This window comes from Amorphoplanes digitatis (assembly GCF_014205335.1).
GTDB classification, from domain to species: Bacteria; Actinomycetota; Actinomycetes; order Mycobacteriales; family Micromonosporaceae; genus Actinoplanes; species Actinoplanes digitatus.
The window spans coordinates 855136-1083271 of the sequence record NZ_JACHNH010000001.1 but is presented as its reverse complement, the minus strand read 5'-3'; the positions used below and the strand labels follow the sequence as shown (position 1 = coordinate 1083271).

General features: G+C 72.0%; 210 protein-coding genes, 2 tRNA genes and 1 pseudogene (2 of these 213 running past the window's edge). 69 read left to right on the top strand and 144 right to left on the bottom strand.

The window, feature by feature from the left end:
• Positions 1–2245 carry the 5' portion of an FtsK/SpoIIIE family DNA translocase gene (locus BJ971_RS05025; protein WP_377885294.1) on the bottom strand. Its footprint begins 62 nt before the window's first position, so 2245 of the gene's 2307 nt are visible here — the first part of the coding sequence; its start codon is at positions 2243–2245; the stop codon falls past the left edge of the window.
• A 315-nt stretch (positions 2246–2560) separates the two neighbouring features.
• On the opposite strand from BJ971_RS05025, the gene BJ971_RS05020 reads away from it, so the two are divergent.
• Positions 2561–2980: a YbjN domain-containing protein gene (locus BJ971_RS05020; protein ID WP_239087552.1), complete on the top strand. Its 420-nt coding sequence runs from the start codon at positions 2561–2563 to the stop codon at positions 2978–2980.
• Here BJ971_RS05020 and BJ971_RS05015 read toward each other — a convergent pair.
• From BJ971_RS05015 to BJ971_RS04990, 6 genes are all read right to left on the bottom strand, one after another.
• Entirely contained in the window at positions 2948–3316 is a 369-nt protein-coding gene (locus BJ971_RS05015; protein WP_184990255.1) for a DUF2784 domain-containing protein, read from the bottom strand. The two genes, BJ971_RS05020 and BJ971_RS05015, sit on opposite strands and share 33 nt — an antisense overlap.
• Positions 3317–3395: 79 nt before the next feature.
• On the bottom strand, positions 3396–4715 hold the full coding sequence (locus BJ971_RS05010) for a S1 family peptidase (protein WP_184990253.1): 1320 nt from the start codon (positions 4713–4715) through the stop codon (positions 3396–3398).
• Between the two features lie 113 nt (positions 4716–4828).
• Positions 4829–6517, bottom strand: coding sequence for a ribonuclease J (locus BJ971_RS05005; protein ID WP_184990252.1), 1689 nt, complete (start codon positions 6515–6517; stop codon positions 4829–4831).
• A gap of 13 nt (positions 6518–6530) precedes the next feature.
• Positions 6531–7436, bottom strand: coding sequence for a 4-hydroxy-tetrahydrodipicolinate synthase (dapA, locus tag BJ971_RS05000; protein ID WP_184990250.1), 906 nt, complete (start codon positions 7434–7436; stop codon positions 6531–6533).
• Between the two features lie 63 nt (positions 7437–7499).
• Positions 7500–8000, bottom strand: a complete 501-nt coding sequence (locus tag BJ971_RS04995; RefSeq protein WP_184990248.1) for a DUF2752 domain-containing protein — start codon at positions 7998–8000, stop codon at positions 7500–7502.
• A 5-nt stretch (positions 8001–8005) separates the two neighbouring features.
• Positions 8006–9238, bottom strand: a complete 1233-nt coding sequence (locus tag BJ971_RS04990) for a winged helix-turn-helix domain-containing protein (protein WP_184990246.1) — start codon at positions 9236–9238, stop codon at positions 8006–8008.
• A 56-nt stretch (positions 9239–9294) separates the two neighbouring features.
• On the opposite strand from BJ971_RS04990, the gene BJ971_RS04985 reads away from it, so the two are divergent.
• Positions 9295–9870 (top strand): GNAT family N-acetyltransferase, encoded by a 576-nt coding sequence (locus BJ971_RS04985; protein WP_184990244.1) that lies wholly within the window; start codon positions 9295–9297, stop codon positions 9868–9870.
• Positions 9867–11858 carry an amylo-alpha-1,6-glucosidase gene (locus BJ971_RS04980; protein WP_184990242.1) on the top strand — a complete coding sequence of 664 codons (1992 nt, stop codon included), beginning with the start codon at positions 9867–9869 and terminating at the stop codon, positions 11856–11858. Before BJ971_RS04985 ends, BJ971_RS04980 begins: the two co-directional genes overlap by 4 nt.
• Positions 11859–11868: 10 nt before the next feature.
• Here the strand turns inward: BJ971_RS04980 and dapB are convergent, their stop codons facing one another.
• From dapB to BJ971_RS04950, 6 genes are all read right to left on the bottom strand, one after another.
• A complete protein-coding gene (dapB, locus tag BJ971_RS04975) occupies positions 11869–12624 on the bottom strand; it encodes a 4-hydroxy-tetrahydrodipicolinate reductase (protein ID WP_184990240.1) in 756 nt (251 codons plus the stop codon).
• 9 nt (positions 12625–12633) lie between these two features.
• Positions 12634–13542, bottom strand: a complete 909-nt coding sequence (locus BJ971_RS04970) for a phosphatase PAP2 family protein (RefSeq protein WP_221479142.1) — start codon at positions 13540–13542, stop codon at positions 12634–12636.
• A gap of 83 nt (positions 13543–13625) precedes the next feature.
• Positions 13626–14963, bottom strand: coding sequence for a M16 family metallopeptidase (locus BJ971_RS04965; protein ID WP_184990237.1), 1338 nt, complete (start codon positions 14961–14963; stop codon positions 13626–13628).
• Positions 14964–14970: 7 nt separating this feature from the next.
• Positions 14971–17286: a polyribonucleotide nucleotidyltransferase gene (locus BJ971_RS04960; RefSeq protein ID WP_184990235.1), complete on the bottom strand. Its 2316-nt coding sequence runs from the start codon at positions 17284–17286 to the stop codon at positions 14971–14973.
• A 208-nt stretch (positions 17287–17494) separates the two neighbouring features.
• Positions 17495–17764, bottom strand: a complete 270-nt coding sequence (gene rpsO / locus BJ971_RS04955; protein ID WP_184990233.1) for a 30S ribosomal protein S15 — start codon at positions 17762–17764, stop codon at positions 17495–17497.
• A 133-nt stretch (positions 17765–17897) separates the two neighbouring features.
• Positions 17898–18842, bottom strand: a complete 945-nt coding sequence (locus tag BJ971_RS04950) for a bifunctional riboflavin kinase/FAD synthetase (RefSeq protein WP_184990226.1) — start codon at positions 18840–18842, stop codon at positions 17898–17900.
• Between the two features lie 82 nt (positions 18843–18924).
• On the opposite strand from BJ971_RS04950, the gene BJ971_RS04945 reads away from it, so the two are divergent.
• Positions 18925–21579, top strand: a complete 2655-nt coding sequence (locus BJ971_RS04945) for a response regulator (RefSeq protein ID WP_184990224.1) — start codon at positions 18925–18927, stop codon at positions 21577–21579.
• Positions 21576–21986, top strand: a complete 411-nt coding sequence (locus BJ971_RS04940) for a response regulator (RefSeq protein ID WP_184990222.1) — start codon at positions 21576–21578, stop codon at positions 21984–21986. Before BJ971_RS04945 ends, BJ971_RS04940 begins: the two co-directional genes overlap by 4 nt.
• A gap of 22 nt (positions 21987–22008) precedes the next feature.
• Here the strand turns inward: BJ971_RS04940 and truB are convergent, their stop codons facing one another.
• The 10 genes from truB to rimP all read right to left on the bottom strand — a co-directional run bounded on the left by truB (position 22009) and on the right by rimP (position 33011).
• Entirely contained in the window at positions 22009–22890 is an 882-nt protein-coding gene (gene truB / locus BJ971_RS04935) for a tRNA pseudouridine(55) synthase TruB (RefSeq protein ID WP_184998650.1), read from the bottom strand.
• Between the two features lie 78 nt (positions 22891–22968).
• A complete protein-coding gene (locus tag BJ971_RS04930) occupies positions 22969–24288 on the bottom strand; it encodes an MATE family efflux transporter (protein ID WP_184990220.1) in 1320 nt (439 codons plus the stop codon).
• Positions 24289–24739: 451 nt separating this feature from the next.
• Entirely contained in the window at positions 24740–25768 is a 1029-nt protein-coding gene (locus tag BJ971_RS04925; RefSeq protein ID WP_184990218.1) for a DHH family phosphoesterase, read from the bottom strand.
• Positions 25765–26232, bottom strand: a complete 468-nt coding sequence (gene rbfA, locus BJ971_RS04920; protein WP_184990216.1) for a 30S ribosome-binding factor RbfA — start codon at positions 26230–26232, stop codon at positions 25765–25767. Before rbfA ends, BJ971_RS04925 begins: the two co-directional genes overlap by 4 nt.
• A gap of 127 nt (positions 26233–26359) precedes the next feature.
• Positions 26360–26653 carry a DUF503 domain-containing protein gene (locus BJ971_RS04915; protein ID WP_184990214.1) on the bottom strand — a complete coding sequence of 98 codons (294 nt, stop codon included), beginning with the start codon at positions 26651–26653 and terminating at the stop codon, positions 26360–26362.
• A 33-nt stretch (positions 26654–26686) separates the two neighbouring features.
• On the bottom strand, positions 26687–27712 hold the full coding sequence (locus BJ971_RS04910; RefSeq protein ID WP_184990212.1) for a TRM11 family SAM-dependent methyltransferase: 1026 nt from the start codon (positions 27710–27712) through the stop codon (positions 26687–26689).
• A gap of 60 nt (positions 27713–27772) precedes the next feature.
• Positions 27773–30856, bottom strand: coding sequence for a translation initiation factor IF-2 (gene infB, locus BJ971_RS04905; protein WP_184990210.1), 3084 nt, complete (start codon positions 30854–30856; stop codon positions 27773–27775).
• Between the two features lie 91 nt (positions 30857–30947).
• Complete coding sequence (locus tag BJ971_RS04900; RefSeq protein WP_184990208.1) at positions 30948–31349, bottom strand: YlxR family protein; 402 nt, start codon at positions 31347–31349, stop codon at positions 30948–30950.
• Entirely contained in the window at positions 31327–32343 is a 1017-nt protein-coding gene (nusA, locus tag BJ971_RS04895; protein ID WP_184990206.1) for a transcription termination factor NusA, read from the bottom strand. The genes BJ971_RS04900 and nusA overlap by 23 nt, the downstream gene beginning before the upstream one ends.
• Positions 32340–33011 (bottom strand): ribosome maturation factor RimP, encoded by a 672-nt coding sequence (gene rimP / locus BJ971_RS04890; RefSeq protein ID WP_184990204.1) that lies wholly within the window; start codon positions 33009–33011, stop codon positions 32340–32342. The genes nusA and rimP overlap by 4 nt, the downstream gene beginning before the upstream one ends.
• Positions 33012–33228: 217 nt before the next feature.
• On the opposite strand from rimP, the gene BJ971_RS04885 reads away from it, so the two are divergent.
• From BJ971_RS04885 to BJ971_RS04875, 3 genes are read left to right on the top strand one after another with little or no spacing between them, the layout of a single operon-like run.
• Positions 33229–33690, top strand: a complete 462-nt coding sequence (locus BJ971_RS04885) for a hypothetical protein (RefSeq protein WP_239087551.1) — start codon at positions 33229–33231, stop codon at positions 33688–33690.
• Positions 33687–34109 (top strand): DUF4439 domain-containing protein, encoded by a 423-nt coding sequence (locus BJ971_RS04880; protein WP_184990200.1) that lies wholly within the window; start codon positions 33687–33689, stop codon positions 34107–34109. Before BJ971_RS04885 ends, BJ971_RS04880 begins: the two co-directional genes overlap by 4 nt.
• Before the next feature lie 40 nt (positions 34110–34149).
• A complete protein-coding gene (locus BJ971_RS04875) occupies positions 34150–34860 on the top strand; it encodes a nucleotidyltransferase domain-containing protein (RefSeq protein ID WP_184990199.1) in 711 nt (236 codons plus the stop codon).
• A gap of 3 nt (positions 34861–34863) precedes the next feature.
• Here BJ971_RS04875 and BJ971_RS04870 read toward each other — a convergent pair whose 3' ends face one another.
• Positions 34864–35556: a VIT1/CCC1 transporter family protein gene (locus BJ971_RS04870; protein WP_184990198.1), complete on the bottom strand. Its 693-nt coding sequence runs from the start codon at positions 35554–35556 to the stop codon at positions 34864–34866.
• On the bottom strand, positions 35553–36410 hold the full coding sequence (map, locus tag BJ971_RS04865; protein WP_184990197.1) for a type I methionyl aminopeptidase: 858 nt from the start codon (positions 36408–36410) through the stop codon (positions 35553–35555). The genes BJ971_RS04870 and map overlap by 4 nt, the downstream gene beginning before the upstream one ends.
• A 119-nt stretch (positions 36411–36529) precedes the next feature.
• Between map and BJ971_RS04860 the strand changes: the two genes are divergently transcribed.
• Complete coding sequence (locus tag BJ971_RS04860) at positions 36530–36847, top strand: STAS domain-containing protein (protein WP_184990196.1); 318 nt, start codon at positions 36530–36532, stop codon at positions 36845–36847.
• Positions 36848–36856: 9 nt separating this feature from the next.
• Here the strand turns inward: BJ971_RS04860 and BJ971_RS04855 are convergent, their stop codons facing one another.
• Positions 36857–40495, bottom strand: a complete 3639-nt coding sequence (locus BJ971_RS04855) for a SpoIIE family protein phosphatase (protein ID WP_239087550.1) — start codon at positions 40493–40495, stop codon at positions 36857–36859.
• Positions 40496–40583: 88 nt separating this feature from the next.
• Here BJ971_RS04855 and BJ971_RS04850 point away from each other — a divergent pair, with 88 nt between their 5' ends.
• Positions 40584–41156, top strand: coding sequence for an HD domain-containing protein (locus tag BJ971_RS04850; protein WP_184990194.1), 573 nt, complete (start codon positions 40584–40586; stop codon positions 41154–41156).
• Between the two features lie 6 nt (positions 41157–41162).
• Here the strand turns inward: BJ971_RS04850 and BJ971_RS04845 are convergent, their stop codons facing one another.
• From BJ971_RS04845 to BJ971_RS04820, 6 genes are all read right to left on the bottom strand, one after another.
• Entirely contained in the window at positions 41163–41912 is a 750-nt protein-coding gene (locus tag BJ971_RS04845) for a gamma-glutamyl-gamma-aminobutyrate hydrolase family protein (RefSeq protein ID WP_184990192.1), read from the bottom strand.
• Between the two features lie 59 nt (positions 41913–41971).
• Positions 41972–42658 carry a gamma-glutamyl-gamma-aminobutyrate hydrolase family protein gene (locus BJ971_RS04840; protein WP_184990190.1) on the bottom strand — a complete coding sequence of 229 codons (687 nt, stop codon included), beginning with the start codon at positions 42656–42658 and terminating at the stop codon, positions 41972–41974.
• A 252-nt stretch (positions 42659–42910) separates the two neighbouring features.
• A complete protein-coding gene (locus BJ971_RS04835) occupies positions 42911–43675 on the bottom strand; it encodes a 3-oxoacyl-ACP reductase (protein WP_184990188.1) in 765 nt (254 codons plus the stop codon).
• A gap of 10 nt (positions 43676–43685) precedes the next feature.
• Entirely contained in the window at positions 43686–45047 is a 1362-nt protein-coding gene (locus BJ971_RS04830) for an aldehyde dehydrogenase family protein (RefSeq protein ID WP_184990186.1), read from the bottom strand.
• A 36-nt stretch (positions 45048–45083) separates the two neighbouring features.
• Entirely contained in the window at positions 45084–46430 is a 1347-nt protein-coding gene (locus tag BJ971_RS04825; protein WP_184990177.1) for a glutamine synthetase family protein, read from the bottom strand.
• A 70-nt stretch (positions 46431–46500) separates the two neighbouring features.
• A complete protein-coding gene (locus BJ971_RS04820; protein ID WP_184990175.1) occupies positions 46501–48024 on the bottom strand; it encodes an amino acid permease in 1524 nt (507 codons plus the stop codon).
• 687 nt (positions 48025–48711) lie between these two features.
• Here BJ971_RS04820 and BJ971_RS04815 point away from each other — a divergent pair.
• Both BJ971_RS04815 and BJ971_RS04810 read left to right on the top strand, forming a co-directional pair.
• The gene (locus BJ971_RS04815) at positions 48712–49098 is read left to right on the top strand and encodes a MerR family transcriptional regulator (protein ID WP_184990173.1); all 387 of its coding nucleotides are present in this window, start codon (positions 48712–48714) and stop codon (positions 49096–49098) included.
• A 47-nt stretch (positions 49099–49145) separates the two neighbouring features.
• Complete coding sequence (locus tag BJ971_RS04810; protein WP_184990171.1) at positions 49146–49808, top strand: DUF998 domain-containing protein; 663 nt, start codon at positions 49146–49148, stop codon at positions 49806–49808.
• Here BJ971_RS04810 and BJ971_RS04805 read toward each other — a convergent pair.
• From BJ971_RS04805 to BJ971_RS04795, 3 genes are read right to left on the bottom strand one after another with little or no spacing between them, the layout of a single operon-like run.
• Positions 49805–50389 (bottom strand): TetR/AcrR family transcriptional regulator, encoded by a 585-nt coding sequence (locus tag BJ971_RS04805; protein ID WP_184990169.1) that lies wholly within the window; start codon positions 50387–50389, stop codon positions 49805–49807. The two genes, BJ971_RS04810 and BJ971_RS04805, sit on opposite strands and share 4 nt — an antisense overlap.
• 4 nt (positions 50390–50393) lie before the next feature.
• The gene (locus BJ971_RS04800; RefSeq protein WP_184990167.1) at positions 50394–52538 is read right to left on the bottom strand and encodes a YhgE/Pip domain-containing protein; all 2145 of its coding nucleotides are present in this window, start codon (positions 52536–52538) and stop codon (positions 50394–50396) included.
• Positions 52535–53533, bottom strand: a complete 999-nt coding sequence (locus BJ971_RS04795; protein ID WP_184990165.1) for an ATP-binding cassette domain-containing protein — start codon at positions 53531–53533, stop codon at positions 52535–52537. The genes BJ971_RS04800 and BJ971_RS04795 overlap by 4 nt, the downstream gene beginning before the upstream one ends.
• 113 nt (positions 53534–53646) lie before the next feature.
• Here BJ971_RS04795 and BJ971_RS04790 point away from each other — a divergent pair, with 113 nt between their 5' ends.
• Positions 53647–54630 carry an LLM class F420-dependent oxidoreductase gene (locus BJ971_RS04790; protein ID WP_239087549.1) on the top strand — a complete coding sequence of 328 codons (984 nt, stop codon included), beginning with the start codon at positions 53647–53649 and terminating at the stop codon, positions 54628–54630.
• Between the two features lie 11 nt (positions 54631–54641).
• Here BJ971_RS04790 and BJ971_RS04785 read toward each other — a convergent pair whose 3' ends face one another.
• On the bottom strand, positions 54642–55481 hold the full coding sequence (locus BJ971_RS04785; protein ID WP_184990163.1) for a GNAT family N-acetyltransferase: 840 nt from the start codon (positions 55479–55481) through the stop codon (positions 54642–54644).
• 139 nt (positions 55482–55620) lie between these two features.
• Between BJ971_RS04785 and BJ971_RS04780 the strand changes: the two genes are divergently transcribed.
• Entirely contained in the window at positions 55621–56214 is a 594-nt protein-coding gene (locus tag BJ971_RS04780; RefSeq protein ID WP_239087548.1) for a PadR family transcriptional regulator, read from the top strand.
• A 1178-nt stretch (positions 56215–57392) separates the two neighbouring features.
• Here the strand turns inward: BJ971_RS04780 and ispG are convergent.
• Genes ispG through BJ971_RS04760 form a run of 4 tightly spaced genes read right to left on the bottom strand, consistent with a single transcriptional unit; the run spans position 57393 to position 63207 of the window.
• Complete coding sequence (gene ispG, locus BJ971_RS04775; RefSeq protein WP_184990158.1) at positions 57393–58565, bottom strand: flavodoxin-dependent (E)-4-hydroxy-3-methylbut-2-enyl-diphosphate synthase; 1173 nt, start codon at positions 58563–58565, stop codon at positions 57393–57395.
• Positions 58566–58579: 14 nt separating this feature from the next.
• The gene (locus BJ971_RS04770) at positions 58580–59836 is read right to left on the bottom strand and encodes a M50 family metallopeptidase (protein WP_184990155.1); all 1257 of its coding nucleotides are present in this window, start codon (positions 59834–59836) and stop codon (positions 58580–58582) included.
• Complete coding sequence (dxr, locus tag BJ971_RS04765) at positions 59836–61038, bottom strand: 1-deoxy-D-xylulose-5-phosphate reductoisomerase (RefSeq protein WP_184990153.1); 1203 nt, start codon at positions 61036–61038, stop codon at positions 59836–59838. Before dxr ends, BJ971_RS04770 begins: the two co-directional genes overlap by 1 nt.
• Before the next feature lie 30 nt (positions 61039–61068).
• A complete protein-coding gene (locus tag BJ971_RS04760; RefSeq protein WP_184990151.1) occupies positions 61069–63207 on the bottom strand; it encodes an MMPL family transporter in 2139 nt (712 codons plus the stop codon).
• A 106-nt stretch (positions 63208–63313) separates the two neighbouring features.
• On the opposite strand from BJ971_RS04760, the gene BJ971_RS04755 reads away from it, so the two are divergent.
• Both BJ971_RS04755 and BJ971_RS04750 read left to right on the top strand, forming a co-directional pair.
• A complete protein-coding gene (locus BJ971_RS04755) occupies positions 63314–64021 on the top strand; it encodes a TetR/AcrR family transcriptional regulator (protein ID WP_184990149.1) in 708 nt (235 codons plus the stop codon).
• Positions 64022–64032: 11 nt separating this feature from the next.
• Positions 64033–65628, top strand: a complete 1596-nt coding sequence (locus BJ971_RS04750; RefSeq protein WP_184990146.1) for a phytoene desaturase family protein — start codon at positions 64033–64035, stop codon at positions 65626–65628.
• Between the two features lie 114 nt (positions 65629–65742).
• On the opposite strand, the gene BJ971_RS04745 is transcribed toward BJ971_RS04750, so the two are convergent.
• Positions 65743–67308: a Rieske 2Fe-2S domain-containing protein gene (locus tag BJ971_RS04745; RefSeq protein ID WP_184990144.1), complete on the bottom strand. Its 1566-nt coding sequence runs from the start codon at positions 67306–67308 to the stop codon at positions 65743–65745.
• Positions 67309–67439: 131 nt separating this feature from the next.
• On the opposite strand from BJ971_RS04745, the gene BJ971_RS04740 reads away from it, so the two are divergent.
• Positions 67440–67667, top strand: coding sequence for a DUF2631 domain-containing protein (locus BJ971_RS04740; protein ID WP_377885279.1), 228 nt, complete (start codon positions 67440–67442; stop codon positions 67665–67667).
• Between the two features lie 53 nt (positions 67668–67720).
• On the opposite strand, the gene BJ971_RS04735 is transcribed toward BJ971_RS04740, so the two are convergent.
• The 8 genes from BJ971_RS04735 to BJ971_RS04700 form a co-directional block, all read right to left on the bottom strand.
• Positions 67721–68725, bottom strand: a complete 1005-nt coding sequence (locus BJ971_RS04735) for a DivIVA domain-containing protein (RefSeq protein ID WP_184990140.1) — start codon at positions 68723–68725, stop codon at positions 67721–67723.
• Positions 68726–68765: 40 nt separating this feature from the next.
• Positions 68766–69944: a dual-specificity RNA methyltransferase RlmN gene (gene rlmN, locus BJ971_RS04730; RefSeq protein WP_184990138.1), complete on the bottom strand. Its 1179-nt coding sequence runs from the start codon at positions 69942–69944 to the stop codon at positions 68766–68768.
• A 34-nt stretch (positions 69945–69978) separates the two neighbouring features.
• Positions 69979–71031 (bottom strand): phosphatidate cytidylyltransferase, encoded by a 1053-nt coding sequence (locus BJ971_RS04725; RefSeq protein WP_239087547.1) that lies wholly within the window; start codon positions 71029–71031, stop codon positions 69979–69981.
• A gap of 89 nt (positions 71032–71120) precedes the next feature.
• On the bottom strand, positions 71121–71678 hold the full coding sequence (gene frr, locus BJ971_RS04720; RefSeq protein ID WP_184990133.1) for a ribosome recycling factor: 558 nt from the start codon (positions 71676–71678) through the stop codon (positions 71121–71123).
• 55 nt (positions 71679–71733) lie between these two features.
• On the bottom strand, positions 71734–72498 hold the full coding sequence (gene pyrH / locus BJ971_RS04715; RefSeq protein WP_184990131.1) for a UMP kinase: 765 nt from the start codon (positions 72496–72498) through the stop codon (positions 71734–71736).
• 102 nt (positions 72499–72600) lie between these two features.
• Positions 72601–73431 carry a translation elongation factor Ts gene (gene tsf, locus BJ971_RS04710; protein WP_184990129.1) on the bottom strand — a complete coding sequence of 277 codons (831 nt, stop codon included), beginning with the start codon at positions 73429–73431 and terminating at the stop codon, positions 72601–72603.
• A gap of 78 nt (positions 73432–73509) precedes the next feature.
• A complete protein-coding gene (rpsB, locus tag BJ971_RS04705) occupies positions 73510–74388 on the bottom strand; it encodes a 30S ribosomal protein S2 (protein WP_184990127.1) in 879 nt (292 codons plus the stop codon).
• 277 nt (positions 74389–74665) lie between these two features.
• A complete protein-coding gene (locus tag BJ971_RS04700) occupies positions 74666–75358 on the bottom strand; it encodes a hypothetical protein (RefSeq protein ID WP_184990125.1) in 693 nt (230 codons plus the stop codon).
• Positions 75359–75513: 155 nt separating this feature from the next.
• On the opposite strand from BJ971_RS04700, the gene BJ971_RS04695 reads away from it, so the two are divergent.
• The 3 genes from BJ971_RS04695 to BJ971_RS04685 all read left to right on the top strand — a co-directional run bounded on the left by BJ971_RS04695 (position 75514) and on the right by BJ971_RS04685 (position 78966).
• Positions 75514–75873 carry a YraN family protein gene (locus tag BJ971_RS04695; RefSeq protein WP_184990124.1) on the top strand — a complete coding sequence of 120 codons (360 nt, stop codon included), beginning with the start codon at positions 75514–75516 and terminating at the stop codon, positions 75871–75873.
• Entirely contained in the window at positions 75874–77415 is a 1542-nt protein-coding gene (locus tag BJ971_RS04690) for a YifB family Mg chelatase-like AAA ATPase (protein ID WP_184990123.1), read from the top strand.
• A 405-nt stretch (positions 77416–77820) separates the two neighbouring features.
• The gene (locus BJ971_RS04685) at positions 77821–78966 is read left to right on the top strand and encodes a DNA-processing protein DprA (RefSeq protein ID WP_184998647.1); all 1146 of its coding nucleotides are present in this window, start codon (positions 77821–77823) and stop codon (positions 78964–78966) included.
• A 254-nt stretch (positions 78967–79220) separates the two neighbouring features.
• Here BJ971_RS04685 and BJ971_RS04680 read toward each other — a convergent pair whose 3' ends face one another.
• Positions 79221–79406, bottom strand: coding sequence for a DNA-binding protein (locus BJ971_RS04680; protein WP_184998646.1), 186 nt, complete (start codon positions 79404–79406; stop codon positions 79221–79223).
• Positions 79407–80586: 1180 nt separating this feature from the next.
• Between BJ971_RS04680 and BJ971_RS04675 the strand changes: the two genes are divergently transcribed.
• Both BJ971_RS04675 and BJ971_RS04670 read left to right on the top strand, forming a co-directional pair.
• Positions 80587–80874 carry a hypothetical protein gene (locus BJ971_RS04675; RefSeq protein WP_184990122.1) on the top strand — a complete coding sequence of 96 codons (288 nt, stop codon included), beginning with the start codon at positions 80587–80589 and terminating at the stop codon, positions 80872–80874.
• A 283-nt stretch (positions 80875–81157) separates the two neighbouring features.
• A complete protein-coding gene (locus BJ971_RS04670; protein ID WP_184990121.1) occupies positions 81158–81562 on the top strand; it encodes a winged helix-turn-helix domain-containing protein in 405 nt (134 codons plus the stop codon).
• Between the two features lie 494 nt (positions 81563–82056).
• On the opposite strand, the gene BJ971_RS04665 is transcribed toward BJ971_RS04670, so the two are convergent.
• Positions 82057–82518 (bottom strand): pyridoxamine 5'-phosphate oxidase family protein, encoded by a 462-nt coding sequence (locus BJ971_RS04665; protein WP_184990120.1) that lies wholly within the window; start codon positions 82516–82518, stop codon positions 82057–82059.
• Positions 82519–82688: 170 nt separating this feature from the next.
• Between BJ971_RS04665 and BJ971_RS04660 the strand changes: the two genes are divergently transcribed.
• Positions 82689–83666: a phosphotransferase family protein gene (locus tag BJ971_RS04660; RefSeq protein WP_184990119.1), complete on the top strand. Its 978-nt coding sequence runs from the start codon at positions 82689–82691 to the stop codon at positions 83664–83666.
• Position 83667: 1 nt separating this feature from the next.
• On the opposite strand, the gene BJ971_RS04655 is transcribed toward BJ971_RS04660, so the two are convergent.
• Positions 83668–84015, bottom strand: coding sequence for a DUF6636 domain-containing protein (locus BJ971_RS04655; RefSeq protein WP_184990118.1), 348 nt, complete (start codon positions 84013–84015; stop codon positions 83668–83670).
• Positions 84016–84231: 216 nt separating this feature from the next.
• Between BJ971_RS04655 and BJ971_RS04650 the strand changes: the two genes are divergently transcribed.
• Together BJ971_RS04650 and BJ971_RS04645 are read left to right on the top strand one after the other, a co-directional pair.
• On the top strand, positions 84232–85110 hold the full coding sequence (locus BJ971_RS04650; protein WP_184998645.1) for a tyrosine recombinase XerC: 879 nt from the start codon (positions 84232–84234) through the stop codon (positions 85108–85110).
• A 40-nt stretch (positions 85111–85150) separates the two neighbouring features.
• Positions 85151–86338, top strand: a complete 1188-nt coding sequence (locus BJ971_RS04645) for an aminotransferase class V-fold PLP-dependent enzyme (RefSeq protein ID WP_184990116.1) — start codon at positions 85151–85153, stop codon at positions 86336–86338.
• Between the two features lie 50 nt (positions 86339–86388).
• Here BJ971_RS04645 and BJ971_RS04640 read toward each other — a convergent pair whose 3' ends face one another.
• The 16 genes from BJ971_RS04640 to BJ971_RS04565 form a co-directional block, all read right to left on the bottom strand.
• The gene (locus BJ971_RS04640) at positions 86389–86850 is read right to left on the bottom strand and encodes a murein hydrolase activator EnvC family protein (protein ID WP_184990114.1); all 462 of its coding nucleotides are present in this window, start codon (positions 86848–86850) and stop codon (positions 86389–86391) included.
• A 53-nt stretch (positions 86851–86903) separates the two neighbouring features.
• Positions 86904–87230, bottom strand: a complete 327-nt coding sequence (locus BJ971_RS04635; RefSeq protein WP_023561849.1) for a DUF2469 domain-containing protein — start codon at positions 87228–87230, stop codon at positions 86904–86906.
• Positions 87227–88045: a ribonuclease HII gene (locus BJ971_RS04630; RefSeq protein WP_184990112.1), complete on the bottom strand. Its 819-nt coding sequence runs from the start codon at positions 88043–88045 to the stop codon at positions 87227–87229. Before BJ971_RS04630 ends, BJ971_RS04635 begins: the two co-directional genes overlap by 4 nt.
• A complete protein-coding gene (locus tag BJ971_RS04625) occupies positions 88045–88491 on the bottom strand; it encodes an NUDIX hydrolase (protein ID WP_184990110.1) in 447 nt (148 codons plus the stop codon). Before BJ971_RS04625 ends, BJ971_RS04630 begins: the two co-directional genes overlap by 1 nt.
• A gap of 57 nt (positions 88492–88548) precedes the next feature.
• Positions 88549–89202: a signal peptidase I gene (lepB, locus tag BJ971_RS04620; protein WP_184990108.1), complete on the bottom strand. Its 654-nt coding sequence runs from the start codon at positions 89200–89202 to the stop codon at positions 88549–88551.
• Positions 89199–90101, bottom strand: a complete 903-nt coding sequence (gene lepB, locus BJ971_RS04615) for a signal peptidase I (RefSeq protein WP_184990107.1) — start codon at positions 90099–90101, stop codon at positions 89199–89201. The genes lepB (BJ971_RS04620) and lepB (BJ971_RS04615) overlap by 4 nt, the downstream gene beginning before the upstream one ends.
• Before the next feature lie 208 nt (positions 90102–90309).
• Complete coding sequence (gene rplS / locus BJ971_RS04610) at positions 90310–90669, bottom strand: 50S ribosomal protein L19 (protein WP_023561854.1); 360 nt, start codon at positions 90667–90669, stop codon at positions 90310–90312.
• A 127-nt stretch (positions 90670–90796) separates the two neighbouring features.
• On the bottom strand, positions 90797–91561 hold the full coding sequence (trmD, locus tag BJ971_RS04605; RefSeq protein ID WP_184990106.1) for a tRNA (guanosine(37)-N1)-methyltransferase TrmD: 765 nt from the start codon (positions 91559–91561) through the stop codon (positions 90797–90799).
• 14 nt (positions 91562–91575) lie between these two features.
• Positions 91576–92142 carry a ribosome maturation factor RimM gene (rimM, locus tag BJ971_RS04600; RefSeq protein WP_184998644.1) on the bottom strand — a complete coding sequence of 189 codons (567 nt, stop codon included), beginning with the start codon at positions 92140–92142 and terminating at the stop codon, positions 91576–91578.
• 14 nt (positions 92143–92156) lie between these two features.
• Positions 92157–92414: an RNA-binding protein gene (locus BJ971_RS04595; protein ID WP_184990105.1), complete on the bottom strand. Its 258-nt coding sequence runs from the start codon at positions 92412–92414 to the stop codon at positions 92157–92159.
• Complete coding sequence (gene rpsP, locus BJ971_RS04590; protein WP_184990104.1) at positions 92392–92883, bottom strand: 30S ribosomal protein S16; 492 nt, start codon at positions 92881–92883, stop codon at positions 92392–92394. Before rpsP ends, BJ971_RS04595 begins: the two co-directional genes overlap by 23 nt.
• A 345-nt stretch (positions 92884–93228) precedes the next feature.
• A complete protein-coding gene (locus BJ971_RS04585; protein ID WP_184990103.1) occupies positions 93229–93882 on the bottom strand; it encodes a ribonuclease FAU-1 family protein in 654 nt (217 codons plus the stop codon).
• 2 nt (positions 93883–93884) lie between these two features.
• Positions 93885–95291: a proline--tRNA ligase gene (gene proS, locus BJ971_RS04580; protein WP_184990102.1), complete on the bottom strand. Its 1407-nt coding sequence runs from the start codon at positions 95289–95291 to the stop codon at positions 93885–93887.
• 841 nt (positions 95292–96132) lie between these two features.
• Positions 96133–97209 (bottom strand): amidohydrolase family protein, encoded by a 1077-nt coding sequence (locus BJ971_RS04575; RefSeq protein WP_184990100.1) that lies wholly within the window; start codon positions 97207–97209, stop codon positions 96133–96135.
• 56 nt (positions 97210–97265) lie between these two features.
• Positions 97266–98825 (bottom strand): signal recognition particle protein, encoded by a 1560-nt coding sequence (ffh, locus tag BJ971_RS04570; protein ID WP_184990099.1) that lies wholly within the window; start codon positions 98823–98825, stop codon positions 97266–97268.
• Between the two features lie 64 nt (positions 98826–98889).
• Positions 98890–99129: a hypothetical protein gene (locus tag BJ971_RS04565; RefSeq protein WP_184990098.1), complete on the bottom strand. Its 240-nt coding sequence runs from the start codon at positions 99127–99129 to the stop codon at positions 98890–98892.
• Positions 99130–99352: 223 nt separating this feature from the next.
• Between BJ971_RS04565 and BJ971_RS04560 the strand changes: the two genes are divergently transcribed.
• The 4 genes from BJ971_RS04560 (at position 99353) to BJ971_RS04545 (ending at position 105693) form a co-directional block, all read left to right on the top strand.
• Positions 99353–101278 (top strand): stealth family protein, encoded by a 1926-nt coding sequence (locus tag BJ971_RS04560; RefSeq protein WP_184990097.1) that lies wholly within the window; start codon positions 99353–99355, stop codon positions 101276–101278.
• Positions 101279–101317: 39 nt separating this feature from the next.
• Positions 101318–102580 carry a nucleotide sugar dehydrogenase gene (locus BJ971_RS04555; protein WP_184990096.1) on the top strand — a complete coding sequence of 421 codons (1263 nt, stop codon included), beginning with the start codon at positions 101318–101320 and terminating at the stop codon, positions 102578–102580.
• Complete coding sequence (locus BJ971_RS41955) at positions 102577–104676, top strand: acyltransferase family protein (protein ID WP_239087777.1); 2100 nt, start codon at positions 102577–102579, stop codon at positions 104674–104676. Before BJ971_RS04555 ends, BJ971_RS41955 begins: the two co-directional genes overlap by 4 nt.
• A 132-nt stretch (positions 104677–104808) precedes the next feature.
• A complete protein-coding gene (locus tag BJ971_RS04545; RefSeq protein WP_184990095.1) occupies positions 104809–105693 on the top strand; it encodes an endonuclease/exonuclease/phosphatase family protein in 885 nt (294 codons plus the stop codon).
• Here the strand turns inward: BJ971_RS04545 and BJ971_RS04540 are convergent.
• The 7 genes from BJ971_RS04540 to ftsY all read right to left on the bottom strand — a co-directional run bounded on the left by BJ971_RS04540 (position 105683) and on the right by ftsY (position 115772).
• Entirely contained in the window at positions 105683–106720 is a 1038-nt protein-coding gene (locus tag BJ971_RS04540) for a class I SAM-dependent methyltransferase (protein WP_184990093.1), read from the bottom strand. The genes BJ971_RS04545 and BJ971_RS04540 overlap by 11 nt on opposite strands.
• An 86-nt stretch (positions 106721–106806) precedes the next feature.
• Positions 106807–109314, bottom strand: coding sequence for a glycosyltransferase family A protein (locus BJ971_RS04535; protein WP_184990091.1), 2508 nt, complete (start codon positions 109312–109314; stop codon positions 106807–106809).
• Between the two features lie 91 nt (positions 109315–109405).
• Positions 109406–111655 (bottom strand): [protein-PII] uridylyltransferase, encoded by a 2250-nt coding sequence (locus BJ971_RS04530; protein ID WP_239087780.1) that lies wholly within the window; start codon positions 111653–111655, stop codon positions 109406–109408.
• A gap of 96 nt (positions 111656–111751) precedes the next feature.
• Positions 111752–112090, bottom strand: coding sequence for a P-II family nitrogen regulator (locus tag BJ971_RS04525; protein ID WP_184998642.1), 339 nt, complete (start codon positions 112088–112090; stop codon positions 111752–111754).
• A 33-nt stretch (positions 112091–112123) separates the two neighbouring features.
• Complete coding sequence (locus tag BJ971_RS04520) at positions 112124–113479, bottom strand: ammonium transporter (RefSeq protein ID WP_184990087.1); 1356 nt, start codon at positions 113477–113479, stop codon at positions 112124–112126.
• A gap of 280 nt (positions 113480–113759) precedes the next feature.
• A complete protein-coding gene (locus BJ971_RS04515) occupies positions 113760–114572 on the bottom strand; it encodes a phosphotransferase (protein WP_184990084.1) in 813 nt (270 codons plus the stop codon).
• A gap of 51 nt (positions 114573–114623) precedes the next feature.
• Positions 114624–115772: a signal recognition particle-docking protein FtsY gene (gene ftsY, locus BJ971_RS04510; RefSeq protein WP_184990082.1), complete on the bottom strand. Its 1149-nt coding sequence runs from the start codon at positions 115770–115772 to the stop codon at positions 114624–114626.
• A 142-nt stretch (positions 115773–115914) separates the two neighbouring features.
• On the opposite strand from ftsY, the gene BJ971_RS04505 reads away from it, so the two are divergent.
• The 4 genes from BJ971_RS04505 to BJ971_RS04490 all read left to right on the top strand — a co-directional run bounded on the left by BJ971_RS04505 (position 115915) and on the right by BJ971_RS04490 (position 118918).
• Positions 115915–117606 carry an alkaline phosphatase D family protein gene (locus tag BJ971_RS04505; RefSeq protein WP_239087778.1) on the top strand — a complete coding sequence of 564 codons (1692 nt, stop codon included), beginning with the start codon at positions 115915–115917 and terminating at the stop codon, positions 117604–117606.
• Between the two features lie 121 nt (positions 117607–117727).
• Positions 117728–118012, top strand: coding sequence for a hypothetical protein (locus BJ971_RS04500; RefSeq protein ID WP_184990079.1), 285 nt, complete (start codon positions 117728–117730; stop codon positions 118010–118012).
• On the top strand, positions 118009–118437 hold the full coding sequence (locus tag BJ971_RS04495) for a hypothetical protein (protein ID WP_184990077.1): 429 nt from the start codon (positions 118009–118011) through the stop codon (positions 118435–118437). Before BJ971_RS04500 ends, BJ971_RS04495 begins: the two co-directional genes overlap by 4 nt.
• Positions 118438–118510: 73 nt before the next feature.
• Complete coding sequence (locus tag BJ971_RS04490; protein WP_239087779.1) at positions 118511–118918, top strand: hypothetical protein; 408 nt, start codon at positions 118511–118513, stop codon at positions 118916–118918.
• A 16-nt stretch (positions 118919–118934) separates the two neighbouring features.
• On the opposite strand, the gene BJ971_RS04485 is transcribed toward BJ971_RS04490, so the two are convergent.
• From BJ971_RS04485 to BJ971_RS04470, 4 genes are all read right to left on the bottom strand, one after another.
• Positions 118935–119663: a hypothetical protein gene (locus BJ971_RS04485; protein ID WP_184990075.1), complete on the bottom strand. Its 729-nt coding sequence runs from the start codon at positions 119661–119663 to the stop codon at positions 118935–118937.
• A 66-nt stretch (positions 119664–119729) separates the two neighbouring features.
• Positions 119730–120365, bottom strand: coding sequence for an HAD family hydrolase (locus BJ971_RS04480; RefSeq protein ID WP_184990073.1), 636 nt, complete (start codon positions 120363–120365; stop codon positions 119730–119732).
• Positions 120366–120388: 23 nt separating this feature from the next.
• On the bottom strand, positions 120389–123970 hold the full coding sequence (gene smc, locus BJ971_RS04475) for a chromosome segregation protein SMC (RefSeq protein ID WP_184990070.1): 3582 nt from the start codon (positions 123968–123970) through the stop codon (positions 120389–120391).
• Positions 123971–124235: 265 nt separating this feature from the next.
• The gene (locus BJ971_RS04470; RefSeq protein ID WP_125804837.1) at positions 124236–124430 is read right to left on the bottom strand and encodes a hypothetical protein; all 195 of its coding nucleotides are present in this window, start codon (positions 124428–124430) and stop codon (positions 124236–124238) included.
• A 519-nt stretch (positions 124431–124949) separates the two neighbouring features.
• On the opposite strand from BJ971_RS04470, the gene BJ971_RS04465 reads away from it, so the two are divergent.
• The 3 genes from BJ971_RS04465 to BJ971_RS04455 are packed head-to-tail and all read left to right on the top strand — an operon-like array spanning position 124950 to position 128199.
• The gene (locus tag BJ971_RS04465; protein ID WP_184990068.1) at positions 124950–126443 is read left to right on the top strand and encodes a glycosyltransferase; all 1494 of its coding nucleotides are present in this window, start codon (positions 124950–124952) and stop codon (positions 126441–126443) included.
• The gene (locus BJ971_RS04460; protein ID WP_184990066.1) at positions 126440–127612 is read left to right on the top strand and encodes a hypothetical protein; all 1173 of its coding nucleotides are present in this window, start codon (positions 126440–126442) and stop codon (positions 127610–127612) included. Before BJ971_RS04465 ends, BJ971_RS04460 begins: the two co-directional genes overlap by 4 nt.
• Positions 127612–128199, top strand: coding sequence for a putative glycoside hydrolase (locus tag BJ971_RS04455; RefSeq protein WP_184990064.1), 588 nt, complete (start codon positions 127612–127614; stop codon positions 128197–128199). Before BJ971_RS04460 ends, BJ971_RS04455 begins: the two co-directional genes overlap by 1 nt.
• Here BJ971_RS04455 and mutM read toward each other — a convergent pair.
• The 9 genes from mutM to rsmD form a co-directional block, all read right to left on the bottom strand.
• The gene (mutM, locus tag BJ971_RS04450; RefSeq protein WP_184990062.1) at positions 128135–128989 is read right to left on the bottom strand and encodes a bifunctional DNA-formamidopyrimidine glycosylase/DNA-(apurinic or apyrimidinic site) lyase; all 855 of its coding nucleotides are present in this window, start codon (positions 128987–128989) and stop codon (positions 128135–128137) included. The two genes, BJ971_RS04455 and mutM, sit on opposite strands and share 65 nt — an antisense overlap.
• Positions 128990–129009: 20 nt before the next feature.
• Positions 129010–130188, bottom strand: a complete 1179-nt coding sequence (locus BJ971_RS04445; protein ID WP_184990060.1) for a putative hexosyltransferase — start codon at positions 130186–130188, stop codon at positions 129010–129012.
• Positions 130185–130970 (bottom strand): ribonuclease III, encoded by a 786-nt coding sequence (gene rnc / locus BJ971_RS04440; RefSeq protein WP_184990058.1) that lies wholly within the window; start codon positions 130968–130970, stop codon positions 130185–130187. Before rnc ends, BJ971_RS04445 begins: the two co-directional genes overlap by 4 nt.
• A complete protein-coding gene (locus BJ971_RS04435; protein WP_239087781.1) occupies positions 130967–131959 on the bottom strand; it encodes a phosphate acyltransferase PlsX in 993 nt (330 codons plus the stop codon). Before BJ971_RS04435 ends, rnc begins: the two co-directional genes overlap by 4 nt.
• A 94-nt stretch (positions 131960–132053) precedes the next feature.
• Positions 132054–132227 (bottom strand): 50S ribosomal protein L32, encoded by a 174-nt coding sequence (rpmF, locus tag BJ971_RS04430; RefSeq protein WP_014694262.1) that lies wholly within the window; start codon positions 132225–132227, stop codon positions 132054–132056.
• Between the two features lie 5 nt (positions 132228–132232).
• Positions 132233–132796, bottom strand: a complete 564-nt coding sequence (locus BJ971_RS04425; protein WP_184998640.1) for a YceD family protein — start codon at positions 132794–132796, stop codon at positions 132233–132235.
• A gap of 79 nt (positions 132797–132875) precedes the next feature.
• Complete coding sequence (locus BJ971_RS04420; RefSeq protein WP_184990054.1) at positions 132876–133373, bottom strand: ATP synthase subunit B family protein; 498 nt, start codon at positions 133371–133373, stop codon at positions 132876–132878.
• Positions 133374–133462: 89 nt separating this feature from the next.
• The gene (gene coaD, locus BJ971_RS04415; RefSeq protein WP_184990052.1) at positions 133463–133942 is read right to left on the bottom strand and encodes a pantetheine-phosphate adenylyltransferase; all 480 of its coding nucleotides are present in this window, start codon (positions 133940–133942) and stop codon (positions 133463–133465) included.
• Positions 133939–134514 carry a 16S rRNA (guanine(966)-N(2))-methyltransferase RsmD gene (gene rsmD, locus BJ971_RS04410; RefSeq protein ID WP_184990050.1) on the bottom strand — a complete coding sequence of 192 codons (576 nt, stop codon included), beginning with the start codon at positions 134512–134514 and terminating at the stop codon, positions 133939–133941. The genes coaD and rsmD overlap by 4 nt, the downstream gene beginning before the upstream one ends.
• A gap of 348 nt (positions 134515–134862) precedes the next feature.
• Between rsmD and BJ971_RS04405 the strand changes: the two genes are divergently transcribed.
• Entirely contained in the window at positions 134863–135858 is a 996-nt protein-coding gene (locus tag BJ971_RS04405; RefSeq protein WP_184990048.1) for an LPXTG cell wall anchor domain-containing protein, read from the top strand.
• A gap of 362 nt (positions 135859–136220) precedes the next feature.
• Here the strand turns inward: BJ971_RS04405 and BJ971_RS04400 are convergent, their stop codons facing one another.
• Positions 136221–136418 (bottom strand): hypothetical protein, encoded by a 198-nt coding sequence (locus BJ971_RS04400; RefSeq protein ID WP_184990046.1) that lies wholly within the window; start codon positions 136416–136418, stop codon positions 136221–136223.
• A 183-nt stretch (positions 136419–136601) separates the two neighbouring features.
• Between BJ971_RS04400 and BJ971_RS04395 the strand changes: the two genes are divergently transcribed.
• Entirely contained in the window at positions 136602–136784 is a 183-nt protein-coding gene (locus tag BJ971_RS04395; protein WP_184990044.1) for a hypothetical protein, read from the top strand.
• On the opposite strand, the gene BJ971_RS04390 is transcribed toward BJ971_RS04395, so the two are convergent.
• From BJ971_RS04390 to BJ971_RS04380, 3 genes are read right to left on the bottom strand one after another with little or no spacing between them, the layout of a single operon-like run.
• Positions 136781–137125: a DUF952 domain-containing protein gene (locus tag BJ971_RS04390; protein WP_184990042.1), complete on the bottom strand. Its 345-nt coding sequence runs from the start codon at positions 137123–137125 to the stop codon at positions 136781–136783. The genes BJ971_RS04395 and BJ971_RS04390 overlap by 4 nt on opposite strands.
• A complete protein-coding gene (gene recG / locus BJ971_RS04385) occupies positions 137122–139323 on the bottom strand; it encodes an ATP-dependent DNA helicase RecG (protein ID WP_184990041.1) in 2202 nt (733 codons plus the stop codon). Before recG ends, BJ971_RS04390 begins: the two co-directional genes overlap by 4 nt.
• Positions 139320–140993 (bottom strand): DAK2 domain-containing protein, encoded by a 1674-nt coding sequence (locus BJ971_RS04380; RefSeq protein ID WP_184990040.1) that lies wholly within the window; start codon positions 140991–140993, stop codon positions 139320–139322. Before BJ971_RS04380 ends, recG begins: the two co-directional genes overlap by 4 nt.
• Before the next feature lie 166 nt (positions 140994–141159).
• Here BJ971_RS04380 and rpmB point away from each other — a divergent pair, with 166 nt between their 5' ends.
• Positions 141160–141351: a 50S ribosomal protein L28 gene (gene rpmB / locus BJ971_RS04375; protein ID WP_071805713.1), complete on the top strand. Its 192-nt coding sequence runs from the start codon at positions 141160–141162 to the stop codon at positions 141349–141351.
• A 60-nt stretch (positions 141352–141411) separates the two neighbouring features.
• Here rpmB and BJ971_RS04370 read toward each other — a convergent pair whose 3' ends face one another.
• Together BJ971_RS04370 and BJ971_RS04365 are read right to left on the bottom strand one after the other, a co-directional pair.
• Positions 141412–141870 (bottom strand): GNAT family N-acetyltransferase, encoded by a 459-nt coding sequence (locus tag BJ971_RS04370; protein ID WP_184990039.1) that lies wholly within the window; start codon positions 141868–141870, stop codon positions 141412–141414.
• Positions 141871–141895: 25 nt separating this feature from the next.
• Positions 141896–142834, bottom strand: a complete 939-nt coding sequence (locus BJ971_RS04365; protein ID WP_184990038.1) for a thiamine-phosphate kinase — start codon at positions 142832–142834, stop codon at positions 141896–141898.
• Positions 142835–142975: 141 nt separating this feature from the next.
• Here BJ971_RS04365 and BJ971_RS04360 point away from each other — a divergent pair, with 141 nt between their 5' ends.
• Both BJ971_RS04360 and BJ971_RS04355 read left to right on the top strand, forming a co-directional pair.
• Positions 142976–143209, top strand: coding sequence for an Lrp/AsnC ligand binding domain-containing protein (locus BJ971_RS04360; RefSeq protein ID WP_184990037.1), 234 nt, complete (start codon positions 142976–142978; stop codon positions 143207–143209).
• 1 nt (position 143210) lies between these two features.
• On the top strand, positions 143211–143858 hold the full coding sequence (locus tag BJ971_RS04355) for a DUF3515 family protein (RefSeq protein ID WP_184990036.1): 648 nt from the start codon (positions 143211–143213) through the stop codon (positions 143856–143858).
• A gap of 14 nt (positions 143859–143872) precedes the next feature.
• Here the strand turns inward: BJ971_RS04355 and BJ971_RS04350 are convergent, their stop codons facing one another.
• On the bottom strand, positions 143873–144976 hold the full coding sequence (locus tag BJ971_RS04350) for a D-alanine--D-alanine ligase family protein (protein WP_275411405.1): 1104 nt from the start codon (positions 144974–144976) through the stop codon (positions 143873–143875).
• Positions 144977–145097: 121 nt separating this feature from the next.
• On the opposite strand from BJ971_RS04350, the gene BJ971_RS04345 reads away from it, so the two are divergent.
• Entirely contained in the window at positions 145098–145607 is a 510-nt protein-coding gene (locus BJ971_RS04345) for a protein-tyrosine phosphatase family protein (protein ID WP_184990034.1), read from the top strand.
• A gap of 5 nt (positions 145608–145612) precedes the next feature.
• On the opposite strand, the gene BJ971_RS04340 is transcribed toward BJ971_RS04345, so the two are convergent.
• From BJ971_RS04340 to BJ971_RS04310, 7 genes are all read right to left on the bottom strand, one after another.
• Complete coding sequence (locus BJ971_RS04340) at positions 145613–146308, bottom strand: hypothetical protein (protein WP_184990032.1); 696 nt, start codon at positions 146306–146308, stop codon at positions 145613–145615.
• Complete coding sequence (locus BJ971_RS04335) at positions 146305–147216, bottom strand: ATP-binding cassette domain-containing protein (RefSeq protein ID WP_184990030.1); 912 nt, start codon at positions 147214–147216, stop codon at positions 146305–146307. The genes BJ971_RS04340 and BJ971_RS04335 overlap by 4 nt, the downstream gene beginning before the upstream one ends.
• On the bottom strand, positions 147213–147569 hold the full coding sequence (locus BJ971_RS04330) for a GntR family transcriptional regulator (protein WP_184990028.1): 357 nt from the start codon (positions 147567–147569) through the stop codon (positions 147213–147215). Before BJ971_RS04330 ends, BJ971_RS04335 begins: the two co-directional genes overlap by 4 nt.
• 82 nt (positions 147570–147651) lie before the next feature.
• The gene (locus tag BJ971_RS04325) at positions 147652–148011 is read right to left on the bottom strand and encodes a hypothetical protein (protein ID WP_184990026.1); all 360 of its coding nucleotides are present in this window, start codon (positions 148009–148011) and stop codon (positions 147652–147654) included.
• A 5-nt stretch (positions 148012–148016) separates the two neighbouring features.
• The gene (locus tag BJ971_RS04320) at positions 148017–149120 is read right to left on the bottom strand and encodes a cystathionine gamma-lyase (RefSeq protein WP_184990024.1); all 1104 of its coding nucleotides are present in this window, start codon (positions 149118–149120) and stop codon (positions 148017–148019) included.
• Positions 149117–150112 (bottom strand): NAD(P)H-dependent glycerol-3-phosphate dehydrogenase, encoded by a 996-nt coding sequence (locus tag BJ971_RS04315; RefSeq protein ID WP_184990022.1) that lies wholly within the window; start codon positions 150110–150112, stop codon positions 149117–149119. The genes BJ971_RS04320 and BJ971_RS04315 overlap by 4 nt, the downstream gene beginning before the upstream one ends.
• A 55-nt stretch (positions 150113–150167) precedes the next feature.
• Entirely contained in the window at positions 150168–150902 is a 735-nt protein-coding gene (locus tag BJ971_RS04310; protein WP_184990020.1) for a lysophospholipid acyltransferase family protein, read from the bottom strand.
• 129 nt (positions 150903–151031) lie between these two features.
• Between BJ971_RS04310 and cofC the strand changes: the two genes are divergently transcribed.
• From cofC to BJ971_RS04290, 4 genes are read left to right on the top strand one after another with little or no spacing between them, the layout of a single operon-like run.
• Entirely contained in the window at positions 151032–151703 is a 672-nt protein-coding gene (gene cofC / locus BJ971_RS04305; protein WP_184990018.1) for a 2-phospho-L-lactate guanylyltransferase, read from the top strand.
• 10 nt (positions 151704–151713) lie between these two features.
• Positions 151714–151911, top strand: a complete 198-nt coding sequence (locus tag BJ971_RS04300; protein WP_184990016.1) for a cold-shock protein — start codon at positions 151714–151716, stop codon at positions 151909–151911.
• 46 nt (positions 151912–151957) lie between these two features.
• On the top strand, positions 151958–154273 hold the full coding sequence (locus BJ971_RS04295; RefSeq protein WP_184990014.1) for an RNA degradosome polyphosphate kinase: 2316 nt from the start codon (positions 151958–151960) through the stop codon (positions 154271–154273).
• Complete coding sequence (locus BJ971_RS04290) at positions 154274–155155, top strand: NUDIX hydrolase (RefSeq protein ID WP_184990012.1); 882 nt, start codon at positions 154274–154276, stop codon at positions 155153–155155.
• On the opposite strand, the gene BJ971_RS04285 is transcribed toward BJ971_RS04290, so the two are convergent.
• The 5 genes from BJ971_RS04285 to leuC all read right to left on the bottom strand — a co-directional run bounded on the left by BJ971_RS04285 (position 155152) and on the right by leuC (position 159880).
• Positions 155152–156141: an IS481 family transposase gene (locus BJ971_RS04285; protein ID WP_184990010.1), complete on the bottom strand. Its 990-nt coding sequence runs from the start codon at positions 156139–156141 to the stop codon at positions 155152–155154. The genes BJ971_RS04290 and BJ971_RS04285 overlap by 4 nt on opposite strands.
• A gap of 82 nt (positions 156142–156223) precedes the next feature.
• Positions 156224–156667 (bottom strand): hypothetical protein, encoded by a 444-nt coding sequence (locus tag BJ971_RS04280; RefSeq protein WP_184990008.1) that lies wholly within the window; start codon positions 156665–156667, stop codon positions 156224–156226.
• Positions 156668–156788: 121 nt separating this feature from the next.
• Positions 156789–157655, bottom strand: coding sequence for an HU family DNA-binding protein (locus tag BJ971_RS04275; protein WP_184990006.1), 867 nt, complete (start codon positions 157653–157655; stop codon positions 156789–156791).
• A 177-nt stretch (positions 157656–157832) separates the two neighbouring features.
• A complete protein-coding gene (leuD, locus tag BJ971_RS04270; RefSeq protein ID WP_184990004.1) occupies positions 157833–158420 on the bottom strand; it encodes a 3-isopropylmalate dehydratase small subunit in 588 nt (195 codons plus the stop codon).
• Positions 158421–158434: 14 nt separating this feature from the next.
• Complete coding sequence (gene leuC / locus BJ971_RS04265; RefSeq protein WP_184990002.1) at positions 158435–159880, bottom strand: 3-isopropylmalate dehydratase large subunit; 1446 nt, start codon at positions 159878–159880, stop codon at positions 158435–158437.
• Between the two features lie 49 nt (positions 159881–159929).
• Here leuC and BJ971_RS04260 point away from each other — a divergent pair, with 49 nt between their 5' ends.
• Positions 159930–160616, top strand: coding sequence for an IclR family transcriptional regulator (locus BJ971_RS04260; protein ID WP_023561932.1), 687 nt, complete (start codon positions 159930–159932; stop codon positions 160614–160616).
• Between the two features lie 15 nt (positions 160617–160631).
• Here BJ971_RS04260 and BJ971_RS04255 read toward each other — a convergent pair whose 3' ends face one another.
• From BJ971_RS04255 to BJ971_RS04240, 4 genes are all read right to left on the bottom strand, one after another.
• Positions 160632–161324: an MBL fold metallo-hydrolase gene (locus BJ971_RS04255; RefSeq protein ID WP_184990000.1), complete on the bottom strand. Its 693-nt coding sequence runs from the start codon at positions 161322–161324 to the stop codon at positions 160632–160634.
• 58 nt (positions 161325–161382) lie between these two features.
• Positions 161383–161455, bottom strand: a tRNA-Glu gene (locus tag BJ971_RS04250).
• A 111-nt stretch (positions 161456–161566) separates the two neighbouring features.
• Positions 161567–161638: transfer RNA gene (locus BJ971_RS04245), tRNA-Gln, on the bottom strand.
• A 93-nt stretch (positions 161639–161731) separates the two neighbouring features.
• The gene (locus tag BJ971_RS04240; protein ID WP_184989998.1) at positions 161732–162532 is read right to left on the bottom strand and encodes an NAD(P)H-binding protein; all 801 of its coding nucleotides are present in this window, start codon (positions 162530–162532) and stop codon (positions 161732–161734) included.
• A gap of 18 nt (positions 162533–162550) precedes the next feature.
• Between BJ971_RS04240 and BJ971_RS04235 the strand changes: the two are divergent.
• Positions 162551–163276: pseudogene (locus tag BJ971_RS04235) on the top strand (TetR/AcrR family transcriptional regulator); the annotation flags it as partial.
• 51 nt (positions 163277–163327) lie between these two features.
• On the opposite strand, the gene BJ971_RS40885 reads toward BJ971_RS04235, so the two are convergent.
• Entirely contained in the window at positions 163328–164131 is an 804-nt protein-coding gene (locus BJ971_RS40885) for a fumarylacetoacetate hydrolase family protein (protein ID WP_184989996.1), read from the bottom strand.
• 187 nt (positions 164132–164318) lie between these two features.
• Here BJ971_RS40885 and BJ971_RS04225 point away from each other — a divergent pair, with 187 nt between their 5' ends.
• From BJ971_RS04225 to BJ971_RS04215, 3 genes are all read left to right on the top strand, one after another.
• Positions 164319–165257 (top strand): 3-methyladenine DNA glycosylase, encoded by a 939-nt coding sequence (locus tag BJ971_RS04225; protein WP_184989994.1) that lies wholly within the window; start codon positions 164319–164321, stop codon positions 165255–165257.
• Positions 165258–165299: 42 nt separating this feature from the next.
• The gene (locus BJ971_RS04220; protein ID WP_184989992.1) at positions 165300–165854 is read left to right on the top strand and encodes a P-loop nucleotide/nucleoside kinase family protein; all 555 of its coding nucleotides are present in this window, start codon (positions 165300–165302) and stop codon (positions 165852–165854) included.
• A 75-nt stretch (positions 165855–165929) separates the two neighbouring features.
• Positions 165930–166715, top strand: coding sequence for an inositol monophosphatase family protein (locus BJ971_RS04215; protein WP_184989990.1), 786 nt, complete (start codon positions 165930–165932; stop codon positions 166713–166715).
• On the opposite strand, the gene BJ971_RS04210 is transcribed toward BJ971_RS04215, so the two are convergent.
• The 3 genes from BJ971_RS04210 to BJ971_RS04200 all read right to left on the bottom strand — a co-directional run bounded on the left by BJ971_RS04210 (position 166705) and on the right by BJ971_RS04200 (position 168632).
• The gene (locus BJ971_RS04210) at positions 166705–167166 is read right to left on the bottom strand and encodes a hypothetical protein (RefSeq protein WP_184989989.1); all 462 of its coding nucleotides are present in this window, start codon (positions 167164–167166) and stop codon (positions 166705–166707) included. The two genes, BJ971_RS04215 and BJ971_RS04210, sit on opposite strands and share 11 nt — an antisense overlap.
• Positions 167167–167215: 49 nt before the next feature.
• Entirely contained in the window at positions 167216–167638 is a 423-nt protein-coding gene (gene arfB, locus BJ971_RS04205; RefSeq protein ID WP_184989988.1) for an alternative ribosome rescue aminoacyl-tRNA hydrolase ArfB, read from the bottom strand.
• Positions 167639–167780: 142 nt separating this feature from the next.
• The gene (locus BJ971_RS04200) at positions 167781–168632 is read right to left on the bottom strand and encodes an EamA family transporter (protein WP_184989987.1); all 852 of its coding nucleotides are present in this window, start codon (positions 168630–168632) and stop codon (positions 167781–167783) included.
• A gap of 67 nt (positions 168633–168699) precedes the next feature.
• Between BJ971_RS04200 and BJ971_RS04195 the strand changes: the two genes are divergently transcribed.
• The 5 genes from BJ971_RS04195 to BJ971_RS04175 all read left to right on the top strand — a co-directional run bounded on the left by BJ971_RS04195 (position 168700) and on the right by BJ971_RS04175 (position 175014).
• Positions 168700–169596, top strand: coding sequence for a LysR substrate-binding domain-containing protein (locus BJ971_RS04195; protein WP_184989986.1), 897 nt, complete (start codon positions 168700–168702; stop codon positions 169594–169596).
• Between the two features lie 117 nt (positions 169597–169713).
• Positions 169714–171030: a M16 family metallopeptidase gene (locus tag BJ971_RS04190; protein ID WP_184989985.1), complete on the top strand. Its 1317-nt coding sequence runs from the start codon at positions 169714–169716 to the stop codon at positions 171028–171030.
• Positions 171027–172373 (top strand): M16 family metallopeptidase, encoded by a 1347-nt coding sequence (locus tag BJ971_RS04185; RefSeq protein WP_184989984.1) that lies wholly within the window; start codon positions 171027–171029, stop codon positions 172371–172373. The genes BJ971_RS04190 and BJ971_RS04185 overlap by 4 nt, the downstream gene beginning before the upstream one ends.
• 139 nt (positions 172374–172512) lie before the next feature.
• Positions 172513–173952: a hypothetical protein gene (locus BJ971_RS04180; protein WP_184989983.1), complete on the top strand. Its 1440-nt coding sequence runs from the start codon at positions 172513–172515 to the stop codon at positions 173950–173952.
• A 57-nt stretch (positions 173953–174009) separates the two neighbouring features.
• A complete protein-coding gene (locus BJ971_RS04175) occupies positions 174010–175014 on the top strand; it encodes an endonuclease/exonuclease/phosphatase family protein (RefSeq protein WP_184989981.1) in 1005 nt (334 codons plus the stop codon).
• 23 nt (positions 175015–175037) lie between these two features.
• On the opposite strand, the gene cimA is transcribed toward BJ971_RS04175, so the two are convergent.
• Positions 175038–176624, bottom strand: a complete 1587-nt coding sequence (gene cimA, locus BJ971_RS04170) for a citramalate synthase (protein ID WP_184989979.1) — start codon at positions 176622–176624, stop codon at positions 175038–175040.
• Between the two features lie 237 nt (positions 176625–176861).
• Between cimA and BJ971_RS04165 the strand changes: the two genes are divergently transcribed.
• Positions 176862–177599 (top strand): tyrosine-protein phosphatase, encoded by a 738-nt coding sequence (locus BJ971_RS04165; RefSeq protein WP_184989977.1) that lies wholly within the window; start codon positions 176862–176864, stop codon positions 177597–177599.
• Between the two features lie 34 nt (positions 177600–177633).
• Here the strand turns inward: BJ971_RS04165 and BJ971_RS04160 are convergent, their stop codons facing one another.
• On the bottom strand, positions 177634–178731 hold the full coding sequence (locus BJ971_RS04160; protein ID WP_184989975.1) for a branched-chain amino acid aminotransferase: 1098 nt from the start codon (positions 178729–178731) through the stop codon (positions 177634–177636).
• A 154-nt stretch (positions 178732–178885) separates the two neighbouring features.
• Complete coding sequence (locus BJ971_RS04155) at positions 178886–179917, bottom strand: 3-isopropylmalate dehydrogenase (RefSeq protein WP_184998639.1); 1032 nt, start codon at positions 179915–179917, stop codon at positions 178886–178888.
• A 357-nt stretch (positions 179918–180274) separates the two neighbouring features.
• Between BJ971_RS04155 and BJ971_RS04150 the strand changes: the two genes are divergently transcribed.
• Positions 180275–180637, top strand: coding sequence for a hypothetical protein (locus BJ971_RS04150; RefSeq protein ID WP_184989973.1), 363 nt, complete (start codon positions 180275–180277; stop codon positions 180635–180637).
• Here the strand turns inward: BJ971_RS04150 and serA are convergent.
• Positions 180634–182238: a phosphoglycerate dehydrogenase gene (gene serA, locus BJ971_RS04145; protein WP_184989971.1), complete on the bottom strand. Its 1605-nt coding sequence runs from the start codon at positions 182236–182238 to the stop codon at positions 180634–180636. The genes BJ971_RS04150 and serA overlap by 4 nt on opposite strands.
• Positions 182239–182413: 175 nt before the next feature.
• Here serA and BJ971_RS04140 point away from each other — a divergent pair, with 175 nt between their 5' ends.
• Entirely contained in the window at positions 182414–183247 is an 834-nt protein-coding gene (locus BJ971_RS04140; protein ID WP_184989969.1) for a hypothetical protein, read from the top strand.
• A gap of 9 nt (positions 183248–183256) precedes the next feature.
• Here BJ971_RS04140 and mpgS read toward each other — a convergent pair whose 3' ends face one another.
• The 5 genes from mpgS to BJ971_RS04115 form a co-directional block, all read right to left on the bottom strand.
• Positions 183257–184519 (bottom strand): mannosyl-3-phosphoglycerate synthase, encoded by a 1263-nt coding sequence (mpgS, locus tag BJ971_RS04135; RefSeq protein ID WP_184989967.1) that lies wholly within the window; start codon positions 184517–184519, stop codon positions 183257–183259.
• A 182-nt stretch (positions 184520–184701) separates the two neighbouring features.
• The gene (gene ilvC, locus BJ971_RS04130; protein WP_184989965.1) at positions 184702–185715 is read right to left on the bottom strand and encodes a ketol-acid reductoisomerase; all 1014 of its coding nucleotides are present in this window, start codon (positions 185713–185715) and stop codon (positions 184702–184704) included.
• Between the two features lie 69 nt (positions 185716–185784).
• Positions 185785–186300: an acetolactate synthase small subunit gene (gene ilvN, locus BJ971_RS04125; RefSeq protein ID WP_023561968.1), complete on the bottom strand. Its 516-nt coding sequence runs from the start codon at positions 186298–186300 to the stop codon at positions 185785–185787.
• 18 nt (positions 186301–186318) lie between these two features.
• A complete protein-coding gene (locus BJ971_RS04120) occupies positions 186319–188151 on the bottom strand; it encodes an acetolactate synthase large subunit (RefSeq protein ID WP_184989963.1) in 1833 nt (610 codons plus the stop codon).
• Positions 188152–188329: 178 nt separating this feature from the next.
• Positions 188330–190714, bottom strand: coding sequence for a putative bifunctional diguanylate cyclase/phosphodiesterase (locus BJ971_RS04115; protein WP_239087854.1), 2385 nt, complete (start codon positions 190712–190714; stop codon positions 188330–188332).
• A 146-nt stretch (positions 190715–190860) separates the two neighbouring features.
• Here BJ971_RS04115 and ilvD point away from each other — a divergent pair, with 146 nt between their 5' ends.
• Positions 190861–192708, top strand: coding sequence for a dihydroxy-acid dehydratase (ilvD, locus tag BJ971_RS04110; RefSeq protein WP_184989961.1), 1848 nt, complete (start codon positions 190861–190863; stop codon positions 192706–192708).
• A 761-nt stretch (positions 192709–193469) separates the two neighbouring features.
• Positions 193470–194963, top strand: a complete 1494-nt coding sequence (locus BJ971_RS04105; protein WP_184989959.1) for a methionine--tRNA ligase — start codon at positions 193470–193472, stop codon at positions 194961–194963.
• Here BJ971_RS04105 and BJ971_RS04100 read toward each other — a convergent pair.
• The 4 genes from BJ971_RS04100 to BJ971_RS04085 all read right to left on the bottom strand — a co-directional run bounded on the left by BJ971_RS04100 (position 194859) and on the right by BJ971_RS04085 (position 200506).
• Positions 194859–197276 carry a glycoside hydrolase family 2 protein gene (locus tag BJ971_RS04100; RefSeq protein ID WP_184989957.1) on the bottom strand — a complete coding sequence of 806 codons (2418 nt, stop codon included), beginning with the start codon at positions 197274–197276 and terminating at the stop codon, positions 194859–194861. The two genes, BJ971_RS04105 and BJ971_RS04100, sit on opposite strands and share 105 nt — an antisense overlap.
• Positions 197276–198163 (bottom strand): carbohydrate ABC transporter permease, encoded by an 888-nt coding sequence (locus BJ971_RS04095; RefSeq protein ID WP_184989955.1) that lies wholly within the window; start codon positions 198161–198163, stop codon positions 197276–197278. Before BJ971_RS04095 ends, BJ971_RS04100 begins: the two co-directional genes overlap by 1 nt.
• On the bottom strand, positions 198160–199152 hold the full coding sequence (locus BJ971_RS04090; RefSeq protein WP_377885374.1) for a carbohydrate ABC transporter permease: 993 nt from the start codon (positions 199150–199152) through the stop codon (positions 198160–198162). Before BJ971_RS04090 ends, BJ971_RS04095 begins: the two co-directional genes overlap by 4 nt.
• A gap of 67 nt (positions 199153–199219) precedes the next feature.
• Positions 199220–200506 (bottom strand): ABC transporter substrate-binding protein, encoded by a 1287-nt coding sequence (locus BJ971_RS04085; RefSeq protein WP_184989953.1) that lies wholly within the window; start codon positions 200504–200506, stop codon positions 199220–199222.
• 367 nt (positions 200507–200873) lie between these two features.
• Between BJ971_RS04085 and BJ971_RS04080 the strand changes: the two genes are divergently transcribed.
• Entirely contained in the window at positions 200874–201893 is a 1020-nt protein-coding gene (locus BJ971_RS04080) for a LacI family DNA-binding transcriptional regulator (protein WP_184989951.1), read from the top strand.
• Positions 201894–202201: 308 nt separating this feature from the next.
• Here the strand turns inward: BJ971_RS04080 and BJ971_RS04075 are convergent, their stop codons facing one another.
• From BJ971_RS04075 to BJ971_RS04065, 3 genes are all read right to left on the bottom strand, one after another.
• Entirely contained in the window at positions 202202–204820 is a 2619-nt protein-coding gene (locus tag BJ971_RS04075; protein WP_239087876.1) for a putative bifunctional diguanylate cyclase/phosphodiesterase, read from the bottom strand.
• A 201-nt stretch (positions 204821–205021) separates the two neighbouring features.
• Positions 205022–205297 (bottom strand): MoaD/ThiS family protein, encoded by a 276-nt coding sequence (locus tag BJ971_RS04070; protein WP_184989949.1) that lies wholly within the window; start codon positions 205295–205297, stop codon positions 205022–205024.
• The gene (locus tag BJ971_RS04065) at positions 205297–206373 is read right to left on the bottom strand and encodes a WD40/YVTN/BNR-like repeat-containing protein (protein WP_184989947.1); all 1077 of its coding nucleotides are present in this window, start codon (positions 206371–206373) and stop codon (positions 205297–205299) included. Before BJ971_RS04065 ends, BJ971_RS04070 begins: the two co-directional genes overlap by 1 nt.
• A gap of 65 nt (positions 206374–206438) precedes the next feature.
• Here BJ971_RS04065 and BJ971_RS04060 point away from each other — a divergent pair, with 65 nt between their 5' ends.
• Positions 206439–206870, top strand: a complete 432-nt coding sequence (locus BJ971_RS04060; protein ID WP_239087875.1) for a PH domain-containing protein — start codon at positions 206439–206441, stop codon at positions 206868–206870.
• Here BJ971_RS04060 and BJ971_RS04055 read toward each other — a convergent pair.
• On the bottom strand, positions 206814–207740 hold the full coding sequence (locus BJ971_RS04055; RefSeq protein WP_184989942.1) for a 2-hydroxyacid dehydrogenase: 927 nt from the start codon (positions 207738–207740) through the stop codon (positions 206814–206816). The two genes, BJ971_RS04060 and BJ971_RS04055, sit on opposite strands and share 57 nt — an antisense overlap.
• Before the next feature lie 118 nt (positions 207741–207858).
• Here BJ971_RS04055 and BJ971_RS04050 point away from each other — a divergent pair, with 118 nt between their 5' ends.
• Both BJ971_RS04050 and BJ971_RS04045 read left to right on the top strand, forming a co-directional pair.
• Positions 207859–209034, top strand: a complete 1176-nt coding sequence (locus BJ971_RS04050; protein ID WP_377885373.1) for a PQQ-dependent sugar dehydrogenase — start codon at positions 207859–207861, stop codon at positions 209032–209034.
• 52 nt (positions 209035–209086) lie between these two features.
• A complete protein-coding gene (locus tag BJ971_RS04045) occupies positions 209087–210697 on the top strand; it encodes a metallophosphoesterase (RefSeq protein WP_184989940.1) in 1611 nt (536 codons plus the stop codon).
• A 116-nt stretch (positions 210698–210813) separates the two neighbouring features.
• Here BJ971_RS04045 and gatB read toward each other — a convergent pair whose 3' ends face one another.
• From gatB to ligA, 5 genes are all read right to left on the bottom strand, one after another.
• A complete protein-coding gene (gatB, locus tag BJ971_RS04040; protein ID WP_184989938.1) occupies positions 210814–212310 on the bottom strand; it encodes an Asp-tRNA(Asn)/Glu-tRNA(Gln) amidotransferase subunit GatB in 1497 nt (498 codons plus the stop codon).
• A 446-nt stretch (positions 212311–212756) separates the two neighbouring features.
• Positions 212757–214232, bottom strand: a complete 1476-nt coding sequence (gene gatA / locus BJ971_RS04035) for an Asp-tRNA(Asn)/Glu-tRNA(Gln) amidotransferase subunit GatA (RefSeq protein ID WP_184989936.1) — start codon at positions 214230–214232, stop codon at positions 212757–212759.
• A gap of 2 nt (positions 214233–214234) precedes the next feature.
• A complete protein-coding gene (gene gatC, locus BJ971_RS04030) occupies positions 214235–214534 on the bottom strand; it encodes an Asp-tRNA(Asn)/Glu-tRNA(Gln) amidotransferase subunit GatC (protein WP_184989934.1) in 300 nt (99 codons plus the stop codon).
• A gap of 345 nt (positions 214535–214879) precedes the next feature.
• Positions 214880–217246 carry a putative bifunctional diguanylate cyclase/phosphodiesterase gene (locus BJ971_RS04025; RefSeq protein ID WP_239087874.1) on the bottom strand — a complete coding sequence of 789 codons (2367 nt, stop codon included), beginning with the start codon at positions 217244–217246 and terminating at the stop codon, positions 214880–214882.
• A 139-nt stretch (positions 217247–217385) separates the two neighbouring features.
• Entirely contained in the window at positions 217386–219593 is a 2208-nt protein-coding gene (gene ligA / locus BJ971_RS04020) for an NAD-dependent DNA ligase LigA (protein WP_184989932.1), read from the bottom strand.
• Between the two features lie 120 nt (positions 219594–219713).
• Here ligA and BJ971_RS04015 point away from each other — a divergent pair, with 120 nt between their 5' ends.
• Positions 219714–220238: a 2'-5' RNA ligase family protein gene (locus tag BJ971_RS04015; protein ID WP_184989930.1), complete on the top strand. Its 525-nt coding sequence runs from the start codon at positions 219714–219716 to the stop codon at positions 220236–220238.
• A gap of 730 nt (positions 220239–220968) precedes the next feature.
• On the opposite strand, the gene BJ971_RS04010 is transcribed toward BJ971_RS04015, so the two are convergent.
• The 6 genes from BJ971_RS04010 to BJ971_RS03985 all read right to left on the bottom strand — a co-directional run bounded on the left by BJ971_RS04010 (position 220969) and on the right by BJ971_RS03985 (position 226549).
• Positions 220969–221322, bottom strand: coding sequence for a VOC family protein (locus tag BJ971_RS04010; protein ID WP_184989928.1), 354 nt, complete (start codon positions 221320–221322; stop codon positions 220969–220971).
• 44 nt (positions 221323–221366) lie between these two features.
• Complete coding sequence (locus BJ971_RS04005; protein WP_184989926.1) at positions 221367–222365, bottom strand: methionine synthase; 999 nt, start codon at positions 222363–222365, stop codon at positions 221367–221369.
• Complete coding sequence (mnmA, locus tag BJ971_RS04000) at positions 222358–223473, bottom strand: tRNA 2-thiouridine(34) synthase MnmA (RefSeq protein WP_184989924.1); 1116 nt, start codon at positions 223471–223473, stop codon at positions 222358–222360. Before mnmA ends, BJ971_RS04005 begins: the two co-directional genes overlap by 8 nt.
• A gap of 42 nt (positions 223474–223515) precedes the next feature.
• Complete coding sequence (locus BJ971_RS03995; protein WP_184989922.1) at positions 223516–224691, bottom strand: cysteine desulfurase family protein; 1176 nt, start codon at positions 224689–224691, stop codon at positions 223516–223518.
• 104 nt (positions 224692–224795) lie between these two features.
• Complete coding sequence (locus BJ971_RS03990) at positions 224796–225755, bottom strand: electron transfer flavoprotein subunit alpha/FixB family protein (protein WP_184989920.1); 960 nt, start codon at positions 225753–225755, stop codon at positions 224796–224798.
• Positions 225756–225769: 14 nt separating this feature from the next.
• Positions 225770–226549 carry an electron transfer flavoprotein subunit beta/FixA family protein gene (locus BJ971_RS03985; RefSeq protein ID WP_184989918.1) on the bottom strand — a complete coding sequence of 260 codons (780 nt, stop codon included), beginning with the start codon at positions 226547–226549 and terminating at the stop codon, positions 225770–225772.
• Positions 226550–226957: 408 nt separating this feature from the next.
• On the opposite strand from BJ971_RS03985, the gene BJ971_RS03980 reads away from it, so the two are divergent.
• Genes BJ971_RS03980 through BJ971_RS03970 form a run of 3 tightly spaced genes read left to right on the top strand, consistent with a single transcriptional unit; the run spans position 226958 to position 227975 of the window.
• A complete protein-coding gene (locus tag BJ971_RS03980; RefSeq protein WP_184998633.1) occupies positions 226958–227299 on the top strand; it encodes a YidH family protein in 342 nt (113 codons plus the stop codon).
• Positions 227296–227598 (top strand): DUF202 domain-containing protein, encoded by a 303-nt coding sequence (locus BJ971_RS03975; protein ID WP_184989916.1) that lies wholly within the window; start codon positions 227296–227298, stop codon positions 227596–227598. The genes BJ971_RS03980 and BJ971_RS03975 overlap by 4 nt, the downstream gene beginning before the upstream one ends.
• A 38-nt stretch (positions 227599–227636) precedes the next feature.
• Positions 227637–227975: a PLD nuclease N-terminal domain-containing protein gene (locus tag BJ971_RS03970; protein WP_184989914.1), complete on the top strand. Its 339-nt coding sequence runs from the start codon at positions 227637–227639 to the stop codon at positions 227973–227975.
• 4 nt (positions 227976–227979) lie between these two features.
• Here BJ971_RS03970 and BJ971_RS03965 read toward each other — a convergent pair whose 3' ends face one another.
• Positions 227980–228136 carry the end of an acetolactate synthase gene (locus BJ971_RS03965; RefSeq protein ID WP_184989912.1) on the bottom strand. Its footprint extends 1466 nt past the window's final position, so 157 of the gene's 1623 nt are visible here — the last part of the coding sequence; the start codon falls outside the window, past its right edge — the gene reads right to left on this strand; its stop codon occupies positions 227980–227982.

Sequence of the window (228136 nt, the reverse complement as noted above, 5' to 3'; positions counted from 1 at the left end):
GGGCCTTGGAGCCCTCGGACGGGCCGACGATGCCGCGGCTCTCCATCAGGTCCATCAGCCGCCCCGCCTTGGCGAAGCCGACCCGCAGCTTGCGCTGGAGCATCGAGGTCGAGCCGAACTGCGAGGTGACCACCAGCTCGATCGCCTGGATGAGCACCTCGAGGTCGTCGCCGACCTCCTCGTCGATCTGCTTCTTCTTGTTCTCCGGCGGCGCCGTCACGTCCGGGCGGAACTCCGGCTCGCGCTGGTCCTTGCAGAACTTGACGACGTCGTTGATCTCTTTTTCGTCGACCCAGGCGCCCTGGAACCGCGCGGGCTTCGAGGCGCCCATCGGCAGGAAGAGGCCGTCGCCCCGGCCCAGGAGCTTCTCGGCGCCCGGCTGGTCGAGGATGACCCGGGAGTCCGCCAGCGAGGACGTCGCGAACGCCAGGCGGGACGGGACGTTGGCCTTGATCAGGCCGGTCACCACGTCGACCGACGGGCGCTGGGTGGCCAGCACCAGGTGGATGCCCGCCGCGCGGGCCAGCTGGGTGATGCGGACGACCGAGTCCTCGACGTCGCGTGGGGCGACCATCATCAGGTCGGCCAGCTCGTCCACGATCACCAGCAGGTAGGGGTACGGCTTCATCACCCGGTCGACGCCGGGCGGCGCGGTGATCTCGCCGCTGCGGACCTTGCGGTTGAAGTCGTCGACGTGGCGTACCCCGTTGGCGGCGAGGTCGTCGTAGCGCATGTCCATCTCGCGGACGACCCACTCCAGCGCGTCGGCCGCCTTCTTCGCGTTCGTCACGATCGGCGTGACCAGGTGCGGGATGCCCTCGTACGCGGTCATCTCGACCCGCTTCGGGTCGACGAGCAGCAGCCGCACCTCGTCCGGGGTGGCCCGGGTCAGGATCGACACCAGCAGCGAGTTCAGGCAGGAGCTCTTGCCCGCGCCGGTCGCGCCCGCGATCAGGATGTGCGGCATCTTCGCGAGGTTGGCCACCACGAAGCGGCCCTCGATGTCCTTGCCGAGCGCCACCAGCATCGGGTGGTGGTCGGCGGTGGCCGCGTGCGAGCGCAGCACGTCGCCGAGCGACACGTTCTCCGGGTCGGTGTTGGGGATCTCCACGCCGACCGCGCTCTTGCCCGGGATCGGGCTGAGGATGCGCACGTCCGGCGACTTCACCGCGTACGCGATGTTGCGCGAGAGCTGGGTGATCCGCTCGACCTTGACGCCCGGGCCGACCTCGACCTCGTAGCGGGTGACCGTCGGGCCACGGGTGAAGCCGGTGACCGCCGCGTCGAGGTTGAACTGGTCGAAGACGCCGGTCAGCGCCGTCATGATCTCGTCGTTGGCCTTGCTGCGGGACTTCGGCGCCGCGCCCTTGCCGAGCAGGCTCGGCGGCGGCAGCCGGTAGTCGCCCTCGACCGCGGAGATGTCGAGCTGCTCGGCCCGGGTCGGCAGCGGCGAGTGCTCGGGCGGCTCGGGGGTCTTGCGGCTGGCCGGCACCTTCTTGCCGCGCGGCACCAGGACGGTGTCGTGGACGATGGGGTCCTCGGCGTCCTCGGCGTCGGGCGCCAGGCCGATGTCGGAGAGCGAGCCCTGGCGACGGCGGGCGGGGCTGCGGCGCTTGGGCGCCTCGTCGCCGGCGTCGTCCAGGTCGGACAGGTCCAGTTCGGGCAGCGGCGCGCGCTCGGTCGAGCGGCCCAGCAGCACGTCGATCAGGAGCATGAGCCGCTCGGGGATCCGATTGATCGGCGTCGCGGTGATGACAAGCAGACCGAAGATCAACAGCAGGATCAGCAACGGTACGGCGACCCAGGCGGTCACGGCGCGCTCCAGCAGCGCGCCGACGCCGTAGCCGATGAGCCCGCCGGAGCGGTCCATCTCGAGGTCGTCGGCGGGGCGCTGCGCCAGGTGCAGCAGGCTCGCGGTCGACACGACGAGTGCGGTCCAGCCCACCACCGACCGGCCGCGGTGCTCCGGGTCGGCGGGCCGGCGCATGAAGCGCACCGCGCCGTAGAGCAGCAGCAGCGGCAGCAGCACGGACAGGCCGCCGAAGAAGAGCCGCACGGCGTCGGCAAGGCGGGCGCCGACCGGCCCCGCCGAGCCGGCCCAGACCGCGACACCGACGAGGATCGCGAGGCCGAGCATGAGCAGGCCGGCACCGTCGCGGCGGTGCTCGGGATCGATCTCCTTGGCCGTCGCCGCCTGGCGGCCGACGCCCCGGGCCACCCAGCCGACGCCGTGCGCGACGCCCATCCAGAGGGTGCCGACGCCGCGGCCGAGGCCGGCGACGAGGACCGCGGAGACGCTGGGCCGGGCCCGGGTCGCGCTCCTGGCCCGGGTGCGCGCGGCGGGCCGGGCGGCGGCCTTGCGGGCGGTCTTGCGCGCCGGTTGGCGGGCGGGCTGACGGGCACGCGTCGTCGCGGCGCCGCGCGTGGTTCCCGCGGCGCGGCCCCGGCTCGCCGGAGGAGTTCGGCCCGCCATGTCCAATACCGTAACGGCGCCGCGCCCGCGAGCCCGCGCGCCGCACCGTGACCGGGTTTCGCTTTTCCTCGGCTTAGGATCAAGACCATGTCCGTTCTGCCCAAGCCGCTCAGCCAGCAGATGCTCGTCGAGGCGCTGAATGCTCGCGGGTTCGCACACTTCGTCGACGCCGACGGCGACATCGGCGGCAACTGGCAGGGCTGCCTTATCTACTTCTTCCTACTGGGCCGGGAGCAGGAGGTGCTCCAGGTCCGGACGCTGACCCGGACCGTCTTCAGCACGGACGACGTCCACCGGCTGTACGAGTTCTGCAACGCCTGGAACCACGACCAGCTCTGGCCCAAGGCGTACGTGCACACGGCAGACGACGGCGCGGTGCGGGTGGTCGGCGAGGTCTCCGGCGACTGGGAGCACGGCGTGACGCCGGAGCAGCTCGACCAGATGATGATCTGCGGGATCGCGACCGGCTGCGAGCTAGCTGACGCGGTCGCGGCGCTTCAGCCGTAGCACCAGCAGCCCGGCCCACGAGGTCAGGATGATCACGGCGACCACGATCTGGGCCGCCCACTCGTAGCCGTGCGGGTAGAAGACGCCCTCGGCGTGGCTGTCCAGGAACCCGCCGTTGAGCGGCGCGAGGCCGGCGCCCTCCCGGCCCCGGTCCTCGAGCCAGGTCAGCGGGCAGGTCAGCCCGGCGACGACGATCACCAGCAGCCAGCCGGCGCAGATCGCCTGTAGCCAGATCAGCCGGGGCCGGCGCCAGGCGAGGAAGCCGCCGAAGATGCCGAAGGCCAGGAACGCGAAGTGCGCGCACACGGCGGCGGCGATCAGTGCTCGGTAGCCCACGTGGTTACGGTAGCCAGACGCAGCGCTGCCCGCGCAGGACGGAGGATGGCCCGCGCGGGCAGCACGTCTTCAAGGCGCGTCAGCCGCGGTGGTGACCGCGGCGGTGGTGGCCGCTGCGCTGCTGCTGACCGGCGTCGTCGTCGGCCGGCGGCTCGGTCGCCTCGGCCGGCGGTGCCGTGGTGGCCTCGGCCGGCGGTGCGGCGTCGTCGCCGGCACCGCCCGCGGCCCCGCCCGTGGTGAGCAGGGTGAGGTTGTTCGTCTCCAGGATCTCGGTGATCGGCTGGAAGAACGTCTCGCCGCCGACCGTGCAGTCGCCGGAGCCGCCGGAGGTCACGCCCTGTGCCTGGTCGCCCGAGAGCCACGGGCCGCCGGAGTCACCGCCCTCGGCGCAGACGTCCGTCCGGGTCAGGCCGGTGACGGCGCCCTCCGGGTAGTTCACCGTCTGGTTCTTCGCCAGGATGGTGCCGCAGAACGTGCCGGTGGTGGAGCCGGAGCGGCAGACCGCGGCGCCGACGGGCGCCTCCGTGCTGCCGCCGACCGGCAGCGCGTTGCCGTCGAAGTCGTTGACGAACGGCTGCAGCGTCACGCCGGCGTTTGTCTGCACCACGCCCATGTCGGCGTTGCCGGGGAAGACGGACGCGACGACCACGCCCTGGTCCAGATTCTCCCGGTCGGTGGTCTGGGTGCCCTCGGCGCCGCAGTGCCCGGCGGTGACGAAGCCGCCCTCGACCGCGAACCCGATGGAGCAGCGGGCCTGCCCGCCGCCGATGTTGACGAAGTAGGGCTCGGCGCCGATGACGTCCGCGAGAATCCGGGGCGCGCGCTTGGTGACGACGACCTTCACCGCGGCGCGCGAGATGCCGGCGTCCTCGGCGAGTTCGCGCGCGTGGTCGGTGTCGCCGGGCAGCGCCTGCACCACGACCTTGTTGGCCGCGACGTCGACGTACCAGCCGGGCAGGTCACGGTCGGACCGGGAGGCCTCGCTGTCCAGCGCCTGCTTCGCCCGGTCCAGCTCGGCCACGCTGCGCTCGACCAGCCGCGGCACCGCACCCGCCGCGCGCACCTGCGCGACCAGGCCGGGGTCGGTGACGCCGATGTTGAGCGTGGTGCCGTCCCCGCCGAGCCAGGAGCCGGCGTACGAGTCACCGGCGGCGGCGCGCAGCTGTGCGGCGACGCCGCTGGCCCACGCCGCCCGCCGCACCCGCGCCGCGGCCTCGTCGGTGCTCACACCGAGGTCCCGCTTCATCGCGGCGAGCAGCTGTGGGGCCACCGCGCCGGTCGCCTGCGGCGTGGAGCGGCGCGGCGTGTTGGTACCCGCCATCGACGGCAGGGTGAATGCCACCGCCGCGCCTGCCGCCGTCACCGTCGCCGCGATCGCGACAACTGTTCTCCGCTGCATCCGAAACTCCCCTCGCATCGAGTGCCGTGGGGGCGGCACCGTGCCCTCAGATACGCAGGGAGGTCTCGGCCGGATCAAAAAATCCGGTATTCACAGAAAACAATGCCTCCGGGTTACACCTCGACCACGGTAGGAACGATCATCGGACGCCGCCGGTATGCGTCGTTCACCCAGCGCCCGACCGTGCGCCGGACCACCTGTTGCAGCTGGTGGGTGTCGGTGATGCCGTCCTCCGCCGAGCGGTGCAGCGCGGCGGTGAGCAGCGGGATGACCGGGTTGAACGCGTCCGGGTCCTCCGAGAAGCCCTTCGCCGAGATGCTCGGCTCGCCGACCACCTTGCCGGTCACCGAGTCGATCACCACGGTGGCGGAGATGAAGCCGCCGTCGCCCAGGATCCGGCGCTCGGTGAGCAGCGACTCGCTGACGTCGCCGACGGCGAGGCCGTCGACGTACACGTAGCGGTTCTTGACCCGGCCCACGTGCCGGGCGTGGCCCTCGACGAGGTCGACGACGTCGCCGTCCTCGCAGAGCACCACCCGGTCCGGCGCGACGCCGGACTCGATGCCGAGCTGTGCGTGCGCCCGCAGGTGCCGCCACTCGCCGTGCACCGGCATCAGGTTGCTCGGGCGCACGACGTTGAGCAGGTAGAGCAGCTCACCGGCCGGGGCGTGCCCGGAGACGTGCACCTTGGCGGTGTCCTTGTGGACGACCGTCGCGCCGGCGCGGGCCAGCTGGTTGATCACCCGGTAGACCGAGGTCTCGTTGCCGGGCACCAGCGAGCTGGCCAGCACGACGGTGTCGCCGGACTCGATGGTGATGTGCCGGTGGTCGCCGGTCGACATGCGACCGAGCGCGCTCATCGGCTCGCCCTGCGAACCTGTCGACATGAAGACGATCTCGTCGTGCGGCATCGAGGCGGCCTCGTCGAGACTGACAAGCAGACCGTCCGGGATGCGCAGCAGGCCAAGATCGCGGGCAATGCCCATGTTCCGCACCATCGAGCGCCCGATCAGCGCCACCTTGCGCTCGTACTCGTACGCCGCATCCAACACCTGCTGGACTCGGTGCACGTGCGAGGCGAAGCTGGCCACGATGATCCGGCCGCGGGCCTTCGCGAAGATGCCGCCGATCACCGGGCCGATGTCGCGCTCGGGCGTCACGAAGCCGGGGACCTCGGCGTTCGTCGAGTCGGAGAGCAGCAGGTCGACGCCCTCGGCGCCGAGCCGGGCGAAGCCGGCCAGGTCGGTGATGCGCCCGTCCAGCGGCACCTGGTCCATCTTGAAGTCGCCGGTGTGCAGCACCAGCCCGGCCGGGGTGCGCACGGCGACCGCGAGCGCGTCCGGGATGGAGTGGTTGACCGCGAAGAACTCGCACTCGAACGGGCCGAGCCGCTCGGTCTGCCCCTCGCGCACGGTCAGCGTGTAGGGGTCCAGCCGCCGCTCCGCCAGCTTCGCCTCGACCAGCGCGAGGGTGAACTCGGAGCCGACCAGCGGGATGTCGGGCTTGAGCGCGAGCAGGTAGGGAACCGCGCCGATGTGGTCCTCGTGCCCGTGGGTGAGCACGATCGCCTGCACGTCACCGAGGCGGTCCCGTATCGACGTGAAGTCGGGCAGGATCAGGTCGACGCCCGGCTGCTCGACGTCGGGGAATAGAACTCCGCAGTCGATGACGAGCAGCTTGCCGTCGAATTCGAAGACGGTCATGTTGCGGCCGATGGCGCCGAGACCTCCCAGCGGGGTGACGCGCAGTGCGCCCTCCGGAAGCGGGGGTGGCGGTTCCAGTTCGACGTGTGCCTGGCTCAAATGCGAGGCCTCTCTAATTGGTGCCGAGGGGCTGTCCCGCCGCGGCGGCGTCCTCGTGCAGTTGGTTCGTTTCGGCCTCGGTGGCGTCGACAAGCGGCGAGCGCACGGGGCCGGCGGGCAGCCCGAGGGCGCGCAGGCCGGCCTTCACGAGGATGGTGCCCTGAGTCCGGAAGATGCCGGTGAACAGCGGCAGCAGCTGCCGGTGCAGCGCGAGCGCCCCGGCGTTGTCCCCGCGCTCGTACGCCTCGATCATGGCCTTGGTCCGCGGGCCGATGAAGTGGGTCGAGGTGCCGACCACGCCGACCGCGCCGATCGACAGCAGCGGCAGGATGGCGGCGTCCTCGCCCGAGTAGTACGCGAGATCGGTGCGGCGCAGCACGTCGGCGCTCGCGGCGAAGTCGCCCTTGGCGTCCTTCACGGCGACGATGTTGGGGTGCTCGGCGAGGCGGACCAGCGACTCGGTCGCGATCGGCACGCCGGAGCGGTGCGGAATGTCGTAGAGCATGACCGGCAGGCCGACGGAGTCGGCGACGGTCGTGAAGTGCCTGATCAGGCCCGCCTGCGGCGGCTTGTTGTAATACGGCGTCACGACCAGCAGGCCGTGTGCGCCCGCCTTCTCGGCCGCGCGCGACAGCTCGACCGTGTGTGCGGTGTTGTTGGTGCCGACACCCGCCACGATCCGGGCCCGGTCGCCGACGGCCTCGACGACGACGCGGAGCAGGGTCTCCTTCTCGGCGTCGGTCGTGGTCGGCGACTCGCCGCCGGTCCCGCTGATCACCAGCGCGTCGTGGCCCTGCTCGTCCACCAGCCACGTCGCCAGCCTGGCAGCGCCCTCGACGTCGAGGGAGCCGTCCGCGTGGAACGGGGTCACCATGGCCGAGAGCAGCCTGCCGAAGGGCCGCGGGTGGTCGTGCGTCATACCGACAACTTATCGGACGGCCGGAGTGCTTTCCCCGTCGCCGGTGTGCGGGTGCCCCAGGCCTCAGACGTAGAAGGCGGTGAAGGGCGCCCAGGGCAGGTTGCGCAGGACGCTGAAGACGCCCCAGGCGGCGATGAATGTGCCGATCACCCCGGGACTCAGGCTGAGCTGCGGAACCTTCCAGCCGAAGAGCCGGCGCCCGGCCCAGGCAAAGTACATGTAAAGGAGGAAGGGGACGGCGAAGACGAACAGCGCGTGGTGCCGGGCGGCCGCCGGGACGTCGCCATGCAGCAGATACCAGGCGGCGCGGGTGCCGCCGCAGCCCGGGCAGATGAAGCCGGTCGCGTACTTGAGCAGGCAGCTGGGTGCCGCGCCGGCGTTCGCCTCGGTGGGGCTGGTGACGAACGTGTAGCCGACCGCGCCGGCCATGCAGACCATCATCGCCGCCGGGGCGACCCAGACCGGCGAATCGCGCCACCTGCGCTGGATGAAGCGGGTCACGCGGTCCTGCTTGGGCTCCTCATACTGCGGGTACGGCGGGGGGCCCGTGACCGTGCTGCTCATGGCCGTCACGGTACACCGACGGAGGCAACCTTCAGCGCCGCCGTAAGCGGGCCGGCCAGATCGCCGCGGTCCGGCACCGCGATGGCGCCCAAGCCCAGCCAGCCGGCCAGCCGGCGCAGCTCGGCCGCCAGCGCGATGGCCGTCTCCTCCTGGTCGGCGGCGGGCTCGATCCAGGCCGCCGGGATGCGCAGCACGCCGGCCTTGCGGTCGGCCTTGAGGTCGACCCGGGCGGCGAAGGCGTCGCCGAGCAGGAACGGGAGCACGTAGTAGCCGTAGAGCCGCTGTTCGGCCGGCACGTAGATCTCGATGCGGTACTTCATGTCGAAGAGCCGCTCGGTGCGGGCGCGCTCCCAGATCAGCGGGTCGAACGGGCTGACAAGCGTGGCGGCGCTCACCCGGCGCGGCAGCCGCGCCTCGTGGTGCAGGTAGGCCGGGCCCTTCCAGCCCCGGACCGTGACCGGCAGCAGCACCCTGTCCTCGATCAGCTCGGCGACGGCCTGTTTGAAGCCGGCCGCCGGCAGCCGGAAGTAGTCGCGCAGCTCCGGCTCCGCGGCGACGCCGAGCGAGCGGGCCGCGAGCCCGACCAGCGCCCGGAAGGCGTCCTGCGGGTCCGGGGTCGGCGCGTCGATCACCTGCTTGGGCAGCACCCGCTCGGTCAGGTCGTAGCGCCGCGCGAACGAGGTCGTGCGTTCGGCGGCGGTCACCTCGCCGCTGTAGAAGAGGTATTCGAGGGCCGTCTTGGTGGACGACCAGTTCCAGCCCCAGTTGTCCTTCTTGCGGGGCACGTCCTGCTCGATCTCGGCGGCGGTCACCGGACCCCGGTCGGCCACCTCGTCGCGCACCCAGGCGACGAGGTCGGGCTGCTCCTCGATGACGCGCCGGATGCCGCCCCACGCGTAGCTGCGCGCATTGTCCATGCGCCAGCGGAAGAGCGGCTGGAGCTCGACGTTGATCAGCGAGGCCTCGTGGCCCCAGAACTCGAACAGCTCGCGGGGATCGCGGTAGGCGGCGCGGTCGAGCAGCGCCGGCGGGTAGGGCCCGAGCCGGCTGTAGAGCGGCATGAAATGCGCGCGCTGCAACACGTTCACCGAGTCCATCTGGATCAGGTGCAGGCGGCGCAGCACCCGGCGCAGGTGGCGCATGTCGGTGGCGCCGCCCGGCGCGGGATCGGCGAAACCCTGCGCGGCCAGCGTGATGCGCCGGGCCTGCGCGACGGAGAGACTGTCAGGTACTGCCACAGCTCCGCACGCTAGCCCAGGGGTCTGACAGAGTGCGCGTCTGTAGGCTGCCGGGCATGGCACTCGGCTTCGTCCGTCCGGCCCGTCCCGAGGACGCCGGAGAGATCGCCCGCATCCAGCTCTCGACCTGGCGGACCGCCTACCGGCGGATGTTCCCGCCGCATGTGCTGGCCAACCTCGACGAGGCCTACCTGGCCCGTGGCTGGTCCGAGGCGATCACCGCCACGCCCTCGCCGCGGCACCGGGTCCTCATCGCGGTCGAGCAGGGCGAGGCCGCGTCCCATGTGGTCGGCTTCGTGGCCGCCGGACCGGCCGACGAACAGGCGCTGGCGCCGGAGGAGCCCCCGCTCGGCGACGATGTCGCGGCGATCACGGACCTGCTGGTCGAGCCGCGCTGGGGTCGGCGCGGGCACGGCAGCCGGCTGCTCGCGGCCACCGTCGACCTGTGGCGCGAGGACGGCTTCAAGGCCGCCGTGGCCTGGGCATACGACGCGGACGACGCGATGCGCAAGTTCCTGGTCTCGACCGGCTGGGAGCCGGACGGCGCCGCCCGCGCGCTGGACGTCGACGACATGCTGGTCCCGCAGCTGCGCCTGCACGTCGCGATCGACCAGCAGCCGCCACCGGATTGAGCAGCGCTCAGCCGCCGACGTTCGACCTCGTCGTCACGCTCGCCGCGCCGACCTTCGCGCTGGCCGACACCGACGGGCAGATCCGCGCGGGCGGCGCGCAGGGGGTCTTCCACGCCGACGCGCGGATGCTCTCCGAGGCCGTCCTGCGCCTGGACGGCGGCGAGGCCGAGCCGATCGGCCACGACGAGGGTTCCGGCACCGCGCGGTTCGACTCGCTGGCACGCCCGGCCGTGCGGGTCCGGCGCACCCGCGAGGTCTCCGCGGGCCGGGTCGCCGAAACGATCACCCTCCGCTCGGACGCGCCGGATCCGGTCGGCGTCGCGGTCACCCTCGACCTCGCGGTGGACCTCGCCCCCATCGAGGTGGTCCGGTCCGGCGGCCGGGGCACACCGGTGCCCGCCCGCCGCGCCGCGGACGGCACCCTGCTCTTCCGGCGCGACGGCATCACCGTCACGGTCACCGCCGAGCGGGCCGACACCGACGACCGCGGGCGGCTGGCCTGGCCGGTCACCCTCGCGCCGGGGACGGACACGACCCTGACCTTCACGGTACGCGTGGACGACCCGACCGCCGCCGTGCACGCACCCGCCCGTACGCGGGACCGGCCCGCCGCCGAGGTGCGCTGCGGCGACCGCCGCCTGGACCGCCTCGTCGCCCGCTCGATCGACGACCTGCACGCCCTGCGGCTGGCCGACGGCGACGACGCCTACCTCGCCGCCGGCGCGCCCTGGTACCTGACCCTGTTCGGCCGCGACAGCATCTGGGCCGCCCGGATGCTGCTGCCGCTGGGCACCCGCCTCGCCGCCGGGACGCTGCGGGTGCTCGCCCGCCGGCAGGGCACCCGGGTGGACCCGGTCACCGGCGAGGCGCCCGGCAAGATCATGCACGAGCTGCGCCGGCCGGAGTCCGCCCTCTCCGGCGGCGGCCCGCGCCTGCCCGCGGCCTACTACGGCACGGTCGACGCCACCCCGCTCTGGATCAGCCTGCTGCACGACGCCTGGCGCTGGGGCCTGCCCGAGCGCGAGGTCGGCGTGCTGCTGCCGCACCTCGAGGCCGCGCTCGGCTGGCTGGCCGGGCACGCCGACCCGGACGGCGACGGCTTCGTGGAGTACCTCGACGCCGGCGGCCGCGGCCTGGCCAACCAGGGCTGGAAGGACTCCGCCGACGCGGTCCGTTTCCACGACGGCCGGCTGGCCGAGCCGCCCATCGCGCTGTCCGAGGTGCAGGGGTACGCCTACCGCGCGGCCCTGGACGGCGCCGCGCTGCTGGACGCGTTCGGGCGGCCCGGCGCGCGCTGGCGCGAGTACGCCGCCGCGCTGGCGGAGCGGTTCCGCGCGAGGTTCTGGGTACCCGCGGGCCACCCGGCGCTGGCCCTGGACCGCGACAAGCGGCCGGTCGACTCGCTGACCAGCAACATCGGCCACCTGCTCGGCACCGGCATGCTGACCGCGGCCGAGGAGCGGGCGGTCGCCGCCGCGCTGGGCGGCGCGGCGATGTCCGGCGGGTACGGGCTGCGCACGATGTCCGCGCTCGACGGCGGCTTCGACCCGCTGTCGTACCACTGCGGTTCGGTGTGGGCGCACGACACCGCGATCGTGGCGGCGGGGCTGGCCGGCGCGGGCTTCCCGGCCGAGGCGGCGCGGCTGATCGACGGGCTGCTGGCGGCCGGTGAGGCGTTCGGCCACCGGCTGCCCGAGCTGCACGCCGGCAACGCGCGCTCGGCGGGCGGCCGCCCGGAGCCCTATCCCACCGCGTGCCGGCCGCAGGCCTGGTCGGCGGCGGCCGCGGTGCTGATGCTGCGGACGGCGATCGGCCTGGAGCCCGACGTGCCGGGCGGCACCGTGCGGCTGCGCCCGCTCGCCGGGCTGCCCTTCGGGCCGCTGCGGGCCGACGGCCTGGAGATCGCGGGACGGCCGGTCTCCGTCACCGTCGACGTCGACGGATCCGAGACGATCGAGGGCCTGCCGGCCGACCTGACGGTGTCCTGACCGGGGCGGATCAGCTGAGCAGCGAGTCGAGGCCGATCGTGAGTCCCGGGCGGCTCTCGATCGAGCGGACGGCGAGCAGCACGCCCGGCATGAAGGAGGCGCGATCCAGGCTGTCGTGCCGGATGGTGAGCGTCTCGCCCTGAGTGCCGAAGAGGACCTCCTGGTGGGCGACCAGGCCCGCCGCCCGCACGGAGTGGATCCGCACGCCGTCGATCTCCGCGCCGCGCGCACCGGCGACCTCGTCCTCGGTCGCGTCCGGCATCGGACCGCAGCCGGCCTCGGCCCGGGCACCGGCGATCAGCCTCGCCGTGTGCGTCGCCGTGCCGCTCGGCGCGTCCAGCTTGCGCGGGTGGTGCTGCTCGATGATCTCGACGGACTCGAAGTAGCGGGCCGCCTTCGCCGCGAACTGCATCATCAGCACCGCGCCGATGCCGAAGTTCGGGGCGATCAGCACGCCGACCCCGGGCTTGTGTGACAGCCAGGACCGCACCCGGTCGAGGCGCTGCTCGGTGAAGCCGCTGGTGCCGACGACCACGCTGATGCCCTGGTCGACGGCCCAGTGCAGGTTGTCCATGACCACGTCGGGGGTGGTGAAGTCGACGAGCACCTGCGCGCCCGCGTCCGCGGCGTTGAACAGCCAGTCGCCCTGGTCGACCATCGCCACGAGCTCGAGGTCGGGGGCGGCGTCGACGGCCTTGCACACCTCGAGGCCCATGCGTCCCCGGGCGCCGAGAACGCCGACGCGGATCGGTTCTACGTCTGTCACGCCGACAACTTAACGTACCGGCTCGGGGCCCGAGGCGCTGACCGCGTGCCTCGCCCGCCACCAGCGCTCGGCGAATCCGACGACCAGGAAGACCCCGCCGACGTACGCCCAGCCGACCAGCACGTCGATCACGTAGTGCTCGCCGGAGTAGACCAGCGTGAACGTCATGGCCAGCGGATATGCCAGCATCAGCGGCCACCAGCGCCTCGCGACCATCGGCAGGAAGAAGACCACCGCCATCAACGCGTACGCGGTGTGCAGCGACGGCATGGCCGCGACCGGGTTGGAGGCCTCGACCTGGAGGGCGTTGAGGGTGTTGCCGGCGCTGTGCAGCCCGATCGCGTTCCACCCGTTTGTGGAGATGCGCTCGACGTGCTCGGGCAGGAAGCCGTACTTGTAGGCCCACCACGGCGGGGCGGCCGGGTAGAGGAAGTAGGTGATCAGCCCGGCCACGCTGAGAGTGAACCAGCGCCGCATGAAGCGGCCCCACTGCTCGCGCCACCGCAGCCAGAGGATCACGCCGATGGTCGGCACCGCGAGGAAGTGCGAGACGTAGATCAGGGAGACGACCACCTCCCACCACTGCACCGCGTCCGGCCGGTACAGGTGCTGTTGCAGCCAGACCGTCGGCACCTCGCCGCCGGTGAACCAGCCGAACATCCACTCATCAGCGTGGATGAGCTCGGTGACGTGCGGGTCGAACAGGTCGTCGGCGTAGCCCCGGGAGACGTTGTAGACGACGAGCAGCAGCGAGATCGGCAGCCAGTCGCGCAGGAACAGCAGGTGCCGGCGCCACGGCAGGTCGCTGCGCCAGGCGATGGTGGCCAGCCACAGCCAGCCGAAGGCGATCAGCGGGTCGCTGGTCGGCACGCCGATGAAGTACGTGCCGACCGCGAACACCGCCGCCCAGATCAGCATGCCGATGAGCCGGCGCCGGCGCGGTGTCGGCGTCGCGGTTTCCTGAACGGGCGGTGGGCTGAGGATGGTCACGGCGTCCCAGGTTAGCGAGGGTTGGCGAAGGCGGTCTCGTCGAACGGCCCGACGACGGCGAGGGACATCGGCCTCGACAGCAGGTCCGCCGCGAGCAGGTTCACCTCTTCGAGGGTGACCGCGTCGACCCGCGCCAGCAGCTCGTCGACGCCCATCAGGTCGCCGTGCAGCAGCTCGGACTTGGCCAGCCGGCTCATCCGCGAGCCGGTGTCCTCCAGGCCCAGCACGTACGAGCCCTTGACCATGCCCTGGCCGCGGGCCAGTTCGTCGGCCGTGATGCCCTCGGCCGCGACCACCGCCAGCTCGGCGCGGATCAGGGCCAGCACCTCCTCGGCCTTGCCGGGCGCGCAGCCCGCGTAGACCGCGAAGAGGCCGGCGTCGGCGTACTGGCTGCCGTACGAGTAGACCGAGTACGCCAGGCCGCGCTTCTCCCGGATCTCCTGGAAGAGCCGGCTCGACATGCCGCCGCCGAGCACGTTGTTGAGCACGCCGAGCGCGAAGCGCCGCTCGTCGCCCCGGTTGATGCCCGCGCAGCCGAGCACGATGTGCGCCTGCTCGGTGTCGCGGTGCCGCACCACCGTTACCGGCTTCCGCGGCCGGGGCGCGGGCGATGCGCCCCGCTTCGGCGCGGGCGAGCCCGGCTCCTGCGCGAACGGGCTGCCGGCCAGCCCCGCCCGGATCAGCCGGACGACGCGGGCGTGGTCAAGGTTGCCCGCGGCGGTGATGACGATCTGCGGCGCCTTGTAGCGGGTGCGGTAGAAGCGGTTGATCTGGGTGCGGGTCATCGGGGAGATGGTCTCCGCCGTGCCCGAGATCAGCCGGCCCAGCGGGGTCTCCGCGCCGAAGACGGCCTCGGTGAAGACGTCGTGCACCTCGTCGCCGGGCTCGTCGTCGTGCATCGCGATCTCTTCGAGGATCACCCCGCGCTCGGTCTCGACGTCCTCCGGATCGAGGATCGAGGACGAGACGGCGTCACAGAGCACGTCGACGGCGAGCGGCAGGTCGACGTCGAGCACCCGCGCGTAGAAGCAGGTGTACTCCTTCGTGGTGAAGGCGTTGGTCTCGCCGCCGACGGCCTCGATCTCCGCGGAGATCTGCAGGGCCGTGCGCTTCTCGGTGCCCTTGAAGAGCAGGTGCTCGAGGAAGTGCGAGGCGCCCGACATCGCCGGGGTCTCGTCGCGGGAGCCGACACCCACCCACACGCCGAGCGCGGCGCTGCGGGTCGTCGGGATCGACTCGGTGAGGATGCGCAGGCCGCTGGGGAGGACGGTGCGGCGTACGCCGCCCTGCAGGGTCCGGGTGACAACGCGGGCCGGCCTCTCGGCCGGCCCGCGGGAACTCGCTGTCATTCGTTAATCAGCTGCGGTCGCCGCTGGGACGCTGCCGGCGCCGGCGGGGCTCGCCGCCACCCTCGCCACGAGGACCGCGGTCCTCGCGCGGCGGGCGGCCGCCGTTGTCCGCGGCGTCGGCCGAGGCGGCCGGGGCCTCCTCGCCCTCGGGGCGGACCTTGTCCAGGTAGATCTTGCCGCGGTTGTCGATGTCCGCGATCGAGACCTCGACCTTGTCGCCGACGTTGAGGTAGTCCTCGACCTTGTCGACGCGCTTGCCGTCGCCGACCTTGGAGATGTGCAGCAGGCCGTCGCGGCCCGGCAGCAGCGAGATGAACGCGCCGAACGCGGCCGTCTTCACCACCGTGCCGAGGAACTTGTCGCCGGCCTTCGGCATCGTCGGGTTGGCGATGGCGTTGATCCGCTCCACCGCGGCCTCGGCCGCCGGGCCGTTGGTCGCGCCGACGTAGATCGTGCCGTCGTCCTCGATCGAGATGTCGGCGCCGGTCTCGTCCTGGATCGCGTTGATCGTCTGGCCCTTGGGGCCGATGACCATGCCGATCTTGTCGACCGGGATCTTCACGCTGGTGACCCGCGGCGCGTACTCGGACATCTCGGCCGGGCTGTTGATGGCCTCGTCCATGACGCCGAGGATCGTCGTCCGGGCGTCGTGCGCCTGCTGCAACGCGGCGGCCAGCACGTCCGACGGGATGCCGTCGAGCTTGGTGTCGAGCTGAAGCGCGGTGACGAACTCCGGCGTGCCGGCGACCTTGAAGTCCATGTCGCCGAACGCGTCCTCGGCGCCGAGGATGTCGGTGAGCGTCACGTACTGGGTCTTGCCGTCGACCTCGTCGGAGATGAGGCCCATCGCGATGCCGGCGACCCGCGCCTTCAGCGGAACACCCGCGCTGAGCAGGGCCAGCGTCGAGGCGCAGACCGAGCCCATCGAGGTCGAGCCGTTCGAGCTCAGCGCCTCGGAGACCTGGCGGATCGCGTACGGGAACTCCTCGCGCGTCGGCAGCACCGGCACGAGGGCGCGCTCGGCGAGCGCGCCGTGGCCGATCTCGCGGCGCTTCGGCGAACCGACCCGGCCGGTCTCACCGGTCGAGTAGGGCGGGAAGTTGTAGTTGTGCATGTAGCGCTTGGACTTCTCGGGAGCGAGGGTGTCCAGCGACTGCTCGAGGCGCAGCATGTTCAGCGTGGTGACGCCCAGGATCTGGGTCTCGCCGCGCTCGAACAGGGCCGAGCCGTGCACCCGGGGCAGGACGCCGACCTCGGCGCTCAGCGGCCGGATGTCGCGCGGCCCGCGGCCGTCCATGCGGACCTGGTCGCGGAGCACGCGGTTGCGCACCTCGGACTTGGTGACCGAGCGGAACGCGGCGCTGATCTCCTTCTCGCGGCCCTCGAACTGCGGGCCGACGGCCTCGACGACCTTGGCCTTGATGCGGTCCAGGGCCTCCTCGCGGTCCGCCTTCTGGACGATCTTCAGCGCCTCGACGAGCTCGCCCTTGGCGGCCTCGGAGACGGCGGAGTAGACGTCGTCCTGGTAGTCCAGGAAGACCGGGAACTCCTGCACGGGCTTCGCGGCGACCTCGGCCAGCTCGCTCTGCGCGCGGCAGAGCTCGCGGATGGCCGGCTTGGCGGCCTCGAGGCCGCTGGCGACGACCTCCTCGGTCGGCTTCGGCGCACCGGACGCGATCAGAGTCAGCGCGTGCGGGGTGGCCTCGGCCTCGACCATCATGATCGCGACCTCACCGTCGGCCAGCGTGCGACCGGCGACGATCATGTCGAAGGTGGCGCGGGCCAACTCGTCGAGGGTGGGGAAGTTGACCCACTGGCCCTCGACGTGCGCGACGCGGGTCGAGCCGACCGGGCCGCTGAACGGCAGGCCCGAGAGCTTGGTCGACATCGAGGCGCCGTTCATGGCGACGACATCGTAGGGGTGCTGCGGGTCGAGCGCGAGGATGGTCTCGACGACCTGGACCTCGTTGCGCAGGCCCTTGGTGAACGACGGGCGCAGCGGCCGGTCGATCAGGCGGCAGGTGAGGATCGCGTCCTCGCTGGGGCGGCCCTCGCGGCGGAAGAACGAGCCGGGGATGCGGCCGACGGCGTACATCCGCTCCTCGACGTCGACCGTCAGCGGGAAGAAGTCGAAGTGGTCCTTCGGCGTCTTGCCGGCCGTGGTGGCGGAGAGAACGGTGGTCTCGCCCAGCTGGACGATGACCGAGCCGGCGGCCTGGCGGGCCAGCTTGCCGGTGGAGAAGGTTACCTCTCGCGTGCCGAACACACCGTTGTCGATGACGGCGGTGCGAGATTCGGTGCCGAGAGCATTCTGCTCTGTCATGTGGTGCGGTACTCCTTCGTCGAGGACCCGGCGGTTCACACAGCGCGGAACGGGCTGGCCGGTCTTCGATCGAAGTGCCCGAGCAGAGCCTGTAGGAAAATCGGGCGTGCTCGGGAACCACTACCGAGGACCGGGGCCGTGGCCTGGTGCCGCGCGGGTCCGTGGGTAAAGCTCGGGGGAGCGGCCAGGCGGCCACTCCCCCGTCGAATCAGCGGCGCAGGCCGAGACGCTCGATCAGCGTCCGGTAGCGCGCGATGTCCTTCTTCTGGACGTAGTTGAGCAGGCGGCGGCGACGGCCGACCAGCAGCAGCAGACCACGACGGCTGTGGTGGTCGTGCTTGTGCGCCTTGAGGTGCTCGGTGAGGTCGGCGATCCGCTTGGTGAGCATCGCGACCTGCACCTCGGGCGAACCGGTGTCGCCCTCGACGGTCGCGTACTCGGTCATGATCTTGGTCTTGGTCTCTTGATCGAGCGCCATGTTCTCCGTGATTCTGTGTTGCCGGTGAATTCGGTGCCCCGCGACGGGGGCCAAGCTCGCGGCCCGCGGCGTCGGGCAGGCAGGCGAGTCCGGTCGTCGGATGAGCCGACGTCCCGGCAAGCTTATCAGCAGCTTAGATCCCGGGTCGGGCGAGCACGCTCCGCGTCTGCTCGACGTCCTCGCGGATCTGCGCGACCAGCGGCTCGATGCCCGGGTAGACCCGCTGTTCCCGCAGGTGGGCGATGAAGTCGAGGCTGACGCGCTCGCCGTACAGGTCGCCGGCGAAGTCGAGGACGTATGCCTCGACCCGGCGCTCGCGGCCGGAGAACGTCGGGTTCGTGCCGACCGAGACCGAGGCCGGCAGCGGGCCGCCGTGCCGGCCGCCGCGGATCAGCCGCGCCGCGTAGACGCCGTCGGCCGGTATCGCCGCGTACCGGTGGCACATGAGGTTGGCCGTCGGGAAGCCGATCTCGCGGCCGCGCTGGTCGCCCCGCACGATGACGCCACCCAGGCGGTGCGGCCGGCCGAGCGCGGCGGCCGCGGCCGCGACGTCCCCGGCGTCGACACAGCTGCGGATGTACGTGGAGGAGAAGACCAGCCCGTCCTGCGCCACCAGGGGCGCCTGCTCGACCGTGAAGCCGAAGGTGCGCCCGAGGCTGGTGAGCATGGCCAGGTCGCCGGCCGCCCGGTGGCCGAAGCGGAAGTTGTCGCCCTCGACCACGACGGCCGCGTGCAGCGCCTCGACCAGCACGTCGTGCACGAAGGCCTCGGCGCTGAGCTGCGAGAACGCCGGGGTGAACGGGACGACGCAGAGCGCGTCGACGCCGAGCTGCTCGATCAGCTCGGCCTTGCGCACCGGCTCGGTCAGCACGGCCGGGTGCGAGCCGGGCCGCACGACCTCGGCCGGGTGCGGGTCGAAGGTCACGACGACCGAGTGCAGGCCGAGGTCGCGGGCCCGCTTCACGGCGTGCCCGATGATCGCCTGGTGGCCGCGGTGCACGCCGTCGAAGACGCCGATCGTCACCACCGATCGGCCGAATCCGCCCGGCACCGCCTCGTACCCCCGCCACCGCTGCATTCCGCCGCCTCCCCTGGCCCAGATCTCGCGGGTAAGCGTATCGGTCACTCAAGGTGCCTGAAACGCTACAGTTGATGCCGATATGAGCATCGACTGGAGTCCCCTAGTCCTGCTCGCGGCCGAGTTCATGTTCGCCGTGCTGTTCGTGCGCGCCCTGAGTGGCTACCTCCGCCGCCGGGACCCGCTGCAACGCGACGTCACCCTGGTCTTCGCGCCCTTCGCGGTGCTGTTCGTCACCGACGTGATCCGGCGGATCGTCGGCGGGATGCTGCCGTACTGGCTCGGCGCGTTCGCCCTGCTGGCACTGCTGATCCAGCCCTACCTCACGGTCCGGCTGGCCGCCCGCCTGCGTACGGTGCCCCGGTGGCTGAACCTGGCCGTGCTGGCCACCTTCGTCGTCACCGCCGCGCCGCTCGCGTTCTCCGACCGGCCACGCCCGCCCGAGGCCTGGGTCCTCGCCGTGGTCGGCTTCGTCGCCGCCGAGATCGTCGCCGCCTGGCTGCTCCTCGGCAAGGCGCGGACCCGCTCCGGCGCGAACCGGGCCCGGCTGATGACCGCCGCCTTCGCCACCCTCGCCATCGGCGCGATGATCGTGCTGCTCGGCATCGGCTCGCTGCACGGCGCAGACTCCGGGTTCCGGACCGCGAGCCGGGTGCTGGCGCTGGTCAGCGCCGCCGGCTACCTGATCGCGTTCCTGCCGCCGCGCTGGCTGCGCCGGGCCTTCTCCGCCTCGGCCGCCCAGTCGGTGACCGAGCGCCTGCTGCGCACGCCGGTGGAGTCGCCCGAGCAGGTGTGGCAGACCTACGCCGAGATCATGCGGGTGCAGACCGGCGCCGACGCGGTCACGGTGCTCATGCCGTGCGCCGACGGCCTGCTCGCGCCCGCCGCGTACTCCGGCCCGCCGACCGCCGCACCCTACGAACTCGCCTACGAGGACATCACGGCGCTCGTCCGCGAAGGGCAGCCGGCGCGGCTGCGCGATGGCGGTACGGCGCTTGTCACCCACTACGGCGACGACCTCGGCGACGACTTCGTGACCGTCCTGAGCATGCCGGTGCCGCCGGACGCCGAGGGCGCGGTGCTGCTCTTCAACCGGCACCGCAGCCTGTTCCGGGACGACGACCTGCGGCTGCTGGCCGCGCTGGGCGGTCAGGCCGGCATCATCGCCGAGCGGCAGGCCGTCACGTCGGCGCACCGGCGCATGGCCGTCGAGCTGAGCGCCTCCGTCGAGGCGCTCACCCGGGCCAGCCAGGCGAAGAGCTCGTTCCTGGCGAACATGAGCCACGAGTTGCGTACCCCGCTCAACGCCATCATCGGCTTCAGCGACCTCATGCGGCTCGAGGAGCCGGACGGCGACCGCCGCCGGGTGCCGGCCGACTGGATCGAGCACGTGCACAGCAGCGGCCGGCACCTGCTCGGCCTCATCAACGACATCCTGGACCTCGCCAAGATCGAGGCGGGCCGGCTCGACCTGCGGCTCGCGCCGCTGCGGGTCGACACCGCGGTCGTCGACCTGCTGACCGGGCTCTCGCCGCTGCTGACCTCCAAGCGCCTGACCGTCACCACGAAGCTGCCCGAGGTCACCGTGCTGGCCGACCGGGTGCGCTTCCGGCAGATCGTGGAGAACCTGCTCTCCAACGCGATCAAGTTCACCCCGGAGGGCGGGTCGATCTTCGTCGCGGCGGCCGCGGCGGCCGACGACTTCGTCGACATCACGGTGGCCGACACCGGTGTGGGCATCGCCCAGGCCGACCACGGCCGGGTCTTCGAGGAGTTTCAGCAGGTCGGCGACCCGGAACGGCATCGCGCCGGCACCGGCCTCGGGCTGGCGCTGACCAAGCGGCTGGTCACCGCGCACGGCGGCGAGATCATCCTGGATTCGGCGCCCGGCGAGGGCAGCGCCTTCACCGTACGGCTGCCGGCCGCGGCGATCCTCAGCTTCGAGGAGGGGCCGGCCGCGGGCGCCCGGGTGCTGCTCGTCGAGGACGACCCGCAGTCGGCGGAGCTGCTCAGCACCCAGCTGGTCGGCGCGGGCTACCACGTCGACGTCGCCGGCACCGGCGAGGCCGGGCTCATCGCGGCCGGCGCGCACCCGCCGGACGCGATCGTGCTGGACGTTCACCTGCCGGGCATCGACGGCTTCGAGGTCATCCGGCGGCTCAAGGCGGACCCGCGGCTCGCGCCCATCCCGGTCTTCTTCGCCACCATCATCGACGAGCGCCAGGCCGGGCTGGCGCTGGGCGCGCACGACTACTTCGTCAAGCCGGTCGACCAGGCCGCCCTGCTGGGCGCCCTGGCCAAGGTGACCGCGCACCGGCCGACGCCCCGGGTGCTCGTCGTCGACCACGACGACGAGGTGCGGCAGGCGATCGAGCAGGGCCTGCGCGCGGGCGGGGCCGACGTGGTCGCGGTCGCCGACGGCCGCAACGGGCTGGCGCTGAGCCGAGAGGGCCACTTCGACCTGATCGTCTGCGACATGCAGTCGCCGGAGGTGGACGGCTTCAACCTGCTGGCCGCCATCGAGCAGGACCCGGCCACCCGGCACACCCCGGTGCTCGGGCTGACCGCGGCCGCCGGCGGCGTGCGCGCGCCGGGTGACGCCGGCCCGCTGGTCGCGACCGCGATGGCCGGCGGCGTGGTGGCCACCGCGATGGCCGGCGGCGCCGGCTGGGAAACCCTGGCGCCGCTGCTCTGCGGCTCCGCGAAGGCCGCGAACGACGAGGAGGACACCCCGTGACGGCAGCGAACCCGCGCATCCTGCTGGTCGAGGACGAGGAGCTGAACAGGACCCTGGTGAAGGCGGTGCTCTCCCGGGCCGGGATCGCCGCGGTCCGCGAGGCGGAGGTGCTGGACGCCTCCTCGATCGCCGCCGCGCGCGAACAGCTCAACACCGAGGACGTCGACCTGGTCCTGCTCGACATGAACCTGCCGGACGGCAACGGCCTGACCCTGGCCAGCGAGCTGGCGGCGGGCACGGTGGCGACGGGCCGCCGCCGGCCGACGGTGGTCGCGGTCACCGCGAGCGTGCTGCCCCAGGACCGCGCGGCGGCGCTCCAGGCCGGGTGCGACGGCTTCCTGGACAAGCCGTACGCGGCGGCGGACCTGGTGGCGACCGTCGCCGAGCACCTCTCCCACCGCCCTTAGCGGCCGAACACCGGAGCGGACGCTAGGCGGGTGCGAGGACGATCTCGGCGCGGGCCTTGCCGTCGCGCTCCGAGACGATCGCGAGCACCTCACCGGCGGCGTCGAAGACCGCGTACGGCCCCTCGATGCCCACCGGTTCGAGCGGGCCGCCGTGGCTGAGCACCCGCGCCTCCTCCGCGTCCGCCGCGCGCTGCGGAAAGGCGCGCCGGGCCGCGTCGGCCATCGGCAGGCCGATCACGTCGGGGGCGCGCTCCTCCAGCTCCGCCAGCGTGGCCGCCTCCGCGAGCGACAGGCCGCCGACGGCCGTACGCCGCAGCGCGGTGAGGTGGCCGCCGACGCCGAGCGCGCGGCCGAGGTCCCGGGCGATGGCCCGGATGTAGGTGCCGCTCGAACAGGTCACGTCGACGTCGACGTCGACGACGTCGGCCTCCCGCCGGATGTCGAGCACGTCGAGCCGCGAGACGGTGACCCGGCGCGCGGCCAGCTCGACCTCCTCGCCGTCGCGGACCCGCTTGTACGCCCGCTGCCCGTTGACCTTGATGGCGCTGACCGCGCTGGGCACCTGGTCGATCTCGCCCGTCTGCGCGCCGAGGCCGGCCCGGATCCCGTCGTCGGTGACCCCGGCGGCCGGGACGGTCGCGGTGACGTCGCCCTCGGCGTCGTCGGTGACGGTGGACTGCCCGAGCCGGATCGTGGCGGTGTAGCTCTTGCTCGAACCGATCACGTAGGTGAGCAGCCGGGTCGCCCGGTTGACGCCGATGATGAGCACCCCGGTGGCCATCGGGTCGAGCGTGCCGCCGTGCCCGACCCGCCGGGTCCTGGCCAGCCGGCGCACCCGCGCGACAACGTCGTGCGAGGTCATCCCGGCCGGCTTGTCCACGACGATGAGCCCGTCTGTATTGATGGTCTCGCTCCGCTCGACGGGCAGTGCGCCCTGTAGGTCACTGCGACTTTCGTTGCGGTCAAACCTAGTTGGGCGCCGTCAGCGGGTCACGCCCAGTACGGTCCAGTGGGTGCCGCGCCAGCGGATGACGATGAAGACCAGCCTGATCAGCATGAACAGCGCCAGGCCGCACCAGACGCCGGCCAGGCCCCAGTCCAGGGCGTAGGCCAGCCAGATCGCCGGCAGGAAGCCGAACAGGGCCGCCGCCAGCGTCATCGTGCGCAGGAACCCCACGTCCCCCGCGCCGATCAGCACGCCGTCCAGCGCGTAGACGACCCCGGCGAACGGCAGCATGCCGACGAACCACGGCCAGACGATCGCCGCCTGCTCCAGCACCGCCGGGTCGCCGGTGAACAGGCTCGGCACCACGCCCGCGCCCGCCGCCGCCAGCGCGGCGAAGGCCAGCCCCGCCACCGCACCGACCGCGGTCACCCGGCGGGCGACCGCGCGGGCGCCGGCACCGTCGCTCGCGCCCAGCGCCGCGCCGACCAGCGACTGGGCCGCGATCGCCACCGCGTCCAGCGCCAGGGCGCAGAAGAACCAGAGCTGAAGGCCGATCTGGTGGGCGCCGAGCGCCGCGACACCGAAGCGGGCCGCCACCGCCGTGGCCGACAGCCAGCAGGCCTGGAACGCCGCGCCGCGGATCAGCAGGTCCCGGCCCAGAACGAGCTGGCGCACGATGATCGCGGGGCTGGGCCGCAGCGGCGCCCGCTGGCGCAGAAGCGCCAGGAGGAAGAGGCCGCCGGAGAGCGACTGCGCCACCACGTTCGCGACCGCGGAGCCGGTCAGGCCCCAGCCGGCGGTGTAGACGAGCAGCGGGCAGAGCACCGCGGAGAGCACGTTCGCGCCGAGCACGAAGATCAGCGGACGCCGGGTGTCCTGCACCCCGCGCATCCAGCCGTTGCCGGCCGCCGCCAGCAGCAGGCCCGGCGCGCCGAGGGCCGCGATGCGCAGCCAGCCGGCGGCGGCCTCGGCGGTCGCCGGATCGCCGGCCAGCGCCCGGGCGATCGGGTCCGCGAAGAGCTGCGCGAGCAGCACCAGCAGCACACCGACGGCAAGGGCCAGCCAGGTGGCCTGCGCGCCCTCGGCGACGGCGGCGGCACGGTCTCCCGCGCCGAAGCGGCGGGCGGCCCGGCCGGTGGTGCCGTAGGCCATCAGCGTGCCGAACCACACGGCGACCGACATCACGGTGCCGCCGACGGCGACAGCGGCCAGCGGTACGCGGCCGAGATGGCCGACCACCGCCGTGTCGACAAGCACATACAGCGGCTCGGCGGCCAGCACGACCAGGGCCGGGAGGGCGAGGGCGACGATCCGCCGCGTCAGCGTGCGCTCGTCAACCGCGGCGGGCGGGCTCATGACTCACCATGATGCCCGCCGAGCCGTAAGGAGCGCAATGCGCTCGAAGACTTACCTACTGGCGCGTGTCCATGGACGTCTGGAGCGCACGGCGGGCCTGCTCGCGGGCGTCGTCGGACGGCTGGGGCTTGGGCTTGGGCATGGCGGCCATGATCGTGGTCCTTCCACGGCGGGACGGGTGCACGGCACCCAATGATCGATCGAGCGGGGCGTCGCGGGAGGCCGGCCCGGGATCACCGGACGGGCAGCGAAGCGACGCGCCCCGGGAGGATGCGCCCGGGTGGCTCGAGGCAGCTGCGACGTGCGGTGGTAGCGCCCGTGCAGAAACCAAATCACCGTTCAAACAAACTATCGTTCAGTCCCGCTTTTTGCGATTGGCATCCCGCCGTACGGGACACGAAAGAATGACAAAAGGCCGACCCGCGGGTCGGCCTTTCTGGGGGAAAATCGACTAAATGAGACTATTGTCCAGTTTGCCGTAAACGGCGGACACGATCTCGTCGGGCGTTCCGTGGCCGGTGAAGCCCGCCGCCAGCCGGTGCCCGCCGCCGCCCAGCGCGACCGCGACGGCGCTCACGTCGACCGCGCCCTTGCTGCGCATCGACACCGCCCACACGCCGTCGGCCTGCTGCTTGACCACGACGGACACGTCGACCTCGGCCACGCACCGGACCGGGTCGATGAGGGCGTCCAGCACGTACGGCCGCTGGCCGTGCCGCTCGAGGTCCGCCAGCGTCGCGTAGGTCCACACCAGGCCGTGCCCGCCCGCCGCCGCGGGATCGAGCCGCGCGCGGCCCAGCACGTCGGCGAAGAGCTTCATCGCGCCGAACGGCCGGCTGTCGAAGATGCGCCGGGAGATCTCACCCGGCCGCAGCCCGGTCGCGATCAGCCGGGCGGCCATCTCGTGCACCTGCGGCGTGGTCATGTCGAAGCGGAACGAGCCGGTGTCGGTCGCCAGGGCGACGTACAGGCACTCCGCGATCTCCACGTCCAGCGGCACGTCGAGGCGGCCGAGCAGCTCCTCGACGACCACGGAGGTGGCGGCCGCGGCGCCGTCGACCAGGTTGACGGCGCCGAAGCCGGAGTTCGAGACGTGGTGGTCGAGCACGACCGTCGCCCGTGCCGCCGGCAGCCGGTCGGCGAGCCCGCCGAGCCGGGACTCGGCGGCCACGTCGAAGACCAGGACCAGGTCGGGATCCCGCCACGCCTGCTCCTCCGGCACCAGCAGGTCGAGACCCGGAAGCGCGGCGAACGGCTCCGGAATCTCGAACTCACCGGGAAACGTCGCCTGTAGCCGCGCCACGCCGAGCCGGCGCAGCCCCAGCGCGAAGCCGAGCATGCTGCCCAGCGCGTCGCCGTCCGGGTTGACGTGGCAGATCAGCAGGACCCGCCCGGTCGGGGCCAGCTCGCGGATCGTCGTGACGGCCGCCGTCCAGTCGGCGGCCGCAGGCTTGACCGAAGCGGCGACCGCCTCGGTCACCCCTGATCCTCGCGGGCGCCGACCCGCTCGTCGGCGTCCTCCAGGTCCTCCTCGTCGACCTTGTACGGGTCCGGGTCGCCGGCGTACTGCTTGCCGGCGGCGAGCCGCTGCACCTCTTCGTCGCGGTGCCGGGCCGCGGCCAGCAGATCGTCGATCTCCTTGGCGTGGTCCAGGACGTTGTCCAGCACGAAGGTCAGGCTCGGCGAGTGCCGCAGCCCCAGGGCGTGGCCGACCCGGGTGCGGAGCATGCCCTTGGCGCTCTCCAGCGCCGCCGCGGTGGCGGCCTGCTCGGTCTGGTCACCGAGCACGGTGTAGTACACGTGCGCGTCGCGGAGGTCGCCCGTGATCCGGGCGTCGGTGATCGTCACCATGCCGAGCCGGGGATCCTTGATCTCGCGTACCAGCGATGCCACCAGCTCGCGGATGCGCTCCGCGTGCCGACGCGTCTTGGCCGGATCTGACATATCGCCCACCTCCGACAATCTTTCCTGCGGGTGAAACCACCCCGCCCAACGCCTGAAGCCTACCCATGACGGCCCCGCGCCGAACGTCCCGGCCGTCCGTCACCGACCCGGTCCCGACCAGCCCGGATCAGTCATCGTCACCGTGTAGCCGCCGCTTCACGGAGAGCAGTTCGATCTCCGGGCGGCCGGCCACCTGGTTCTCACAGGTGTCGATCACCGCACGCGCCTGGTGCGCCTCGGCGGCGACCACGGCCACCCCGATCTGTGCCCGCCCGTGCAGATCGTGCGCGCCGACCTCGGCGACGCTGACCTCGTATCGGCGCAGCATCGCGATGATCGGTCGGACATAGGAGCGCTTCTGCTTGAGCGAGTGGGAGTCGCCGGGCAGGAGCAGGTCGAAGAGCGCGGTTTCGGTATACATCAGCGAGCAGGGTACGCCCGCCGGCCGCCGGGATCAGCCTCTTTTCCGGGCCACCACGACGTCGCGCTCGATGCCCTGATCGACCCGGTGGCTCAGCTCCTCGTGCACGACGAGGTCGAGGCCGTTGGCGAGCAGGATGTCCTCGGCGAGCTCCCGCCGGGCCACCTTGGTGTTCCAGGACAGCCCGATGGCGCCGCCGGGGCGCAGCAGCGCCAGCCACTGCGGCACGGCCCGCTCCAACAGGTCCAGCGGACGGCGGGACATCCCGCCCTCGTCGTCGTAGCTGCCGTGCGCGACGCCGTACGGCAGGTCCGCTACCAGCACGTCGACGGTGTTGGCCCGGATCAGGCCGTCCAGCGCCGTGGTGTCGGCGTTGAGCACCGTCAGCCGCTGCACCACGCCGGCCTTGTGATCCTCCTTGCTGGCGGCCATCGTGATTTCCAGGCGGCGGGCGGCGCGGCGGCCCTGGCGGCGTACCGGCACCAGCTCGGCGGTGTGCTTGAGGCGCTTGCGCTTCAGCCAGGTCTGCAGGAACAGCTTGTACGCCTCGACGTCCTTGCCGTCGATCTCCACGCCGACGGCGTCGTAGCCGTACATGAGCGCCTGGTTGAGCGTGGTGCCGCGGCCCGCAAGCGGGTCACCCACGACGAGGTGGCCGTCGAGCATCCGCGACGCGGACTTCGAGGCCAGCAGCGTGAGGTTGAGCAGCAGCTTGGTGAACTGCTCGTTGGTCTTGCCGGCGTACTTCGGAATGGTGATCAGGTCGCTGTCGTAGCGGGCCAGCGGGGTGAGCTCGACCGGGCGCAGCAGGTCGTCGCCGGCCCGCTCGAAGAGGGCGTACGCCGCCGACATGTTCGACAGGTAGGCGACGTCGCGAGGCTGCAGGTCGGCGTCGAAGGTCAGGTACTCCACCCCGCCGATCGCCTCGGCGCCGACATCGGTGACGTCCCCGGAGAGCACCGGCCGGAACGCGGCCAGCTCGGCCCGGGAGAGGCGGCCGGCCTGATCGGCGTACACACGGTTGGCGGAGGGCGCGAGCAGCAAGGCATAGCGAGACATTCCAGTAGTAAAGACAACGGCCCCCGGCGCCGAAGCGCCGGGGGCCGTCAGCCGGGGTTGTTAGGCCCGCACCTTCTCACGCATCTCGAAGGTCTCGATCACGTCGCCGGGCTGCGGCGACCCGAAACCGGCCAAGGTGAGACCACACTCGAAGCCCTCGCGGACCTCGGTGGCGTCGTCCTTGAACCGCTTCAGCGAGCTGATCGTGACGTTGTCCGCCACCACGGTGCCCTCGCGCAGGATGCGCGCCTTGGCGTTGCGGCGGATGAGACCGGAGCGGACCAGACAGCCGGCGATGAGACCGATCTTGGACGAACGGAACACCTCGCGGATCTCCGCGGAGCCCAGCTCGACCTCCTCGTACTCCGGCTTGAGCAGGCCCTTGAGCGCCGCCTCGATCTCCTCGATGGCCTGGTAGATCACGCTGTAGTAGCGGATCTCCACGCCGGCGCGGTCGGCCATCTCCTTGACCTTGTTGCTGGCCCGGACATTGAAGCCGATGATCGTTGCGGTCTGGTCCGAGGAAGCCGACGCCAGGTTGACGTCGCTCTCGGTGATCGCACCGACGCCGCGGTGGATGACCTTGAGCTGCACCTCGTCCGGAATCTCGATCTTGAACAGCGCGTCCTCGAGCGCCTCGACCGAACCCGAACCGTCGCCCTTGAGCACCAGGGTGAGCGAGGTCTTCTCGCCCTCCTTGAGCTGCTCCATGAGCGTCTCGAGCGTGGCCTTGCCCTTCGAGTTCGCGAAGCTCGCCGCACGGCGGCGTGCCTGCCGCTGCTCGGCGATCTGCCGGACCGTGCGGTCGTCCTCGGCCGCCAGGAACGTGTCGCCGGCGCCAGGCACCGACGTCAGGCCCAGGACCAGGACCGGACGGGCCGGGCCCGCCTCGCTGACCTGGTTGCCGTTCTCGTCGAGCATGGCGCGGACGCGACCATGCGCGCCACCCGCCACGATCGAGTCGCCGGCACGCAGCGTGCCCTTCTGGACCAGAACCGTGGCAACCGCGCCCCGGCCCTTGTCGAGGTGGGCCTCGACCGCGACACCCTGCGCCGGCCCGTCGATCGGAGCGGTGAGCTCCAGCGACGCGTCGGCGGTCAGCAGCACGGCCTCGAGCAGGTCCTCGATGCCGATACCGGGCTTGGCGGCCACGTTCACGAACATCGTGTCGCCGCCGTACTCCTCGGCGAGCAGGCCGTAGTCCGTCAGCTGCTGGCGGACCTTGTCCGGGTTGGCGTCCGGCTTGTCGACCTTGTTGACCGCGACCACGATCGGCACCTCGGCCGCCTTGGCGTGGTTCAACGCCTCGACCGTCTGCGGCATGACGCCGTCGTCGGCCGCGACCACGAGGATCACGATGTCCGTCACCTGGGCACCACGGGCACGCATGGCGGTGAACGCCTCGTGGCCCGGGGTGTCGATGAAGGTGATCGCGCGGTCTTCGCCCTGGTGCGGGACGACGACCTGGTAGGCGCCGATGTGCTGGGTGATGCCACCCGCCTCGCCGGCGACCACGTTGGTCTTGCGGATCGCGTCGAGCAGCTTCGTCTTACCGTGGTCGACGTGACCCATGACGGTCACGACCGGCGGACGGGTGACGAGGCGGTCCTCGGCGATCTCGGCGTCGAGGTCGATGTTGAACCGCGACAACAGCTCGCGGTCCTCGTCCTCGGGGCTGACGATCTGCACGTCGAAGCCCAGGTGCTCGCCCAGCAGCAGCAACGTGTCGTCAGAGCACGACTGCGTCGCCGTCACCATCTCGCCCAGGTTGAACATCTCCTGGACCAGCGAGCCGGGGTTGGCGTTGATCTTGTCGGCGAAGTCGGAGAGGGACGCACCACGCGACAGCCGGACCTCCTGGCCCTGGCCGCGGGGCGCACCCGACGACATCTGCGGAGCCGACAGGTTGTCGAACTCCTGACGCCGCTGCTTCTTCGACTTGCGGCCACGCGTCGGCCGGCCACCGGGACGCCCGAAGGCACCCGCGGCACCGCCGCCACGACCGCGACCGCCACCACCCGGACGACCGGGAGCACCGGCACCGACCGGGCCGCCGCCACCGGGACGGAAGCCGCCACCGGCGCCACCGCCACCGCCGCCGGGACCGCCGCGGTAACCGCCACCGCCGCCGGCGCCACCGCCGGGACCGCCGCGGTAACCACCGCCACCGCCGGCGCCACCGGCGCCACCGGGACGGAAGCCGCCACCTGCGCCGCCACCGGGACCGCCACGACCGCCACCGGGGCCGCCGGGACGGCCTGCGCCGCCGCCGGGACCGCCACGACCGCCGCCGGGACCGGCGGGGCGCTGTGCGGGCATGGACGCGGGGCTGGGACGCGGCGGCATCGAGGCAGGGCTCGGCCGCGGCGGCATGCCGGGCTGGTTGGGCCGGGGCATCGCCGACGGGGTCGGACGCTGTGCGCCACCGGAGACGCCGAACGGGTTGTTACCGGGGCTGCGGGCCGGCGGGCGCGGTGCGCCACCCGGACCGGGCCGACCGGTGGTCGGCGCGCCCGGGGCTCCGGGACGCGTAGCCGCTGGCGAACCGGGACGCGGCGGAACCGTGCCCGGGCCCGGGGGCCGCGGACGGGAGGTCCCGTCGGCCGGAGGCTGCTGCGCCCGGCGCTCGGTGTCGCGCTGGCGAGCAGCCTGTGCCGCCTTGACGGCGGCCTCCTGCTCGGCCTTCAGCGCCGAGGCGCGCGCCTCGGCGGCCGCCACCTCGATGTCATGGGCACTCGCCGGCTTGGCGACCGGACCGGGCGTGGGGCTCGGTCGGACGGGAACCGGCGGCTTGGGCCGGACCATCGAGCCGGGTGACGGCGCCGGGGACGTGGGTGCGCTGGTGGGCGCTCCCTCGGCCGGGGCGGCGGCGGGCCGGCGCGGCGGCTGCGGCCGCGCGGTCGATGGGGTGGCTCGGGGGGCGCTGGGCGCGCTCGGGGCGCTCGGCGCGGCAGCGGCGGGTGCCGCAGGGGCGCCACCGCCCTGTGCGTCGAGGGCACCACGAAGTCGCCGGGCCACCGGGGCCTCGACCGTGCTGGATGCGGATTTGACGAACTCGCCCATCTCTTTGAGCTTGGCGAGAACGGTCTTGCTGTCGACCCCGAGCTCTTTGGCGAGCTCGTGAACGCGGGCCTTGCCTGGCACTGCACTCCTCACTTCGAGGTCGTGCGAGCAGCGCCCGCCGACCTCACTCGTGCACTAGAAGCCTGGTCATTTCAGGGACTTCATCGTGTGCTCATCTGGGTCGTCCTACCTTGCTGGACATGGATGGGGCACTTACCGCTCCATCATCGGTTGTTCCACGCGGAATGGAGACCGCGCGGATGTGTTCGGCAAGCAATCCGGTGTCAGCAACACCGGTTAGTCGCAGCGCGCGCCCGAAGGCACGGCGCCGCTCCGCCTGCGCGAAGCAGGCCGGATCAGGATGCAGATGCGCTCCCCGACCCGGCAGTCGGCGACTCGGATCGGGCTGGAGCCGGAGGTTGCCCTCCGCCCCGACCGCGACGAACCGCAGTAAATCGGAGGCCGGCACGCGTGAGCGACACCCAACACAGGTTCGTGTCGGACCGGCCACCCGAAAGTCTACCCCCCGTACCGGACGCTCGCGTATCCGGTCAGCTTCCGGTCTCTGCGGCATCGCGCTCCACGGCCGGGTCCGGGTCGTTGTCCGGGCGGATGTCGATGCGCCAGCCGGTCAGCCGCGCGGCCAGCCGGGCGTTCTGACCTTCCCGCCCGATCGCGAGGGAGAGCTGGAAGTCCGGAACGGTCACCCGGGCGGTCCGGGTGGCCGCGTCGACCACCTCGACCCGCAGCGCCTTGGCCGGCGAGAGAGCGTTGCCGACGAAGTGCGCCGGGTTCTCCGAGTAGTCGATGATATCGATCTTCTCGCCGTGCAGCTCGCTCATGACGGCCCGGACGCGCTGGCCCATCGGGCCGATGCAGGCGCCCTTCGCGTTGACGCCGGTCACCCGCGAATGCACCGCGATCTTCGTACGGTGACCTGCCTCACGTGCGATCGCGGCGATCTCCACCGTGCCGTCGGCGATCTCCGGCACCTCGAGGGCGAAGAGCTTCTTCACCAGCGCCGGGTGGGTGCGCGACAGGGTGATCTGCGGTCCGCGGAAGCCCTTCGCGACGTGCACCACGACGCAGCGGATCCGGGCACCGTGCTCGTATGTCTCGCCCGGCACCTGCTCGGCCTGCGGCAGGACCGCCTCGAGCTTGCCGAGGTCGACGATGACGATGCCCTTCTCGGCGCGGGCGGCGTCGGCCTGCACGATGCCGGTGACCAGGTCACCGTCCCGGCCCGCGTACTCGCCGAAGTGCACCTCGTCGGTGGCCTCGCGCAGCCGCTGGAGGATGACCTGCTTGGCGGTCATCGCGGCGATGCGGCCGAAGTCGTGCGGTGTGTCGTCCCACTCACGTACCACCGTGCCGTCGGCGTCCAGCTCCTGTGCGAAGACCTGGGCTGCGCCGTTCTTGCGGTCGATCTCCACCCGGGCGTGGCCCTCGGCCCCGTCCGTGTGCCGGTATGCGGTCAGCAGCGCCGTCTCGATCGCCGCGAGGATCGTCTCGAACGGGATCTCCCGCTCGCGCTCCAGGGCGCGCAGCGCCGCGAGGTCGATGTTCATCTCTCCTCGCCCTCCCCATTCTCGTCGTCGTCTTCATCTTCATCTTCGTCATCGGGCTCGTCTTCCGGCTCTTCCTCGTCCGGGAAGACGGCCTCGTCCAGCCGCTTGAACTCGATCTGGACCCGGCCGGGCCCGAGGTCGGCGTACGGGACCTCGCTGGTCCTGCCGTCGACGTCCAGGGTGATGCCGGTCTCGTCGGTGGCCTTCACGCGCCCGGTCAGCGATTTGCCCGCGACGGTGACCGTCACCAGCCGGCTCACGTTGCGCCGCCAGTGGCGGGGCTGGGTCAGCGGCCGGTCCACGCCGGGCGAGCCGACCTCCAGCTGGTATTCGCCCGCCAGCACCTCGCCGCCGGCCTCCTCGGCCGCGTCCAGGGCCTGGGAGATCTCCCGGGACACCGCGGCGACGTCGTCCAGGCCGATGCCGCCGTCGGCGTCGACGAGCACGCGGACCACGTGCCGCCGGCCCGCGCGGGACAGGCTGACGTCCTCCAGGTCGAAACCCGCGCCGGCGATGACCGGTTCGATCACCGCGCGCACGCGGGATCCCGCGGCCGCCAGGTCGATGCGCGGAGCGGCGGGGGTCCGCGTCTCCGCGACGGCATCGCGTCCGCGACCGGCACTGCGGCGGTTGGCCGCCCGGGCACCGCCGCGATCACGCTGCGTCATCGGGCCCAACCCTTCTGCTCGATTTCGGCGGGCGGAGAGGGCTCCGCACGCCGATCGCCGGGAACACCGGGATGCCACCGGGGCGAAATCCCCGGCGGCTGACGCAGAGCGTAACGCGCCGCTGGCTCCGCCCGGCCGCCGCCGCACCGAATCCGCGCCATGCGCAGGTCAGCGGCGTGGGCATCGGGGCTTGGCCACGATGGTGTTGACTTACCACGTGAAAAGACGTCAGCTGATCCGCTTGGCGGCCGGCACGGCACTGAGCGCCACGACGCTGGCGGGCTGCGGGCTCCTCGACAACGATCCGGACCCCGTCCCGCCGCCCGACGCGTTGCAGCCGGTGCTGGACGAGGCGCTGCAGCTCGCGGCGGCGTACGACCGGGCGGTGCTGGCCGAGCCCGGGCTCGCGAAGCGGCTCCAGCCGCTGGCCGAGGACCACCGGGCACACGCCGCCGAGCTGGCCCGGGTGATCGGCGTGACGCTGCCCTCGGGCGCGCCCGCGTCGAGCGCGCCGGTGGCGGGTGGTGACGCGGCCGACTCGGTGGCGACCCTGCGCAAGGCCGAGCTGGCGGCGCTGAAGACCGCGTCGACGGCCTGCCGCACCGCACCGGCCGACCGCGCCGGCCTCACCGGCTCGATCGCTGCCGCCCGCGCCTCCCACGCGGAGGCGCTCCGATGAGTGAACAGCTCACTGCCGCTTTGGCCGCGGAAGAGGCGGCCATCTACGCGTACGGGATTCTCGGGGTGCGGCTGACCGGCGAGGGTGACCTGACCGAGGCCCGCGCGGCCGAGGCGGCGCACCGGGCCCGGCGGGACGCGCTGATCAGCCGCCTGTCGGCGCTGAAGGCGAGCGCCGCGCCCGCGCCGGCCGGCTACGAACTGCCGTTCGAGGTCACCGACCGGGCCGCCGCGCTGAAGCTGGCCATCCAGGTCGAGGACGGCGTCGCGCAGGCGTGGCGCGCGGTGCTGCCGGCCAGCGAGGGCGCCGACCGGGCGACCGCGCTGAACGCATTGATCGAGTCCGCCGTCCGCGCGACCCGGTGGCGGCGCCTCGCCGAGGTCACCCCGGCGACGATGGCCTGGCCGGGAAAGGCCTGAGGAGCTTTCACACTTCAGGTTCTTGCCCGAGAATGACGCAGTGTCGCAGGACGAGTACGACCTGGCCAACCCCCGCTGGCACCTGGCCACCCGGCTCCGTGACGTGATACTGCGCCGCTGGTCGGCCGACGTGCGGGCCATCGGCGTGCACGGATCGATGGCGCACGGCGACGACTCCGACAGCAGCGACCTCAACCTCCAGGTCGTCACGTACAAGCCGAACGCCGGGCCGCACGCCACCCTGCGCCGGGTCGACGGCATCCTGGTCGACCTCAGCGTCGGCAGCGCCGACGACAGCATGCGCCGGGCCACGGAGCTGACCCCGCGCTGGCCGCTGGAGGCGGACCGCTACCTGACCACCCGCGACCTGTACGACCCGCGCGGCTGGTTCGGCGGGCAGCGCGACGCGCACCTGGCCCGGCTCGCCGAGACCCGGCCGGCCGAGTTCTCCGGGCTCGCCCGGCGCAACTGGTGCGTGGCCTCGGCCGCGCACGCCCGGGCGGTACGGCTGGCCGAGTGGTACGAGATCGACGCCGCCCTGGTCCTGCTGGCCGAGGCGCGGCTGCACGCCGCCATGGTCGCCGGCCTGCTCAGCCGCACGTACTTCCGCAACCGGGCCGACGCGGTCAAGCGCACCGGCCTCGCCGGGGCCGACGCCACCGAGCTGGCCGCGGTCCTGCACACGCAGGCGGAGGAGCTGACCGCCCGGGGCCGCCCGGTCGACGGCCCGCTGGGCGCCCTCTTCGAATAAGAGCTAGGCGACGCCGACGCCGATCAGCGCACCGACCACATAGGTCGCGCCGGCCGCCGCGGCGCCGAGCGCCAGCTGCCACAGGCCGCCGCGCCACCAGGCGCGGCCGGTGAAGCGCGCGAACAGGACCCCGGCCGCGAACAGGCCCGCGCCGCCGGCCAGGAGGGCGGCGGCCAGGCTGTCGAAGCCCAGCAGGTACGGCAGCAGCGGCACCACGGCGCCGACCGCGAAGCACCCGAACGAGGACACCGCGGCCGTGAGCGGGCTGGGCAGCTCGTCCGGGACGACGCCGAGCTCCTCCTGCGCGTGCACCCGCAGCGCCTGCTCCGGGTTCGCCTTCAGCACGTCGGCCACCTGGCGTGCGAGCGGCTCGGGCAGCCCTCGGGCGGTCCACATGCCGACCAGCTCGTCGGCCTCGCCCTCCGGGTTGACCCGCAGCTCGTGCCGCTCCTTGTCCAGCTCCGCCGCGACCTGGTCGTTCTGGGTGCGGACGCTGGTGTACTCGCCGATGCCCATCGAGATCGCGCCCGCCACCAGGCCGGCCACGCCGGTGAGGACCAGCGCCTGCCGGCCGACGCCGCCACCGCCGACGCCGGCGATCAGGGCGATGTTGGTGACCAGGCCGTCCATCGCGCCGAAGGTGGCCGCGCGCAGCCAGCCGCCGGAGACGTCCGCGTGATGCTCGGGCGTCGTCACGGCAGGGTCAGGATCTCGTAACCCTCCTCGGTCACCACCAGCGTGTGCTCGAACTGCGCGGTCCACTTGCGATCCTTGGTGACGACCGTCCAGCCGTCGTCCCACGTCTCGTACTCGTGGGTGCCGAGGGTGATCATCGGCTCGATGGTGAAGGTCATCCCGGGCTCCATCACCACGTCGAGCCGCGGGTTGTCGTAGTGCGGGATGTACAGCCCGCTGTGGAACGTCTCGCCGATGCCGTGGCCGGTGAAGTCGCGGACCACGCCGTAGCCGAAGCGGCGCGCGTACGCCTCGATGACCCGGCCGATGGCGTTGATCTGCCGACCGGGCGCGACCGCCCGGATGCCGCGCATCATCGCCTCGTGGGTGCGCTCGACCAGCAGCCGGGCCTCGTCGCTGACGTCGCCGACGCAGAACGTCGCGTCGGTGTCGCCGTGCACCCCGTCGATGTACGCGGTCACGTCGACGTTGACGATGTCCCCGTCCTCGAGCACCGTCGAGTCGGGGATGCCGTGGCAGATGACCTCGTTGAGCGAGGTGCAGCACGACTTGGGGAAGCCCTTGTAGCCCAGCGTCGACGGGTACGCCCGGTGGTCGCAGAGGAACTCGTGCACCACCCGGTCGATCTCGTCGGTCGTCACGCCCGGTTTGCAGTGCTCACCGGCGAGCTGGGTCGCCTGCGCGGCGATCCGCCCGGCGACGCGCATCCGCTCGATGATCTCGGGGGTCTGCACGTGCGAGCCGCGCCACTGGGCCGGGCGCTTCTTCCCGACGTACTCGGGGCGGGTGATCTGCGGCGGCACCGCCCGCCACGGCGACTGCTTTCCCGGCACGAGAGGGGCGCGAACGGTCATCGGCTCAGCTTATCGCCGCCCGCACCCGGCGCCCCCCGGGGCGTGACGGGAGATAACAGCTCGGTTGACCCGGATGACCGGTTGTTGCCGCCCCTGGGCCGCTGTGTAATCGTGTCAGCGTGGATCAAGATGGCGCCGAGACGATCTTCTCGGTCAGCACCTCGACGGACGGCGACCGGGCCACCGTGGTGGTCAGCGGCGAGGTCGACATGTCCACGGCCGATGCCATGTTCGAGGCCGCGACCGGCGCCGGCTTCGGCGGCGTCGTCCTCGACCTGCGCGATGTCACGTTCTTCGACTCCGCCGCGATCCACGCGCTGGTCAGGCTCGCGGAGCGCTATCCGGGCGCCCTCGAGGTGATCCCGTCGCGACAGGTGCACCGGGTGCTCGACATCTCCGGCCTGGCAAGCCAGCCCTGGCTGCTCCAGCGCGGCTGAGCGGGCCCGTCAGTCCCGGCTGATCGGCCGCCGCAGGGTCACGGCCGTGCCGGCCTCCGAGCGGTCGACCGACAGCTGCGACAGCGCGCCGATCAGCGCCAGCCCGCGCCCGCGGAAGCCGGCCGCGGTGGCCGGCTTCCAGCTACCGGTGTCCCGTACGGTCGCCGTCACCGCGTCGTCGCCGACGGACACCTCCACTGTGATCACCGCCTCGACGGGCTCGACGGGGTGCTCGATCGCGTTCGCCGCGGCCTCCGAGACCGCGACGGTCAGGTCGAAGACGTCGTTCTCGGGCACGCCGTTCGCGGCCAGGAAGTCCTCGAGCCGGCGCCGCAGCACGCGCAGCCGGGTCGGGTCGGCGGGCAGCCGCAGCACGAACTCGCGCGGCTCGGTGGCCTGCAGCACCAGCAGCGCGATGTCGTCGCGGCGGGTCTGCCGCGCGGCGCCGGCCAGCAGGCTGTCCAGCAGGTCCTCGACGTGCTCGGCCGGCTTGGCCAGCTCGGTACGCAGCTCGGCCAGGCCCGCGTCGATGCCCCGGCGCCGGTCCTCGATCAGCCCGTCGGTGTAGAGCAGCAGCCGCTGCCCGGGAGCCAGCTCCGACTCGTGGGTGGGGTAGCTGACGTCGCCGAGCGCCCCGATCGGCGGCCCGAGGGCCTTCGCATAGAGCAGCTCGCCCTCCTCGCCCGGCGCGGCCACCATCGGCGACGGGTGCCCGGCCGAGGAGTAGTGCAGCCTCCGGGTGCGCGGGTCGAAGCGGACGCAGACGACGGTCGCGAACTGGTGCCCGCCGAGGTTGTCCACCAGCCGGTTGAGCCGGGTCAGCGACTCGCCGCAGTCGAACCCCTCCAGGATGTACGCCCGCAGCGCGTTCCGGAGCTGCCCCATGCCGGCCGCGGCCTGCACGCCCTTGCCGACCACGTCCCCGATCACCAGGAAGAGCGAGTCGTCCGGCGCCAGGAAGACGTCGTACCAGTCGCCGCCGACCTCGGCCTCGGTGCTGCCGGGCAGATAGCGGCTGCCCACTATCGCACCGGGCACCCGCGGCAGCGAGTGCGGCAGCAGGCTGTGCTGGAGCGTGCTGGCGATGCGGTGCTCCGCCTCGTAGAGCCGGGCGTTCTCCAGCCGCAGGCCGATGAGCCGGGCGAGCTGGGTCAGCAGCGCCGGCTCGGGCGGGCCGTCGGTACCGGACCAGACGCTCAGCTCGCCGAGCGCCGCACCGGACGTGTCCGGCAGCGGCAGGACGACGACCGCGGCGTCCGCGGCGGCACCGCCGTCCAGCTCGGCCCGGGCGCCCGGCGCGGTGATCACCACGCGGCCCGCCGAGGTCATCGCCCGCACGTGCCGGGCGGCGACGTCGAGCACCTCGGCGGTGGTGCGTACGGTGTCGACCGCCGCGGCCGCGTCGACGAGCCCGCGCAGCCGGCTGATGATCTGCCGGCGTGCCTGGCCCAGCTCCAGGTTGGCCCGGACCCGCGCGGTCAAGTCACGCACCGAGAACGGCTTGACCAGGTAGTCGTCAGCGCCGGCCGAGAGACCCTCCACGGAGGACTCCTCGCCGGCCCGGGCGGAGAGCACCACGATCGGCACGTCCCGGGTGCGCTCGTTGGCCCGCAGCGCCTTGATCAGGCCGAAGCCGTCCAGCCGCGGCATCATCACGTCCGTCAGCACCAGGTCGAAATGCTCCGCCAGGGCCCGGTCCAGCGCGTCGACGCCGTCCACCGCGGCCGTGACGTCCCAGTACGGCCGGAGCAGCCGGGCGACGTGATCGCGCAGATCGGCGTTGTCGTCCACCAGCAGCACCCGGCCCCGGCGGGCGTCCTGCACCTCGCCCGGCTCGGCCGGCGCGGGCGGCGTCTCGTCCAGCCACCAGTGCGCCTCCTCGACGTAGAGGCGGGCCTGCTCGTCCGGCGCGGCCGTGGTGCCCTTGTCGATGACCCGGTCGGCGGGCAGGTGCGCCGTCCCGAACGGGATCACGACCGTGAACGTGCTGCCGGCGCCCGGCTCGCTGCGCGCGGTCGCCGTGCCGTCGTGCAGCTCGGCCAGCTCGCGGACCAGGGCCAGGCCGATGCCCGTGCCCTCGTGGCTGCGGGACCAGGCACCGGTGACCCGGTGGAAGCGGTCGAACAGCAGCCGCTGCTCCGCGGCGGAGATGCCGACGCCGGTGTCGGTGACCTCGAGAACGGCGCAGCCCTCGCGCTCGGCGACGCGTATCGAGATGCCGCCGGCGGGCGTGAACTTCACCGCGTTCGAGAGCAGGTTGAAGACGATCTTCTCCCACATCTCACGGTCGACGTACACCGGCGCGGACAGCGGCGGGCAGTCGACGTCGAGCCGCAGCCCCGCCCGCTCGGCCGCGGAGCGGAACGTGCTGGCCAGCCGGGCGGTGTAGTCGGCCAGGTCGGTGGGCCGGTACGCGGCGCTGAGCCGGCCGGACTCCAGCCGGGAAAAGTCGAGCACCGTGTTGACCAGCTTGAGCAGCCGCAGTCCGTTGCGCTGCATCGGCAGCAGGCGCTCCCGCTGGTCGTCGGTGAGGCCGGCACCGGCGAGCAGCTCCTCGAGCGGACCGAGGATCAGGGTCAGCGGCGTGCGGAACTCGTGGCTCACGTTCGAGAAGAAGTTCGTCTTCGCCGCGTCAAGGGCGGCCAGCTCCGCGGCCCGCCGGCGTTCCTGCTCGTACGCACGCAGGTTGGCCACCGCGCGGGAGATCTGTGCGGTGGCCAGGTCGAGGAAGTCCCGGTAACCGCGGTCCATCGCCAGGAAGCGGCTGACCCCGACGACCAGCACCCCGGCGTCGCCGGTGCCGGCGCCGACCGGCAGCACGAGCGCCTCGGGCGCGGCGGACGCCGGTGGCGGGTCGGCCAGGTCGGCGACCGGAAGGGTGCCCGGCTGGTGTGAGTTCATGACCGCGTCGACGACCCGCCGCGCCTCGGCGCCGATCGGCCAGGACGCGGACGTCGGCAGGCCGCAGACCCCGGCCAGGGTCAGCTCGCCGCCGTCCTCGGGATCGTCGAGGTAGAGGGCGGCGAACGGCACGTCCGCCTCGTTCTCGCCGAGGACCCGCGCGACCTGGATGCCGAGCGCGGCCTGGTCGGGCGAGTCGGCCAGCCGGGAGCCGAGAGCGCTGAGCGTACGCACGCGCCGGTCGGCGAGCACCCGGCGGGTGGTGTCGCTGACGATGCAGAAGACGCCGCCGACGCTGCCGTCGCCGCGCCGGATCGGGTCGTAGGAGACGTCGAAGTACGTCTCCTCGAGGAAGCCGTAGCGCTCCAGCATGAACAGGTGGTCGGCGGCGTAGAACGACTCGTCGCGGGCCACCACGTCGTGGAAGAGCTCCTCCAGCACCGACCAGGTCTCGGCCCACATCTCCCGGCCCGGGCGGGCCAGGTGGCCGGGGTGCTTGCCGCCCATGGTCGGCAGGTAGGCGTCGTTGTAGAGCGCGCAGTACTCCGGGCCCCAGAAGAGAACGATCTGCGCCTTGGAGGCGAGCATCGTGCAGACGGCGCCGACCAGCTCCGGCGCCCAGCCGGCCGGCTCGCCGAGCGGCGTCGCCGCCCAGTCCAGCTCGAGCATGCGGCCGCCCATCTCGCCACCGCGCTCGAACGCCGCTCGCAGCCGCTCCGGCTGGGCGCCGTCCGCGCTCGCCCGCATGCGTCCTCCCGCGGCTGGTTCGCCCGTCAAGTCCTCGGCACGGTAACACCCACCGGTCGGGCTTTTCAGCGGTAGCTAGCCTTGCGCCGTGACGTCCCAGGTACTCGATCTGGCCCTGACCGAATCGTCGCTGCGCCCGCTTCCCGGGCCGGCCGCCGAGCTGCTGCGTGAGCTGGACGCCCCGCCGCGGCTTGGCGCGCACCTGCGGATCGTGCACGACGTGGCGTGGTCGCTCACCGACGCCCTGGGACGCCGCCGGCCGGACCTGGAGTTCGACACCACCGCGGTGCTGTTCGGCGCCGCGACGCACGACATCGGCAAGGTCGTGCACGTCGAGGAGCTCTCCGCGCCCGGCCACGCGCACGAGGAGGCGGGCCGCGACCTGCTCCTGCGGTACGGCGTGCCGGCGCACCTGGCGCGTTTCGCGGGCAGCCACGCGTCCTGGGACGACCCGCACGTCACCCTCGACGACCTGCTGGTGAGCCTCGCGGACAAGGTGTGGCGGGCGGCCCGGGTGGAGGACCTGGAGAAGCTGGTCTGCGCCCGGTTGGGCGGGGCGCCGTGGGAGGCGTTCCTGGAGCTGGACGACGTGCTCCGGCAGCTCGCGGCGGGCGCGGACGCCCGGCTCGCGTTCCAGGCGGCGTACCCGATCACGGCCTGACCCCGGTCAGGCCGCGATCGCGGTCTCGCCCAGGCCGGACCGGTCGGCCGCGGCGTCGACCAGGGCCGCGAAGACGCGCAGGTCGGCGGTGCGCTCCGGGTGCCACTGCACGCCGAGGGCGAAGTACCGGTCGCGGTGCTCGATGATCTCCACGACCCGGTCCTCCGGGCACCGCCCGACGACGGTGAAGCCGCCCGGGTCGTCGACCGCCTGGTGGTGGAACGAGTTCACGGTCAGCCTCGCGCCGAGCAGCGCCCGGGCGGCCGAGCCGGGCCTGAGCACCACGTCGTGGCGTCCGAAGTCCGAGGAGCCGGCGGCGAGCGGGTCGGTGCCGGGCGCGGCCCGGTGCCGCTCGTGGCCGACCAGGTCGGGCAGGTGCTGGTGCAGGGAGCCGCCGGTGGCCACGGCCATCACCTGCAGGCCCCGGCAGACGCCGAGCACGGGCAGGTCGGCGTCGAGGGCGGCGCGCATCAGCATCAGCTCGGAGGCGTCCCGGACCGGGTCGGACTCGGTGGCGGGGTGCGGCGCGGCGCCCCAGTTGGCCGGGTCGACGTCGCCGCCGCCGGCGAAGACGATGCCGTCGAGCGACTCGAGCACGTCGATGCCGGGGTCGTCAGGCGTGATCAGGACCGCGCGGCCGCCGCTGGCGTGCACCGCCTTGACGTAGGACATCGGCAGCATCCCGACCATCTGGTCGTGGGCGCCGTACGTCGCCTGCTGGGCGTACGCGGTCAATCCGATCAGGGGCCTGCGCATCTTCCTGCGATCCTCCTTTGCCTGCTTGAACCTGCGTATCGGCTACCCCCGGCCGTTCCTTAGCCCCCGGCGGCGGCCACCAGGGCGCCGAACAGCCGCTTGTCGCGCGTCACCTCCGGGTGCCACTGCACGCCGAGCACGAATCTCCGCGCCGGATCCTCGACCGCCTCCGGGGTGCCGTCCTCTGCCCGGCCGGTGATCGTCAGCGAGCCCGGATCGTCGACACCCTGGTGGTGGAAGCAGTGCACCCGGGTGTCCTCGCCCATCAGGCCGGCGATCCGGCTGCCCTCGGTGAACCGGGCCTCGTGCATCCCGTAGACGCCCGGCGCGGGCCGGTGCCGCTCGTGCCCGAGCACGTCCGGCAGGTGCTGGTGCAGCGTGCCGCCCGCGGCGACCGTCAGCAGTTGCATGCCCCGGCAGACGCCGAGGATGGGCAGGTCGCGGGCCAGCGCGGCGCGGGCCAGCAGCATCTCCCCCGAGTCCCGGTCCGGCCGGGAGATCGTCAGCGGTCCCGGCTCGGCGCCGTACAGCTCGGGGCCGAGGTCGGCGCCGCCGCTGAGCACCAGCCCGTCGAGCACCCGCAGCACGTCGGCGTCGAGATCGTCGGGCGGGATCAGGACGGCCCGGCCGCCGGCCTGGGTCACGGCGGCGTCGTAGTCGTGCGGCACCAGGGTGGTGGGCAGTTCGTGCCAGACACCCCAGGTGGCGGGCTCCACATAGGTGGTGATGCCGATGACGGGTCGCATGATTCCACGGTATCCAGGTCCGGTTATGGATCAGGTCGCCCGAGCGGATGACGCGGACGCCGAACCGGCCGCGTCCGCGCACCACTCGGGTACCGGGTGCGCGGCGCCCGCCCCGGAGGACGAACGCCGCGACCGGGCCCTCCGACCCGCCAGCGCAGCGATTGCAGCGTGCAAAAGCGGAGATACGGCCCCTACGCCCGGTGTGAGCCGGGCGTACCGGGTTCGTTCCCCGTGTCGTCGATCGCTAAACCGTTACAGCGGTGTCACATAGGCGCCGGTGATGCCGCCGTCGACGACGAACTGCGAGGCGGTCATGAAGGACGCGTCGTCGCTGGCCAGGAACGCCACCGCCGCCGCGATCTCCGCGGGCTCCGCGAACCGGCCCATCGGCACGTGCACCAGGCGTCGCGCCGCACGCTCGGGGTCCTTGGCGAAGAGCTCCATCAGCAGCGGCGTCGCGACCGGGCCGGGGCAGAGCGCGTTGATCCGGATGCCCTCCCGGGCGAACTGCACGCCCAGCTCACGGGTCATCGCGAGCACGCCGCCCTTGCTGGCCGTGTACGCGATCTGCGACGTCGCCGCGCCGAGCAGCGCCACGAACGACGCGGTGTTGATGATCGAGCCCTTGCCCTGACGCTGCATGTGCGGGATCGCGTACTTGCAGCAGAAGAAGACGCTCGTGGTGTTGACCCGCAGCACGCGCTCCCACGCGTCCAGGCCGGTGACCAGGATCGAGTCGTCGTCCGGCGGCGAGATGCCGGCGTTGTTGAAGGCGATGTCGACCCGGCCGTGCCGCTCGGCCACCCCGTCGAAGAGCGCCCGGACCGCGTCCTCGTCGCTGACGTCGCAGGCGACGAACTCGCCACCCACCTCCTCGGCCGCGGCCTTGCCGGCGTCCGCCGAGATGTCGACGCAGACGACCCTGGCACCCTCGGCGGCGAAGCGCCGCGCGGTGGCCAGTCCGATGCCGCTACCGGCGCCGGTGATGACGGCGACCCGATCCTGCAAACGTTCCACAGATGACCTCTCAGCTGTCCGTCGAGATGAAGACGTTCTTGACGTCGGTGAACGACAGCAGCGCGTCGGGGCCCAGCTCCCGGCCGAGGCCGGACTGCTTCATGCCACCGAACGGCGTCCAGTAGCGCACCGACGAGTGTGAGTTGACGCTGAGGTTCCCGGTCTCGACACCCCGCGAGACGCGCAGCGCCCGGCCCAGGTCACGGGTCCAGATCGAGCCGGAGAGGCCGTACTCGGTGTCGTTGGCGAGCCTGACCGCCTCGGCCTCGTCGCGGAACGGCAGCACCGAGAGCACCGGCCCGAACACCTCCTCGCGCCAGTGCGGGTCGGCGGTCGAGTGGGCCAGCAGCACGGTCGGCGGGAACCACCAGCCGTCGCCGGACGGCGCCGAGCCGGCGAACGCGACGTCGGCGCCGTCGGTGTAGGACGCCACCGTCGCGCGCTGCTCGGCGGAGATCAGCGGGCCCATCTCGGCCGTCTCCAGCGCGGGGTCGGACACCCGGAACGCCTTGACCGCCGGCTCCAGCAGCCCGAGGAAGCGCTCGTAGACCGAGTCCTGCACGAGCAGCCGGGACCGGGCGCAGCAGTCCTGGCCCGCGTTGTCGAAGACGCTCGCCGGCGCACTCGCGGCCGCGCGTTCCAGATCGGCGTCCGCGAAGACGATGTTGGCGCTCTTGCCGCCCAGCTCGAGGGTCACCCGCTTCACCTGGTCGGCGCAGCCCGCCATGATCGACTTGCCGACCGGGGTCGAGCCGGTGAAGCAGACCTTGCGCACCAGGGGGTGCGTGACGAAGCGCTGCCCGACCACCCGGCCCTTGCCGGGCAGCACCGTGAAGACGTCCTCGGGCAGGCCGGCCTCGAGCGCCAGCTCGCCGAGGCGGATGGCGGTCAGCGGGGTCAGCTCGGCCGGCTTGAGCACCACGGTGTTGCCCGCGGCGAGCGCGGGCGCGAAGCCCCAGCCGGCGATCGGCATCGGGAAGTTCCACGGCACGATGATGCCGACCACGCCGAGCGGCTCGTGGAATGTGACGTCGAGGCCGCCGGCCACCGGTATCTGGCGCCCGGACAGCCGCTCCGGCGCGCCCGCGTAGAAGTCGAGCACGTCGCGGACGTTGCCCGCCTCCCAGCGCGCGTTGCCGACGGTGTGGCCCGAGTTGCGCACCTCCAGCCCGGCGAGCTGCTCGATGTGCGCGTCGACCACCGCGGCGAAGCGCCGCAGCAGGCGCGCCCGGTCGCCCGGCGCGACCTGGCGCCACGAGAGGAAGGCGCGGTGCGCCCTCTCGATCGCGGCATCGGTCTCGTCGGGGCCGTTGGACGGAACCGTCTGGAACGCCGCGCCGGTCGCCGGATTGATCACCACTGTGCTGTCCACCCGCCACCTCCCCCGATGATCATCACACGCCGCGGGTCAGAGCCGCTCGAAGCCACGGCGGAGCTCCCAGTCGGTGACCGCGGCGTCGAACGCGGCGACCTCGACCTTCGCCATATTCGTGTAATGGGCGACCACGTCGGCGCCGAAGGCCTCCGCCGCGACCGGGCTCAGGTCCCACAGCTCCAGGGCGTCCCGCAGCGTGCCGGGCACCCGCGGCGCGGCGGCGTCCTCGTAGGCGTTGCCCCGGAACTCCTCCTCCAGCTCCAGCTCGTGCTCCAGCCCGTGCACCGCGCCCGCGACCAGCGCGGCGATCGCCAGGTAGGGGTTCACGTCGCCGCCGGGCACCCGGTTCTCCACCCGCATGCCCTGGCCGTGCCCGGCCATCCGCAGCGCGCAGGTGCGGTTGTCGACGCCCCAGCGCAGCGCGGTCGGCGCGAACGAGCCCGGCTGGTAGCGCTTGTATGAGTTGATGTTCGGCGCGAAGAGCAGGCTGAACTCGCGCATGGTGGCGAGCAGGCCGGCCATGACCCGCTGCCCGGTGACGCTCAGGTGCGCCGGCCCGTCGCCGAGCATCGCCGAGCGGCCGTCGGCGCCGCGCAGCGAGAAGTGGATGTGGCAGGAGTTGCCCTCGCGCTCGTTCGGCTTGGCCATGAAGCTGAGCGCCATGCCCTCCTGCGCGGCGATCTCCTTGGCCCCGTTCTTGTAGACGACGTGGTTGTCGGCGCAGGTCAGCGCGTCCGCGTAGCGGAAGGCGATCTCGTGCTGGCCGAAGTTGCACTCGCCCTTGGCGCTCTCCGGCACCAGGCCGGCGCCGTACATCTCGTTGCGGATGCGGCGCAGCAGCGGCTCGACCCGGGCGGTGCCGAGCAGCGAGTAGTCCACGTTGTACTGATTGGCCGGGGTGAGCTGGCGGTAGTTGCGGTTGAAGGCCTGCTCGTAGCTGTCCTTGTAGAGCACGAACTCGAGCTCGGTGCCCGCGAACGCGGTAAGGCCGTGGTCGGCGAGCCGGTCGAGCTGCCGGCGCAGGATCTGCCGGGGCGACGCGTAGACGGCGTCGCCGCCGGTGGTCTCCAGGTCCGCGAGGACCATGGCCGTGCCGGGCTGCCAGGGCACCCGGCGCAGCGTGGCGAAGTCGGGCCGCATCACGAAGTCGCCGTAGCCGCTGCTCCACGACGACATCGCGTAGCCGTCGACGGTGTTCATGTCGACGTCGACCGCGAGCAGGTAGTTGCAGCCCTCGCTGCCGCCCGTGACGACCTCGTCCATGAAGAAGCGGCCGTGCAGCCGCTTGCCCTGGAGCCGCCCCTGCATGTCGGTGAGCGCGAGCAGGACGGTGTCGATGCTGCCGTTCGCGACGGCGACGTCCAGGTCCTCTAATTCCATAGCAGAAGTCCTATCGCATGGGGCCGACGTTTGGGGGCCGAGCCGGCAGGCCCGGCCCCCGCGTGCTGAGTCATTCGGTCGGCAGGGTCGGCTCCCCGTGCGCGGCCTTCTCGATCAGGTTCGACTTCGGGCCGGTGAACCACTTCCGGGCGCTCGCGAACCACCAGATGGTGGCCGCGCCGACCACGGCCGCCACGGCGACGATCGTGTAGTTGAACGTGGTCGCCGTGATCGGGCTGGCCGTCGGCAGGACGAACAGGACACAGATGACGACGACCCAGACGATCGCTATCCAGCCGACCGGCGCGCTCCACTTGCCGAGGCTCCACGGCCCGGGCTGGAACTCCGGGTTCAGCCGGCGCAGCAGCACGGGGCCGACGTAGGCGATGTACAGCCCGATGACGGCGATGGAGGTGGCCGCCAGGTAGGCGGTGGTGTTCCACAGCGACGGCAGCACCAGCAGCGAGGAGATCGCCACGCAGAGCCAGATCGAGTTCGTCGGGGTGCCGGTGCGGGGGTTCACCTTCTTCCAGATCGAGGAGCCCGGCAGCGCGCCGTCGCGGGAGAACGCGTACGCCATCCGCGAGTTGGCGGTGACCGAGGCCATGCCGCAGAACCACTGGGCGACCATGCAGATGAAGAGCAGGAAGGTGCCCGAGTTGTGGCCGACCGCGTCGATGAAGATCTGTGCGGGCGGCAGACCGAGCGCGGTCGTCCGCGCGGTCTCGTAGTCCTGGATCGACCAGGTGATGGCGACCAGCAGGACGAAGCCGGCGATCACCGAGACCACCACGGAGAGCACGATGCCCCGGGGAGCCGCCCGCGCCGCGTCGTGGGTCTCCTCCGCCACGTGCGCGGAGGCGTCGTAGCCGGTGTACGTGTACTGGGCCATCAACAGGCCGATGAGGACGGCGTAGACGCCGGCGCCGGCGAAGGTGAAGCCGGTCTCGTTGCGTACCTCGAAGAACACCTCGGAGATCGGCTTGTGCTGGTCGGGCAGCACGGTGAGCATCACCACGATGACCGCGACGCCGATCAGGTGCCACCAGGCGCTGACGTCGGAGAGCAGCCGGACCAGGCTCACGCCGAACGTGTTCAGCAGGCCGTGCACCAGGATGATGATCAGGAAGATCACGAAGGTGCGGGCCTTGGTGACCTCCATGTCGAAGGTCAGGCTGAGGAACGCCGCGGTGGTGATGGCCGCGCCGAAGTCGATGGCCGCGGTGACGGCGACCTCGCCGAGGAAGTTGAACCAGCCGATGAACCAGGCCCAGGCTGCCTTGTTCTTCCTCGCGAGCGCGGCCGCCCACCAGTAGAGGGCGCCGGCCGTCGGATAGGCGGAGCAGACCTCGGCCATCGCGAGCGCCACGAACGTGACCATGATGCCGATGAAGAGCCAGCCGAGGGTGATGGCCAGTGGCCCGCCCGCGGTCATCGCGATGCCGTACGACGTGATCGCACCGGCCAGAATGGAAATGATCGAGAAGGAGACCGCGAAGTTGGAGAAGCCGGACAGTCGGCGGTGCAGTTCCTGCTGGTAGCCGAGCTGGGCGAGTCGTTCTTCGTCGGTACTGGGTGCAGGGTTAACGCTCATTGCGACTCCCTTGACCGAGGGGCAGCTGTGACCTGGGCCACTGCTGTTCGGTGATGATCTACCCGTAGCGTTACGGCCGTCAATGAGCTGCGTTAATTGTGTTGCCCGGCGCGGAGCGCAACCCGCACACTCGTAGACATGTCAGGGCATCGGAACGCGGAGCGCGGCTCATCCCGCCAGAACTCCCGCGCGGCCCTGCCGGTGTTCTGACCGCTGCGCGCAGCGGCCGGGCCCTCGGCAGGCTCGGCGAACACCCGGGGCGCCTCCGGCGCCCCACACCCGCGGCGACGCGGGGCGCGGTCACCTCTCTCTCGACGCGGCATCGCGCTGCGCCATGCGCCCGCCCCGCATCGCCGCCCCATTCGCCCTAAAAATCTACAGCGGCGAGGCTAGAAATTCGCAGGTGACCGGCCTAACATGGGGGAGGTCGGCAACGCACAGCCGACACGCAACTGGCAAGGACGCTGAGTTGGTTAAGGAGGACGAGATACCGCAGCAACGCGTAATCGCAACGTCCCCGACCCGACAAGAGGTGATCGCAGCCGATGCCCATCACTCAGCCCGTCCGCTAGCGGCACGCAGGCGGATGGACGGCGCCGACGACGGTCGGCCGCAGAATTGAACAGCCAGGGCCCCGGTAACCCGCCGGGGCCCTGGACTGCGTCCACGGCGTTGACGAAAGGAAGCATGGGTACCGCGTTCGACGACGCCGACTTCCCGGCGTACACGATGGGTCGCGCCGCCGACATCATCGGCGTGACGCCGGCCTTCCTGCGCAGCCTGGGCACGGCCGGCCTGATCGAGCCGGAACGCTCCCTCGGCGGCCACCGCAGGTACTCCCGGCACCAGCTCCAGCTGGCCGTCCGGGTCCGGCAGCTGCTCGACGAGGGCATCCTGCTGACCGCGGCGTGCCGCATCGTAATGCTCGAGGACCGGCTGGCGGCGGCGCACCGCCGCATCGTCGCCCTCGGCGGCACCCTCACCGCCGACGACGACGCCGACCTGCCCACGCAGACCCACCCGGCCGTCTACTATCCGTCGGCCCGCCAGGACCTCTCCCCCTCGACGTCCTGATCGACCCGCCGACCGGGCCGTCCCCGCACCGGCGTTAGCGTGTACGCATGCCGCACCGCACCGTCCCCGCCGCGTGGCTCGAATCGCCCGCGGCCGAGCGTGGGCAGGGCGGCTCCGCCGTCGCGGCGGTCGCGGGGTGCGCGAGCCTCGTCGGCGTACTGATCATGCTGTTCGCCCTGGTCGCCGCGCCCGGTTCGTGGCTGCTGGGCTACATCAGCGAGGCCGGCACGCCCGGGCTGCCGCTCGCCGCGCCGTACCGGGCCGGGCTGGTCCTGCTCGCCGCCGGCGCCGGGCTCCTCGGCCTCGCCCTGCGGCGGCGGTCCCGCCTCCTCGCGCCGCTACTCGGCGCCGCCGCCTTCGCCGCGACCTCCGGCGTCGTGCCGTGCAGCAGCGGTTGCCCGCTGCCGCCCTTCGAGCCGACGACCGCCGGCGACGTGGTGCACGCGGCGGCCACCATCGTCGCGGCGGTGCTGGCGCTCGGCGCGATGGTCACCGTCGCGCTCTGCCGCGCCCTGCGCCCCGCCGTCCGCCGGCTCGCCACCGCCGCGGCGGCGCTCATCGTGCCGCTCGGCGCCGCCCTCGGCGCGGTCATGCTGCTGGCCGGCCGCGGCCCGGCGAGCGCCACGCTGGAACGGCTCGTCGTGCTCGTCGGTGTCGGCTGGATCGTCGGCACCTCCCTGCTGACGGCGCTGGCTCCCGATCCGGCCTAGGCCACCCGGCGGACCAGGCCCAGCAGGGACCGCTCGACGTCCTCGATCGGGCGGTCCGGCTGGAACACGAGCCAGTCGACCGCCACGACCAGGCCGACCCCGAACAGCGCCGACGCGGCCACCCGGACGTCGAGGTCGGCCGGCAGGTCACCGGAGTCGACGCCGGCCCGGACGGTCTCCGCGATGGTCCCGATCGCCTCCTCCCGCAGCAGCACCAGGGTCTGCTGCCACTCCCGGTTGGTGCGCCACATCTCCGAGAGCAGCAGCTGCGCGAACGACCGGTACCGGCGGATGTACTCCAGCTGCGCCCGGATCAGGGCCGCCACCGCGTCCCGGGGCGGCAGGCCCTTGACCGCCGCACGGAAGTCCTCGGTCAGCAGGCCGATGCCGTGCCGGAGCAGCTCCTCGAAGAGCGCCGTCTTCGAGGCGAAGTTGTAGTAGACGGTGCCCTTGGCGACCTTCGCCCGCAGGGCGATGTCGTCGACCGTCGTCGCCGAGAAGCCCTGCTCCGCGATCAGCTCCACCGCCGCCTCGAACAGGCGCTGCCGGGTGTCCTCGCGCCTGCGGGTCCTACCGTCCACGTCGTCAGATCACCAGCTCCGGATGCAGGGCGGACGGGGTCAGGCGGCGGGCCCGGCCGGCGACCGCCACGGTCAGTGCCAGCGCGCCGAGCGCGAAGCCCAGCAGCACCAGCGCGCCCCTGCTCACCGTACCGGCCGAGCCGCCGTCGATCGCGTGCCGGAGCGCCTCGACGACGTATGTCATCGGCAGTAGCGGGTGGGCCGCCTGGAAGAAGGCCGGCGAGGTCTGCACCGGGTAGGTGCCGCCCGAGGACGTCAGCTGCAACATCAGCAGGGCCAGCGCGACGACCCGGCCGGCCGCGCCGAGCGCGGCGCCGAGCAGCTGCATGATCGCGGCGAACGTCGTCGCGGTCAGCATCATCAGCCCGAGGGTGACCAGCGGGTTCACCGGGCTCAGGCCGAGCCCGAACACCACCACCGCGAAGAGCAGCACGGCCTGCGCCAGCCCGACCGCCACCGCTGGCAACAGGCCGGCGAGGGCGACCCGGTACGCGGGTGCGGCCGAGACGACGTACCGCCGGTTCAGCGGGCGCAGCACCATGAAGCTGATCATCGCGCCGACCCAGAGGGCCAGGGCCAGGAAGTACGGCGCGAAGCCGACGCCGTAGGTGGCGGCCGGGTGGCGCACCGTCCGATCGAGACCGACCGGTTCGCTCAGCGCCTCCGCCCGGTCCGAGGTGTCCTCGCCGTACCCGGGGATCTGATCCGCCCCGTCCGCCAGCCCGGAGGCCAGCTCGGCGGCGCCGCCCTGGAGGTCGCCGATGCCAGTGGCGAGCTGACGGCCACCGGTGGACAGCCGGTCGAGCCCGCCGTCGAGGCGACGAGCGCCGGAGGCCAGCTGGTAGATGCCGCCGCGCAGGTCGGTGGCGCCGGCCGCGGCGTCGGCGGTGCCGTTGTTCAGCCGCTGCGCGCCCGTCGCGAGCTCGCCGAGGCCGGTGGCCAGGTCGTCGATGTTCCGGCGGGCGGAGGCGACGTCGTCGGCCAGGCGCGGCGCCGCGTCGGCGACCTTGCGCGCCGTCACGGCGACGTCGTGCAGGCGCTCGCTCAGCCCGTCCAGGTCGGCGGCGCGGATCGTGGACTGCACCCGCTTCGCGGCGGCGACCAGCTCACCGGCGGTCGCGCGCGCCTCGCCGATCCCGGCGGTGTCGTCGGGCAGCCCGTCCAGGTACGCCTTCAGCTGCTCGGCGCGCTCCACCGCGTCGTCGGCGGCGGCGCTCAGCTTGCCGACGTTGCTGGCGAGCAGGTCGGCGCCGTCCGCGGCCTTGTTCGCGGCGTCCTCGATGCGCTTGGCGTTGTTACGCAGCATCGGCTCGATCCGGTCGGCGGCGGTGTCGACCGCGGTCGCCAGCCGCTTGCCGCCGTCGGCGGCCTGTCGCGTGCCCGAGGCGAGCTGCGCCGCGCCGGACTGCAGCGAGGCCAGCCCGTCGGCGAGGTCGCCCGCGCCGCGCGCGGCGCTGCCGAGGCCGCCGGAGAGCTGGCCTGCCCCCCGGCTGGCGTTGTTCAGCCCGCCCTCGAGCCGGTCGGCGCCCGTGCTCGCGTCGGTCAGGCCGTCATCGAGCTTCCCGGCGCCGTCGGCGGCCTCCTGCGTCTGCTTCTTCAGATCGGTGAAGCCGATGAGCATCTTGTCGAAGTAGCCGGCCTGCGCGCTCTGCGCGGCGGCGACCCGCACCTCCTCGAAGGCGGTACGGGAGAAGACGCCCGAGAGGTAGTTCGTGGCGTCGTCGCTGAGGACGATGAGCTGCGCGGACTTCGGCACGGCGTCGGCGTCGGGCCCGGTGGTCAGGTTGGCGGAGAAGTCACGCGGGATGCGCAGCGCGATCTGATAGCTGCCGTCGGCGAGGCCGGCCTCGGCGCCGCGCGCGTCGGTCACGTGCCAGTCGAAGACCTCGCGCTCGATCAGCTCGTCGGCGAGGTCCCGTCCGGCCTGGACCTTGGTGCCGTCGGTCGCGGTGGCCTGGATGTCCTCGACGACCAGGGCGGCGGGGATGTGGTTGAGGTGGCCGTAGGGATCCCAGAAGGCGTAGAGGTAGAGCGCGCCGTAGAGCAGCGGGATGACGGCGACGACGACGAGGGCGGCCGCGGGCAGCCGGCCCCGGAAGAAGCGGCGCAGCTCGAAGCCGGCGAGCCGCACACTGGAAAACCTGGTCATGACTTCTCCCCACCCCGCGCGTCTTCGTCTTCCACGACCACTTCGCCCTCCACGACCGCCCCACCCACCCCGGCGCCAACCAGCTCCGCCTCGACCGCCTCGCCGTCCACCAGCTCCGCCTCCGCGTCAACCGGCTCGGCGTCAACCAGCTCGGCATCCACCGGCTCCGCGTCCACCACCTCTGCGTCTACCGGCTCCGCGTCAACCACCTCTGCGTCCACCGGCTCCGCGTCCACCAACGCCGCGTCAACCACCTCCGCGTCCACCAGCGCCACGTCCACCGGCTCCGCTTCGACGACCTCCGCCTCGACCAGCTCCGTTTCGACCGGCTCTGCTTCGACCGGCTCTGCTTCGACCGGCTCTGCTTCGGCCTCCGGCAGGGCTGCCGCGGCCGGCTCGCTCTCCGCCGGCGGCTGTTCGGCGGCGGGGCCGCCGCCCAGGCGTACCGACGTGGAGACCCGGGCCGGATCGACCTCCCGGGCGGTCACCAGGACCGCGATGCCGTCGGCGGCGATGTCGTCGAGCAGGCCCCAGAGCGCCTCCGACTCCCGCCGGTCCAGCCCCTCGTCCACCCCGTCGAGCGCCACCGCCCGCGGGTTCTCCAGCCGGGCCAGCACCAGCCCGAGCACGTGACGCTGATAGGGGCTGAGCTCGAAGCCCTTCAGCGCCGGGTCGAGACCCAGCAGCGGCACCGCCGCGGCCTCCCGCGGCGACCGGCCGACGAGCAGCAGCCGCTCCCGGACGTGCTCCAGCACCGTCAGCACCGGCTCGGGCGAGGTGACCTCGGGCACATAGCCCAGCGCGGCCGAACCCACCACGCGCCCGGCCGACAGCCTGAAGCGCCGGGCGAGCGCGAGCAGCACCGTCGTCCGGCCGCTGCCCGGCGGCCCGACGATCGCGACGATCTCGCCCGGTTCGGCGGCGACGTCGAGGTCGCGGAAGAGCCATCGGCGGCGGCGACGTACGCCCGCCCCGGTCGCGGTCAGCACCGGCATCAGACACCCAACTTTTAAGACTGACTGGTCAGTTCAAAAACTTACCGCCAGACGCCCGTCGATGGCTGCACCTCGTGGTGGACCTCACGGCCGGGACAGGGCAGTATCGGGACATGTCGACGCGATGGGGCATGACCGTACCGCTGGGCGGGGTTCCGCTGGCCGATCACGCCGCGGTCTTCGCAGCCCTGACCGACGCGGGCTTCACCGACCTGTGGAGCTCCGAGGTGGCCGGCACCGACGCCTTCACCCCGTTGACGCTGGCGGCCGCGTGGCAGCCGCGGGCGCGGCTCGGCACGGCGATCACCCCGGTCTTCACCCGCGGCCCCGGGCTGCTGGCGATGACCGCCGCCGCGCTGGCCGAGGCCGCGCCCGGCCGCTTCCAGCTGGGCATCGGCGCGTCCTCACCGGTCGTGGTCGGCGACTGGAACGCCGCCGACTTCACCAGGCCGTTCGCCCGCAGCCGCGACATGCTGCGCTTCCTGCGCGCCGCCCTGGCCGGCGAGCTGGTCGACCAGGAGTTCGAGACCTTCCGGGTGCGCCGCTTCCGGCTCGAGCGGCCGCCTGCCCTGCCGCCGGCGCTGCTACTCGCTGCGCTGCGGCCCGGCATGCTCCGGCTGGCGGCGGCCGAGGCCGACGGCGTGATCCTCAACTGGCTGGCCGCCACCGACGTGTCCAGGGCACTGACCGAGGCGAAATCGGACCGGCCCGGCTTCGACGTGGTCGCACGCATCTTCGTCTGCCCGACGCGGGACGCCGACTACGCGCGCACCGTCGGCCGCCGGATGATCGCGGCCTACCTGACGGTGCCGGCCTACGCGGAGTTCCACCGCTGGCTGGGCCGCGAGGCGGGGCTGGGTGCGATGTGGACGGCATGGGCGGCCGGCGACCGCCGCGGCGCGCTGGCTGCGATCCCGGACGAGGTGGTCGACGAGCTGATCGTGCATGGCTCGCCCGAGGAGTGCCGCGACCACGTCGCCACCTACGCGGAGGCCGGCGTCAAGGTCCCGGTAATGGCCCTGGTCCCGACCCCAGAGCTGGAGAACGCAGACCCGGCCACCCTCACCGCACTGCTCACAAAGCTCGGCCGACCCTAGAAGAGCCGGGCCTAGAAGAGGACCGTGGCGAAGCTGCCGTTCGGGACGAAGCCGCAGCGCGCGTAGACCCGGCGCGCCGGGGTGTTGTAGTCGTTCACGTACAGGCTCACGGTGGGAGCGACGCGACGCAGCGCGTCCCGGACCACCGCGGCCATCGCGCCCGCGGCCAGCCCCCGGCCGCGGTACTCCGGGTCGACCCAGACGCCCTGTACCTGCGTGGTCCGCCGCGTGACGATCGCCAGCTCGGCCTTGAACACGACCCGGTCACCGACGAACCGCGCGTAGGCGCGCTTGGCGCGCACCAGGTCGGCGATCCGCCGGCGGTAGCCCCGGCCGCCGTCATCGAGCAGCGGCGAGACGCCGACCTCCTCGGTGTACATCGCCACGGCCGCCGGGAAGAGCTGGTCGACCTCGCCGAGCTTCACCAGTCGCACCTGCGGATCCGCGACGATCGGCGCCTCACGGTCGGCGACCAGCAGCGGCTGGTGCGGCCGCACGTCGCGCGCCGGCCCCCAGTGCCCGCCGAGCCGGTCCCAGAGCTCGAGCACCGCGTCCGCGCGCCCGATGATCGACGAGCAGATCCGCGGCTCGGCGCCGAGCAGGTCCGCGTAGGCGGTCACCGCCGCGGGCGTCGCGCACACCGGCACGAGATGCGCGCCCGACCAGCACACGGACTCGACCCGGCGGCCGGTCCCGTAGCCGTAGATCCGGCCGTCGGAACGCCACCAGTTCAGCCCGTGAGCCGCCACACGCTCGGCGATCTGGGCACCGGCGTACGGGTCTTGGTCGAGGATCCGCTCGACCGCCGCCCGCTCGGACTCGCCGAGTTGGCGAATGGGCACCGTCAGCACAGCTATCAGATTGCCAGATGACTGCCGTCACACGCCTCACCCGCCCCCGCGAAGAATAGAAACCCTTGCGGCCGACATGTTGCCGATATATCGTCTAACTATCGCCAACAGATCGGAGAAGGTCATGAGGTATCGACACATGCGTGACATGCACGAGGGCCGCGGTCGCGGGTTCGGCTTCCCGCCGGGCTTCCCCTTCGGACCGGGCGGACCTGGCGGACCCGGTGGCTTCGGCGGCTTCGCCGGCTTCGGCGCCGGGGGCCCGGGCGGGCACGGTCACCGCCGCGGCGGTCGCGGCAGCCGCCCCAACGTGCGGCCGGCCCTGCTCGCGCTGCTGCTCGAGCGGCCCATGCACGGCTACGAGATGATTCAGGAGCTGGAGCGCCGCACCGGCGGCATCTGGCGCCCGAGCCCGGGCTCGGTCTACCCGACCCTGCAACTGCTCGAGGACGAGGGCCTCATCGAGGCCGAGGTCACCGGCGGCCGCAAGCGCTTCACGCTCACCGAGGCCGGCCGCGCGGAGGCTACCGCCGCGGCGGAGAACCCGCCGTGGAACCAGTTCAGCAACGACACGATGTCCCAGGTGCAGGATTTCCGCGACGCGGCGATCGGCATCATGGACGCCCTGCGCCAGGTGGGCTTCAACGGCACGCCGGAGCAGCGCCAGCGAGCCCTGGAGATCCTGAACGAGACCAAGCGCAAGCTCTACGCCGTCCTCGCCGACGGCGAATGACCCGTTCTTAGTCGTGGTCCAGGCCCCGTCGTTGGTCCGGCGCCTTCTTCAGTACGGCGCGAGTGCCACCACAACCGCAACACCGTCGCCCGCCCGCACACCAGAAACGGGCGCCGACCGGCACCCACCCGCCCCGGCCATCCCGCGTCACGACGCCGCGGACGCCCGGGCCGGGTGGGGTGCCGTCACCTCACCGCTCTGAACCCCGGCCCGGGCCGCCGACCCACCCGACGGCCCGACCAACCCACCCGCCGAACCTCCGGACCAGCCCGCCAGCTCAACCCGCCGACTGGACCGAACACAGCCGACCTCCGGCTCAACCCGCCCCGGCTCAACCCGCCAGCCAGACCGAACACAGCCGAACCCGCAGAGCGACCCGCCGTCTCAACCCAGCAGCCAAACCAACCGCCACCCAACCCGCAAATCAGCCGGCCGACTCAACCCGCCAGCCGAACCAACCGCCGCCCAACCGCAGAGCGGCCCGCCAGCCGGACGGAACCACCGCCCAACCTGCAGAGCGACTTGCCAGCTCAACCCGCCAACCGGACCGGGCCACCGCCCAACCCGCAGGGCGGCCCACCGACTCAACCCAGCAGCCAAACCAACCGCCACCCAACCCGCAAAGCAGCCCGCCAGCTCAACCCGCCAGCCGGACCGAGCCACCGCCGAACTCGCAGAGCGGCCCACCGGCTCAACCCGGTAGCCGAACCAACCGCCACCCAACCCGCAGAGCGACCCGCCAGCTCAACCCGCCAGCCGGACCGGGCCACCGCCGAACTCGCAGAGCGACCCACCGGCTCAACCCACCAGCCGAACCAACCGCCACCCAACCCGCAGAGCGACCCGCCAGCTCAACCCGCCAACCGGACCGGGCCACAGCCCAACCCGCAGAGCGACCCACCGACTCAACCCGCCAGCCGGACCGGGCCACCGCCGAACCTGCAAAGCGGCCCGCCGGCTCAACCCAGAAGCCGAACCAACCGCCGCCCAACCCGCGGAGCTGGCCGCCGGCTCAACCCAGCAGCGCAGCGTCGTCGAGTTTTCGGGTGACCGGCCGGGTCAGCCCGGCGGCTGGGCCGCAGGGCCGGACCGGTGACTGGCTCTGAGGCTGGAGGCGAGTGCCGGTGTTGCGGTTGGGGGCGACTGTGGCCGTACCGGATGATCGGTTTGGGTTGTGGTCAGTGGACCGTGACGGTCGCGCCTGGGAGGAGTTCGCGGAGTTCGTCCGGGATTTCGGCGCCCATCTGGTCGGCGAGGCGCAGGGCCTCCTCGACCAGGGTTTCGACGATGATCGACTCCGGGACCGTCTTGATGACCTGGCCCTTTACGAAGATCTGGCCCTTGCCGTTGCCGGAGGCTACGCCGAGGTCCGCCTCTCGCGCCTCGCCCGGGCCGTTGACTACGCAGCCCATGACCGCGACCCGCAGCGGCACCGGGAATCCCTCGAGCGCCGCCGTGACCTGCTCCGCGAGCGTGTAGACGTCGACCTGGGCGCGGCCGCACGACGGGCAGGAGACGATCTCGAGGCCGCGCTCGCGCAGGCCGAGCGACTCCAGGATCCCCTGGCCGACCTTGATCTCCTCGACCGGCGGTGCGGAGAGGGAGACCCGGATGGTGTCGCCGATGCCCTCGGCCAGCAGGGCGCCGAACGCCACCGCGCTCTTGATCGTGCCCTGGAACGCCGGGCCGGCCTCGGTCACGCCGAGGTGCAGCGGGTAGTCGCACTGCTCGGCCAGCTGGCGGTATGCGCGGATCATCACGACCGGGTCGTTGTGCTTGACCGAGATCTTGATGTCGCGGAAGCCGTGCTCCTCGAAGAGGGAGCATTCCCAGAGGGCCGACTCGACCAGGGCCTCGGCGGTCGCCTTGCCGTACTTCTCCAGCAGGCGCTTGTCGAGCGAGCCCGCGTTCACGCCGATGCGGATCGGGACGTTCGCGTCCCCGGCCGCCTTGGCGATCTCCTTGACCTTGTCGTCGAACTGGCGGATGTTGCCGGGGTTGACCCGGACCGCCGCGCAGCCGGCGTCGATCGCCGCGAAGACGTAGCGGGGCTGGAAGTGGATGTCCGCGATCACCGGGATCTGCGACTTCTTCGCGATCGCCGGCAGCGCCTCGACGTCGTCCTGCGACGGCACCGCGACCCGGACGATCTGGCAGCCGGCGGCGGTGAGCTCGGCGATCTGCTGGAGGGTCGCGTTGACGTCGGAGGTCAGCGTCGTGGTCATCGACTGGACGCTGACCGGCGCGCCACCGCCCACCAGGACGCCACCGACGTTGATCTGGCGGCTCAGCCGACGGGTGGCCAGCGGGGGCGGCGGAACTGCCGGCATGCCGAGACTGATTGCGGTCATTTATCTACGCACTCTCACTTCGAGAAGATCGTGATCGGGTTGATCACGTCGGCGGTGGCTGTCAACAGGGTGAACGCGCCACCGATCAGGATGACTACGTACGTCAACGGCATCAGCTTGAAGTAGTCGACGCGGCCCGGGTCGGGCTTGTGCATCTTGGCGTAGAGCCACGAGCGCGCCCGCTCGTACCAGGCGATGGCGATGTGGCCGCCGTCGAGCGGCAGCAGCGGCAGCAGGTTGAAGATGCCGATGAAGACGTTCAGCGAGATGAAGATCAGCAGGAACACCTCGGGCACGCCGCGCTCGATCGCCTCGCCGCCGATCCGGCTCGCGCCGATGACGCTGATCGGGGTGTTCGGGTCGCGCTCATCGCCGGTGATCGAGCGCCAGAGCGCCGGGATCTTCTCGGGGATGCGCTTCATCGCCACGAACGAGCCCTCGACCAGGCTCCAGTCGTAGCGCAGGCTGGCGCCGATGCCGTCGATCGGGCCGTAGGTGACCGTGCCCGGCATGCCGATGCTCTGGCCGATGCCCACCACCGAGACCTTGGTGATCGGGCCCTTCGGGTCGTCGAGCGGCGGGCGCTGCGCCTCGATCATGTTCACGGTGGTGCTGCCGGCCACGCCGTCGCGGGTGTACTCGAACGTCGTCGGCCCGGGCTTCGCGGCCCGGATCACGTCGGTGAGCTGGCCGTAGCTGGTGATCGGGGTGTCGCCGACCTTGGTGATCACGTCGCCGGTCAGCAGACCCGCCGCGGCCGACGGCGCTGCCACGTCGGTGCCGACTCCGACGTTGCATTCCTTCTCGCTGTAGACGACCTGCACGCACTTGCCGACCGAGATCCGGGCCGGCAGGGCGATCTGCTGCGCGACGGTGGTCGGCAGGTCGGGGTTGGGCAGGCCGACGAAGACCGCGGCGCACCAGGCGGCGACGATGGCCAGCGCGAAGTGGGTGACCGAGCCGGCGGACATCACGACCGTGCGCTTCCACACCGGGTAGCGCCACATGGCCCGCGGCTGGTCCTCCTCCGAGACGTCGTCGTCCTGCGGCGTCATCCCGACGATCTTGCAGAAGCCGCCGAGCGGGATGGCCTTGAGGCCGTACTCGGTCTCGCCGCGGTGGAACGAGAAGATCGTCGGGCCGAAGCCGACGAAATACTTTGTCACCTTCATGCCGAACCGCTTGGCCGTGATCATGTGGCCCAGCTCATGGAGGCTGACCGAGATCAAAATCGCCAGCGCGAAGGCCGCCGTTCCCAACCAGTACAGCATCAGGCTCCTTCAGCCGCCGTCGCGATCATCCGCTGCGCCTGGGCACGCGCCCAGGTCTCCGCGGAAAGCACCTCATCGACGGTACCCGGTTCGTCGAAGTCTGGAGCAGCCGCGAGCACCGCCTCGAGGGTGTCGACGATGCCAAGAAAAGGTAGCCGACCGGACACGAAGGCGGCCACACACTCTTCGTTCGCCGCGTTGTAGATGGCCGGCCGGCAGTGGCCGGTCTCACCCGCGGCCTTGGCCAGCCGCACCGCGGGGAACGCCTCGTCGTCGAGCGGGCGCAGCTCCCAGTTGTGCGCGAGGGTCCAGTCGACCGCCGCCGCGGCGTCGTTCACCCGGTCCGGCCAGGCCAGCGCGAGGGCGATCGGCAGCCGCATGTCGGGCGGGCTGGCCTGCGCCAACGTCGACCCGTCGACGAACTCGACGAGCGAGTGCAGCACCGACTGCGGGTGGACCATGACCTCGATCGCGGAGTACGGCACGCCGAACAGCTCGTGCGCCTCGATCACCTCGAGCCCCTTGTTCACCATGGTGGCCGAGTTGATCGTGACGACCGGGCCCATGTCCCACGTCGGGTGCTTGAGCGCCTCGTCCGGTGTGACGTTCGTCAGCTCGGAGCGCCGGCGATCCCGGAAGGCACCGCCGCTGGCGGTCAGGATCAGCCGGCGCACCTCGGCGGTGGACCCGCCGCGCAGGCACTGCGCCAGCGCGGAGTGCTCGGAGTCGACGGGCACGATCTGCCCCGGCCGCGTCACCGCGGCCTTGACCAGCGGGCCGCCGGCGACCAGCGACTCCTTGTTGGCGAGCGCGAGGGTACGCCCGGCGCGCAGCGCCGCCAGCGTCGGCGCGAGCCCGAGGCTGCCGACGACCCCGTTGAGCACCACGTCGCACGGCCACTGCGCGAGCTCGGTCATCGCGTCCGGCCCGGCGACGATCTTCGGAAGCTTGAAGTCGCCGGTTGCCCAGCCCCGCTTCTGCGCCTCGGCGTAGAACGCGAGCTGGAGGTCCTGCACGGCGCTGGAGTACGCGACCCCGACGACGTCGACGGCGAGCTCGAGCGCCTGCGCCGCGAGCAGTTCGACGTTGCCGCCGCCGGCACCGATCGCGACGACCCGGAACCTGTCCGGATTGCGGCGCACGATGTCGATGGCCTGAGTACCGATGGACCCGGTGGACCCGAGCAGGACTAGCTCACGCATGGACCCATCTTCCCCTGCTGGCACGAGGCCCTATACGCGGGCGGCCTCACGGTCGGGCGCCGCGGTCGCCGCCGGCTCCGACTCGTGGATGCCGTACCGGGTGTAGAAGCGGCCCAGCAGGCCCGGCGCCCACCAGTTCCAGCGGCCCAGCAGCCGCATCGTCGCCGGCACCAGCAGCGCCCGTACCAGCGTCGCGTCCACGATGATCGCCACGATCATGCCGATGCCGATGGTCTTGATGACCGTCACCCCGCCGGTGGCGAAGCCGGCCACGACCGTGATCAGCAGCAGCGCCGCGGCCGTGATGATGCCGCCGGTGTGCTGTAGCCCGGAGGCCACCGCGACCGGGTTGTCGCCGGTCCTGTCCCACTCCTCGCGGACCCGCGACAGCAGGAACACCTCGTAGTCGGTGGCCAGGCCGAACAGCACGGCGAGCACGAGGATCATGTTGCTGGGCTCGATGTATCCGGTCGACTCGAACGCCAGCGGGCCCTCGAGGTGACCGTCCTGGAAGATCCAGACGACCACGCCGAAGGACGCGCCGATCGAGACGAGGTTCATCAGCACCGCCTTGATCGGCAGCAGCACCGAGCCGAAGGCGAGGAAGAGCAGCAGGATCGTGGCCAGCGCCATGATCAGCGCCATCCAGGGCAGCCGGTCGGCGAGGCTCTCCAGCAGGTCGAGGTCGATCGCCGGCCGGCCGCCGACCAGCACCTCGGTGCCCGACGGCGGGGTGAGCTCGCGGATGTCCGAGACGATGTCCCGCGACTCACCCCGCGACAGCGTGCCGGGATAGGTCACGGTGATCAGCGAGGAGCCGCCACGCTCGGCGGTGACGGCGGCGCCGGTCACGTTCGGCAGTGCCGCGATCTGCCCGGCAAGGGCCTCGGCGGGCCCGCCGGTCACCAGCACGTTTATCGGGTTCTCGCCGCCGCCGGGGAAGTCCGTGCTCAGCCGCTCGCCGACGATGCGCGCCGTGGTGTCGGCGGGCAGCACCCGTTCGTCGAAGCCGCCGAACTCGACCCGCAGGAACGGCGCCGCGAAGGCGGCCAGCACGATCAGCACGCCGATGACGTACGGCGCCGGGCGGCGCATGACGCTGTGCGCGAGCCGCGCCCAGCCCGCGCCGGGCCGGGACCGCCGCGGCAGCGGGATGCGCAGCCGGTCGATCCGGTGGCCGAGCAGCGACAGCGCGGCCGGCAGCACGGTCAGCGCGGCGATCATCGCGACCAGCACGGCGGCCATGCCGCCGATGGCCATGCCGCCGAGGAAGGGCTGCGGAAAGATCAGCAGGCTGGACAGCGCCAGGACGATGGTGAGGCCCGAGACCATGACCGTGCGGCCGGCGGTCGCGACCGTGGTACGGATGGCGGCGGGCACGTCCTTGCCGTTCGCCAGCTCCTCGCGGAAGCGGCTCACCACGAACAGCGAGTAGTCCACGGCCATGCCGAGGCCCAGCAGCGTGATCACGTTGATCGCGAAGACGGAGATGTCGGTGACGTAGGTCAGCGCGCGCACCGCCACGAACGCGCCGAGGATCGCGATGCCGCCGATGACCAGCGGCGAGAGGGCGGCGATGAGGCCGCGGAAGATCAGCACGAGCAGCACGAAGAGCACCGGAAGGGAGAAGATCTCCGCCCGGGTGATGTCCTCCTCGGTCTGTGTGTTGGCCTGGTCGGTGAAGGCGACGATGCCGCCGACCCGGGTGGTCAGCCCGGGCGCCGCGAAATCGGGCTCGATCCGGTGGTAGGCCGCCGCCTTGCCGTCCTCGTCCGTCGCGGCGAGGTAGACGGCCGCGTAGGTTTCCCGCCGATCGTTGCTGACCAGGGCGGGCGGCGCGTTCTCGTCGGTGTGTGCGACCACCTGCGCGACCTCCGGGCGGGCGCGCAGTCGCTCGACCACGCCGGCGACCGCGCCGCGCGGGCCCGCGTCCGTCACCGGGACGGTGTCGCTGGACCAGAGCACGATCAGGTCGGGCTCGCCCCGGCCGAGCTGCTCCGCGACGGCCGCGGCGCGGTTGGACTCGCTGTCCGGGTCGTCGTAGCCGCCGCCGGTGAGCGCGCCGAACACGCCGGCTCCCCAGGTCGCGCCCGCGACGACGACCGCGAGCCCGGCCGCGACCACCCACCAGCGCAGCCGGACGACCGCTCCGCCCCACCAGCCGAACATCTGTTTGCCTCCCGCGCGGAGGTTAGAGTCGCTTAGAATCCGACAGCTATTGTGAACACTGTTCACCTTGGCAAACGCCGTTCGCCTACGTCAACGGAGCCCGACTATGACGACCGCCACGCCCAGCCGCCGGGAACGGCTGCGCGCGGAGACCGTCATCGAGGTCAAGGAGGCCGCCCGGCGCCTGCTCGTCGCCGGCGGGCCGACGGCCATCTCGCTGCGGGCCATCGCCCGCGACGTCGGCCTCACCGCGCCTGCGCTGTACCGCTACTTCGACAGCCTCGACGCGCTCGTCCTCGCCGTCGTCACCGACCTCTTCGAGGACCTGCGCGGCGCCATCGTCGCGGTCGCCGACGACCACGCCGACGAGGAGCCGCTGGTCCGGATCGGCCACATGGTCCGGGAGTTCCGGCGCTGGTCGCTCGCCCATCCCGCCGAGTTCGCGCTGATGTTCGGCAGCCCGGTACCCGGCGTCACCCGGATCGCGGGGCCGTGCGACCCGCTCAGCGACGCCGGCGCCCGCTTCGCCGAGGCGTTCTTCACCACGCTGGGTGAGCACTTCGAGCGCCACCCGTTCGCCGGAGCCGCCCCGGACCTGCCCGAGGACGCCCAGCGGGACCTCTTCGCCCCCTACCTGGACACGTTCGGCGATCGCTTCCCGCTGCCGGTGATCTACCTCTTCGTGGCCGCCTGGACCCGCCTGTACGGAATCGTGGCGATGGAGGTCTTCGGGCACCTCAGGTGGGCGATGACGGACGTGGAACCCCTGTTCGAGCTTGAATTGTCCCGGACCGTAGGCCATCTGGGGCGCTAGGCTCGGCGCCCATGAGGTCTCTGCCTGATCGTGCCGATGTGGTGATCATCGGGTCCGGCCACAACGGGCTGGTCTCCGCCGTGCTGCTGGCCCGCGCCGGCCTCGACGTCGTGGTGCTGGAGGCCGCCGACGTCATCGGCGGCGCCACCCGGACCGAGCACCCGTTCGCCAAGGTGCCCGGCCTCGGCCACTCCACCGGCTCGTACCTGCTGGGCCTGATGCCGCCGGAGCTGCTGCGCACGCTGGACGTCGACATCCCGGTGCTGCGCCGCGACCCGCACTACTTCCTGCCGACGCCGGGCGGCCCCGGCTCGCCGTACCTGCTGTTCGGCACGGACCGCGAGGCCACCCGGGCGCAGTTCGAGCGGTTCTTCTCGCCGCGCGACATCGCGGCCGACGAGGCGCTACAGGTCGAGATCGCGGCGCTGCGCGCCGATCTCGCCCCGGCCTGGCTACAGGAGCCCGCATCCGTCGAGGCGATCGCCGACCGGCACATCCGCCCGCAGCTGCAAAGCACCTTCATCGATCTCGTACGCGGCTCCGTCGCCGACTACCTCGACCGGTTCGGCTTCAAGAGCGAACTCCTGGTGAGCATGTACGCGGTGACCGACGGCCTCTCCGGGCTGAACGCGGGCCCCGACGACCCGGGCACGGGCCACAACTTCCTGGTGCACAACATGTGCCGGCTGCCCGGCTCGGACGGCACCTGGATGATCGCCGCCGGCGGCATGGGCACGGTGTCGGGCACGTTCGCCGCGGCCGCGCGCGCGGCCGGCGCGGGAATCTTCACCGGCACGCCGGTGTCGGCGGTGACCGTCTCACAGGGTGCCGCGACCGGCGTCGTCCTGGCCGACGGGCGGGAGATCACCTCCCGGGTGGTGCTGGGCGCCTGCGACCCGTACCAGCTCATCAGCCTGGTCCCTGAGGGCGCGCTGCCCGCCGCGCTGACCGACCGGATGGCGGCCGTGCGGCGGCCGGGTACGACCCTGAAGCTCAACCTCGCGCTCAGCGGGCTGCCGCGGTTCCCCTGCCTGCCCGAGGACGCCGCCTCGCCGTTCGGGTCGACCATCCACCTGCTGCCCGGCTCCGCGGGCCTGGCCGGGCTCACCGAGACCGACTCCCCGATGGCCGCGCTGCGCGCGATGTGGGCCGACGTGCAGGCGGGCCGCCTGCCGGCCGAGCCGACCATCGAGTGGTACCTGCACACCACGGTCGACCCGTCCCTGCAAGATTCGGCCGGCCACCACTCGTCGGCCCTGTTCGTCCAGTCGGTGCCGTACACCCTGGCCGGCACGACCTGGGACGAGGCGCTGCCCGGCTACGCCGAGCGGCTGCTGGACATCGTCGACCGCTACGCGCCGGGCACCTCGTCGCTGGTCGCGGACATGATGCCGCTGAGCCCGCCCGGAATCGAACGGCACTTCGGCATCACCGGCGGCCACATCCACCACGTCGACAACACGGTCGCTTTCAACGAGCGGATGCCGTATTTCACCGGGCTGGACGGCCTCTATGCGGGGTCGGCCGGCGCACACCCCGCCGGCAGCGTGATCGGCGCGGCGGGCCACAACGCGGCGCGGCGCATCTTGAAAGATCTTGGGGTTTAGGTCGCAACCACTTACTCAGGTCGCCCGGTCGGGGTGAGCGGTCTGGGCGCGCCAGCGCCCTGCTCGCCTCGGCCGGGCCCTCGGCGTAAGCGACGGTCCGTACCCACCACCCCGCTACGACACCGGGTTCTGCTCGGTCTTCGCCTTTTCGGCCCTGATCTTGTGGCCGACGCTGGTGAGACACTTCCCGCTGGGCAGGTCGAACTTCCAGCCGTGCAGCTGGCAGGTCAGGACGTTGCCGTCCACGATGCCGAACCGGCTCAGGTCCGCCTTCAGGTGCGGGCAGCGCCGCTGCACCGTCCAGCCGCCCAGCTCGATGTCCTCCGCGTCGACCGACCGCTCGTGCTCGTCGTACCAGCCCTCGGCGTACTGGAGCCGCTCCTCGGAGAGGCACTTGAAGAACGCGTAGACGAACTCGTTGTACTGGCCGATCCGGGCCGCGGAGAAGCGGCAGCTCAGGAACAGCGAGTTCACCCAGTCGCCCTCGTCGATGAAGATCAGGTGCTCGATCAGCTCGCGCTGGGTCTTGAAGCGGTAGCGGACCTTCTCGTCGGCGTACGGGCGGACCTGCTTGCCCGGGAAGTCCACGACGATCGACTCGATGGACTCGCCCTCGTAGCCGACCAGGTCGAAGCGGACCGGCCCGCCGACGCCCTTGGCCAGGTAGATCGACTCCTCCAGCAGCGGCTCGATGCGCTTCTTGAGCTCGCCAAGCACGTCGATCTCGGGGTGCCGCCAGGACGCCTTCTCGGCGGCGATGATCGGCGCCTTGCGCTCGCGCATCTCCTCGAGGTGCTGCTTCTTGTTCGCGAAGAACCCGTCGACGTCGGTCGGGTGGCTCGTCTCGATCGACGACGTCGTGAGCTCCGTGACGCTGCCCGGCAGCAGGACCACGCCGTTGGTGCCGCCGACCTTCGCGTACTCGCTCATGAAGACCGACTGGTCCGGGAAGATGTTGCCCTCGTCGCCGAAGATGTCGTTGAACTGCCACAGCTCGTCGTCGAGGAAGCACGGCGGGCCGGCGATCGGGAAGACGTGGTCGGCCTTCAGGTCGTCGATGTAGCGCCAGGTGCGGTCGAACTGGCGGTCGCGCTTCTGCTTGCCGAACGCGGTCTTGGCCGCCTGCGGCAGCTCGTAGACCATCGGGTACCAGATCGCGCCGGAGAACTGGAGCATGTGCGCGTGCACGTGGCCCAGCTCGGCGAAGGTCGTCAGGTCCGTGGGGCGGGCGTCGTTCTGGTTCAGCACCCGTACGCCGTCGTGCTCCACCCACAGCGACGAGTCGCCGATCGGGCCGTCCGTGGGGCTGATCAGGGCCTGGATCATCACCTTGAGGCCGCCGTCGAGCTCGTGGACCTCGTCGCTCCTGGTCTTGAAGAAGCTGGTGAAGCCGAGCTCACGCAGCTCGTCCTCGAGCTGGCTGGTCGGATACTCCGGCAGCAGCACCGTCGCCTTCTTGCTGACGAAGCGCTTCAGGTGCTCGGCGTCGAAGTGGTCCCGGTGCAGGTGGGACACGTAGAGGTAGTCGACGTCGCCGAGCGTCTCCCAGTCCAGCAGGGAATTGTCCGGAAACGGGAACCACGACGCGAAATACGCCGGGTTGACCCACGGGTCGCACAGAATGCTGCCCGCGCCCGTGTCGATCCGCATGCTGGCGTGGCCAGTGCCCGTGATCCGCACCGTTTAGCTCCCTCGATCCGGAGTGTTCCGATGGGATCGAAGGTACCGGGTCCGGGTTGGTGGGCCGCGCGCGGAGCCGTCGTGCCAAAATGATCGGGTCGTACTCGCCGTCGCCGCAGGAGGATCCAGTCGTGGCAGAAGAGCCGGTTTACGCCCCCGACCAGCTCAAGCCGGGCAACCGCAAATGGGCCCGCATCGGCGCGCTGGGCACCGCGGTGATCCTGCTGCTGATGCTCTGGGGCAACCACGAGGGCAACACCGAGGACATCTGGCTCATCGGCACCGCCCTGCTGCTGGTCGGCGCCGTGGTCGCCGATGTGGTGCTGCGCCGCAACGGCCTCAAGCCCAACGACCAGTAACCGCGTACGCGAAAGGCCCGCACCCGGCAACGGGCGCGGGCCTTTTCACGTGCTCAGCGCCGGCGCAGCAGGAGGTCCTTGACCTCGCGCAGCGCGGCGTCGACCTCGGCCTCGAAGTAACCGCCGGGAACCAGCCCGAACTGCAGCGTGTCGAGCTCGTTCTCCGGAACCGGCATCGGGCCGCGGCCGGTCATGGCCTGCAGGATGCTCTCGAACAACCGGTCGACCTGCACCGGGTCGTAACCGCTGCCGAAGCGGCGCGGCTGGAACGTGCGGCGCAGCTGATCCACCCGGTAGAGCTCCGGGCTGCCGCCCATCGGCGGGCCACCCATCGGCGGTCCGCTCATCGGCGGCGCGCTCATCGGGGCCGGGCCGCCGTAGCCGCCGCGGTCGCGATCGGGTAGCCGCATCTCGGCCGTCATGTCGGCCTTGCCGTGCCGTCCCGGCTCGAACGCGTCGTAGGCGCCCGTGTCGTAACCGGAGGGCCCCGGCTGCTGCTGCTGAGGCTGCTGCTGACCGTAGCCGCCACCGCCCTCATAGCGGCCGCCGTACGGGTCCGGAGCGGGCATCTGGGGCCGCTGCGGCAACTGCGGCTGCTGCCGACCGTACGGGTCCTCGCGGGCGTACTGGTCCTCACGCCCGTAGGGGTCCTCGCGGGCGAACTGGCGATCGTCGCGCACCGGCGCGGGCAGGCGCTCGGTGGGCGGGGCCGAGCGGCCCAGCGCCTGGCTCATCCGGTCGGACTGCATGCCGCCGCGCATCGGCTCCGGCTGCATCCGGTCCGGGGTCATCCGGGCGTCGGGGCCGCGCCCGCCACGGTCCTCGAACTCGGCCAGCTGGCGCTCCACCCGGTCCAGGTGCAGGTCGACCTGCCACTCGTCGTAGCCGCCGAAGCGCACGCGGAACACCACGTCGTGCACCTCCTGGGCACCGACGGGAGCGCCGGACTGCTCGCCGGCCAGGGTCGCCTCGACCCGGTCCAGGAAAGCGTCGACCTCGTCGACCTTGTAACCGCGGCGCAGCGCGCGCCGCCGGAAACGCTGTCCCTGACTCGTCACAACGTCTCCCAAATCAGCGTCCGCAGGGACTTCAGCCCCGTCATCGTTCCACCTCCGCGTCGGCGGTGGCGCCCCCAGCGTCCACCACCGTCAGCTCACTCGCGGCCAATTGGCCGCACGCACCGTCGATCTCCCGCCCGCGGGTGTCCCGGACGGTCGTCGCCACTCCCGCCTCGCGCAGCCGGCGGACGAACTCCCGCTCGACCGGCTTGGGGCTGGCGTCCCACCTGCTACCCGGCGTCGGGTTGAGTGGGATGAGATTCACATGCGCCAGCTTGCCGTGCAACAGCCTGCCGAGCAGGTCGGCACGCCAGGGCTGATCGTTTACGTCCCTGATCAGGGCGTATTCGATGGAGATCCGACGACCGGTCTGCGCCGCGTAGTCGAACGCGGCATCGAGCACCTCGGCCACCTTCCAACGCTGGTTGACGGGCACTAGCTCATCGCGCAGATCATCATCAGGGGCGTGCAGTGACAGCGCAAGGGTCACGGACAGCTCTTCGGCGATCAATCGTCGCATCGCCGGTACGAGACCCACGGTGGAGACGGTGATATGCCGTTGTGAGAGGCCCAGTCCCTCTGGTGCGGGTGCGACCAGGCGGCGCACGGCCTGGATCACCCGGGGGTAGTTGGCCAGCGGCTCGCCCATGCCCATGAACACGACCCGGGACAGCCGCGGCGGCGAGCCGGTGACCGCGCCCGAGGCGGCGACGCCGGCGAGATAGACGACCTGGTCGACGATCTCGGCGGTCGAGAGGTTGCGGGTGAGCCCGGCCTGGCCGGTCGCGCAGAACGGGCAGGCCATGCCGCAGCCCGCCTGGCTGGACACGCACGCGGTGATGCGGTCGGGATAGCCCATCAGGACGCTCTCGACCATCGCGTTGTCGTGCAACCGCCACAGCGTCTTACGCGTGGCACCGTCGTCGCAGGCCATCTCGCGCTGCGGGGTGAGCAGCGTGGGCAGCAGGTCGTCGGTGAGCTTGGCGCGCGACGCGGCCGGCAGGTCCGTCATCTCGGCGGGGTCGCGCACCAGCCGCCCGAAATAGTGGGTGGAGAGCTGCTTGGCCCGGAACGCGGGCTCGCCGAGGCCGGTGACGGCCGCGCGGCGGCCCGCCAGGTCCAGGTCCGCGAGATGGCGTGGGGGCATCGCGGGGCGGCTGCGGGTGACCACCGCGTCGGGGGTGTCCGGGCTGGTCGGGATGAGCGGAAGAATCGTCATGGCTTCTCCAGTCTCCCACGTCGCGCGCGCATGCCTACCCCGGCGGCGCGATGAGCGAGAGCAGCAGGAACGCCGTCGGCACCGCGAAGAGGATCGAATCGAGCCGGTCCATCAGCCCGCCGTGCCCGGGCAGCAGGTTGCTCATGTCCTTGATGCCGATGTCGCGCTTGAGCATCGACTCGGCCAGGTCGCCCAGCACGGCCACGACCGAGATCGCCGCGCCGAACAGTAGACCCCAGTAGAACGGCACGTCGAGCAGGAGGTACGCGAGCACCGAACTGCCGACGGCCGAGGCGACGACCGAGCCGCCGAAGCCCTCCCAGGACTTCTTCGGGCTGATCGTCGGCGCCATCGGGTGTTTACCGAGGAAGACGCCGGCCGCGTAGCCGCCGGTGTCGGAGAACACCACGGCGAGCAGCGCGATGAACACCCGCTCGGGGCCGTCCTCTGGCCGCGCCAGCAGCACGCCGAAGCTCAGCAGGAACGGCACGTAGACGGCGATCAGGGCGGCGGCCGCCACGTCCCGTTTCAGGTCGGCGACGCCGTCGGCCAGGCGCCACAGGACCGCGGCGAGGACCGTGACCAGCAGGCCGAGCTCGAGGGCGTCGGTGCTGCCGTACCAGGCCACGCCCGTCATCAGCAGGCCGCCGGCGAGCAGCGGGATCAGCGGCGGCCGGGCGCCGGTGGTGCGCAGCGCCCGCGCCATCTCCCAGATGCCACCGCACGTGGCCAGGGCGATCACGCCGAGGAAGGCAGGCTTCCAGAGGAACAGCGAGGCCAGGACGATCAGGACCAGGCCGGTGCCGACCCCGATCGCGGCGGGCAGGTTGCGGCCCGCGCGGCCGGCCGGTGGCTTGCCGTCGCGCCCGGCCCGGCGCCGGCCCGGCCCGCGGGGGCGTTCTGCCTCAGTCAACTCCCACTCCGCCTGTGAGGTCGAGGTGGCGGCGGTGGGTGCGGCCCAGGGCGGCCCGGACGGCTGCGGCGGGCCGGGCGCGAACGCGTCCCAGTTCGGACCGGTCTCGGTCGCCCGCTGCGCCTCCTCCCGGCGCCGGTAGGCCGCGTAGGGGTCGGGCTCCTCGGCGGGCACGCCGGAGACATACGGGGCCGGGGCGCCGGATTGCCCGGGCGCCCGGCCGCCGGAAGGGTGTTGCCCACCGCGGGGCTCGAGGTACGACATCAGACCTCGAGCAGCTCAGCTTCCTTGTTCTTGACCAGCTCGTCGACCACCGTGACGTACCGGTGTGTGACGTCGTCGAGCTCCTTCTCGGCGCGGCGGCCGTCGTCCTCGCCGGCCTCACCGTCCTTGACGAAGCGGTCGAGCTGCTCCTTGGCCTTGCGGCGCACGTTGCGGATCGCGACGCGGCCCTCCTCGGCCTTGGTCCGCGCCACCTTGATCATTTCGCGGCGCCGCTCCTCCGTCATCTGCGGGAGGTGGATACGCAGCTGCGTGCCCTCGTTGTTGGGGTTGACGCCGAGGTCCGAGTCGCGGATGGCGCGCTCGATCGGGCCGAGCTGCGTCGCGTCGTAGGGCTTGACGATCACCATGCGGGGCTCCGGCACGCCGACGGACGCCATCTGGGTCACCGGGGTCGGAGCGCCGTAGTAGTCGACGACGATCTTGGAGAACATCGCCGGCGTGGCACGTCCCGTACGGATCGCGGCGAACTCCTCCTTGGCGTGCTCGACCGCGCTCTCCATCTTCTCTTCGGCCTCGAAGAGGGTCTCGTCGATCACCGCTGTCCGCCTCCTTGATCCTTCTGGTCGTCGTAGAAAATGTGGGTGGAGCGGATCACGTGGTGATCAGGGTGCCGATCTTCTCACCGCTGACGGCACGGACGATCGTGTCGTCGCCCTGCGCACCGAAGACCAGCATCGGCAGGCCATTCTCCTCGCAGAGGCTGAACGCGGCCTGGTCGGCCACCCGCAGGCCCTGCTGGAGCACGCTCGCGAAGGTGATGTGGTCGATCTTGCGCGCGTCCGGATCGGTGCGCGGATCGGCAGTGTAGACCCCGTCGACGCCGTTCTTGCTCATCAGTACCAGGTCGGCGTGAATCTCCAGGGCCCGCTGCGCGGTGACCGTGTCCGTGGAGAAGTACGGCATGCCGGCGCCGGCGCCGAAGATGACGACGCGGCCCTTCTCGAGGTGCCGGATGGCGCGCAGCGGGATGTACGGCTCCGCGACCTGGGCCATCGTGATCGCGGTCTGCACCCGCGTCTCGATGCCCTCCTTCTCGAGGAAGTCCTGCAGGGCGAGGCAGTTCATGACCGTGCCGAGCATGCCCATGTAGTCGGCCCGGTTGCGGTCCATGCCGCGCTTCTGCAGCTCGGCGCCGCGGAAGAAGTTGCCGCCACCGACGACAACGGCGATCTGCACGCCGCGCCGGGTGGCCGTGGCGATCTGCCGGGCGAGGCCCTGCACCACGTCGGGGTCGACGCCCACCGCACCGCCGCCGAAGACCTCACCGGAGAGCTTCAGCACGACCCGCCGGGGCCGCTCGGAACGTGGCGCCGCAACCTCATCGACCACGACAGTCTGCTCGGTCACCATCGTCATGCCGGTCCGCCCTTTCCTTCACTAACCCGAGACCTTATGTGACGGGGAGGCCGGGCGCTTGTCTCGCGTCCCGGCCTCCCGCGCAGTGCGCTGGTGCCTGGATTACTCCTGGCCGACCTCGAAGCGGACGAAGCGGGTGACCTCGATGCCGGATTCGGCGGTCACCTGCTTGACCGTCTTCTTGTTGTCGGTGACCGAGGCCTGCTCCAGCAGGACGAAGTCCTTGAAGAAGGAGTTCACCCGACCCTCGACGATCTTGGGCAGAGCCTGCTCGGGCTTGCCCTCCTCGCGCGCCGTCTCCTCGGCGATGCGGCGCTCCGCCGCAACGGTCTCGGCGGGCACCTCCTCGCGGGTGAGGAACTTCGGCCGCATGGCGGTGATCTGCATGCCGACCGCGCGGGCGTCGTCGGCGCCGGCCTCGTCGGTCTTGCCGGTGAACTGCACCAGGACGCCGACCTGCGGCGGCAGGTCCTGCGCCTTGCGGTGCAGGTAGACCGCGACGTTGCCGTCGAGCTGGGCGAACCGGTTGATGACGATCTTCTCGCCGATCTTGGCCGAGAACTCCTGCACCAGGTCGGCGACCGAGCGGCCGTCGGCGAGCGTGGACGCGGAGATCGCGGCGGCGTCGGCGAGCTTGTTCTGCTCGCCGTGCTCGACCAGCGTCTGCGCCAGCGCGACGAAGTCCGGGGTCTTGGCGACGAAGTCGGTCTCGCAGTTCAGCTCGAGCAGCGCGCTGCCGGAGTGGCTGACGATGCCGTTGGCGGCCGTACGGCCGGCCCGCTTGCCGACGTCCTTGACGCCCTTGATGCGCAGGAACTCGACGGCCTTGTCGAACTCACCGTCCGACTCTTCGAGCGCCTTCTTGCAGTCCATCATGCCGGCGCCGGTGAGGTCGCGGAGCTTCTTCACGTCCGCGGCGGTGTAGTTGGCCATGACTCTCTCTCGATGCTTTGAGGTCCGGTATCGGGAGGGTGCCGGCCGCCTTCTTCAGGCGACCGGCTTCCTCAGGAATTACTCCGCGGCGGCAGCGACCGGCTCGGCAGCCGGAGCGGCGGGCTCGGCGGCCTCGGCGGCGGGCTCGGCGTCGGCGGCCTTCTTGTCGGCGCCCTCGTAGAGGTCGCGCTCCCACTCGGGCAGCGGCTCGCCGGCGGCGACGGTGCCCGGCTCGGGCTTGTCGTCGGCGTTGCCGCGGTTGCGGCCGGAGCGCTTGATCAGACCGTCCGCGACGGCGGCCGCGATGACCTTGGTCAGCAGCTCGGCCGAGCGGATCGCGTCGTCGTTGCCCGGGATCGGGAAGTCGACCTCGTCCGGGTCACAGTTGGTGTCCAGCACCGCGATGACCGGAATGCCCAGCTTGCGAGCCTCGTCGACCGCGATGTGCTCCTTCTTGGTGTCGACGACCCAGATCGCCGACGGCACCTTCGTCATGTCCCGCAGACCACCGAGGGTCTTGGTGAGCTTGGTCTGCTCACGGAACAGCTGAAGGGTCTCCTTCTTGGTGTAGCCGGCGGCGGTGCCGGTGAGGTCACCGATCGCCTCGAGCTCCTTCATGCGCTGGAGCCGCTTGTACACCGTCTGGAAGTTGGTGAGCATGCCGCCCAGCCAGCGGTGGTTGACGTACGGCTGGCCGACGCGGGTCGCCTGCTCGGCGATCGCCTCCTGGGCCTGCTTCTTGGTGCCGACGAAGAGGATGTGGCCACCCTCGGCGACGGTGTCGCGGACGTACGCGTAGGCCTTCTCGATGTAGTCGAGGGTCTGGCGCAGGTCGATGATGTAGATACCGTTGCGCTCGGTGAAGATGAAGCGCTTCATCTTCGGGTTCCAGCGCCGGGTCTGGTGCCCGAAGTGGACACCGCTCTCCAGCAGCTGACGCATGGTCACGACGGCCATGGTGAATTGCTCCCTGTTTTTCCCTGGTTGTCACGCTCACCGGCGGTGGGCGTCCTGGCGCCCGGTCGCCGGCCCTGATGGCGCCCGAAGAAGATCGGGACCAGGGAAGGCCGTCGCTGACGGCTCGTTGTCAAACCGGCTGAACCGGCCCGACGGGCTCGTGCAGAGGGCGCGCGAGGTCGACCGCACAGGGCGGTCGCCGTTGACAAGCATACGCCGCTCGGCGCACGGCCTGCTGCCGGGGCTTTGGTCGGCCGACCGGGGCCCCCGCGAGGGCTCAGGCCACGCTCAGACCGGCGGCCAGGAGCAGGATCAGGCCGACCGGCAGGTAGGCGATCGGCGGTCGCAGCCAGGCGTCGCGGCCGGCCGTCCGGCCGCCGGCCAGCGCGTAGAGGCCGATGCCGGTGAGCGGCAGGCCGAGGGTCAGCAGCACCGCGGGCACGACGCCCCGGGCGGTCGGCTCGTCGACGAACGTCGCCCGCATGAGCAACATGACGGCGGGCACCGACAGGACGGCGACGATCACCGCGAGCACCAGGGCGGAAACCGGGCGGCGCGAGCCGTAGACGCTCTCCGCCGGCGCCGGGCGGCCGGGGCCGCCGGTCATCGGCACCATGCTGGTCGGCTCGTTGTAGGCCGCCGCGGGCGGGCTGTCCGGCACCGCACCCGAGCCGTACATGGTGGCCGGCGGAGGCTCGGTGGCGCCGCTCGGCCGCACGGCCGGGTACTCGGGCCCGCGCACCGGTAGCCGGATCGAGCCCGTGTCGGAGGACGACAGGGCGTGGCTGCCCGACGTCGTCGCCGGGTCGGCGGTCCCGTATCCGGGCCGCTGCTCCGGGAGCCGGTACGCGCTGCTGGGGCGCTCGTAGACGCCCGAGTCGTAGGGGTTGGCCTCCGCGGCGTCGGGCGGTCGCTGCCCCGTGTACCAGCTGGGTTCCGGCTCTTCGGCGTACCGGCGATGTCCTTCCACGATTTTGCACCGTAGGTGACGCGAGGGCCGGATGCCACCGCTGATGCCGTATCACATGCCTCAGTCACCCTGTGGTTATCCACAATCGCACTCCGTCCACAGCCCGGCACCCCTTCCCGGCACACACCCCCGCCCCGGCACGCCACGGTCCCGCCATGACGACGGAGCGAAAGGCGGTCGGCGCCTACGGCGAGCGCACGGCCGAGCGTTACCTGCGCGCGCAGGGCCTGGTGGTGCTCGCCCGCAACTGGCGGCGCACCGAGGGCGAGGTCGACCTGATCCTCCGCGATGGCGACGACGTGGTGTTCTGCGAGGTCAAGACCCGGCGCGGCGACCACTACGGCACCCCGGCGGAGGCGATCAGCCCGGCGAAGGTCCGCCGCCTGCGCCGGCTCGCGGCACGCTGGCTGGCGGAAACGTCGATACGCCCGCACGAGATCCGCTTCGACGTGGTGGCCGTGCTGCCGCAGCGGCGCGGCGCGACCGTGGTCGAGCACGTGCGGGCGGCGTTCTAGGTGAGCTACGCACGCGTGCTCTGCGTGGGCCTGGTCGGCCTCGCCGGCCACCTCATCGAGGTGGAGGCCGACCTGTCACCGGGCCTGCCGGCGGTCGTGCTGACCGGCCTGCCGGACACCGCGCTGCACGAGGCGAGAGACCGGGTCCGCGCGGCCGTGGTCAACTCCGGCCAGACCTGGCCCAACCGCCGGATCACGGTGAACCTGCTGCCGGCGACCCTGCCGAAACACGGCAGCGCGTTCGACCTGGCGATCGCGTGCGCCCTGCTGGCCGGCGCCGGCGAACTACCGACGGCGCCGCTCGCGGGCGTGGTCCTGCTGGGCGAGCTGGGTCTGGACGGTGCGGTGCGCCCGATCCGCGGAGTGCTGCCGATGGTGGCGGCGGCCGCCCGGGCCGGGACGACCCGGGTGATCGTCCCCCTGGGCAACGCCCGCGAGGCGACGGTGGTGCCCGGCGTGACCGTGCGGGCGGTCGACTCGCTGCACCGGCTGGTCGCGTACGTCCGCGGCGAGGACCGCCTGCTGGACCCGCCCCCGGCCGAACCGGAGCCGCCGGCACCCGGCCCCGACCTGGCCGACCTGGCCGGACAGCAACTGGGCCGGTACGCCCTCGAGGTCGCCGCGGCCGGCGGCCACCACCTGGCGATGCTCGGACCACCCGGCGCGGGCAAGACGATGCTTGCCGAACGCCTGCCGTCGATCCTGCCCCCGCTGGACGACGAGTCGGCGCTGGAGGTGACGGCGCTGCACTCGATCGCGGGCCTCCTGCCCCAGGACGGCCGGCTGGTGCGCCGGCCACCGTTCCAGGCGCCGCATCACAGCGCGAGCCTGGCGGCCCTGGTGGGCGGCGGCTCGGGCCTGGCCCGGCCGGGCGCGCTGTCCCTGGCACACCGCGGCGTGCTGTTCCTGGACGAGGCACCCGAGTTCGCGAACGCCGCGCTCCAGGCGCTCCGGCAGCCGCTGGAGAGCGGCCGGGTGCTGCTGGCCCGCGCCCGCGGCAACACCGAGTACCCGGCCCGGGTCCAGCTGGTCCTGGCCGCGAACCCGTGCCCGTGCGCCAGCCCGGCCGGCGACCAGTGGTGCGAGTGCACGGCGTTGGCGCGCCGGCGCTACCTCGGCAAGCTGTCGGGCCCGCTGCTCGACCGGATCGACATCCAGATCCGGATCCAGCCACTCAGCGCCGCCGTGCTGATGACGGCCACGACACCGGCCGAGGACTCCGCGACGGTCGCGGCCCGCGTGGCCCGGGCCCGCGCGGCGGCGGCAGCGCGCTGGGCGGCGGGCGGCTGGCGGGTCAACGCGGAGGTGCCGGGCCCACGACTACGGCAGCCACCGTGGCGCCTGCCGGCCAGGAACACGGCGGCGCTACGCGCGCGCCTGGACCGCGGCGCGCTGTCGGCACGCGGATTCGACCGGATCCTCCGGCTGGCCTGGTCAATCGCGGACCTGGACGGACGGGAACGACCGTCGGGCCCGGACGTGGACGAGGCAGCACAACTACGAATGGGAGACGCCCATGACCGAACAGACCAAGCCTCCTGACAACCGCCAATCAACCGCCAACCCGCCGCCCCACACCCCCGAAACCCCACCCGCCCACCGACCCCTTGTCCCCTCATCGACCTCCCACCAGCCAGCTCTCTCCTCACGGGCCTCCCACCCGACGACCCACTCCTCGCCCGCCTTCCACCCGAGGCCCTTCCCCACACCCACCCTCCACACGACAACCCACTCCCCAACCACCTCCCACCAGGCGGCCTACCCCTCGCCCGCCCTGCACCAGAAGCCCTTCCCCACGCCCAGCCGCCATCAGACAGTCCTGCGTTCGGCAGCTTGGGCTTCATCGGCCCGCGACATCGTTGGCCTCCATTCCCCTCAACCTGACTCGGCGGACCTGCGCGGGTGGGTGGCGTGAGCGGGCCGGCGGGTGGTGACGGTGCGGACCGGATGGCTCGGGTGGCGTTGACCTGCCTCGCCGAACCCGGCAACCGCGCGATATGGCAACTGGTGCAGGCGGACGGCGCCGACGCGACGTTGGAGCGGCTGTTGCGGGGCGACATCGGCGAGCCGGCGCTACGCGCGGCCGTGCTCGCCCGGGCCGCCGCCGTCGACCCGCGGCGCCAGGCCGAAGCCGCCCTGCAACGCGGGGAACGTCTCGGCGCGCGCGTCGTCGTGCCCGCGGATCCCGAGTGGCCCACCACCGTGAACGCCTTGGCCACCCTCGAGCTGGAGGGCGGCGGGCGGGTGAACCGGGACGTCCGGCCGCCGCTGTGCCTCTGGGTTCGCAGCGGCTGGCCGTTGGACCAGGCGTTCGCCCGCTCCGTCGCGGTGGTGGGTGCCCGCGCGGCGACGAACTACGGGACACACGTGACGAACGATCTGGGGTTCGGATTGGCGGAGCGCGAATGGACGGTGGTGTCGGGCGGGGCGTTCGGCATCGACGCGACGGCGCACCGTGCCGCGCTCTCGGCCGGCGGATTGACGGTGGCGATCCTGGCGTGCGGGATCGACCGGCCCTACCCGATGGGAAACACGGCCATGTTCGAACAGATCGCGGACAGCGGGGTGCTGATGAGCGAGTGGCCGCCGGGCGCGGAACCGCTGCGGCACCGGTTCCTGATCCGCAACCGGGTGATCGCGGCGGCGACGGCGGGAACGGTGATCGTCGAGGCCGCGGCCCGCAGCGGCGCGGTGCAGACGATGGGCAGAACGATCGCCCTCAACCGGCGCGCGATGGTGGTGCCGGGCCCGGTCACCTCCGCGATGTCGGTCGGCTGCCACGAACTGCTTCGCAAGCATCCGGAGGTCACAGTCGTGACGGGGCTGCCACACGTACTGGACGAGGTCGGAAAGATCGGTGAGTACCTGGCCGAGGTGCCGCGCGGCCGGGACCGGCCGCACGATGGCCTGGACGAGGAATCGGCGCTGGTGTTGGAGGCGATGCCGCGGCGCGGCACCGCCGATCCGCAGGAACTGGCGGCGAAGGCGGGCCTGGGCGTGCGCACCGTCCTCCGCCGCCTGTCCCTCTTGGAGATGGCCGGCCTGGTGGTACGCCGGAGCAACGGGGTGGCGCTAGCACGCTCACCGAGATGACGGCTGATTGCCCGGATCGGGCGGTGGCCCAGATTCGCTGCCGAGGCAGCCCGAGATCAGCGGCCGGGCGCGGAAGCCGGGCGCGGAAGCCGGGCGCGGAAGCCGGGCGCGGAAGCCGGGCGCGGAAGCCGGGCGCGGAAGCCGGGCGCGGAAGCCGGGCGCGGAAGCCGGGCGCGGAAGCCGGGCGCGGAAGCCGGGCGCGGAAGCCGGGCGCCTGGTCGGCTATCGCCGCCAGGGCGCCGGGGCGGTCTCCGTCAGGCTTCGGCGTCGTCGACGTCGCGGCGGTGGACCTTCATCCAGGCCTCGACGTCCTCGGTCATCCAGACCTTGCCCTGCGCGAGATCGGCGACGGGCGCGGGGAAGTCCGCCCTGCTCGTGATCTGGTATGCGCGCTGGCGACTCACTCCGCCCAAGCGGACACGGATCTCGTGCGCACCCATCAGTCGGATCGGCTTAGCTGCCACATGATCGACCGTAGACGCATGACTATTAGTCATGGGTCAACTTGGTAAGAGACACCTAGTTACACGACAACTACGGTGGTCGCATGACTATCCCTCGTAGACGGTGCCAGAGACCGGTGCCGCACGGGCCGTCCCATAGGCGCATGTGGCGCTCACTGTGGCGGCGATGCTCGTGCGGCTTGCCGGCCCCGTGCGTGGACCGGCTGGTCCCGGCGCCGCCACTCCCCTACCCTCCGAACACGGCTTCGCCCGCCGACGGCCGGCCGATCGCGAGCGGGACCGCCAGGCCCTCGATGCCCACAAGCGCGAGGATCCCGGCACCGAGAGCGAGTCCTATCCGCCCGGCTCAACCGGGCTACGACTCCGCCGCGATCGCCAGGGTCAGCCCGATCGCCTACCTCGAAGCGGCCAGGGCTGCCTGTGCACGAGATCCGGCCTGGCCGCTCGCCGGCCACGCCGACAGGGAGAGCGGACGCCACCGGCTCCACCCGCACACCGGCGGACGAGCCCCCGCACGCGAACCAACCACGCCGACCGCACGCCACACCGACCCCGCGAGCACACGCCGCCGACCTCACTTCGACGCCGGCAGAGCAACCCGCGCACGCGACCCGGCGACGCCGGTCGACGGCACGGCGGGCAGTGCCCGTACCAGGTTGGGCGATGATCGTCAGCCTGCGGGCGCCGCGTCGGCCAGCATCCTCGCCGCACCGGGCGGCTTCATCCGGGCAAGCGGCATAACGGCACCGTCCGAGGAGGTCAGGCCGGGTGACTACCTCCCGTTGCGCAACGCGCACGAGCCCAGAGATGGACCCCGGGCAGCCGGCCAAACCCAGATACACAGGCCCGGAGACAGACCCGAGCCGAGTAACCACGCCCGGGTATACGAACCTAGAGACGGACCCGGACCGGACGGGTTCACCGAGACACACGGACCCAGAAATACGGCCAGACCAACCGAGCACGTCCAGGCACACGAACCCAGAGAAGGACCCGGGCCGCGCAGGCAGGACCGGGGTGACGGTGCGAGTGCCAACGGTGCGGCCCAGGCCCGGGCGCCTGCGTGGGCCGCGCCTACCGTGCTGCTTTCGCAGGTCGGCCGCGCCGGCGGCCTCACTCCGGCCCAGGCATATCGGGCCAGTCAGGGTCACCGGCGGTGAGCGCTCAGGAGAGAGCCGAGCATCTCGGCGCTCGACCAACGTGGGACTGCCTCGCCTGTGGGCGTCCCTGGCCGTGCGCGTATGCGAAGGATGAGCTGCTCGCCGAGTTTCACCGGCACCCGTCCAGCTTGACGATCTACATGTCGTCCTACATGTGCGAGGCGATGAACGACCTCGTCACCCAGGACGTCGCACCGCCTCCGGATCTCTACGAGCGTTTCCTCTCGTGGGTGCGGCCGAGTCTCACCGGGCTGCCGATCCGGAAACCCTTGGAGGATCAATAGTGAGCATCGGAGTTGCCGATCCCGCCGCCGTGGCTGAGGCCAGACGGGCCTGGGCGGCTCGGTGGGTGAGTGCTCCGGATTCCAGTCGACGTTCGGCATAAGCGCTCCCGGATGTCGCAGCAATGAGGGCAGACGGCGGCCGGGACCTCGCAGGGACCGCCGACCGCCGCCGCCATGCACCACCCGATCGAGCTCGGCCTTCTCAGTGTGGCCGTTGGAGCGTACCGACAATCGAACATACGTACAATGCTATGGAGCATCGTGACCACGTACGGTGTGAGCCATGATCGATCCCTCGGCCGACCGCGCGGTCTTCCGCCAGCTTGCCGATCTGTTGCGCGACCAGATCGAGTCCGGCGACCTCGCCCCCGGCGAGCCGCTGCCCAGTGAGCTGCGTCTGGCCCAGGAGTACGGCATCAGTCGCACCACCGTGCGCCAGGCCATCGGCCAACTGCGCACGGAGGGACTGGTCACCGTCGACCGGCCACGTGGGACGTTCGTCCGCGTGCCGGAGCCGACCGAGACCGTGACCCTCGGTCGCGGCGAACGCGCGGGCGCCCGCATGCCGACCGACGCGGAGCGCCGGCAGTACCGCCTGGGCGAGGGCGTCCCGGTGCTTGTCATCACGGCGACCGACGGCACGAAGACAGTGCACCCGGCAGACCGGGTCCAGCTCACCCGCCCCTGATCACCGCCCGCTACCCGCAGCCGCGACGATCCAGCACCACCTGGACCGACCGCGCCGCGCGGGAGCGCACACCCAAGACCGACACCCGATCTCAGTCGTGACGACCCCACACCGCGCGAACCCGCCGCGCCGCGCATGACCGCACACCCAAGGCTGACACCTGATCGCAGCCGCGGCAGTGCGACACCGCCTGGATCGACCGCGCCTCGTGTGAGCGCACACCCAAGGCCGACACCCGACTGCGGCCGCGGCCGCGGCCGCGACGACCCCACACCGCGCAAATCGACCACGCCGCACACCACACTCCAAAGACCGGCACCCGATTGCAGTCGTGACGATCCGATACCGCCTGGACCGACCGCGCCACGCATGACCGCACACCCAAGACCGACACCCGATCGCAGCCGTGACGACCCGACACCGCGCGAATCGACCACGCCGTGCAGGGCGGCGCACCGAACGCCGGCACCCGGTTGCGTTCGTGGAACGCCCACCTACTCGCGGGTGCGGCGGCGGTAGCCGTGATCGGCGTCCCAGGATTCGATGACGAGGTGGTCTGCGGGCTCGCCCACGTATGTCAGGGCCAATTCCGTGATCTCGACGCGGAAGAATCCCGCGCCGGCGAAGGGCGTGTCCGGCGGCGGCGGAACCTCCACCGCCCTTCCCGCCAGCTTCGCGTCACCCGGCCAGCTTTCGGGGTGTTCGGCCGGCGGCTCCAGGGTGGGGCTGTGTATCGCGATCCGAGGGTCGCGACGCACGTCCCGCAGCTTCATCGAGCCACCCATCATGCCGAAGGTGATCTGGCCGTCGTCGAACTTCATCTCACTCGCGCTGATGCGCGGAGACCCGTCGCGGCGCAACGTCGCGATGGTCTTGTTGGTGCCTGCTTCGAAGCGCGCCTTGACCTTCGCCGCGAACTCGCCGAAGTCCCTCTCGAGGTCCTGCCAACTCGCCATGCTCAAGACCCTAGAAGCCGGGTCTGACGAAATCAGCCCAGCGGCAGGGCCATGACCGGCCCGACCCCCGCGCTGCCGTAACACCCGCGTGCTGATCGGAGGCGGCGACAAACCGGTTGCGTGGTTCCGCCAAGCCGGACAGCATGGCCGTCTTCCGAGGAGGGACGATCATGAAACGGGTGTTCCTGGCGGCGGACGATCTGCGGGACCTGGTGGCAGAACAACTAGGCGCCAACCGCCAGCTCGCCACCCTGGACCGGCTGACCGGCGGCAGCAAGAAGGGTGTCTACCGGCTTCGGCTGGACGACAGCACGACGGCGATCCTCTACACATGGGCGGCCGACGAGAACTACTGGCCACCCTCCCCGACAGTCCCGGACGACCCGTTCACCGACGCATCCGGCGCGGAACTCTTCGCCGCCAGCCACGCCGCCCTCACCGCCACCGGCGTACGCGTCCCGCGCCTGCTGATGCTCGACCGCGACCGCCGCTACATCGACGCCGACATCGCGCTGGTAGAAGACGTCGGCGGGTTGACGCTCGAAGCGCTGATGGAGCGCGACCCAGCCGCCGCCGCAGCCCCGCTCTCCTCACTCGGCGACGCCCTCCAACGCATGCACACCACCTTCGGCCCGCACTACGGCAAGCTCGCCGCCGTCGAAGAAGGAACCACGTCGCAGGCCCGCCGCGCCGAGGACATCATCATGGACCGCGCGCTCAGCCACCTCGACGCGGCCGCGGTCCGCGTCACCCGCCTCGCCGACGCCGCCGAGCGGATCGCCGCCCACGTACGCCACCTCCGCGACGCAGTCCAGCCACGCGAGCAGTACGCGCTGGTACACGGCGAACTCGGACCGGATCACGTACTGGTCACCCCAGCCGGCGAGGCCGCCATGATCGACATCGAGGGCCTGGCGTACTTCGATGTCGAGTGGGAGCACGCCTGGCTGCACATGCGCTTCGGCGACGCGTACCCCGCGCTGCGCCCGGTCAGCCTCGACCCGCACCGGCTGGAGCTCTACCGCTACGCGCAGGTGCTGTCCCTGATCGAGGGTCCGCTGCGGATCGCGGACACCGACTTCCCGAACCGGCAGTGGATGCTGGACCTGGCCGAGTGGAACATCGCCAAGGCGCTCGCCCCGCTCTAGTTCAGAACAGGGTGTACTGCTGCACCGAGAGCGTGAAGCCGTGCCCCGTCGCCGTGTTCTCGCAGCGGATCGCCTTGGGGTCGCTCCCGCAGGTGAAGTCGCCGGCCCGCACCGCGCTCCCGTACTTCAGCGTCTCCTTCGCACCCATCATCGTGTCTCCGGCACAGGTGAACGCCGCCTTCTCCGCCTTGAACACGGAGACTCCCCCGGCCCAGTCCAGCTCGCAGTCGGCCGGCGCCGGCGGTGGCTGCCAGCTCCTCTTCACGATGTCGCAGCGCGCGCCGTCCTTGTCGACGCGGCAGCCGATGTTCCCGGACGGGGATACGAACTCGGCTTCGGTTACCGTCACCGTCGACTGGGTCGGCGCGTCACCGAGACCCGCGTTCGCCGGGGTCGAAGGCGTTTCCCGAGGGCTCGTGCACGCCCCGAGCGCCAGCACCACGAGGACCGCCGCGCAGCCGCGTCCGAAAGCCATCTCTACCCCCGAGCCTCAAAGGCGGAATGATAGGGGCGTGGAGCAAGGACGGTGAGCACCCGCGGGGTGCACGAGGCGCTTCCGCCCGCCATGCGCGAGGCGGTCGACGGCTTCGGCCTGCACCTCGCCCGCGTCGACAACCGTTCGGCGCACACGGTGCGTGCCTATGTCGGCGATGTCGTCTCCCTGCTCGACCACGCCGCCCGGCTCGGTTGCGCCGCGCCCGCGGATCTCGACATCGCCGTGCTGCGGGGCTGGCTGGCGCAGCGGATGGCCGAGGGCGCCGCGCGCAGCTCGCAGGCGAGGCGGGCCGCGGCCGCGCGCACCTTCACCGCCTGGGCGCACCGGTCCGGGTTGTCCCCGGCCGACGCCGGCGCACCGCTGTCCAGCCCGCGGGCGCATCGCGATCTTCCGTCGGTGTTGCGCGCCGATCAGGCGGCGGACCTGGTCGTCGCCACGGGCGACCCCCATGCCGTACGCGACCAGGCGGTCCTCGAGCTGCTCTACGCGACCGGGGTACGGGTCAGCGAGCTCTGCGGCCTGGACGTGGCGGACCTGGACGAGGGGCGCCGGGTCGTGCGCGTCTTCGGCAAGGGCGCCAAGGAGCGGGTGGTCCCCTACGGCATCCCCGCCCAGCGGGCGCTCGACGAATGGCTGAAGCGGGGGCGGCCCGCCCTCGCGCACGCCGGCAGCGGTGACGCGCTCTTCCTTGGCGCCCGGGGCGGCAGGCTCCAGCAGACCGTGGTCCGCCGCATCGTGGCCGCCGCGGCCCGGGCCGCCGGGCTGCCGCACACCAGCCCGCACGACCTGCGCCACTCCGCCGCGACGCACCTGCTGGACGGGGGCGCCGACCTTCGCGCCGTGCAGGACCTGCTCGGGCACGCCTCGCTGTCGAGCACCCAGATCTACACCCATGTCTCGACCGAGCGCCTGCGCGCCGCCTTCAAGCAGGCTCATCCGCGCGCCTGATCACGGGTCGAACCACACCGGCTACCCGTACGATCACATGGTGAGCGCCGGAGATCCGCCCCCGCCCATCCCGGGAGCGCGGCTCCTGTTCTCCCTGGATGCGGCCACCGCCTATCTCAACCACGGCTCGTTCGGTGCGGTCCCGATCGGCGTGCAGCGCGCGCAGCAGCGGCTGCGGGACGAGGTCGACCGCAATCCGATGTCGTTCTACGTCCATCCCGGGCTCACCGACCGCATCGTCCACACCCGACGGCATCTGGCCGCCTTCCTCGGCGCCGATCCGGACGGCAGCGCCCTGGTGCCCAACGCCACCGCCGCGGTCTCGCTCGTGTTGCAGTCGGTGCGGCTCACCTCCGGCGACGAGGTGCTGCTCACCGACCACGGCTACGGCTCCAACGGCTTCGCCGTGCGGCGGCAGTGCCGGCGGGACGGTGCCAGCGCGCGGACCGTCGCCCTCGCGCTGGACGCCTCCGACGCCGAGGTGGTCGCCCGGATCCGGGGCGCGCTGCGGCCCGGGAAGACCAAGCTGCTGATCGTCGATCAGCTCACCTCCCCCACCGCCAAGGTGCTTCCGGTGCGGGAGATCGTCGCGGTCGCCCGCGAGCACGAGGTTCCCGTCCTCGTCGACGCCGCGCACGTGCCGGGCATGCTGCCGGTCGAGGTGGACCGGATCGGGGCCGACTTCTGGGTCGGCAACCTGCACAAGTGGGCGTTCGCCCCGAGGGGCACCGCCCTGCTCGCCGTGGCACCGGCGTGGCGCCGCCGGATCGAGCCGCTCGTCGTCTCGTGGGAGCAGGATTCCGGCTTCCCGCTCGCGGTCGAGTTCCAGGGCACCGTGGACTACACGCCGTGGCTGGCCGCCCCGGCGGGGCTGTTCACCCTGCGTACCCTCGGGCTCGAGACCGTGCGGGCGCACAACGCGGCGCTGGCGGCGTACGGGCAGCGGGTTGTCGGCGCGGGCCTCGGCCTCGCGCCCGCCGACCTGCCGGAGCCGGGCGCGGCCGAGGCGGCCATGCGGATTCTGCCGCTGCCGACCGGCGTGGCCACGACGCAGCCGGAGGCGAGCGCGCTGCGGCAGCAGATCGCCGACAAGCTGGCCACCGAGGTGTCGATCAACGCATGGGGCGGCCGCGGATGGCTGCGGCTGAGCGCCCAGGCATACAACCGGCCGGAGGAGTACGACCGCCTCGCCGAACGCCTGCCCCCGCTGCTCGCCGGCCTCCGCTGAGGTCAGAGCGACCACAGCCGGACGAGCCAACGCGGGCACGGCCGGGCGGATCACAGCGGGCGCAGGCGCACGCGGCCGAGCCCCAGCAGGGTAAGCGGATCAAGATATTCGTCGCCGCGCCGCAGCCCCCAGTGCAAGCAGGCCGACGTCGGACAGCCCGGGTGCCCGTCAGCAAGGGTGCCGATCGCCTGCCCGGGCGCGACGACCACACCGGACCGCAGACCGGGCCGCACGGGCTCATAGGTGGTCCGGAGGCCGCCGGGATGCGCGATGCTGACCACGCCCCGCCCCGCGACGTCACCGGCGAATACGACCGTCCCCGGTCCCGCCGAGCGCACAACGCCGCCCGGCGCCGCGGCCAGGTCCACGCCGCGGTGCCCGGCCAGCCAGGGTGCCGGCGGCGGGTCGAAGCGCCGCACGACCGCAGCACCGTCGACCGGCCAGCCGTATGCCGCCCGGGTGGGCACGGAAGCGCCGGCGAGCACCAGCAGGACCGGGAGCAGAAAACGCATGCCCGGCATCGTGCTCCTCCGGGCGCCGAGCCGCGACCCGGCCTGTGGATAACCTAGCTGCCGCCGAAGCCCGCCTCATCGGGCAGCGAGATGTCCGGCTTCTCGAGTTCCTCCACGTTGACGTCCTTGAAGGTCATCACGCGGACGTTCTTGACGAAGCGGGCCGGGCGGTACATGTCCCAGACCCAGGCGTCGTGCATCTCGACCTCGAAATACACCTCGCCGTCGGAGTTGCGCACGTGCAGGTCGACCTGGTTCGCCAGATAGAACCGGCGCTCGGTCTCCACCACGTACGAGAACTGTCGGACGATGTCGCGGTACTCCCGGTAGAGCTGCAGCTCCATCTCGGTCTCGTACTTCTCGAGATCCTCTGCGCTCATCGCTTCTCGCCCTCCATGGCCTCATCTTCCCCCACCGGCACCGGCGGCCGAGGCTGCTCGCCCGACGCCACGCCGACGGTACCCTCCGATGCTGGCCAGAGCATCAGCGGCTCGGCGGTGACCGGGGCCGGAATCGCCGGCCGGCGCGCGCGGGGCGGCCGGTTGCCGCGACCGGAGACCGCGGCGACGTTCACGTACGAGAAGCGGTGCTCGACGCAGGGGCCGAGGCGGATCAACGCCGCGCTGTGCTCGTCGGTGATGTAGCCCTTGTGTACCGCGAAGCCGTAGTCCGGGAACCGGCCGTCCAGCTCGACCATCAGCCGGTCCCTGGTGACCTTGGCGAGCACGCTGGCCGCGGCGACGCAGGCCGCGACCCGGTCGCCCTTCCAGACGGCGAGTCCCGGCGCGCCGAGCCCGTCGACCGGGAAGCCGTCGGTGAGGACGTAGTCCGGCCGGGTGGTGAGCGACGCCAGCGCGCGGCGCATCGCGGCCAGGTTGCAGACGTGCAGGCCGCGTCCGTCCACCTCGACCGGCGGGATGATCACCACGGACCAGGCCAGCGCCCGGGCCACCACCTCGGCGTAGACGCGCTCGCGGGCGGCGGCGGTGAGCAGCTTGGAGTCGGCGAGTTCGTCGATCTCGCCGCGGCGGCCCTCGGGCAGGATGGCCGCGGCGGCCACCAGCGGCCCGGCGCAGGCGCCGCGGCCCGCCTCGTCGGCGCCGGCCACGTTGCGGAAGCCGCGGCGCTGGAGCGCGCGCTCGAGGGCGTACAGGCCGCCTTCGCGGCGTACGACGGTGCGGGGCGGGCTGAGCATCAGCAGGCCCGGCGCAGCAGGTCGGCGAGGCCGGTCGGGTAGATCAGCTCGGTGGAGGTGTCCAGCTCGACCGCCGACCACCAGCGGTGATCGGTGATGGTCTGCTGCTCGGCCGCGTCGAATCCGCTGGTGTCGACCTGCCAGTTCGGCACCCGAAGGACGAAGAAGTCCTGTTCCTGCCGGTATCGCCGATTTTCGTAGCTGAACTCGGTGACCTCGTGGTGCACGGGCTCGCCCAGGTCGGCGGGCTCGACCTTCAGCCCGGTCTCCTCGAACAGCTCCCGGGCCGCACCCGCCGCGGGCGTCTCGTCCTCGTCGAGACCCCCGCCGGGCGTGAACCACCACCGCAGGCCGGGGCGCGCCGGGTCGCCGCCGCGCAGCAGCAGCGCGCGGTCGGCGGAGTCGATCAGGAGCACCCGGGCCGCCTGCCGGTCGATGAACGTCACGACCCAAGCCTATTGCTCCCGCGGTCGATCTTTACCCCGGGTTGAGACCAACGGGCCTCAGTTGGCGGGCGGCGCGTCCGGGATGGCCTCGAACCCCTTGGGCACCGAGAGCCAGGCCGCCCGGCTCACCGGCCAGAAGATCGTGAACGCCCGGCCGACGACCGAGTCGATCTTGATCGTGGCCTCCTGGATGTTGTCGTCGCTCTGCTCATAGTGCTCCAGCGAGTCGCCGGAGGCGGAGCGGTGGTCGCCCATGACCCAGAGCCGGCCGGGCGGCACGACGACGTCGAACTTCTCGTCCGCGGCCGGGTCCTGCCGGCCGTCCGCGTCCTTGTAGATGTAGGGCTCGTCCAGCGAGGCCCCGTTGATCATCAGGCGCTCCTGGTCGTCGCAGCAGACCAGGTGGTCGCCAGGCACCCCGATGACGCGCTTGATGAAGTCCTCGCCCTCGGTGCCGCTCTGCCACTCCGTCGGGGCCTTGAACACCACGATCTCGCCGCGGCGGGGGTCCCGGAAGTCGTAGACGAGCTTGTTGACCAGGACCCGGTCCCAGACGTTGAGCGTGTGCTCCATCGACGGCGACGGGATGTAGAAGGTCTGCAGAACAAAGGCGCGAACCAGGACGGCGACGAGGATCGCCACACCCAGCAGGATCGGTAGCTCGCGCCAGAACGACCCACGGCGCTTCTCTTCGGCTTGCTCGTCAATCACGAACGGAGCCTACGTCGCCGCGGCCACAACCACTGACCGGAACGCGCGGATACGCCGACACTTAAGAGGAACGGCAGCATCACGGCGGCGGTGGCCGGATCGGGCTCCCGCTGCGGCTGCCCGCCGACCGTGGCGGCCGCCACGGGGTGCGCCTCACCGTACGCCTTCCAGTTGTCGGGCACGGAGAGGCTGGTGAAGTGCTTGGTCGGCCAGACGATCACGAACGCCCGGCCGATGATGTTGTCGATGGGCACGGGGCCTTGGCAGCGGGCGTCCTGCGACACCAGCCGGTGGTCGCCCATGACGAACATCTCACCCGCCGGGACGGTCACCTCGGCGAAGCGGCGGCTCGTGCACTGGCGCGGGTTGGGCGGGGCCTCGATTGCCGAGTCCTCGAAGATGTAGCCCTCGTCGATCGACTCGCCGTTGACCGTGATCCGGCCCTGATCGTCGCAGCAGGCGACCTTGTCGCCCGGCAGGCCGATCACCCGTTTGATGAAGTCGCGTTCCCCCGGGCGGCTGACACCGACCAGGTCACCGATGGTCCGGCCGAGCTTCGCGCCGAAGTCGTTGCTGAGCGGCTCGGCCGGCTGCTCGGGCGCCCAGTTGTCGGTGCCGCGGAAGACCACGATCTCGCCGCGCACCGGGTCGCGCATGTCGTAGACGACCTTGTTGACCAGGACCCGGTCCTTGATCTCCAGGGTGGTCTGCATCGAGCCGGACGGGATGTAGAACGCCTGCACCAGGAAGGTCCGGATCAGGACGGCGAGGCAGAACGCCACCACCAGCAGCAGCGGCAGCTCCTGCCAGAGGGGCATCTCCTTGCGACGGATCACCCGCCCGCGGCGCCGTCCGGAGGAGGAGGCTCGATACCCCTGCATCGGTTCCACGCTTCGCATCTCCCGCCGCCGTCCGGTCGAGCCGCCCCGGATACAGCACTACCGCCCGTGATCCCCCGCGGGGGACCTGTCGGGCGGTAGTGCGAATGGTTCACCCGCACGGCGACTGCCGTGTTGGCACTGATTCCCATCCGTCACTGGCGCAAGCGTAATCCGCCCGCGCAGCAAACGTCAGTCCGAGTACATACGGCCCGGACCGCTACGGGGTTCAGCTGACGGTCTGCTTCTCGCGCAGCTCCTTGATCTTGGCCTTCTTGCCGCGGAGCTCGCGCAGGTAGTAGAGCTTGGCGCGACGCACGTCACCGCGGGTGACGACCTCGATGCGGTCGAGCTGGGGGCTGTTGATCGGGTAGGTCCGCTCGACGCCGACGCCGAAGCTGATCTTCCGGACCTTGAAGGTCTCGCGCAGCCCGCCACCCTGGCGGCTGATCACGACGCCCTGGAAGACCTGGACACGGGAGCGGTTGCCCTCGACGACCCGCACGTGCACCTTGACGGTGTCACCAGCCCGGAAGTCAGGAATGTCGGTGCGTCGCGACTGGGCGTCGAGTGCGTCCAGGGTGTTCATCGCTGCATCCTCGTCGTACTCAAAGCGCACCGGGAGTTCGATGCGCGAATGGGTGATTCTGACCCCCGGCGAGTGCCGTCGGTCCTCGTCCGCCCGCCCACGGCGTGGGGAACGAACGGCAACCTCACTACTTTGCCACACCCGGAGGTGTGATCGGAAATCCGGCCCCCTCCAGGGCCGCCCGGTCGAACTTGTCGAGCGACTCCGGCGGATAGGCCGCGAACATGTCCGGGCGCCGGGCGGCGGTACGCAGCAGAGACTCCGTACGCCGCCAGCGCGCGATCCGCCCGTGGTCACCGGAGCGGAGCACCTCCGGCACCGCGCGGTCCCGCCACGACGCCGGCTTGGTGTAGACCGGCGCCTCGAGCAGCCCCGCCGCGTGCGACTCCTCGGTCAGCGAGTCCGCGTTGCCGAGCACCCCCGGCAGCAGGCGGGTGACCGCCTCCATGATCACGATAACCGCGACCTCGCCACCGAAGAGCACATAATCGCCGAGCGAGACCTCCCGCACCGGCATCCGGGCCGCAGCCTCGTCGAGAACCCGCTGGTCAATGCCCTCGTACCGGCCGCAGGCGAAGATCAGGTGCGGAAGCTCGGCCAGCTCGTGCGCGTCCGCCTGGGTGAACGGCCGCCCGGCGGGCGAGGGCACGATCAGCTGCGCGGCGGGAGAGGCGACCGCGTCCAGCGCCGCCGCCCAGGGCTCCGGGCGCATGACCATGCCCGGGCCGCCGCCGTACGGGGTGTCGTCGACCGTGCGGTGCACGTCCGAGGTCCAGGTGCGCAGGTCGTGCACGGACAGGTCGAGCAGCCCGGTGCCCCGCGCCTTGCCGATCAGCGACAGGTCCAGCGGGGCGAAGTAGTCCGGGAAGATCGAGACGATGTCGACGCGCACAGACGGGCCCTTTTCTACAGATCGAGCAGGCCCTCGGGCAGGTCGACGATCACCCGGCCGCCGGCCAGGTCGACCGTCGGCACCATCTGGCTGACGAACGGGATGAGCGCCGTGCCGCCGCCGGCCTTCTTGAGCACAATGAGGTCGGAGGAGGGCGCGTGGTCGATCCGGTCGATCGCGCCGAGGACGGTCCCGTCGACCGACACCACGGAGAGCCCGGCCAACTGGTGGTCGTTGAACTCGTCCGGGTCCTCGGGAACGGGGATCTCGGCGCTGTCGACCTGCAACAACACGCCGCGGAGCGCCTCGGCGGTGTTGCGGTCGAGGACGCCCTCGAACTGGGCGATCCCCTTGCCCTGGTGCCAGCGCACCGACTCGAGCACGAGCTCCGCCGGGACCTTGTAGGCGATTCCCGGCACGGCGACAGCCGCCGGGCCGGTACTCACCCGGCGATCCCGGGGGACCTCCGTGGTGAACACCGATCCGGCGGCGAATCTCGCCTCTGGATCATCGGTCCGCACTGTCACCAGCACTTCCCCGCGGATGCCGTGGGGCTTACCGATCTGACCGACGACCAGCAACATCAGGCGGCAGCTCAGTACGCGTCGACGATGTCGACGCGGATGCCGCGCCCACCGATCGAACCGATGACCTGACGCAGCGCCTTGGCCGTGCGCCCGCCGCGCCCGATGACCGTTCCCAGGTCCTCGGGGTGCACGCGCACCTCGAGCCGCTTACCGCGGCGCGAGTCGACCAGCCGGACCCGGACGTCGTCCGGGTTGTCGACGATGCCCTTGACGAGGTGCTCCAGCGCGGGCCGGAGCGCCCCGTCAGTTCCCGTCGGCGCCGGCACCGGCCGCGTCCTCCGAGACAGCCTCGGCGGTCTCCGCCTTCGGCTCAGCCTTGGGCTCGGCCTTGGCCTCCGCCTTGGGCTCCGCCTTGGCCTTCTTGGCCGGCTTGGCGGCCGGGGCGTCCGCGACGCCGGCGGCAGCCTTCGCCTCGGCCTCGTAGGCCGCCGTGCGGCTGACCTTCTCGGCCTTGACGAGCAGCGGCGGCGGGGCCGGCAGGCCCTTGAACAGCTGCCAGTCGCCGGTCTTCTCGAGCAGGCGCTGCACGGCCTCGCTCGGCTGCGCGCCGACCGAGAGCCAGTACTGCACGCGCTCCGACTTCACCTGGATGATCGAAGGATCTTCCTTGGGCTGGTAGATGCCGACGTACTCGATGGCGCGGCCGTCGCGCTTGGTGCGCGAGTCGGCGACGACGATGCGGTACTGCGGGTTGCGGATCTTGCCCATCCGCAGGAGCCGGATCTTTACGGCCACAGTCTTGTTCGCTCCTGTTGCGATGACGACCAGCCCGATCGATCGGGCCGGTGCGTGAGTGAGCCGACGGAACCCACGTGGGGATATGGGACCGATGCCTCGAGGACTGGCGACACGTGAGAGTTAGAGGGCTGCTCACGCACACCGGACCACCCCATTCTGCCAGAGGGGGTGGGTGGCTCCCAATCGGGCCTCGCATTTGCGAAAGATCAAAGATCTGGACCATGTCGTGCGTGGTTGCAGGGTGCTGACCGTCGCTCACGCCGAGACCGGGCGCGGGCGGCCAATCGCCTGGCGGCTCATGAGCGGCCACCCGCACCCTGCCAGGTCCGTGCTTGGCAAAGATCAACTGCGGGGTACCGCGGGGCGGTTCCAGCCCGGTGGGAGCGACGTCGGGACCAGCCAGGACGGGTCCGGGTGGTAGTCGGTCCAGGTGCCGTCGAACGGGAACTCGCCCGCCTCGATCATCTTGATGACCCTGAGGCCCTCGGCGCGGACCGCCTGCTCGTCGCGGACCCAGTAGTGGTCCGGGTAGGCGAGGCGCTCGGCGAACTCGTCCTCGTCCTTCCATTCCCAGGCCCGGTCCGGGTGCACGACCACGTCGAGGTCCTGGTCGATCACGTCGACGCCGGCGGTGTGACCGTCGTCCCAGCGCAGCGCCCGCTCCTCCAGGTTGACGTACCAGTTGGCGAAGCCGCCGTGGTCGTCGCGGAAGAACCAGACCGAGTGGTCGGCGCCCGGCGGGATGAACTTCAGCAGGCCCGGCCCCTGCCAGGTGCCGTGCACGACCTCGGTCTCGAGGCCGATCCACTCGCTGAACGGCATGTCCCGGAGGCCGCGGCCGTCCCGGGCCGCCTCGACCACGACCGCCGAGCCGCGGGCCAGCCAGAGCAGCAGCCCGCGCTCGTCGTCGACGACGACGCGGCACGGGCGCACGGAGGCGAGCCGTGCGCCGTCGATGTTGCGGTAGAGAACCTCACGACCCGGGGCGAACCGCATACTCAGTACGAACGCGCCAGGATCGCGATCAGGTTCGGCTCGTCGTCGGTGTCCGGCATCGACCCGTCCGCGCGGAACAGGCAGCGCACGGTCACCGCCTTGCCGTTCGCCTCGGCCTCGCCGTCCGTGCCGACCGCCGACCACGGCACCCGGGCCCAGCCGGTCTGCGCGGCCTCGATCGCGTCGCCCAGCGTCTTGACGTCGACGGTGTTGGCCTCACGGAAGGCCAGCGCGTCGTCGTACATCCGCTGCTGGTCGGCCTTCAGCGCGCTGACCACGTCGACCGCGACGTCGTCGAGCGCGATCGGCGACTTGGTGCCGTCGATGCGCCGGGCCACGACCGCGTTGCCGGCGGCCAGGTCGCGCGGGCCCACCTCTACGCGTACCGGAATGCCCTGGAGCTCGGCGTCGACCGCCCGGCGGCCGAACGGGATGTCGGCGCGGTCGTCGAGCTTGACGCGTACCCCGACGGCCTTGAGCTCTGCGCAGAGCCGGGCCGCCGCCTCGGTGACGCCCTCGCCCGCCTTGACCACCATGACCTGCACCTGGATCGGCGCGATCCGCGGCGGCAGCCGCAGGCCGTTGTCGTCGCCGTGCACCATGATCAGGCCACCCATCATCCGGGTGGAGGTGCCCCACGACGTGGTCCACGCGTGCTCGACCGATCCGGCCGACGACGAGTAGGTGATGTCGAACGCCTTGGCGAAGTTCTGCCCGAGCTCGTGCGACGTGCCCATCTGCAGGGCCTTCGTGTCACCCATCATGGCCTCGACGGTCATGGTGTTGGTGGCACCGGCGAACCGCTCACCCTTGGTCTTACGGCCCGGCACGACGGGGATGGCCAGCATGTTGACCATGAACTCCTCGTACACGTGCTTGTGGATCTCGCGCGCGTAGCGACGGGCGTCGTCCTCGGTCGCGTGCGCGGTGTGCCCCTCCTGCCAGAGGAACTCGGTGGTCCGCAGGAAGGTACGCGGCCGCAGCTCCCAGCGCACAATGTTGGCCCACTGGTTCAGCAGCAGCGGCAGGTCCCGGTAGGAGTCGACCCACTTGGCCATGAACTCGCCGATGACCGTCTCGCTGGTCGGGCGCACGACGAGCGGCTCGGCCAGCTGCTTGCCGCCCGCGTGGGTGACCACGGCGAGCTCCGGGGAGAAGCCCTCCACGTGCTCGGCCTCGCGGCGCAGGTAGCTCTCCGGGATGAAGAGCGGGAAGTACGCGTTCTGCGCACCCGCCTCCTTGATCCGGTTGTCCATGTCGGCCTGCATGTGCTCCCAGATGGCGTAGCCGACCGGCCGGATCACCATCGTCCCGCGCACCGGGCCGTTGTCGGCCAGCTGGGCCTTGGTGATGATGTCCTGGTACCAGCGGGGAAAGTCCTCCGCACGGGGAGTGAGCACACGAGCCATGAGGAGGGATGGTAGTCGCCCACGAGTGAGCTATTCGACCCATCCCCTGATAGCGGTAGGCGAAGGTGCCGGCCGTCTCCGCGACCACCGGGGAGAACCTGGAGTCCTGGTACACCTGGCTGGACGCGCCGAGCGCCCGCACCTGACGGTCTGGCTTGGTGGGTGGCCTCTTTGGTTGCGCTTGGACGGGCGGGGCCGGGGGTGACCACGCACTGCTGGTGGATCGTTTCTATGCCCGTGCGTGGTCACCCCCGGCCCCGCCCTTGCATGGGGGCCTGTTGCGGCAGGCTTTTGGTTGCTCGCCGCTGGGTGCGTGGCCGCGCCGGGCGCGCACCTTGTGGTGGGTGGTCTGGCTTCCGCGTGGTGGTTGCGGTAGGGGATCCCGGTTGGGCAGGCCGGGGTGGGTGGTGGGTCAGGCGAACGGACCGCGCCGGTTGCGGTCGGCGATTGATTGCGACGACCGCCGCGGGCTCGCTCGGCATCCGGCGGCCAGACGGGCGCCTATCCCCATCGCAACCGTCGTGCGCGCCTGAGCAACCAAGAACCCAGCGCGACAGACCCCCATGCAAGGGTGGGGCCGGGGGTGACCACGCACAGCGTAAAAACGATCCACCAGCAGTGCGTGGTCACCCCCGGCCCCACCCGTCCACCGCAACCGAACCACCGAGTCGCGGCCACCCGGCGGGGATCGCGCGGCCACCCACAGACAAGATCAGCGGATCGCCCGGCCGTTTGCAGACAAAGATCACGGGAACACCTGGCCACTTGCAGGCAAGATCAGCGGGTCGCTCGGCCGCTTGCGGACGAGGTCAGCGGGTCGCTCGGCCGCTTGCGGACGAGGTCAGCGGATTACGCGGCCGCGCAGGACGATTCGGCTTGGGGCGCGGACCACCCGTAGGTCGCGGCGCGGGTCGGTTTCGTATACGACCAGGTCGGCTAGGCCGTCCTCGACCAGGCCGGGGAAGCCGAGCCATTCACGGGCGCGCCAGGATGCGGCGGCGAGGACGTCGGCGGCCGGGATGCCGGCCTCGTGGAGGAGGAGCATCTCGTCGGCGGCCAGGCCGTGGCGGATGCTGCCGCCGGCGTCGGTGCCGACGTAGATGGGGACGCCGGCCTCGTGGGCCGCGGCGACGACGGCCGGGAAGCCGTCGCGTAGGGCGATCATGTGGTCGGCGTAGCCGGGGAACTTGGCGCGGGCCTGGTCGGCGATGCCGCCGAAGGTGCGAATGTTGATCATTGTGGGGACCAGGGCGGTGCCGCGGCGGGCCATCTCGTCGATCAGGTCGAGGGACAGGCCGGTGCCGTGCTCGACCGAGTCGACGCCGGCGCGGACCATCTGGGCGACGCCCTCCTCGGAGAACGTGTGCACGGCCGCGCGGGCGCCGGCGGCGTGTGCGGCCGCGACGGCGGCGGCCATGGTGGCCGGGTCCCAGGACGGGGCGAGGTCGCCGACCGACCGGTCGATCCAGTCGCCGACCAGCTTCACCCAGCCGGTGCCGGCCTTGGCCTGCTCGGTGACGGTCGCGGCCACGTCCGCGGCGTCGACCTCGATGCCGATGTCGCGCAGGTAGCGCCGGGTGGGCGCGACGTGGCGGCCGGCCCGGACCAGGCGGGGGATGCCGGGCTCGTCGTCGAGCTCGGGATACGGGTAGGGCGACCCGGCGTCACGCAGCGCGAGCACCCCGGCGTCACGGTCGGTGTGTGCGAGCTCCCGGGCCTGGTCCAGGCTCTCGATCGGCTTGGCGCCGTACTGGATGCCGAGGTGGCAGTGCGCGTCGACCAGCCCGGGCACGACGAAACCGCCGTCGCTGATCGTCTCGGCGTCCGCGACCGGCTCGAACGTGACCCGGTCACCGACCAGCCAGAGGTCCCGGACCTCGCCGTCGGGCAGGACTGTCCCCCGCACATGCATCGCCATGGGACAGTCCTACCCGATCATCGGCCCGCCTGTCCCGGCGGGCGTCCGAATTCGCGTCAGCGCTTGTCGTCGTCGCGCTTCGGGTTGGTGAGCTTGTTGAAGTCGAGCTTCGGGAGCTTGAAGCCCGGCGGAAGCCCCTGGCCCGGCCCGCCGCCGAGCGAGCTCGGGTCCATGCCCGGCGGTAGCTGCGGCATGCCGCCCGGGAAGCCGCCCGGCATTCCGCCCACGCGCGGCCGGTTGCCACCCTTGGTGCCCTTGCGCTTGTTCTTCGGGCTCTTTGTCGCCTTGCGACGGTTGGCGCCCGGCAGGCCCATCATGCCGCCCATCTGCTTCATCATCTTCTGCGCGTCGGCGAAGCGGTTGAGCAGCTGGTTGACATCCATCACCGTCACGCCGGAGCCGTTGGCGATGCGGGCACGGCGGGAGCCGTTGATGATCTTCGGGTTGGTGCGCTCGCCCGGGGTCATCGAGCGGATGATCGCCGTGACCCGGTCGAAGTGGCTGTCGTCGAGCTCGTCCAGCTGGCCCTTCATCTGGCCCATGCCGGGCATCATCGCCAGCACGTTCGCGATCGGGCCCATCCGCCGGACCGCGATGAGCTGGTCGAGGAAGTCCTCCAGGGTGAACTGCTCGCCACCGAGCAGCTTGGAGGTCATCTTCTCCTTCTGATCCTCGTCGAAGGCCTGTTCGGCCTGCTCGATGAGGGTCAGCACGTCACCCATGCCGAGGATGCGGCTCGCCATCCGGTCGGGGTGGAAGACGTCGAAGTCCTCGAGCTTCTCGCCCGTGGACGCGAAGAGGATCGGCTCGCCGGTGACGTGCCGGACCGACAGCGCCGCGCCGCCGCGGGCGTCGCCGTCCAGCTTGGAGAGGACCACGCCGGTGATGCCCACTCCGTCGCGGAACGCCTCGGCCGTGGTGACCGCGTCCTGACCGACCATCGCGTCGATGACGAAGATGACCTCGTCGGGGTCGACGGCGTCGCGGATGTCGCGGGCCTGCTGCATCATCTCCGCGTCGATGCCGAGGCGACCGGCGGTGTCGACGATGACGATGTCCTTCGCCGTCCGCTTGGCGTGCTCGATCGAGTCCTTGGCGACCTGCACCGGGTCGCCGACGCCGTTGCCGGGCGAGGGCGCGTACACGTCGACGCCGGCCCGGGTGCCGAGGACCTGGAGCTGGTTGACCGCGTTCGGGCGTTGCAGGTCGGCCGCGACAAGCAGGACCTGGTGGCCCTGGGCCTTGAGCCAGCGCGACAGCTTGCCGGCCAGCGTCGTCTTACCCGAACCCTGGAGGCCGGCCAGCATGATCACCGTCGGCGGCTGCTTGGCGAACTGCAACCGCCGGCCCTCGCCGCCGAGGACGGTGATGAGCTCCTCGTGGACGATCTTGATGATGTGCTGGGCCGGGTTGAGCGCCGCCGACACCTCGGCGCCGCGGGCCCGCTCCTTGAGGTTGGCGATGAACGACTTGACCACCGGCAGCGCGACGTCCGCCTCGAGCAGCGCGAGACGGATCTCGCGGGCGGTGGCGTCGATGTCGGCGTCGGTGAGCTTGCCCTTGCCACGGAGCTTGGTGAAGATCCCGGAGAGGCGGTCGCTCAAGGTGTCAAACACGGCGCAACTTCCCGTTGGTCAGAGGTGAGGAGATGACCGCAAGCCTAGCGGCCCGCCGGAACGGTCACCGGTTGCGCATCCGGTACGTCTTCGCCGCCGCCTCGATCCGCCGCTGGTTACGGGTGCCGGGGGCCAGCGACCGCTTCGCCCGGCCGTACAGGTAGACGCCGCCGCCGACCACGAGCGCGCCCACGATCAGGTACGCCAGCGCGCCGACCAGCACGTGCAGCAGGCTCACCGCGATCCAGCCCACCACGATCACGCCGGCGATCGTCGCCACCAGGTACGCGATTCCTTTGCCCATCTCAGCCTCCCGAGGAGAAATTGCCGCCGTTTCCACCATGCGCCAACGGCGCAAGTGTCCGCATCGGGGCCGACCCGTAAGGGGTGAGGTACCGCCGTTCGGCCACGCCACCTGCACAAATCCCGTATACCGCAGATAACAGGCGCCACTTCAGGCCCTTCCGCGGCTCCGGTGGCGACATGGCACAGATGTCCGAAAAGCCGATATCGACCGCAACCTTCCGATGAATCACGCCGTTGAGGCACGAGGAACCGGGCGGCTGATCAACCGGCTCGACTACATCCGGCGGAAGGACAACGGCGTGTCTCTGCGGCGGATCCTGCGACTGGCACCCTGGGGCGTCCGAGCGCGCATCTTCAGCTCCGTGCAGCGGCGGGTCCTGCCCCGGGTCGGACCCGAGCAGCGCCTCCTGCTCGCCCGCCGGATCGTGCCGCTGTCGCGCCCGCCGCGGCTGCCGATGATGCGGGTCGCCAAGGGCGCGCCGACCATGCGGGTCCGCCACGGCCGGGGCTGGGTGACGGCCCGCCGGGACGCCACGACCGGCCCGGCCCAGGTTCGCCGCGAGAACCTCGACCGCGCCGTCGCCGCCCTGGACACCTTGGGCGTCGACTGGTTCCGGGTGCCCGCCCGCACGTTCCGGCACACCGCGCTGGCCGTACCGGTGCGGGACCGGGCCGTGGTGGTCCGGATGCTGGAGGACCTGACGGCAGGCGGTGCCGGCCTGCTCGAGGTCGTGCGGCCGCACGGCCGCCGCGGCCGGCGGGCCCGGCGCGGCGCGACCATCCTGCGGGTCTGCTGGCCGGTCACCGACCCGGACGGGAACCTGGTGCTCGGACCCGACCTCGGCTGCGAGATCGAGTTCTGGCGCGAGCAGGACGGCAACCTGATCGGCCCGCGCAGCAAGGCCGACGTGGTCCCGGCCGACGAGCCGCTGGTCACCGCCCCCGAGGCCGCGTTCGGCCCGTTCCACGCGCCGGACGAGCCGGCCCGGTACCGGACCCGGGAGCAGTTCACGCTGCCCACCCCGGAGCGGGTCAGCTTCCCCATCGACGCCGTGTACACCTGGGTCGACGGCGCCGACCCGGTCTGGCAGGCCCGCAAGAAGACCGCGCTGGCCGCGAACGCCTGGCTGGACGACGCGAGCCGGCTCTCCGCCAACGACTCCCGCTACGCCTCCCGCGACGAGCTGCGCTACTCGCTGCGCGCCCTGCACTGCTTCGCCCCGTGGGTGCGGCACGTCTTCCTGGTCACCGACGACCAGGTGCCGGCCTGGCTGGACACCGATCACCCGCGGCTCACCGTCGTCAGCCACCGCGAGATCTTCGGCGCAACCGGCACGCTGCCGACCTTCAACTCGCAGGCCATCGAGTCGCGGCTGCACCGCATCCCGGGCCTGAGCGAGCACTTCCTCTACCTCAACGACGACGTCTTCCTCGGCCGCCCGGTCGCGCCGGAGATGTTCTTCACCCCCGGCGGGCTGACCCGCTTCTTCCAGTCGCCCGCGCGCGTCGACTCCGCGCCGCGCACACCCGGTGACCCGCCCGCCGACTCGGCCGGGAAGAACAACCGGGAGCTGATCAAGGCGGCGTTCGGGCGGGTGCTGACCCGCAAGATGATGCACACCCCGCACCCGTCGCGGCGCAGCGTCATCGAGGAGATCGAGAACCGGTTCGCCGAGCACGTCGACGCCACCGCGTCGCACCAGTTCCGGCACCCCGACGACATCTCGCTGCTCTCGTCGTTGCAGCAGTACTACGCGTACCTGACCGGGCGGGGCGTGTCGGGGACGATCGCGTACCGCTACAACGACCTGGCGGACCCGGCGACGCCGTTCAAGCTCGCCGAGCTGCTGCGCAAGCGCAACCTCGACGCGTTCTGCCTCAACGACACCGACACCACGGGCGTCGCCGCGGCCGAGCAGGCGGCGCTGCTCGGCGACTTCCTCCCCGCGTACCTGCCGTTCGTCTCGCCGTACGAGCTGGCCGAGCCGCGGCCCGCCACCGCGCCGCCCGCACAGCCGGCGGCGCCGGCCCGGCAGATCGGCCGGCAGGCCGGACCGGGCACGCCGGCGGCCGACGCCGCCCGGCCCGTCCTGGCCGCCGGCGCGAGCACGGGCGATCCGACCTCCACCAACACGCCCGTCGCCTGACGCGCACGCAAACCTGCGCTGTATGAAGGAGAGAACCCCTTGAGCTACGACGTCGTCATCCTCGGACTCGGATACGTGGGGCTGCCGCTCGCGCAGCAGGCCATCCGGGCCGGCATGTCCGTACTCGGCTTCGACGTCAACGCGGCGGTGGTCGACGCGCTCGGCGCGGGCCGCTCGCACGTCGACGACCTGTCCGACGCCGACGTCGCCGAGATGATCGCCGGCGGCTTCCGGACCACCACCGACGAGACCCGGATCGCCACGGCCGACGTCGCGGTGATCTGCGTGCCGACGCCGCTCTCCGAGGGTGACGGCCCGGATCTGCGTGCGGTGACCGCGGCGACCGCGGCCATCGGGCGCAACCTGCGCCCGGGCATGCTCGTCGTGCTCGAGTCCACCACCTACCCGGGCACGACCGACGACGTGGTGCGCCCGGTGCTGGAGGAGCACTCGGGTCTGGTCGCAGGCCGCGACTTCAGCCTGGCGTTCTCGCCCGAGCGGATCGACCCGGGCAACGAGCAGTTCGGCGCGCACAACACCCCGAAGGTCGTCGGCGGATTCACCCCGGCCTGCGCCGACCGGGTCGCCGCGTTCTACGGGCGTTTCGTCGAGACCGTCGTGCGCACCCGCGGCACCCGGGAGGCGGAGACCGCCAAGCTGCTGGAGAACACGTACCGGCATGTGAACATCGCGCTGGTCAACGAGATGGCCCGGTTCTGCCACGAGCTCGACATCGACCTGTGGGACGTCATCAACGCCGCGTCGACGAAGCCGTTCGGCTTCCAGGCGTTCTACCCCGGCCCGGGCGTCGGCGGGCACTGCATCCCGATCGACCCGAACTACCTGAGCCACAACGTACGCAGCAAGCTCGGCTACCCGTTCCGCTTCGTGGAGCTGGCGCAGGAGATCAACGCGACGATGCCGGCGTACGTGGCCCGGCGGGCGCAGAACCTGCTCAACGCCGACGGGCAGGCCGTGCACGGCGCCTCGGTGCTGCTGCTCGGGGTCACCTACAAGCCGAACATCGCCGACCAGCGGGAGTCGCCGGCGACGCCGCTCGCCCGCCACCTCACCGCGCTCGGCGCGAGGCTGGCCTACCACGACCCGCACGTGGGCACGTGGAGCGCCGGCGGCGTCGAGGTGCCGCGCACCGACGACCTCGAGGGCGCCGCCGCGGCCGCCGACCTGGTGATCCTCGTCCAGCACCACCGCGAGTACGACGCCGACCACCTGGCCGGGATCGCCAAGCGCTTCTTCGACACCCGGGGCGTGACCCGCGGCGACGCGGCACACCGGCTGTGACCGAAACGAGCGTCGCGGCGGCCGCGCCGGCGCATCGCGCGGGGCCCCGCCACGCCGCGCCCGGACCGGGCGCCACCCGGGTGGCCGCGCCCGCGCGGCACCGGCGGGACATCGAGGGGCTGCGGGCGGTCGCGGTGCTCCTGGTGGTCGCGTACCACTGCGGGATCCCGTTCCTGACCGGCGGCTACGTCGGCGTCGACGTGTTCTTCGTCATCTCCGGCTTCCTCATCACCGGGCTGCTGCTGCGCGAGGCCGAGCGCACCGGCCGGGTCTCGATCCGGCGCTTCTACGCACGCCGCGCGCTGCGGCTGCTGCCCGCCTCGACCGTCGTGGTCGTGGCGACGATGGTCGCCGCGGCGCTGTGGCTGCCGCCGCTGCGGCTGACCGCGATCCTCTCGGACGCGCTGCACACCACGATCTACGCGATGAACTGGCGGCTGGCCGCGATCGGCACGGACTACCTCAACGCCGAGGCGGAACCGTCGCCGCTCCAGCACTTCTGGTCCCTCGCGGTGGAGGAGCAGTTCTACCTGGTCTGGCCGCTGCTGATGCTGCTCATCGTCGTGCGCCGCCGGGGCCGCGGGCTCGGCACGGTCCTGGCCGTGCTGACCGCCGGCTCGCTGCTGCTCTCCGTCTGGCAGACCCGGCACAACGCCGGCTGGGCCTACTTCGGCGCGCACACCCGCGCCTGGGAGCTGGGCGTCGGCGCCCTGCTCGCGGTCGGCGCGGCCCGGCTGGGCCGGCTCGCATCCGGTGTGTCCCGGGCGCTGACCGCGTGCGGGCTCGCCGCGATCATGATCTCGGCGCTGGGCTACACCGCGGGGACGCCGTTCCCCGGGTACGCGGCGCTGCTCCCGGTGCTCGGCGCCGCGGCGGTCATCGCCGGCGGCTGCACGGATCAGCCGGATCAGGCGGGGCTGCTGGGGCGGCCGGTGATGCAGGGCATCGGCCGGCTCTCCTACTCCTGGTACCTCTGGCACTGGCCGGCGCTGCTCATCGCCCCGTACGCGCTCGGCCACGCGCTCGCCACCTGGGAGAACGTGGCGGTCGTGCTGGGCGCGCTGCTGCTCGCCGGTCTCACCTACGCGTGCGTGGAGAACCCGGTGCGGCACCTGGCCACGCTGCGCGACCGGCCCTGGCGCGGAATCGGCGTCGGCGCCGCGCTCTCGCTGGCGGCGGCCGGGCTCTGCGGGCTCATCGCGTTCACGGCCGGGCACGCGAGCGGGATCAGCACCTACAAGGCGGCCCCGCTGACCGACGCGCACCGGCTGGGGCAGAGCCTCGCGGCGGCCGTCGCCATGCCCGCCGTGCCGCGCAACCTCACGCCGGGGCTGGCGACGGCCGCCGACGACAAGCCGCGGATCTACCGGGAGAAGTGCGCCGGCGCGTTCGACGACGCCGAGGTCAAGACGCCCTGCGCGTACGGCGACCTGGCGTCGCCCACCACGGTGGTGCTGTTCGGCGACTCGCACGCCGGGCACTGGTTCCCCGCGATGGAGGCCATCGCCAACCAGCGGAGCTGGAAGCTCGTCATGGTCACCAAGAGCGCCTGCTCCGCCGCGGACACCCTCATCTACGAGGACGCGCTCAAGCGCGAGTTCACCGAGTGCGTCCAGTGGCGCAAGGCCGCCTGGCAGCACATCCGCGCGCTGAACCCGGCGATCGTGGTCATGGCCTCGACCGCGCCGAGCGCCGAGGCGCTCAAGGTGACCGGCACGCAGGACCAGGCCTGGGTCGACGCGTGGAAGCGGTCCGTTGACGCGGTGTCCGGGCCGGGCACGAGGGTCTACTTCATCAACGACACGCCCTGGCAGGCCGGGCCGATGCCCGACTGCCTCTCCGCGCACCTGAACGACCCTCGGGTCTGCGCCCGCAGCCGGAAGGCCGCGGTCAACGTGCCGCAGCGGCGCAAGCTGGTGATGGCCGCGGTCCGGGAGCGGGGCGCGACGGTCATCGACCCGCTGCCGTGGTTCTGCACCGCGAGCCGATGCCCCGGGATTGTCGGCAACATGCTGGTCTACAAGGACCAGCACCATATGACCACGGCGTACAGCAGATTCCTCGCACCGCTGCTGTCCGCGCGGCTGAAACCCTGACCCCTTCCGCCCCACCGGCCGGCACGCGACAGCGTGCCGGCCGGTTTGTCTGTCCACCGGCCGGGGGACGACAACCAGGCTGCAACCCCGCAGACTCTGCTACGTGCGCAAGCGCGGCCGAATCTGGGTGGCATGAAAATCGCGGTGGTACTGGCTGCCCTGCTGAGCGGTCTGCTCGCGGTTGCCCCGCAGGCGCAGGCGCGGGCATCACCGACGACGCGGGCGCCAGCGGGTACCGAGGTACTGCCGGAGACGACGACGGAGACGCAGGGCCCGCCGACCGTTGAGGTGTTCACCTTCAACGTCTGCGGCAACCTCTGCCGGCACGGTGAGGTGGCCCTCACGGCGAAGCACATCGCCGGCCAGATCCGCCGCCGGGAGACCTCGGTGGCCATGCTCCAGGAGCTCTGCTACTCGCAGTATCTCGGCATCCGCCGGCTCCTCGTCAAGCGCGGCTACTCTGCCGTGTTCGCCCGCGCCACCACCGGCGGCCAGTGCGACAACGACGACCGCCGGCACGGGCGCGGTTTCGGGGTGGCGATCGTCGCCCGCGGCACCCTGTACGGCAAGGTGGTGCGCCGGCTGCCCAGCCCGCACCCGGGGCGGCAGGAGCCGCGCGTGGCGCTCGGCGCCCGGCTGCGCGTCGCCGGCCGCCCCATCCTCGTGGTGACCACACACACCGCGCCGAGCGGGCCCAACCTGGCGCTCCAGCTGGCCACGGTCCAGCGCTGGCTGGAGCCGATCGCGGCGGGCCGGCCGGTGATCCTCGGCGGGGATCTCAACTCGCCGCCGGACAGCCTCGACCTGGTGCCCTTCGCCACGATGTTCCAGGAGGCGGACGGGCGGGCGGAGCCGCTGCCCACGTTCATCCCGAAGTGGATCAAGATCGACTACCTCTTCGGCAGCCGGGGGTTCCTCACTCCGCGGAGTGCGACAACGGCCTGCGGAGACCTATCCGATCACTGCCTGTACGTCGGCAGCTTCGCCATTCCCGACCAGGTCGGCCTCACACCGTGACCGGCGTGGTGGCACGCGAGTACGACAGCACCGTGTGCCGCCCCAGCAGTCGCTGCTCCTCGGTCAGACCCGGCACCTCGCTGATCCAGCGCTGCACGGCCTCCCGCTCCTGCTGACGGTTGGTGTCGTCGAGGATCACCGTTGCCGTGCCGGCGAGCCGGCCGGCGAGCACCGACAGGGCCGGGTACCGCGCGTCCGGGCCGGTGGCGGCCGGCGGGCCGTCGATCAGCAGCAGGTCGATGTCGCTGAGGTCGGCGAGCTGCTCGACGTCGTACCACTGGTAGGGCTTGCCGTTCGCCGTCACCTCGCGCAGCGGCGCCTCCCGCACCTGCACCACGTCGTCTAGCTCGTGCGCCGCGATCAGCGCCCGGGTCTGCCGTGCGTAGCCGGGGTCGTGATCGATGGAGATGAGCTTGCCGCCGTGCTCGGCGAGTGCGTAGCCGAGCCAGACCGTCGAGGTGCCGCTGCCGAGCTCGACGACCAGCTGGGGCCGGCGGAGCCGGACCAGGTAGAGCAGGTCGAGCAGGTCCGTCGGGTTCAGCGCGAAGTCGCCCGAGGACGGCATCGGCGCGCGCGGCGTGCACTGCCGGAACAGCTGGAACATGGCCTCGATCTCCCGGCTCTGCGCGCGCAGCAGCAGGTCCGTGCCGTGCCCGCTCTGCCGCAGCCCGCGGGTGACGGTCCGGGTCAGGTCCTGGTGCCGGTCACCGGCGGTGACCCGCTCCTTCTCCACGGTGGCGACGACCCGCCGCTGCAACTGCTCCATGATCAGGCGCAGCTCGCGGTTCGCGTTCTGGTTGGCCCGGTAGACGCCGCTGATCCAGCGCGAGAGGTGCAGGATGCCCAGCAGCACGCCGAGCAGCAGGCTCGCCAACAGCGACAGGGCGATTCCCTGGTGTCCCGTCGCGGCCGCCGACCAGACGCCGAGACAGCACACCGAGAGAATCGTGAGGATCACGGTCTGCGGGCGCGTCAGGCTCCGCACCCGCACCGCCAGCCGACCGACGAACCGGACCAGGCTGCTCATTCAAACCTCCAGAATCGGGCGCGCCACCGGGCGCGGGACAACACCATCGCCTAACGCACGCGGCGACACCGCCGTTACGGCCGCAGTCAGCGCACGGTGCCGGTGGCGGCGTGCCCCGCCGAGCGCTGCGCCGGGGCCGCCGGGCGTGGCGCCGTGACGATCCCGGCGATGCGGTCGACGAAGAGCTGCGGATGGTGCGCCTTGGCGACAACGGCCCGGGCCCGCTCGCTCTGCTCGGCGAACAGGTCCCGGTCGCGGCGGTAGCGCCGGACGGTCGCCGCGAGCTCCTCCGGCGCGCAGTAGACCGCCGCGTCGCCGAAGACGGCCGCGTGCCGTTCGGGCATCATCACCACGCAGCCGAGCGCCGCCGCCTCCAGCGCCGGGCGCGAGAACGTCTCGATCCGGTCCGGGCTGGGGAAGTGCAGATAGAAGTCGAGCTGGTGCACGAACGTGCGCAGGTCCAGGTCGGCGGCCTCGAAGACCAGGTGGTTGCGCGGGCCGCCGAGCCGGTACCCGGTACGCGGCCAGTCGGGCAGCCGCAGCCGCACGTCCCACTCCTTCAGCGTCTGATAGACGACGAGCGCCGACCGCGCGTCCCGCGGCCACACACCCTCGTCGCTCAGATCCGTGCCGACCACGCCGGGCCCCGCCGGGGACTTCCGGCTCGCGCACCACCGTTCGCCGTCGACGACCACCGGCAGGTCGTACGGCGTCAGCTCCACGTTCTCCGCCCGCAGCACGACCCGGATCTGCGGATCCTGCGGGCACCACACCGGTTCGGTCCCGAACAGCCGGAACGCGGCCCGGGAGCAGTCCTCGGGCGAGTAGCGCCGGTCGGTGTCACCCCGCCGCTCGGGCGCCTCGTCGGCCACCACCATCACGTGCCGGGTGCGCAGCAGACACGGTTCGCCGGGCGGGAACTGGAGCGTCGCGGCCTGGCGCACGATGACGAGCTCGGCGCGGTTCTCGTCGCCCGGCAGCACCTGTTCGATCCGGCCGTCGTTGACGAGCTGTTGCACCGGCCCGCAGAGCGGCCACCGGAGCCGGGCCGGCGGCCGCATCGACTCGAACTGCATGATCCCGACGCGCAGCCCGCGCGCGACCAGCGCCCGGATCTCCTCCAGCGCCGACTGCTGGGTGCCTTGCAGGAAGCGCCAGTCGGCGACCATCACGACGTCGAACCCGGCCCGGCCGGACTGCTCGCCCCGGGCCAGCCGCAGGTGGTCGGGCACGGCGAAGGGCCGCGCCGAGCCGTCCCGCGGCCGGTACGGCTCGGCGGAGCGGGCCGCGATCCGCGAGTGCCACCGCAGGTAGGCCGAGGCGTACGCGGTCCGCGCCGGGTGCATCCAGTACGCGCCGATCTCGGAGCGCGACAGCGAGCCCAGCGACCGCCGGATCAGCGCCAGCGGCGCCGACTCCAGGTGCAGCACGGCCGACTCGCCGAAGACGGCCCGCATCCGGCCGATGTACTCCGAGTCGGCGGCCTTGCGCACCGGGTCGAAGTAGCCGATCCGGTCCATCACCTGCGCCCTGCGGAACACCAACGAGGACGGGTTGAACCGGCTCCGCCGCACACCCGGGCGGGTGACCAGCAGGTCCTCGGTGACCCCGATCCCGTCGGAGGCGGTCGCGACCAGTCGGCGGTCCTCCAGCAGCGGCCGGATCTGTAGCTCGAGCCGGCGCGGGTGTGACCAGTCGTCGGAGTCCTGGAACGCCACGAACTCGCCCTCGGCCGCGTCCATGCCGGCGTTGCGCGCCTCGTAGGTGCCGCGGTTGACCGGCTGGCGGACCAGCAGGATCCGGCCGCCCAGCGCGACGGCCCGGGCCAGCACCGGCTCGTACTCCGGCGGCGAGGCGTCGTCGACGATGATCACCTCGACGTTGCGCCAGCTCTGGTCGAGGATCGAGCGCACCGCGGTGATCAGGCCCTCGTCGGGTCGGTACGCGGTCACGATCACCGAGACCCGCTCCGGCGCCTCGACCCCGGGCACCGCGCACGCGACGGTCAGCCGGTCGAACGGCACGACGCCCTCGTCGTGTGCGAGCGCGAGCGGCGGGTCGGGCATCATCGTCCGGAACGCGGTGAGCCACGGGATGACCGGCTCGTCGCCCGCGAACGGGTTCGCCAGGTCGAGCTCGAGATCCGTCCGCACGCCGTCGCTCACCTGCCGGTACGCCCGCAGCAGCGCCCGCGCGTGCTCGGCGCCCTGCCAGGCGAAGGCGAGCTGCGCGTGCAGGCCCTGATGCGCCGACGGCAGCGCGTCGGCGCCGAGCGCCTCCCGGATCAGGTCGTAGAGGGCCAGCGCGTCGGTCCGATCCTCGGGCAGCATCTCCTGCTGCGCCAGGACCTGCGCCAGCCCGGCGAGCACCGTCGGCTTGACGTCGCGCCGGCGCCGCCGCAGCCATCGGCTGTCGCCGGCCCGGGCGGCGTCGAGCAGCTCGGCGTAGGAACCGCTCTCCTTCAGGCCGGAGCGCGCCAGCAGCCGGCGCGCGTCGAGGGACCTGATCCGGATCGCCGTGGGCGGCAGCGCCGATCTCACGTGGTACTGGGCGATTCGCAGGTAGTCGTCAAGCAGACCGGGTGTCTCCCCCATGCGGCAACAGACCTCTTCACGTACGCCCTGGATGTCGATAGGGCCAACGTCAACAGAGCGATCGAGGTGACGGTCACGTCACCGCGGCGTCTCAGACCGCGGCGAGAAGGGCCGCCTCGACCCGTTCCCGGGCCGCCGGGTCGGTCCAGGCACCGACGAGGTAGAACGCGTCGACCACGTCTCCGCCCAGCGTGGAGATGCGGGCTGCGCGGACGTCGGCGCCGGCCTCGTCGAGCGCGGACGCCACCCGGAAGAGCAGGCCGGACGAGTCGGCCGCGCGCAGCTCCAGCACGGCCGCGTCGGTGGCGGCGCCGCGGTGCCAGACCACCCGGGGCGCGGCGCCGCCGCGGGCCGACATCGCCCGGGCGCGCAGCCGCTGGGTCACCGACACGTCGCCCGAGGCCACCCGGCGCAGGTCCGCGGCGAGCGCCACCGGGTCGGCCGGCGAGCCGTACCGGGGCTGGGTCAGGAACTCCACGATCGCCCGGCCGTCCACGGTGGAGACGTCGGCCGCGATCACGTCGAGGCGGTGCAGGGCCAGGCACGCGGCCACCGAGCCGAGCAGGCCCCGGCGGTCGGCCGCGGCGACCGCGACCCGGTCGCCGTCGAGGTGTACGGCGGGCAGGCCGCCGGCGAGCAGCTCCGGGTCCGGTTCGGGCGGGGCCGGCAGCGCGCCGCTGTCCAGCGCGGTGTGCACCCGCCGGACCAGCTCGGCGATGAGCCGGCCCTTCCAGTCCGACCAGGCGGCCGGGCCGGTGGCGTGCGAGTCCGCCCGGGCGATGGCGTGCAGCAGGTCAAGGGTCGCCGGGTCGCCGACGGCCTCGGCGACGGTGGTGATAGTGACCGGGTCGCTGAGGTCCCGGCGGGTGGCGACGTCGGGCAGCAGCAGGTGCAGCCGGACCAGCTTCTCGACGGTGGCCACGTCCGTTGGCGGCAGGCCGATCCGGGTGGCGACCTCGGCGGCGATCGGCGCGCCGACGATGCTGTGGTCGCCGGGCAGGCCCTTGCCGATGTCGTGCAGGAAGGCGCCGATGAGCAGCAGGTCGGGCCGGTACACCTCGCGGGTGAACGCGCTCGCCTCGTACGCGGCCTGCACCAGGTGCCGGTCCAGGGTGTACCGGTGGATCGGGTGGTGCTGCGGGAGGCTGCGCACCCGGGCCCACTCGGGCAGCCACGCGTCGATCAGGCCGTACCGGTCGCAGGCCTCCCAGGTGGGCAGCAGGCCCCGGCCGGAGCCGAGCAGGGAGACCAGGGCGGCGCGGGCCGCGGGCGGCCACGGCATCGGCAGCGGCGGGCAGAAGGCCGCCAGCCACTCGCAGGTGGCGCGGGCGATGGGCAGCCGCACGGTCGCGGCCGCGGCCGCGACCCGCAGCGACAGGGTGGGGTCGGGTACGGGTCCGATGGCGGTCCGCGCCAGCACCAGCTCGCCGTCCTGCTCGACCACGTCGCGCGCGACCGGGCGGCGGGTCGGCCGGGCCGGGACGCCCCGGCGGCGGCCGCTGCGCAGCCGGTCGGCGGAGCGCCAGGCGTCGTCGAGGGCGTGCGCGATAGTCCGGGCGTCGCCGGAGACCCGGCGCAGCAAAGCGTCGGAGCCTTTAGACCGGTCAGGGGTTGTGGCGGGGTGGTTGGACGGGCCGTCGTCCACGCCGAGCAGGTCGGCGACCGCCGCGCGCTCCTGCGCGACGAGCCGGTCGACCCGGCGGCCGACGGCGAGGTGCAACGCGTCGCGGGTGTCGAGCAGCCGCAGGTTCGCGGCGCGGACGGCGGGGCGCATCGTGTCGGCGACGCCGGCCCGGCCGATGCCGCGCAGGATGGTCAGGTCGCGCAGGCCGCCGGCGGCCTCCTTGAGGTCGCCCTCCAGCAGGAACGCGAGCTCGCCGTGCGTCGCCCAGCGGGTGGCGGTGAGCTCCTTGAGCTGCGGCAGCAGCCGTACGGCGGTGCGCCGCCACTGGTCGGAGGCGGCCGCGATCAGCTCGGCGGAGAGGCCCTCGTCGCCGGCGACGTGCCGGGCGTCGAGCAGGCCGAGCGCGACCTTGACGTCGTCGTGCGCGACGGAGAGCGCCTCCGGCAGGGTGCGCACGGAGTGGTCGAGGCCCAGCCGCGCGTCCCAGATCGGATACCAGAGCGCGGAGGCGATGCGATCGATGCCGGCCGTGCCGTTGTGCAGCAGCACCAGGTCGAGGTCGCTGTGCGGTGCGCAGTCCCGGCGGCCGAGGCCGCCGACCGCGACCAGGCTGACGCCGGGCAGATGGCCGGGGAACATGGTGGCCAGCCACGCGTCGAGCGCCGTCGCCCGGGCGGCCCGGCCGGCGGCGCCGATGTGCCGGCGCAGCGTGTCCAGTGAGCCGCCGGACGGTACCTCGGGCGGCGCCGACGGCTCACTGACCACGTATGACAAATTGCTTCCTTCTGGTCGAATACCTCAGGGAACCGGGAGCTACAGCGCGTCGAGGCCGCGTTCGCCGGTGCGTACCCGGACCACGTCCTCCACGGCCGTGACCCAGACCTTGCCGTCACCGATCTTGCCGGTCCGTGCCGAGGTGATGACGGCGTCGACGACCTTCTCGACGTCGATCTCGTCGGTCAGCACCTCGACCTTGATCTTCGGGAGGAACTCCACCGTGTACTCGGCACCCCGGTACACCTCGGTGTGGCCCTTCTGTCGTCCGTACCCCTGTACCTCGCTCACGGTCAGGCCCGCCACGCCGAGCGCGTGCAGAGCCTCCTTCACCGCGTCGAGCTGGTACGGCTTGATGACCGCGGTCACCAGCTTCATGCTCAGTCCTTCCATCGCAGCCATCAGGGGAAATTAACCGGCGACCTTTTCACCGACGGGAGCGGTCCCGTCGGTGCTGCCCGACTGCTTGATCCCGGCGATCGCGAAGGCGCTGCCCGAACCCGTGGTGGGCGAGAAGTCGTACGCACTCTCGGCGTGCTCGGCGACGTCGATGCCCGCCACCTCGGTCTCGGCGTCGACCCGGAAGACCTTGACGGCCTTGAGGATCAGCGCGAGAACGATCGCGATGCCGAGGGAGTAGACCGTGACCGCGGCGCTGCCGACGAACTGGCGCCACAGCTGGTCGACGCCACCGCCGTAGAACAGGCTCTCGCGGGCGGCGACGGCGTTGACCTGGGTGGTGGCGAAGAAGCCGATGCCCAGGGAGCCGATCCAACCGCCGACGAAGTGGACGCCGACCACGTCGAGCGAGTCGTCGTAGCCGAGCTTGTACTTCAGGCTGACCGCCAGCGCGCAGACCGCACCGGCGATGATGCCGAGCAGGGCCGCGGGCAGCGGGGCGATGAAGCCACAGGCCGGGGTGATGGCGACCAGACCGGCGACCGCGCCGGAGGACGCGCCGACCAGGGTCGGCTTGCCGTCGCGGAGCCACTCCACGATGATCCAGCCGAGCAGCGCGGCGGCCGTGGCGACCTGGGTGTTGACGAACGCGACCGCGGTGATGCTGTCGACGGTCAGCTCCGAGCCGGCGTTGAACCCGAACCAGCCGAACCAGAGCAGGCCGGCGCCGATCGCGACGAACGGCACGCTGTGCGGCTTCATGGCCTCGCGGGGCCAGCCGACGCGCTTGCCGAGCACCAGCGCGACACCGAGCGCCGCGGCGCCGGCGTTGATGTGCACCGCGGTACCACCGGCGAAGTCGAGCGCGCCGAGCTTCGCGCCGATCCAGCCGCCGCCCCAGACCCAGTGCGCGACCGGGACGTAGACGAGGGTGAACCAGCCCGCGGCGAAGAGGATCCAGCCGCCGAACTTGAGGCGGTCCGAGAGCGAGCCGCTGATCAGGGCGACGGTGATGATGGCGAACATCATCTGGAAGACCATGAAGACGTAGGTCGGGATGCCGGTGCCGGCGCCCGCGATCATCCACTCCTCGCCGATCCAGCTGGTGCCCGTGCCGAAGTACTGGCTGAAGCTGCCGATGACGTTGTTCACACCGGAGCTGCCGTTGGTGCCGAAGGAAAGGGTGAAGCCGTACAGCACCCACAGGACGGAGATGAGCCCGATACTCGAGAAGCTCATCATCATCATGTTCAGGGCGCCCTTGGACCGGTTGAGGCCACCGTAGAACAGCGCCAGGCCGGGAGTCATAAGCAGTACGAGCGCAGACGACAGGAGCAACCAGGCCGTATTGCCGGTGTTGATCTCCACGCTGCCTCCTCTCGGATTAGGTGTCCTTCTGCACCGGCCGCGGGGGGAACCAGCGGATGAGATGCAGCCTCGGCCACGGGCGGCGTCGCCTGTTGGCCGGTTCGGGCGGAAGCCTTTCGTTCTGCTGTTTCGCACACGGTCTACGCGCGATTTCCGACGCGTGACGGCTTGTTTCGTACGTGTGAAGAAACTCTCACAGCAGGCCGAACAAAGCACGCTGAACAGGGACAATAAACCCAAGGAGACACGGGAAGAGGATCATCAGCACGTCAACGGGACGTCACCGCAAGGCGTACTCCAGGGTGTGCCGCTCGTAATCGAGCAGCCGGAGGTCGCGCATCGGTCGCCGCAGGTGTCCCTTGTGCACTATGCGCACGAAGGCCGGGTCGCCGGCCGCGGCCATCCGCCGGATGCCCTCCACGTGGTCCACGATCCGCCGGCGGATGGTCCGGACCAGCCGATGCCGGTCCCGCGGGATCAGGCCGTACGCGTCCGCGAACAGCCGCAGCCGGCGCGGCCGGTTGGGCCGCTTCCAGCCCAGCGTGTATGAGTCGCGGTCGCTGAACAGCGGCACCCAGGTCCAGGCCGCGTAGGCAACGTCGTAGATGCGCGCGCCGGGCGACGCGAGATCGAAGTCGATGAGCGCCAGGGTGCCGTCGGGGCGCCAGACCACGTTGTGCGGTGCGGCGTCGTGGTGGCAGATCACCTCGGTGTCCGGGGGCGGCGGGCCGAACGAGCGCCAGACCGCGCCCGGCGGCGGCTGGAAGCCGTACTGCGCGTCGTGGAACATGCGCAGCATCGTCGCGACCGTGACCAGCGCCTCCTCGGTCGTCCAGTGCGGGGCGAGCGGGTACTCGCCGCACTCGCCGTCCAGGTACGACAGCACCTCGCGGCCACGCTCGTCCATGCCCAGCGCGTGCGGTGACCCGGTGAAGCCGACCCGTTGCAGATGGTTGAGCAGCGAGTGCACGGCCGGCGTCCACGGGCCGGCGTTGCGGCGCACGGTGTCGCCGACCTTGGAGACGGTGCTGACGTTGCCACCGTGTAACGGGATCTCGCGGCGGGAGTCCTGAAGCTCGTGCTCCTGCGTCACCCACGGCCTCCCCTGGACGCGCCCCGCGGTCGGGGTCCACCGCCCCCGAGCCTACGCGTCGGTGCCAAGCAGAGCCTCGACGAACGCGGCGGGATCGAACGGCGCCAGGTCGTCCGGGCCCTCGCCAAGACCGACCAGCTTGACCGGAATCCCCAGCTTGTTCTGCACGGCGATGACGATGCCGCCCTTGGCGGTGCCATCCAGCTTGGTGAGCACGACCCCCGTGACATCCACCACGTCCGTGAAGACCCGGGCCTGTTCCAGGCCGTTCTGCCCGGTGGTGGCGTCGAGGACCAGCAGCGTCTCGTCGACCGGTCCGTGCTTCTCCACGACCCGCTTGACCTTGCCGAGCTCGTCCATCAGGCCGACCTTGTTCTGCAGGCGGCCCGCCGTGTCGATGAGCACGGTGTCGACGCCGGTGTCGATGCCGCGCTTGACCGCGTCGAACGCCACGCTGGCGGGGTCGCCGCCCTCCGGGCCGCGGACCGTCTCGGCGCCGACCCGCTCGCCCCAGGTGACGAGCTGCTCGGTGGCCGCGGCGCGGAAGGTGTCGGCCGCGCCGAGCAGCACCGTGCGGCCGTCGGCGATCAGCACCCGGGCCACCTTGCCGCAGGTGGTGGTCTTGCCGGCGCCGTTGACGCCGACCACAAGCATGACCGCCGGCCGCCCGTCGTGCGGCGTCGTCTTGAGCGTGCGGTCCATCCCGGGGTCGAGCGCCGCGGTCAGCTCCTCGGCGAGCTGGGCGCGTACCTCGGCCACCGTCCGGGTGCCGAGCACCCGGACCCGCTCGCGCAGCCGCTCCACCAGGGCCTGTGTCGCCTCGACGCCGACGTCGGCGGAGATCAGGCTGTCCTCGATCTCCTCCCACGCGTCGTCGTCAAGGTGATCGCGGGAGAGCACGCTGAGCAGGCCACGGCCGAGGACGCTCTGCGAGCGGCTGAGCCGGGCCCGCAGCCGCACCAGGCGGCCCGCGGTGGGCTCCGGCGTCTCGATGACCGGCTTCGCCTCCACCGGCGGGGCCGTCTCCGCGGGCGGCGCCTCGGCGACCGGTGCCTCGGCCGGCTTGGTGATCAGCGGCGGCAGCTCCTCGGCCGGTGGCGGCGGGGGCAGCTCGCGGCGGCGCAGCCGGGGCACGACCAGACCGATGGCGCCGACCACCAGCACAAGCAGCAGGATCAGGGAGGCGACCACGTATTCCATTCCGAAATCCTGACAGATGTCCCGCGGGCGTGTGGGAGCACCCGGCTCCGCCGGGCGGCTTGCCGATGATCTCCGGGCGCCCGCTGGCGCAAACCCGGGCCGCTGGGCAGGATGGGATCATGTCGCGCCACCCGGTTACCCGTTGACCGCCCACCTGCTCATCGGGCCCGTGCTACGCCGCGTGGCGGGCGACCGGGCGACGATCTGGGTGGAGACGACCTCACCGGCCGTCGTCCGCGTGCGGGTCGCCGGCGGCGGCGCCGGCTCCGCGTCGACCTTCACCGCGTACGGGCACCACTACGCGATCGTCGTGGTCGAGGGCCTGGTCCCGGACTCCGCCAACGAGTACGACGTGTCGCTCGACGACCGCCCGGTGTGGCCGCTGCCCGACTCGCCGTACCCGCCGAGCGTGATCGTGACCCGTCCCGCCGACGACGCGGACCGCGGCGTCAGCCTGACCTTCGGCTCCTGCCGCGAGGCGACCGCGCACTCCACCGGCCGCCGGCTGCCGCCCGACGCGCTGGACGCGTACGCCCGGCGGCTGATGACCGACCCGCGCGACCCGGACCTGCGCCCCGACCTGATCGTGCTGCTCGGCGACCAGGTGTACGCCGACAACACCTCGGCGAAGGTCCGGCGCTTCCTGCGCGGGCGGCGGGCTTCCGGCCACCGCGGCCCGGCCGACCAGGTCGTCTCGTTCGACGAGTACACCCGGCTCTACCTGGAGTCCTGGCGCGATCCCGAGGTGCGCTGGCTGCTGTCCACCGTGCCGAGCGTGATGATCTTCGACGACCACGAGATCATCGACGACTGGAACACCTCCGCCTCCTGGCGCAGGGACATGTCGGCGCAGGACTGGTGGCCCGAGCGGATCTCCAGCGGGCTGGCGTCGTACTGGGTCTACCAGCACCTGGGCAACCTGAGCCCGGACGAGCTCGCCGTGGACACGCTGCTCGCCGCGATCACCTCGGTGCCGGACGCGACGGCGATCCTGCACGACTTCGGCATCTCCGTCGACTCGCCCTCCTCGGCGGAGAACACCGACCGGCCGTACCAGTGGAGCTTCGCGCTCGACATCGGGCGTACCCGGGTGGTCATGCTCGACAACCGCTGCAACCGGGTGCTGACCACGGGCGGGCGCGAGATGCTGCCCGCGGCGGAGTGGGCGTGGTTCGTGGACCAGGCGCACGGCGACTACGACCACCTGGTGGTCGGCTCGTCCCTGCCGTGGCTGCTGCCGCCGGCCATCCACCACCTCGAGGCCTGGAACGAGCGCCTGGCCGACTCGCCCGGGTCGCGCCGCGCCGTATTCGCGGAGAAGGTCCGCCGCACCTTCGACCTGGAGCACTGGGCGGCCTTCACCCGCTCCTTCGACGCGCTGACCGAGCTGTTCCGGCGCCTCGGCGACGGCGGGCCGGGCGCACCCGGTCACCGGGTCGGCGCGGGCGGGGCCTACGCGGCACCGGCGTCGATCAGCGTGCTGTCCGGGGACGTGCACCACTCGTACGTGGCGCGGGCGGACCTCGGGCCGGCCACGGCGACCCCGGTGCATCAGCTGACCTGCTCGCCGATTCACAACCAGGTGCCGGCGTTCATGCGGCCGGCGATGCGTTTCAGCTGGTCACGAGCGGCGGCCCGGGCGGTGCGCGGCCTTGCCAGGTCCGCCGGGGTGCGCCGGCCGCCGGTGCGGTGGAAGCGGCTGGCCGGGCCGTACTTCGGCAACGCGGTGAGCACGCTGCGGCACGCGGGGACACAGGCGGACGTCCGCGTCGAGGAGACGAACCGGGACGGCGAGCTGACGACCCGCGCCGACGTCCACCTCCAGGGCGCCTGACCAGGTGATCAATAGATCAATTTGGTTACTTCGATACTCCGTTGTATTGTAGGGACAACCCGATGCCACGACCTTTCCCGGGAAGGTAGTGACCTTGGTTTCCCGACAGTATGATTCGAGTATGACGAGGCGGATTACTGTGAGTCTTCCCGACGACGTAGCCGAATATCTCGACAAACATCCGAACAGCTCAGCAATCGTCACAGAGGCGGTGCGAGCACGCATGGAGCGCGGCGCTACCACCAGGAGGATGTTGGCCGAAGTCGGCATCAACGTCACCGACGAGGGTGTCGCGAAGTGGCGTGGAAAGTTCGGTCCACCGACCGAGGCGCAGCGCGCGGAGAGCCAGCGCCGCTTGGAGGCGATCCAGGCCGGTCGCTGGCCAGATGAGGAGCCGGCGGAATGACAAACCCGCTGCAGGAGGCTCCCGACATCAGGGCGGTGCTCGATCGCTCAGCGATCCAGTCCTACGGACTGGGCCACATCCACGTCGGCGAGATGCTGATCGAGATCGCCGACGCAAAGGGCCACGCCGGCATCCCGGCCACCGCGCTGCTGGACGCGCATTCCAGCTTCGCGGACGACAAAGTGGCCAGGGCCAGGCTGAGAATGCTCGTGCTGCTGCCCGCAGCGGCGATGCTGGACCTGGATGCAATATCGGCCGACAGCATCGCTGACACGAGGCAGGCCGCTGAAGGCGATCTGTCGAGGGCACACTCGGTCTGGGCCGCGCTGAAACACTCCGCGATCTATCTCACCACCGAGCCCGAGCAGTCCGCCCGCATGATGGACGGCGATCGCATCATCGCGATACCTCGCGAGGACGCGTGACCGGCTGAAAGTGTCGTAGGGGCGGTCCAGGATGGCTCCATGACTGCCTGGACCGCCGCTACAGCGCGGCTGAGTGAGCGAACTCCGATCGGGTGTCGGTGGGCCCGCCGACACCCGATCCACCACCACGACGGCCGGGCTGCGGCTGATGGCTGACGACCTCTGGCGTCTGCACGCCGTCGCGGGCGACGCCCTGCTCGGCGAGCTCAAGGTCTACGACTACGACTTCCCCTGGCTCAACGCCAGGCTGGCCGCGACTCGGGCCTTCGCGCCGCTGCGGCCCCTGTTCGACGAGGAGGCGCGGCTGTCGGGCTCGGGCGACTTCGGGGGTGACTGGGAGGCGGCATACGCCCGGGTGCGGGCCGCCACCTACCTCGTCGACCCCGGCGGCGCCCGGGTGCCCGAGTTCCTGCTGCACATCGACGGCGACGAGGCCTGGTGGCGATACAGCGACGAGCCGTTCGACGAGGACGACGAGTGAGGACGACCGGCGAGGGTCAGGCCCGGGGCAGCTTGGCGGCGCCCTGGTCCTGGAGGGTGAAGGTCGTCTCCAGGGCGGAGTCGCCGATCTCCTCCGCCACCAGCCCGGTCGCGCCCAGCGGGTGCCACTGGAGGAAGGCGGCCCGGTTGCGCACCGCGTAGGTGGTGCGGCCCTCCTCGTCCCGGCCCGACGCCTCGAAGGTGAAGAGCTGTGCCGGTTCTGCGGCGTCGCACGCGGCGGTGACCACGGTGAGGGTGCCGGCGGCGGCGCGCACCTGTAAGCAGAAGGGCTCGCCGCCAGCGCGCAGGGCGCCGGTCTTGATGAGACGTTCCGGTGCGCCGCCGCCCTTGGGCACCGGCACGAAGAGCGCCCGGTCGGTGTAGTCGTCCGTCACCTGTAGCCGGCCGCCGCCGGTGACGGCGAGCACCGAGTCCGGCAGTTCCGTCTCGTTGAGCCGCGGCAGAAAGAAGACCTGCCGCTTGCCGTCCAGGAAGCCTGCGGGCGCCGGCGCCTCACCGAGACCGGAGGTGGCGCTGGCCGTCGGCCCGGGCGAACCGGCGGGCCCGCCGACCGCACCGGGTCCACCGGTCGCGCCGGCGGAGGCCTCGCCGGACGGCGCCGCGGCGGCCGAGGGCGGGAGGGAGTGCGAGCCTGAGGAGGGCGGGGCCGCCGAGGAGTCGTCGTCCGCGGAGCAGCCCTGCAACGCGAGGACGAGAACGACCGCCCCGAGCAGAGTCTTACGCATCGACATCCTCTCAGCCGCGGCCAGCCTACGTCGCCGATCGACGACCGGCCGCACCGATCAGGCCGATCAGGTCGCGATCGCGAGGGCCTTGCGGAGGTAGGGCAGGTCGTGTGCGCCGGACCAGCGGTAGGCGGGCATCTTCCGCGCGCGGGCGCCGCGGACCGCGCGGTCGTCGTCGTCGACGAAGAGCACCCAGGGCGACTCGACGCCGAGCGCCGCGCAGGCCTGGTCGAAGTATTCCGGGGCCGGCTTGTGGATCTTCAGCTCCCAGGAGCTGACGATCGCGTCGAACTCGCCGGTCAGGGCGAGCCGGTCGAGGTCGCCGCGGAGCAGGTCGGTGGCGTTGGTGGCCAGGCCGACCGGGAGCCCGGCGGCCCGCACCTCGCGCACGAACGCGAGCGCCTCGGGGTCGACGGTGCCGCGGTGCCGCTGCCACTCGGTCACCGCCGCCTGCGCGTCCGCCTCCGGCAGCGGCAGGCGGGACGCGACCAGGTGCATCCACTCCGCGTCGGTGATCTCGCCGGACACCGCGGGCCGCAGCAGTTCCCAGGCCATGGCCGTGCCCAGCAGCGCGCCGGGCTCCAGGCCGTACGTCCGCTCGACCGTCGCGGGCACCTCGGGGTCCCACCGGCGCAGCACGCCGTCGAGGTCGATGAGCAGCGCCCGCGCGGGCTGCCGCTGTAGGGAGCGGACGGTCTTCACTGGATTCTCCGCCGCGGGCACGTTCAGTCCTCCGGTTCGCGGTTCAGCCGCTGGCTGATCACCTGGGTGACGCCGGCGCGCATGGTGACGCCGTAGAGGGCGTCGGCGACCTCCATCGTGCGCTTCTGGTGCGTGATGATGAGCAGCTGGCTCTTCTCCCGCAGCTGCCGGAAGAGGGTAATCAACCGGCCCAGGTTGACGTCGTCGAGGGCGGCCTCGACCTCGTCCATGATGTAGAAGGGGCTGGGACGGGCCCGGAAGATCGCGCAGAGCATCGCCACCGCGGTCAGCGAACGCTCGCCGCCGGAGAGCAGCGACAGACGCTTGATCTTCTTGCCCGGCGGCCGGGCCTCGACCTCCACGCCGGTGGTCAGCATGTCCTCGGGGTCGGTGAGCACCAGCCTGCCCTCGCCGCCCGGGAAGAGCACCTGGAAGACGGTCTGGAACTCGCGCGCGGTGTCCTCGAACGCCGACGTGAAGACCTCGAGGATCCGGTCGTCGACGTCCTTGACGACGGTGAGCAGGTCCTTGCGGGTCGCCTTGAGGTCCTCGAGCTGGTCGGAGAGGAATTTGAAGCGCTCCTCCAGGGCGGCGAACTCCTCCAGCGCGAGCGGGTTGACCTTGCCGAGCAGGGCCAGGTCGCGCTCGGCCTTGTTGGCCCGCTTCTCCTGGGTGGGGCGGTGGAACGGCACCGGCTCGGGCGTGTCCTTGCCGTCCTTCTCCGCCAGCGCGACCTCGGCCTGGGTCGGCGGGACGAGCTGGTCCGGGCCGTACTCGGCGACCAGCGTGTCGACGTCGAGCGAGAAGTCCTCGGCGGCCTTCGCCTCGAGCTGCTCGATGCGCATCCGCTGCTCGGCGCGGGCCACCTCGTCGCGGTGCACCTCGCTGGTGAGCCGCTCGAGCTCGGCGATCAGGCGCTTCGCGCTCGCGCGTACCTCCTGAAGCTGTGCCTCGCGGGCGGTCCGCGCCCGGGCCAGCTCGTCGCGGGCCTCGAGCGCCGCGGCCAGCGAGACCGCGACGCGGGCCATCGCGGCCGCCGCGCCCAGCGCGACCGCCTTCGCGATCTCGGCGCCGCGGGCGCGGGCCGCGCGGCGGGCCGCGGCGCGCTCGCGGGCCTGGCGTTCCGCGTTGGCCTGGCGCATCAGAGAGTCCGCGCGGCCGGCGATCGAGGAGACCCGCTCCTCGGCCGTGCGCACGGCGAGCCGGACCTCCATCTCGTTCTGCCGGGCCTGCGGCACCAGCGCCGACAGGGTGTCGCGCTCCTCGGTGGAGGGTTCCTCGTCGATCGGGGTGGCCTCGGCGAGCCGCAGCCGCTCCTCCAGCTCGGCGAGCCCGGCCAGGTCACGGTCCCGGTTGCCCTCGGCCTTCTGCCGCGACGCGCCGAGGCGCTCCGACTCGGCCTTGGCCGAGCGGGCGGCGGCGCCGAGCTCGGCGAGCCGGCGGGCGGCGGCATTGCGCTCGCCCTCGGCGGCCCGCTTGGCGGCGGCGGCGACGTTGACCGCCTCCTTGTGCTCGGCCACCTCGGCGCGGGCGTCGGCGAGCTGGGACTTCAGCTCCCCGATGGACTGCTCGGCGGTCTCCCGGTTGGCCCGGGCCTCATCGACGGCGGCCTGCACCTCGATGTAGCTGGTGGCCTTGCCGGAGCCGCCGGCCGCGGCGTGCGCGCCGAGCACGTCACCGTCGGGCGTGACCGCGCGCAGCTCGGCGTTCTGCGCCACCAGGCGGGTGGCGGCGGCGAGGTCGGGCACCAGGACGACGTCGCGCAGGGCGCGGTTGAGCGCGGGGCGGATCGTGTCGGGACAGCCGATGACGTCGGGCGCCCAGATCGCGTCCGCGGGCAGCTCCGGCCGCAGGGAGTCGAGCGATCCCCGCATGCCCGGCGCGGCGGGGCCGCCGACGATGAGCGCGGCCCGGCCGGCATCAGCGATCTTGAGCGTACGCATGGCCTCGACGGCCTCGTCGATCCCGGAGAGCGCGACCGCGTCGGCGAGCGCGCCAAGGGCGGCCGCGAGGGCCGCCTCGTGCCCGGGCCGGACGGTGAGCATCGAGGCGAGGCTGCCGAGCAGGCCGGGCACCTGGCCGGCCTTGCCGAGCAGGGCGCCGGCGCCGTCCTTGCGCTTGAGGCCGAGTGCGAGCGCCTCCTCGCGGGCCTTCCAGCTCGCGGCGTCCTTCTCTGCCGTGCGCTCGGCGTCGGACAGCTCCTTGACGACGGCGGCGGCCCGGTCGTGCGCGGCGACGGCCTCGGCGTGGCGCTCGTCCAGCTCGGCGTTGTCGCGATCGGCCTCGGTGGACTCCGCGGCGACCGCGTCGACCTCGGTCTGCGCGGCCTCGGCCCGCATGAGCGCGTCGTTGTGCGCGACGGCGAGCCGCTCGATCTCCTCGGCGGCGCTCCCGGTACGCGCGCGTGCGGCGTTCACGTTGCCGGTGAGCTTGGCCAGGCCCTCGCGGCGGTCCGCGATCGCCTTGGCGGCCGCGCGCAGGGCGCCCTCGGCCTGCAACAGCTGGCGCTCCAGCTCCTGGCGGTGCTCGACGGCCTCGGCCAGGCGCATCTGGTCCTCGGTAAGGGCCTCGCGCAGCTCCTCCTCCTGCTCGCGGACCCGCTCGGCCTCGGCGACCAGCTGGTCGGGGTCGCGGCCCGGGCGCTCGTCGTCCGGCGCCGCGGCGAGGTGGCGCAGCCGCTCGCTGGCCAGCTGCTCGGTCGAGCGGAAGCGTTCCTGTAGCGCGGAGAGCTTGTACCAGGTGTCCTGCGCGGCCGCGAGCAGCGGCGCGTCCTCCGCGTGCGCGGCCTCGAGGTCGGCGAGCCAGCGCTGTACCTCGCGGTTCTCCTCCTCGACCTGCGCTCTGCGGTCGCGCATCGCCGACTCGTCGGCGATCTCCTTGTCCAGGGTCGTCCGCAGGGTGTGCAGGTCGTCGGCGAGCAGCCGCAGCCGGGCGTCGCGCAGGTCGGACTGGATGCCGGCCGCGCGGCGGGCGACCTCGGCCTGCTTGCCCAGCGGCTTGAGCTGGCGGCGCAGCTCGGCGGTGAGGTCGTTGAGCCGGTTCAGGTTGGTCTGCATCGCGTCGAGCTTGCGGATCGCCTTCTCTTTGCGCTTGCGATGCTTGAGGACGCCGGCGGCCTCCTCGATGAAGGCGCGGCGGTCCTCGGGCTTGGCGTGCAGCATCGCGTCGAGCCGGCCCTGGCCGACGATGATGTGCATCTCCCGGCCGATGCCGGAGTCGCTGAGCAGTTCCTGGATGTCGAGCAGGCGGCAGGAGCTGCCGTTGATCTCGTATTCACTCTCGCCGGAGCGGAACATCCGGCGGGTGATCGACACCTCGGTGTAGTCGATGGGCAGGGCGCCGTCGCCGTTGTCGATCGTGAGGGTCACCTCGGCGCGGCCGAGCGGGGCGCGGCCGGCGGTGCCGGCGAAGATGACGTCCTCCATCTTGCCGCCGCGCAGCGCCTTGGCGCCCTGCTCGCCGAGGACCCATGCGATGGCGTCGACGACGTTGGACTTGCCGGAGCCGTTCGGACCCACCACACAGGTGATGCCCGGCTCCAGCCGCAGCGTCGTAGCGGAGGCGAAGGACTTGAAGCCCTTGACCGTCAGGCTCTTGAGGTGCACGGATCTCCGGGGGTCGGCGGGTATCTGCTCGTCAGGAGGTTACCCGCAGGTGCGCACCTTGTCCGCGCACGCCGCGCGTCCCGGAACGTGCCCGTTCCTGGCCAGTCGGCCCCACTTGTCCGATTACCCGAGGAGTGATGGACAGGTCGAATGAGCCCGCGGGCAAAAAGATGCGCGCCGCCACTGAGGGTGGAGGCGCGCTTCGCGGGGTGCGTCACGTGATGCGAGGGGATCTTGGGCACCGGTTCGCGGCGCCCGGTGAAGCTCAGGTCAGCGCCGGCTCGGTCAGCCGCAGAAGATCGTCTGCCTCTGCGGCGGCGGCCGCGAGACGATCGTTCTCCGCCCGGAGGCGGGTGATCTCGAACTCCAGAGCCTGCACCCTGGAACGCAGTCGGGTGACCTCGTCGAGTAGGCGCCGGTCGGGCGCCGCACCTACGTGGCCGTAGAGGGCCTTCGCCATTTCGTCTCCTTGTAAAGCGCTGCCGGAAAGGCCGGCCAAACGCGCGCCCAGTGGTACCGCACACGTCATACTCACGGACACGCGTGAGTACAAACTCCTGCACCCCGGAACGTGCTGTGGATGCAAATTGACCCGCATCCAGGACTCGACTGGACGCAGATGGGCGCGACTGGCGACTTCTCCATGGTGCGCCGATACCCACGCTCCGTCAAGCCATGCGCACCGCGTCAGCCCCGCCCGACAAGTGAATCACGCCACCCCCACCGCGCTGCCCAGGAACTACTTCTTTCCGGGCCTGGCAGCCGCCTACCGGGCGACTGCTTTCGGTTACCCAGCGGAGCCCCCTCGATCACCAGGAGCGGGGTCTAACTTTTCGGGCGTTCCAGCCGGAAATCACCCCGAAAACAGACAAACAGTGCGAACTACTGTCGCCTGCGCGACAGCATCCCGTTACTTTTGCCCGCTGTGTCGTTGCAGCCTTCGTGATATCGCCCCCGTCGCGCCTGTGGAGCTGACCGCATGCGCATCTGTCTGCTCACCGGGGGCGGCTACCCGTTCCGCCGGGACGCCCTCGGCGGGTGGTGCCGGACGCTCGTCGACGGCCTCGGCCGCTTCACCTTCGAGCTGCTGACGGTCACCGACCGTGAGCCGCCGGGCGGGCCCGCCTTCCCGCTCCCCCGGCACGTGGCGTCGGCCAAGGCATACGCACTCACCCGCGAGAGCCGGCGCCGCGACAGCGGCGACGACCACGCCACCGCCGCGGCGAACCTGCTCTGCCGGGGCCTGCTCGCCGAGCCGGAGCCGGAACTGGCCGACGCGCTGTTCGCCAAGGGCCTGCTCGGGCTCTCCGTGCTGGCGGAGTCCGCCGACCAGCCGCTGAGCGGCGTGCCACTGACCGACGTGCTGCTGGACGCCTGGCGGGCCGGGCGGCTGTCGGCGAGCGAGGAGCGGCTGCCCCGGCTGAGCCTGCGGGACGCCCGGACCGCCGCGACCCTGCTGCGCAACGCGGCCCGGGCGCTGTCGGTGCCGGTGCCCGCCGTCGACCTGGTGCACTGCGTCGGCGGGACCACGCCGCTGCTCGCCGCCCTGGCCGGCCGCTGGCGTACCGGCATCCCGCTGCTGCTCACCGAGGCGCGGGCGCCCGTCGCCCGGCCCCGGGCCGGCGAGGAGCGGCTCTCGCCCGCGGTGCGCACGGTGCTGCGCCGGTTCCGCCGGGCGGTCGCCCGCACCGGGTACGCCGAGGCCGGGCTGATCGCGCCGCTGAGCGCGTACCACCACTCGTGGGCGCTCGGGCACGGTGCCGAGCCGGGGCGACTGGTGCCGGTGCCCGCGGGCGTCGACCCGGCCGACTTCCCGTCCGCGCCGGAGTCGCGTACCCAGCCGGCCATCGTCTGGGCCGGCAACGGGGGGCCGGACAGCGGCCTGCGCCCGCTGCTCGACGCGTTCACCGCGGTCGCCGCCGCCGTGCCCGGGACCGTTCTGCACCTGGTCGGCGTCGCGCCCGCACACGAGGACCACTGTGCCGAGCAGGTCGAGCGGACCGGGCTGGGCCGGGCGATCCGACTGCACCCGCTGCCCGCGGACCCGAGCGACCGGTACGCGGCCGGGCACCTCGTGGTGCACGTGCCGGGACCGGCCGACCCGCCGTACCGGCTCATCGAGGCGATGATGTCCGGCCGCGCGGTGGTCGGCATCGACGTCGGCCCGGTCGCGGAGACCCTCGGCGACGCGGGCGTCCTCGTGCCGGCCGGCGACCCGGCCGCGCTCGCCGCCGCCTGCGTGAGCCTGCTGCACGCGCCGGCCCGCCGTCGCGCCCTCGGCGACGCCGCGCGACGCCGGGCGCTCGCCTACTTCACCGCCGACCGGGTCGTGCGGGTGTACGGCGCGCTGTACACCGATCTCGCCGGGCCGCCGCTCGCCACCGCGTACGAGCTGGCCCTGGCCGTCCCCGCGCCGCGGGTGGCGCACCCCGCCGGCCTGCGCTGGCTCGCCGAGGCCCGGGAGGACCGATGACCGACCTGGCCCGGCGCCGCACCCGGCGGGCGCCCTCGCTGGCCGCGACGCTGCTGCTGCGCTGCGCGCTCTACCTCGGACCGCTCAGCGCCGCGGTCGCCGCGTTCAAGCCGCTCGCCGGCGCCGCCTGGCAGGTGCCGACCGGCACGCTGCTGCTCGGCTGGGGCGTCGCGCAGGCCCTCGCCGGTGCCGGCGCCGCCGTCGCCCGGCGGCACGGTCCGGGCGCGGGAGCCCGGCTCGTCGGCTGCGGATTCGCCGGCTCGGCCGCCGCGTGGTGCGCGTTCGTCCTGCTCGCACCGGCGGCGGGCGGCGGCAGCCCGGCGGGCGCGATGGCGTTCGGCGTGTGCGTCCTGGCCGCCCTGGCCACCGTCACCGCCGCACTGGTCACCCATGAAGAGCTGGCCGTCATCCGGTGGAGCCTGCCGTGCTGGCTGCTCGCCGCGGTCTCCGTCGCCGGGGCGATCGGCGACACGGCGGCCGACCGGGTGCCCGTCACGCTGCTGCTGCCCGTCGCGGTCGCGCTGGCCGCCGTCCGTGCCTTCCGGCCCGCCCTCGGCCCCGCCGCCTCGTTCGGCCTGCGCGCCGCCGACCTGCACGGCGCCGCCGGGCGCCTGGTGCTCGGCCTGGGCCAGGCCGCCTGCGTAGTGCTGCTCTGGCGGGCCGGGCCGCCCGGCGCGACCTCGCCCGCCGTGCTGCCGCTGCTCGCCGCCGTGCCGGTGCTCGAGGCGCTGATCGGCTGGCACCGGCGGCAGGTCGAGGCCGGGCTGGACGTCGCCGAGAGCGACGAGGAGTACCGCGCGCACGTCGGCGGCGTGAACCTGGTGACCTCCGCCGCGTTGCTGCCCCCGCTCGCCGCCGGCCTCGCGCTGGCGCTCGGCGCGTACCGGCTGCCGGCCGGCCTCGACGGCGCCCGGGCGGGCGTGCTCGTCTTCGCCGGCGGGATCCTGCTCAGCGGCGTACTCGCCGTGACCCTATTGCTCGCCGCGCGCGACGCCACCGTCGTCGCGGCCGCGCTCGCCGTCGCGCCGCCGCTGGCGGCGGTCGCGACCCCGCTGGTACCGGCGCTGCCGCCGGATCCCCTGCCCACCGTCGTCGCCATCCTGGCGGCGACCCACCTCGTCGGCCTGCTGACCGTCGCACGAACCGACGCAGACCCCCGGAGGATGTAGTGAAGACGTTGTTCCCCATGTACGCCCAGCCGTCGCCCGAGCTGGCCCTGGACGCCGACACCTGGGTCGTCCAGGAGCGACCGGGCCCGCGCCGCTCCGCACACCAGGTGCTGGGCCGGGTCGACCTGGACTGGGGCGGGCGCTCGCTCGCGGACGTGCTCGCCGATGTGGACGCCTGGCGTGAGGACGGCGCCGAGGGCCTCTTCCTGGACCGGGCGCCCGCCGGGTCGGGCGGGGTCGGCCCGGTCGCGCTGACCGTCCGGCTCGCCGCCCGGCGCGGGCTGCACCGGGTCGTGCTCAACCCGGGCGTGCCGACGCACCCGCTCTACCGCGACCTCGGCGTGCGGATCTGCACGTTCGACGGCCCGTGGTCGGCCTACCAGGGCTGGGACGGCGACGGCGGGCGGATCGGCGACGGCCACCTCGTGCACAGCGTGCCGACGTCGCTGATCACCGCCGCGCGGCGGTTGATGGGCCGCCGGGGCGCCGGCTTCGGGCTGGCCACCGACGCCGGCCCGCTGCTCAGCGCAGCGGTTGCCGGGGCCGTGGCTGACAGCGCGGACAGCTGTAGGACGAGCGGTTCATGAACTGCTCGCGGCGCATGATCGTGCCGCAGCGGTGGCACGGCTGCCCCTCCCGCCCGTACGCGTTCAGCGCCCGGTCGAAGTACCCGCTCTCGCCGTCGACGTTCACGTAGAGGGCGTCGAAGCTGGTGCCGCCGGCCACGAGCGCCTCGCCGAGCACGTCCCGCACGTGTGCGAGCAGCCGGCGCACGGCGGGCCGGGTCAGGGCGTCCGTCGCGCGGGCGCCGTGCAGCTGCGAGCGCCACAGCGCCTCGTCCGCATAGATGTTGCCGACCCCCGAGATCAGGGTCTGGTCGAGCAGCGCACGCTTGATCTCGGTGTGCCGGCGGCGCAGCGAGGCCACGAAGAGCTCGTCGTCGAAGAGCGGATCCATCGGGTCGCGGGCGATGTGCGCGATCTCGCGCGGCAGCTCGGCGCCGTCCTCGGAGACCGACAGCCCGCCGAACGTCCGCTGGTCGACGAAGCGCAGCTGCGGGCCGGCGTCGTCGAACGTGATCCGGACCCGCAGGTGCGTCTCGTCCTCGGCGCCGGCAGGCTGCATCAGCAGCTGCCCGCTCATGCCGAGATGGGCGATGATCGCGTCGCCGGAGTCGAGCGGCAGCCACAGGTACTTGCCGCGGCGGGCGACGTCCAGGATCGTCCGGCCCTTCAGGACGGCGGCGAAGTGCACGTCGCCGGGCAGGTGGCGGCGGATGGCCCGGGGGTGGCGCACCTCGACGGTGTCGATGCGCCGGCCGGTCACCCACTTGGCCAGTCCCTGGCGGACGGTCTCGACCTCGGGAAGCTCGGGCACGGGGGGTCCTTAGGGTCCGGTCAGATCGTGTACGGCCAGACGGCGACCAGGTAGGCGCCGTACCAGAGGCCGAAGACCGCCCAGCCGGCGATGGCGAGCACCGCCACCCGGGGTCGGGCGCGGGCCGCGGCGACGACGGCGGGCAGCAGCGTCAACAGTACGGGCAGCAGCAGCCGCGGCTTGGAGTGGTAGTAGCCGGCCTGCCCGTACACCAGCACCATGGCGACGACGCCGTACACGGCGAGCGGCAGCCACGGCCGCCCGGCCAGCGCCACCCCGGCCGCCGCCAGCGCGGCGAGCAGGATCAGCGCGACGCTCACCGGCACCCAGCCCTCGCCGGTGGTCAGCGTCCGGGCGAGGAAGTCGATCGTGCTCGCGGAAAAGTCGAAGGACGTGCCCCAGCCGGCGGTCTGAATCCGGAACCAGGCCTCGGCGTCGCCGACCCGCCAGGCCACCCAGCCCAGGTAGGCGGGCACCCCGGCCAGCGCGACGGCGGCCGCGGCCAGCGGCGGCCACCGCTTCGCCGGGTCGCGGCGGACCGCGATGATCGCGGCGACCGCCAGGCCGACCGCGGCGGCCGCGCCGGTCGGGCGGGTCAGCGCGGCGCCGAGCCCGAGCAGGCCCGCCGCCCACCACACCTGGCGGTGCGCGGCGACGAACATCCCGGCGACCAGGGCGAGGAAGAGGCTCTCCGAGTACGCCATCGAGAGCACCACCGACATCGGTGCGCTGCAACAGATCGCGACGAGCGCCCAGCCGGCGCGGCGGCCGTACAGGCTGGTGCCGAGCAGGTGCAGGGCGATCGCGGCGGCGACCGAGGCGAGCCAGCTCACCGCGAGCGCCGCGGTGCCCGGGTCGAGGGCGAGCGCGGACAGCCCGCGGATCAGCATCGGGTAGAGCGGGAAGAACGCCAGCTCGTTGCCCTGCATCGTGCCGTCGGCGGCGTAGGTGTAGCCGGACGGGTAGCCCGCCGCGACCCGCAGGAACCAGCCGCCGTCCCAGATCAGCAGGTTGCCGCGCAGCCCGGCGGGCTCCGCCGTGGCGCGGTCGAGCCCGACCAGCATGAGCAGCTGGACGACCCGGGTCAGCGCGAGGATGCCGACCGCGATGCCGGCGCCGCGCCACCGGCCGGCCTTGTCCCACAGCCCCTCGGCGACGGCGGGCGCCTCGGCGCTCACCTCTTCAGCCGTCACGCTCACCGGCCGGCGGCCTCGGGCAGTTCGGTGTGGCCGCCGCCGGCGACCGCGGGCGGCGGGGTGTCCGCGTCGGCCCGCTCGGTGAGCACGCGCCACGCCGCGGCGGCGGCCCGCTGCTCGGCCTGCTTCTTGCTGCGCCCGTCCGAGCCGCCGTAGCGCTCGCCGGCCACCACGACCCAGGCGGTGAACGTCTTGGCGTGGTCCGGGCCGGCGTCGTCGATCACGTAGTCGGGCACGCCGAGGCCGAGCGCCGCGGTCAGCTCCTGGAGGCTCGTCTTCCAGTCCAGCGCCGCGCCCCGGCCGGCGGACTCGGCCATCAGCGGGTCGAACAGCCGGTGGATCACCTCGCCGGCCACGTCCAGGCCGTGCTCCAGGTAGATCGCGCCGAGCAGGGCCTCCAGGGTGTCGGCCAGGATGCTGGCCTTGTCCCGGCCGCCGGTGGTCTCCTCGCCCTTGCCGAGCAGCAGGTGCGGGCCGAGCCCCGCCGGGCCGAGGGTGCGGGCGACGTCGGCGAGCGCGTGCATGTTGACCACGCTGGCGCGCAGCTTCGCGAGCTGGCCCTCGGGCAGGTCGGGGTGGTTGTGGAAGAGCGCAGAGGTGATCACCACGCCCAGCACCGAGTCGCCGAGGAACTCCAGGCGCTCGTTGGTCGGCAGGCCGCCGTTCTCGTACGCGTACGAGCGGTGGGTAAGTGCGCGCTCGAGCAGGCCGGGCTCGAACGGAATGCCGAACGCCTCCTCCAACGGCTCGGTGGAGGGCCGGCGGCGCTTGTCACTACTGCTCATGAACCACCTCTGAGGTCGTCTTGCGCTGCTGGCTGTGGCTGGATCAGGTCGGCGATGGCCGGCACCGCGGCGCGGCGGTGCAGGCCGGCGGCGAGGGCGATGCCGGCGGCGATGTCGTCCCCGCTCGCGGCGCCGTGGCAGACGACGACGGTGCCGCCGACGCCGAGCAGGATGGCGGCCCGGGGCGGCACCTCACCCGGGTTCGGCGGCCGGGTCAGCGCGTACGCCGTCTCGAGGCCCTTGAGCAGGACGTTTCCGGTGAAGCCGTCGGTCACCACGACGTCGGCCTTCGCGCCGGTCACCACGTCGTTGCCCTCGACGAGGCCGGTGTAGCGGGCGCCGGCGGGCAGGTCGAGCGCGGCCAGCACGCCGGGTGCCGAACGGCGCAGCCGATCGCCCTTGCCGCGCTCGGTGCCGATGGTGAGCAGGCCGATCCGCGGCGCCGCGAGGTCGTGCGCGACGGCGGCGTACGCGGCGCCGAGCCGCGCGTGCATGGCGAGGGTGTTCCCGTCGGGGTCGACGGAGGCGCCGACGTCGAGCAGGACGATGCGGCCGGCGGCGGTGGGCAGCACGGCGGCGAGCGCGGGGCGGCGCACGCCGGACCAGCGGCCGAGCGCGAGCGCGGCGGAGCTGACGGTGGCACCGGTGTTGCCGGCGGAGACGACCGCGTCGGCGTGGCCCTGCGCGACGGCGAGCACGGCCGTCCGCACGCCGGACTCGACCCGGTTGACGTCCGGTTCCGGGGTGCCCGGCCGGCGCAGCCCGGCGGGGGCGGTGAGGACACGCACCCGGGCCCGGTCGGCCGGGTCGAGGGCGTGGAGAATCGCGTCGGAAGCCTCGACCGGGCCGACGAGAAGCAGCTGAAGGGCCGGATCGGCCTGGCAGGCACGCAGAGCGCCGTCAACCACGACGGCGGGAGCTTGGTCCCCGCCGAGGAGGTCGACGGCGATCCGCGCGGTGCCCGACTCCGGTGCAGCGTCGGCCGAGATGTCTCGGCCGGACTGCTCCGGAGCCTGGGCACCGGACGTTCGCCGTCGCTCAGGTACGAACCGCCCGAGGATCGGGCGTATCACTGAGTGGTGCTCAGACCTCGAGGACCTGACGGCCGTTGTAGGTGCCGCAGACCGAGCAGGCGGTGTGCGGCAGCTTCGGCGACTTGCACTGGGGGCAGGCCACGGTCGAGACCGCGGTCGCCTTCCAGTTCGCCCGGCGGGACCGGGTGTTGCTGCGCGACATCTTGCGCTTGGGGACGGCCACGGTACCTACTCCTCAGTTTTCGACAGATTGCGCAAAGCGGCCCAGCGGGGATCGACTTCCTCGTGGCTGTGATCAGCCGGAAGGTCGTCGAGATGCACCCCGCACTCGGGGCACAACCCTGGGCAGTCCGGCCGGCAGACCGGATTGGTCGGCAGTGTCAACACCACCGCGTCACGTACCGCCGGCTCCAGGTCGAGCAGGTCGCCCTGCATCCGGCCCACCTCGTCCTCGTCCGTCGTCTCCTCCGTGGTGCTGTCCGCGTACGCGAACAGCTCCGCGATCTCGACGCCGAACTCCTCGGAGATCTCGTTGAGGCAGCGACCGCACTCGCCGGAGAGCGAGCCGCGGACCTTGCCGCTGACGTATACGCCCTCGGAGACCGACGTCAGGCTCAGATCGAGCTCGAGGTCGGAACCCGTGGGCACCGAGATCAACTCCAGGCCGAGGTCCGCCGGTGCCGGCACCACCCTGTTCAGGGCACGCGTCGCCCCGGGCTGGCGCGGGAGTTTCGTCGTGTCGACGACCAGCGGCTGCCTGGGATCGAGGTGTTTCTGCGTGTGCTTGGGCATCATGAACTCTCAGCCTGTAGGTAGGCCGACAGGAAAGGTTACCTGAGCAGCGGGCTCAGCGTCGAATCGGGTAGGCGCCTCAGAACGGCAGCGGACGCTCGTGATCCTCACCCTGGAAGGTGCCGATCTCGCGCAGCGCGTGCATCTTGTCCCTGCCCCGCTCAATCGACCCGAGTGCCCTGGTCAGGAACTGTTCGAAGTTGGCGAGCGCGGTGTCGACGTAGTCGTCGACCTCCTCGCGCAGGCGCTGCGCCTCGGCCCGCGCCTCGGCGATGATCCGGGCACCCTCGTGCTCGGCGGAGACGGTGATCTCATTGACGGAGACGAGCCGGGCGTGCTCGGTCTCACCCTCGCCGATGATCCGGTCCGCCTCCCGCTTGCCCGCGTCGATGATCTTGTCGCGCTCCTCGAGCAGGGCACCGGCCCGGCGCAGGTCGCCCGGCAGCTCGGCACGCAGCTCATCAAGGATCGCGACCATCTCACCGCGGTCGAACATGAAGTTGGTCCGGGACATCGGCACCGAGCGTGCCGTCTCCACCATGGAGATGATCTCGTCGATGCGGTCGAGCGGATCCACGGCCCTCACTCCTGTCAACTCGCACTCACGCTGAGTGGTGCGATCACGTTACTGCCGTACCCGACGAAGAAGCCGCAAAGGGCGCGCCGTCAGTTTTGCCGCAGTCGGGTCACGAGGCGCTCGCCGACGAAGTCGGGTACGTAGGGCGACGCGTCCCCGCCCCACTTGACCACGTCCTTGACCAGACTGGAAGACAGGAACGAGTACAACGGGTTGGTCGGCATGAACAAGGTCTCCACGCCGGAGAGCCCGATGTTCATCTGAGCCATCTGCAACTCGTAGTCGAAGTCGCTGACCGCGCGCAGCCCCTTGATGACCACGGCGGCACCCTGCGCCCGGCAGAAGTCGACGAGCAGCCCGTGGAAGGACTCCACCCGGATGTTGCCGTACGAGGCCGTGGCCTGGCCCAGCATCTCGATCCGCTCTTCGATGGTGAAGAGCCCGGACTTCGAATGGTTGATCAGTACGCCGACGATGACCTCATCGAAGACCCGGCTGGCCCGGCCGATGATGTCGAGGTGACCGTTGGTGACCGGGTCGAAGGACCCGGGACAGACCGCGCGTCTCATGATCGGCGACCGTACCAAAGGGTGGTCTCGCCGTAGCGCCGACTGCGCTCCTCGGTGATGCCGTCCACCCACTTCAGCGGCTCGCCGCGGACGGCGGTCCGGGTCGAGCGCTCGAACGTCACCACGGCGTCCTCGGCGAGCCAGCCGTTGGCGACAAGCGCCCACTGCACCTCGGCCACCTCGTCGTCGTCGACCGCGTACGGCGGGTCGGCGAAGACGATGTCGAACGGGCCGCCCTCGGGCGGCCCGGTGAGCACCTGGGCGACCTTGCCGGTCACCAGCCGGGCGGAGTTGCCGACCCGCAGCGTGACTATGTTGTCCCGGATCGCCCGGGATGCCCTAGCGTCGGCCTCCACTAGCAGGGCATGGGAAGCCCCCCGCGAGAGGGCCTCGAGCCCGACCGCCCCCGAACCGGCATAAAGATCGGCGAAGCGGGCGCCCTCGAGGTCGGTCATCGTGCCGAGGGCGCTGAAATAGGCCTCGCGCACCCGGTCGGAGGTGGGCCGGGTCTGCGCCCCGGTCGGAGCGGCCAGTCGTCGACCGCCGTGCGCGCCGGCGATGATCCTGGTCATGCGGCCTCTGTGAGGTCTTCAGGTAGCACAGTGTGACGCTACGCCACAGGTACCGACCGACCACTGCGGAGTGAACTTTTCCCCTCCGCCGGGACCACCGCGATCACACATCGCATCGACGTCAGTGCGGCCGGTAAAACGAAAATCTCGAATATGCATCAACCCGATTAGCGCGGCCTGCGGCATTACTTAAATTCACGGTCTTGGCTATGGTCGGTCGGCCGCCGACGAAACGCTGTCGGCTCGACGATGCGGGGAGGCGTCGTCGCTGGCTTCGCCGCCCTCGTGGTGCGGCGATTGCCGCCTGCCTCTTCGCGCCGTTACCCCTCGATCCATACAGGAGTAGGCGTGAACCTGAAGTTCCCTCTGCGCCGCACGGCGGCCGTCGCCGCCGGCGCGCTCATCGGTCTGAGCGGCGTCGTTGCCCTCGCCGGTCCCGCCAGCGCCCACCACCCCGAGATCCTCAGCGGCACGTCCTGCGTGAACAAGGACGGCAGCTGGGAGGTGACCTGGACGATCGAGAACAGCGAGTACGACCTCGTCGGCAAGATCACGGCCGTTGAGGTCACCCCCGCCGGCTCCACGATCGATGGCATCGCCCCCGAGGATTCGCTGCCGCGCCGCGCCCGCGAGGGTTCGCCGCGCCGCGCCGAGGACGTCATCACCGCCGTGCAGACGCTGGGGGCCGCCGACACCGCGGCGACCATCCAGGTCTCCGCCGAGTGGCAGCGCGACAAGACGATCACGTCGACCCGCACGTCCAACCCGATCCAGAAGTCGGACGAGGTGTGCAAGCCGAAGCCGACCGGGACGCCCTCGGCGCCGACCGACCAGCCGTCGACCCCGACCGACCAGCCGTCGACGCCCACCGACAACCCGTCGACCCCGACGGACAACCCGTCGACGCCCACCGACAACCCGTCGACGCCGGCCAAGCCCACCAAGGAGCCGGAGTTCGTCTACGACGAGACCTGCGACACGGTCACCGTCGGCATCACCGTCCCGAAGGACTGGGAAGAGGACATCACCGTCGACTTCGTCACCAGCGAGGGTGACAAGAAGACGGTCATCGGCAAGCGCGGCGAGACCACCACTGTGGAGTTCCCGGCCGTCGACGGCATGAAGATCACCGCCACGCCGAAGGGCTACGAGGGCGAGGACGCCACCATCACCTACGAGCAGCCCGAGGACTGCAACGCCGGCAGCGGCGGCGGCGAGGAGCCGTCCCTGCCCCTGACCGGTGCCGCCGCTGGCAGCATCGCGGGCGGCGCGGCCGTCCTGCTCGCCGTCGGCGCCGGCCTGTTCTTCATGGCCCGCCGCCGCAAGGTGAAGTTCACCGCCTGATCGAGTAACCAGCTCCACGCAAGGGGCGCGTCGACCATCACGGTCGGCGCGCCCCTTCGCTGTCCGCAGAAAGACCGCCCGATGCTCCGAGCACCGGCCGGCTGGTCGAGAGTCGTTGTTCGAGTTACCCCGCGAGGCCCGGGATCCCGAGCGCCCCGAGCAACTCGTCGAGGGTCTCCTCGGCGAACACCGGTCGCGGCCACCAGTCTCTTGAGCGCGCCGGGCGAGTCGCCGTCGAGCTGGACCGACCACCATCCTTCACCGAGCTCCCGTTCGTGCAGCACCTCGGCATCCACCGCCGACGACCCGGCAAGGGACGTAACGGTGCGAGCCACGAAAATCCGACCTGTGTAACCCCCGGCTCAGCCCTGCATCTCGGCGGCGTCGCGGCGGGACACGTAGAACGGCGGATCGCCCGGCACCTCCGGCAGCGGCCTCCCGGGACGCAGCACCGGCGCCAGTACCGGAAAGATCGTCCCGTCGACGCCGACGCTGATCTGACCCCAGACGTCACCCGGCCGGCCGAAGGAGTCGTCCCGCTTGCGCTTGCGCGACACCACTTCGACGAGTCCACTGAGGATGGTCGCTCGTGCCGAGGCGTAACCGCTAGGGTGCCAGAACCTGGAGGGAGCCCGATCATCGTGGCGTCTGTCGCGGTCCTGTACGGCGCTGGTTCCGCGTGCCTGATCGCTGTGGCTGTGTTACTGCGGCGAGGGCGGTTCCAGAGGCGGGACGGCGCCGCGGTGAGTGCCTGGGTCTTCGTCGCGGCAGGGCTTGTCGCGCTGCTCGGTGGGCTGTATCTCGCCCAGCGGGCGTACTCGGGTGAGCCGAACGTCTACACCGCGATCCGGATCGCCGTCATGGCGGCAATGGTCGCCGCGCTGGTGCGGATCGTCCTGCTCGTCCGCCAGAGGCAGCGAAGCTAAAGGCCCGCCGGCCGGTGAAAGGCTCCGTCCGGTCCCGGCAGGTAGTCGTGGACCGCGATGACCGCCGCCGCCGGGATCGGCTCGTAGACGTGTGGGAAGACCATGCCGCCCGGGTCCGGCGGATCGCCCTGCTCCCAGACGACCGGCCGGCCCAGCCGCCGCTCGTCGATCTCCAGCAGCACGATGTCGGTGCGGCCCCGGGCCAGCGCCGTCGCCGGGATCGCCACCTGCTCCGGCGTCGAGCAGTGGATGAAGCCCTGGCTCGCCAGCGAATCGGCCCGGTACACCCCGGCCGCCTTCGCCGCCTCCCACTCCGCGCGGGGGCAGAAGTGCAGGATCATCCCTTCTCCAGGTACTCGGCGCGTTCCTCGTCGACAAGAGCCGTCACCGACGCCAGCAGCGCCGGATGTTTCGCCAGGGTCGGGTCCTCGCCCACCAGCTCGGAGGCCTCCGCGCGGGCATCGGTGATCAGCTTGCTGTCCCGCAGCAGCGACAGCAGCCGCAGATGGCTGTGCCGGCCGGACTGCAACGCGCCGAGCACGTCGCCCTCGCGGCGCTGCTCCAGGTCGAGCTCCGCCAGCCGGAAGCCGTCCGTCGTGGACGCCACCGCGTCCAGGCGCTCGCGGGCCGGGGTGCCCTCCGCCGCCTCGGTCACCAGCAGGCAGATGCCCGGCGCCGAGCCGCGGCCCACCCGCCCGCGCAGCTGGTGCAGCTGGGAGACGCCGAAGCGGTCCGCGTCCATGATGATCATGACGGTGGAGTTGGGCACGTCGACGCCCACCTCGATGACCGTGGTCGCGACCAGCACGTCGAGCTCGCCCGCCGCGAAGCGGCGCATCACCGCGTCCTTCTCGTCGGCGGGCAGCTTGCCGTGCAGGATGCCGATCCGCAGCCCGTGCAGCGGGCCCTCGGAGAGGATCGGCGCGACCTCCATCACCGCCAGCGGCGGGCGGCGGGCCGGCTCGTTGTCGCTCGGCGGCTGCTCGTCCTCCTCCGCCTCGGTCGCGCCGATCCGCGGGCACACCACGTACGCCTGGTGGCCGGCCTTGACCTCCTCGCGCACCCGCTGCCAGGCCCGCTCCAGGAACGCCGGGCGTTCCGGGGGCACCACGTGCGACGCGATGGGCGAACGGCCGCGCGGGAGCTGCGACAGCGTGGACGTCTCCAGGTCGCCGTACACGGTCATCGCGACCGTGCGCGGGATCGGCGTGGCGGTCATGACCAGCACGTGCGGCGGCTGGGCCGCCTTGGCGCGCAGGGCGTCGCGCTGCTCGACGCCGAACCGGTGCTGCTCGTCGACCACCACCAGGGCGAGGTCGTGGAAGTCGACGCCCTCGTACAGCAGGGCGTGCGTGCCGACGACGATGCCGGCGCTGCCGTCCGCGACCTTGGCCAGCGCGGCCCGCCGGGCCGCCGCGCCGAGCGAACCGGTGACCAGGGTCAGCTGCGTGCCGTCGGGGTCGCCGTCCAGCTCGCCGGCCCGGCCCAGCGCGCCCAGCTGGGCACCGATGCTGCGGTGGTGCTGGGTGGCGAGCACCTCGGTCGGCGCCAGCAGCGCGGCCTGGCCGCCCGCGTCGACGACCTGGAGCATCGCGCGGACCGCGACGAGGGTCTTGCCCGAGCCGACCTCGCCCTGTAGCAGCCGGTGCATCGGGTGCTCCCGCGCCAGGTCCGCGGCGATCTCCTCGCCGACCTGCGCCTGCCCCTCGGTCAGCTCGTAGGGCAGCGTCGCGTCGAACGCCGCGAGCAGCCCGGCCTCGCTGCGCGGCCGGGCCCTGCCGGGCAGCGCGGACGCCCGGGCCTTGCGCTGCACCAGCGTCAGCTGTACGGCGAAGGCCTCGTCCCACTTCAGCCTGTACTTGGCGAGGTGCAGGTCCTTGTCGGAGCTGGGCCGGTGGATCTCACGCAGGGCCTTGCCGATCCCGATGAGGTTGCGGCTCGCGCGGACCGTGCCCGGCAACGGGTCCTCGGGCGGCTGGAAGTTCTCCAGCACCTCCCGCACGTACCGCGCGATGGTCCACGTCGGCACCGCGGCCGCCGCCGGGTAGACCGGGATCAGCGCGCCGGCGAACTCCTCGATCTCCTCGGCGGCCTCGTCCTGCGTCGCGTCGGCCTTGAGCAGCTGGTACGCCGGGCCGTTGAGCTGGCGCTTGCCCCGGAAGTCGGTGACCTTGCCGGCGAACAGCCCCCACCGGCCGGTGCGCAGCTCCCGCTCGCGCCACGCCTGGTTGAAGAAGGTGCAGGTCAGCGTCGCCCCACTGCCGTCGCCGATGGTGATCTCGAGCATGTTGCCGCGGCGCTGGCGCATCGGGCGTACCGTCGCGCTCTTCACCTGGGCGAGCAGGGTGACCTGCTCGCCCACCTCGAGCTTGCGCATGTCGGTGTGCTCGCCGCGCTCGTCGTAGCGGCGCGGGAAGTGATAGATGAGGTCACCCGCGGTGTGCAGGTCGAGGTGGGTGGCGAGCGCCTTGGCCTTGGCGGCGCCGAGCACCTTCTCCAGCGGGGTGTCGGTGGTGGCGGCGGTGGTCGTATCGGTCATTCCACTCCTACCAGCAGGTGGTAGCGGGGTTGGCCGCCCGCATAGAAGTGCAGCTCGACGAAGGGCCACTCGTGCGCGAGGTGGCCGCGCAGCCGCTCCTCGAGCCCGCCCGGCGCGTCGGCGCCGAGCACCAGCGTGGCCAGCTCGCCGCCGCCGCCGAGCATCCGGTCGAGCAGCCGGCGGCAGACCTCCTCCAGGTCGGCGCCGATCACGTGCACCTCGCCGTCGACCAGGCCGAGCAGGTCGCCGGGCCGGCACCGGCCGGCCACGGTGAGCGCCTCCCGGCTGGCGGTGCAGACCTCGCCGTAGCGGCAGGCGCCGGCCGCCTCGGCCATCGCGATGACGTCGTCGTCGAAGGGGCGCTGCGCGTCGCGCACGGCGAGCGCGGCGAGCGCCTGCACCGGCGAGCGTGTCGGCACCACGCTGACCCGCAGCCCGGTCGCGGCCGCCTCGCGCGCGGCGGCGCTCGCGACGGCGTGGGTGTTGGCGTCGTTGGGCAGCAGCACCACCCGGCCGGCGCCGGTCGCCGTGATGGCGGCGAGCATCTCGGCGATGGACGGGTTGCGGCCGACGACGACGGCGCCCTCGGCCGCGAAGAGCGAGGTGAGCCCGTCACCGGCCGCGACGACGACGGCCGCGCGGGCGCCGGGGTCGGTCACCGCTCCCGCCGCCGTGCACGGCTCGACGTGGCCGGCGCCGCCGTGCGGGTGCAGGCGGTCGACGAGCCTCGTGACGGAGATCTTGTGTGGACGGCCCGCGACGATGCCCGCCTCGACGGCGGCCCCGATGTCGTCGACGTGGATGTGCACGTTCCAGGTGGGCGGCTTCCCCTCGCCGGTGCCGACCACGACGAGCGAGTCGCCGAGCCCGTCGAGCGCGCCCCGCAGCACGTCGACCGCGTCGGGCTCCGCGTCGAGGAGGTACTGCACCTCGTAGCCGAAGCCCTCCCAGACCGCCGGCGACCCGCCCGCGGGCGGCACCAGGGCCTCGGCCGGGCCGGGCCCGGCGACGGCGGCCGCCGGGCGGGGCCCGGTGTTGCTCAGGGCGTCGACCAGGGCCTCGAGGAGCAGGACCAGGCCGCGCCCGCCCGCGTCGACCACCCCGGCCCGGGCCAGGATCGGGAGTTGCTGCGGGGTGCGGGCCAGGGCCTCCGCCGCCGCGCGGGCCGCGGCGCGCGCCACCGCGACCAGGTCGTCCGAGGAGATCCGGCCCGCGCCGTCCGCCGCGGCCGCCACCACCGAGAGCACCGTGCCCTCGACCGGCTTGGCCACCGCCGCGTACGCCGCCTCGCTGGCCCTGCGCAGGGCCCGGGCCAGTTCGCCGCCGCGCACCGCCACCGACGTCGCGAACGCGTCGGCCATGCCGCGCAGGATCTGCGACACGATGACGCCCGAGTTGCCCCGCGCGCCGAGCAGCGCGCCGCGGGCCATTCGGCGCATCGCCGCGCCCAGCGGCGTCTGCCCGGCCGCCTCGGCCTCGCCGGGGAGATCGGCGGGCTGGTCGAGGGCCTGCTGGGCCGAGGTGAGGGTGAGCACCAGGTTGGTGCCGGTGTCGCCGTCGGGCACCGGGTAGACGTTCAACTGGTCGATCTCGTGCTGGTGTGCGCGGAGCGACGCCAGCCCACCGCCGCACCAGCGGCGTATCGCGGCGGCGTCCAGGGAGTCCAGCACGCGAAAAGCGTACTAACCGGGAGCCGTTAGTGCTGGACGCAGGGTTCGCGGCGGGCGGGACAAGGGGCGATTGGCTGTCCCGGCCGACCATCGGGTAACCTGGCCAGGTTGCCCGGACGCAGGCTGTCCGGCACCCTCAAGTTCGTATCAATCCCAGGAGTACCCCGTGGCTAGCGTGTGCGACGTCTGTGGCAAGGGACCGGGCTTCGGCCACAACGTGTCCCACTCGCACCGGCGGACCAACCGCCGCTGGAACCCGAACATCCAGTCGGTGCGCACCCCTGCCGGTGGTGGCAACACCAAGAAGGTCAAGGCCTGCACCTCGTGCATCAAGGCCGGCAAGGTCGTCCGCGCCTGACCGCAACGACTCGACAGCCCGCCAGGTCATCGACCTGGCGGGCTGGTTGCGTTTGACGGCTCAGAGCACCCGGGCGTAGGACAACACGCCCTCTTCGCCCTTGTAGTAGCCGAAGTCCTCGATGCGCTCGTAACCGCAGTTGAGGTACAGGGCGATCGCCTCGGGCTGTTTGTCGCCCGTTTCCAGGATCACCCGTTTGCAGCCCCGTTCCCGCGCCGACTCCTCGAGCGCCGCCAGCACCCGGCGGGCCACGCCGCGCCCGCGCGCCGCCGGGACCGTGAACATCCGCTTGAGCTCGGCGTCCGGACCGTGCGCGCGCCAGCCGGCGCAGCCCAGCAGCTCGTCGCCCGCGTAGGCCACGAAGAAGGCGCCCCGCGGCGGCACGAAGTCCGAGGCCGCGACCGGGGTGTCGTCGCCGCTGCCGCCGTACCGGCGGCCGAGCTCGGCCAGCGCATCGGTTATCAGTAGCTGCACCGCGGGCTCGTCGAAACGGGCCGCGCGAATCTTGATCTCCTCCACGTCGACAAACACTAACCAGCCCTGGTCAGCGGAAGTGGTCCCACCCCTTGTCGCCCTGCCACGCCCGGCCGTCGACGGTCACCCCGGCGCCCTCGTGCACGCGGCCGATCGTCCGCCAGCCCGGCGGCAGGGCCGTGCCGGCCGGGAACGTCGCGGCCAGCGCGTGGTCGTCCCCGCCGGCGAGGAGCCACGCGTACGGGTCGACGCCCAGCGCCGAGGCCGCGTCGCGCATCTGGGCGGGTATCTCGAACGCGCCGCGGTCGACGTCGATGCCGACCGCGCTGGCGGCGGCGATGTGGCCCAGGTCCTGGAGCAACCCGTCGGAGATGTCGATCATCGAGGTGGCGCCGGCCCGGGCGGCCGCGGGACCCGCCGCGTACGGCACCTCGGGCCGCCGGTGCGCCTCGACCAGCAGCTTCGGCGTGCGGAAGCCCCGGGACAGGATCGTGTACCCGGCCGCGGCGTGGCCGGTGCGCCCGGCCAGCGCGAGGACGTCGCCCGGCCGGGCGCCGCTGCGCACCACCGGCTGCCGGCCGTCCAGGTCGCCGAGGGCGGTGACGGCGACGGTCAGCGTGGGGCTGGAGGACATGTCCCCGCCGACCACGCCCGCGCCGACCAGGCCGGCCTCCGCCGACAGCCCGCCGGCCAGCTCCTCGGCCCACGCCGGGTCCAGGTCCGCCGGCATGCAGAGCGCGACGAGCAGCGCGGTAGGTGCCGCACCCATCGCCGCGATGTCGGCGAGGTTCGCGGCGGCCGCCCGGTGGCCCACGTCGGAGGCGCTGGACCAGTCGCGCCGAAAATGCCGGCCGTCGACCAGGATGTCGGTGCTCGCCACGACCCGGCGATCCGGCGCGGCCACCACCGCGGCGTCGTCGCCGGGGCCGAGCAGGCTGGCCGTGCCGGTCTCGAGCCGCGCGACGATCCGGGCGATGAGCCCGAACTCACCCGCCTCCGCGATGCTCAACGTCCCACCGTTCCTCTCGGCCTGAGATTTCCCCTGTTGCCGCCCGGCTTGGCCCAGTCTGCGCGGCAACTGCGCTTCCGACCGGCTCCGTACTGTAGTTTCACGTTCGAGTCGCCAGCGCTGGCGGATAGGAGTCTGATCGTGGTCCAGGCATACATCCTCATCCAGACGGAGGTCGGAAAGGCCCGTGACGTGGCCGCCGCGATCGACAAAATCAGTGGAGTGGTACGCGTCGACGCGGTGACCGGGCCCTACGACGTCGTCGTATTGGCGGAGGCGCACTCGGTCGACGAGCTCGGCAAGATGATTGTGAGCAAGATCCAGTACGTACCGGGCATCACGCGGACCGTCACGTGCTCCGTGGTAAATCTCTGACATGGTCAACGTGGAGACCCGCCCCGAGCCCCAACCACAGCCGCCCGCCGCGGACCGGACGACGCGCGGCGCCGCGCTCTGGGCGACGGCGATCGCGGTGCCGGTAGCCGTTCTGGCGGGTCTGCTGGTCTTCTCGAAGTTCGTGCCCGAGGCGGACACCGCGGCACCCGCGCCGTCCGCGACGCAGCCCGCGGTCGTACCGGCGGATCCGGTGCAGATGGCCGCGCCCGCGCTCGCGGCCGGTACCGCGCAGGTCTGCCTCGCGGTGACCTCCCAGCTGCCGGCCCGGGTCCGGGACCTGGCGGCCCGCAAGGTCAGCGCCGGCCCGGAGCAGAACGCGGCCTACGGCGAGCCCGCCCTGACCATGGCCTGCGGTGTCGCCAAGCCGGTGATGTGCGCGACGCTCGACGAGACCGGCTCGGGCTGCGTGCCGCTGGACGCCGAGCTGCTGAACATGAACCGGGTCTGCTGGTACGCCGAGGAGCAGGCCGCCGCCACCACGTTCACGACAATGGACCGCGAGGTCCCGGTGCGGGTCACCGTCCCGAAGCAGTACGCACAGCCCGCGCAGTGGGCCAACGAGTTCTCCGACACCGTGGTGAAGACCGACAAGTCGATCACCGACGGGCGGCCCAGCGGCTGCGTGTAGCGGCAGGACAGGCCCTAGTGCAGGCCGGTGCCGCGGCGCAGGGCGGTGCGGATCAGCCGGTCGACGACCTTCGGGTACTCCAGGCCGGTGGCCGCCCACATCAGCGGGAACATCGAGGTCGGGGTGAACCCCGGCATCGTGTTGATCTCGTTGAGGTAGATCTCGTTCTCCGCGGTCACGAAGAAGTCGACGCGGGCCAGCCCGGCGCAGTCCAGCGCGGTGAAGGTGCGGGCGGCGAACTCCTGGACCCGGCGGGCCACGTCGGGCTCGAGGCCCGCGGGGATCTGGTACGGCGTCCCGTCGCCCAGGTACTTGGCGTCGAAGTCGTAGAAGTCGTCGCCCTCGGCGCTCACCAGGATCTCGGCAAGCAGCGACGCCTCGGGCGCGCCGCCGGCCTCGCCCTCGAGCACCCCGCACTCGATCTCGCGGCCGACGATGCCGGACTCGACAAGCACCTTGGGGTCGATCTGCCGGGCCTTGGCCACCGCCGCGTCCAGGTCAGCCCAGTCCGTGACCTTGCTGATGCCGTGCGACGAGCCGGCCCGGGACGGCTTGACGAAGACCGGCAGGCCCAGGCGCTCCTTGTCGGCCTCCGAGAGCGACGAGCCGGCCCGCAGGACCGCGTACGGGCCGACTGGGATGCCCTCCGCGGCGGCGAGCTTCTTGGTGAACTCCTTGTCCATGCCCGCCGCCGAGGCGAACACGTTCGCGCCCACGTACGGGATGCCGGCCATCTCGAGCATGCCCTGGATGGTGCCGTCCTCGCCGTAGGCGCCGTGCAGGGCCGGGAAGACGACGTCGACGCCCGCGAGCATGGCCACCCCGTCGGCCGGGTCGACGACCATCATGCCGGCGGAGGTCGGGTCGGCGGGCAGCACGACGGACCTGCCGGACTCCGCGGTGATCTCCGGGAGCCGGCGGCCGGTGATGGTCAGCGCCGCCGGGTCGCCGCTGGACAGCACCCAGGCGCCGGCGCGGGTGATGCCGACCGGCACGGCCTCGTACTGGTCCGGGTCGAGGGCGCCCAGGATGCTGCCGGCGCTCACGCAGGAGATGGCGTGCTCGGTGCTGCGCCCGCCGAAAACGATCGCCACACGGGTTTTGCGGGGGGTCGACACGGAAAATGGCCTCTCGTTGCCGGATATCGGGGCGGCAGGCATGCCGGGCCTGACCCTACTCTGCGTAGACAATATTCCGGCTACGCGGGCGCTGCCACGGCAAACAGGGTACGGGGAGTCGATGAGACCAGCACTGCACGTGATCACCTGGCCCGGTCCGGGCCGATTGGCCACGATGGCGCACCCGCGCGGCGGAGATCGGCTGGCCGATGAGATGGCCGGGCTGGCCGCGGCCGGGGTCGACGTCTTCGTGTCGGCCCTGACCTGGGAGGAGGACCGCCGGCTCGGCCTCACCGAGGTGGCCGGGGCCGCGTCCGCCGCCGGGATCGAGTTCCTGTCGTTCCCGATCGCCGACCGGGGCATACCGCGGGCCGGCGACATGGCCGACACCGACGTGGTCGCCCTGGGCGTACGGCTGGCCGCGCACGTCCGCGCCGGGCGGTTCGTGGTGACGCAGTGCTTCGCCGGCGTCGGCCGCTCGACGCTGCTGGCCGGCGCGACCCTGGTGATGCTGGGCGTCGGGCCGGAGCGGGCGCTGGACCTGGTCGCGCAGGCGCGCGGCCTGCCGGTGCCGGACACCGAGGTACAGCGCGACTGGCTGTACGCGTTCGCGCTGCACCACGGCGGTTGACCGGATCAGCCCGGAGCGGGGCGGATCGCGACGTGCCGCGTCGCGCGGTGGAAGAGCAGGGCGGCCAGCGCCGTCACCGCGAGTGACATCAGCACCGCCACCGCGTACGGCACGGGACCGGTGTCGAAGTGGCCTCTCCCGTCGGCCCCTAACAGCGCCTCCGCGACCCCGATCGGGAGCACCGACGGAATGATCAGCGCGAGGCCGCCCGCGGCGCCGAAGCGGTAGAACCCCGCGCTCAGCGCCGCGCCGGACACCAGGAACGCCAGCGAGGAGGGCAGCACGTGCCCGAACTCGGCGGCGGCGGTCCCGGCCGAGACGGTCGGATAACCCGGGGGCAGCGGGCCGCCGATGCCCAGCAGCGCCTGCTCGACACCGTGCCCGAGCGGCACGGCCAGGGCGAACAGCACGACCGCCAGCAGGCCGAAGAGCGCCGAACCGGCCATGAAGGCCCGGCGGGTGATCCCGTTCGTCACAAACTGCCGCAGATGCAGGCTGATCAGCACGGCACCGACGGCGACGAGCCAGCACCTCGACGCGGTGCCGAAAACCATCACCCACAGGCTGAACGTGGGGTCGGTGGCCAGGCTCACCGCCGTCATGCCGATGCCGACACAGAGGATCATCACGGCCAGGAACCAGAGAACGACGGGTCGGTAGAAGCGGAGCAGTTCGGACGTCACGAGCCGGCGCGGGCTCATCGCAGTGCCTCCGTTCGGCCGGCGCGGTCGACGGCATCGCCATCGGCGGCGGAAGCGGCGGTGAGATGGACGAAGAGGTCCTGCACGCCGACCGGCGCCAGGGCGAGCCCGGCCGCCTCCGCCCGCGCGACCTCCCCGTCGTCCAGCGCGCCGTAGAGGGTCACCTGGCGGAGCCCGCCGAGGCTCTGCTCGCCGAGCACCGTGCGCCCGGCGACGAACGCGTCGACCGCCGGCGCCGGCCCGGTGACCGCGACCCCGCGGGCCCTGAAGGTGTCCGTGTCCTCGTGCACGAGCAGCCGGCCACGGTCGATGACGATCACCTGCTCGAAGAGGTCCGCGACCTCCTCGATGAGGTGGGTGGAGAGGATGATCGTGCGCGGGTGGGTCAGGTAGTCGGCCAGCAGCTCGGTGTAGAACGCCGCCCGCACACCGGCATCCATGCCGAGATAGACCTCGTCGAGGATGGTCAGCGGCGCGCGGGCGGCCAGCCCGATTACCGCGCCCAGGCTGGAGCGCTGCCCCCGGGACAGCGCCGACACGCGCTTGCGGAGGTCCAGTCGGAAGAGGTCCGCCAGGCGCTCGGCGTATGCGGCGTCCCAGGTCGGGCGCAGCCGGCCGGCGAAGCCGAGTACCCGGCTGATCCGGTCCTGCGGCGAGACGTCAAGGGTGTCGCGGATGAACACGGTCCCCCTCATCAGATCCGCGTCCTCGAAGGGATCCACGCCGTCGATGGCAACCGAGCCGCCGGACGCCCGGCGATATGCCGCCAGGACGCTGAGCAGGCTGGTCTTGCCGGAGCCGTTGCGGCCCAGCAAGCCGTAGATCTTTCCGGGCTCGAGATCGAGAGTGAGGCGGTCGACCGCGACCGTGTCGCCGTACCGCACCGTGAGGTCGCGCAGGGAGATCATCGGCCACCGCCCTGCAAGTGCGCGACGATCTCGGCCACGTCCACCCCGAGCATCCGGGCCTCGGCGAGCATCGGGTCGACGACGTCGGCGAAGAACCGTTCGCGGCGCTGGCCGCGCAGCCGGGCGCGGGCGTCGGGGCTGACGAACATCCCGATGCCGCGCTTCTTGTAGAGCACGCCCTCGTCGACCAACTGGGCGAAGCCCTTCGCCGCCGTGGCCGGGTTGATCTGGTAGAACGCCGCGTACTGGTTGGTCGACATGACCTGCTCGTCCTCCTTGAGCGTGCCGCTGAGCACGTCGTTCTTGATGCCGTTGGCGATCTGCAGGTAGATCGGGTCGCGGCCGTCGAACACGACAGCCTCCTTAGTTCTGTGGTTCATCACTCATGTAACGAACCATAGAACCAGGATGGCCCAGATCGCAATGGGCAGGGCGTCAGGCGGCGGTGAACGTCTGCGGCAGGGCGCCGGACTCCCAGAGCCCGTCGAGGTGGGCGAGGAAGCCGATCAGGCTGCGCTCCAGCTCGCGGCGCTCGGCCGCGGAGAGCACGGCGAGCGGATCGGAGAAGATCAGGCCCTCCGGATGCCGGGACCGGGTGCCGACGAACCGGTGGCAGGCGGTGCACCAGACGTAGCTGACCAGCGTGGGGCGGCGGGCGTTCGCCGCGGCGTTCACGTACGCCCGCACGGCGCGGGCGCCGCAGGCGGGGCAGTCCCGTTCGCCGGGGTCGGCGAGGAAGCTCTCGCCGGTCGCCAGCGCGGCCACCTCGTCGCCGCTGAAGCTGCCCCAGGCCACGGCGCTCAGGCCGCGTCCAGCGCGGCCGTCAGGTCGGCGACCAGGTCCGCCGCGTCCTCGATGCCGCAGGAGAGCCGGACGAAGCCCGGCGCCGTGTCGTCGCCCCACTGCGCGCGCCGGTCGGCGGTGGTGTGCAGGCCGCCGAACGAGGTCGCCGCGAAGACCAGCTCGGAGGCGCTCAGGAACCGGCCCACCCGTTCGGCGCTGCCCAGGTCGAACCCGATGATGCCGGGAATGCGGCGCATCTGCGCCGCGGCGACCGGGTACGACGGGTCGGCCGGCAGCCCCGGGAAACGCACATGCCGCACGTCCGGGCGCCCGGCCAGCAGCTCGGCCACCACCGCCGCGTTGGCGCTCTGCCGGGCCAGCCGCAGGTCCAGCGTGGCCAGCGAGCGGTGCGCCAGCCAGGAGTCGAACGCGCCCGGTATGCCGCCGGTCTGCGCGCGCCAGGCGGTGAGCCGGGCGAGCAGGTCCTCGTCGTTGGTGGCCAGGTAGCCGAGCAGCACGTCGGAGTGCCCGGTCAGGGCCTTGGTACCCGACGCGACCACCAGGTCGGCGCCGAGCTCCAGCGGGCGCTGCCCGAGCGGCGTCGGCGTGGTGTTGTCGACGGCGACCAGCGCACCCGCGGCGTGCGCGGCCGCCGACAGCGCGCGGATGTCGCAGACGTCAAGGCCGGGGTTGGCCGGCGTTTCCAGCAGCACCAGCCGCATGCCCTCGAACGACGGGTACGGCCCGGCCGTCGGCACCAGCACGGTGTTGACGCCCAGGTCACGCAGCGCGCCGGCGGCGAACGCGCGCACGGCGTAGTAGCCGTCCGACGGCAGCGCCACGGTGTCTCCGGCGCGAACGGTGGCGAGCAGCGTCGCGGTGATGGCCGCCTGCCCGCTCGCGAAGGCCAGCGTCCGGCCGCCCTCCAGCTCGCCGATCGCCGCCTCGAGCGCGCGCCGGGTCGGGTTGTCCGGCCGCCCGTAGCCGTTGACCACCTGCCCGGCGACCGGGTCGAGGTGGTACGGCGCCGCGAACACCGGCCCGGGCAGGAACGGCGCGCCCGGCACCGGATCCGGCAGGCCCGCGTGCACTACCCGGGTGCCGTCACCGTCGAACGTCATTCCGGCTTCATCTCCCGGCCCATCAGCAGCTTCACCGCGACCCGGGGGTCGACGCCCTCGTGGCAGACGCGCTCCACCTGCTCGGTGATCGGCATCTCGACGCCGTGCGCGCGGGCCAGGTCGCGGATCGCCAGGCAGCTCTTGACGCCCTCGGCGGTCTGCCGGGCGGCGCGCTGCGCCTGCTCCAGGGACTCGCCCCGGCCCAGGTGCTCGCCGAAGGTGCGGTTGCGCGACAGCGGCGACGAGCAGGTGGCGACCAGGTCGCCAAGGCCGGCCAGCCCGGCGAAGGTCATCGGGTCGGCGCCGAGCGCCACCCCGAGCCGGGCGGTCTCGGCCAGCCCGCGGGTGATCAGCGAGGCCTTGGTGTTGTCACCCATGCCCATCGCCGTCGCCATCCCGTACGCGAGCGCGATGACGTTCTTGACCGCGCCGCCCAGCTCGCACCCGATGACGTCGTCGCTGGTGTACGGCCGGACGTAGGGCAGCGCGATGGCCTGCTGCACCTGCTGGGTGCGTGCCTCGTCGGTGCCCGCCACCACGGTCGCCGCGGGCTGCTCGGCGGCCACCTCCGGCGCCAGGTTCGGCCCGGAGACCACCACCACCCGGTCCGGGTCGACCCCGGCCGTCTCGACGATGACCTGGCTCATCCGCTTGGTGGTGCCGAGCTCGATGCCCTTCATCAGCGAGATCAGGGTCGAGTCGGCGGGCAGGTGCACGGCCCAGTCGGCGAGGTTGCCGCGCAGCGTCTGCGAGGGCACGGCGAGGAAGACCAGCCCGGCGCCGTCGAGCGCGGCCACCAGGTCGCTGGTGGCGCTGACCCGGTCGGGCAGCTTGACGCCCGGCAGCGCGGTCTCGTTGATCCCGTCCGCGCGGATGGCGGCGGCCACCGACTCGCGGCGGGCCCACAGGGTCACGTCCGAGCCCGCCTCGGCCAGGATCTTGGCGAACGCCGTACCCCAGGCGCCGGCACCGAGCACCGCAGCGCGCGTCATGCTCCGTCTCCCATTCTCATCGCCGGTTGCCCTGATCCCGCGTGCACCGGCTCACTCACGCGGTAGGCCCCGTCGGGCCCTTTGCCCGGCCGGCGTCGTGCTGGTAGATCGGGGGCGGGGTCTCGTCGCGCAACTCGGCGAGCAGGTCACGGGTGGCCAACTGGATCGCCTCGGTCATCTGCTCGAGCACCGCCCGGCTGGGCGCCTGGCCGGCCCAGCGGCTGAGGTCGACGGGCTTGCCGACGCTCACGCTCACCGGTACCCGGCCGCGGCCCACCGTGAACTTCTTCGTCCGCACGTCGTGCACCCGCTGCGCGCCCCAGGTCGCCATCGGCAGCACCGGCGCACCGGTGACCAGCGCCAGCCGGGCCGCGCCGGTCTTGCCCCGCATCGGCCACAGGTCGGGCTCGCGGGTCGTGGTGCCCTCCGGATAGATCACCACCACGCCGCCCTGGTGCAGGGCTTCGATGAGAGTGTCGAGGGACTTCACCGCCTCTACACTGCCGCGTTCGACCGGGATCTGCATGGTCTTCCGGAGCATGAACCCGACGAACGGCACCTTCCAGATGCTCGCCTTGGCGAGGAACCGGGGCCAGCGGCCCGAGGCGTAGACGTAGTGGGCCACCAGCAGCGGGTCGAACTGCGACATGTGGTTGGGCGTGATGATGAAGCCGCCGGCGGCCGGCAGGTTCTCCATGCCGCTCCAGCTGCGCTTCGTCCAGACCTGCATCCCGGGTAACAGGAGCAGCACGGCGAGTCGCCGCCAGAGTCCTAGCCTGCGCCGCGCCATGGTGCCTCCCTGCTCACCCGCGGCGTGCCCCGCGCCGCCGTCCCCACCTCTGGGACGAAATCATGCCTGCTCGCGGTCGCCGTAGCCAGGGCGGGTCCCGGCCCTGTGCCTGGTGGCAGGATTGACGCCGTGTCAGGACCGGACTGGACGGCGGTCATTCCCGTCAAGCGTCTCAGCGCGGCCAAGAGCCGGCTGCGCGGCGCCGTGCTCGACGCCCGGCATGAGGACCTCGCGCTGGCGATGGTCCGCGACACGGTCGCCGCCGTGATGTCCTGCGCGCCGGTGGCCGAGGTGCTCGTCGTCACGGACGATCCCGCCGCCGCCGCCGCGGTGGCGGCACTCGGCGCGCGGGCGGTGCCCGACCGCCCCGGCGCGGGCCTGAACGCCGCCCTGCGGTTCGGCGCCGACCTGGTCGCCGGGCTGCCCAGACGGCGCGCCGTGCTCACCGGCGACCTGCCCGCGCTGCGGCCCGGCGAGCTCGGCGAGGCGCTTGCCGCCGCCGGGCCGGGCCGCAGCTTCGTCGCCGACGCGGCCGGCACCGGCACGGTCCTGCTCACCGCCGACGCCGGCGTCCCGCTCGAGCCGCGGTTCGGCGTCGGCTCGGCGGCGTCGCACGCCGCGTCGCACGCCCGGGCCCTCGCCGGGTCCTGGCCGGGGCTGCGCCAGGACGTGGACACCGCCGCCGATCTGCGTACGGTGCTAGCGCTCGGCGCCGGCGAGCACACCTGCGCGCTGCTGCGTGATCTCGGACTCATCGCGGACTGCGGTGCTTGCGGTGTGCCGGCGGGCCCGCACCGGTAGCGTTGCCCGCATGCAGGGCACGGTCGCGACCTTCGATACCCAGACACACACCGGGACGCTGCTCCTCGACGACGGAACTGAGCTGGCGTTTCCCGCCGAGGCGTTCCGCGCCTCCGGCCTGCGCCTGTTGCGCCTCGGGCAGCGCGTCGCCATCGAGTCCGGCCCGGACGGGGTCGTGCACAAGGTCGAACTTCCCGGAATCAGATGAGCCTGGTTCGTTTCCTGTTCACCGTGGACGGGCGATGATGGGGGTCATGACCACCCCGCCCCGGACACCCGACACGACCGTGCCGTCCGCGGCTCGCCGCCGCGGCCCGAACGGGCGGTTCCTTCCCCGCGAGGAACGGGCGACCGAGGCCGAAATACTCAACGACGAGTGCGCCACCGAGCCGACCCCCATCGAGCCTCCGGAGCCCGCCGTGACCAGCACCACAACCGCACCTAACAGCCCGCTCGCCGACAGCACCGACGACCTCGACGACGTTGACGAGCACGAGCTGCCCGAGCTGCCGGACGACCGGTTCCTCAACCGGGAGCTGTCCTGGCTCGACTTCAACTCCCGGGTGCTCGCCCTCGCCGAGGATCCGGAGACCCCGCTGCTGGAGCGCGCGAAGTTCCTGGCCATCTTCGCCAGCAACCTCGACGAGTTCTACATGGTCCGCGTCGCGGGCCTCAAGCGCCGGCTGAAGGCCGGCCTGCCGATGCGCGGCGGCGACCGCTCGTCGCTGCGTCACCAGCTCGCGATGATCACCGAGCGGGCCGCGGATCTGGTCACCCGGCACGCCGCCTGCTTCGGCGAGGAGGTCCGGCCGAAGCTGTCCGCCGAGGGCATCGAGCTGGTGAGCTGGGGCGAGCTGGACGCGCCCGAGCGCGAGCGGCTGCGCATGTTCTTCCGCGAGCAGGTCTTCCCGGTGCTGACCCCGCTCGCCGTCGACCCGGCGCACCCGTTCCCCTACATCTCCAGCCGCTCGCTGAATTTGGCCGTCGCGCTGCGCGACCCGGCCGGCAACGGCGCCGAGCTGTTCGCCCGGATCAAGGTGCCGGACAACGTGCACCGCTTCGTGACGGTGCAGAACGACAGCCGCGGCGTGCGTTTCCTTCCCGTCGAGGAGCTGATCGCCGCGCACCTGGATCAGCTCTTCTCCGGGATGCAGATCCTGGAGTGGCACCTGTTCCGGGTGACCCGCAACGCCGAGCTCGAGGTCGACGAGGACCGCGACGAGGACCTGTTGCAGGCCCTCGAGCGCGAGCTAGCCCAGCGCCGCTTCGGGCCGCCGGTGCGCCTCGAGGTGGCCGCCTCGATCAGCGACCACGTCCTCGACCTGCTCTCCCGCGAGCTCGAGATGGACAGCCAGGACGTGCTGCGGGTGCCCGGCCTGCTGGACCTTTCGGCGCTGTGGCAGGTCTTCGGCGAGTGCGACCGCGACGACCTCAAGGACCGTCCGTTCGTGCCGGCCACCCACCCGCAGCTCGCCGACGGCGAGGTGCCGCGCAGCGTCTTCAACCGCCTGCGCGAGTGCGACATCCTGGTGCACCACCCGTACCACTCGTTCTCCACGAGCGTGCAGCGCTTCATCGAGCAGGCCGCCGCGGATCCGAACGTGCTGGCCATCAAGCAGACCCTCTACCGCACCAGCGGCGACTCACCGATCGTCGACGCGCTCGTCGACGCGGCCGCCGCCGGCAAGCAGGTGGTGGTGCTCGTCGAGGTGAAGGCGCGCTTCGACGAGGTCGCGAACATCGCCTGGGCCCGCACGCTCGAGCGGGCCGGCTGCCACGTCGTCTACGGCCTGGTCGGCCTCAAGACGCACTGCAAGACCTCCCTGGTGGTACGCCAGGAGGGCAACCAGATCCGCCGCTACTGCCACATCGGTACCGGCAACTACCACCCGAAGACGGCCCGGCTCTACGAGGACTTCGGCATGCTCACCGCCGATCCCGAGGTCGGCGCGGACGTCACCGACCTGTTCAACGTGCTGACCGGATACAGCCGGCAGACCAAGTTCCGGCGGCTGCTGGTCGCGCCGCACGGCGTCCGGGCCGGGCTGGTCGAGCGGATCGAGGAGCAGGCCCGGATCGCCCGCGAGGGCGGCGAGGCGCTTGTGCAGTTCAAGGTGAACTCGCTCGTCGACGAGGGGACCTGCGACGCGCTCTACCGCGCCTCGCAGGCCGGCGTGAAGGTCGATCTGATCATCCGTGGCATGTGCTCGCTGCGCCCCGGCGTACCCGGGCTGTCGGACAACATCCGGGTCCGCTCGATCGTCGGCCGGTTCCTGGAGCACTCGCGGGTGTTCCGCTTCGGTGCGGGCGACGACGCCGAATACTGGATCGGCTCGGCCGACCTCATGCACCGCAACCTGGACCGCCGGGTCGAGGCGCTGGTCCGGGTCAGCCTGCCGTCCGCGCAGAACGACCTGCGCAACGTGCTGGAGCTGTCGATGCGCGACGAGAGCGAGGGCTGGGACCTCGCGGGCGACGGCACCTGGCACCGCCGCGCGTCGACCCCGTCGGACCCGCACATCCACCTGCAGGAGGCGCTGTTGCGCAAGATAATCGGCAAGGCGGTCTGATTGTCGGCGAAGCCGGTCCGGGCCGCCGGTGGCGTCCTGTGGCGGCCCGCCGGTGACTCGATCGAGGTGTGCGTCGTGCACCGGCCGTACCGCCGCGACTGGAGCCTGCCCAAGGGCAAGCTGGACGGCGGAGAGCACCCGCTCGCCGCGGCGGCACGCGAGATGCTCGAGGAGACCGGGCTGCGCGGCGAGCCACAGCTGCGGCTGCCCGCCGTCGCGTACACGCTGCCGGACGGCACGCCCAAGACTGTCGACTTCTGGTTGATGCGCTGCGCCGACGGCCCGGCCGCGGCACCGGCGGATCCGACCGAGGTCGACACCGTGCTCTTCCTCCCGCCCGCCGAAGCGGTGGCGCGGCTGAGCTACCCGGACGACCGGCGCCTGGTGGAGCACGTCGCCGGGCTACCGCCGGTGACCGCCGTGACGGCGCTGGTCCGCCACGCCCACGCGGGCCGGCGCAGCGAGTTCGAGGGCGACGACGACCTGCGGCCGCTCGACCGGCGGGGCTGGGCCGAGGCGCGGACGCTGGACGCGGTGGTCTCCCTGATCGGTCCGCGGCGGCTGGTCGCCGCCACGCCGTTGCGCTGCCGGCAGACGCTCGAGCCGCTCTCCGCCCGGCTGGGGCTGCCCATCGAGACGGATCCGGCGTTCGCGGAGCCGTCCGAGGCGGACGCGCTGCCGGCACGGGAGCGCGCGGCGGCCCGGCTGGCCCGGCTCCGCGACGGCGACCGGGCCGCGGTGTGCAGCCAGGGCCGGGTGATACCGGGCCTGCTGGCGCTTCTGCACGGCGCCGACGACACCGAGCCCTACCGGACGCCCAAGGGCACGGGCTGGATCCTCACATGGTCCGGCGACCGCCTCCTGGCGTCGAGCCGGATCTAGGTGTTCTGCCCAGACAGGTTAGGGACACGGCTGGCGGGTGGGCCGCCGAGTGCGGTGTGGTGCCGGTGATTGTTGTAGGTGTGCAGCCAGGTGGGCAAGGCCGCTCGTCGGGCGGTCTCTGATCGGTAGGCCTTGGCGTAGGCCCATTCGTCGGTCATGGTGCGGTGGAAGCGTTCGACTTTGCCGTTGGTCTGGGGCCGGTAGGGGCGGGTCTTCTTCACGGTCACGCCCAGCTGGGTGCAGGTGTCATGCCAGAGCCGGGATTTGTAGCAGGAGCCGTTGTCGGTCAGGACCCGGGCGATGGTGATGCCGTGGCGGGTGAACCAGGCGTGCGCGCGGTGCCAGAACGCGGCAGCGGTCTCTTTGCGTTCGTCGTCGAGGATTTCGGTGTAGGCCAGCCTGGAGTGGTCGTCGATCGCGGTGTGCAGGTAGGCGTAGCCGAGCCGGGCACCGCCCCACGCGTCAGTGCCGTGACCTGTGGTGGCGGTGCGGTTGAGTTTGCCGCGTGCGCGGCCTTGGGTGCGCCAGCCGCCGCCGTCGGGGATGTTGCCGAGTTTCTTGATGTCGACGTGGATCAGGTCGCCCGGGCAGGGGTGTTCGTAGCGGCGGACCGGTTGGCGGGTGGCCCGGTCGAGATGGGTCAGGCGGGTGACGCCGGCGCGGCGCAGGATGGCGTGGCAGGTCGAGGCGGGCAGGTCCAGACGGCCGCCGATTCGTGCCGGTCCCCATCGGCGGCTGGTGCGCAGGTGCAGGACCTGGCGTTCGACGTGGAGGTGGGTGCGGTCCGGGCTGTGATGTGGCCGGCTGGATCGGTCGGTCATGCCCGTGACGCCTTCGGCGCGGTAGCGCTGCGCCCACCGCTGTGCTGTTGTCGGGCTGACCTGGAACCGCTCTGCGGCTCGGCGTAGCGGCCAGCCGTCGTCCACGACACAGCGGGCCAGGCGCAGTCTGCCGCGTTCGGTCAGGGGTGCATTAGCGTGGGGCACGAGGACCTCCCGGGTGATGCGGAACCTTCGACAAGCTCCACCTCACCCGGAGGTCCTCACCCAATTCAAGAACTAAGCCCTGTCACCAACGTCCATGGACAGAACATCTAGGCCGCGCCGGGTGCGCCGGCCGGCGCCCGGGCCGCGGCAGCTGGTCCGCACGCCAGTAACCGACCAGATCGCCGGTGAGCCAGCGGGCACGCCAGAACTCGTCGTCGCGCGGCTCCCAGTCCCGCAGCGGCAGCAGCGCTACCCGCCAGGACAGCAGGCTGACGAGGTACCAGCCGTACAGCGGAACCAGGCCGAGCGCCGCGTCACGGCGCCGGTAGGAGCAGTACGGCCCGAGCACGAGGACGGCCAGCCCCGACCAGGCACAGGTGACGGCCCAGTCCAGCAGCCCCTGCCCGGTCCAGCGCTCGGCCAGCTCGCCGAACGTCCAGCCGGGCACGACGGCGCCGGCGAAGACGGCCGCGGCGATCAGCGACCGGCCGACGAGGCCGCGGGGTTCGGCGGATCTACGGTCCATGATGCGGACCGTAGGCTCAGCGGCCACTGTGGCGCCGGAACACATGAAGGGCGTCCACCGTACGGGTGGACGCCCTTCGTGTCTCAGCGCCGAACTGAGCGGGCCTGGCGGCCCGTCGTGATCAGCGGGTCTTACGTGCCGCGGAGGTACGCGCGGTGGTGGCGCGCCCCGCCGCCGTGGTGCTGGCGGCGGCCGTGGTCTTGCGGGCGGTGACCTTCTTGGCCGGAGCCGCCTTGGTGGCAGTCGACTTGGCAGCGGTCGACTTGGTGGCAGTCTTCTTCGCCGGCGTGGCCTTGGCCGTGGTGGTCTTGGCCGCGGCCGTCTTGGTGGCGGCCCGGGCCGGCGCGGCCTTGGTGGCCGTGGTCTTCTTCGCCGCCGCCGTCTTGGTGGCGGTCGACCGGGCCGGAGCGGCCTTGGTGGCCACCGACTTGGTGGCCGTCTTCTTCGCCGTCGTGGCCTTGGCCGTGGCCGCCTTCGTGGCGGTCTTGGCCGCGGCCGTCTTGGTGGCGGCCCGAGCCGGCGCGGCCTTGGTGGCCGTGGTCTTCTTCGCCGCCGCCGTCTTGGTGGCGGTCGACCGGGCCGGAGCGGCCTTCGTGGCCGTGGTCTTCTTCGCCGCCGCTGCCTTAGCAGCGGTCGACCGGGCCGGAGCGGCCTTGGCGGCAGTGGACTTCACTGCCCCCGTGGTCTTCTTCGGGGCGGCGACCTTTGCCACCTTGCCACTCGCGACCATCTCCCGGAAGCCGGTTCCGGGTTTGAATGCGGGGACGGACGTCTTCTTCACCTTCACCGGTTCACCGGTACGCGGATTGCGCGCGGTACGCGCATTGCGCGCACGCTTTTCGAAGACTCCGAAACCGGTAATGGCAACGCGATCGCCCTTGGTTACGGCGTTCTGCACCTCGCTGATCACCGCATCCAGCGCTGCTGTCGCCGTCTTCCGGTCCCCCAGTCGGGCGGCGAGCGCCTCGACGAGCTCGGCCTTGTTCACTGGTTTCCTCCCGAACGTGAGAACTGGCCCAATGCGAGCCATTCTGCGCGCACCGTATGCCCTCTGACCAGCAGACACAAACATCTGCTCAAAAAAAAACGTTGTGTCGCAACGATTTCGCCCCCACCGAGGAGCCGGTGGGGGCGAAAGGGCCTGCGACGACAAGGGAATTCGGGGTCAGACGACCACCGGCTTGTAAGCGGGGCGATCCTTCTCGTACGAGGTAATCCTCTCCTCGTGGCGCAGCGTCAGCCCGATGTCGTCAAGACCCTCCATGAGGCGCCAACGACTGAAATCATCGATGGGGAAGGTCCAGACCGCGTCGTCCACGCGCACCTGACGCTCGGCGAGGTCCACGGTGATCCGCTTGTCCGGTTCGCTGTCCGCCATATCGAGTAGCGCCTCGACGGCCTTCTGATCGAGCTGTACCGGCAGCAGACCCTCCTTGAGGGCGTTGCCCCGGAAGATGTCGCCGAAGCGCGGCGCGATGACGGCCTTGAAGCCCCAGTCCCGCAGCGCCCAGACGGCGTGCTGGCGCGAGGAGCCCGTACCGAAGTTGGGGCCGGCGACCAGGATCGTCGCGCCCGCGTGCGCGGGGTTGTTGAGCACGAAGGCCGGGTCGTCGCGCCAGGCGCTGAACAGCCCGTCCTCGAAGCCGGTGCGGGTGACCCGCTTGAGGTACACGGCCGGGATGATCTGGTCGGTATCCACATCGGAACGCCGCAGCGGCATGACCGTGCCGGTGTGGGTGGTGAACTTGTCCATGTTCCTGCTCCTGCTCAGAGGTCGGCCGGGGCGGCCAGCCGGCCCACCACTGCGGTGGCGGCGGCGACCTGCGGCGAGACCAGGTGGGTACGCCCACCGCGGCCCTGCCGGCCCTCGAAGTTGCGGTTGGACGTGGAGGCGGCGCGCTGGCCCGGGCTGAGCGTGTCCGGGTTCATGCCCAGGCACATGGAGCAGCCGGCGAACCGCCACTCGGCGCCCGCCTCGGTGAAGACCCGGTCCAGGCCTTCCGCCTCGGCGGCCTCGCGGACCTGGTAGGACCCGGGCACGACCATCATGCGTACGCCCTCGTGCACCTTGTGGCCGCGCAGCACGTCGGCGGCCGCGCGCAGGTCCTCGAGGCGCCCGTTGGTGCAGGAGCCGACGAAGACCACGTCGACGGCGACGTCCTTGAGCGGCGTGCCGGCCTCGAGGCCCATGTATTCCAGGGCCCGGCGGGCGGCGCTGCGCTCCGACTCCTCGACGAACTCCTCGGGGTCGGGCACCACGCTGTTCAGCGGCGCGCCCTGGCCCGGGTTGGTGCCCCAGGTGACGAAGGGGTGGATGCTGGAGGCGTCGATGTGGATCACGGTGTCGTACTCGGCGCCCTCGTCGGATCCGAGCGTGCGCCAGTATTCGACCGCGGCGTCCCAGTCGGCGCCCTGCGGCGCGTGTTCGCGGCCCTTCAGGTACTCGAAGGTGGTCTCGTCCGGCGCGATCATGCCGGCCTTGGCGCCCCACTCGATCGACATGTTGCAGATGGTCATCCGGCCCTCCATGGAGAGCTTGCGGATGGCCTCGCCCCGGTACTCGACGATGTGGCCGTTGCCGCCGCCGGTGCCGGTCTGGGTGATGAGCGCGAGGATCAGGTCCTTGGCCGACGCGTCGGAGTGCAGCTCGCCGTCGACAACGACCGCCATCGTCTTCGGCCGGGCCTGCGGCAGCGTCTGTGTGGCGAGCACGTGCTCGACCTCGCTGGTGCCGATGCCGAAGGCCAGCGCGCCGAACGCGCCGTGTGTCGCGGTGTGCGAGTCGCCGCACACGATCGTCGTGCCGGGCTGGGTGAGCCCGAGCTGTGGCCCGATCACGTGGACGATGCCCTGCTCCACATTGCCGAGCGAGCGGATCTGCACGCCGAACTCGGCGCAGTTCTTGCGCAGGGTCTCGATCTGCGTGCGTGACACGGTGTCGAGAATCGTCATCAGGTCGCCGCGGCGGTTGTTGAACGCCGGGTCGGCGTACCCGGTCGGGGTGTTGTGATCCTCGGTCGCGAGCGTGAGATCGGTACGCCGGACCCGGCGTCCCGCCATCCGCAGGCCGTCGAAGGCCTGCGGGCTGGTCACCTCGTGCAGCAGGTGCAGGTCGATGTAGAGCAGATCAGGCTCACCCTCGGCAGCACGCACGACATGGTCGTCCCAGACCTTCTCGGCCAGGGTCCTCGGCTTCGGAGTGACTCCCACCATCTGGACATCCTAAATTCTGGGAGGTATGTTTCGGCTTGTGGGACACAGTATGAGCGGTGTCGGCGTTCTCGACAAGGCGGTGGTCATCCTCGCGGCCTGTGTCGACGGCGCCAGCCTTGCCGAATTGGTCGACCGGACGAAGCTGCCGCGGGCGACCGCACACCGGCTGGCCCAGGCCTTGGAGATCCACCGGATGCTGGTCCGGGACACCCAGGGCCGCTGGCGCCCCGGGCCGCGCCTGGGCGAGCTCGCGAACGCGGCACCCGACGTGCTGCTGACGGCGGCGGAACCGCTGCTGTCGGCGCTGCGCGACGCGACCGGCGAGAGCGCGCAGCTGTATCTGCGCCGGGCGGACGAACGGATCTGCGTTGCCGCGGCGGAACGCGCGAGCGGCCTGCGCGACACCGTGCCCGTAGGCTCGGTGTTGCCGATGGTGGCCGGATCCGCAGCCCAGATTTTACTCGCCTGGGAGCCGCCGGAGGCCGTGATGCCGCTGCTTCCGCGCTGCAAGTTCACCGGCCGGACCCTCGCAGAGGTGCGCCGGCGCGGGTGGGCGCAGAGCGTCGCGGAGCGCGAGCCGGGTGTGGCAAGCGTCTCGGCGCCGATCCGCGACCGCACCGGCCGGGTGATCGCGTCGATCTCGATAAGCGGCCCCATCGAGCGGCTGGGCCGCCGCCCCGGCGAGCGCCACGCGATGGCCGTCGTCCGCGCCGGGCAGCGCCTGAGCGGCCTCTGACGGGCCCCGCGACGTTCACGGTGTCCACACGGCGTTGTCGTGTGCGAACACCACCCGCGCCGGGTCGAAATCCAGCAGCCGGTCCATCCAGGCCGGCGGCACCGGCAGCGGCGGCCCGGCACCGTCGCGCCCGGCCCGGCGGGCCAGCACGTCGCCCGTGAAGCCCACCGCGTGGTCGTGGCTCTGCCCGGCGACGATCACCGTGCCGTCGCCGCGGCGCACCACCAGGGACTGGTGGCCGGCCGTATGGCCCGGCGTCGGCACGATCACCACGCCCGGCAGGATCTCGGCCTCGCCGTCCAGCTCCTCGTAGACCGCGCCCGGGCTGTCGATCAGCCAGGGCAACGTGTAGTGCTCCCCTGCCCTGGCGAGGTCCAGCTCGGCGCGCTGGGTGTAGATCGGCCGGCCCGCCAGTTCGGGGTTGCCGCCGCTGTGGTCGAAGTGCAGGTGGCAGTTGACCACGTGCCGTACGTCACCGACCGCGGCGCCGGCCGCGGCGAGCGCCGCCGCCATCGGGACGCGGTGCGGCCGGTAGTGCGCGTCCACCTCGGGACCGGCACCCATGCCGGTGTCGACGAGCAGCAGGCCGTCCGGGTGGTCGACGAGATAGCCGAGGCACGGCTCGACGCGGGGCGCACCCGTGCCGGTCTCGGCGGCGGGCCGGATGAAGTAGCCGAAGTCGACCCTGCGCACGCTGGTGTCCGTCACGAGTGAACCCGAACACACAGAAGCGGCCCGTGTCGATGACACGGGCCGCTTACGCTTGTAGCCCCGAAGGGATTCGAACCCTCGCTACCGCCTTGAGAGGGCGGCGTCCTAGGCCGCTAGACGACGGGGCCAGAACACGCTGAACTTCCGATCTTGCCGTGCTTTGCTTCCGCTTCTCGCTTGAGCAACGGTGCGGAACTCTATCAGAAGTCCAGCACCACCGCCCTTGCGGAACAGTCGCGCTGGGGTACCAGGACTCGAACCTAGACTAACTGAACCAGAATCAGTCGGGCTGCCAATTACCCCATACCCCATCGGCACGGCTTGCCGTACCGAGTGGGAACTCTACCCGAGCGCATGGTGGCGAACAAATCGGGTCACCACCCCTGCGTTCCGTGTCCTCTCGGCTACCCGAAGACGTCGGTGCTCCGGGCCCACTCGGCGAACGTCGTGGCGGGCCGCCCGGTGAGCTCGGCGACGGTCGGCACCGCCGCCTGCGGGTGCCGGGCCAGCTCGGCGAGGCCGTCGGCGTACCAGCGGCCGTACTCGCCCATGGCCTCGGTGAGCTGGGCGACGAGCTCCTCGTGCGGCAGGTCGACGTAGGTGAGCTCGCGGCCCAGCGCCGCGCCGATCCGCTCGACCCGTTGCCGCCTGGTCAGCGACTCCGGGCCCGTCAGCTCGTACGAGCGGCCCTCGTGCCCGTCCTCGAGCAGGCAGCGGGCCGCGACCGCGGCGATGTCCTCGCACGCGATGGGCGCGTTCGCGGCCGAGCCGTAGCCGTCGCGGACCACGTCGCCCGCCGCGATCTGCGCCGACCAGATCCCGGCGTTGGTCATGAACTCGCCCGGCTCCAGGTGCACGTACGGCACCCCGCACGCCTCGACCCCGTCCTCGATCGCCTGCCAGTGATCGCCCTTGGCGCCGGCCATGTCGACGATGCGGCGTACCCCGGCCTCCGCCGCCAGCCGGCAGGTCTGCGCGTTGGTCTCGATCACCGGCGCCAGGTACATGCGGTCGACGCCGGCGAGGGCGTCGGGCAGGGTACCGGGCCGGCCGACGAACCCCCGCACGACCTCGACGGAGTCCGGCAGGCCGGCCCGGGCGGGGTTGACCGTGAGCGCGCGGACGTCGGTGGCACCGAGCGCGAGCAGCTCGTCGACGACCAGCCGGCCGACTCCCCCGGTAGCGCCGGTAACGAGGATCTTCATGTCGCCCCCTGTTATCGTATGGGCTACGGAAACCCTTCTCGTAGGGTATACGAGATGACGGAGTTCAGCGGGACCACCGATCCCGACCGGATCCTGCCCCTGCTGTGGCGGCACGCGACGGCGCGCAAGGCCACGACCGGGCGGCCGCCGAGGCTCAGCGTCGACGACGTGGTGGCGGCCGGCATCGCCATCGCCGACACCGACGGCCTGGCGGCGGCCTCGATGGCCCGGGTGGCCGCGCGGCTCGGCGTCGCGACCATGACGCTCTACACCTACGTGCCCTCGCGCACCGAGCTGGTCGAGCTGATGGTCGACGACGTGCTGGCCGGCCGGCGACTACCCGGCCCGGGCGACGAGCGGCCCGGACCCTGGCGGGACCAGATCCACCTGTACGCCGACCGCACGATCGCCATGTACCGCGCGCACCCCTGGCTGTCCGAGGTCTCCCGGGTACGCCCGCCGCTCGGCCCGGGAATGCTCCGCGAGAGCGAGTACGTGCTCTCCACGCTCGGCGCCGTACCGGTCGAGCGGCGCAACACCGCGGCCGTGACCATCGTCATGTTCGTGACCGCCGCGGCCCGGCAGGAGGGCGAGAACGCCCAGCTGCGCCGGGCCAGCGGCCAGTCCAACGACGCCTGGTGGGGTCAGCGCGGCCAGCTCTGGGAGCAGTGGTTCGACGTCGAGCAGTACCCCGCGATGACGGAGCTGTGGAACGCCGGCGGCTTCGACCGCGGGCCGGACCAGCAGGCCGCGGACGCGTTCGCCCTCGGCCTGCGGCTGATCCTCGACGGGATCTCAGTCCAGCGAGACGACCGGGTTGCGCAGCTCCCCGATGCCCTGAACGCTCACCGAGACGGTCTCGCCGGTGACGATCCGGCTCACCCCCGCCGGGGTGCCGGTCAGGATGATGTCGCCGGGCAGCAGCGTCATGACGTGTGACACGTACGACACCAGGGTCGGCACGTCGAAGACCATGTCCTTGGTGCGGCCGAGCTGGCGCACCTCCATCGCGTTCGGATCGCGGCCCACCTCGCAGCGCACCTCGAGGTCGCTGACGTCGAGCTCGGTCTCGATCCACGGCCCGATCGGGCAGAACGAGTCGAAGCCCTTGGCCCGCGTCCACTGCGGGTCGGTGCGCTGGAGATCCCGGGCGGTCACGTCGTTGCCGCAGGTGTAGCCGAAGATGGCCTTCTCCGCGCCGGCCCGGTCCACCCGGCGGGCGCCGGTCGCGCCGATCACCACGGCCAGCTCGGCCTCGTGCTCGACCTGGTTCGACTGCGGCGGGATCCGGATCGCGTCGTTCGGGCCGATCACCGAGGTGGACGGCTTGATGAAGATCAGCGGCTCCTTCGGCACCTCGTTGCCCAGCTCGGCGGCGTGCTCGGCGTAGTTGCGGCCGACGCCGATCACCTTGCTGGAGAAGATCGGCGCGAGCAGCCGGACGTCGGCCAGGGCCCAGCGCTGACCGGTGAAGCGCACCTGCTCGAACGGGAGACTGCCGATCTCGGCGACGGTCAGGCCCTTGACGCCGGCACCCGCCTCACCCTCGACGACTCCGAAGGACACGCCACCGGCATGAACAAAACGAGCGAAACGCACGGAAAACCCCATCCATTGAGCGATGAACACGCAGCTTCGAGGCTACGCGCCGCCCTGCGCCGCCCTCCGGCGGCGAGTCGGGGTGGCCGACGTCACAAATCCGGGCGTGCGAAACCCATTCGGGCGTTCCTCACCACAGACCACACCGAGGCTCGATAGGAGTGGACTTGCTGGATACGCTGGTGCGATGCGGATCAGCGAAACCCACGCGCTGACCACCGTGCTGCCCTCGGTCAGCTGGATCCCGCTGGCCCGAGCCCACACCGAGCGCGCCGACGAGATGACAGCCGGCCACCGCGCCCGCAAGGCCAAGGGCGAGAAGCACGCGATAGAGGATTTTCTGTACGACTACTACGGCACCCGCCCCGCCCAACTTCGCCGCTGGCACCCCGGCATCGGCACCGGCCTGGCCGCCGCGCCCGGCGGGCTGGCCGAGCACTCGGCCTGGAAGTGGTACAAGGCACACACCGACGGCGTGGTCACGCTCGACGTCGAGGCATACATGCACGCCCGCGGCGAGAGCGTGCGCTACATACACGGCCTGCTCACGGCGACCGCGTCGCGGCCCGCGTTCTCGGGCTGCTTCGGCCTGCACGAGTGGGCGATGGTCTACCGCCAGCCGGAGCACCGGCACTCGCTGCCGCTGCGCCTCGGCCAGGCCGGCACCGACGAGGTGGTCGAGCAGCACCCGGTCCGCTGCACCCACTTCGACGCGTTCCGCTTCTTCACCCCGGAGGCGGTCGGCCTTAACCGCCTCCAGCCGACCCGCGCCACCCAGGTCGACCTGGACCAGCCCGGCTGCCTGCACGCGGCGATGGACTGCCACAAGTGGGCGAGCAAGCTCGGCCCGGCGGTGCCCGGCGCACTCGCACTCGACTGCTTCGCCCTGGCCGGCGACATCCGCCTGCTCGACATGCAGGCCAGCCCGTACGACCTGTCCTCATACGGCCAGGAGCCGGTGAAAATCGAGACCGCGGAGGGCAAGGCCGAGTACGTGGCCCGCCAACGCGAATTCGCTCGCCGCGCGGCCGCCCTACGCCACCGCCTGATCCGCGTCTGCGACGAACTGCTGGGCCCGGCCCTCGCGGCCGAGAACCGCAACGCCGTGGCCCCCCACAACACCTGACCCGTCGGCCCAGTCGGCACGAACACCGCTTATAACGACGTGGTGAGCAGAAAACCGATCCTCGTCGTCGTGAGCGGCCCGCCCGGCGCCGGCAAGACCACCCTGGCCCATCGGCTCGCCCGCAAGATCGGCTGTCCGGCAATCTGCCGGGATGAGATCAAAGAGGGAATGGTCCACGCCACCGGCGACTTCGTCGCCGCTCCCGGCGACCAACTCACTCTGCGCACCTTGCCGACGTTCTTCCAGGTACTCGAGCTACTCCTGAACGCGGGCGTCACCACGGTGGCCGAAGCAGCCTTCCAGGACCGGCTCTGGCGCCCACACCTGCAACACCTAGGCGAAATCGCCGACATCCGAGTCGTCCACTGTCAGGTCACTGCGGAAATCGCCAGGACCCGCATCCAGCTCCGACAGGGCGAGAACAGCACCCGCCGCGCACACGCCGACACGCATCTCTCCACCCGGCAAACGCATGCGGCAGAACACAACAGTTTTCACCGCGTCCAGCTCAACGTCCCCGAGATCGACGTCGACACCAGCGACGAATACCGCCCCGACCTCGACGAAATCGCTACCTTCGTCCAGGCCGGGCGATAACCACCTGCCACAGTCCGCCGAACGGCCGCTCAGCGCGAGGCACAACAGCGAACTCTGGAACGGCGGTCAACTCCGATGACCGACTACACGGACCTGCTATCGACGGCCCACCATGCCGTCGACCTGGCCCGCGACATCATGCGCACCATGCAGCCGGGCGTCCTGACCGCCAAGGGCGACCGGGACATGGCGAGCGAGGTCGACTACGCCATCGAGGACCGGGTCCGCACCTTCCTCGCCGAGCACACCCCAGAGATCGGCTTTCTCGGCGAGGAGAACGGCCTCAGCGGAGCGACGGACGGCTTGATGTGGGCCCTGGACCCGGTGGACGGCACCGTCAACTTCGTACACGGGTCACCGCTCTGCGCCATCTCACTCGGTCTCATCGCCGAGAACCGTTCCGTCCTGGGCATCGTCGACCTGCCCTTTCTCGGCAATCGCTACTCCGCGGCCGAAGGCAACGGCGCCGACGCAGACGGTCAACCCATCGTGGTCAGCACGACGCGACGAGTCAGCGAAGCCGTGGTGGCCCTCGGCGACTACGCCGTCGGCAAGGGGGCTGTCGAGAAGAACCGAGCCAGGTTCGCACTCACGCAGAGGCTCGCCATGAGTGTGCAGCGCGTCCGCATGCACGGGTCAGCCGCTATCGACCTGGCATGGCTGGCCGCCGGCCAAGTCGATGCTGTCGTCATATTGGCCAACAAGCCGTGGGACACCGCGGCCGGCGTCGTCATCGCTCGGGAAGCCGGCGCGCTGATAGCGGACCTCGACGGATCGGCACACAGCTTCGAGTCGTCCGCAACGATCGCAGCTAACCCGGGCCTTCTCAGCGCCATCCTCGATCTCGCCGTCAGCCGCTGACGACCACCGCCACCGGCTCTGCGGTGTGTCCGTCCAGGACTGTCCTGCCGTGCAACGGTCGCGTGAGGACGACCGTGGCGGTGCGACGTTGGCCGACAAGGAGGCACGTTTCCTCGCCGAAGCCCAGGTTGAGCCGTTCGAGCAGGTTTCGCGGTTTGCCCTCCAGGACCACCACCACGGCGCTTGCCGACTCGAACGCCTCCGCGTAGTAGTCGCGTTCGCAGGGACCGTTTCCCGGTGCGTCGCCGGTGAATTCCACGGTCAATCGGGTGCTGCCCTCGGCCGTCGTGGCGGATTCGACGAGGGTGCCCGTCAGGTACCGGCCCGAAGACGGTGGCTGCGCGGTTCGCCCGGCGGCGTCGTGTCGCGTCAGGATCTCCCTGGCGTGCTCACGAAGCCCGGCCCCCACGCCGCGATCCGCCCACAGCCACCCGGTCAGGGCCAGCGTCACGAGCAAAAGGGCACCGGCCGCTGCCGGCAGTCGCCATCGCACGAGCGGGTCAGTCCATCTCGCCGCGGCGGTTGCGTTTGATCTGGGCTCGGCGCTTCTTCTCGCCGATGCGGCGCTCGACCGAGCCGCGGGACGGCTTGGTCGGGCGGCGCTGGCGGGGCGGGGGCGCGATGGCCTCGCCGACCCGCATGGCGAGGCGGGCCTCGGCCGCCTCGCGGTTGCGGAGCTGGGAGCGGTGCTCGGACGCGGTGATGGTCAGCACGCCGTCGACGAGCCGGCTGCCGAGGCGCTCGACCGCGCGCTCCTTCAGCGCGGGCGAGAGCAGGCCGGACGTCAGCAGGTTCCAGGACAGCTCGACCCGCGAGTCGGTCGTGTTCACGCCCTGGCCGCCGGGGCCGCTGGAGCGGGAGAACCGCCAGTTCAGCTCGGCCTCGGGGATGGCGAGCCCCGGCCGGATCAGCACGTCGGCCATGCGGCACCCCCCGCCGAGAGCCGCGGAGAACGCCAGGCGAGCGCCGCGGCCGGATCGGTCCGCCGCTCGCTCATCCGCACGTCATCCGCCATGCCGCACAGCATCGCACCCGCCCGGCCGCACCCGCCAGGCAGTTAATGGATCAAGAAACGGCGACGGAACCGCGGACGCTGGAGACCGTCGATCCGATGCTGGCCAGGACCACGATCGCCACCCCGGCGACGGCTTGCAGGGAGAGGGACTGTGACAGCAGGAGCCAGCCGGCCAGTGCCGCCACCGCCGGTTCCAGGCTCAGCAGGACGCCGAAGACCGGCCGCGGCAGCCGGCGCAGCGCCGACATCTCGAGCGTGTACGGGATCACCGAGGCCAGCAGGCCGGTGCCCAGCGCGAGCAGCAGCAGGTGCGGCGAGGTCAGCGCCGCGCCGGCGCCGGCCAGGCCGCCCGGTATCAGCAGGAGGGCGCCGGCCGTCATCGCCACGGCCAGGCCGCCCTGGCCCGGCACCGCCGCGCCGGCCCGGGCGCTCGCCAGGATGTACAGCGCCCAGAACACCGCCGCGACCAGCACGTATGCCACGCCGAGCGGGTCAAGGCCGGCGGCGTGCGGGCCGGTCCAGCCGAGCGCCGGTATGCCGGCGGCGGCCAGCGCGACCCAGATGAGGTCGCGGCCGCGACGGGACAGCACCGCCGCCAGCGTCAGGGGGCCGAGGAACTCGATCGTCACCGCGACGCCGAGCGGGATCCGGGCGATCGCCGCGTAGAAGAAGCCGTTCATGCCGGCCAGCGTCGCGCCGAGCAGCAGCACCTCGCGCCACTGGTCGCGGCGCCAGGCCCGGACCGCCGGGCGGGCCAGCACCAGCAGCACGGCCGCCGCCATGGACAGGCGCAGGAGGGTCGCGCCGGCGCTGCCGGTCGCCGGGAAGAGGTGGGCGGCAAGGGCCGCGCCGATCTGCAGGCTGGCGCACGAGCCGAGAACCATGAAGACGGCGTTTCGCATGGCTCACACGTTCGCCCGGCGGCCATTGATTCGTCCAGCGAATGTTTCTGAGCAATAATCGTTAGCCATGCTGGACGTTCATCGGCTGCGGCTGCTCCGCGAGCTGGACCGGCGCGGCACCCTGGCCGCCGTGGCGCGGGCACTGTCGTACAGCCCCTCGGCCATATCGCAGCAGCTCACGCAGCTTGAGTCCGAGACCGGCGCGACCCTGCTCGAGCACGTCGGTCGCGGCGTACGGCTCACCGAGCAGGCCCGGATCCTGGTCCGGCACACCGACGTGATCCTCGAACGGCTCGAGCTCGCCGAGGCGGATCTGGCCCGGAGCATGACGGAGGTCACGGGCGGCCTGCGGGTCGCCTCGTTCCAGTCGGTGATGCTCGCGCTCGTGCCGTCCGCCCTGTCGTCGCTCGCCGCCCGGCATCCCGCGCTGCGCGTCCAGATCGCCCACTGCGACGCCGCGGCCGCCATCGCCGGGCTGGTCGCGCACGACTTCGACCTGGTGCTCGGCGAGGAGTACCCGGGCCTGCCGCAGCCCCGGATGCCCGGCGTCGACGAGGAGGACCTCTCCCACGACGAGATGCGGTTCGCCGTGCCGCCCGACGGGCCGTGGAGCCGGGCCCGGCTTCCGGACCTGGCCGGTGCGCCGTTCGTCTTCGACCCCGCCGACCTCGCGCCCGGGCAGTGGGCGCGGAACATGTGCCGCGACGCCGGCTTCGAGCCCGACGTGCGGTTCGCCAGCGGCGACCTGCTGCTACAGGTCCGGCTCGTGGAGACCGGGCACGCGGTCGCGTTCCTGCCCGACCTGCTCTGGACCGACCGCTCGCCGGGACCGGTGCGGCTGCACCACCTGCCCGGCCGGCCCCGGCGGCGGCTGTTCACCGCGGTGCGCGCCGGCGCCGGCGGGCAGCCCCGGATCCGGGTCTTCCGGGAGGCGCTGCGCGCCAGTGTCGCGCCCGGGGAATGACCTGGGCCGATCTCATCAACTGAGCCCGAAAGCGTACCGAAGGAGCGGATCGACCTGCGAAGACGGGATACTGAACACGGCGCCGCCGATGGGCGGGTGCCGCTACAGGGAGGTTGCGTGTCTGCTCAGCCCGCGCCGGTCGCCGAGACCGGCTATCCGTGGCCCATCGAAACCGCGCGCCTGGACAACGGGCTGCGCGTCGTCGTCAGCGAGGACAACAGCGCGCCCGTGGTGTGCGTGAACCTCTGGTACGACGTCGGCTCACGGCACGAACCCGCCGGCCAGACCGGCTTCGCGCACCTCTTCGAGCACCTGATGTTCGAGGGCTCGCAGCACGTCGAGAAGACCGAGCACATGAAGCTGGTGCAGGGCTCCGGCGGTTCGCTCAACGCGACCACCAACCCGGACCGGACCAACTACTTCGAGACGCTGCCGGCCGAGCACCTCGAGCTCGGCCTGTGGCTGGAGGCCGACCGGATGGGCGGCCTGGTGCCGGCGCTGACCCAGGAGACCCTGGACAACCAGCGCGAGGTGGTCAAGAACGAGCGCCGGCAGCGCTACGACAACGTGCCGTACGGCGACGCCTGGCTGCGCCTGCTGCCGCTGCTGTACCCCGAGGGGCACCCCTACCATCACGCGACGATCGGGTCGATGGAGGACCTGAACGCCGCCGGCCTGGACACCTTCAAGGCCTTCCACCAGCAGTACTACGCGCCGAACAACGCGGTGCTCACCGTCGTCGGTGACGCGTCGCCGGCCACGGTCTTCGCCCTCGCCGAGAAGTACTTCGGCGCGATCGAGGCGGTGCCCGACATCCCGCCTGCGCCGCGCGGGCACCTCACCGGCGCGGCCACCGAGCCGGTCACCGAGACCGTGACCGGCAAGGTGCCGGCGCCGCGGATCTACCTGTCGCACCGCACCCATCCGTTCGGCACGGCCGGATACGACGCCGTCACCGTGCTCGCCACCGTGCTGGGCAGCGGCCGCGGCAGCCGGCTCTACCAGCGGCTCGCCGACGGCGCCCGGATCGCCCAGCCCGACTACATCGGCGCGTACGGTGTCGATCTCGCGCACGCCCCGGCGCCGCTGATCGTCACCGCCACCGCCAAAGACGGCGTCGACGCGGCGACGCTCACGGCCGGGGTCGCGGAGGTGCTGGACGGCATGGCCACCGAGCCGGTCACCGACGCGGAGCTGGAACGGGCCAAGGCCCTGCTGACCACCTCGTGGTGGCGGCAGATGTCCACTGTGGGTGGCCGCGCCGACACCCTCGGCCGCTATGCGACCCAGTTCGGCGACGCGGCGAGCGCCGCGTACCGGCTGCCGCAGTTGCTGGCCGTGACGGCGCAGGACATCGCCGACGCCGCGCGCACGCTCGATCCGCAGTCCCGCGTGACCCTGACGTACCTGCCCGAGGAAGGAACCGAAGCATGAGCCTCGTCGCCACGCGACCCGGCCCGGGCGAGCCGCGGCCCTACACCTTCCCGGCCGTCCGGCGGGTCCAGGTCGCCGGCGGCGAGGTCGTCGCCGCGCACATGCCGGGCCAGTACCTGGCCACCGCCGCGCTGCTGCTCGACGCCGGCGGCGCCCGCGAGACCGCGGGTCGGGAGGGCACGGCGACCGTGCTCGCCAAGTGCCTCGAGGAGGGCACGTCGGTCCGGGACTCGGCGGCGTTCGCGCTGGCCCTGGAGGGCCTGGGTGCCGAGCTCTCCACCTCGGTCGACTGGGACGCGTTCCGCGTCGGCGTGTCCGTACCGGCGGGCCTGCTGCCGCGGGCCGTCGCCCTGCTGGCGGAGGCGGCACGGACCCCGCGCCTGGATCCGGCCGATGTCGCGCGTGTGCGCGACGACGAGGTGACCGGGCTGCGGATGGACTGGGCGCAGCCCGGCCCGCGGGCGGACGCCGCCCTGCGGATGGACCTCTTCGGCACCGGCGAGCGGTACGGCCGCCCGCTGCACGGCGACCCCACGTCGGTGGCCGCCGTGACCACCGAGGACGTGGCGGCGTTCCACGACTCCTGGTTCTCCCGCGCCGGTGTGCTGCTGGTCGCGGGCGACCTCGAGCGGCTCGACCTGGCGGAGCTGGGTGCGCTCGCGTTCGCGGGCACGTCCGGCGCGCCGCTGACGCCGGCGCCGCCGCTGGAGGTGTCGATCGGCACCGGCCGCCGGGTGCTGCTCGTCGACCGGCCGGGCTCGGTGCAGTCGACGCTGCGCCTCGGCCACCGTGCGCCGGAGCGGGCACACCCGCAGTACGTGCCGCTGACCCTGGCGGCGACGGTGCTGGGCGGGGCGTTCACGTCCCGGCTCAACCATCTGATCCGCGAGGTGAAGGGCTACACGTACGGCATTCGCGCCGACTTCGCGATGACCCGGCGGTTCGGCCGGTTCGGCGTCAGCACCTCGGTGCAGACGGCGGTGACCGCGCCGGCGCTCGTCGACACGGTCGGCGAGATCACCCGGACCTGGCAGGACGGCGTGACCGAGGAGGAGCTGGAGGTGGCCCGGACGTGGCGGGCCGGGCAGCTCACGGTCGAGATGCAGACGCCGGGTTCGATCGCCAGCTCGCTGGCCACGCTCGTGGTGCACGGCCTGCCCGACGACTACTACGCGACGCTGCGGCAGGGCCTGCTCGGCGCGACGGTCGCCGACGTCTCGCTCGCCGCGGAGACGCACCTGCACCCGGACGGGCTGACCTTGGTCATCGAGGGCGACGCGGCGCTGATCCGCGAGGAACTGGCGGCGACCGGCATCGGCGAGATCGTCACCGTGGAGGTCTGACCGAACGACGTGCCGCCCTCGGATTGAAATTATTTTCACCGAGGGCGGCAGGCGTATTGCCACGGGGTACCCGACGGGTTTCAATGACGCCGACGCCCTCCTGCGAGAGCGCTCTCCCACCCGCGCTGGAGCCCCCGCCATGCCGACCAACTTCTCCACCGCCGCCGGGCCGTTCTCCCGGCGCCGGCTGCAAGTGCTGCCGGCGGCCGTCGCCGCGCCCCTGCTCGCCCCGGAGGCCGCGGCCGCCGCCGGCACGTGCCAGCCGCGGCACCTGGTGGACCAGGCCCTGGCGGAGCCGGCGGGCCGCGCCTACCACTACCTCGACGTGGTGCAGGACGCCTACGTCAAGGGCGGCGAGCCGCGCCTGCTTCAGAGCTACAACAACGAGAGCGGGCTGATGACGACCGCGTTCGTCTACGACAACGCGCTCGCGACGCTTGCCTACCTGGCGAGCCCCACCGTGGCGAACGTGCGCCGGGCCCGGCTCATCGGCGACGCCCTGCTCTGGGCGCAGGCCAACGACGAGGCGTACGCCGACGGGCGGGTGCGGCAGGCGTACGCGGCGGGTCCGATGCTCTTCTACGGCGGCGGGCCCGGCTACCCCGGGCTCAGGCGCGCCGACGGCAAGGCGGCGTACCTGCGGCCGTACGGCTTCGGCGGCTCCTCGACCGGCGACATGGCGTGGGTGGCCCTCGCGCTGGCCCAGCTGTACGCCGACACCCGGATCACCAAGTACCTCGACGGCGCCGTCGCGCTCGGGCACTGGATCGCGGCCCGGGAGTCGCCGTACCGCTACGGCGGCTACCACGGCGGCGTGCAGGGCGACGGCGAGACCGTGCAGAGGTGGGCGTCGACCGAGCACAACATCGACGCGTACGGGCTGTTCACGCTGCTGGCCAAGCTGACCAGGGACCGGCGCTGGACCGCACGGGCCGCGGGCGCGGTGAACTTCGTGCGGGCCATGTGGAACCGCGCCGGCCCCAGCCTGTGCACCGGCACGCTCGGCGGCGAGGGCGAGGACCCGAACCAGATCAACCTCGGCAACATCCCGGAGGACGCGCAGACCTGGGCGCTGCTGAGCGTCGGCGACCCGGAGCACCGCGGTGCCGTCGACTGGGTCACCCGGAACCTGTGGAACACCGACGGCGCGGTCTCCGGCGTGACCTACAGCAGCCAGGCCAAGCTCATCGCCGGCGACGTCTCCGGCAGCACGATCGCGCACCACCGCGACGCCGTCTGGCTGGAGGGCAACGGGCACGCGGCCCTGGCGCTGCTCAGGCGCGGCGGGCGCGGCGACGCGGCGCTGGCCCGGCGGCTGCTGTCACAGATCGTGACCGCCCAGGAGAGCCTCGGCGCCGGGCAGACGGTGGGCCGGACCGCAGACCCCGACGACGGCCGGCTGCGCGACCCGGCCGACGGCGGCACCTTGACCGGTACGCCGCTGCCGGCCCGCTCGGGCATCGTGGCCGCCACCAGCGCGCTCGACACCGGGTTCGACTTCGGCTACTTCGCCCGCCAGCACGTCGGCGCGACGTCCTGGTTCCTGATGGCGGCGCAGAACTTCAACCCGTTCCGGTGATGTGATGTGTCCCCGCTTCGCTCGGTGACGGTGGCACCGGCCGGATAGCGTCGCCGCATGACCATCGCCACCGCCACTCCCGCGACGAAACCGGTCCGGGGCCGGATCCGGCGGGTCGCCTGGCCGCTGCTGCTCTGGCTGCTCGTGCTGCCCGGCGCGGTCTGGGCGCTGCTGCGGCTCGGCGGCTGGGAGCAGGGCCTGATGGTGCAGCTCTTCGCCTTCACCCCGTACGTCGCGGCGTGGTCGGTGGTGCCGGTGATCGCGGCGCTGGCCACCCGGCGCCGGCTGGCGGGTGCGGTCGCGGCGGTGACCCTCGCGGTCTTCGCGATGGTGACGCTGCCCCGGGCGCTCGCCGACGGCGACCGCGGCCCGCAGGGCGGCGTGGCGCTGCACGTGATGACGTCGAACCTGCTCTTCGGCAACGCGGACGCGGCGGAGATCGTCCGGCTGGTCCGGGCCAACGCCATCTCGGTGCTGGCGTTGCAGGAGTTCAGCCCGCGCGCGCAGACCCGGCTGGCCGAGGCCGGACTCGGCGACCTGCTGCCCTACTCCTCGCTCGGCCCGGAGTACGGCGCGGGCGGCTCCGGCCTTTACTCCCGCTTCCCGATAACCAACCCGGGCGTCCGGCACAACAACGGCGGCTTCAAGCAGGCTTACGGCACGATCCAGCCGCCGGGGGCCGGCGCGGTCGTGGTGGAGTCGGCGCATCCGCTGGCGCCGTACTCCGTCGAGGTCCTGGACGTGTGGCGCAACGACCTGATGGAGGAGCCGGGCGTCGACCCGAACGGCCTGCCCCGGATCCTGCTCGGCGACTTCAACTCGACGCTCGACCACGCGCCGCTGCGCGACCTGATCGACAGCGGGTACCGCGACGCGGCCGACGCCGACGGCGCGGGCCTGACCGGCACGTGGGGGCCGTACGACGGCGATCCGCTGCCCCCGGTGACGATCGACCACGTCCTGGTCGACGAGCGCCTCGGCGTCGGCCCGGTGAGCGTGCACGACGTGCCGGGCAGCGACCATCGCGCGATCCTGGCCGAGGTCAGGGTCCCGGCCGCCTGAGCCGGGGAACCCCCGCCCCCGGTTCAGGCCGCCGTCGTGGTGTTGGCCAGGCCGTAGGTGAGCGCGTCGGTGAGCGCCTTCCAGCTCGCCTCGACGACGTTCTCGTGCACGCCGACGGTCGTCCACTCGCGGTGGCCGTCGCTCGTCTCCACCAGGACGCGGGTGATCGCGTTGGAGCCGTGCGAGCCCTCCAGGATGCGGACCTTGTAGTCGGCCAGCTCGAACGACCTCAGCTCCGGGTAGTGCTTGAGGAGGGCGACGCGCAGCGCCTCGTCCAGGGCGTTGACCGGGCCGTTGCCCTCGGCGGTGGCGATGACCCGCTCCCCGCGTACCCGGACCTTGACGGTGGCCTCGGAGACCACCGCGCCGTCCTCGCGGTGCTCGACCAGCACCCGGTAGGACTCCAGGGCGAACGGCCGCACGAAGTCCTCGCCGGGCAGCTCACTGCGTACCAGAAGTTCGAAGGACGCGTCGGCGGCCTCGAAGGACCAGCCACCCGCCTCCAGGTCCTTGACCTTGCGGGTCACCGACGTGAGGGTGTCCGGGTGGCCGGCCAGTTCCAGCCCGAGCTCGCGGCTCTTGAGCTCGATGCTGGCCCGGCCGGCCATCTCGGTCACCAGGATCCGCATGTCGTTCCCGACAACTGCCGGGTCTACGTGGTTGTAGAGCAGCGGATCCACCTTGATCGCGCTCGCGTGCAGCCCCGCCTTGTGAGCGAATGCCGCGGCCCCGACGTAGGCCTGGTGGGTGTCGGGTGCGATGTTGGCGATCTCGGCGAGCGCGGTCGACACCCGCGTCGCCTGCTCGAGGCAGCCGTCCGGTAGGACCTTGAGCCCGAGTTTGAGTTGCAGGTTGCTGACCACGGCGAAGAGGTCGGCGTTGCCGGGCCGCTCGCCGTAGCCGTTGGCCGTGCACTGGAAGTGTTCGACGCCCGCCTCGACGGCGGCGATGGTGTTGGCGACGGCGCAGGAGGTGTCGTTCTGGCAGTGGATGCCGAGCCGGTCCGCGGTGACCCCGGTGCGCCGCACGACGTCGTCGATCGCGGCGGTGATCATCGACGGGAGCATGCCGCCGTTGGTGTCGCACATGACGACACGCTCGGCGCCGGCCTCGAACGCGGCCTTGACCACGGAGGCGGCGTACTCGGGGTCGTAGCGGAAGCCGTCGAAGAAGTGCTCGCAGTCCACGAACGCGCGTCGGCCGTTCGCGACCAGGTGGGTGACGGTGTCGCGGACCATCGCGAGGTTCTCGTCGCCGGTGGTGCGCAGCGCCCGCTCGACGTGCCGGATGTCGGACTTGGCGACGACGCACACGACCGGCGTCTCGGCGTCCAGCAGGGCCTGCACCTGCGGGTCCGTCTTCACGTCGACGTTGGCCTTGCGGGTCGCACCGAACGCGACGAGCAGGGCGTTCTTCAGATCGAGCTCCTTGCGGGCCCGCGCGAAGAACTCGGTGTCCTTGGGCATCGCGCCCGGCCAGCCGCCCTCGATGAAGCCGACCCCGAATTCGTCCAGCAGCCGGGCGACCGCGAGTTTGTCGGCGACCGAGTAGCTGATGCCCTCGCGCTGGCCGCCGTCGCGCAGAGTCGTGTCGAAGACCTGGTAAGTCATGGGCGGGGTTCCTTTCCGAGACTGACGACCCAACAAAAAGACCTCCCGCGGATGCGGGAGGTCTGCACGTCGGCGAAAGGTCAGCCGGCGTGCTAGGTGCGAATAATCAGCACGAAGTGGGTCACGGAGAGCAGCATGCCACGCACAGCCTCGGTACGTGGCCAGAATCCACAGGCTGAGACGGCGGCAACACGGGCGGGGGCCGGGCGAATCGACGGAGCCCGTTAGGTTGAAGGGGTGGCCGACGATTACCCGCGCACGCTGACGTTCTCCTCCAGCTACAACTTCCGCGACATCGGGGGCTACGCCGGCCTCGACGGCCGGACGGTGCGCTGGCGGCGCATCTTCCGGGCGGACTCCCTGCACCGGCTGCGGGGCGACGACCTCGAGACCTTCAGCGAGCTGGGCGTCCGGACGGTCATCGACCTGCGCCGGGTCTTCGAGGTCGAGGCGCACGGCCGGGTGCCGGAGGCCGAGGGACTGGCCTACCACAACCTGGTGATCGAGCACGTCGACTGGGAGACGGTCGCGCCCTCGCTGCCGCACGAGCGCTGGCTGGCCGACCGCTACCTCAACTTCGCCGAGGACGGCCGGGCCGGGCTGGCGGCGGCGCTGAGCCTCATCGCCGACCCGGACGCGGCGCCGGCGGTCGTGCACTGCATGGCCGGCAAGGACCGCACGGGTGTGGTCTGCGCGCTCACGCTGTCGCTGCTCGGGGTGTCCGACGCGGACATCGCCGCGGACTACGCGCTGACCGAGGTGGCGATGGCCTCCCTGACCGACTACCTGATGCGGTCGAAGCCGGAGATGGTCCAGGACAAGTACCACATGTTCGACTGCCCGCAGGACGCGATGCTGCTCTTCCTGAGCGACCTGCGGGACCGGCACGGCTCGGTGGAGAAGTACGTCCGCGAGATCGGGATCAGCGCGGAGCAGATCGCGGCGCTGCGCGACCACCTGCTGACCCCAGGCTGACGGCCGCCGTTGCGGGCGGCCGTCAGCCGGGACCTCAGAAGACCTTGTGCACCCAGCCGAACGGGTCCTCGGCGCGGCCGCGCTGGATGTCCGACAGCTCCTGGCGCAGCGCCATCGTGACCTCGCCCGAGCCGCCGTCCGCGACGGTGAACTCGCCGTCGGGGTGGCGGACCGTGCCGATCGGCGTGATCACCGCGGCGGTGCCGCAGGCGAACGCCTCACGGATCCGGCCCGACGCGGCGCCGTCGCGCCACTCGTCGAAGCTGACCGGGCGCTCCTCGACCCGGCGGCCGGCCCGCTGCGCCAGCTTGAGGATCGAGTCACGGGTGATGCCCGGCAGGATCGTGCCGGTCAGCGGCGGCGTGACCAGCGAGCCGTCGTCCTGCACGAAGACGATGTTCATCCCGCCGAGCTCGTCGACGTACCGGCGCTCGACCGCGTCCAGGTAGACCACCTGGTCGCAGCCGTGCTCGATCGCCTCGGCCTGGGCGGACAGGCCGGCGGCGTAGTTGCCGCCGCACTTGGCCGCGCCGGTGCCGCCGGGCGCCGCGCGGGTGTAGTCCGGGGTGATCCACACGGTGACCGGCTTGACCCCGCCGCTGAAGTAGGCGCCGACCGGCGAGGCGATCACCAGGTACAGGTACTCCATCGCCGGGCGCACGCCGAGGAAGACCTCGCTGGCGTAGGCGAACGGCCGCAGGTAGAGGCTGCCCTCGTCGCCCTGCGGGATCCACTTCCGGTCGATCGCGATGATCTGGCGCAGCGACTCCAGGAACGCGGCCTGCGGCACCGCCGGCATCGCCATCCGCTGCGCGGACTGGTTGAAGCGGGCGGCGTTCGCGTCCGGGCGGAACAGCGCCACGCCGCCATCCGGCGTGGTGTACGCCTTCAGGCCCTCGAAGATCTCCTGCGCGTAGTGCAGCACGGCCGAGGCCGGGTCCATCGGGATCGGCGCGCGCGCCTCCACCCGCGGCTCGTACCAGCCCTTACCTTCCGCATAGCGAATGGTGACCATGTGGTCGGTGAAGATCCGGCCGAAGCCCGGGTTGGTGAGCCGCGTTGCGCGCTCCGCGTCGCTTACGGGCGCCGGGTTCGGACGGATCTCGAAGTCGAGGTTGTCACCACCACTCATGGCAGTTGACCTGCTTTCTGTCACGAAGAATGAAGAGGTAGCACCCGCAGTGCTCCATGAACTTACCCCGAACGGTCGTTCAACGACGACCATCGGGTGTGCGCCAACACCCGCCGGCCCGAGGGCTACGGCGGGGTGACGGGAGGGTGTCGGATCAGGCGACCGCGGCGGCGGCGACCCGGTCCCCTACCTCGGCGGTACGCAGCGGCGCGCCCGGTGCACGGGACGCGACCTCGGCCGCGACCGCCTCGGCTACTCGGCGGGCCTCGTCGGTGTGCCCGAGGTGCTCGAGCAGCATCGACGCGGAGAGGATCGCGGCCGCCGGGTCGGCGATGCCCTGGCCGGCGATGTCCGGCGCCGAGCCGTGCACCGGCTCGAAGGTCGAGGGGTACTTGCGCTCCGGGTTGACGGAGCCGCTGGCGGCCATGCCGATGCCACCGGTCACGGCAGCGGCGATGTCGGTGAGGATGTCACCGAAGAGGTTGTCGGTCACCACCACGTCGAAGCGCTGCGGGTTGCTCACCAGGAACATGCTCGCGGCGTCGATGTGCTGGTAATCCGTTGTCACGTCGGGGAACTCGGCGGCGACGGCGGCGAAGGTGCGCGCCCAGAGCCCGCCCGCGTGGGTGAGCACGTTGGTCTTGTGCACGAGGGTGAGGTGGCGGCGCTCGCGGCGCCGCGCCCGGGCGAAGGCGTCGCGGACGACCCGCTCGACGCCGTGCCGGGTGTTCAGGCTCTCCTCGGTGGCGATCTCGGCGGGGGTGTCGCGGTGCAGGACACCGCCGGCGCCGACGTAGAGGCCCTCGGTGCCCTCGCGGACGACGACCATGTCGATCTCGCCGGGCTTGAGGCCGGCAAGCGGGCTGGTCGTGCCGGGCCAGAGCCGGGACGGGCGCAGGTTGACGTACTGGTCGAAGTCGAAGCGGAGCTTGAGCAGCAGCCCGCGCTCGAGGATGCCCGGCGGGACGCTGGGGTCGCCGATGGCGCCGAGCAGGATGGCGTCGTGCGCCGCCAGCTCGTCCTCGATGGCCTGCGGCAGGACCTCGTTGGTGCGGTTGTAGAAGCGGGCGCCCAGGTCGTAGTCGTCGAACTCCACGTCCGGGAGGACGGCCTCGATCACCTTGCAGGCCTGCGCGGTCACCTCGGTTCCGATGCCGTCTCCGGCCACCACCGCGATCCGCGCCACCGCCACGTCAACTCCCTCGCTAGATACGACTCGCTCGACAGTAGTCCTGGTCCCGTTCTCTGGCACGGCGGTCCCACAGTGTGGGTGAGTCGTCGTTAAGGGGCGCAGACGCGAACAACCCCCGCCGATCGCGGCAACGATCGCGGGGGCTGTCACGACAGGTACGCGTGGCTCGCGTCCGCCGGGGGTGCATCCACCGCACGGAGCGACCACGGAAGTGTCACCCGAAGACACGCCCGCGTAGCCCGCGCGGCAGGACCAACGCTAGCGATGCGGACTAATGTCGCGCAAGACGCATCCCCCGCGTGTCGCGGCGGCAACTGAGTCGGTTGGCCGACGGTATGGCACCATGCGCCGGTGAGTTTCGACCTGGTGGTGTGGGCCCTGAACAACACGGACACACCTGATGACGTGCGCGCCGCCAACGACCGGTGCGTCCGTGGTGAGCACCCCCAGCGCCCCGCCGACCCGCGCGTCGTCGCCTTCTACGACGCGCTGACCAGCCATTATCCCGACCGCGGCCCCCGCGCGACGGAGTCCGGCTCGCCGTGGGCCGGCACCCCGCTGCACGCCGCGGCGGACCACATCCAGATGCGCCTGGACGAGGCCTGCCCCGACACGGTGCTGGAGACGATCGAGCGACTGGCCGGCGAACACGGCCTCGACCTGCTCGACCTCCAGGACGGCACGGTTTATCCGCCGCCGGTCAAGCTCCGCTAGTCCTCGTCCCGCAGGTCCACGACGCTGCCCTTGGTGGTCCCGACCGCCGCCGCGACCGACGAGAACAGCTCGGCATCCACCGAGGAGTCGACGGTCAGCGCCATCAGCGCCTCGCCGCCCGCCTCGCGCCGGGCCACCTGCATCGCCGCGATGTTGACGCCCGCCTCGCCCAGGATCGTGCCGAGGGCACCGACCATGCCGGGCCGGTCCGAGTAGCGGAAGAACAGCAGCACGCCGCCGGCGTCCATCTCCAGCTCGAACCCGTCGACCTCGGTGAGCCGGCGGGCCTCACGGGTGGTGCCCGTGCCCGTGACGGTGCCGGCGACGCTCACGGTGCGCCCGTCCGGCAGCGCACCCCGCACGGTCACCAGGTTGTGGTGGTCGGAGATCTCGTGGTCGACGACCAGCTCGACCTCGACGCCCCGGTCGGCCGCGAGCTGCGGGGCGTTGACGTAGGTGACCTGCTCCTCCACCACGGAGGTGAAGAGGCCCTTGGTCGCCGCGAGCTTGAGCACCGAGACGTCGTGCGACACGATCTCGCCGCGCACCTCGACGGTCACGCTCGCCGCGACCCCGCCCGCGACCGCGGTGAAGACCTTGCCGAGCTTCTCGGCGAGCGCCAGCAGCGGCCGCACGTCCTCGTCAACCACGCCGCCGGCCTGCACGTTCACCGCGTCGGGCACGAACTCGCCCTGGAGCGCGAGCTTGACGCTGCGGGCGACCGACAGGCCGGCCTTGTCCTGCGCCTCGGCGGTCGAGGCGCCCAGGTGTGGGGTCACCACCACGTTGTCGAAGCCGAACAGCGGCGAGTCGGTGGTCGGCTCGGCGACGAACACGTCGATGCCGGCGCCGGCGACCCGGCCCTCGGCCAGCGCCTCGGCCAGCGCCCGCTCGTCGACCAGGCCACCGCGGGCCGCGTTGACGATCCGCACCCCGGGCTTGACCGTGGCCAGCTCCTTCTCCCCGATCAGGCCCATGGTCTCCGGGGTACGCGGCAGGTGCACCGAGATGAAGTCGCTCTCCCGCAGCAGCTCGTCGAGCCCGACCAGCCGCACGCCGAGCTGCGCGGCCCGGGCCGGCTGGATGTACGGGTCGAAGGCGATCAGCCGGGTGCCGAACGCGGCCATCCGTTGCGCGAAGAGCACGCCGATGCGGCCCAGCCCGACCACGCCGACGGTCTTGCCCTGCACCTCGACGCCGGTGTACTGCTTCCGCTTCCACTCGCCGTTCTTGAGCGAGGCGCTGGCGCTCGCCGTGTGCCGGGCGACGGCGAGCAGCAGCGCGATCGCCTGCTCGGCGGCCGAGACGATGTTGGAGGTCGGCGCGTTGACGACCATGACGCCGCGGGCGGTGGCGGCGGGCACGTCGACGTTGTCCAGGCCGACGCCCGCGCGGGCGATGACCTTCAGGCGCGGGGCCGCGGCGACCACCTCGGCGTCGACCTGGGTGGCGCTGCGGACGATGATCGCGTCCGCGTCGGCGAGGGCCGCGAGCAGCGTCGCGCGGTCGGTGCCGTCGACGTGGCGGACGTCGAAATCGTGCGCCAGAACATCGATGGCGGCGGGGGCCAGTTCCTCTGCGATCAGTACTACGGGAGTCATATGTCTCCACAGTTTGTCTCGCGGGTGGACCGGCCGGCCGGACCTTTCCGGCGATCCTAGGCGGATCGACGACCGGGGAGGGACGTCATCGTACGGTGACCGGCGTCACAAGTGTGAAATCGTCCCGTGCGCCGCGGGACACCCCGCGACCCGGCTTGCCGATAGCCTCCTCGGCATGGCTGATGCCCCCACCGACGCCGAGGAAACCGATGAGGACCTCGGGCCCACCACCCCCGAGCCGCCGCGCCGGGTGCCCTTCGCCGTCGCGGTCACCGCGTCGCTGCTCGGCCTCGTCGCGATGGCGCTGCTGATCGGGGCCGTGCTGACCCTGACCTCGGACTCGTACTACGACAGCGTCGGAGAGGCCACGGCCGAGGGTCTGGCCACCGCGGGGCTCGCCATGGGCGCCGCCGTGGTCGCCGCGGTCGCGTGGTCCATGGTGCGCAACGGCAACACGGTCGGGCCGATGGTGGTCGGCGGCCTGGTCCTGCTCACCGGGTTGATCTTCCTGGTCAGCGCGGTGGCCGCCGACTCGGACACCGCCGGCCTGCGGATCGGCGTCCTCGCCCTGGTGCTGGGCCTCGGCGTCCTGCTCGTCCCGCTGTTCGGGCAGGGCCCGGCCTACCTGGCCGCCCGGCGGGTGTGGGCCGACGCGGAGCGGGACTGGTTGCAGGACCTGACGACGCCGGCCCAGCCGCAGGGGCAGTGGCCGGGGCAGTACCCGCCGCCGCAGCAGTGGGGCGTGCCGGCGCCGCAGCCCGGATACCCGCCGCAGTACCAGTACCCGCCGCAGCCGCCGGGCCAGCCGTGGCCCGGTCCGCCGCCGCCGCAGTATCAGGCCTGGCCCGCCGCCCCGACGGCATGGTCCGCGCCCCCGGCCCAGCAGCCACCGCCCGGGCAGTCAGTGCCGCCGCAACCCGTGCCGACGAGCCCCGCGCCGCCGGCCGTGTCACAGCAGGCGCCGACCGAGCAGATCCCGCCGGCGCCGCAGGAGAAGCCGCAGCCCTGAGCCGCCGGCTCAGGCGGCCGGCAGCGGGATGGAGTCCCGCTCGATCGGCGGCGCGGCGGTGTAGCCCGCCGACGCGCGGCCGTCGAACTGGCGGAAGCTGAGCGCCTCGGCGTCCAGCCCGTCGTAGAGCAGCTCCAGGTCGAGGCTGCCCACGGGCGGGTAGACCCGCTCGCGCGGCGGCTCCTGGCCGATCTCCAGTGCGCCCTGCGACACCATGAAGTCGATGATCGCCCGGCGCACCGCGGGCAGCGTCACCGGCGAGTGGTAGACGACGTTCAGGGCCTGCATCCGCATGCCCCGCACGTGCTCCTCGCCCTTGTTGTCGTGGAAGTGCGGGTTGCGGGTCTCGATCTGGAGCACCGGCACCGAACAGCTCATGACGTCCGGGCTGTCGCACTCCAGCACCCCGCCGAACTGCTCGAAGAGGTCCATGAACTCGTACGGCTCGACCGCGAAGCCACCGGCCAGCCGCAGCTTGAGGCCCAGGTCGAGGCTCATCGCGTGCTCGCCGGCGTTGCCCGTCGCGATCACCTCCGTGCCGAAGCCGGAATACTCGGCGAGGAAGCGATTGAGCCACTCGTTGGTGATCTCCGAGCTGCGGCCCCGGCGGCTGAAGAACAGCCGGCCGTCGCGCAGCTTCGGCTTGGAGTGCCAGAAGATCCGGACCATCGAGTACGGGCTGTCGGCCAGGTGCAGCCCGGCGGCGTATGCCTTGCAGTACTCATGGACGGCGCCCGGCACGTAGTTGTCGGCGTCGACGTAGCCCACGTAGCGGCGGCCCGTCATCGCGGCAAGCGCCATGCCGATCAGCATCGCCTCGCCCTTGCCGGAACGGACCAGACCGTCCTCGCCGATCAACTCCTCCATGCCCGCGGCCTTGAATGCGGCCGCGAGTCCGGGGTCTTTCTGATGGACGCTGATCGCGGACCGGCCGGCCAGGCGGCAGAACTGCTCGAGCGTCTGCGCTTCGCTCTCGTATCGGTCCACGGGCAGCTTGTCGCTGTTGGAGACCAACACAATGAGACAGTCATGGGGAATTCCGGAGAGTACCCCTTCGACGACGCTTCGCGTCTCATTCATGCAGGGGACCACGATTACCATTTGCGACTCGACGGCGCGCAATGCCTCGGGCGGCACGGCCCGGCTACCAGCCGAAAGACTGGGCTGGCCCGCATCTTGCTCGGCGCTCGAGTCAAGCTCGATCACCCTCTGCAGCTCATGAATCCGGACCGCGCCGAAGCGCTCACTCCGGAAAGAATCAGCCAGTCGCATACCCGGAATGTACCGCCTACCGTCGGCCCGGCGGCGTCCGAACAGTTCACATTTCTATGACGACGCCGTTTCGGTAAGCGGGAGGTAACACGGACGTTTCAGGTAGTCGATTGCTCACGAAAAAACGCCGGGCCGGCGGCCTTGCGGCGCACCGACCCGGCGTGCTTACCGGCGTCGAAAGGTCAGGCCGTTTCGGTGATCGGCCGGTCGACCCAGCTCATCATGCCGCGCAGCTTCTTGCCGGTGACCTCGATCGGGTGCTCGGCGCCCTGCTCGCGGTACTTCCTGAGCTCCGGCGCGCCGGCCTCGTCGTCGGCGATGAGCCGGCGGGTGAACTCGCCGGACTGGATGTCGCCGAGGATCCGCTTCATCTCCTGCTTGGTCTCCGCGTTGATCACGCGCGGGCCGGAGACGTAGTCGCCGAACTCGGCGGTGTCCGAGACGCTGTAGCGCATCCGGGAGATGCCGCCCTCGTACATGAGATCGACGATCAGCTTGAGCTCGTGCAGGCACTCGAAGTAGGCGATCTCCGGGGCGTAGCCCGCCTCGGTGAGCACCTCGAAGCCGGTCTGCACCAGCGCGGCGGTGCCGCCGCAGAGCACGGCCTGCTCGCCGAACAGGTCGGTCTCCGTCTCCTCCTTGAAGGTGGTCTTGATGACCCCGGCGCGGGTGCCGCCGATCGCCTTCGCGTACGAGAGGGCCAGCGCCTGTGCGCCGCCGGTCGCGTCCTGCTCCACCGCGATCAGGGCCGGGACGCCCTTGCCGTCCACGTACTGGCGGCGGACCAGGTGGCCCGGGCCCTTCGGGGCCACCATCGCCACGTCGACGTCCGCCGGCGGCTTGATCAGCTCGAAGCGGATGTTGAGGCCGTGGCCGAAGAAGAGCGCCTTGCCGGCGGTCAGGTTCGGGGCGATCGACTCCGTGTAGATCTTCCGCTGCGCGGTGTCGGGGGCCAGCACCATGATCACGTCAGCCCAGGCGGACGCCTCGGCGGGGGTCAGCACCTTGAGACCCTGCTCCTCGGCCTTGGCGCGGCTCTTCGAGCCCTCCTTGAGGCCGACCACCACGTCGACGCCCGAGTCGCGCAGCGACAGCGAGTGGGCGTGGCCCTGGCTGCCGTACCCGATAACGGCGACCTTGCGTCCCTGGATGATGGACAGGTCGGCGTCGTCGTCGTAGAACACTTCCGCGGTCATGACTTCCTCACTTGAATCTATTGGGCCTTTAGTCCGGTCAGGGGTGGTGGCGGGGCGGTTGGATGGGGACTAGGCCGCGCGCAGGGCGGGGCCGGTAGTGATCGAGCGCGAGCCGCGGCCGATGGCGACCAGGCCGGACTGGACCATTTCCTTGATGCCGTACGGCTCGAGGTCGCGCAGCAGCGCGTCCAGTTTGTCGGGGTTGCCGGTCGCCTCGATCGTGAGGGTGTCCGGGGCGACGTCGATCACCTTCGCCCTGAACAGCTCGACCGTCTCGAGGACCTGCCCGCGCACCGTGCGGTCGGCCCGCACCTTGACCAGCAGGAGTTCGCGCTGCACCGACTGCTGCGGGTCCAGCTCGACGATCTTCAGGACGTTCACCAGCTTGTTGAGCTGCTTGGTCACCTGCTCCAGGGGTGAGGAGTCGGCGTTGACCACGATCGTGATGCGGGAGACGTCCGGGTTCTCCGTCTCGCCCACCGCCAGCGAATCGATGTTGAAGCTCCGTCGCGAGAAGAGGCCCGAAACCCGGGCGAGCACGCCGGGCTTGTTCTCCACCAGCACGGAGAGGGTGTGCTTGTTCATGGTGTGATTCCCATCCGCCTAGAGGTCGTCCTCGTCGAAGCTCGGGCGCACGTCCCGGGCGAACATGATCTCGTCGTTGCTGGTGCCGGCGGCGACCATCGGCCAGACCATGGCGTCCTTGCCGACCGTGAAGTCGATGACCACCGGCCGGTCGTTGATCTCCAGGGCCGCCTTGATCGTCGCGTCCACCTCTTCCTTGGTCTCGCAGCGCAGGCCGACACAGCCCAGCGCCTCGGCGAGCTTCACGAAGTCCGGGATGCGGTGCTTGTGCGTGCCCAGCTCGGTGTTCGAGTAGCGGCCCTCGTAGAACAGGGTCTGCCACTGCCGGACCATGCCCAGGTTGCCGTTGTTGATGACGGCGATCTTGACCGGGATGCCCTCCAGCGCGCAGGTGGCGAGCTCCTGATTGGTCATCTGGAAGCAGCCGTCGCCGTCGATCGCCCACACCTGGGTGTCGGGGCGGCCGACCTTGGCGCCCATCGCGGCGGGCACCGCGTAGCCCATGGTCCCGGCGCCGCCGGAGTTGAGCCAGGTGCCCGGCTTCTCGTACTTGATGAACTGGGACGCCCACATCTGGTGCTGACCAACGCCGGCCACGTAGACCGCGTCCGGGCCGACCAGCTCGCCGATCCGCTCGATCACGTACTGCGGCGCGAGGGTGCCGTCGGTCGGCTCGTCGTAGCCAAGCGGGTAGCGCTCGCGCAGGTCGTTGAGCTGCGCCCACCAGGACTGGTACGCCGCCGTTCCGCCCGCGGTGGCGGAGACGGCCGCGATCAGCTCGTCGATGACGTGCCGCGCGTCGCCCACGATCGGGACGTCCGCGTGCCGGTTCTTGCCGATCTCCGCGGGGTCGATGTCGGCGTGCACGACCTTCGCCTCCGGCGCGAACGAGTCGAGCTTGCCGGTGACCCGGTCGTCGAAGCGGGCGCCGAGCGTGACCAGCAGGTCCGCCTTCTGGAGCGCGTACACGGCCGGGACCGTGCCGTGCATGCCGGGCATGCCCAGGTGCTGCGGGTGCGAGTCGGGGAACGCGCCGAGCGCCATCAGCGTGGTGATGACCGGCATGCCGGTCAGCTCGGCGAGCTTGCGCAGCCCGTCGGTGGCGCCGGCCTTGAGCACGCCGCCGCCCACGTACAGCACCGGGCGCTTGGCGGCGGCGATCAGCCGGGCCGCCTCGCGGATCTGCTTGCCGTGCGGGTGCAGCGTCGGCCGGTAGCCGGGCAGGTCGAGGGTGGGCGGCCAGGCGAACGTGGTCGCCGCCTGGAGCACGTCCTTGGGGATGTCCACGAGCACCGGCCCGGGGCGCCCGGAGGAGGCGAGGTGGAACGCCTCCGCCATGATCTGGGGGATCTCCTCGGGCGTCTGGATCAGGAAGTTGTGCTTCGTGATCGGCAGCGTGATGCCCTGGATGTCCGCCTCCTGGAAGGCGTCCGTGCCGATCGCGGGCCGGGCCACCTGGCCGGTGATCGCGACGATCGGCACCGAGTCCATGTAAGCGTCGGCGATCGGCGTGACCAGGTTCGTCGCGCCCGGCCCGGAGGTGGCGATGCAGACGCCGACCTTGCCGGTGGCCTGGGCGTACCCGGTGGCGGCGTGGCCGGCGCCCTGCTCGTGGCGGACCAGGATGTGCCGGACCTTGGAGTCGTACAGCGGGTCGTAGGCGGGCAGGATCGCCCCGCCGGGGATGCCGAACGCCACTTCGACGCCGAGCGCCTCGAGCGACCGCACGAGCGAACCGGCCCCGCTGGCGGGGGTCGGTGACACCGTGACTACGGCCGGGGCGCCGGCAGCCGCCGCGACGGTGGCCGGGGTGGCACGGTTGGCGAGGGTCTCGGGTGTGGGTCTCGTCATGGCGATTCAGACCTTCGTTCGGGATGGGCGGGCCGGATCGTTCCCGTGTGTGAGCAACAAAAAAGGTCCTCGTGCCGAAGCACGGGACCTAGCGCACTGCTCATCTCTCATGGCCCGGTAACGCTGGGCAGAGGAGCAGTGCGCTCACATAAGTACTCGGGACGACAAGCACATGCGGCTAAGACTGCCCCATCTCACGGGGTGCGTCAACTGATCTCACATCTTGGTCACCCGTCCGCGAGACCTCCCCCTCGGAGAAGGCCGGATCGGTCGGCAGCAGCGCCCTGAGCTGCCGCATCCCCGGGCCCAGCATGATCACCTGACTGCGCGCGGGCGCGGTGGGCTTGGTCGCCGGGCGGGCGCGCTGCACCGGCACCGGCCGGGAACCGGACGATCGGGCGGTCTCCAGCTGCGCCTCGAGGTGCTCGGCGGGCACTCCCCAGCCGAAGAGCGAGCCCTGCCCCAGCCGGCAACCGGCCTCCTCGACGATCGCCCGCTGCGCCGGCGAGCCGATCCCCTCGGCCAGCACCTCGAGCCCGAGCCGGTGGCCGAGCCGCACGACGACGTCGACGAGCGGCGCGGCCGTGCCGGTACGCGACTCCGGCTCGGCGACCAGCGCGTGGTCGATCTTCAGGATGTCCACCGGCAGCTTGCGCAGCTGCCCGAGCGAGGAGTAGCCGGCGCCGAAGTCGTCGAGCGCGATCCGCACGCCGGTGGAGCGCAGCTCGCACAGCCGCCGGATGAGCTCGTCCATGTCGGTCGCCACGGCGTGCTCGGTCACCTCGAGCACCAGGCGTTGCGCCGGCACGCCGTACTTCTGGAGCACGCCGGCGACCTGGCCGGCGTAGTCGGCGGCGTGCAGCTCCTTGGGCGAGAGGTTCACCGAGACCCAGACGTCGTGGCCGACGGCCAGCCACTGGGAGAGCTGCTCGCACGCCTGGTCCAGCACCCAGGAGCCGATCATGTTGATCAGCCCGGACTCCTCGGCGACCGGGATGAACTCGTCGGGCCGGACCGCGCCCAGCTCGGGGTGGTGCCAGCGCAGCAGCGCCTCGGCGCCGACCGGCCGCATCGAGGGCAGCGCGACCACCGGCTGGAAGACCAGCCGGAGCTGCTCGCGCTCGATGGCGTGGCGCAGCTCGTTCTCCAGCACGCTGTGCCGGCGCAGCAGCTCGTCGTAGCGCCGCTGGTAGCGCTCGACCCGGTTCTTCCCGCGCTGCTTGGCGTAGCGCAGCGCCAGGTCGGCGTCGCGCATCAGCTCGCCCGTGTCGCCCGGCGCGGGCGAGCCGGCGACGCCGACGCTCGCGGACAGGAAGACGGAGCCGTCCTCGGTGTCGTACGGCTCGCCGAGCACGGCGAGCAGGCGCTTGCCGGCGAGCATCGCCTCCTCGGGCGTGGCCCACATGAGCACCGCGAACTCGTCGCCGCCGAGCCGCGCCGCCACGTCGCCCTCGCGCAGGTTCGCGCGCAGCCGCTCGCCGACCTCGACGAGCACGGCGTCGCCGACGTCGTGCCCGCGCATGTCGTTGACGTTCTTGAAGCCGTCCAGGTCCAGGCCGATCAGCACCCGCGGCCGCTCCCGGGCGGCGGGCTCGCGCAGCGCCCGGACCAGGCCGCGGCGGTTGGCCAGCCGGGTCAGCGGGTCGGTGTGCGCCAGCTCCCGGAAGTGCGACTCCCGGTGGCGCAGCTGCAACGTGTAGCTCTTCACGTCGGCCAGCGCCAGGTACTGCCGGGCCACCAGGGCGAAGCCCTCGACGCTGAAGCCCAGGAAGCCGAACACGTCGAAGACGCCGCCGGCGGCGAGGTGGTAGCCGAGCGCGCCGACCATCGCGGACATCGGCACGAACGCGTACCCGGTGTTGCGCTGGGTGATGTCGCCGGTGACCTCGACCGGCCGGTCGGCGATCTTGACCGCGTGGGCGACCACGACGAGCCCGCCCGGCAGCAGCACGGCGCCGAGCAGCACGATGCCCGGCCAGCTGCGGCAGATCCCGCTGGAGAGGGCGGTCGCCGCGACCGCGACGAGCGTGACACCGGCCGCCACCCGGACCGTGATGTGCCGGGGCCGGTGTGCGTGCACGGCCAGCACCGCGGTCAGCCCGGTCGCGACCGCCGCCATGGCCGCCGGCAGCAGGATGGACACGCCGGGCTTCGGCGTGTGGTCGCCGAGGATCCGGGTCGGCTCGGAGAGCAGCACCCAGCCGACGAACCAGAGCCCCGCGCCGACGACGAGCCCGTCCAGCAGGTGCCGCCAGGCCGCGCCGGCGTTCTCCGCGGCGCCGGGCAGCACCAGCGTGCCCGCCAGCAGCGTGGACGTGCCCAGCGCCATCGCGACGGCGACGGCCGAGCCGAGCTGCGCCGGCCGCTGGGCCAGGAAGAGGTCGCTGAGCAGGCCGGCCAGCGCGGCGGCCGTGGTGATCGCGGCCCCCGCGGCGAGCAGCAGGTGTGCGCGGCGGGCGGCGCCCGTGTGCCGGCGACCGGAGTTGGCCAGCAGGGCTACGGCCGGGACCGCGACCAGAAGGCTCGCCAGCCCGGCCAGCTCCACGCCGGACGGTGAGTGCACGGGAACACTCTGCCGTACCGGAGGGCTTTTCGGGAGGTGACCGATCGACCGGTTTCGAACTGAAACTCACGATCACCGTCCCGCGCTGTGGACGGGGCGCCGCCCGGCGACGCGCCGGTCCTTACCCGCGGTGGCAGAATGTAGGAATGCCTGAGCTGCGCTCCCGGACCTCGACCCACGGACGGACGATGGCCGGCGCGCGCGCCCTGTGGCGCGCCACCGGCATGACCGACGACGACTTCGGCAAGCCGATCGTCGCGATCGCCAACAGCTTCACCCAATTCGTACCCGGCCACGTGCACCTCAAGGACATGGGCGGGCTCGTCGCCGACTCGGTGTTCGCCGCGGGCGGCATCGGGCGCGAGTTCAACACGATCGCCGTCGACGACGGCATCGCGATGGGCCACGGCGGCATGCTCTACTCGCTGCCCAGCCGCGAGTTGATCGCCGACGCCGTGGAATACATGGTCAACGCGCACTGCGCCGACGCCCTGGTCTGCATCTCGAACTGCGACAAGATCACCCCCGGCATGCTGATCGCCGCGCTGCGTCTGAACATTCCCACGGTGTTCGTGTCCGGCGGCCCGATGGAGGCCGGCAAGACCATCGCCATCGAGGGCGTGGTGCACGAGAAGCTGGACCTGGTCGACGCGATGAGCGCCAGCGCGAACGAGAACGTGACCGACGAGCAGCTCGACACCATCGAGCGGTCCGCGTGCCCGACCTGCGGCTCCTGCTCCGGCATGTTCACCGCCAACTCGATGAACTGTCTGACCGAGGCGATCGGCCTGGCCCTGCCCGGCAACGGCTCGACGCTGGCCACCCACGCGGCCCGCAAGGCGCTCTTCGAGCGCGCCGGCGAGCTGATCGTCGACATCGCGAAGCAGTACTACGAGAACGACGACGAGTCCGTGCTGCCGCGCTCGATCGCGAGCCGGGACGCGTTCGAGAACGCCGTCGCCCTGGACGTGGCGATGGGCGGCTCGACGAACACGGTGCTGCACCTGCTGGCCGCGGCCCGCGAGGCCGAGATCGACTTCAGCGTGACGGACATCGACGCGGTCTCGCGCCGGGTGCCCTGCCTGTCCAAGGTCGCCCCGAACAGCCCGAAGTACCACATGGAGGACGTGCACCGCGCCGGCGGCATCCCCGCCCTGCTCGGCGAGCTGGACCGTGGCGGCGCGCTGCGCCGCGGCGTGCGCTCGGTGCACTCCCCCGACCTGGACAGCTGGCTACAGGAGTGGGACATCCGCAGCGGCAACGCGAGCGAGGCGGCGCTGGAGCTCTTCCACGCCGCGCCGGGCGGCGTCCGCACCACCCAGCCGTTCTCCACCACCAACCGCTGGGCCACGCTCGACACGGACCCGGCCGAGGGCTGCATCCGGTCGGTCGAGCACGCATACACGGTCGACGGCGGCCTCGCGATCCTCTTCGGCAACCTGGCGCCCGACGGCTGCGTGGTGAAGACCGCCGGCGTGGCCGAGGAGCTGTGGAAGTTCAGCGGCCCCGCCCGGGTCTTCGAGAGCCAAGACGCGGCGGTCGAGGGCATCCTCGGCAAGCAGGTCGTCGCCGGCGACGTCGTGATCATCCGCTACGAGGGCCCGCGCGGCGGCCCCGGCATGCAGGAGATGCTCTACCCGACGTCGTTCCTGAAGGGCCGCGGGCTGGGCAAGGCCTGCGCGCTGATCACCGACGGCCGCTTCTCCGGCGGCACCTCGGGCCTGTCCATCGGGCACGTCTCCCCCGAGGCGGCCTCCGGCGGCCTGATCTCGCTCGTCGAGACCGGCGACGAGATCACCATCGACATCCCCGGCCGCACGATCCACCTGAACGTCACCGACGAGGATCTGGCGCAGCGGCGGCACGAACAGGAGCGCCGCCCCAAGCCCTACACGCCGGTCGACCGGCAGCGACCGGTCTCGGCGGCGCTACGCGCCTACGCCTCGATGGCGACCAGCGCAAGCGATGGCGCATACCGCAAGGTTCCCGAATAACAGAACCTTTCCCGTACGCCGGCGGTAGCTCGACCTACAGCCGGCACGAAGCTCCGTGCGGGTCAGGCCCGGCGAGCGCGCTGCGGGCTGATCCGCGGGTCCCGCACGGAAAGCGGCTCGCTCAGCGCGCTGCGGGCTGATTCGCGGGTGTCGGCTGTGCCGGGTCGGGGGTGGGATTCGCTTGCGGTGGACGGGTGGGGCCGGGGGTGACCACGCACTGCTGGTGGATCGTTTTTATGCTCGTGCGTGGTCACCCCCGGCCCCACCCTTGCTCGGGGGTCTGTTGCGGTGGGGTGTTGGTTCCTCGCTGGTGGGTGCGTGGGTGGGCTTTTGCGTGCACCTTGCGGTGGGTGGTCTGGCTGCCGCGCGGTGGGCTCGGCAGGGGGTTTGGTCGGGCGGGCCGGGGTGGGTGGTGGGTCATGCGGACGCACCTCGCCGGTTACGGTCAGTGGAAGTCGCAGTAGCGTCGGCCTGGCGACGGCCATCCGCAACAAAGCAATCGGCGAGGGCCTGCGCGCTGCGGGCTGATTCGCGGGTTCGGCACGCATCGGCTTGGTGGCGGGCTGCGGGGCGGTCCGCAGGTGCCGCGCGGAAACGGCTCGCCCGGCGCCGGACGTGCTGGGAGCATGAGCCGCATGCAGCCATGCCGACGGTCGATGATGCGCCCCCTTGCGGGGTCGTTCGGCGTGCGTTAGTCACCACCGATCAAGTCCCTGCCTTCGTGCGGGGACGACCGGGCGGGGCGGGGCGCAGGAGTGAACATGACCTTCTACGTCACCACTGCCATCCCCTACGTGAACGCGGCTCCGCATCTGGGTCACGCGCTTGAGCTTGTGCAGGCCGACGTGCTTGCCCGGCATCGTCGGCTGCGCGGCGAGGACGTCCGCTTCCTCACCGGCACCGACGACAACGCGCTCAAGAACGTCACCGCGGCCCGGGCCACCGGCGTCGATGTCGCGGCGTTCGTCAAAGCGAACGGCGACCGGTTCGCCGACCTGCGCGGGCCGCTGGACCTGTCGTTCGACGACTTCATCCGTACCGGCTCCGACCCGCGGCACGCACCGGGGGTGACCGCGCTATGGCGCAGGTCCGCGGCCGACTTCTATCGGCGCGAGTACACCGGGCGGTACTGCGCGGGCTGCGAGCGGTTCCTGGACGGCGCCGCCTGCCCGGAGCATCCGGCGGCACCGGAGACCGTCGCCGAGACCAACTGGTTCTTCCGGCTGTCGCGGTACCAGCGGCGGATCCTCGACGTGCTGGAGTCGGGCCGGGTCCGCGTCGAGCCCGCGCCCCGGCGCAACGAGGTGCTCGCCTTCGTCCGCGCCGGGCTGCGCGACATCAGCGTCTCGCGCCCGGCGGCGCGGGCCGGCGGCTGGGGCATCCCGGTGCCCGGCGACCCGGATCAGGTCATCTACGTCTGGTGGGACGCCCTGGCCAACTACGTGACCGCCCTCGGCGACGACGCCGCCTACCGGCGCTGGTGGGCCGGCTCGACCGAACGGGTGCACGTGATCGGCAAGGGCATCGTGCGCTTCCACGCCGTCTACTGGCTCGCGCTGCTGCTCTCCGCCGGGCTGCCGCTGCCGACGGCGATCTTCGTGCACGACTACCTGACCGTCGACGGCGCGAAGCTCTCCAAGAGCGCGGGCAACGCCGTCGACCCGGTCGCGCTGGCCGGCCGGTACGGCGTGGACGCGCTGCGGTGGTGGTTGCTGCGCGAGACGGCGACCGTCGGCGACACGGACTTCACCGAGCGGCGGCTGATCGAGCGCGCCGACCGGGACCTGGCGGGCGGCGTCGGCAACCTGGTCAACCGCACGCTGACGCTGGCACGCCGGCACGGCGTGGCGCCCGCCGAGGTCGGCTCCGACCTCGGCGGGCGCGTCAACGCCGCGCTGGCCCGGGCGGATTTCCGCGCGGCGACCGACGCCGTGTGGGCCGAGGTCGACCGCGGCAACCGGCTGATCGAGGCGCGGCAGCCCTGGAAACTGGCCGACCCCGCGCCGGTCCTGGCCGAGCTGCTCGGCATCTGCCAGGTGCTCGCCGGCGAGCTGCGCCCGTTCATACCCTCGGGCGCCGAACGCCTGTTGGCGCAGCTCCGCTCCGACGGGCCGCCGCGGCCCGCCTTCCCGCGACTGGGCGCGGCGCGCTCAGACCAGGTCGTTGACGCAGCGCAGCACCGGCCGGGTGGTCAGGGCCGTCGGTTCCAGGCCCGCACCGCCCCGGATGATGAACGTCGCCTCCTCGCCGGGTAGCAGCGTCACCACGGCCTCGTCCGCCTCGGTCGCCGGATCGAGGCGGTCCGGCTGGAGGACCAGGTCGCGCAGGATGTTGTGCGCGGTGATCTTCACCCGGGCATCCGGGCCGACCGCCTCGAACGTCGCGTCGAACTTCGCCTGCGGCCAGGCGACGTCCTTGTCCTCGGCGAAGAACCACCAGGCCCGGTGCTCGTCGGCCGTCGCGACCAGCAGCTCCTGCGCCGGGTCGCCGGCCGCGCCGACCTCGGCCGGCAGGGGCAGGGTGATGGCCGAGCCCGGCGCGACGGTCGCGCCGACCGCTACCTCGGCCTCCACGACCCCCGCGAGGGTACGGCGGGACACGGTCGCCGACAGCGGCCACGGCTCGGCCGAGTCGTTGACCGCCACCAGCGCCGGCACGCCGTCGCGGGGCTGGACGGTGAGCAGCCGCGGCGCGTAGGAGCGGCGCAGGGCGTACCAGAGCGGCTTCTTGCGGCCGTCGCCGTCGATCGCCGCCCAGGAGGTCACCGGCCAGCAGTCGTTGAGCTGCCACATGATCGCGCCCATGCAGTACGGCCGCAGCGACCGGAAGTGCTCGATACCGGTCGACAGCGCCCGTGCCTGGTTGAGCTGGGTCAGGTAGTGCCAGTCGTCGAAGTCGCGCGGCGGCGGCAGGTGCGCGTCGAGGCCGCGCTGGAGCTTGAGGTCGCCGTCGGTGGCCTTCTGGTGCGCCCGCATGCCCGGCGAGTCCCGGGCCAGTGGCTGGTCGGAGAGCGCGCGGCGCAGGGTCGCGTACGCCGGCGGCGCCTGGTATCCGAACTCCGCGACGAACCGCGGCCGGTACTCCCGGTACTTCAGGTAGTCGTCGGTGTTCCAGACGTCCCAGACGTGCGTCGTCCCGTACGCGGGGTCGTTCGGGTGCAGGTCGTCGCGGCCCGAGTACGGGCTGCCGGGCCAGTACGGCCGGCTCGGATCCTCCTGGGCGACGATGCGCGGCAGCACGTCGAAGTAGAAGCCGGCGCCCCACGACCGGTCGCCGAGCTCCTCGACCCAGCCCCAGTCCGCGTGGCCCCAGATGTTCTCGTTGTTGCCGGTCCACATCATCAGGCTGGGGTGGCTCGACAGCCGCACCACGTTCTCGCGGGCCTCGGCCGCCAGTTCCGTGGCGAACGGCTCCTCCTCCGGGTACGCGGCGCAGGCGAACAGGAAGTCCTGCCCCACCATGAGGCCGAGCGAGTCGGCGAGGTCGTAGAAGTCCTCCGACTCGTACCGGCCGCCGCCCCAGACCCGCAGGTAGTTGACGTTCGCGTCGACCGCCTGCGCGAACCGCGCCGCGAGGCGGTCCCGGGTGACCCGGTTGGCGAAGACGTCGTCGGGGATCCAGTTGACCCCGCGCACGAACACCGGGACGTCGTTGACGTGCAGCGTGAACGCGCTTCCGCCGCCGTCCGGTGTGGTGTCCAGGCGCACCGAACGGAAGCCGACCTTGCGGGTCCAGGAGTCCAGGGGCTCGTCGTCCGGCCCGGCCAGGGTCACGTCGAGGTCGTAACGCGGCTGGTCACCGTACCCTCGGGGCCACCAGAGCCGGGGATCCTCGACGGTGAGGGAGAGTACGGCCTCGTCGCCCTCGGTCCGCGCCGCCACGCGCCGGCCGGCGGCCGTCGCGGCGAGGGTGACCGGCCCGGGGGTCTCCCGCTCGAGCCGCACGCGCACCTCGACGAGGCCGGCGCCGTCCGCCACCGTCACCTGCGGGCGCACCTCGGCCAGCCGCGCGACCGACCAGCTCTGCAGGCCGATGGGCTGCCAGATGCCGGCGGTGACCAGCGTCGGGCCCCAGTCCCAGCCGAAGTTGCAGGCCATCTTGCGGATGAAGTTGAACGGCTCGGGGTAGGCGTTGGGCCGGCCGCCGAGCCGGGCCCGCTGCGCCTGCGCGTAGGCGTACGCGGAGCCGAAGCGGACCCGGAGCTGGTTCTCGCCCTCGCGCAGCACGTCGCGGACGTCGAAGCGGTAGCCGCGGTGCATGTTCGCGGTGCGGCCCAGCTCGACGCCGTTGAGGATGACCGTGGCGACGGTGTCGAGTCCGGCGCAGACGAGGTCCGTCCGGCCGTCGCCACCGGCGTGCTGGAACACCGTCTCGTAGACCCAGTCGGTGTGCCCGATCCAGGCGAGCTCCTTCTCGTTCTCGTCCAGGTACGGGTCGTCGATCAGTCCCGCGGTGAGCAGGTCGGTGTGCACGCAGCCGGGCACCGTGGCGGCGACGCTGTCCACGTCGCCGCCGGTGACCGCCCAGCCGTCGTGCAGGGCTCGGTACGAGGTCACGGTTCTCCTCATCAGGACTTGACAGCGCCTTCCATGATCCCCCGCACGATCTGCCGCCCGCCCAGCAGGAGCAGCACGAGCAGCGGAACCGTGGCGACGAACGCGCCCGCGAGCACCCGGCGGTAGATGACGTAGTTGCCGCTGGCGAGGTCGGAGAGCGCCACCATCGAGGTGGGGAACGGTGTGCCGTTGAGCTGGATCAGCGGCCACTGGAACTCGTTCCACGTCGCGACGAACGTGAGCAGGCCGAGCACGGCCAGCGCCGGGCGGATGGCCGGCAGCACGATGCTCCAGTACACCCGCATGGTGAGCGCGCCGTCCATGCGCGCGGACTCGACCAGCTCGTCGGGGACCGCTTGCATGATGAACTGGCGCATGTAGAACACGCCGAACGCGCTGACCAGGAACGGCACGATGACCGACACCAGGGTGCCGTTCCAGCCGAACTTGCCCATCAGGATGTAGAGCGCGACGATGCCCAGCTGATTGGGGATGGTGAGGGTCAGGATCACCACGATCATCAGCTTGTCGCGGCCCGGGAAGCGCAGCTTGGCGAAGGCGAAGCCGGCCATCGAGCAGAAGAACAGCGTCGACGCCGTCACCGCCGCGGAGACGATGAAGCTGTTGATCAGCGACGCGGCGAAGTAGACCTGCTGCATGGTGAAGACCTCGTGCAGGTTCTCCATCAGCTGGTCGCCGGGCACCACTGACGGCGGGATCTGCGAGACCGCCTCGTCGTCGCTGGTGGCGATGACGAACATCCAGTACAGCGGGAAGGCCGACAGCGCGAGGAAGGCGGCGAGGCCGAGATAGGTGTGCCAGCTGCCGCGGGTGTCCTGCGGCGCGCGGCCGATGTTCTTCAGGCTGCGCTTTCTGGGCCGGGTTGCGGTCGCGGTCATCGCCGTCCCCCTCCTAGGCGGTTCGTCGCCACGGCGTTCAGGGCGGCGACGATGAGGATGATGAGGAACAGCGCCCACGACATCGCGGCCGCGTACCCGAGGTTGAGGTCCTTCCAGCCGACCTTGTAGATCAGCTGGGCGATGGTCTGCCACTGGTGGTCGGAGCCGCCGGACGCCGCCGCGGGGTTCTCCTCGAACAGCATCGGCTCGTTGAAGAGTTGCAGGCCACCGATGGTCGACAGGACGACGGTGAAGATCAGCACAGGCTGGATCATCGGCACGGTGATTCGCCACAGCTGCCGCCAGGGTCCGGCGCCGTCGACGGCCGCCGCCTCGTAGACATCCTTCGGAATGGACTGCATCGCCGACAGGTAGAGCAGCGCGTTGTAGCCGATCCACTTCCAGTTGACCATCGTGGCGATGGCGATCCAGGAGCTCCACTTGTATGCGCGCCAGTCCAGCGGCGCGTCCTGGCCGAAGCCGACCAGCGACAGCAGCCAGTTCGCCATGCCGTTGTCCCGGGCGAAGATGATGGCGAAGACCAGCGTCGACGCGACGACCGGCGTCACGTACGGCAGCAGCACGCCGACGCGCCAGAACGAGTTCGCGCGCAGCCGGCGGTTGAGCAGGTTGGCCACCATCAGCGCGATCAGCAGCTGCGGCACGGTCGACAGGACGAAGATGCCGAACGTGTTGACCAGCGCGTTCCAGAAGTCCTCGTCGTGCAGGAGCCGCTCGAAGTTGGCGAAGCCGGCCCAGCCGTCCAGGGCCGGATCGTCGAGGCGCCAGTTGCGCATCGCGACGATGCCGTTGAACACGATCGGGAAGAGCCCGAAGAGGGCGAAGAGCAGGAAGAACGGGGAGATCATCAGGTACGGCACCCGCTTGTTGTCGAAGCGGTGCAACCAGTTGCGACTCTTGTACCCGGACTTCGGCTTGCGGTGATGCGCCGGCTCGGTCGCCGGTGTCGGCGGTGCGCTGTGTGTCACGGACACGGCCACTCCTTCCAGGGAGCAGCGGGGCGGCCACTGTGGGCCGCCCCGCCGTCGTTTCGCTTTAGGAGTTGGCAGCCTTCTCGGCCGCCTTGACGGCCTCGGGCCACGCCGCACTCGACTTGAGCGAGCCCTGCTGCACTCGGGTGATCACGTTCTCGACCTCGACCCGGGTCGGGCCGTTCTTCTTGCCCAGGTACTGCGGCTTCAGGGCCTCGGCCGTCGCGGCGTAGATCTGGCCGGTCGGGGCGTTGCTCATGAACTCCTTCTTGTAGTCCAGCACCGCGGGGTCCTTGTAGAGCGCGGGCTGCGACGGCAGGTTGCCGACCGTCTTGAAGACCTCGATCTGCTGCGCCGGCTGGATCATCCACTCGACGAACTTGTAGGCCTCGTCGACGTTCTTGCCCTGCTTCGGGATGGTCCACCAGGAACCGCCCCAGTTGCCGCCGCCGCCGGGGATCGCGGCGATGTCCCACTTGCCCTTCTGGTCCGGCGCGGTCTCCTGGATGTGGCCCAGCATCCAGGCCGGGCAGGCGAGGACGGCGAACTGGTCCTTCTTGAAGCCCTGGTCCCAGTTCGGCTGGAAGCTGGCGAGGTTGGCCGAGATGCCGGCGTCGATCGCCTTCATGCTGACGTCGAACGCGACCTTGGGGCCGCCCTCCATCTGGAGCTGCTCGGAGGTGTCGTAGAAGCCGACCGGCTGCTGCGCCAGCACCGGGTTGAACAGGTTGGTGCCGGAGTCGACGAACTTCTTGCCGGTCGCCTTGGTGTACTTCGTCCCGGTGGCGATGAACTCGTCCCAGGTCGGCCAGAGGGCGGAGACCGCGTCGCGCTCGGTCGGCAGGCCGGCCTTCTTGAACAGGTCGGAGCGGTAGCACATGGCCAGGCCGCCGACGTCGGTGCCGAGGCCGATCTGCGACGCGCCGTCGGCCGACTTCGACTGCGCCCACTTCCAGGGCAGGTACTTGGCCTCGTAGCTGGCCGCGCCCTTGTCGAGCAGGTTGACGAACTTGTCGGCCTGGCCGCGGAACTGGACCATGAAGCCCTCGTCGACCGCGGAGATGTCCGGCGCGCCGGTGCCGGCGACCAGCTTCTTCTGCAGGTCCTCGTGCTGGGCGTTGTACTCGCCCGAGTTGAGCACGATCTTGACGTTGGGGTGGTCCTTCTCGTACGCGGCCTTGAGCGCGTCGAGGCCCATGTCGCCCCAGAAGTTGACCGTCAGCGTGGTCTGGCCCTGTGCGGCCTTGTCGCCGCCGCCCTCCAGGCTTTCTCCGCTGCAACCGGCAAGTGCCAGGGTCCCGGCGAGTCCGGCGGCGACAAGCGCCACGCCCCGCTTGGCGAACCGTTCCATTACTCCTCCACCCAAGGGGAATGTTGACGAAAGAATTTACTGAACCGGATAAGTGACGTGACCGTATGACGCGCCTCACGGCGTGTCAAGACTGTGTTTCATGTTCGTGACACGTCGCGTATTCAACCGATGTAAGCGCTCGTAAACCGGGTTATTTCGGCCAGTGGGCTACTCCAGGGTTACGCCGCGGCCCGTGGTCTGTAACACTTAACCGATCAAGTCATCCGTGCTGGCTAGGCCCAAAGCGGCGCGAGGTAGCGTGAGAGCGCTCCACCAGCGCCCGTTCTGGCAGCCCTTTTGCAGAGCGACCGTTTCCCGACGGCGGCTGGTGCCGGAGGATGGGTTCTTTGCAGAGAGGGGCACCCGAGTGAAACGGCCGACGATCGCCGACATCGCCCGCCGGGCAGGCGTGTCCAAGGGAGCCGTGTCGTACGCGCTCAACGGCCAGCCGGGCGTCTCCGAGGCGACCCGCCGGCGCATCGTCGCCATCGCGGAGGAGATCGGCTTCAACCCGAACAGCGCGGCCCGCGCCCTGTCCGGCGCCAGCTCCCGCGCCGTCGGGCTCACCCTGTGCCGGCCCGCCCGCATCCTGAGCATCGAACCGTTCTTCATGGGCCTGATCAGCGGCTTCGAGCAGGAGCTCGCGGCCCGGTCGTTCGCGCTGACCCTCCAGGTCGTGGCCACCCCGCAGACCGAGACCGAGGTGTACCGCCGTTGGTGGGGCGAGCGCCGGGTCGACGGCGTGTTCGTCACCGACCTGCGGGAGAACGACGTCCGCATCCCGGTGCTCAACGAGCTGCAACTGCCGGCCGTGGTGATCGGCGGGCCGGGCGACACCGGCAAGGTGCCCCAGCTCTGGTCCGACGACGCCGGCGCGATCACCGAGGCGGTCCGCTACCTGATGGCGCTGGGGCACCGGCGCATCGCCCGCGTCGGCGGCCTGCCGGACCTGCTGCACACCCAGACCCGGACCAAGGCGTTCACGGAGGTCTGCGCCGCGCTGGGGCTCAGCGAGGCGGTGACCGTGCCGTCGGACTACACCGGCGAGGAGGGCGGCCGGGCGACCCGCCGCCTGCTCATCAACGCGGAACGGCCCACGGCGATCATCTACGACAACGACGTCATGGCCGTCGCGGGCCTGTCGGTGGCGCAGGAGATGGGCCTGTCCGTGCCGGGCGACCTGTCCATCGTCGCCTGGGACGACTCACCGCTGTGCTCGCTGGTTCATCCGCCGCTGACGGCGCTGACCAGGGACATCGCGGCCTACGGCGCCCACGCGGCCCGCCAGCTACTGGCGGCGATCGCCGGCGAGCCGGTGCAGGACGTCGAGGAGGGCACCGCACACCTGACCCCCCGCGGAAGCACCGCCCCACCCCGCGACTCCTGACACCAACCGCCCTCGGCGGTGAGCCACCCGCGCCACCCTGCCGACGGGCGACCCACACTGCCCTACCCACGCCGCACCGGGCGGCGGGCGACCCACACTGCCCTACCCACGCCGCACCGGGCGGCGGGCGACCCACACTGCCCTACCCACGCCGCACCGGGCGGCGGGCGGCGGGCGACCCACACTGCCCTACCCACGCCGCACCGGGCGGCGGGCGACCCACGCCGCCCTACCCACGCCGCACCGGGCGGTGGAGGACCCTCGCTGCCCTGCCCACGCCGCTCTGGCGGTGGGCGGCCCCGCGCTGCTCAGGGGCGGTGGGTGTCCAGGTAGGCCTCCATGCGCTCGGCCGGCGCGGGCCTGGCCAGGGCGAAGCCCTGGCCGTAGACGCAGCCGGCCTGCCGGGCGCGCTCGATCTGTTCCGTGCTCTCGAGGCCCTTGGCGACGATCTCCAGCCCCAGCCGGCGCCCCAGGCTGACCACCACGTCGATCACCGCCGGGCCTACCGGCCGCTCGGCGGGCGAGTTGACCAGCGACTGGTCGAGCTTGAGCATGTCGACCGGCAGGCGCCGCAGGTGGGACAGCGACGCCTGGCCCGCGCCGAAGTCGTCCAGCGCCGCGCGCACGCCCAGCTTCCGCAGGCCCGCGAGCGAGGCCACGATGGCCGGCACGTCCTCGGCCACCCAGGTCTCCTGCACCTCGATGACGAGGCGCTCCGGCCGCAGCTCGTGGTGGTCCAGGATCTCCGCGACACGCTCCGGGAAGCGGGCCGTGAGCAGCTCGCGCGGCGCGACGTTCACCGAGAGCCAGTACTCGCTGTTGCCGCCGGTCCAGCCCGACAGGTGCCGGCAGGCCGCGTCGAGCACCCATTCGCCCAGCTCGGCCGTGCAGCCGACCGCGCGGGCGATCGGCAGCAGCTCCGCCGGGAGGATCGTGCCCAGCTTCGGGTGGCGCCAGCGCAGCAGGGCCTCCACGCCGACCGGCTGCTCGTCGCGCAGCGAGACCACCGGCTGGAAGACCAGGTCGAGCTCGCCCCGCTCGACCGCGCCCAGCAGCTCGCGCTCGAGGTCCATCCGGCGGTGCAGCTGGATCTCGACGTCCGTGTCGTACCACTCGACGCGGTCCCGGCCGAGCTGGCGTGCGCGGCTGCGGGCCAGGTCGGCGTGGCGCAGGACCTCCTCGGAATCGCGACCGCCGGCCAGCTCCGCGAGGCCGACGCTGGTGTGCAGCTCGACAATCGTGCCGGGCAGGCGGTAAGGCTCCATCAGCAGCGTCACGATCCGGGTGGCCAGCGCGTAGGCCAGCACCGCGCCGTCCGCCGTGAGCACGGCGAACTCGTCGCCGCCGAGCCGGGCCGCGACGTCACCGTCGGCGAGCAGGCTGCCGATGCGCCGGGCCACCTCGATCAGCACCGCGTCGCCGGTCTCCCGGCCCTTGCTGTCGTTGATCTCCGCGAGCCCGTGCAGGTCGATCACCAGGACCGTGCCCTGCTGCCCGGCCCGCCGCCGGTACTCGAGCAGGTCGCGCATCAGCGCCCGCCGGTTCGCCAGCCCGGTCAGCTGGTCGGTGTAGGAGAGCTTGTGCAGCGTCCGCTCGAGGCGCCGCCGCTCACCCACGTCACGGACGTGCACCACCAGGGCCGCCACCTCGGGCACCGACCGCTGATCCGCCACCGTGGACTCGGTGTCGCGCCAGACGCCGTGGCCGTCGCGCAGCCGGGCGTTGAGCAGCGCGGGAGGCCCGTCGTCGTGCTCGCCCGCGAGCAACGCCTCGATGCCGGCCTGTGCGCTCGCGGCGTCCTCCGGGTGGATGAGCTCGATGAACGTGCGGCCGACCACCTCCGAGTCCGCGAGCCCGAAGAGCCGGGCCGCCGCCGGTGACTGCCAGCGGACGGTCAGCTTGTCGTCCAGGACCAGGGTGAGGTCGGTGGCCCCGGCGACCAGCGACCGGAAGTGCGCCTCCTTGGTGCGGAGCTGGCCGGTGTATCGCCGGATGTCGCTGACCACCAGCAACTCGCGCATCGTCAGGACGGCGACCATCGTGATGCCGAGGAGGATCGCGATCTGGTCGAACGGGCCGACGGCGATGAGGTGGTAGAGGGCGGCCAGCACGCCGATCCCGGCGGGCACCGCCAGCAGCGGATAGCCGGAGAGGTACAGGTCCTGCTCGCGGGGGCTGATCGACACCGGCGCGCTGCGCCGGGATCCGCCCTCCGCGGCGAGCCCCAGGCCCGCGACGATCGGCAGGCCGAAGAGCGCGACGACCCAGCCGGCGAAGCCCCAGAGCGCCAGATCGGCCACCGTGGACAGCGCGACGAGGACGACGATCGCGCCGGCGCCGCAGCGCAGCGCCGCCGGCCGGTGCAGGCGCGCCCGCAGCACGATGACGGTGACGATCGAGACACCCGTCGCCGCGCACAACGTGCAGGCCAGCGTCGGGTAAGGGGTGTCACGCAGCGGCCGGACCAGGTACGCGGCGAAGCCGAGCGCGATGCCGAGGCCCAGTCCGTCGAACGCGCGGCGCAGGCGCACCGCCGCTGAGGTGGCCGCGCCCGGAAGCAGCATCGTGCCGAGGATGAGGAACACGGTGACCAGGCCGACCCCGACCGCGAGCCACACACCGGCACCGGGCGGCTCGACGTAGAGCACGACGGCGGTCGCGCCGGTGGCGAGGGCGCCCATGCCCAGGAAGCCCGCCCCGCGGCAGGCCGCGAACGTGCCGTCCCGGTGATGGATCGCCAGGGCCGTGGCGACCAGCACCGCGGCGGCCCAGAGCCCGACACCGCCGACCCCGATCGCCAGGGCGAGTCGGCCGGGCACGAGGCCGGCCGGCGCGGCGAGCAGCACCAGAGCGCCGGCGACCGGCGCGATCAGGAACGCCACCCGGTGATGCCGGGTGCCGGTACGCGCTCGGAGCCGCACTGCCACGGGGGGAGTGATCCTCTGCGTGTCTTCGGGGGGTGGGGGGTAGGCGACGGCGACTGGAGGTACACCGCACCCACATCGGGTAACGATCGTTCCCCCGCACAGGTTACGTGCGCGGGTTGATTCTCCGCACATACCGATCGTCGACCATGGACGATCAAACGGCAATCCTGCGGAAGGGTCCAGCGCCCGCCCCGCTCCCCCTCAGCCCCCGGCCACCGACGGGATCACCTGGATCTCCGCTGCCGGCGGGACCGCCGTCGCCAGTCCGCCGGAGCGGCGGCAGTCCTCCCCGTCCACGTAGACGTTCACGTAGCGGCGCAGCGTCCCGCTCTCGTCGCGGATCCGGCGCTCGAGGCGGGGCCACCGGTCGCGCACCTCGTCCAGCACCGCCCCGAGCGAGCCCTGCGCGGTCACCTCGAGCCGCGCCGCGCCGCCCGCCTCCGCCCGCAGCACGCCCGGGATCAGCAGAGTGGGCATCAGAAGGTCGCCGCCCGGACACAGAGGACATCGCTCAGGTGTGCCACCACGGTCGACCAGGTCTCCCCCTCGTCGCGGCTGGCGAACACCTCGCCCGACCGGGTGCCGAAGTAGACGCCGACCGGCTCCGCGTCGTCGGCGCACATCGCGTCGCGCAGGACGCACACGTGGAACGGCTCGGTCGGCAGGCCGGCCTGCTGTGGCTGCCAGGTGTCGCCGCCGTCGGTGGACCGGAAGACCCGGCAGTGCTGGTCGACCGGCTCCCGCTGCCCGTCGCTGACCAGCGGGAAGTTCCAGACCACGCCGCCGCGACGCGGGTGCGCGACGATCGGGAAGCCGAAGTCGGCGGGCAGGGTGTCCGCGATAGTCTGCCAGGTGCCGCCGCCGTCCACCGAGCGGTAGACGCCGTGGTGGTTCTGCGCGTAGAAGCGGTCCGGGTCGGCGCCGTCGCGGGCGACCTTGTGCACGCACTGGCCGAACTCCGGCCACGGGTCGGGCAGGAAGTAGGCCTTGATGCCCTCGTTGGAGGGTGCCCAGGAGGCGCCGCCGTCGCTGGTGCGGTAGACGCCGCCGGTGGACATCGCGACGAGCATCCGCTGCGGGTCGTCGGGGTGCGGAAGGATGGTGTGGATCGCCTGGCCGCCGAAGCCGGCGCCCCACTCGGGCCGGTGCGGGTGGTCCCACAGCGCGCGGACCAGCTCATAGGTGCGGCCGCCGTCCTCGGAGCGGAACAGCGCCGAGGGCTGCACGCCGGCGTAGACGACGTCTCCGGCCGCCGGGACGATCTGCCAGACGCGCTCGACCGCCGCGCCGGTGTCCGCCGGGAAGGCGAGCGGTGCCTTGTCCGGCTCCTGCCAGGTCTCGCCCAGGTCGTCGCTGATCGCGACGCTCGGGCCGAAATGAGAACTCTCCAGGCCCACGAAGAGCCGGGGCGCGGCGCCGCGGGTGTCGATCGCGACCGCGTAGATCGAGTGCCCGGAGAAGTGCGCGGAGCCGATCTTCCAGCTCTGCCGGTCGTCGTCACTGATGGCCAGGAGGAGGCCCTTCTTGGTGCCGATGGCTAGTAGCTCGGTCATGGCGAGCAGTATGCGCGGGAGGTCCGACAGAAATGCCGCGTTCGGCGGGTGCGAGGATGACGAACGTGAGCCGAAAGCCCGTCCTGCGCGTCCGTAAGTCCGGCGCCCTCATCGTCGCCGCCCTGATCGCGCTGGTCGGCACGATCCCGTTCGCGGGTGCCCGCTGGCAGCTGGCCCCGATCCTGCTGATCCCCCTCGCGATCCTGGTCTGGGCCGTGCGGGCGGGCACGGACGTGGACACCGAGGGCCTGCGGGTCCGTGCGCTCTTCGGCACCACCGACATTGCCTGGTCCCGGGTCGCCGAGCTGGCGCCGGACGACCGCCGGCGGGTCTCGGCGCTGCTCACCGACGGCAAGGTGATCCGGCTGACCGGGGTAACCAAGGCCAACCTGCCGGCCGTGATCGCGGCCGGCGGGCAGCGGCTGGACGACGCCGACGGCTCAGTAACCGTCGACGACCCGGTTGACGAGCGGCTCTCCGGCGGCGAACCGGCGTAACTGGTCGCCCACGAGGCGGTAGGCGCGCGGCAGCAGCCCCGCCACCGTGCCGGCGACGTGCGGGGTGATGAACACGTTCGGCAGCCGCCAGAGCGGGTGATCGGCGGGCAGCGGCTCCGGGTCGGTGACGTCCAGCGCCGCCGAGATGCGCCCCGAGGCGAGCTCGGCGACCAGCGCACCGGTGTCCACCACGGGCCCGCGCGCGGCGTTGACCAGCAGCGCGCCGTCGGGCAGCGCGGCCAGGAACGCCGCGTCGACCAGGCCCCGGGTCTGCTCCGTCAACGGCACGACCAGGACAACCACTTCCGCGTACGGCAGCAGCCCGCCCAGCTCGCCGACCGCGTGCACGCCCCGCTCGGCGCGGGCGGTGCGGGCGACGCGGGTGACCGTCACGCCGAACGGCGCCATCCGCTCCTCGATGGCCCGGCCGATCGACCCGGCCCCGACGATCAGCACCCGCCGGCCGGTCAGCTCGGGCGACGGCGGCAGACCGTCCGGCGCCCACTCCCGCCGCTGCTGCGCCCGGGCGAAGGCCGGGAACCCCCGCAGCGCGCCGATCACGGCGCCGAGGACCCACTCGGAGACCGAGGCGTCGTGCACGCCCCGCGCGTCGCAGAGCTGCACGCCGGGCGGCACCCGGCCGACCCAGTTGTCCGCGCCCGCGGAGAGCAGCTGGACGACCTCCAGGCCGGTGAGCTTCGGCAGCAGGTCGGACTCCCGTACCTTCGCGATGAACGGCGGCACCCAGAACCGGACACCCGCCGGATCGGACGGCAGGTTGACGGCGTCGGTACAGACCTCGACCCCCACACCGGCCGGAAGCCCGCCGAGGAGCTCGCGGCCCACCTCATGGGCGATCCAGACCATCACCGCCCCAAACTAACGCGAAGCGGGGTCCGGGTGCCCCTCCGGCCGTACCAGATCGATCAGGGCTTAAAACGGTCCCGGCGGACGCGGCTACCCTGGACCGGGAAACGAGGAGGCCGGTGTGATCGAGCGCAGTCCGGGGGTCCGCACGGGTGCCGTGACCCTGGGTGCCCTGACCCTGGCCGCCGTGCTGGGCCTGACCACCGCGTGCAGCTTCGGCCCGCCCGATCCTGACGTGGCCGGCGCGCCACCCAACCTGCCCACCCCGTCCGTCTCGGCCGCACCCGACAGCACCGACGAGCGCGCCGCGGCCGTCACCGTCCTGGCCAAGGGCCTCGAGGTGCCGTGGGGGATGGCGTTCCTGCCGGACGGGGGCGCGCTGGTCACCGAGCGGGACACCGGCCGGATCCTGCGGGTCGGCCCCGAGTCCGACGCCGAGGGCCTCAAGGTCGCCGAGGTGCAGCGCCTCTCCGAGGTCGAGGCCGGCGGCGACGGCGGCCTGCTCGGCATCGCCGTGTCCCCGAAGTACGCACAGGACGACACGGTCTTCGTCTACTACTCGACGGCGAAGGACAACCGCGTCGCCAAGCTCAAGCTCGAGGGCAAGCCGCAGCCGATCCTCACCGGCATCCCCCGCTCGCGCAACGACAACGGCGGCCAGCTCGCCTTCGGCCCGGACGGCTTCCTGTACGTGACCACCGGCGACGGCACCGCCGGCGCGAACGCGCAGAACCCGAAGAGCCTCGGCGGCAAGATCCTGCGGATCACCGCCGCCGGCAAGCCGGCACCGGGCAACCCCGTCAAGGACTCGCCTGTCTGGTCGTCGGGTCACCGCAACGTGCAGGGCATAGCCTGGGACGCGGGCAAGAGGATGTACGCCAGCGAGTCCGGTCAGAAGACCAACGGCGAGCTGAACCTGATCCAGAAGGGCAAGAACTACGGCTGGCCCAGCGTCGACGGTGACGGAACGGACGCGAAGTTCGCCAACCCCCTCGTGAGCTGGCCGATCGAGGACTCGTACTGCTCGGGTGTCGCGGTGCTGGAGAGCATGATCGCGACGGCGTGCCTGCAAGGCCAGCGGCTGTGGATGGTCGACGTCACGGGCAACGGAACCCTGCTGGGCCGGCCACACGCGCTGCTCGAGGGCGAGTTCGGACGGCTTCGCGGCCTGATCGCCGCGCCGGACGGCTCGTTCTGGGTCACCACCTCCAACCAGGAGGAAGGCGGGGAACCCGGCCCGGACGACGACATGATCATCCGGCTGGTGTTCTCGGACGGCGGCGCCGGCCGCAGCTAGCGGACGTAAGCGTCTGACAACCGGCACACGGGGGGCAGGTGAGCCGTTGACCATGAACGAGAAGATCTCCGTCGCGGCCGCCGCGGTTCGCCGGACCTGGGCGCGCCCGTGGGTACACCGCCTCCGCATCTGGGCCGCCGTGCTCGCCGTCAGCCTCATCGGCGTCTTCGTCGGCACGATGCTGTTCGCGCAGTCCAAGGTAGCCGTCGGCCCGTTCCTCGCGGACATGTCGATCAGCCCGTCGATCAAGGGCGGCACCGAGGTGGACATCCCACCGCTGGGCTCGCTGCACCTCGACAGCCACGACGGCCCCATCCACCTCAAGGTCGACCTGGGCGCCCTGGACCAGGAACGCACCGAGGCGCTGATCGACGACCCGACGGCGATCAGCGCGGCGGGCCAGTCGGCGGTCGACGACGTCACCAAGGGCGTGCTGCAACTCGGGCTGCGCGCGATGGGCGCGGCGATCGTGTGCGCCCTGATCCTCTCGGCGCTGATCTTCCGCAACATCCGCCGGGTGGCGGCCGCGGGCATCCTCGCGCTGGTGGTGACCGGCGGCAGCCTGGCCCTGGCGGCGGGCACCATCCGCCCGGACTCGATCAGCGAGCCCCGCTACGAGGGCCTGCTGGTGAACGCGCCCGCGGTGGTCGGTGACGCGAGGCGCATCGCCGACAACTACGGCCGCTACTCGGACCAGCTCCAGCAGCTCGTCAGCAACGTCAGCCGCATCTACACCACGGTCTCGGCGCTGCCGGTCTTCGACCCAGCAGGCAACACGACCCGCCTGCTGCACGTCTCCGACCTGCACCTGAACCCGAGCTCGTGGGGGGTGATCGAGACGGTGGTCAAGCAGTGGGACATCGACGCCGTGGTCGACACGGGTGACATCGTCGACTGGGGCAGCGGCGCCGAGACGTCGTACGTCAACGCGATCGGGCAGCTCGGGGTGCCGTACATCTACGTGCGGGGTAATCACGACTCGCTGGCCATCCAGGCCGCGGTCGCCCGGCAGAAGAACGCGAAGGTGCTGGACAACTCGATGGTCACCGTCAACGGCCTGACGATCGCGGGCATCGGCGACCCGGAATTCACTCCCGACAAGAGCGAAAAGCCCGCGGCGGACGCGGACGATCCCGCACCGTCGCCGCTGCTGGCCAGCGGCGAGGAGCTGGCCACCACCATCCGGGAGTCGAAGACGAAGGTCGGCATGGCGATGGTGCACGACCCGGCGATGGCGCCACCGCTCTCCGGCGTGGTGCCGCTGGTGCTGGCCGGGCACCTGCACGAGCGCGAGGTCAGGACCCTGGACGTGCCGCTGCCCGAGGCCTCCCCCTCGGCCGCACCGACACCGGCACCGTCCGCGTCGGCCGCCACGCAGCCACCGATGGAGACCCGCCTGATGGTGCAGGGTTCGACCGGCGGGGCGGGCCTGCGCGGGCTGGAGGACGACGAACCGACGCCGCTCATGATGTCGGTGCTGTACTTCGACGAGAACCAGACCCTGAAGGCCTACGACGACATCCAACTGGGCGGCACGGGCGAGCAGAACGTGACGATGCAGCGAAAGGTGATCGGCACCGAGCCGGAGCCGACCACAAACCCGTCGGTCTTCAACGGCGTGACCCCGGGCATCCGCCCCAACGGTCCCCCACCAAGCCGCTAAACCCAAGCCGAACCTGCCAGGATCCGAAACCGGCCCGAGCCAGCCCACCCGGAACCCGGAACCGGTCCAAGCGAACCAGCCAGAATCCGGAACGGATCCGGGTGGACCGGTGTGGTTTAGGCGCCGAGGCGGGAGAGGATCAGTTCGCGGACTGTCTTGGCGTCCGCCTGGCCGCGGGTGGTCTTCATGACCGCGCCGACCAGGGCGCCCGCCGCCGCGACCTTGCCGTCGCGGATCTTGGCGGCGATGTCCGGGTTCTCGGCGATGGCGGCGTCGACGGCCGCGGTGAGCGCGCCGGTGTCGGAGACGACGCCGAGGCCGCGGGCGGCGATGACGGCGGCGGGGTCGCCCTCGCCGGCCACGACTCCCTCGAGGACCTGGCGGGCCAGCTTGTCGTTGAGCTTGCCCGCGTCGACGAGGCCCTGCAGCTGTGCCACCTGCGCCGGGGTCGCGCCGACCTCGGCCAGCTCGACGCCGGTCTCGTTGGCGCGGCGGGCGAGCTCGCCCATCCACCACTTGCGGGCGCCGGCCGGGCTCGTGCCCGCCGCGATGGTCTCCTCGATGAGCTCGATCGCGCCGGCGTTGACCACCGACTGCATGTCGATCGCGGAGATGCCCCACTCTTCGGCGAGCCGGGCGCGCTTGACGCTCGGCAGCTCGGGCAGCGCCGCCTTCAGCTCAGCGACCCACGCCGTGTCCGGCGCGATCGGCACGAGGTCGGGCTCGGGGAAGTAGCGGTAGTCGGTCGCGGTCTCCTTGGAGCGGCCCGGGCGGGTGTCGCCGGTGTCCTCCTGGAAGTGCCGCGTCTCCTGGAAGATGCGGATGCCGTCGTTGAGCAGCATCGCCTGGCGGATGATCTCCGAACGAACCGCGCGCTCGACCGAGCGCAGCGAGTTGACGTTCTTGGTCTCGGTGCGGGTGCCCCACTCCTCGCCCGGCAGGTTCAGCGAGGTGTTCACGTCGCAGCGCATCGAGCCCTGCTCCATCCGCACGTCGGAGACGTCCAGCGAGCGGATGATGTCGCGCAGCTCCGTCACGTAGGCCTTGGCGACCTCGGGCGCCCTGGCGCCGATGCCCGGCACCGGCTTGGTGACGATCTCGACCAGCGGAATACCGGCCCGGTTGTAGTCCACGAGCGACTCGGTCGCGCCGTGGATGCGCCCGGTCGCGCCGCCGACGTGCAGCGACTTGCCGGTGTCCTCCTCGAGGTGGACACGCTCGATCTCGATCCGCACGGTCTCGCCGTCGACCTCGACGTCGACGTAACCGTCCACGCAGAGCGGCTCGTCGTACTGGCTGGTCTGGAAGTTCTTCGGCATGTCCGGGTAGAAGTAGTTCTTCCGGGCCATCCGGCACCAGGAGGCGATGTCGCAGTTCAGCGCGAGGCCGATGCGGATGGTGGCCTCGATGGCGGCGCGGTTGGCGACCGGCAGCGCGCCGGGCAGGCCGAGGCAGACCGGGCAGACCTGGGTGTTGGGCTCCCCGCCGAAGACGGTCGGGCAGCCGCAGAACATCTTGGTGTTCGTGCCGAGCTCGACGTGCGTCTCCAGGCCGATGACCGGCTCGTAACGGGCGATCGCGTCCTCGTACGAGGGCAGCACGGTCGTACTCATGCGATGAACTCCAGGTCGCGCGGGTATCCGGACTGAACCACTCAAGACTAGTGGTCGGCGCCGACGTGTTTTCGTCAGGACCCGTTTCGGCACGACCGCCGCCGGCCCGCCGACCGGGCACCCGGCCTCGCCGCCCTGATCAAACGCCGCTCCAGACCGACCGACTCCGCCGACTTACGGCCGCAGGACCAGGTGGCAGGCGCCCGGCCCGGTTGCGGACGCCAGACCGAGTTGCCGACGCCCGGCCCGGATTGGCGCCCCCAGACCGAGCAACGGACACCCGGCCGGGATAGGCGCCGCCAGGCCGGATAGCGGACGCCAGGCCGAGCTTGCGGCGCCCGGCCCGGGTTGGTGCTGCCAGCCTGGGTTGGTGCTGCCAGCCTGGGTTGGTGCTGCCGGGCCGGGGTGCAGCACGCCGGGCCGGTGGGCCGGCCCGGCGTGGGGGATCAGAGTTCGGGTGGGGTGAGGGTGCCGACTGCGGACTCCAGGGCGGCCGCGACGCGGTACATGCGGTCGTCGGCCATCGTGGGGGCCATCACCTGGAAGCCGACCGGCAGGCCCTCGGACAGGCCGCAGGGCACGGAGATCGCCGGGCCGCCGTAGAGGTTCGTCGGGATCGTGAAGAGGTCGGCGAGGTACATCTGGTAGGGGTCCGAGGTGCGCGAGCCGAACGGGAACGCCACGAACGGGGTGGTCGGCGAGATGAGTACGTCGACCTTCTCGAAGGCGGAGGTGAAGTCGCGCGTGATGAGCGTGCGGACCTTCTGCGCCTGGCCGTAGTAGGCGTCGTAGTAGCCGCTGGAGAGCGCGTAGGTGCCGAGGATGATGCGGCGCTTGACCTCGGGGCCGAAGCCGGCCTCGCGGGTCAGCGACATGACCTCCTCGAGCGACCGGTTGCCGTCGTCGCCGACGCGCAGGCCGTAGCGCACGCCGTCGAAGCGGGCCAGGTTGGAGGAGGCCTCGCTCGGCGCGATGAGGTAGTAGGCCGGGAGGGCAAACTCGAAGTGCGGGCAGGACACCTCGACGACCTCGGCACCGAGCTTGACGAGCGTCTCGACGGACTCGCGGAAGGCCGCGATCACGCCGGGCTCGGCGCCCTCGCCGGCGAACTCCTTGACGATGCCGAGCTTGACCCCGGTCAGGTCGCCCGTGGCGCCCAGCCGCGCGGCCGCGACGACGTCGGGGACCGGCTGCGGGATGGAGGTCGAGTCGCGCACGTCGTGGCCGGCGATGACCGAGTGGAGCAGGGCCGCGTCCTCGACGGTCCGCGTGCACGGGCCGGGGGTGTCGAGCGAGGACGAGAAGGCGATCAGGCCGTAGCGGGAGGTGCCGCCGTAGGTCGGCTTGGCGCCGACCGTGCCGGTGACGGCGCCGGGCTGCCGGATCGAGCCGCCGGTGTCGGTGCCGATGGCCAGCGGAGCCTCGTAGGCGGCAACGGACGCGGCGCTGCCGCCGCCGGAGCCGCCGGGGATGCGCCCGAGGTCCCACGGGTTGTTGGTGGGCCCGTATGCGGAGTATTCGGTCGAGGACCCCATGGCGAACTCGTCCATGTTGGTCTTGCCGAGCATGACCGTGCCGGCGGCGCGCAGCCGCTCGACGACGGTGGCGTCGTAGGGCGGCTTCCAGCCCTCGAGGATCTTCGAGGCGGCCGTGGTCGGCACGCCCTTGGTGGCGATCACGTCCTTGACCGCGACGGGCACGCCCGCGAGCGGCCCGGTCGCCTCGCCCCGGCCGCGCTGCTCATCGACCTTGCGGGCGGCCGCGAGGGCACCCTCCCGGTCGACGTGCAGGAAGGCGTGGACCCGGTCGTCGACGGCGGCGATCCGGTCGAGGTGCGCGGTGGCGACCTCGACGGCGGACGCCTCCCCGCTGCTGATCAGCGCGGCGATCTGAACCGCGGTCATCCTGGTGACGTCGGTCATGCTCATTCCTCCTCATCCAGGATGCGCGGCACGCGGAACCGGCCCTCGGCGGAGTCGGGCGCGCCGGAGAGCGCCGCCTCCTGCGTGAGGCTCGGCTGCACGACGTCGTCGCGGTAGACGTTGGTCAGCGGCACGGAGTGCGAGGTGGGCGGGATGTCCTCAGCGGCCACATCACCGATCCGGGCGACCGACTGCAGAATGACGTCGAGCTGACCGGCGAACTGGTCGAGCTCCTGCTCGGTCACGGCGAGCCGCGACAGGCGCGCCAGATGCGCGACCTCTTCGCGGGAGATGGCGGCCATCGTGCCCCCTTGGTGGTGGATGTCGCTGACCTGGAGAGTCTATTTCCAGGGGTGGTCGCGGTGGCGGGCGGCTCCCTGGTCTGTGGATAACTTCGCCGTCCGGCCGCCCGGCCTGCATCAGGACGCCGCGCCGGGCGTGCGGTGCCGACCACCGCCCACAGCGGGACAGCCGCGGAAGCGGGACAGCCGCGGAAGCGGGACTGCGGGAACGGCCGCGCGAGCGGGACGGCGGGAACGGCCGCGCGAGCGGGGACGGCAGAACGGGCAACGTGAGCGAGGACGGCCCGAGCGGGGACGGTCGGCTCCGGGACCCGCCGCCCGGGTGTGGGCAGGCGGCGGGAGCGTTCACGGCGCTGGGACTGCCAGGGCGCCGGCTCCTCGGCCGGGGCGTAGGGGGCGGTAGCGGATCAGCCACTCCGCGAGGTCCGGTGCCGGCATCGGACGGGCGTGGAACCAGCCCTGCGCCGCGTGGCAGCCCACGGCGGCCAACAGCCGCCAGGTGCGTTCGTCCTCGACGCCCTCGGCAACGACGCGCAGGCCGAGCGAGTCGGCCAGGGCGGTCACCGAGCGCACGATGGCGGCGTCGCCGCGGTCGGTGGCCATGCCGAGGACGAAGGAGCGGTCGACCTTGACCTCGGCGAGCGGCAGGCGGCGCAGGTGTTGCAGGGACGAGTAGCCGGTGCCGAAGTCGTCCAGGGAGATGGCCACGCCCATCCGGTCCAGCCTGGTGATCGTGTTGAGCACCCGGTGGGGGTCGGCCATGAGCGCGCTCTCGGTGATCTCGAGCTGGAGCAGGTCGGGCGGCACGCCGTGGCGGCGCAGCAGGGCGTCGATCTCCTCGGCGATGTCCGCCGCGTGCAGGTCGCGCACGCTGACGTTGACCGAGGCGCGCAGGGGCTGACCGGCCGCGTGCCAGGCCGCGATCTGGGCGATCACCTCGCGCAGCACCCGGCTGGTGAGCTGTCGCATGACCGGGGTCTGCTCGGCGACGCGGAGCAGTTCCTCGGGGCCGACCATGCCTCGGGCCGGATGCCGCCAGCGCAGCAGCGCCTCGACGCCGACGATCTCGCCGGTCGCGATGGCGATCTGCGGCTGGTAGTAGAGGGTGATCCCGTCGGCCGCGGGGTCCGTGCCGGGCTCGGCCTGCACGGCACCGCGCAGGTCGGCGAGCAGGGCAAGGTCGGGTGGGTGCGGACCGGCGTCGCGGGCGTAGACGACGACCTGGTCGCCGCGCTCCTTGGCGTCGTACATGGCGGCCTCGGCCTGCCGGAGCAGCGCGGCGGCGTCGCCGCCGCGGTCCGGTTGCAGGGCGATGCCGATGGAGGCGCTGACGTCGATGAGCAGGCCGTCGAGCGCGAAGGGCCGGACGAACGCCTCGGCGAGGTGACCGGCGAGGCGCCGAGCCGAGGCCGGGCCGTCGACGCGCTTGGCGAGCACCGCGAACTCGTCGCCGCCGAGCCGTGCCACGAGATCGTGGGCGGGCACGGCGGCGGCGAGCCGGCGGGCGACCTCGACCAGGAGCCGGTCGCCGGTGGTGTGTCCGAGCGCGTCGTTGACGGTGCGGAACCGGTCGAGGTCGAGCAGGAACAGGGCGGGCCGCCACTCGGGCCGGCGCGACCCGCGGCCCGTTCCCCACTCGACCACCGAGGTCTGGAGCGCGCGCCGGTTGGGCAGCCCGGTCAGCGCGTCCACGCGGGAGGCCCGCTCGCACTCCCCGGTGGAGCGCACCATGCGATGTACGGCGTGCAGCGCGAGCAGGACGAGGGGCACCAGCACCAGCCCGACCTGCGCGGCGGCGAGCACGACGGGCCCGAGCAGCAGCAGGGCGGAGGTGGCGAACAGCTCCGGTCCCCAGCGCTGGATCCGGCGCCGCGCGCGGGCGGCGGCGGAGCGGCCGGAGATGACGGCGTCGGTGCCGTAGCGGCCGAGAATCCACACGGCGGCAGCGGCGACGGTGAGCAGCGCGTCGTCCCAGCGCGGCTCCGCGCCGAAGTGCAGCCCGGCGAACGCGGCGACGAGGGCGGCTCCGGCCAGGGCGACGGCGTGCTGGAGCCCGAGGTGCAGGACGCGCCGGGCGGGCTCGCGCATCCGCACGCAGGCGAGCGCCACGGCGGCGAGTTGCACGGCGACGGCGGGCACGAAGCCCCAGGCGAAGACGATGCCGAAGGTGAAGCAGATCGACGGCAGGATCACCGAGCTGGCCCGCCGGCCGGCGACCACATAGGGACGCGCGTCGACCGCGAGGGCGAGCAGGGCCATGACCCAGAACTCGGTCGGCAGCTCCGCGAAGACCCCGGGCCGCGCGCCCCAGAGGGCGAGGTCGACGAGCAGCGCCCCGCCGACGGCGACGACCGCACCCCGCCGCACCGAGGCGGACCGCCCGGCGTCGCGGGCCGCGGCGGACCGCCGCGGCCAACCCCGCCGCCCGCCGCCGGCCGCCGACCCGGAGTCCGGGTGCCGGCGGCGCCCGCGGCCGTCACCCGCATGCCAGACCTCGACCAGATGTGGGCGCTCGTCGCCGTCCGCGGGCGAGCGCCTCAGCGACGACGCGGCTTCCATACGGGAGTCGGCGTCCGACGGCAAATCGCGGGAACCGCCGCGGGACCGCGACTCACCGCGCGCAGGAGGGCCTTCGGCCTCGTCGGTGGCGGGCGCCCCGTCGGCCGGCCGGCCTTCGCCCGGCATGGAGCTGCGCTGCTGTGCGGCATCCATGCGACCTCCACGGTGGTGTCGACCGAACGATCTTTCTCACCATAGATCCACGTAGACAAAACTACGCGAAACAGACTCGCCGTTATCAAATCGGCATATCTGCCGGAACGTGGAACCCTCAGAATTTCACCCGTTGGGGTTACTGGCCCGTCGCCTCGTCCTCCGTCTTCGCCGCGGCCTTCCGCTTCGGCTCCCGGACCGGCTCCTCCGCGATCTCGGCCACCTCGCGGGCCGCGTCCGGCCCCTGCGCCAGCAGCACCGCGAAGCCCGCCTCGTCCAGCACCGGCACCCTCAGCGACAGGGCCTTCTCGTACTTGCTGCCCGGGTTGTCACCGACCACCACGAACGCCGTCTTCTTCGACACCGAGCCGCTCACCTTGCCGCCCTGGCCCATCACCGCCTCGGACGCCTCGTCGCGGGTGTGTGTCGACAGCGTCCCGGTCACCACGACCGTCATGCCCGCGAGCGGGCGCGGGCCGGTGTCGGTCCGCTCCTCCGCCATCTTCACGCCGGCCTCGCGCCATTTGCGGACGATCTCGCGATGCCAGTCGACCGCGAACCACTCGCGCAGGCTCTCCGCGATCGTCGGGCCCACGCCGTCCACTGCGGACAGCTCCGCGATCCGGTCCTGCGCGATCGCCGCCTCGATCGCCTCCATCGAGCCGAACTCGAGGGCCAGCGCGCGGGAGGCGGTCGGGCCGACGTGCCTGATCGACAGCGCCACGAGCACCCGCCACAGCGGCCGCTGCTTGACCTCCTCCAGGTTTTCCAGCAGCTTCACCGCGTTGCTGCCGAGGCTGCCGTCCATGTTGACGAAGAACGGCGAGCGCAGCAGGTCGTCGGCGGCCACGCCGAAGAGGTCGCCCTCGTCGGTCAGCACGCCCGACTCATAGAGCGCCCGGGCCGCCTTGTAGCCCAGCACCTCGATGTCGAGGGCGTCGCGGCCCGCCAGGTAGAAGAGGCGCTCGCGCAACTGGCCCGGGCAGTGCCGGGCGTTGGGGCAGCGGATGTCGATGTCGCTCTCCTTGGCGGGAGCGAGCGCGGTGCCGCACTCGGGGCACTCGGTCGGCATCACGAAGGCGTGCGCGTCGTCGGGGCGCAGGTCCATCACCGGGCCGAGCACCTCCGGGATCACGTCGCCGGCCTTGCGCAGCACCACGGTGTCGCCGATCCACACGCCCTTGCGCTCGACCTCGCGGGCGTTGTGCAGCGTCGCCTGCGCCACCGTCGAGCCGGCCACCCGCACCGGCTCCAGCACCGCGAATGGGGTCACCCGGCCGGTCCGCCCGACGTTGACCTCGACGCCGAGCAGCTTGGTGGTGACCTCCTCCGGCGGATATTTGAAGGCGATCGCCCAGCGCGGCGCGCGGCTGGTCGAGCCGAGCCGGCCCTGGATGGCGACCGAGTCCACCTTGACCACGACGCCGTCGATCTCGTGCTCGACGTCGTGGCGGTGCTTGCCGTAGTAGGCGATGTAGTCGCGCACCTCGTCCATCGAATCGACCAGCCGCCACCGGTCGCTGGTCGGCAGGCCCCAGGATTTCAGCGCCGCGTAGGCGTGTGACTGCGAGTCGGGCCGGAAACCCGTGCGGGCGCCGATGCCGTGCACGACCATGCGCAGCCCCCGCGACGCGGTGATCCGCGGGTCCTTCTGCCGCAGGCTGCCGGCCGCGGCGTTGCGCGGGTTGGCGAACGGGGCCTTGCCCTGCTCGACGAGCGTGGCGTTGAGGTCGGCGAACGCGGAGGCCGGGAAGTAGATCTCGCCGCGCACCTCGAGCAGCTCGGGCAGGTCGTCGCCGGTCAGCCGCTCGGGGATCTCGCGGATGGTGCGGACGTTGGAGGTCACGTCCTCGCCCGTGCGGCCGTCGCCGCGGGTCGCGCCGCGGACCAGGCGGCCCTTCTCGTAGGTCAGGTTGATCGCCAGGCCGTCGACCTTGAGCTCGCAGAGGAACCGCACCGGCCCGCCCGCGTCCCGCTCGGTGCGCTCGGACCAGGCGGCCAGCCCGGCCAGGTCGAAGACGTTGTCGAGCGACATCATGCGCTCGGCGTGCTCGACCGGGGTGAACAGCGTGGAGAACGAGCCGCCGACGTTCTGCGTCGGGGAATCGGGGGTGCGCAGCGCGGGATAGCGCTCCTCGAGCTCCTCGAGCTCGCGCAGCAGCCGGTCGAACTCGGCGTCCGCGATGGTCGGCGAGTCGAGCACGTAGTAGCGGTATTGGTGGCCGCGCAGCTCGTCGCTGAGCTCGGCGTGCCGGGTGCTGGCCTCCGCGGTCGGCTCGGCGCCGGCCGCACTCACCTGCTCCGGGGTCGGCCGGGCCTCCGCTTCGACAGACTGCTTCTCAGACACCGCAAAGACCTCCGTGTTCGAACCTCTACCGGCACGTTAGCGGCCCGGTCCGACAATCCGCCGAAGGCAGGCGTCCGATATCGGGTGGACCACGGCCGGGCCGGGCCGGAGACTTCAGCAATGCAGCCCACGCAGACCGCGCTCATCGTGCCCGTGCCGGAGGTCGAGCCGGCCGTGAGCCGCTGGCGGGCGGCGCTGGACAGGGCCACGAGCTGGGGTATCCCGGCACACGTCACGGTGCTGTACCCGTTCCTCGCGCCCGGTGACCTCGACGACGAGACGCTGGCCGCGGTCGGCGAGGCACTCGCGTCCGTGCCGAGGTTCACAGTCGACTTCACGCGGGTCCGGTGGTTCGGCGACACGGTGGTCTGGCTGGCGCCGACCCCGGACGCGCCGCTCCGCGCGCTCACCACCGCGATCTGGCGGCGCTTTCCCCAGGCACCGCCCTACGAGGGCGCATTCGACGACGTCGTGCCGCACCTGACCGTCGGCCACGACTCGCCGGCGAAGGCCATGACCGAGGCGGCCGACGCGGTCACCCGGTGCCTACCGATCCGCGCGGCCATCGACACGGTCCGCCTCATCGCCGGGACGCAACAGCCCGGCGGCTGGCGAACGATCCGCGAGTTCCCGCTCGGCGGATAGCAAGGCAGGCCAGCAAAGGCGGGCGGCAAGGCAGGCCAGCAAGGGCGGGCCAGCAAAGGCCGGCAGCAAGGCAGGCCAGCAAGGGCGGGCCAGCAAAGGCCGGCAGCAAGGCAGGCCAGCAAGGGCGGGCCAGCAAAGGCCGGCAGCAAGGCAGGCCAGCAAGGGCGGGCCAGCAAAGGCCGGCAGCAAGGCAGGCCAGCAAGGGCGGGCCAGCAAAGGCCGGCAGCAAGGCAGGCCAGCAAGGGCGGGCCAGCAAAGGCCGGCAGCAAGGCAGGCCAGCAAGGGCGGGCCAGCAAAGGCCGGCAGCAAGGCAGGCCAGCAAGGGCGGGCCAGCAAAGGCCGGCAGCAAGGCAGGCCAGCAAGGGCGGGCCAGCAAAGGCCGGCAGCAAGGCAGGCCAGCAAGGGCGGGCCAGCAAAGGCCGGCAGCAAGGCAGGCCAGCAAGGGCGGGCCAGCAAAGGCCGGCAGCAAGGCAGGCCAGCAAGGGCGGGCCAGCAAAGGCCGGCAGCAAGGCAGGCCAGCAAGGGCGGGCCAGCAAAGGCCGGCAGCAAGGCAGGCCAGCAAGGGCGGGCCAGCAAAGGCCGGCAGCAAGGCAGGCCAGCAAGGGCGGGCCAGCAAAGGCCGGCAGCAAGGCAGGCCAGCAAGGGCGGGCCAGCAAAGGCCGGCAGCAAGGCAGGCCAGCAAGGGCGGGTAGTAAAGGCGGGGCAGTAAAGGCGGGTGACTAGCGCGCGCTCACCAGACCAGCCAGAACGGGTTGCCGACCGGGTCGGCGTACACCCGGCAGCGGCCGCTCCCCCCGTCCAGGCGCTTGCCGCCCGCCGCCAGCACCCGCCGCTCCGCCGCCTCGATGTCGCCCACCCGCGCATTCAGGTGGAACTGCTGCGGTCGGTTCCGGTCCGGCCAGTCCGGCGGGAGCAGGTCGGGCGCCTTCTGGAACACCAGGCTCGGCGCGTCCGAGTCGGTCCGGGTGGTCACCCGGCCGTCCTCGTCGCGGACGACGTGCATGCCCAGGAGCGCGCAGTAGAAGTCGGCGAGGGCACGGGGATCGGGGCAGTCGATGACGACGGCGTCCAGGCGTCCAATCATGAGTGCATGATGCCCGCCCCAGCCCGGCGAATCTGCCGAAACCGTCAGACTTCGGCCAGACGGCGACCGGCGTCCCGGCAGCCCTTCAGCACCGCTCGCACATAGGACGGCGCGGCGCCGGCGAGCCCGCAGGCCGGGGTGATCACGACCTGCGCGGGCAGCCGGGCCGCGGGGAAGCCGAGCCGGCTCCACAGCACGCGCACCCGCTCCGCGATCGCCGCCGACGTCGGCGGGGGCGAGCCGGGCGCCGGGCGCGTGGGCACGGCCCCCGCGAACAGGCCGAGCCCCGCCTCGATGGCCTCGCCGAGCGGATCGAGATCTTTGATCATCCCAAGGTCGAGCGCGACGGCGGCGGCCCCGGCGTCCCGCAAAACCTGCAACGGTACGGCCGGAGCACAGCAGTGCACGATCACCGGCACCCCGACGGCCTGGACCACGGTCCGCAGCGCCCCCGCGGCACCGGCGCCGTCGACGGCCCGGTACGCACTCAGCCCGCTCTCGGTAGGTATCTGTCCGCCGAGGACCGCCGGCAGCGACGGCTCGTCGAGCTGGAGCAGCACGGACGCACGCGGAAGCCGCCGCCGCACCTCGGCGACGTGCCGGCGCAGCCCCTCGGCGAGCGAGTCGGTGAGGTCGCGCACCGCGCCGGGGTCGCGCAGCATGCGCCCGCCGATAGCAAGTTCGAGGCCGGCGGCCAGGGTCCACGGCCCGGGCGCCTGGAGTTTGATCGGCCCGGCGTAGCGGTCGGCCTGCTCGGTGAGCTGGTCGAGATCGCGTTCGAGCAGGTCGGCGATGCGGCGCTGGTCCCGGCCGGGTCGCGGCGCCATCTGCCAGCGCCCGACGTAGAGCTGCACCGGCAGCTCGACCAGCAGGCCCGCGCCGCGCCCGATCATGTCGGCGCCCGGCCCGCGCTCCGGCAGCTCGGGGAGGTGCGGCAGTTCGGGCAGCTCGCCGAGGATCAGCCGCTGCGCCTCGGCGATGTCGGTGCCGGGCAGCGAGCCGAGCCCGGTTGCCGCGCCGGACGGCCAGGGGAAGTCAGGCACCTTGCTCCGGCCCGGTCAGGCCCGCGGAAACCTGCTCCGCGACGCCGGCGGCGATGGTCGCCGAGCCGAGCACGATGTCGCCGGCCGGGTCCCGGCGGTAGGCGACGATGGCCTGGCCGGCCGCGACGCCCCGGGCCGGTTCGCGCAGCCGGGCCCGCAGGCCGTCCGGGCCGACGGTCACGACGGCCGGGACCACCTCGCCGTGCGCGCGCAGCTGCACGTCGCACTCGACGGGCGTCGGCTCGCCGTGCCAGATCGGCCGGGTGGCGGTCACCAGGTCGACCGCGAGGTCCTCGCGGGGGCCGACCGTGACCGTGTTGGTCTTCGGGGTGATCGACAGTACGTAGCGCGGGCGGCCATCGGGCGCGGGGACCCGCAGGTCCAGGCCCTTGCGCTGGCCGACGGTGTAGGAGTACGCGCCGGCGTGCCGGCCGAGGACGGCGCCCGTGCGGGAGTCGACGATGTCGCCCGGCGCCTCGCCCAGCCGCGCGGCCAGGAAGCCACGGGTGTCGCCGTCGGCGATGAAGCAGATGTCGTGCGAGTCGGGCTTGTCGGCGACGGCGAGGCCGCGCTCGGCGGCCTCCTCGCGGACCCGCGCCTTCGTCGAGTCGCCGAGCGGGAAGACCGCCCGGTCGAGCTGCTCGCGGGTCAGGACGGCCAGCACGTACGACTGGTCCTTGGCCATGTCGACGCTGCGCCGCAGCAGGCCGTCGGCGCCGAGCCGGGCGTGGTGGCCGGTGACGACCGCGTCGAAGCCCAGCGCGACGGCACGGTCCAGCACGGCCGCGAACTTGATCTTCTCGTTGCAGCGCAGGCAGGGGTTCGGGGTGCGGCCCGCCGCGTACTCGGCGACGAAGTCGTCGACGACGTTCTCGTGGAACTGGTCGGCCATGTCCCACACGTAGAACGGGATGCCGATGACGTCGGCGGCCCGCCGGGCGTCCCGGGAGTCCTCGAGCGTGCAGCAGCCCCGGGCACCGGTCCGATACGTCTGCGGATTCCGCGCCAGCGCCAGGTGCACGCCGGTGACGTCGTGGCCCGCGTCACGGGCGCGCGCGGCGGCGACGGCGGAGTCGACCCCACCGGACATGGCTGCTAGCACTCGCACGTGCCCAAGCCTATCCGCAACGCCGGGGTGGCCAGGAAAGGGTCAGCGTGGGGTCTTCCACGCCGTCGCGCGGCGGGCGCGCTCGACCGCGGCGGGCAGCGCCGCGAGCAGCGCGTCGACGTCGGCGGCCGTCGAGGTGTGGCCCAGGGTGAAGCGCAGCGACGAGCGGGCCCGGTCGTCGTCCGCGCCCATCGCCAGCAGCACGTGCGAGGGCTGCGCCACGCCCGCCGAGCACGCCGAACCCGTCGAGCACGAGATCCCCTGCGCGTCCAGGAGCAGCAGCAGCGCGTCGCCCTCGCACCCGGGGAAGGAGAAGTGCGCGTTGCCCGGCAGGCGGTCGGTCGCCGCGCCGTTGTAGACCACGTCCGGCACCGCCGCCCGCACCCGTTCCACCAGGTCGTCGCGGAGGGCGGCGACCCTGGCCGCGTACTCCTGCTGGGTCTTGACCGCGGTCTCGACCGCGACCGCGAAGGCCGCGACTCCGGGGGTGTCCAGGGTCCCGGAGCGCACGTCGCGCTCCTGGCCGCCGCCGTGCAGCTGCGGGGTCGCGACGACGTCGCGGCCGAGCAGCAGCGCGCCGACCCCGACCGGGCCGCCCAGCTTGTGGCCGGTGAGGGTCAGGGCCGAGGCGCCGCTGGCGGCGAAGTCGACCGGAATCTGGCCGACCGCCTGCACCGCGTCGGTGTGGAACGGGATGCCGGCACCGGCGGCGAGCCGGGCCAGCTCGGCCACCGGCTGGACCGTGCCCACCTCGTTGTTCGCCCACTGGGTGCTGATCACCGCGATCTCGTCGCCGTGCTCGGCGAGCAGTCCGGCCAGCGACTCCGGGTCGATCCGGCCGGCCTCGTCGACCGGCAGCAGGCTGACGTCGGCACCCTCGTGGTCGCCGAGCCAGTCGACCGCGTCGAGCACCGCGTGATGCTCGACCGCGGACGCGACCACCCGGTTGCGGCGCGGGTCGGCGGACCGCCGGGCCCAGTAGATGCCCTTGGTCACCAGATTGTCGCTCTCGGTGCCGCCGCTTGTGAAGATCACTTCCGAGGGGCGGGCGCCGAGCACCGCGGCGATGCGCTCGCGGGACTCCTCGACCAGCCGGCGGGCGCGCCGGCCGGCGGCGTGCAGGGACGACGGGTTGCCGACCTCGCGGGCGGCCTCGACATATGCGTCGAGCGCCTCGGCGAGCATCGGCGTGGTCGCCGCGTGATCCAGGTAAACCATCAACGTGAAGCTTATGCCTTGAGCCGTCAACAGAAACGGTCCGGATGGATGGAGCGCGAAACGGCCCGGCGGAAGTGTCCGCCGGGCCGCGTGGAAGGCGTCGCCTACCTGCGCTTACGGATCTCGTCGTCGGCCTGGGGCACGACCTTGAACAGGTCGCCGACCACGCCGAAGTCGGCCAGCTCGAAGATCGGGGCCTCGGGGTCCTTGTTGACCGCGACGATCGTCTTCGAGGTCTGCATGCCGGCCCGGTGCTGGATCGCGCCGGAGATGCCCAGGGCCACGTACAGCTGCGGCGAGACGGTCTTGCCGGTCTGGCCCACCTGGAACTGGTGCGGGTAGTAGCCCGAGTCGACCGCCGCGCGGGAGGCGCCGACGGCGCCGCCGAGCAGGTCGGCCATCTCCTCGACCAGCTTGAAGTTGTCGGCGTTGCCGACGCCGCGGCCGCCGGAGACGACGATCGACGCCTCGCTGAGCTCGGGGCGGGAGCCCTTCTGCTCGGCGACCCGCTCGACGACCCGGGTCAGCTTGTCCGCGTCGGTGGCGGTGACCTCGAGCACGGTGACGGCCGGGGTGGCCGGCGCCGGCTCGGGGGTGACCGAGTTCGGGCGGATGGTGATGATCGGCAGGCCCTTGGTGACCTTGGACTTGACGATCGTGGAGCCGGCGAAGACGACCTGGGTCGCGGTGCCGTCGGCGGCCACCTCGACCGCGTCGGTCAGCAGGCCGTTGTCGAGCTTGACGGCGAGCCGGCCCGCGATCTCCTTGCCCTCCTGGGTCGAGGCGAGCAGCACGGCGGCGGGCTGGACCTGCTTGACCAGCTCGGCGACGGCGGTGGCCTTCGACGCCACGAGGTAGTCGTCGATCTCCGGGCCCTCGCCCGAGTAGATCTTCTCGGCGCCGAACTCGCCGAGCTTGGCGGCGAACTGCTCGGTGGCGCCGGCGCCACCGAGTACTACCGCGGATACCGAGCCCAGCGTGCGGGCGATGGTCAGCATCTCGAGCGTGACCTTCTTGACGCCGGCGGCCTGGGAGGCCTCGACGACGACCAGTACTTCAGCCATGGTGTGAGCCCTTCTCAGACGAACTTCTCGGCGGCGAGGTACGCGACGAGCTGCTCGCCGCCCGTACCCTCGTCAGTGATCTTGGTGCCGGCCGAACGAGCGGGCCGCTTCGCGAACTCGACCACCGCGGAGGTCGCGCCGGCGGTGCCCACCTCGTCGGCGGAGACGCCCAGGTCGGCGAGCGACAGGGTCTGCACCGGCTTCTTCTTCGCGGCCATGATGCCCTTGAAGGAGGGGTAGCGGGGCTCGTTGATCGTGTCCCACACGCTGACGACGGCCGGGGTGGCCGCGGTGACGACCTCGTAGCCCTCGTCGGTCTGCCGCTCGGCGGTCAGCTGCGCGCCGTCGACGGTGAGCTTGCGGGCGCCGGTCAGCGCCGCGATGCCGAGGCGCTCGGCCAGCATGTGCGGCATGACCTGCACGCGGCCGTCGGTCGACTCGGCGCCGCAGATCACCAGGTCGGCGTTGAGCGTGCCGAGCGCGGCGGCGAGAACCTTGGAGGTCGCGACGGCGCAGGAACCGCGCAGCGCGTCGTCCTGCACGTGCACGGCCTTGTCGGGGCCCATGGACAGCGCCTTGCGGATCGACTCGGCGGCGCGCTCGGGGCCCATCGTCAGGACGGTCACCTCGCCACCGTGCGCCTCCTTGATCTTCAGCGCCTCCTCGATGGCGTACTCGTCCATCTCGTTGATGACGTTGTTCGCCGAGGCCCGCTCGACGGTGTTGTCACCCGCGCTCAGGGTGCGCTCGGCACCGGAGTCGGGTACCTGCTTGACCAGTACGACGATGTTCATCGCGCTTCGACGACCCTCCTGTTGATGGACGCACGCCTGCAGCCGGAACTGCTCTGTCCCCTCCGGATGTTACCCGCCAGTAGCTTTAGGGTCTCCACCACCGAGAGTGACTCACCTCACCCAGAGCCACCACAAGATCGCTAGAGTCTGATCAAGGGGGTATCTGGACATGTCCGGCCAAATTACTGCTGTTCCGCGTGGGTTACCCGCGCGTTCGCCCCATCCTCTCCCACCGCACCGGCCGACCGGACCGGAGGGAGCCTGGTGCACCTGTGGGCGGGCCCGCGAGTCCTGCGTGAGCGCGCGGATGCGCGGGCTGTGGGCACCCTCCCCGACACCTCTTGTGCACCTCGCTGGTCGATAATCGGCGGCGTGCTCGACCAGTGGTTCAATCCGCAGAAGACCCCGATGGCCGGCGAGAAGCCGGACTACCGCTTCTCGCTGGCCAATGAGCGCACGTTCCTCGCCTGGATCCGGACCGCGCTGGCGCTGCTGGCCGGCGGGCTCGCGTGCGCGCAGTTCCTGCCGCCGCTGCCGATTCCCCACCTGCGCGAGGGCATCGCGGTGGCGCTGCTGCTGCTCGGCGGCGTGGTCGCGCTGCGCGCCGTCGACCACTGGGCGCGGACGGAGCGTGCCATGCGGCTCGGCACCGACCTGCCGAAGTCCCGCTTCCCGGCGGTGCTGGCCCTGATCGTGGCGCTCGGCGCGCTGCTGCTCGTCGTCGCCGTGCTGATCAAAGCGTTCTCGTGAGCCGGGACCCGGGCGCCTCCGCGGAGCGGACCCGCCTGGCCTGGCGGCGTACCGGGCTCTCGGCCACCGCGGTGGCGCTGCTGGCCACCCGGCCCGCCTTCGCGCCCGGCGCCGGCACCTGGACCTTCCTCGCCGCGGGGGCCGCGATGGCGCTCTGGGCCGGCCTCATCGGCCTCGCCTACCGGCGTGCGCGGGGCCTCAACGCACTCCCGCCGCAGCCCGGCCGGCTGACCGTCACCACGTACGCGGCGCTCACCATCGGCCTCGCCGTGCTCGGCGGCGCGCTTGTCATGCTCTGATCGTCGCCGTTCGGGTTGCGGCGCGTCATCATTGCCTAATGGTCCGGTTGTTCGTCCTCCTCGCTGCGGTGCAGCTCGTGCTCCTGGTGCTCGCGCTCATCGGCGTGCTGTCGGCCGATCGGGTACGCAACATGCCGCGCGCCCTGTGGGTGCTCGTCATCCTGCTGATACCCCTGATCGGCCCGCTCGCCTACTTCGCCTGGGGTCGACCGGTGCCGCCGCCGCACGAGGGCGGCCCGGTGCGCCGGACGGGCCCCCGACCGACCTCGCCCGACGACGACCCGGACTTCCTGCGCTCAATGGACACCGAGCGGTCCCGCCGCGAACGCGAGCTGCTCGACCAGTGGGAGCGCGAGCTGGAGAAGAACGACGAGTAGCCGGTCAGGCCAGGTTGGACGACCGGGGGTACGCGTCCGCCGGGTCGGTCAGCACGTTGACCAGGTACGGGACCCCGGCGTCGAAAGCGCGCTCCAGCGCCGGTCCGAGCTCGGACGACTTCTCCACCGTCTCTCCGGCGCCGCCGAGCGCCTCGACCACG

Bases quoted from the DNA above. Each gene is read 5' to 3' on its own strand.
- BJ971_RS05020 (WP_239087552.1), top strand. From the start codon at position 2,561: ATGTCCGTTCTGCCCAAGCCGCTCAGCCAGCAGATGCTCGTCGAGGCG.
- BJ971_RS05010 (WP_184990253.1), bottom strand. From the start codon at position 4,715: ATGCAGCGGAGAACAGTTGTCGCGATCGCGGCGACGGTGACGGCGGCA.
- dapA (WP_184990250.1), bottom strand. From the start codon at position 7,436: ATGACGCACGACCACCCGCGGCCCTTCGGCAGGCTGCTCTCGGCCATG.
- BJ971_RS04995 (WP_184990248.1), bottom strand. From the start codon at position 8,000: ATGAGCAGCACGGTCACGGGCCCCCCGCCGTACCCGCAGTATGAGGAG.
- BJ971_RS04985 (WP_184990244.1), top strand. From the start codon at position 9,295: ATGGCACTCGGCTTCGTCCGTCCGGCCCGTCCCGAGGACGCCGGAGAG.
- BJ971_RS04970 (WP_221479142.1), bottom strand. From the start codon at position 13,542: ATGCTGATCTGGGCGGCGGTGTTCGCGGTCGGCACGTACTTCATCGGC.
- BJ971_RS04965 (WP_184990237.1), bottom strand. From the start codon at position 14,963: ATGACAGCGAGTTCCCGCGGGCCGGCCGAGAGGCCGGCCCGCGTTGTC.
- BJ971_RS04960 (WP_184990235.1), bottom strand. From the start codon at position 17,286: ATGACAGAGCAGAATGCTCTCGGCACCGAATCTCGCACCGCCGTCATC.
- rpsO (WP_184990233.1), bottom strand. From the start codon at position 17,764: ATGGCGCTCGATCAAGAGACCAAGACCAAGATCATGACCGAGTACGCG.
- BJ971_RS04950 (WP_184990226.1), bottom strand. From the start codon at position 18,842: ATGCAGCGGTGGCGGGGGTACGAGGCGGTGCCGGGCGGATTCGGCCGA.
- BJ971_RS04945 (WP_184990224.1), top strand. From the start codon at position 18,925: ATGAGCATCGACTGGAGTCCCCTAGTCCTGCTCGCGGCCGAGTTCATG.
- BJ971_RS04930 (WP_184990220.1), bottom strand. From the start codon at position 24,288: ATGAGCCCGCCCGCCGCGGTTGACGAGCGCACGCTGACGCGGCGGATC.
- rbfA (WP_184990216.1), bottom strand. From the start codon at position 26,232: ATGTCAGATCCGGCCAAGACGCGTCGGCACGCGGAGCGCATCCGCGAG.
- BJ971_RS04915 (WP_184990214.1), bottom strand. From the start codon at position 26,653: ATGTATACCGAAACCGCGCTCTTCGACCTGCTCCTGCCCGGCGACTCC.
- BJ971_RS04910 (WP_184990212.1), bottom strand. From the start codon at position 27,712: ATGTCTCGCTATGCCTTGCTGCTCGCGCCCTCCGCCAACCGTGTGTAC.
- BJ971_RS04900 (WP_184990208.1), bottom strand. From the start codon at position 31,349: ATGCCGCAGAGACCGGAAGCTGACCGGATACGCGAGCGTCCGGTACGG.
- nusA (WP_184990206.1), bottom strand. From the start codon at position 32,343: ATGAACATCGACCTCGCGGCGCTGCGCGCCCTGGAGCGCGAGCGGGAG.
- rimP (WP_184990204.1), bottom strand. From the start codon at position 33,011: ATGACGCAGCGTGATCGCGGCGGTGCCCGGGCGGCCAACCGCCGCAGT.
- BJ971_RS04880 (WP_184990200.1), top strand. From the start codon at position 33,687: ATGAGTGAACAGCTCACTGCCGCTTTGGCCGCGGAAGAGGCGGCCATC.
- map (WP_184990197.1), bottom strand. From the start codon at position 36,410: ATGACCGTTCGCGCCCCTCTCGTGCCGGGAAAGCAGTCGCCGTGGCGG.
- BJ971_RS04855 (WP_239087550.1), bottom strand. From the start codon at position 40,495: ATGCGGGCGAGCGCGGACGGCGCCCAGCCGGAGCGGCTGCGAGCGGCG.
- BJ971_RS04845 (WP_184990192.1), bottom strand. From the start codon at position 41,912: ATGCGCAGGCCCCTGATCGGATTGACCGCGTACGCCCAGCAGGCGACG.
- BJ971_RS04840 (WP_184990190.1), bottom strand. From the start codon at position 42,658: ATGCGACCCGTCATCGGCATCACCACCTATGTGGAGCCCGCCACCTGG.
- BJ971_RS04825 (WP_184990177.1), bottom strand. From the start codon at position 46,430: ATGGAATTAGAGGACCTGGACGTCGCCGTCGCGAACGGCAGCATCGAC.
- BJ971_RS04820 (WP_184990175.1), bottom strand. From the start codon at position 48,024: ATGAGCGTTAACCCTGCACCCAGTACCGACGAAGAACGACTCGCCCAG.
- BJ971_RS04815 (WP_184990173.1), top strand. From the start codon at position 48,712: ATGGGTACCGCGTTCGACGACGCCGACTTCCCGGCGTACACGATGGGT.
- BJ971_RS04810 (WP_184990171.1), top strand. From the start codon at position 49,146: ATGCCGCACCGCACCGTCCCCGCCGCGTGGCTCGAATCGCCCGCGGCC.
- BJ971_RS04800 (WP_184990167.1), bottom strand. From the start codon at position 52,538: ATGACCAGGTTTTCCAGTGTGCGGCTCGCCGGCTTCGAGCTGCGCCGC.
- BJ971_RS04795 (WP_184990165.1), bottom strand. From the start codon at position 53,533: ATGCCGGTGCTGACCGCGACCGGGGCGGGCGTACGTCGCCGCCGCCGA.
- BJ971_RS04790 (WP_239087549.1), top strand. From the start codon at position 53,647: ATGTCGACGCGATGGGGCATGACCGTACCGCTGGGCGGGGTTCCGCTG.
- BJ971_RS04780 (WP_239087548.1), top strand. From the start codon at position 55,621: ATGCGTGACATGCACGAGGGCCGCGGTCGCGGGTTCGGCTTCCCGCCG.
- ispG (WP_184990158.1), bottom strand. From the start codon at position 58,565: ATGACCGCAATCAGTCTCGGCATGCCGGCAGTTCCGCCGCCCCCGCTG.
- BJ971_RS04770 (WP_184990155.1), bottom strand. From the start codon at position 59,836: ATGCTGTACTGGTTGGGAACGGCGGCCTTCGCGCTGGCGATTTTGATC.
- dxr (WP_184990153.1), bottom strand. From the start codon at position 61,038: ATGCGTGAGCTAGTCCTGCTCGGGTCCACCGGGTCCATCGGTACTCAG.
- BJ971_RS04760 (WP_184990151.1), bottom strand. From the start codon at position 63,207: ATGTTCGGCTGGTGGGGCGGAGCGGTCGTCCGGCTGCGCTGGTGGGTG.
- BJ971_RS04755 (WP_184990149.1), top strand. From the start codon at position 63,314: ATGACGACCGCCACGCCCAGCCGCCGGGAACGGCTGCGCGCGGAGACC.
- BJ971_RS04750 (WP_184990146.1), top strand. From the start codon at position 64,033: ATGAGGTCTCTGCCTGATCGTGCCGATGTGGTGATCATCGGGTCCGGC.
- rlmN (WP_184990138.1), bottom strand. From the start codon at position 69,944: ATGACGATTCTTCCGCTCATCCCGACCAGCCCGGACACCCCCGACGCG.
- pyrH (WP_184990131.1), bottom strand. From the start codon at position 72,498: ATGACGATGGTGACCGAGCAGACTGTCGTGGTCGATGAGGTTGCGGCG.
- tsf (WP_184990129.1), bottom strand. From the start codon at position 73,431: ATGGCCAACTACACCGCCGCGGACGTGAAGAAGCTCCGCGACCTCACC.
- rpsB (WP_184990127.1), bottom strand. From the start codon at position 74,388: ATGGCCGTCGTGACCATGCGTCAGCTGCTGGAGAGCGGTGTCCACTTC.
- BJ971_RS04695 (WP_184990124.1), top strand. From the start codon at position 75,514: ATGACGACGGAGCGAAAGGCGGTCGGCGCCTACGGCGAGCGCACGGCC.
- BJ971_RS04685 (WP_184998647.1), top strand. From the start codon at position 77,821: ATGGCTCGGGTGGCGTTGACCTGCCTCGCCGAACCCGGCAACCGCGCG.
- BJ971_RS04680 (WP_184998646.1), bottom strand. From the start codon at position 79,406: ATGGGTGCGCACGAGATCCGTGTCCGCTTGGGCGGAGTGAGTCGCCAG.
- BJ971_RS04670 (WP_184990121.1), top strand. From the start codon at position 81,158: ATGATCGATCCCTCGGCCGACCGCGCGGTCTTCCGCCAGCTTGCCGAT.
- BJ971_RS04665 (WP_184990120.1), bottom strand. From the start codon at position 82,518: ATGGCGAGTTGGCAGGACCTCGAGAGGGACTTCGGCGAGTTCGCGGCG.
- BJ971_RS04660 (WP_184990119.1), top strand. From the start codon at position 82,689: ATGAAACGGGTGTTCCTGGCGGCGGACGATCTGCGGGACCTGGTGGCA.
- BJ971_RS04650 (WP_184998645.1), top strand. From the start codon at position 84,232: ATGCGCGAGGCGGTCGACGGCTTCGGCCTGCACCTCGCCCGCGTCGAC.
- BJ971_RS04640 (WP_184990114.1), bottom strand. From the start codon at position 86,850: ATGCGTTTTCTGCTCCCGGTCCTGCTGGTGCTCGCCGGCGCTTCCGTG.
- BJ971_RS04635 (WP_023561849.1), bottom strand. From the start codon at position 87,230: ATGAGCGCAGAGGATCTCGAGAAGTACGAGACCGAGATGGAGCTGCAG.
- BJ971_RS04630 (WP_184990112.1), bottom strand. From the start codon at position 88,045: ATGCTCAGCCCGCCCCGCACCGTCGTACGCCGCGAAGGCGGCCTGTAC.
- lepB (WP_184990107.1), bottom strand. From the start codon at position 90,101: ATGCGAAGCGTGGAACCGATGCAGGGGTATCGAGCCTCCTCCTCCGGA.
- rplS (WP_023561854.1), bottom strand. From the start codon at position 90,669: ATGAACACCCTGGACGCACTCGACGCCCAGTCGCGACGCACCGACATT.
- BJ971_RS04585 (WP_184990103.1), bottom strand. From the start codon at position 93,882: ATGCGGTTCGCCCCGGGTCGTGAGGTTCTCTACCGCAACATCGACGGC.
- proS (WP_184990102.1), bottom strand. From the start codon at position 95,291: ATGGCTCGTGTGCTCACTCCCCGTGCGGAGGACTTTCCCCGCTGGTAC.
- BJ971_RS04575 (WP_184990100.1), bottom strand. From the start codon at position 97,209: ATGGCGATGCATGTGCGGGGGACAGTCCTGCCCGACGGCGAGGTCCGG.
- BJ971_RS04565 (WP_184990098.1), bottom strand. From the start codon at position 99,129: ATGGGCAAAGGAATCGCGTACCTGGTGGCGACGATCGCCGGCGTGATC.
- BJ971_RS04560 (WP_184990097.1), top strand. From the start codon at position 99,353: ATGAATCACGCCGTTGAGGCACGAGGAACCGGGCGGCTGATCAACCGG.
- BJ971_RS04545 (WP_184990095.1), top strand. From the start codon at position 104,809: ATGAAAATCGCGGTGGTACTGGCTGCCCTGCTGAGCGGTCTGCTCGCG.
- BJ971_RS04540 (WP_184990093.1), bottom strand. From the start codon at position 106,720: ATGAGCAGCCTGGTCCGGTTCGTCGGTCGGCTGGCGGTGCGGGTGCGG.
- BJ971_RS04535 (WP_184990091.1), bottom strand. From the start codon at position 109,314: ATGGGGGAGACACCCGGTCTGCTTGACGACTACCTGCGAATCGCCCAG.
- BJ971_RS04525 (WP_184998642.1), bottom strand. From the start codon at position 112,090: ATGAAGCTGGTGACCGCGGTCATCAAGCCGTACCAGCTCGACGCGGTG.
- ftsY (WP_184990082.1), bottom strand. From the start codon at position 115,772: ATGGAATACGTGGTCGCCTCCCTGATCCTGCTGCTTGTGCTGGTGGTC.
- BJ971_RS04500 (WP_184990079.1), top strand. From the start codon at position 117,728: ATGACGAGGCGGATTACTGTGAGTCTTCCCGACGACGTAGCCGAATAT.
- BJ971_RS04495 (WP_184990077.1), top strand. From the start codon at position 118,009: ATGACAAACCCGCTGCAGGAGGCTCCCGACATCAGGGCGGTGCTCGAT.
- BJ971_RS04485 (WP_184990075.1), bottom strand. From the start codon at position 119,663: ATGCGTAAGACTCTGCTCGGGGCGGTCGTTCTCGTCCTCGCGTTGCAG.
- BJ971_RS04470 (WP_125804837.1), bottom strand. From the start codon at position 124,430: ATGGCGAAGGCCCTCTACGGCCACGTAGGTGCGGCGCCCGACCGGCGC.
- BJ971_RS04465 (WP_184990068.1), top strand. From the start codon at position 124,950: ATGCGCATCTGTCTGCTCACCGGGGGCGGCTACCCGTTCCGCCGGGAC.
- BJ971_RS04460 (WP_184990066.1), top strand. From the start codon at position 126,440: ATGACCGACCTGGCCCGGCGCCGCACCCGGCGGGCGCCCTCGCTGGCC.
- rnc (WP_184990058.1), bottom strand. From the start codon at position 130,970: ATGAGCAGTAGTGACAAGCGCCGCCGGCCCTCCACCGAGCCGTTGGAG.
- BJ971_RS04425 (WP_184998640.1), bottom strand. From the start codon at position 132,796: ATGCCCAAGCACACGCAGAAACACCTCGATCCCAGGCAGCCGCTGGTC.
- coaD (WP_184990052.1), bottom strand. From the start codon at position 133,942: ATGAGACGCGCGGTCTGTCCCGGGTCCTTCGACCCGGTCACCAACGGT.
- rsmD (WP_184990050.1), bottom strand. From the start codon at position 134,514: ATGACCAGGATCATCGCCGGCGCGCACGGCGGTCGACGACTGGCCGCT.
- BJ971_RS04390 (WP_184990042.1), bottom strand. From the start codon at position 137,125: ATGATCCTGCACTTCTGCCCCCGCGCGGAGTGGGAGGCGGCGAAGGCG.
- recG (WP_184990041.1), bottom strand. From the start codon at position 139,323: ATGACCGATACGACCACCGCCGCCACCACCGACACCCCGCTGGAGAAG.
- BJ971_RS04355 (WP_184990036.1), top strand. From the start codon at position 143,211: ATGGTCAACGTGGAGACCCGCCCCGAGCCCCAACCACAGCCGCCCGCC.
- BJ971_RS04345 (WP_184990034.1), top strand. From the start codon at position 145,098: ATGAGACCAGCACTGCACGTGATCACCTGGCCCGGTCCGGGCCGATTG.
- BJ971_RS04340 (WP_184990032.1), bottom strand. From the start codon at position 146,308: ATGAGCCCGCGCCGGCTCGTGACGTCCGAACTGCTCCGCTTCTACCGA.
- BJ971_RS04335 (WP_184990030.1), bottom strand. From the start codon at position 147,216: ATGATCTCCCTGCGCGACCTCACGGTGCGGTACGGCGACACGGTCGCG.
- BJ971_RS04320 (WP_184990024.1), bottom strand. From the start codon at position 149,120: ATGACGTTCGACGGTGACGGCACCCGGGTAGTGCACGCGGGCCTGCCG.
- BJ971_RS04315 (WP_184990022.1), bottom strand. From the start codon at position 150,112: ATGACGCGCGCTGCGGTGCTCGGTGCCGGCGCCTGGGGTACGGCGTTC.
- BJ971_RS04310 (WP_184990020.1), bottom strand. From the start codon at position 150,902: ATGGCGCGGCGCAGGCTAGGACTCTGGCGGCGACTCGCCGTGCTGCTC.
- BJ971_RS04300 (WP_184990016.1), top strand. From the start codon at position 151,714: ATGCAGGGCACGGTCGCGACCTTCGATACCCAGACACACACCGGGACG.
- BJ971_RS04295 (WP_184990014.1), top strand. From the start codon at position 151,958: ATGACCACCCCGCCCCGGACACCCGACACGACCGTGCCGTCCGCGGCT.
- BJ971_RS04280 (WP_184990008.1), bottom strand. From the start codon at position 156,667: ATGGACCGTAGATCCGCCGAACCCCGCGGCCTCGTCGGCCGGTCGCTG.
- leuD (WP_184990004.1), bottom strand. From the start codon at position 158,420: ATGGACAAGTTCACCACCCACACCGGCACGGTCATGCCGCTGCGGCGT.
- leuC (WP_184990002.1), bottom strand. From the start codon at position 159,880: ATGGTGGGAGTCACTCCGAAGCCGAGGACCCTGGCCGAGAAGGTCTGG.
- BJ971_RS04260 (WP_023561932.1), top strand. From the start codon at position 159,930: ATGAGCGGTGTCGGCGTTCTCGACAAGGCGGTGGTCATCCTCGCGGCC.
- BJ971_RS04240 (WP_184989998.1), bottom strand. From the start codon at position 162,532: ATGAAGATCCTCGTTACCGGCGCTACCGGGGGAGTCGGCCGGCTGGTC.
- BJ971_RS04225 (WP_184989994.1), top strand. From the start codon at position 164,319: ATGCGGATCAGCGAAACCCACGCGCTGACCACCGTGCTGCCCTCGGTC.
- BJ971_RS04215 (WP_184989990.1), top strand. From the start codon at position 165,930: ATGACCGACTACACGGACCTGCTATCGACGGCCCACCATGCCGTCGAC.
- arfB (WP_184989988.1), bottom strand. From the start codon at position 167,638: ATGGCCGACGTGCTGATCCGGCCGGGGCTCGCCATCCCCGAGGCCGAG.
- BJ971_RS04200 (WP_184989987.1), bottom strand. From the start codon at position 168,632: ATGCGAAACGCCGTCTTCATGGTTCTCGGCTCGTGCGCCAGCCTGCAG.
- BJ971_RS04195 (WP_184989986.1), top strand. From the start codon at position 168,700: ATGCTGGACGTTCATCGGCTGCGGCTGCTCCGCGAGCTGGACCGGCGC.
- BJ971_RS04185 (WP_184989984.1), top strand. From the start codon at position 171,027: ATGAGCCTCGTCGCCACGCGACCCGGCCCGGGCGAGCCGCGGCCCTAC.
- BJ971_RS04180 (WP_184989983.1), top strand. From the start codon at position 172,513: ATGCCGACCAACTTCTCCACCGCCGCCGGGCCGTTCTCCCGGCGCCGG.
- BJ971_RS04175 (WP_184989981.1), top strand. From the start codon at position 174,010: ATGACCATCGCCACCGCCACTCCCGCGACGAAACCGGTCCGGGGCCGG.
- cimA (WP_184989979.1), bottom strand. From the start codon at position 176,624: ATGACTTACCAGGTCTTCGACACGACTCTGCGCGACGGCGGCCAGCGC.
- BJ971_RS04160 (WP_184989975.1), bottom strand. From the start codon at position 178,731: ATGAGTGGTGGTGACAACCTCGACTTCGAGATCCGTCCGAACCCGGCG.
- serA (WP_184989971.1), bottom strand. From the start codon at position 182,238: ATGACTCCCGTAGTACTGATCGCAGAGGAACTGGCCCCCGCCGCCATC.
- BJ971_RS04140 (WP_184989969.1), top strand. From the start codon at position 182,414: ATGGCTGATGCCCCCACCGACGCCGAGGAAACCGATGAGGACCTCGGG.
- mpgS (WP_184989967.1), bottom strand. From the start codon at position 184,519: ATGCGACTGGCTGATTCTTTCCGGAGTGAGCGCTTCGGCGCGGTCCGG.
- ilvC (WP_184989965.1), bottom strand. From the start codon at position 185,715: ATGACCGCGGAAGTGTTCTACGACGACGACGCCGACCTGTCCATCATC.
- ilvN (WP_023561968.1), bottom strand. From the start codon at position 186,300: ATGAACAAGCACACCCTCTCCGTGCTGGTGGAGAACAAGCCCGGCGTG.
- BJ971_RS04120 (WP_184989963.1), bottom strand. From the start codon at position 188,151: ATGACGAGACCCACACCCGAGACCCTCGCCAACCGTGCCACCCCGGCC.
- ilvD (WP_184989961.1), top strand. From the start codon at position 190,861: ATGCCTGAGCTGCGCTCCCGGACCTCGACCCACGGACGGACGATGGCC.
- BJ971_RS04105 (WP_184989959.1), top strand. From the start codon at position 193,470: ATGACCTTCTACGTCACCACTGCCATCCCCTACGTGAACGCGGCTCCG.
- BJ971_RS04100 (WP_184989957.1), bottom strand. From the start codon at position 197,276: ATGAGGAGAACCGTGACCTCGTACCGAGCCCTGCACGACGGCTGGGCG.
- BJ971_RS04095 (WP_184989955.1), bottom strand. From the start codon at position 198,163: ATGACCGCGACCGCAACCCGGCCCAGAAAGCGCAGCCTGAAGAACATC.
- BJ971_RS04085 (WP_184989953.1), bottom strand. From the start codon at position 200,506: ATGGAACGGTTCGCCAAGCGGGGCGTGGCGCTTGTCGCCGCCGGACTC.
- BJ971_RS04070 (WP_184989949.1), bottom strand. From the start codon at position 205,297: ATGCCCACTCTGCTGATCCCGGGCGTGCTGCGGGCGGAGGCGGGCGGC.
- BJ971_RS04065 (WP_184989947.1), bottom strand. From the start codon at position 206,373: ATGACCGAGCTACTAGCCATCGGCACCAAGAAGGGCCTCCTCCTGGCC.
- BJ971_RS04045 (WP_184989940.1), top strand. From the start codon at position 209,087: ATGAACGAGAAGATCTCCGTCGCGGCCGCCGCGGTTCGCCGGACCTGG.
- gatB (WP_184989938.1), bottom strand. From the start codon at position 212,310: ATGAGTACGACCGTGCTGCCCTCGTACGAGGACGCGATCGCCCGTTAC.
- gatA (WP_184989936.1), bottom strand. From the start codon at position 214,232: ATGACCGACGTCACCAGGATGACCGCGGTTCAGATCGCCGCGCTGATC.
- gatC (WP_184989934.1), bottom strand. From the start codon at position 214,534: ATGGCCGCCATCTCCCGCGAAGAGGTCGCGCATCTGGCGCGCCTGTCG.
- BJ971_RS04025 (WP_239087874.1), bottom strand. From the start codon at position 217,246: ATGGATGCCGCACAGCAGCGCAGCTCCATGCCGGGCGAAGGCCGGCCG.
- BJ971_RS04015 (WP_184989930.1), top strand. From the start codon at position 219,714: ATGCAGCCCACGCAGACCGCGCTCATCGTGCCCGTGCCGGAGGTCGAG.
- BJ971_RS04010 (WP_184989928.1), bottom strand. From the start codon at position 221,322: ATGATTGGACGCCTGGACGCCGTCGTCATCGACTGCCCCGATCCCCGT.
- BJ971_RS03995 (WP_184989922.1), bottom strand. From the start codon at position 224,691: ATGGTTTACCTGGATCACGCGGCGACCACGCCGATGCTCGCCGAGGCG.
- BJ971_RS03990 (WP_184989920.1), bottom strand. From the start codon at position 225,755: ATGGCTGAAGTACTGGTCGTCGTCGAGGCCTCCCAGGCCGCCGGCGTC.
- BJ971_RS03985 (WP_184989918.1), bottom strand. From the start codon at position 226,549: ATGAACATCGTCGTACTGGTCAAGCAGGTACCCGACTCCGGTGCCGAG.
- BJ971_RS03980 (WP_184998633.1), top strand. From the start codon at position 226,958: ATGGCCGGCGAGAAGCCGGACTACCGCTTCTCGCTGGCCAATGAGCGC.
- BJ971_RS03970 (WP_184989914.1), top strand. From the start codon at position 227,637: ATGGTCCGGTTGTTCGTCCTCCTCGCTGCGGTGCAGCTCGTGCTCCTG.